The sequence below is a fragment of the Micromonospora sp. IBHARD004 genome, assembly GCF_052814115.1.
Genome location: NZ_CP199934.1, coordinates 448,984 through 668,939, shown reverse-complemented (window position 1 = coordinate 668,939; position 219,956 = coordinate 448,984). Strand labels below are relative to the sequence as shown.

Genomic DNA, 219,956 nt, shown 5'->3' with positions numbered 1-219,956 from the left:
AGGGGTGGTCGCGCACCCGTCGCCGCCCTGGTCAAGCTGCTGGCGCCGCTCGGGATCGCCCCTCCGGCCGTGCGCACCGCGGTCTCCCGGATGGTCCGTCAGGGCTGGCTCGACCCCCTCCGGCTGGCCTCCGGACCGGGATATTCGATCACACCCAAGGCGGCCCGCCGACTCGACGAGGCGGCCGTCCGGATCTACCGGACCGGGCGGGTCAGCTGGGACGGTCGGTTCGATCTGCTGGTCCTGGAGGCCCCCGCGTCCCGCCGGGAACGCCAGCGGCTCGCCGCCAACCTGACCTTCCTCGGCTACGGCACGCTCGACGACTGCACCTGGGTGGCCACCCGCCCCGGCGAGGACGTGGACCTCCTGCTCGCCGAGGCGGGCGTCCGCTACGAGCGGTTCACCGCCGCGCACGCCGCCGGCACCCCGGGGGCGATGGGCGTGGTCCGCCGCGCCTGGGACCTCACCGAGATCGGCCGGGCGTACGAGCGGTTCGTCGCGGAGCAGAAGCCCCTGCTGGCGGGCGTGACCGTGCGCAGCAGCGACGAGGAGGCGTACGCGGCCCGGTTCCGGCTGGTGCACGCGTGGCGTACCTTCCTCTTCCGGGACCCGCAGCTCCCTCCGGCGCTGCTCCCCGAGCGCTGGCCGGGCACCAGCGCGGCCAGTTTCTTCGACCGGCACGCGGCCCGGCTCCGGCCGGCCGCCGACCGGTACGTCGAGCAGTGCCTCGACGGCAACAACCGCCTCGCCCGACAGAAGGGTCGTTGAGAACGTGACCGAGCCACTGCTCGTCGACCGCACCGACGCCGTCGTCACCCTGACGCTGAACCGCCCGACGGCGATGAACTCGCTCGACGTGGCGCTCAAGGAGGCGCTCCGGGACACCCTCGCCGAACTGGAGACCGACCGCTCGTGCCGGGCGGTCGTGCTGGCCGGGGCGGGCGGGTCGTTCAGCGCCGGGCAGGACCTCCGCGAGCACGTGCAGACCCTGGAAGCGGCCGACGCCGACCCGCTGGCCACCGTGCGGGCCCACTACAACCCGATCGCCGCCCGGCTGGCCAACCTGCCCAAGCCGGTGGTCGCCGCGGTCCGCGGGATGGCGGCCGGGGCCGGCGCCTCGCTGGCCTTCCTCGCCGACTTCCGGATCGGCGGCCCGAAGACGCGCTTCCTGATGGCCTTCGCCGGGGTGGGGCTCGCCGCCGACACCGGCGCCTCCTGGACGCTGCCCCGGCTGGTCGGCCACGCCAAGGCCGTCGAGCTGCTGATGCTCGCCGAGCCGGTGGGCGCCGAGGAGGCCTGCCGGCTGGGCCTGCTGAACAAGCTGGTGGATGACGACGAGCAGGTGCTGCCCACCGCGCAGGAGCTGGCCGCCCGGCTCGCCGCCGGCCCGACCGTGGCCTACGGGGCGATCAAGCGGCAGCTCTCCATCGCCGACGCCGGCACCCTCGCCGACGCCCTCGCCGCCGAGGCGCAGGCCCAGTCGATCTGCGGCGCCACCAGCGACCACAAGGCGGCCACGATGGCCTTCGTGAACAAGCAGAAACCGGTCTTCGAGGGACACTGACCCGCTTGACGTCGCCGACGTGGCGGTGTCCCGGCCCGCGCGCCACCCCACGTCGCCGACCCGGCGTCGCTCGCGACCGGGCGGCGGTCAGCGGGCGACGTAGCCGCCGTCGACCGGGACGGTGTGGCCGGTGATCCAGGCGGCCTCGTCCGAGGCGAGGAAGGCGACCACCCCGGCCACGTCGTCCGCGGTGGGGATGCCGGGCTTCGGGTTGAACGACTCCATCTGCCGGCGCATCTGCCCCGGGTCCGGCGCGCTGTCGATGAAGTGCTCCACCAGCGGGGTCATCACCACCGTCGGGGCGACCGCGTTGACGCGGATGCCGCGGGCCGCGTACTCGATCGCCGCCGAACGGGTCAGGCCGACGATGCCGGCCTTGGTGAAGGTGTACGGGGAGATGTTCTCCTGGGCGGCCAGCGCGGTGGTGGAGGAGGTGTTCACGATCGCGCCACCGCCGCCGCGCAGCATCGCCTCGATGCCGTACCTCAGGACGAAGAAGACGCCGTCGCCGTTGACCCGGCGCACCCGCTCCCAGTTCGTCACGTCCATCTCGTGCAGCGGCTGCTGCTGGCCGTCGACGCCGGCGTTGTTGAAGATGACGTCGATCCGGCCGTACCGCTGCATGGCGTCGGCGATGCCCTGCTCGACGGAGGTGGCCTCGCCGGTGTCCATGGTCACCGGGTAGCCGTCCGGCAGACCGGCGGCGACCCGCTCGGCGCCCTCGGCGTCGATGTCGGCGATCACCACCTTGGCGCCCTCGGCGGCGAACCGGCGGGCGGCCGCCTCGCCGAGCCCGGACGCCCCGCCGGTGACCAGCGCGACCCTGTCCTGGAACCGCATCCGCCCCCCTCGCGCGACCGGCCGGCGCCGGCCCTCCCCGGCACCGTAACCGCGCGCCGGTGGGTCAGTCGTCCGCTTCGGGATCCTGGTTGGCCTCCACGCCGAGCACGAACGCCTGCATGGCCAGCTCGTCGCCGGCCGGCGAGACGAAGGCGGGCAGCTCGCGCGGCCCCAGCTCCTGCACGTAGGCCCAGAAGAGCCGCACCGCTTCGGCGGGCGAGGCCGCCTCGATCGGCAGGTCCAGGCTGACCAGCCAGGAGCGGCGCGCCGGCGGCGGGCCGAGCCGGTCGGCCAGCGCCCGCCAGGTGGCCTCGTCCAGCCCGGTCACCGGCCCGTCGAGGGCCAGGCCGCCCGCCGGCACCGGCTCGTCGAAGACCCGCCGGGTGTACGTCACCACGAGCGCGCCCGGAACGGCCTCGGACTGCGGGTCGTCCGGATCCTCGCGGGTCTCGGCGGTGGCCGCGGCGACCCGACCGAGGGCCACCAGCCGGAGCGGCGCGTCGACCAGCACCGCGACCGGGTCGCCGGGCCGGGGCCGGGCCGGCCCGTCCAGCCCGGTCAGCTCCAGGGTGTCGTGGTGCACGAGCCGCTCGGCCTCGTACCGTTCGGCGGGCAGCAGCACCGCCCAGGCGCCGGGCCCGCTGCCGCCGTCGATCGTTCCGCCCGCGCGGACCTCGGTGTCGGTCATGGTCCAATCCCATCACGCCGGGTCGGCGCCGGCGCCGTCACGTCGGCCGGACCCGTCGCCGTCACGCCGGGCCGGCGGTCCCGGCCCGGTCGACGGGCACGTGACAGCCGGCGAGGTGGTCGTCGACCATCCCGGTGGCCTGCATCAGCGCGTACGCGGTGGTCGGGCCGACGAAGCGGAAGCCGCGCTTCTTGAGCGCCTTGGCCAGGGCGGTGGACTCGGGGGTGAGCGCCGGCACCTCGGCGAAGGACCGCGGCCGGCCGGCCCGGGGCGGCGGCGCGAACGACCAGAGCAGCGCGGAGAGCCCGTCGGGCAGCTCCAGGGCGGCCCGGGCGTTGGCGATCGCCGCCTCGACCTTGGCGCGGTTGCGCACGATGCCGGTGTCGGCGAGCAGGCGGGCGACGTCCGCCTCGCCGTAGCCGGCGACCTTGTCGATGCGGAACTCGTCGAAGGCGAGCCGGAACGCGGGTCGCTTGCGCAGGATGGTCAGCCAGGAAAGGCCGGACTGGAACGCCTCCAGGGTCAGCCGCTCGTAGAGCGGGTCATCGCCGCGCAGCGGCCGGCCCCACTCGGTGTCGTGGTAGAAGGCGTAGTCCGGGGTGCTCGCGCCCCAGGCGCAGCGGGACAGCCCGTCCGCGCCGGTCACCAGGTCAGTCACGGCCTACACGCTAGGCCAGCCCCCCGACAACGGGCGGCGGTCAGGGCAGCCGGCCCTGCTCCACCAGCCGGGCGAACTTCTTCAGCGCCTGGGTCAGGCCGAACTTCGAGCCGGGCCAGAGCACCGGCCGGGCGACCCGGCCGGCGGCCCCGCCGGGCAGGTGGAACCACTCGTGCCAGACCACCTGGGTCCGGTCCCGCTCCACCGGGGTGCAGCGCAGCACGCCCGGCCCGCGCAGCAGCCGGCCGCAGTGCACCACCCCGACCTCGTACGGCGCGTCGACCCGGACCACCCGCATCTCGTCGCGGAGCACCGCCGGGCCGAGCGCGGTGACCGCCTCGACCAGGCTGCCCTCGCCACCGTCCCCCTCGACCACCCGGACGGTGGTGAAGGGGACCCAGTCGGACTGCCGTTCCCAGGCGGTCAGCGCCGCGAAGACCCGCTCGACGGGGGCGTCGACGATCACCGTGGCCGTCACCTCACCGGCGCCGGGCTGGGCGGCCTCGGCCAGCCCGTCGGCGCCTTCGGGCCCGGTCACGCCCGCTCCGACCGGACCACCGCGCCACGCTCCCGCTCACCGTCGCTGTCGCTGTCGTCGGCGGCGGCCGGGCCCTGCGCCGTCCGGCCGACCTTCCCGGCGGGGTCGGTGGCCGGGGCGCTGGCGGCAGGGGAGGAGGTGGGGTCGGCCGGCGGCCGGACCGGGACCTCGCGGTCGGCCGGCTCCTGGTCGACAGGCGCCGCGACCGGGACGACCCCACCGGCGGGCGTCGCCGGGGCGGGCGTGGGGAGCACCGCCTCGTCCTCGACGGCAGCCGCGGCGGGCGCGGCCGCCACCCCGGCCTCCGCGTCCGACGCGTCAGCCAGGGTGTCGCCGGCCGAGCTCACGGCGTCGGTCGGGGCGGCGGCGGGGCTCGCGCCGGCGGACTCCTCCCGGGCACGGCGCAGCGCGTCGGCGTCGGCCGTGCGCCCCTCGCGCAGCGCGGCGACCTCCGCCTCCAGCACGCCGATCAGTTCGGACTTGTAGCCGATGTCGTAGGCCGCCCGGCGCATCGCCTGGTCGACCTGGGCCATCCGGTAGCCGCGCAGGACGGTGTCGAAGCGGGCCTCGGCGACGTCCGACTCGTGCAGCGGGCGGCTCCCCGGTAGGGGCACGGCCCGCCCGTCCGGCTCGGCCGGCGCCAGGCCCGGGTCGCGCCCGGAGACCAGCACCGTCACCCCGAACACCACCGCCGCGACGGTCAGCGCGACGACCAAGAGGAGCAGAACCTGACCCATGGGGAGATCGTGGCACGCGGGCTGGCCCCGGGCGAGCCCTCCACCCGCTCAGATCATGATTCGCAATCCCGGGACGTACCGGGCGGGGCGGTCGGCGGCGGACCGGATAGCGTCGGGGGCGGCCGGCGGTACGTCCGACGGCGGGCGGAGACCAGGAGGCGGGATGGCCGGGACGCTGCGGCTCGGTGGGCGGGCGTTCGCCCCCGGGGAACTGGTGGTGATGGCGATCGTCAACCGCACGCCGGACTCGTTCTTCGACCGGGGCGCCACCTTCGCGGCCGACAGCGCGCTGCGCGGCGTGGAGCGCGCGGTCACCGAGGGCGCGGAGATCATCGACATCGGCGGGGTGAAGGCCGGGCCGGGCGAGGAGGTCGACGTCGCCGAGGAGATCCGCCGGACGGTGGACACCATCGCCGCGGTCCGGACCGCCTTCCCCGAGGTGGTCATCTCGATCGACACCTGGCGGGCCGAGGTGGCGGTGGAGGCGGTGGCGGCCGGCGCCGACCTGCTGAACGACACCTGGTCGGGGGCGGACCCGGCGCTGGCCCGGGTCGCCGCGGCCACCGGCGCCGGGCTGGTCTGCTCGCACGCGGGCGGGCTCAGCCCGCGTACCCGGCCGCACCGGGCCGCCTTCGACGACGTGGTGGCCGACGTGGTCGCGACGGTGACCGGGCTCGCCGAGCGGGCGGTCGCCCTCGGCGTACGCCCCGACGGCATCCTGATCGACCCGGCGCACGACTTCGGCAAGAACACCCGGCACTCACTGGAGATCACCCGGCGGCTCGCGGAGCTCTCCGGCACCGGCTGGCCGCTGCTGGTGGCCCTGTCGAACAAGGACTTCATCGGCGAGACGCTGGACCTGCCGGTGCCGGACCGGCTGGAGGGCACGCTGGCCGCGACCGCGGTCTCGGCGTGGCTGGGGGCCCGGGTGTTCCGCGCCCACCAGGTGCTCCAGACCCGTCGGGTGCTGGACATGGTCGCCTCGATCCGGGGCGACCGGCCGCCCACCCTGACCCGACGCGGCCTGGCCTGACCGGGCTCGGCCGGGCCGGCGGGGGTCAGGTCCAGCGCAGGATGTTCTTCCGCCAGGCGTAGAGGATGCCGAGCGCGACCACGGCGACGAAGATCCCCATCTCGACCACGGTCGTCACGCCGAACCCGGGCCGGTCGAAGACCAGCGCCCAGGGGAAGAGGAAGACCGCCTCGACCGCGAAGAGCACGTAGAGGTACGCGTAGACGTAGTAGCGGATCTGCATCTGCGCCCAGTCGCCGCCGACCGGGTCGAGTCCGCACTCATAGCTGGTTCGCTTGCCCCATGGATCGGCCGGACGGCTGGGACGTAACACCCGATTGGCCGAAAACGCCGTAACGAAGAAGAGGACGCTGGCGAGCAGCAGGAGACCGAGCGTGGCGTACGAGCCGAGGTAACCGGTCACGGAGGACGACCCTACCGTGCCCGCCGCCCGCGCTTACCGAGCATGTTACGGATTTGTTTCCCTGGAGAACTAGTGCCCCTCGGCAACTATTACCGAATAATGAAACCTCACTGAGTGTCCGGAGGACAGATGGCCGACCTGCCCGTACGCCCCGACCGGCGGGTTGCCCAGCGACGGACCTCCGCACTGCTGGCGGCCTCGCTCGCGGTCGGCCTGGCGACGGCGGTCGCGGTCGCTCCCGCGTGGGCGACCGCGTCACCGACGGCGACGGCTGTGGTCACCGCGGCCACCGATCCGGGGGGCGAGCCCGCCGCCGACCCGACGGACAGCACTCCCCCGGCCGAGCCGACCGCGACGGACCCCACGTCGACCGAGGCGCCGCCGACCGAGAGCGCGCCACCGGAGACCACCCCGCCGGCCCCGACCACGACCGAGCCCGTGCCGGCGACCACCGCCCCGGGCGACCCGGCGCCGACCACCACGGCGCCCACCACCGCCCCGGCCCCGCCGCCCCCGCCCGTCGTGCCTCCGGCGCAGCCCCCGGCCCCGCCCGGCCCCGGCCAGCCGGCCCCCGCCCAGCTCGGGGTCCGGGTGACCACCGAGGACGTCGCGCTCAGCCCGGCCTACTGGAACGCCGACAGCACGGTGACCACGCTGCGGGTGACCGTCACGAACACCGGCAGCGTGCCGGAGCTGATCCGGCTCGCCTACCGGCTGCCGGCCGGGCTCACCGACGCGGGGACCACGGGGTGCGCGCCCGCCGGCGGCGGCAGCTACCGCTGCGGCGGATGGACCACCGCGCCCGGCGCCCGGTTCAGCAGTTCGATCCGGGTCCGGGTGGACGGTGCGGCCTGGCGCTCGATGCCGCTCAGCGGCTCGGTCGGGGTGACCGCCACCGCCCCGGGCGTGACCGGCGCGGCCGCGGACGACGAGGGCTTCGCGGTGCTCTTCCCGCCCGGCCCGCCGGTACCCGGCATCTCGCTCCGCGCCGACGAGGTGCTCTTCGACATCAGCGGCGCCCCGAGCGTCCTGACCGTCCGGCTCGGCAACACCGGCCGGGTCGACGCCGCCGGCCGGGTCGAGGTGATCCTGCCCGACGGGGTGACCGCGTCCGGCCCGCCGGCCGGCTGCGTTCCGCTGGCGCCGACCCGGACGCGGTGCGACCTGGGCATGGTGCCCGCCGGCCGCACGGCCACCCTCCGGCTGCCGGTGACCGCCACGCCGGCGGCGCAGCGCCGGGCTCCGCTGGCCGGCGCGGTCGTCGGCCGGCTCGACCCGCGCAGCGGCCGGAGCCGGCAGGTGCAGATGAGCTTCCGGATCAACGCCGCGGCCGCCGTGTCCACGCCGGTCGCCACCCCAGCGCCGACCGGCTCCCAGGGCGTGCTCGCCGCCGCCGAGCCGGCCGCCGACGGGGGCGGCTTCGGCTCGGTGCAGCGGACGGCGATCACCCTGATCGCGGTCTCCGGGCTGCTGGTGGTGCTCGCCCTGGTCCTGGCCACCACCTCGCTGCGTCGGCGGATGACCGCGCCGCCGGCCGACCCGACGGTCGCCCCCGCCGCCGCCGAGTGAGCGCCGCCGGCCGGGGTGCGCCCCGGCCGGATCGACCGGGATGCGGTGATCTCGATTACGGATGCCGGTACTAAACACCGCAAAGCCGGGCATACAGCGGGCCGGTCAGGTCCCATACGTCGGACCTCCACCAAGGTGGCCCTAAGGAACCGACGTAGGCTCTGACGTGAGGAACGGAGCGGGCCGGACAGCTTCGGACGGTCGGCGACAGCAGCGCGTCAAGGAGGTCACGTGGCGGGGCAAGGCGGGGTCACCAACATGTTCAGCCGCCCGTGCGACGGCGCTGAGCGAAGCGAGGTGCGGGCGTGACCAAGCAGATCCGTCAACTCGACCGGGTGGTCATCCGATTCGCCGGCGACTCCGGCGACGGCATGCAGCTCACCGGCGACCGGTTCACCTCCGAGACGGCGCAGCTCGGCAACGACATTTCGACGTTGCCGAACTTCCCGGCCGAGATCCGGGCGCCCGCCGGCACCCTCCCGGGCGTGTCGAGCTTCCAGGTGCACTTCGCCGACTACGACATCCTGACGCCGGGCGACGCCCCGAACGTCCTGGTCGCGATGAACCCGGCGGCGCTCAAGGCCAACCTGGCCGACCTGCCGCGCGGCGCGGACATCATCGTCAACACCGACGAGTTCACCAAGCGCAACCTCGCCAAGGTGGGGTACCAGGTCAGCCCGCTGGACGACGACTCGCTCGCCGGCTACGTCGTGCACCCGGTGGCGCTGACCTCGATGACGGTCGGCGCGCTGGCCGCGCAGGAGGTGTCCAAGAAGGACGCCGAGCGGGCCAAGAACATGTTCGCCCTGGGCCTGCTGAGCTGGATGTACTCCCGGCCGTACGAGTCGACGCTGCGCTTCCTGGAGCGCAAGTTCGCCGCCCGGCCCGAGCTGGTCGCGGCGAACGTGGCCGCCTTCCGGGCCGGCTGGAACTTCGGCGAGACCACCGAGGACTTCTCGGTCCGGTACGAGGTGAAGCCGGCGAAGATGCTGCCGGGCACCTACCGGAACATCACCGGCAACGCGGCGCTCTCGCTCGGCCTGGTGGCCGCCGGGGTCCGCTCCGGGCTGCCGGTCTTCCTCGGGGCGTACCCGATCACCCCGGCCTCGGACATCCTGCACGAGCTGAGCAAGCACAAGCGGTTCGGCGTGATCACCATGCAGGCCGAGGACGAGATCGCCGCGGTGGGGGCCGCGCTCGGCGCGTCGTACGGCGGCTCGCTCGGCGTCACCACCACCAGCGGCCCCGGCGTGGCCCTGAAGAGCGAGACGATCTCCCTCGCGGTGGCGCTGGAGCTGCCGCTGGTCATCGTCGACGTGCAGCGGGCCGGGCCGTCCACCGGCATGCCCACCAAGACCGAGCAGGCCGACCTCAACATGGCGCTGTACGGCCGGCACGGCGAGGCCCCGGTCGCGGTGATCGCCCCGAAGTCGCCGTCGGACTGCTTCCACGCGGCTCTGGAGGCGGCCCGGATCGCGCTCACCTACCGCACGCCGGTGCTGCTGCTGTCGGACAACTACGTCGCGAACGGCTCCGAGCCGTGGCTGCTGCCCGATGTGGAGTCCCTGCCCGACCTGCGGGTGGAGTTCGCCACCGCGCCCAACGGCGAGGACGGCACCACCTTCCTGCCGTACCTGCGTGACCCGGAGACCCTGGCCCGACCGTGGGCCATCCCGGGCACGCCGGGCCTGGAGCACCGGATCGGCGGCCTGGAGAAGGCCGACAAGACCGGCGACATCTCGTACGACCCGGCGAACCACGACTTCATGGTGCGGACCCGGGCGGCCCGGATCGAGACGATCCCGGTGCCGGACATCGAGGTGGAGGACCCGGACGGCGACGCCCGGGTGCTGGTGCTCGGCTGGGGCTCGACGTACGGGCCGATCGGGGCGGCCTGCCGGGGCCTGCGGCAGCGCGGGCTTTCCATCGCCCAGGCGCACCTGCGCCACCTGGCCCCGATGCCGGCCAACCTCGGCGAGGTGCTGCGCGCCTACGACCGGGTCATCATCCCCGAGATGAACCTCGGCCAGCTCGCCCACGTGATCCGGGCGAAGTACCTGGTCGACGCGATCGGCTACAACCAGGTCCGCGGCCTGCCGTTCACGGCCGCCGAGCTGGAGACGATGCTGGAAGAGGTCCTGAAGAATGTCTGAGCCCGTCGCCCTCAAGCTCACCGCCAAGGACTTCAAGTCCGACCAGGAGGTGCGCTGGTGCCCCGGCTGCGGCGACTACGCGATCCTGGCCGCCGTCCAGCAGTTCATGCCGGAGCTGAACATCCCCCGGGAGAACATCGTCTTCGTCTCCGGGATCGGCTGCTCGTCGCGCTTCCCGTACTACATGAACACGTACGGGATGCACTCGATCCACGGCCGCGCCCCGGCGATCGCCACCGGCCTGTCGGTGTCCCGCCCGGACCTGTCGGTCTGGGTGGTCACCGGTGACGGCGACGCGCTCTCCATCGGCGGCAACCACCTGATCCACGCGCTGCGCCGCAACGTCAACCTGAAGATCCTGCTCTTCAACAACCGGATCTACGGCCTGACCAAGGGGCAGTACTCCCCGACCTCCGAGGTCGGCAAGATCACCAAGTCGACCCCGGTCGGCTCGGCGGACGCCCCGTTCAACCCGCTGTCGCTGGCGCTCGGCGCGGAGGCCACCTTCGTCGGCCGCACCATCGACTCGGACCGCAAGCACCTCCAGTCGGTGCTGCGGGCCGCAGCGGAGCACGAGGGCTCGGCCTTCGTGGAGATCTACCAGAACTGCAACATCTTCAACGACGGCGCGTTCGACCAGCTCAAGGAGCCGGGCACCCGGGACGACTACCTGATCCGGCTGGAGCACGGGCAGCCGATCATCTTCGGCGCAGCCGGCAAGCCGAACAGCCAGGTCGGTGGCAGGGACGGGCAGTTCTGTGTCGTCCACCCGCCGGGCGGCTTCGGCCTGGAGGTGCGGGAGACCGCCTCGGTACGCCCCGAGGAGATCGTCGTGCACGACGCGACGGTCACCGACCCGGCGTACGCCTTCGCGCTGTCCCGGCTGCCCGGGCTGGACCTGCGGAACACCCCGATCGGCGTGTTCCGCTCGGTCAGCCGCCCGTCCTACGACAGCGCGGTCCAGGAGCAGGTCGCCGCGGCGAAGGCGAAGGTCACCGAGACCCCGGAGCAGCAGCTCGCCGGCCTGCTCGGCAGCGGCGACACCTGGACGATCCTCTGACCCGCTGACGGCACGACGTCGAAGGAGGCCGCTCCCCGCCCGGGGAACGGCCTCCTTCTTTCGTTGGTCAGGGAGCGGAGGTGGCGGCCTGGGGGCGGTCGTCGCGGACGTGGACCAGCATGTCGCCGGTCTCGATCACCGCGCCGGCCCGGTCGCTCAGCGTGACCACCTTGCCCCGGCGGACCAGGGCGATGACCAGGGACTCCAGCTCGCGCGGCGACCGGCCCACCTCGTCGCGCTCGGCGGAGCGCATGGCCAGCGCCATGCCCTGCCCCGGGGTGAGCAGGTCCTCCACCACGTCGATCAGCGGCGGGGCGGAGGTGGAGAGGCCGAGCAGCCGGCCGGCGGTGGCCGAGGAGACGATCACGTGGTGCGCGCCGCTCTGCTTGAGCAGCGGCGCGTTCTCGGCCTCGCGGACCGCCGCGATGATCCGGACCTGGCCGGCGGTGAGCTGCCGGACGGTCAGCGCCACCAGCACCGAGGCGTCGTCGCTGTCGGTCGCGATGATCACCGACTTGGCGGTCCGGACGTGCGCCTCCTCCAGCACCGACGAGCGGGTGGCCGAGCCCTCGATGGCCACCAGCCCGGCCGAGGTGGCCTGGCGCAGGGCCGGGCCACTGCGTTCCACCACCACGATCCGGGAGCGGTCCAGCCCGTTCTCGAGCAGGGCGGAGACGGCGCTGCGGCCCTTGGTGCCGTAGCCGCAGATGATGACGTGGTCCTTCACGGTCCTCCTCCACCGCGACAGGCGACGGCCGGTCCGGTACTGCTCGGTCAGGACTTCCAGGGTGGTGCCGACCAGGATGATCAGGAAGAGCACCCGGGCCGGCGTGACGAACAGGACGTTGACCAGGCGCGCCGAGGGCGCCGCCGGGGTGATGTCGCCGTACCCGGTGGTGGAGAGCGAGACCACCGCGTAGTAGAAGCAGTCGAGGAGGGTGAGCCCGTCCTCGTTGACGTCGCGGTAGCCGTCCCGGTCGAGGTAGACCGCGGTGACCACGGCGAGGACCAGGCCCAGGGCGGCGAGCAGGCGCAGGCTGAGCGCGCTGAGCGGCCCCCGCCGTTGCGCGGGAAAATGGATCACCGTCGGTCCTGCCCCGCCACCGTCGCTCGCACGCCCACAACATAGCGGGTACCACGTCCGTCGGCCTCCCGGGTGGCCGCTATCGATGTCCGGGCCGGACCGGGAGGGTGCCCGGCCCACCCGGGCCACCGGTGACGTCGGCCAACGGGCATGATGGGGGTGTCCCGGGACGACGACCGCGAGGAGGCCCGCATGTCGTTGCTACGACGGGTGATCGGCGGGGTGCTGCGCCGGGTGCGGCTGCGGCAGGGCCGCACGTTGCGCGAGGTCGCCCTGGCGGCCGGGGTGTCGCTGCCCTACCTCTCCGAGGTCGAACGCGGGCGTAAGGAGGCCTCCTCGGAGGTGCTGGCGGCGATCTGCCGGGCGCTCGGGATCAACCTCTCCGACCTGCTCGAGGAGGCCCGGGACGAGCTGCGCCGGGTCGAGCGGCGGGTTCCCGCCGCGTCCGGGACGGGCCTGGCCCGACTCGACCGGGTGCCCGCCGCCCGCCACGACACCGGCCCCCGGCTGCGGATCGGCTTCCACCCCGAGGTGCCGCACCCGGACGGGCCGACCTCGTCCGTCGGTTCGGCGCGGGGGGTCCCGCACCTGGGCATCACCGGCTCGTACGAGCGCTCGCTCGGCGGCGGCGGACTCTTCGCGGGCGGGTCGACCGGGCACGTCGGGTCAACCGTCGGCGGCACGGGCCTGCGCGTCCGGCTGATCGCCTCCGCGCCGGCCGGGCGCCCCGGTCCGCGTACCTCCGGCGTGCTGGCTCGCCGGCGGGCCCGGGCGGGCCGGCGGCGGCTGACCGCCGGCTAGGCCGGCCCGGTTCTGCCCACGGCCGATCTGCCCCGGGCAGAATCGTTGGGCCCCGGTGGCCGGGCCGCCGGAGGCTGGAGACCGCCGGTTCCCCGGGCGGTCCGTCGCCCGCCGGCGGCGCGGAGGGCGGTCAGATCATGGGGTACGGCGTGTGGATGCTGGACGGCGGCAAGCCGTCCTTCGGCGACCAGGTCTTCGAGCGGCTGCTCCGGGAACGGATCGTCTTCCTCGGCACCGAGGTCACCGACGAGTCGGCGAACCAGATCTGCGCGCAGATCCTGCTGCTGGCCGCCGAGGACCCGGACCGGGACATCTACCTCTACATCAACTCGCCGGGCGGTTCGGTCAGCGCCGGGATGGCCGTCTACGACACCATGCGCTACGTGCAGAACGACGTGGCCACCCTGGCCCTCGGCATGGCCGGCTCGATGGGGCAGTTCCTGCTCTGCGCGGGGGCGGCCGGGAAGCGGTTCGCGCTCCCCCACTCGCGGATCATGATGCACCAGCCCTCGGGCGGGATGGGCGGCACGGCCGCGGACATCACCATCCAGGCGGAGAACATGCTGCACGTCAAGCGCACCATGCAGCAGCTGATCGCCGAGCACAGCGGACGGACGCTGGACGAGATCCAACGCGACTGGGACCGGGACCGCTGGTTCACCGCCGAGCAGGCCCGCGAGTACGGCCTGGTCGACCGGGTGCTCAGCCGCGCCGAGCAGCTGCCCGCCTGACGGCCCCCACCCGCCGCCCGGCACGGGGGCGGCCGGCGGGGTGACCCCGCCGGCCGCCGGTGGCGCGGATGGTCAGGGCAGGTCGACGAACTCGTCGAGGAAGCCCCGGGCGCTCGGGGTGTCCAGCCGGTACGACACGTTCGTCGCGTAGCAGGGGCCGTCCCCGGTGATGGTGGTGGCGGCGAGCACCAGCTCCCCGTCGACGGTGACGAAGTTCGGGCCGCCGGAGTCGCCGTAGCAGGCGCCGCCGTAACCCCGGCTCTCGTTCATCGCCAGCCGGACCCAGGTCTTGTTGAGCGCGTCGAAGCCGACCTCGGCCTTCATCCGGACGCCGCCACCCGGGTGGGTCTGGCCGCCGGGGCCGTTCAGGGCCTCCTCCGTGCCGTACCCCATGACCTGCCAGGTGGCCGCGTCCAGCTGCCGCGGGCCCATCACGTCGAACTGGCCGGCGGTCGGCAGGGTGGCCGGGGTGAAGTTCCAGTTGTCGGCGAGTGCGGCGGCCTGGCCGGGGTCGAACTCGATGACCGCGATGTCGTGCGCGTCGGCCGAGTTGCCCGGGTAGTCGGAGCTGGTGTGCTCGGTCCCCTCGACCCCGACGGTGACCGCGATCTGCTCCGGGGTGAGCCCGTCGGCCTTGGCCTTGTCGAGCTCGCCCTGCACGTCCTGCTCGAGCGAGACGAAGAACCGGGCGCCGGGCGCCCAGTCGGTGGTGCAGTGCGCGGCGGTGAGGAAGGTGTCCTCGTCGATCATCGTGCCGGAGCAGTACCAGTCGATGACGTCCGGCGTGGCGGGATTGAGGTCCCGGTCCCACAGGACCAGCAGGGCGCCCACCTCGTGGCGCTCCGGGGCGGGCTGGGCGTTGTAGGTGTTGATGGCGGATGCTGGCGTGGCACCGACCATGACGGCGGCGACCGCCGTGCTGGTCAGTGCGGCGAGCAGTACGGAACGACGCAATGGGCCCTCCGGTTCACAGAGCGGTGGTCGAGGCGCCGACGGCAGCCTGCGGCGGACACGCCCCCTCGATCGCGTCCGTCACCCGTTCCCGACGGGCGGCCGCGACACGCCGGTCCTCGATATACGCCGGAGCCTATGACCGGCGGGGCCCCTTCGCACAATGTGGCGGGCGCAGCGCGTTCCGGCGAATTCTTGTTACATCGCCGGTGCGCCGCGCCCGTCGCCGGATCACGGGTAGCTGACCACCGGGCTGGTGCCGTACGAGCCGACGACCGGGGTGCCCGCCTCGTTGATGGTGCGCTCGATGCCGCCGCTGCCGTCGAGGAAGACGGTCACCGCGTCGTGGAAGCGCACGCCCGCCCGCCTCGGGCTCTCGATCGCCCGGTCGCAGCGGATGTCGACGCCCTGGTTGAAGTAGGAGTAGACGCCCAGCCCCCACGCCTCGTGCTCGCGTACCTGGTCGGCGACCTTGTACGAGGCCCAGCCCCGGCCGGTCGGGCTGCTCCAGGCGGCCTGGCTCGGCGGGTCGTAGGGCAGCTCGCTCTGGTAGAAGACGGTGCGCCCGCGCTCGCCGTTCCAGATCGTCTGGTACCGCTGGTAGTGCTCGACGAAGAGCCCGTACGCCGTCACGTCGTCGCCGTTGACCACCACGCCGGTGTCGGCGGTGTTCGAGGTCCAGCCGATGCCGTTGCCGTGGTCGCCGCGCCAGGCCCAGATGTTGTCGATGATGGCGTGCCGGCTGTTCACCACCAGGCTGGTCACCGCCCGGCCGACGCCGGGACCGCCGATCCGGAAGAACACGTCCTGGAGCGAGATGGGGTTGGTCGCGTGGCTGCGGTGGCTGTGCCGCTTGCCGACCTCGACCAGCACCTCCGACTGCTCCGGCCCGGCGTCGACCAGCACGCCGGCGATCCGAACGCCGTCCACGTCCTCGATCCGCAGGGCGGCGTCGCCGGTGGTCGGGGCGAGGCTCGGCATGCCGAGGCCGAGCACGACGGTGTCCGGGTGCTTGACCCGCAGCGCCCGGTCCAGGTGGTAGACGCCCGGGGTGAGCAGCAGGTGCCGGCCCCGGGACAACTCCTGGTTGATCCGCTGGGCGGAGTCGGTGGGCTTGGCGATGAAGAAGTCGCACAGTGGCAGCGAGGGGACCGGCCGGGCACCCTCGCCCCAGGTGGTGCCGGCGGTGTCGTGCCGCAGCCCGGGTACGGCCACCCGCCAGCCACCGTCGGCGGCGACGAAGAGGTACGGCTTCTCCCGGGTCACCGGGCTGGTCGGCAGCGTGGTGTACGGCGGGTTCGGGAAGCCCTGCGCGGGCGCGCCGAGCACCCCGGAGAAGACCTGGTTCCAGACCCCGTTGGTCCAGTCGCCGCCGAGCTCGCTGTCCCGGGTCAGCCACTGCTGCTGCGAGCCGTTGATGGTGATGCCGTCCACCTTGGAGTCGGCGATGTAGCCGCCGCTGGAGTAGCCGCCGTTGCCGGGCTCCAGCCAGAGGATGCCCTTGATGTGGACGCGGCGCATCGGGGAGGCCTGGGAGACCGCCCACTGGTTCGACCAGTCGGTGGGCGTGACGGAGAGGTTCTCCGCCGAGCGCCAGAAGTTGGTCAGGGCGGAGATGCCGGCCGGCGAGTTCGGGTCGGGCTGGCCGACGACCCGTACCGCGCCGTGGATCTCGACGTCGTCGGGGTGACCGCCGAGGCCGGCGACGGTGGTGTAGTAACCCAGCTTGGCGTTGACCTCGTACCGGCCGGGCTTGAAGAGCACGGCGTACCGGTCGGCGCCCATCTCGTTGTGCTCCTGGGCGGCGAAGAGCCGGTCCAGGGTGGACTGGATCTCCGCGGTCGGGGTCGACGGGTCGTACACGAAGACGTTCGGGCCGAAGTCGGGCTCCGCGTCGCCGGTGCCGGCGGGGGCGGCGGCGGCCGGCAGCGCCGGGAGCCCGAGGGCGGTGAGAGACGCCGCCGAGGCGGCGGTGAGGGTGAGGAAACGGCGGCGGGAGGGGTCGAGTGGTCTCATCGGCCTGCCTGTCGGTGGGGTACGGGATCGGCCGCGGCGCGGAGAGCGCTCTCACTACCGGGACGTCCTGTTTCTACCCCGTCGACGCCGGCCGCGCCAGACCGCGCCGGTTCCGGAACTTCAGCGGGCGTCGTAGCGGGCCCGGGCGGCCTCCACCTCGGCGAGATGGGTGGTGGCCCAGGCCTCCAGCCCGGCGACCAGGTCGAGCACGCTGCGACCCAGGTCGGTCAGCGCGTAGTCCACCCGGGGCGGGACGCTGGCGTGCACCGTGCGGGTGACCAGGCCGTCCCGCTCCAGGCCGCGCAGGGTCTGGGTGAGCATCTTCTGGCTGATCCCGTCGATCCGCTCGGCCAGCTCGCCGTAGCGCTTGTCGCCGTCGGCGAGGGCGAGGACGACGAGCACGCTCCAGCGGTCGCCGATCCGGTCGATGACCTTCCGGCTGCCGCAGTTCCGGTTGAAGGGATCCGGGTTCACGCCATTACTCTCCTTCGGTGCGTACCGAACTTCAAGGTGCCTACTCTCCAACGGGAAGTAAGCCTGCGCTCTTCCCGTTCCTGTGGGAAGAAGTCCTTATCGCAACCGCAGGGAGTTTCCATGTCCATCGTCGTCACCGGCGCCACGGGCCAGCTCGGCCGCCTGATCATCGAGTCGCTGCTCAGCCGGGGCGTACCGGCCGACCAGATCGTGGCGGTCGGTCGCGACACCGACCGCCTGGCCGACCTGGCCGGGCGCGGGGTGGTCACCCAGTTGGCCGACTACGACGACGCCGAGTCGCTGCAGGCCGCCTTCGCGGGCGCCGAGAAGCTGATGTTCGTCTCCGGCAGTGAGGTCGGCCGACGCGTGGTGCAGCACGGCAACGTCGTCACCGCCGCGAAGGAGGCCGGCGTCGAGCAGGTGGTCTACACCAGCATCGCGAAGGCGGACACTTCCAGCCTCGTGCTCGCCGCCGAGCACAAGGCGACCGAGCAGCTGATCCGAGACTCGGGCCTGCCTTACGTCTTCCTGCGCAACAGCTGGTACCTGGAGAACTACACCGCCCAGCTCCCGACGTACCTCCAGCACGGCGTCGCGGGCGCGGCGGATGACGGCCGGGTCAGCGCGGCCACCCGCGCCGACTACGCCGAGGCGGCCGCGGCGGTGCTCACCACCGAGGGCCACACCAACAAGGCGTACGAGCTGGGCGCCGCCCCCTTCACCCTGACCGATCTGGCCACCGAGATCTCCCGGCAGACCGGCACCGCGGTCTCGTACATCGACCTGCCGGTCGACAAGTACACCGAGCTGCTGGTCGCGGCCGGCGTGCCCGAGGGGTACGCGGCCGTGCTCGCCGACGGCGACCGGGGTCTCGCCCAGGGCGAGCTGGAGGTCGGGGACGACCTGGCGAAGCTGCTCGGCCGTACGCCGACGACGCTCGCCGAGGCGGTCCGCGCCGCGCTCTGACGCCGCCGACACCGCCGCCCCGGGTCTTTGATCCGGGGCGGCGCTCTGCGCTCAGCGGCTACGCGCGGTCCACGCGCAGCTTGACCAGGTCGTCGACGAGGGCCTCGACGTAGTCGGCCGTCTCCTCCCAGCGGGTGACGGCGACCGTCCGGATGCCCATGGCCTTGATTGGGTAGTCGTTGCCGCCGTGGTCCAGCCGGTCCCCGACGAAGAGCACGTTGTCGATCTTCAGGTCCAGGCACTCCAGCAGCTTCCGCATGCCGTACGCCTTGTCCACGCCCTTGCGGGTGACGTCGATCGACGTGGAGCCGCCGCCGCGGACCTCCAGGTCGGGCAGCTTGGCGGCCACCGCGTCCCGGAGCCGCTTCTTCTTGTCGCCGTCCGGGTCCCAGCCGTACTTCTCGGCCGGCGGGGCGGACTGGCCCAGCGCGGAGAAGGTGATCTGGCTGCCCCGGTCCTCGATCACGTCACCCCAGGTCTTCGTCTCCCAGAGGTCCAGCGCCTTCGCCGACTCGGTGAGCACCTCGATCACCCGGGCCTTGTCCTCGGCGCTCAGGTCCTCCGCGTAGACCTGCCGCCAGTCCCCGTTCTGCCAGCGGTAGTAGCGGGTGCCGCAGGTGGGCATCAGGTGCAACCGCCCGCGCTGCTCCTCGGTGAGGTCCAGGTGCGCGAGCACCTGCGACTCGAACTGCTCGAACCGCCCGCCGGAGATGATGAGCACGTCGACCTCGGTGAGCAGGTGGCCGAGCAGTTCCGCCATGCGACGATCGATCTGGGACTTGGAGACAGCCAGGGTGTCGTCCAGGTCGAACGCCACCACTCGAAGATCGTTCATCAAGTACCACCATGTCGTCGCGGGCAGGCCAGGACCAGCAGCGTACCGACAGTGACGTTCCGGGGCCCGCGAGGCCCGTTCGTCACGCTCCGCGCTCCCCGGAGGGTAACAGTCGCCCGTCGGCCGGCACCCGCCTTCCGCCAGGCCCGGATGGGGATCCCGCGCCCGTTCGGCACCTTCCCGGTCCGTCGTCACCCTCGGATCCGGCACGCAACGGGCAGGGCGGTCCCGGTCCTCGTGCTGAACCCGGCCTTCTGGTTCCATCGAGACCGTGACAGACGCCGACGGGCCGGGACACGTGCTGACGGTTGGTGCGTCAGGCCGGTTCCCCGGCGTCTACTACCCGCACTGGGAATGGAGCCGGTTCGAGATGGAGGTTGCCGGACGCTGGCGACGCCGGCTCGTGCTGTGCCAGCTGATGAGTGACGCCGTGCCGTGGCCGGCGGAGATCCTGCGGACCGCCGACGCCGGTCGAGGCTACTTTGCGAAGTTCGCCGTCACGGTCGACGCGGACGTCGTTGAACGGGGCAGCTTCGGCCACCGAGGCACCCTGCGGTGGCGGCTGGCAGTACGCCGGTGGGTACACGTTCAGCCGCTCCCGTGAACGGCCCCCCGGATCGGCCGTCTGATCCTCCTGCTCGACAATGGTGTCCCGCGGCTGGCTGTGTCCGGTCAGAGCCGTCGGGCAGGATGGGCCTCCGCCTCGCGAGGCGAAGGGATGCGGAGGGCCGATGAGTATCGCCGGTGCACATGCAGCCGCCTTCAGGCGGGAGGTGTCGGCGGATCGGCAGGTCTGGACGCTGCTGGAAGACGACTCGTACATTGCTCCGCACAAGCCGGACGGCACGCGAGCGATGCCGTTCTGGTCGAAGGGGTCCCGGGCGAAGCTGGTCGTCGATCAGGTCGCGGCCCACCGCGGGCTGACGATCGCGTCGTTTGCGTTGGAGCCTTGGCTCACCGAGCTGTTGCCGTGGCTGGCGGAGCAGTCCGTGCTGGTCGGCGTCAACTGGAGCGGTGGGCGTGCGGTGGGGTACGACGTACCTGCGACGGACGTCCTTGACTGGTTCGCCTCACCTGGCGCCGACAGCCAATACCACTGACCGGTCGTTGATCAGTGGTCTGACCTGGTGCCCCCGGCAGGATTCGAACCTGCGACACACGGTTTAGGACGTGTGGACACGGCCGGAATCCGCTCGGCAGTTGCCAGGCTTGACCTGCGTCCCCACGGTGGCCGCCACGTCCAGGAGCCGACCGCCGTTGACCGTCGTCGCCCATCCCAACGGGCACGCAAGGGGCACGCGGGGCACGGTCGACTGTGAGCTTGGGAATTGGACAACGTTGGACCTTGGACCAGCGTTTCCCCTTGCCGGCATGGTCTCACCTGGCCTGGTGTGCCCCCTGCTGACACCGCGTTGTGGCCCGTGAATGGCCCGACGATGCCGCCCCTGTCGCACGTGGACTGCACGCTGGACCTGTCTTGACCGGTAGGTAAGGTCGTCCGCATGGCTGACGCTGTCGTGATTCCCGGCGCCTGGTTCGGACCGGGCGCTCCCCTGCTGATGTATGCCGGCGATGTGGCGGAGCAGCGGGGCGCAACAGTACATCGATACTCGTGGTCCCAGGAGTTTCCGAATCCTGATCAGCCAGAAATCGAGAGCTGGGTTGGCGGTGAGATCGTTCCACTGATCGACACCATTAGCGGTCGCCCACTGCTGATCGGCAAGTCGCTCGGCACGAACGCGGCAGCGATTGCCGCCGAAAGATCCTTGCCCGCCGTGTGGCTCACGCCCTTGCTCACCCTGCCGTGGGTGGCTGATGCGTTGGGCCGCGCAACCGCGCCGTTCCTGCTCGTGGGTGGCACTGCCGACAAGCTATGGGACGGTGACATCGCCCGCCGGCTGTCGCCCCATGTGCTAGAGGTGGAAGGCGCGGACCACGGTATGTACGTACCCGGCCCGCTTACCGAGTCGATCACGGTGCTCAGTCAAGTCGTGGTCGCCGTGGAGGAGTTCCTCGACGCTATTGGCTGGCCGAGCTAGTCACCTGGTCCCGCATCGCTGCTGGTACCTAGAAGCGGATCTCCTCGTCGGGCAGTCGTAGACCGTCCAGCCTCCCCGGACGGGACCCGATGGAGCGCCCTACCGGACGAACGACCTTGGCCCCGTCCGGGGAGGCTGGTAGCCCTTGTGGTGCCCGGCGAGGTGATCCGTGGCGGCATCTCTGAGGAGGGCCGGGGTTCGGGGCGGAGCCCCGAGGTCTTCGTGGTCCTGGTCGTCAGTCAGCGTGGCCGGCCGGGCCGGCGCGGCCCGCTTTGCGGGCCGCCTTGATTCAGAAGAGGCCAATTCGGCAGTGGGTCCACCATGCCCGTTGTCCTGTCACGGGACATGCTTGACAGCTCGCGTCCCACCTGATGCCCGACATGATCCTCAAGAGGAGTAGCGGAGGCCCTCACGGTCCGCGACAGGGGCGCGCATCGCGGCAGATCAGTACACCTGACCTTCGTCGACGCCCAGCCACGGGTGAGGCAATGCGCCCGGCAGCTATCCGAACGCATTGACATCGGCAGGGTCGCATACCGGCCGTCTCCAGCCGGTGGCGTCGGCGGCGATCAGTTTCCTGATCAGAAGGGGGGTGCGTCCTCGCCCATCAACGCCAGCACGACGCCTCCCTTCCCGCTCTTGAGGCTCTGGACCACGACCTTGCCGGTGCTGCCGTCGGGCAGCTCCAACGTAAAGGTCTTCCCGACCGCGTTTTTGGGGCCATTGCCGGCGCTGTTGGCGGGTCGGAAGTCGCCTGCCCACGGCGGGGTCCCACCCTTGCGGGCGGGCTCGGCGAAGAGCGCGGCGGTGCCGGGGGTCCTGCTGCCGTCCGAGGAGAGAAGCACTGAGGCGCTGCGATAGGTAGCCATATCCGCCAAGGCTATCCCGGACTGCGCTCGATCGCGCCACGACAACTGCCCCGTAACGCGAACGGCCACGAGGAGCGACCTTGATCTGCTCTCACCCCTTGGGTTGACCGTGCGTTGGGCCGCGGCCCGAGCTAGACCCCGGTCGTCGAACCTGCAGCTTCGGCGACCGACAGCCCGCCGGCTCGGCCGAGTCTCGCCACCGCGTCCGCACTTGCCCGCACCAGGCCCAGACGCCTCGCAGGTTGTCGGCGCGCACGATCGGCGGAAGATGCGGAAGTTCTGCGCCGGAAGCGGTCGACGTCCCGGAGTCGACGATCCCGGCGCGGTGCGCCCGGCCCCATTCTGGGCTGAAGGTCCCTCGCCTGCCACGCTCCACAGGCCGTCAACCGTGAAGCCCGCGGCCGACGTCCGCTTGTCAAGAGGCTGGGCGCTCTCTCGCTGGCGAAAAAGCATTCAGCGGCCAGGATCCGACCCGGACGACGGGCGCCACTGCCGCCTGATCAGCCCGTACACCCACGAGTCCGACACCTCGCCGTTCACGACGCAGTCTTCCCGCAACGTCCCTTCACGCACGAATCCGAGCTTTTCCAGGACGCGAGCAGATGCCGTGTTGCGCGTATCGGTCTCGGCCTGGACTCGATTCAGGTCCAGCGTGTCGAATGCCCACTGCAGCAAGGCGCGCGCGGCCTCCGTCGCGTAGCCGTGGCCCCATGCCGCATCGTCGAGGCAGTAGCCCATCGACGCGCTGCGATAGTCGGGGTTCCATCGGGTCAGACTGCACCAGCCGATAAATGCCCTGTCGGAAACACGGTCGATGGCCAGCCGCGCCCCGCTGCCTTCGTCCGCCATTTGCTGGCAAGCCGTGATGAAGCGTTCGGCGCGCGCTCGTTCGCTCCAGGGCGGCGCGTCCCAGTAGCGCAGCACGTAGGCGCTGCTGTGCATCGCGAAGAGGGCGTCCGCGTCTGCGCTGGTCACGGGGCGCAGTAGCAGGCGAGCGGTGTGCAGCGTGGGGGTGGGCAAGGACATACGCGCCATGTTGCCTTGTCATGAGGGGCGGCCGGGCGGCGGCATAGGCCATGCCCTAGGAGCGCGCGGCGGTCTGCGGATCGGGGAAGCGCTGGCGCTGCGCCGCCGCCACGTCGACATCCGGGCGGGCCGGGTGACCGTCGCCCAGGCGGTGGCACAGCTGCCCGGCGGCCCGGTCATCGACACCCCGAAGAACCACCAGCGGCGGGAGCTGGCCGTGCCGGGGTTCGTCGTGCAACTGCTCCGGGAGCACCTGGCGACTCTGCCCGAGGGGCCGGACGCGTTCGTCTTCCCGGGGCGACAAGCGCACACCAGCGAGCGGCAGCAGAGCTACCACGGTTTCCGGCGCCGGTTCCTCGCAGCGGTGCGGTCCGGCTGGGCTGGCCGACGTCACGCCTCACGATCTGCGGGCCACACACGCGAGCTGGGTCGCGGATTCGCATGGGGTCCTGGTGGCCGCTCGTCGGCTCGGGCACGCCAACGCCAGCGTGACCACCCGCCACTACGCCCGCGCCGTCGACGGCCGGGACGCCGAGGTTGCCCAGCACCTGGACGCGAGCAGGGCCAAGGTGGCGAAGCGATCGGGCACGCAGCGGGCACGAAAGCCCGGAAGGCGGGACAGTGATCAATGATCAAGGACCTGACCTGGTGCCCCCGGCAGGATTCGAACCTGCGACACACGGTTTAGGAAGGGTGTAGCGCCTGCCGGGCGACCCCTCGCCCTACCAGGACATAGCCCCGACGGCTCCCAAGCGACGCGCTTGATCATTCCGCGCATGTTCCGGATCTTGTCTGGTGGCCCTGAACGTATGGATTGCCGGCGACCGGTTGCTGACGGTGCCGTGGGCAGGTCACGGGCCTTAACCGGCTGGCTTGAGGCCCTAGCGGTCGGGTCGCTTGCTGTACTTCTGCGCTGTACGGCGACCGGGCCGCCACCCGGGACAGACGGATGGTAGGCATGGCTCGTGGCCTTCTTCGTCGATCTGACGCCCTACACGTACTGGGAGCCACACGACAGGAACGGGCGGTGGGCACCCGACGAGCCGTGGCCGGGCCTGCCTCTGCTCAATGTCGGCTGGCTGGACGCCTCGCATCCGTTCCAGATCGGCGCTCCCCCTGACGAGTTGATGCCTGCTCTGACGAAGCTGGCCAAGGTGCGCGTCCGCCAAACACGCGGCTACCACCACTGCGAACTCTGCATCCGGGACATGGGTGACGACGCCAGAGAAGTCATCCGGCAGGGCTTAATCGCCCGCGAAAGCGCCGAGTTCCGGGTGAGGGGCCACGGCGTCGTGTACGCCGTACCTCAGCTACTGACCCACTACGTGGCCGCTCACGAGTACCTACCACCACCTGAGTTCTGTGAAGCGGCCATCGCGTCAACGAGCTGACGCAGGTCGACGCTCAGCTTGGGAATCGGATTGATCACGGTGGTGAGTGGTCGTGCCACCTGGCTGCCGAGCACGGAAGGGACCGGTCGATGTCATGCGACAGGCCGTTGTTGACCCCTGCTGACCGCTCCATCGGGCACGGGTCGGGCACGGCGGCGCGTGGACTGAACCCCCTAACCCCTGCCTTGCAAAGGCGGCTCGATGTAATGGATCACCGCCGATCGCTGTCGTTGATGATGGTTGGGTGCAAGGGCGCTGTTGTCGTCTACCAACGGTTGTCGGTTGTTGTCGTGCGTCTCGCTGACTTCTTGCTGACGAGGGCCGGCGAGATCCGCTTGCAAGTCCTGTGCGAATGGTCCAGCATCGTCTGCCCACGTTCACGGCCTCGGGCGATTGTTCGCACACGGCGGCCGGCGACTGCCGTCGTCCAGGTGCGTTGCCGTCGCCGTAGCTGTCGACAGTCGCTGCTGGACTCGCGCACTGCCAGGGGAATCTCCGAACTTCCTGGCCCGCGCTTGCCCTGACCCTTCGCCAGGCACCCCGGCTCTCCCCGCCACGGATCTGGCCCGCTCGACCGCTAGCCACCTAGCCTGATTGCATGCACGACCAACCACGGTACCGACGCAGATCCGCCCGGATCCTGCTTCTTGACGGCAACGGCCGGATCCTGCTGCTGAGGTTCTTCCAAGACCCGGCCAATCCAGCGCTCGGCCACGGCTGGGTCACCCCAGGCGGCGGCGTCAACGACGGCGAATCGCTACAGCAAGCCGGCGCACGAGAACTACGTGAAGAGATTGGCCTGAAGGTCGCCCCGCACGAACTCGGTCAACCTATCGCCTACTCCACTGGCTACGCCGACCTTGGCTGGGCCACCGGCCAGTTCCGTGACGACTTCTTCTACCACCGCATCGACGCTCACGATGTCGACACCAGCGGGATGGAAGCACTCGAACTTGCGAACCACGCTGGACACCAGTGGTGGACCCTCAACGGACTGACCTCAACCACCGAAACCGTCTACCCATACGGGCTCGCCCCACTGTTAACAGACCTGCTGGCCAATCACATTTCTCAACGGCCGGTCCAGCTGCCATGGCATCACTGAACCAACCGGAACTTGACCCCCAGGCAACCAACACGGCTCCCCAACCTGGGCAGTCATGGCCTTCTAGCTGCGGCGGGTGTCCAGCGACGTCCGCGGTTGTACGCCGCCGCGCATGCCCGTCGTCACCCGGTTAGTCACCCGCCCTTGGTCGCGCCCCCGCTCCTTGCGTCGAGGCTTGCGGCTACCGGGCCTGTGGGCGGTCCCTACCGGCAGAGCCAGAAGCCCTCCCCCTCGTAGACCGTCACGCCTCCACCCAGATGACGGACGCAGATCGTCGAGCCCTGGACCCAAAGCTGCTCGCCCACGTGCAGCAGTATGGGGCGCGGAAGTTCCACTGCCCAGTCACCGGCCTCAACCATGGTCACGAGGGTCAACCGCGTAACAGGCACAGCGTTGGTCCGAACGGCTCCAGTCGAGTCATCTCCCGGACCAAGCTGCATCTGCTTGAGGTGAGGTTACAGATCACTGGGAGAGCCGCTCCTACGTTGAAGCGGAACTTAGAGCGGCTGTCCCGCCACCAGCGGGAACGGCGCGCAGCGCCTGCTCGCACGGCGTCTCAGGCTGCCATCATTCAGGGTTACTTGACGTCGTTTCACGGTGTCGTGTGCCCCATGTGTGCCCCAGAGCGTGGTCGGCCGGGCGGAGGGCTGAAAGCATCCTCGTCGTGATATCTCTACCTCAGCCCGACGACCTCACGTCGCTGGTTCTCCGTACGGACTTCACCGACGACGCTGCGTGGGAAGCCCTGAAGACGGCCTTGCGCACCTGGGAGGGCCACGACAGCGCAACCTTCGTTAGCGATCCGAACTACGCGAGCCTGAGCCTCCAAGAGCTGGTCGACGCGGAAAACGCCGCGAGCCACGAAGATAAGCTGATCTACCTCTTCCTCGCCGATGCGACCACGATGACCGACGTCGGACGCCCGCTGCTCGCCGTCGATCTGGCCCACGAGCCCGGCCGCACCTTCCGGGTGCCGCCCCGCTGGTTCGCGGACGTCTCGGCCAACCTCACCATCGCGAATCTGGACTTTGATGAGTTCGCTGACGCCGCCGACAGCTCCGGCACGTACCGGGGCCTCGACGGAGACTAACGCCCTGGTCTGGGCCTTCGCGTGAAGGTGGTAACCGGAATCGAAACTGCACTGTGAGCTTGGGAATCGTGTTGATCTCCACGCCGCATAGCGACATTCTGAGGTCAGGCGGCACGCAGTGTGTCTGCCTCGCCAATCGGGCGTCCCGCGCTGCCCCATACTGACCGCTGCATCGGGCACGCCACGGGCACGGTCATCTGACGTCGAGGAGGGTCGTCATGGCGTTGGTCAAGAAGGGCTCTCGGCTCATCACGGTTGACCGGGTCACCTACAGGTGGCGAGTGCGCGGCAGACCAACCTATGCCCAAGGGCTGTGTGAGCGACCGCTCGCTATCGCTGTAGAACAGATCGACTGCAAGGGCACGGTGTTGCTGGTCAGCATGCCTCAGGACCATCCAAGCAACTGGATTGGCGGGTCGGCAGTGCCCGTTCTCCCGTCGGCGGTCGCTGCGATTGTCCGGAAGGCATTGGCCGAGGGATGGCAACCTACCCAGCCAGGCACGGCCTTCCATATGACTGCGCCCGTGGGCTGATGACACGACGCTTCGGTGACCGGGCCACGTTCGCGGTGGAGATCGGCGAGGTCGAGCCGCACCAACTCCGCGTCGTCGACCTGTGGGCGGCTGGCACGAGGCTGACCACCGGCGACAACTGGGCATTCCTCCCGTTCTTCATCCGCGTTATGCGGTCAAGCGCGGCGCAGGTGCGCCGACGCGACGTCAAGCCCTGTCCCTTCCCGGGCCGCACACCGGAGGAGATCTTCCGGCTGCTCCACGCGGACGAGACGGAGTTCCGGGAGCAGTTCTGGTTCATGCAGTGGGGCGAGACCGTCGACAACGTCTCCAAGTACGCCTACCTGGACGACGACCTAGTGATCGTCTTCGCGTTCTGGCGGCCAGACCATCCCTTTCCGGATGACCTGGGCAAGGTCTTCGTTGCCAGGATCCCACCGGAAGAGTTCGTGGCCACCGTCGAGGAAGCAGCCGATCTGCTGGACGCCGAGTTCTAACGTCGATCCGCCCCGGTGAGCGAACCGCCACGCCCTACCGCGTCAAGCTCACCTTGACGACTCGTTCGAGCGCCGGAACGCCTCGTCGCGCGACGAGGCCGTGGTGGGGATGCGGCGCGAGCAACCCGGGCAGGCCCCCGCCTGCCGGCAACGCCGGCCCGAGGGGTCGCAGAGGCTCCGGGGTCAAGGGCGGCCCGCAGGGCCGTCGCGTAGCGATGCGAAGCACCCTTGAGGCCGGAGGGGCGGCCCCGCATCCTCCGCGCCGCATCCCCACCACGGCCGGACGGTGACTCGCCCATCGGGCGCGGCGGGGCGACGGCCGCCGCGCCCAGGCCGGCTGCCGGCCCGCGAACCCCAACCATCCTCGGCGCTGCCGTCTGCGGCGGCCCCGTGGGCTTCCGCTGACCGCGCCAGCCGACGGGCGTGTTGCGCGGCCGGAGTCGGAGCGCCAGCGGAGCGACGGACGCGCGCCCAGGCGGCGGCGCGTGCGGCCCGTTAAGGGCCGCCTTGAAGACGTACAGAAACTTTGAACAACTTCGCCGGCAGCCAGCCGGTTCGTACGTGTGTTCGAGTAGGCTCCTGCCTGCTCGGACTCGAACGCCTGGCGACCACGGTGCAGACCTGGTGGCCGGAGATCCTCGCGTTCATCCATACCGGTATCACCAACGCCGGCTCCGAAGGCACCAACCGCGTGATCAAGACCGTCGCCCGCGACGCCTACGGCTTCCGCAACCCCGTCAACCAACGGCTCCGAACCCGCTGCGCCACAACCCGACGAGCCCGAGGCCACCTCGACCCCCGCTAACTTCGCTGAGCCCCTATCCTCGCGAGGAGTCCATGAGCGATGAATCCGATTCGGGGGTCTGGGAGCCGCATGGCTGACGACGACGTGCAGTACGAGTTCAAGTCTGTGCAGGCAATCCGCGGCACCGAGGCCAGGTCGATCGCGAAGTGGCAGAAGGCTGGTTGGGAGTTCGTCGACCAGAACCAGGGGACGTTGCGGACAACGTTGAACTTCCGCCGCCCGAAGCCGAAGGTCCCGTGGGTACTCATTGCCGTGGCGGCCGGTGTCGTCCTGCTCCTGGCCATCGTCGGCGGAATCGCCAGCGCGCTCCAAGGCGGAGACGACAAGGACCCCAAGCCGACCAAGTCGCCGAGCGAGACGACGGTCGTGGCCAGCGGAAAGCCCTCGGAGACGCCGAAGCCCGAAGAATCGGCTTCAGATGAGTCCGACGCGGACCGGGTCCTGACGGTCAAGAACAGCAAGGATCTCGCGGCGCTCTTGGCGGTGCCGGACTACTGCAACGAGACGATCGGAACGTTCGCGGCCAAGTACGAGGGCAGGACCATCGAGTTCGATGGTTCCATCGCATCGATGCCAAATCACGGCGATTACAACACTCGCTACGACATCCTCGTCTCTCCCGGAGATAAGGGCCCGAAATCTGTGGTTGGGCCCGCATTCAAGTTCGAAGACGTCAACGTCCCTGACCTGCATCTCACTGGCGCGAACATCCCGGATTCCGTAGGTACCGGCGACCTTCTACACGTCGTTGCTCGGGTTGGCGAGTACAACCCGGACCAGTGCCTGTTCTTCCTTGAGCCGGTCTCTACGGAAATTCGGTAGGCGACGTGAGTCGGATCATCACGGACCGGCGTGCACAGTTCTCGATCTCCCACGTCTCCTGCAGCTGAACCCCCGCCACGGACACGAGGACACCCGTGTTCGTCGTGCTGCCCGCGATGTCCGAGCGCCGGTTCGCGCCGGTGGAGGTACGCGGGCGCTGGTGGAACGGGGCATGGGGCCGCATGGCCCGGCGCGACATCTGGCTGGTCTTCAACGGCCGGCTCTGGCGGGTCCGTGGTCGCCTCGGCGGTGACGGTGGGCAGGAAGTCTTGTACGACTTCACCGACGAAGCGTCCGCCCGCTCGATGGTCGACCGGATGATGAAGACCTCGGCCGGCACCTGGCGGGATCTCACCGACGCCATCCGGCAGGAGTCCAGCCGCCGGCAGGCTCGCTCGCGGGTGCAAGCCCGGGCACGAGCCCTCGGCGTAATCTCAGGCCCTATGAGCGCCCACGAAGGAGACGACCCGACGCCGCCCCGCTGGCCCGCCGACCTCATCAACGCCCTCTGCGCATGGGTGGCCGATGAGCTGGGCGAGCCGCACCCCTCGCCGCGCCGCCCGGTCTGTCGGCCCGTGCCGACGAGCCGCCGCCGCGCCTGACCCATCCCGCCGGTTCCACATACGAGAGCCACCCGCCGAACCGCGACCACAGCGAGCGCGGCAACGTCGTTGCTGCCTCGACGTACTCTCGCGTCTGGGATGAGGCCCGGCGTCTGGCGCTGACTCCGCGTCAGGTTGACTCACCGCTCGCTGGTCGGCCGTACGACCTGCGGCACGCTGCCGTCTCGTTGTGGCTAAACGCTGGCGTTCCCGCAACCGAGGTCGCCGAGCGAGCCGGGCACTCCGTGGATGTGCTGCTCAAGGTCTACGCCAAGTGCATCGATGGGGAAGAGGCCACCGTCAACGGCCGGATCGATGAGGCGTTGACCGGTGTGGCTTGGCCCGTATGATGGCCACCATTCCGGATCTTGCCCCGGACACCCGGCTAACCTGGGCAGACGCCTTCAAGATCATTCCGCGTATAGTCCGCGACCTGCGACAAACAGCGGCTTTCAGTGGCCTACGGCTGCACACGCCGATCGATCGAACAGTGTGCGTATTGCCAGCTCAGATGGCGTTTTCGCTGATCTTCGAGGTGCCCCCGGCAGGATTCGAACCTGCGACACACGGTTTAGGAAACCGATGCTCTATCCCCTGAGCTACGAGGGCGCGAGGGCCCAGTCTAGCGACCTGCGGGGCGACCCGGGGTGGCAGGGAGTGGCACGCGTTGGCCTGCGTCGTCGCGCCTGGCCCCGGCCGGACGACGATCACACCTACCCCTTTAATGATCTTGTTGTCGGCCTGCGGCTGACCCCCGTTGGTGTCGGCCGTCCCAGGGCGGCTTCCGTTCCCTTCTCCACGACCTCCACGGTCCGTCCACCCGGGCAGGCTGAGGGGTTCTGCCCAAGGCGCACCCGGCAGGGGTGCGAACGGCGCAGGTCCGGGTCCCCGCTCAGGAAACAGGGCCACCCTCGCGGGAGAGCCCTACCACCAGCCGAGCGAGCACCCTCGGCGAATGCTGGCCGACCGCGTGGCCCCCGCGCGTCCGGCTCCAGGGCCAACGCGTCGGTCACGGCCACGCCGCCGGTCGCCGTGGTGAAGATCGTCGGAAGCACGAGCGCATCCGGCAGGTAGGACCATTTCGTGGCGAAACTGCCCTCGGGACGGTAGGACCAGTGCCCCGCGCCGTCGTCGAGCGGGCCGGTCGCCGACGCGTCGCGTCCCGGCTCATCGCACCGTCGCGGATTGCAGCGCGGTGAGCAGGGCGGCGAGTGCCGGCTGGGTGGTCGGGGTCTCCCGAACGCCGGCATGGATCGCCCGTACGGGCTCCGGATTGCGGAGCCGACGCACGACGACATCGGGATGGCGGTTCTCGAGTCCCATGCCGGGGACGAGGCTGATCCCCAGGCCGGCGGCGACGAACGCCTGGGCCGTGCCGTAGTCCTCGCTCTGCGCCACGACCTTCGGGCGGAAGCCGGCCGTGGCGCAGGCCTCGAGGATGACGTCGAGGCAGGGTCCAGGCCACTCGCTGCCAACCCACGGCTCGTCTGCCAGGTCGGCCAGGTCGACGATCCGCGCCGAGGCGAGCCGGTGCCCCCGGTGCAGGACGACGCGGTACGGGTCGTCCAGCAGGTGCACGAGACGGATGCCGCCGTGGGGCCGGTCATGGGGTCGGACCACGATGGCCAGGTCGGCCCGGCCCTGGGCCACCTCGGGCAGCGGATCTCCGGCGTCGGCGAGGTTGAGGTCGACGTGCACTCCGGGATGCTGGTCGCGCAGCCGGGCGAGGGCGGGTGCCATCAGGGCGGCGCCCGCGGTGGCGAAGTAGCGGACCACCAGCCGCCCGGTGCGTCCGGCGCGCAGGTCCGACAGCGCCGCCTCCGCCTCCGCCACCTGCCGGTCGATGACGGCGGCGTGCTCGGTGAGCAGCCGGCCGGCCGCAGTCGGTCGCACCCCCCGGCCGACCCGTTCGAGCAGCACGATCCCGGCCTGCTTCTCCAGGGCCGCGACCTGCTGGCTCACGGCCGACGGGGTGTAACCCAGCGCGGCCGCCGCAGCGGTCACGGAACCGCTGGTCACCACCGCGCGGAGCACCTGCATCCGTCGTACGTCGAGCATGTAGGCCAGCTTAAAGGTTAGGCAAGAACTTTGCGCTTGTCCTTACCGGTGGCCTCCGGCAACGTGCAAGCCGGACCGACCGGGGAGGGCTGGGATGACGAGTTACGGACGTGGCGCGGTGGTACGGATGGCCATCCTGGCCCTGTTGTGGGGGTCCGGCTTCTTCTGGATCAAGCTGGCGCTGAACAACGGCCTGACCCCGCTCCAGATCACCGTCACCCGCTCCGCACTCGGGGCCGCCGTCCTGCTCGCGCTCGCCGGCGCGGCCCGCCAGCGCCTGCCGCGGGGTCGCCGGGTCTGGGGCCGCCTGACGGTGGCCGCCTTCTTCTGCAACGCCCTGCCGTTCTTCCTGTTCAGCTTCGGGGAGCAGGGCGTCGAATCCGGGGTGGCCGGCGTGCTGAATGGCACCACCCCGCTGTGGTCCCTGCTGATCGGCCTCGCCATCGGCACGGAGCGCGGACTCCGCCCCGTCCGGCTGGGCGGGCTGCTGCTCGGATTCGCCGGCACCGTGCTGATCTTCGCCCCCTGGCACGAGACCGGCCTCCTCAGCACCGGCGCCCTCGCCCTGCTCGGGGCCGCGGCGAGCTACGCCGTCGCCTTCGCCTACATGGGCCGGGCACTCGCCGGGCAGGGCACCGCCCCCATCGCCCTGTCCGCGGCCCAGCTCGTCGCCGCCACCGGGCTGAGCGCGCTCGCCCTGCCGGCCGGCGGCACCGCGTCCGTCGATCTCCGACTGACGGCGGTCTTCGCGGTCGTCGTCCTCGGCGTCTTCAGCACGGGGTTCACCTTCTACCTCAGCTACCGGCTCATCGCCGAGGAAGGGGCGACCAGCGCGGCCACCGTCGGATATCTCCTGCCGATCGTCTCGGTGGCGCTGGGAGCGCTCGTACTCCACGAGGAGATCGGGCCACGCGTCATCGCGGGGATGATCATCGTGCTCGCCGGCGTCGCGATGACCCGCCTCGGGCAACGGCCACCGTCCCCGCCGGTCACCGGACCCGAGGCGACGCTCGCGCCGTCGGGCCGCTGAGGCACGACCGACAGCTTGAAGCGGCCCCTCCCGTTCCTGCCGTGGAGAGAGGCGTGACCGGCCGCCGGAGCGGGCCCGCGTCAGCCGGTCGGCCGGTCGGACTCCGGCTGGTAGATGTCCGGCACGCCGTCGTGGTCACGGTCGACGGTCTCCGCCTCGTACAGCCGGCGGTAGAGGCGGCCGCGGGCGCGCAGGATGACCGTGGCCACCGTCGCGGCGAGCAGCGACCCGGCGAGCACGGCGACCTTGACATGCCCGTCGCGTTCACTGCCCAGGCCGAACGCCAGCTCGCCGATCAGCAGCGACACGGTGAACCCGATGCCGCCGAGCAGAGCCAGGCCGAGCACGTCGAGCCAGTTGAGGCCCTCGTCCAGATCCGCCCGGGTGAAGCGGGAGACCAGCCAGGTGGCGGTCATGATGCCGACCGGTTTGCCGACGATCAGGCCGACGACGATTCCGAGCGCGACCCGGTCGGTCAGCGCGGTGGCCAGGCCGGCGACACCGCCGATGGTGACCCCGGCGGAGAGGAACGCGAAGACCGGCACCGCGATGCCGGCGGAGATCGGCCGGAACCGGTGCTCGAAGTGCTCGGCCAGGCCCGGGCCGGCGTCGGGACCGCCCGCGGCCTGACTGCGGATCACCGGGACGGTGAAGGCCAGCAGGACGCCGGCCACGGTGGCGTGCACTCCGGACGCGTGCACCAACGCCCAGGTCACGGCCGCCAGCGGCAGCAGCAGCCACCAGGACCGGACCCGCCGCTGCACCAGCACGGCGAAGATCGCGAGCGGAACCAGCGCGCCGAGCAGCGGGACGACGGACAGGTGTGCGGTGTAGAAGACAGCGATGATCACGATCGCGAGCAGGTCGTCGACGACCGCCAGGGTGAGCAGGAAGGTGCGCAGCGCCGACGGCAGGAAGCGGCCCACCACGGCCAGCACGGCGAGGGCGAAGGCGATGTCGGTCGCGGTCGGGATCGCCCATCCCTTCGCGCCGGCGCCGCCCGCGATCAGGAGGTAGAGCACGGCCGGTACGACCACCCCACCCGCCGCCGCCGCCACCGGCACCGCGGCCCGGCGCGGGTCCCGCAGGTCACCGGCGACGAACTCGCGCTTGAGCTCCAGCCCGGCGACGAAGAAGAAGATCGCCAGCAGTCCGTCGGCGGCCCAGGTGGCCATGCCGAGGTCCAGGTGCAGCGAAGCCGGACCGAGGCGGAGGTCGCGCAGCGCCTGGTACCCCTCCGACCAGGGCGAGTTCGACCAGACCAGGGCCAGCAGCGCGCCGGCGAGCAGCAGCGCCCCGCCGACCGTCTCCTTGCGGAGGATGGCCAGGATGCGACTGGTCTCGCCCCACGAGCGGCGGGCGAACAGGTTGGCGCGGCGCCGGTCGGCGTCGGTCACGGGGTCTCCTCGTCGGCAGGGGTCGCGTCATCCATCGCCGACCAGACTTCCCGGCACACCGGTGAATAACGTATCGGTCAACCGCCCGACCAAACACCCGAGTGGCCTCGTGCCCGAAGACTTCGGCCACGGCTGTCGGTTTCCTGAGGGATCTTCGACAGCGCGGTGAGCAGGCGGAACCGGTGACCGTGGCGCTCAGCGGGGGTCCGGGGACCGCGCTAGGCTCGTCCCACGGACCTACCCCGGCGGAGATCACCGAACCGACGCCCGCGCCGACGTCGTACCGCCCCGGCTTTCCCCAACTCCCGGAAGGCGTGGTGCCAGATGGCGGACCGACCTCCGACCCTCGTCGGCGTCCCCGACGCCACGGGGTGGATCGGTGGCCCCGCCGGCTCCCCCGGCACGGCCGCGCCGGAGCAGGCGCCGTGACGGCTCCCACCTCGCCCGCCGCGCGGGACTTCGTGCACGCCGCCCTGATCGTCGACTCGGACGACACCCTGCGCTCCCGGCTCGTCCCCGCGCTGCGGCGGTCGGTCGCCGCGCACGAACGGGTCTACCTGCTGGTCGGCGCGCACGTCGAACGGGTCGTCCGCGACGCCCTCGGTTCGCTGGCCGACCGGCTCGAATGGGGCGAGCGGGCCACCTTCCCGACGCGGCTGGGCTTCGCGTACGAGCGGCTCCGTCGGTATCTCGCCGCCCAGCACGCCGCCGGCAGCAGCGTCCACGTGATCACCGAAGCCGACGTGTCGGCCGAACCCGGGTCGGACGCCCCGGTGGACCGCGCCACCGCCCACCTGTCGTACGAGTCGGCTTGCGGCGACGCGTACGCCGACTACGGCTGCGCGGTCACCTGCCTCTGGGACAGCCGGCGGCACCCCGGTGTCCTCATCGAGAGCGTCCGGACCCTGCACAACCACGAGTTCACCGAGAACGGCCGCGAGCCCAACTCCGGCCACGTCGCATCGGCCGACTACCTGCGGCGGCGCAGCGAGATCCCGCTCGACGCGGTGCCGCCGGTGGTGGACCTCGACGTCCGCCTCGTGGACCTCGATCAGCTCACCCCGCTCCGCGGCGCGCTGCGCGGCTGGGCCGAGGCGAGATCGTTCGACGCGGACGCGACGGGTGACGTGGTCGTCGCGGTCACCGAGGTGGCCACGAACGGCCTGGTCCACGGCGCGCTCCCGGTACGCCTGCGGGGCTGGCACCACGGGGACATGCTCGTCGTCCAGGTCGACGACCCGGGTGGCCACCGGATCCCGCCGGCGGCCGGCTTCCACCGGCCCGGCAGCGCGGACCGGGTCGGCGGGCGGGGTCTCTGGCTGGCCAGACAGCTCGCCGACGTGGTGACCGTGCACTGCGGCGAGAGCCGCACCAGCGTCCGGTTGCACTTCCCGCACGCGGGCACCCACGGTCAGCCGGCCGGCTGAACCACCGGCCGCCGACGACGGCGGCCGGGAGCCGACGTCAGGCGCGCCCGACGCGGTCAGCCGGCAGTTCGCGCCAGGCCGGGTCGCCCCCGCGCCACGCCCCGGCGAGAATGCTGGCCGAGCCACGGCTGGGGCACTCCTGCACCTTCGACCGGCCCAGGGCGCCGCCGATCTGCGCCTGGACCTCCCACCGCTGCCCATCAGTGCGGATGTACACATCGCGACGCCCACGTGCCGTCGCGTCCCCGTTCCACCAGTGCTCCTCGACGATCACATCGCGACGGTATCTCAACAGGTGGCCGGACCGCACCGCCCGGTTGCCGGATCGGGACCTGGCCGCCGCCGGGCCCGGACGTCGTACCGGACAGAAGCCGCGGTGGCGGCCCAGCACGGACGGCGAACGCCACCCCGACGAGAGAGCAGATCGGACGCGCCGTCGAAGGGGCCACTACGTTCGGTAGCGGTAGCCCATCCCCGGTTCGGTGATTGCCCACGCCCGGACCGGTCGGCACGGTGACGTCAAGGACGCGTAGCGATTCGCAGCGTCGCCGTGATAATCGCGTAGCTGACCAGCAGCCGGCCGCCTCGCACACCGTAGCGTCGGATCCGCCGCCAGCACGGCTGCCTGAACTGGAAGGATCGCGACGACCATGGACGAGGGCCCGAGAGTCTTCGCCGTTCCGGTCCGCACCGTGCCGGGACGGCAGCTGCAGACCGTGCGGACCGGCCGATCTCCGCAGGGTCGGCGGGTAGGGATCGCCTTCACCCGACCGGACCTGCTCGCCGCCGCGATGGGCGCCGAGCAGCCATGGGTGGAGCTCTGCGAGTCGGCACTGCGGTCCATGTTGCGCCCGCTCGGCATCGACCGTATCCAGGTCGATCCCCTCCTGGTGGCACCCGCCGTCGGCCCGGACATCAGGGTCCGGCCGACCCTGCCCATGCCGTACCCGGGCGCGCCCGCGCTCGTCGGTACCCAACCGGGCTGACCGCCCCTCACTCATCCCCGGAACTCTTCGCATGCCGTCCCCGGTCACCGTGCTGCCGGCCGTGTCGCGCTGGGCGCCACCCGACCCCGACGTCGATCAGCACGCCGTCACCATCGAGATCTCGATCGTGGTCCGGTGTGGTGCGGCCGCCATGGAAACCGCGGCGGAGCTGGCCGAGCGGCTTTCCACGATCGCCGCCGGCGTTGTTCGCCAGGGCAGGCTGCTGCCAGGTGGCCCGGTCGCCGTACCCGACGTGGCCTCGGCACCCGCCGTCGGCGGCGGGACGGCACCGCGCCGGTGGTGGGCGGGACCCGGCCGCCCCGACCAGCCGAGCTGCTGCTGCGACCAGTGAGCCGGACCGCCCACCTCGACGGCGCTCCGGTGTCGTTCACCCGGCGGGAATACGATCTCCTGCTTCACCTGGCCCGCCATCCCCACCAGGTGCTCACCCGTGGACAACTGCTCCGCGAGGTCTGGGGGTACGAGGCGTGCCGGTGTGCCCGCACGGTCGATGGGCACGTGCGCCGGATCCGGCAGAAGCTGGCCGGACGCGGCCCCGTCATCACGACGGTGCACGGCGTCGGCTACCGCCTGGACGCCGGCGACCGGCTGCGGGTGACGACGGGCTGATCTGTCGCCGGCGCGGGATGCGGGGCGTCCAGGCCGGTACCGGTCGCCCGTGCCGGGCCTGGTTGATCCGGTGTCGGGGCGAGCCTGTGAGCGGGTCTACCACCCGCGCCGCGGCGCACCGGAGCACTACGCCCGCGTAGCGCGAAGCAGTCGCGTCGGGCCGGCCTGACGCCGGAACTCTGCTGCCGCCCCCGGTCCAAGCTCCCACAGCGGCTGTCCGCCGACACGGGCAGCCGTTCCGGTCCCCAGGCGCCGTATAGACGGCGTGAAATCGAGGGTGTCACGCGTATAGACGGCGTCAACGGCCTTGTCCGGGGTCGGCTGGGTGGAGTGTGCTGGGTTGGTCGGGACGACGGATCCCGACCAGGTGGGAAGGACGAGGGTGGTCAGGTCGACCCGGCGCGTTCCGGTACGCAGACGCGTGATCCGGCGCGGTCGATGGGCGGTCGGTGCGGTCCAGACAGGGCGTGCCCGTCCCTCGCATCCGGGCCACGGACGCCGCTAGCCCCGCCCCTTCCACCACGCGGCGGGTCAGGGTTTGTACGGCCCTGGCCCGCCGCGTGCCCTTCGTTGAGAGAGCGCAGCCATGCACGACGACAACGTTGCCGGCGCCGTCACCGGCGCCGACCCCGCCGGGTACGTGGAGGTCACCATGCGGCGGGACGGCCGCCTGACGGCACTTCGGATCGACCCCCATGCCATGTACGACCTGACCGCGGGAGAGCTGGCCGGCGCGTGCCTCGAGGCGATCGAGCGCGCGGACTCGGTGCGGTCCCATCCGGGGCGGGCCTTCTGGGGTCTGAAGGACAGCTGATCTCAACAGCGCGGCAGCCCCACGAAGCAACACCGTAAGAAGAGGGTCAACCATGGCAAGAACCGCAACCACTGAAGTCGCCCGTCCACCGGCACCGAGGGACCTGAGGTCCGACCCGGCCAGGACCGCCCTCGTCACCGGCGCCACCACCGGCATCGGCCTCGAGGTCACCCGACAGCTGGCCGCCACCGGCTGGCACGTGCTGCTGCACGCCCGCGACGACGCCGACGGCAGGCGGGCGGTCGACCGCCTGGTGCGTGGCGGCGCGGACCCGCGACGGGTAGAGCTGGTCGTCGCCGACTTCGCCCGGCTCGCCGCGGTGCGCGACCTCGCCAGCGCGGTCGCCGCTCGACCCCACCGGCTGGACCTCCTGGTGAACAACGCGGCTGTGCGGGGTGCCGCGCAGCGGGCGGAGACCGCCGACGGTAACGAGCTGTCGTGGCAGGTCAACTACCTGGCGCACTACCTGCTGACCCGGTCCCTGTTGCCGGCGTTCAGCCCCGGCGGGTCGCGTGTGGTGAACCTCTCGTCAAGCCTGCACCGGATGGGCGATCTGGCCTGGGACGACCTCAACCGCACCGGACGCTACGCCCCGGTCGCCGTGTACGCGCAGGCGAAGCTCGCGCTGACCATGTTCGGCGTGGCGCTGGTCCGGCACGGTGACCGGGGGCTGACCGCGGTGAGTGTCCATCCCGGGGTGGTGCGGACGGGCCTGATGTCCATCTACGGCCGCAGCGGCGCGCCGGTGGTCGACGGCGCGTTGGCGGTGCTGCGCGCGGCGACCGGGGACGCGACGCCGGTCAACGGGGGCTACTACGAGGGCTGCCTGCCTGCGGCGCCAGCCCCGCTGGTGGGCGACTTGGCGGCGGTGGAACGGCTGTGGCAGCTCAGTGCGCGGATGGTGGGGCTGGAGGTGCGCAGCCCGCTCGGGTGAATGCCGCGGCTCTGGCCGCTCCGCCTCCCTACCCGCCGGCTGCACCGCGTCCTGGGCGCCCTGGACGGTTGTCTGCCCCCGAAGATGGCTGAGAGTCAGGAGAACTTCTTCCGCGCGCCGCACACGGTGACCGCGCTGCCGGGCTCCGGGCACTTCCCTCACATGGAGGCGGCTGGGGACATCGCGGCGCTCGTCGCCGTCGCGCCAGTCTGACTCGCCGAGATGCTGCCACCCTGCCCTCGTCGACTCACCCGACACCTGAGGCGGATCCGGCTCCGTCGGCTCCGCCCGGCCGGTCGCTGCCTGCCCTGGCCGCAAGGGGGGCGGGCGGCGGCGTGAGTTGGCCGAACGTGTGCCGGACCAGGCGATTCGCCTCGCCCTGACTGGTCCCGGTGGCCACAAGCAGGTCGCTGACGGCCGTGCGGACCTGCGCGACCACCACCTCACCGGAGAACCCCACCCCCGCCCGGTAGGCGCGGCCCGCCTCGCACACCGCCCGCAACGCCTGTTGGCGGGCCCCGGTGGGATCGTCGCCGGCGGTGAACTCGCGCCGCAGGACCCGTACGGCCTGGGCCAGTGCGGCCACCGCCGCGGGCATCGCCTCGGGGATCGGTTCGCCGTCCTCGATCATCGTCACTGCGCGGCGGATCAGGGTTCCGCTGTTGCGCATGGCCCGGTCTACCGGCTCCACCGACTGCACGTACCGCTCGATGGGGCCGTGCCGGTTGCCCCAGTGCAGCGGGGACAGGGTGTTCGCCTCCCGGGCCCCCTGTGCCGCCTCGCTGAACGCGCCCAGCTGCTTCTTGTTGTCGCGCAGCCGGTCCAGGGCGGCCTGGGCGCGGTCGGCGTCCCGACTTCTCATCGCCTCGTCGGTGGCCTCCAACTGGTCGATGAGCAGGTCCAACGCGGGTTTAGCCGCCCGGTTGACCACCCGGAGCGGGTTCAGCGGCAGCAACACCGCGGTCACCACCAATGTCACCGCGCCGCCGACGAGAGCGGCGACGAACCGGGGGATCTCCAGGTTCGGCACCGACGGGGTGAGGGTGCCGATGAGCACGGCCGTGGCGGCGGACTGGACCACCAGCGCCGGGCTGCCGCCGATGAACACCGAGACGACGACGGCCAGCACCACGATCAGACCAAGCTGCCACGGCCCGGCCCCGATGAGGTAGATCAGCAGGTCGCCGACCAGCACGCCGATCGACACCCCGATGATCAGCTCGACGATCCGGCGCAGCCGCTGGCCGACGGACGCGGCCAGCGCCACGACGGCGGAGATCGGCGCGAACAACGGAAGCGGGATGTGCAGCAGGTCGCTGGCCACCCACCAGGCCAGTCCCGCCGCCAGCCCCGCCTGCGCCGCCAGGCCGGTGCCGGCCCGGACCCGACGCAGCCGATCACGCACCGACTGCGCGGACCGACGCCGCAGCTGCGCCACCGCTACCGCCCCGCGGCCGTCGGCGGCCCGGTCGGCCGGTGCCCGCCGGCTGCCTCGCCTCGGCGGACCGTCACCGACCATGGCGGCTCGTACCCGGTCGGCGGCCGACCAATCCTCCGCCAGGCGTCCGTCCCTTCGCGGGCGCGGAGTCGCGGAGTCAGAAGATCGTCGGCTGGCTCCACGGTGACGCGCCGGGACCACGGAGGTTCACCTGCTCGATACGTACCGGTGGCGGTACGGCACCGGGCGCTGGCCCGCCTCGGCGGCATCCGCCACCCGGCTGGTTCGGCCGGCCCCCGTCGGGTGTCAAGGAGACGTGAAAATGTCGGCCCGGGCCGTCAATTCGGCGTAACGGCCGCCGGCGACACCGCTGGGAGGCGTGAGCATGGACGGCATGACGTCGGGATTGGTCAGACGGCGTGAAGGGGATCTGCGGCTGCGTGGCGGAGCGGAGGTGGTGGCCGTGCACGGCATCCTGCGGCCCCTCGACCTGGCAGGAGCCAGCACGACAGCAGCCGGAGGCTGAGCGCGATGTCCACCCGCGCCGGCCTTCGGCGCCGGGTCACAGCCATCCGCGGCGTTTGAAGATCAGATAGAGAGTGCCGCAGACCAGGGCCATCAGGGCGAGGGCGAACAGGTACCCGTAGCGCCAGTCGAGTTCCGGCATGTGGGTGAAGTTCATGCCGTAGACGGTGCCGATCAGGGTCGGCGCGAACAGGATCGCCGCCCAGGAGGAAATCTTCTTGATCTCTTCGTTCTGGGCGTAGCTGGCGGCCGTGAGGCTGCGCATCTCCTCGTTCTGCGCCTGGGTCACGAGGGTGGTGTTCACGGTGAGGATGTTCTGCAGCAGGTGCCGGAACCCGTCGACACGTTCGACGACCTGGGTGAGGTGGTCGGCCACATCGCGCAGTCGGCGGCGCAGTTCCTCGTCCGTACCGTAGGTGTCGAACCCGGCGGTGAGCGCGTCGAGCACCTTGACCAGCGGGCGGGCGGCTCGCTGGAACTGGATGACCTCGCGGCTGAGTGCGTAGATGCGACGGCTGGCGTTGGGGTCGCCACCGAAGACTTGGGTCTCGATCTCGTCGATGTCGTTCTCCAGTCCGGCGACGACGGGGGCGTAGCCGTCGACAACCTGGTCGAGGACCGCGTACAGGACAGCTTCGGGCCCGAGTGCCAGGACCTGCGGGTCGGCCTCCAGCCGGCGGCGGACGGCGGGGAGGTCGGGCGCCTCGCCGTGGCGGACGGTGATGACGAAGCCGGGTCCGATGAACAGGTGCAGCTCGCTGAACTCGACCTCCTCGCGGTCGTCGAGGTAGCGCGCGGCGCGCAGGACCACGAACAGGGTGTCGCCGTAGCGTTCCAGCTTGGGCCGCTGGTGGGCGTTGATGGCGTCCTCGACAGCCAGGTCGTGCAGCTGGAACTCCCGGGCCAGAGATTGGAGCTGTCCGGTGCCGGGCCGGTAGAGGCCGATCCAGGCCATCGCCCGATCGAGTTCCTGGAGGCAGCGGTAGGTGTCGGCGAGAGTGCCCGGGGAGGCGTGGCGGCGGCCCCGGGCGTAGACGGCGCTGTCGACCACTCGGCTCCGGGTCGGCTCCGGCCGCGCGTCATCCGGCTCATGCTCGTCCAGGCGGCGTCCGAAGCCTCCCGTTCGGGGAGGCCACTCCTTGTCGCCCATCGCCCTCCCGGAAGTCGTCCACCGAGCACAACGCCGTCACGCGGCGCTGGTCCTGCCGCCGGTTCCCCCACCCGATCGGGGTGAAACCCGGCCCCGGCGGCGCCGGCCAGGCCCGCAGAGGCGTCGGGAGACGCGTGTCGGGTACTGGCTGCTGGCCCGACGCTCGCGCAGCGCATACTCCCGACGACGATGGCGAGTTGGGGAGGCACGATGAGCGTCGGCACGCGTGATCGGGCGCGGACCCGGGATAAACGTCCGCTGCGCGACTGGCTGCTGTCGGACATGTCCGCCCGGCCCGCCCAGACGGAAGGCCCGTACGCCCGGCCGCCCGAGCAGCGCCACCACACCTGGTGGAAGGTCATGTGCCTCACCGGCGTGGACTACTTCTCCACCCTGGGCTACCAGCCCGGCATCGCCGCACTGGCCGCCGGGGTGCTCTCCCCGATCGCCACCCTGGTGCTGGTGCTGGTCACCCTGCTGGGCGCGCTGCCGGTCTACCGGCGGGTCGCGCACGACAGTCCGCACGGTGAGGGCTCCATCGCCATGCTGGTGAAGCTCCTGACGTACTGGCAGGGCAAGCTGTTCGTCCTCGTCCTGCTCGGCTTCGCCGCCACCGACTTCATCATCACCATCACCCTGTCCGCGGCGGACGCCACCGCGCACATCGACGAGAACCCATTCTGGCCCGACAGCCTCAAGGGCCACGAGGTGATCATCACGCTGCTGCTGGTGGCGCTGCTGGGAGCGGTGTTCCTCAAAGGCTTCGGCGAGGCGATCGGCATCGCCGTCGGGCTCGTCGGGGTCTACCTGGCGCTGAACGCGGTGGTGGTGTCCGACGCGCTGTGGCGGGTGCTCACCCATCCGAGCGCGGTCGGCGACTGGACGACGGCGTTGACCACCCAGCACGGCGACCCGTTGCTCATGGTCGCGATCGCGCTGCTGGTCTTTCCCAAGCTCGCGCTCGGCCTTTCCGGCTTCGAGACCGGTGTCGCGGTGATGCCACATGTGAAGGGCGATCCGGACGACACGGAGGAGAAGCCGACCGGACGGATCCGCGGCACGCGGCGGCTGCTCACCACCGCCGCGGTCATCATGAGCATCTTCCTGGTCACCAGCAGCATCGCCACCACCGTGCTGATCCCCGCCGAGGCGTTCGAGCCGGGCGGGCCCGCCAACGGGCGGGCGCTGGCCTTCCTGGCCCACCAGAACCTCGGCGAGGCGTTCGGCACCGTCTACGACCTGTCGACCATCGCCATCCTCTGGTTCGCCGGCGCGTCCGCCCTGGCCGGCCTGCTGAACCTCGTCCCCCGCTACCTGCCCCGCTACGGCATGGCCCCCACCTGGGCGCGGGCGGTGCGACCGCTGGTGCTGGTGTTCACCGCCGTGGCGTTCCTCATCACCGTCATCTTCAAGGCCAGCGTCGACGCCCAGGGCGGCGCGTACGCCACTGGTGTGCTGGTGCTGATCACCTCGGCCGCCACCGCCGTCACGCTGTCCGCGCGGCACCGCCGCCAGCACGGCCTCACGATCGCCTTCGGCATCATCGCCGTGATCTTCGTCTACACCACCATCGCCAACGTGGTGGAACGCCCCGACGGCGTGAAGATCGCCGCCTGCTTCATCGCCGGGATCATCGGGGTGTCGCTGTTGTCCCGCCTGTTCCGGGCGTTCGAGCTGCGGGTCAACACCGTCGAACTGGACCCGACCGCGCGGCAGTTCATCACCGACTGCGCACGGCGACGCATCCGGCTCATCGCCCACGAGTCGGCCAGCCGGGACGCCGCCGAGTACCGCGCCAAGCTGGCCCAGATCGTGGCCGACAATGACTTCCCCGCCGACAGCGACGTCATCTTCGTCGAGGTGACCGTCACCGACCCCTCGGACTTCGAGACCGAGCTGCGGGTCACCGGGGCGGTCCTGCACGGCAAGTACCGGGTGCTGCGCCTGTCCAGCTCGTCGGTGCCCAACGCGCTCGCCGCGCTGCTGCTGCACATCCGCGATCTCACCCACCGCCGCCCGCACATCTACTTCGAGTGGACCGAGGGCAACCCGGCCGGCAACTTCCTGCGCTACCTGATCTTCGGCCAGGGCGAGATCGCCCCGGTCACCCGGGAGATCCTGCGCCAGCAGGAGCCGGACCGGTCGCGCCGGCCGCACGTGCACGCCGGCTGACCCTGCCCGGCCGGACGGGCCGGATGGCCCTGCGCCGGCACGGGCGACCGCGCGAGGATGAGGGTGTGCGCGGAGATGTGCCGTCACGTGGGCGCGCGCGACGAGGAGGCGGAGAGCGGTGGACCCGAACCGGGGTACGGGCCGACGTCACCGTCATGCCCACCGGCCGCCGGCGCTGGTCAACCGGGCGACGTTGGCGATCCTGCGCTCCCCACGCTGGCACCGGCTGTTGGACGCTCAGCTCTGCGAGTTGCGCTACCGGGCCAACGACGGTCGGGACATCAGCCTGCCGGTGCTGTACGCCGCTACCGACGACCGGTACGTGGTGCTGGTCGGCGACGCCTCCGACAAGCGCTGGTGGCGCCACTTCCGGCGACCCGGTCCGGTCGAGGTGCGTCGAGGCGGTCGGTGCCGCACCGGGCTCGGCCGAATCCTCACGCCCCCGGATCCGGCGTTCGGCGCGGCGGCGGATATCTACGTCCGGCGGCACGCGGTGCGGGTCGGGCCGAACGACCAACTCCTGGCGGTCGACCTGTCGCCGCAGGCTACCGACTGACCGGGAGGGGTGGCGGACCGGCCGCAACACCCGTCGTGGGGCTCGTTGCCGGTGGTATCTCCGCCTTCCGGGCGGTCAGGGCCGGTACCGGTAGCCCATGCCCGGTTCGGTGATGAGGTGGCGGGGGCGGGCAGGGTCGTCCTCGAGCTTGCGCCGCAGTTGGGCCATGTACTGGCGTAGGTAGTTGGTCTCCTGCTGGTACTCCGGGCCCCACACGTCGTGCAGCAGCTGGCGCTGACTGATGAGCTTGCCCGGGTGGCGCAGCAGCTTCTCCAGCATGGCCCACTGGGTGGGGGTGAGCTTGACCTCCGTACCGTCGTCGCGGGTGACGGTCCGGTCGGCGAGGTTGACCGTGTGTCGACCGACCCGGAGCGCCGAGGGCGCGGCGGCGTCGGCCGGCGTGGCGGTGAGCCGGCGGGTCACCGCCCGTATCCGGGCGAGGAGTTCGTCGACGCCGAAGGGTTTGGTGACGTAGTCGTCGGCCCCGGCGTCCAGCGCGGCGACCTTGTCCTCGCTGCCCGCCCGGCCGGAGAGCACGATGATCGGCACGGCGGTCCAGCCGCGCAGGCCGCGGATGACGTCAACGCCGTCGAGGTCGGGCAGCCCCAGGTCGAGCACCACCAGGTCCGGTGGGTGGGCGGCGGCGGCCTTGAGCGCCGCGGTGCCGGTGTCGGCGACCTGGACGTCGTAGCCGCGGGCGCGCAGGTTGATCCGCAGGGCGCGCAGGATCTGCGGTTCGTCGTCGACGACCAGGATGCGGGTCATTCCTGCGGTCCCTCCGTCGTGGTGTCGGTGGCCGCCGGCAGCCGCAGGACCATGGTGAGGCCGCCACCGGGCGTGGTCTCCGGGGTGATGCTGCCACCCATCGCCTCGGCGAGGCCGCGGGACAGGGCGAGGCCGAGCCCGACGCCGGTCTGGTTGTCCCGGTCGCCGAGGCGCTGGAACGGCAGGAAGACGTGCTCCCACTGGTCCTCGGGGATGCCGGGGCCGGTGTCGATGACCCGCAGCTCGACCTGCCCGGCGTGGGCGCTCGCGGTGACGGTGGGCGGCTGCCCGGGCGGGCTGTGCCGCAGCGCGTTCGCGACGAGGTTGACCAGCACCCGCTCCAGCAGGCCCGGATCGGCGGTGGCGGCGGGCAGGTCGGCGGGGATGTCGGTGCTGACGTCGGCCGCCGCCGGGCCGAGTTCGTCCAGGGCACGGGGTACGGCGTCCTCCAGTCCGATCGCGGCGTGGGTCACGCCCAGCGCACCGGCCTGCAGGCGACTCATGTCGAGCAGGTTCGCCACCAGCCGGCTGAGCCGGTCGAGGGACTCGTCGGCGGTGGCCAGCAGTTCCTCTCGGTCATCGGCGTCGAACTCGATGTCGGGGCTGCGCAGGCTGCTCACCGCGGCCTTCGCCGAGGCCAGGGGCGTACGCAGGTCGTGGCTGACCGCGGCGAGCAGCGCGGTGCGCATCCGGTCGGCCTCGGCGAGCGGGCGGGCGGTGGCCGCCTCCTCGGCGAGGCGCTCCTGCTTCAGGGCGACGGCGGCCTGGGCGGCGAAGGCCTCGACGATGCGCCGGTCGGCGGCCTCGAGCCGCCGGCCGCTGAGCACCACGGTGAGCCGGTCGTCGACCGGCACCGTGGTCTCCCCCGCACTCGGGCTGCACGCCGGCTGGTCACCGACGCTGGCGACCACCCGCCAGGCGCCCTCGTCGCGGGCGCGGTCGGGTCGCCCCTCGGCGTCCGCGGCGAGTTCCAGCACGCTGACCGCGCGCAGCCCGAACGTCTCCCGGAGCCGGTCGAGCAGGGCCGGCAGCGGCCGTTCGCCGCGCAGCACGCCGCCGGCGACAGTGGCCAGGGTCTGTGCGTCGGCGGACGCGCGCGCGGCCTCCCGGGTCCGTCGCGCGGCGACGTCGACGACCCAGCTGACCGCGACGGCGACGCCGACGAAGACGCCGAGGGCGAGCAGGTTGTCCGCCTCGGCGATGGTCAGCGTGTAGAAGGGCGGGGTGAAGAACCAGTTCAGCAGCAGCGACCCGCCGAGCGCGGCGACCAGGGCGGGCCACATCCCGCCGACCAGCGCCACGCCGACGACGCCGGCGAGGAAGAGCAGGATGTCGTTGGTGAGGTTCAGGTCGGGCAGGGCCAGCAGCAGCAGGGTGAGCAGCGGCATGCCGAGCCCGGCGAGCGCGAAGCCGAGCAGCCGGCGTCGCCGTGACAGCGCCGCCGGCACCGCGGCGGCGCGCCGGCCCCGCCCGGCCTCCGGGTGGGTGACCAGGTGGACGTCGATCGGCCCGGACAGCGCGGTGGTGGTCATCCCGACGCCGCGCGAGAGCAGTTGCGCGAAGCGGCCGCGCCGGCTGGCGCCGAGAACGAGCTGGGTGGCGTTGACGCCGCGGGCGAAGTCGAGCAGCGCGGCGGGTACGTCGGTGCCGAGGACCTGGTGGTAGGTGCCGCCGAGGCTTTCCACCAGCACCCGCTGCCGGGCGAGTCGGGCGGGGTCGGCGTCGGCCAGCCCGTCGCTGCGGGCGACGTGCACGGCGAGCAGGTCGGCGCCCTTGCTGCGGTCGGCGATCCGGGCGGCCCGGCGGATCAGGGTGTCGCCCTCCGGCCCACCGGTGAGTGCGACGACGACCCGCTCGCGGGCTTCCCAGGTGGCGGAGATGCCCTGCTGGGCGCGGTACCGGTCGAGCTGGTCGTCGACCTTGTCGGCGAGCCAGAGCAGCGCCAGCTCACGCAGCGCGGTGAGGTTGCCGACCCGGAAGTAGTTGCCCAGCGCCGCGTCGATCTTGTCGGGCCGGTAGATGTTGCCGTGGGCCATCCGGCGGCGCAGCGCCTCCGGCGTCATGTCGACCAGTTCCACCTGTTCGGCGGCGCGGACGATCTCGTCGGGGACGGTCTCCCGCTGGGTGGTGCCGGTGATCTGGGCGACGACGTCGTTGACCGATTCCAGGTGTTGGACGTTGACGGTGGAGAGGACGCTGATGCCGGCGTCGAGGAGCTCCTGGATGTCCTGCCAGCGCTTCTCGTGCCGGGAGCCGGGGACGTTGGTGTGGGCCAGTTCGTCGACGACGGCGACCTCGGGCCGGCGGGCCAGCAGGGCGTCCAGGTCCATCTCGGTGAATCCGGTGCCGCGGTAGGTGATCTCACGCCGCGGCACGACCTCCAGGTCGCCGATCATCGCGTCGGTGTGCGCGCGGCCGTGGGTCTCGACCAGGCCGACCACCACGTCGGTGCCGCGTCCGGCGCGACGCTGGGCCTCCTCCAGCATCGCGTACGTCTTGCCGACGCCGGGGGCGGCCCCCAGGTAGATCCGGAGTTCTCCTCGTGGCACGCAGAACATCCTTCCTGCTCGGGAGCCGCCACGACACCGACCTCGGTCGGTGTCGTGGCGTGGGGGGCCGGTGGCACGGGCGAGACCGGTCGGGTCCGGCCTCGCCCGTGGCGGTGGATCAGCGAGCCGGGAACTGCCGGTCGAGGGCGACGTTGAGCTCCAGGACGTTCACGCCCGGTTCGCCCATGAAGCCCAGCGACCGTCCGGTGGTGTGCTGCTCGACCAGGCGGCGGACCGCCGCCGGGTCCGCGCCCCGCTCGCGAGCGACCCGGTTGACCTGCAACTTCGCGTACGCCGGGGAGATCTGCGGGTCGAGGCCGCTGCCGCTGGCGGTCACCGCGTCGGACGGCACCGCCGGGTCGGCGGGCGCGTCACCACGGATCGGGGTGATCACGCCGCCGGCCGCCACGTAGTCCTCGCCCGGCTTGGCCAGCTCGACCGGCACGCCCTGGTACGAGCCCACGAACGGCGTGGCCGGGGCGGTCTGGTTGACGCTGACCACGCGGGTGATCCGGCCGGTCAGTCCGTCGGCGCGGAACACCGCGAGCACGGCACCGACGCCGTCGGGCGTGCAGTACGGGCGCCGCCCGTCGACGCCCTCGAGTTCCCCGATCGCCTTGCTGCGGGCGCAGACAAGGCTGAGCAGGCTCGGGGTCGACTCGGCCGGGTCGGTGGCGATGGTGTCGACGACGCTCTCCGGGCCGAGGTTGCTGGCCGCGGTCGACGTCGGGTCGTAGCCGTCGCCGGCGGCGGACGGGCGGGACTGGAAGTAACGCGGGACGGGGTTGCCGTCGGCGTCGGTGAAGGACTGCCCGATCAGTGCGCTGCCGACGGTCTTGCCGTTGGCGGTGAGCAGCGAGCCGTCCGCCTTGTCATTGAGGCCGGGCAGCCGGCCCACCGCGACCAGGGCGAGCGGGTACGCCAGCCCCAGCAGGACGGTGAAGACGAGCAGCGCGCGCAGGGCGGCGAGGTGTTGGGCGAGCCAGGTGGGTAGGCGCATCACGAGATCCCTGGGATGAACTGGATGAGCAGGTCGATGAGCTTGATGCCGATGAACGGCACGATGATGCCGCCGAGGCCGTAAAGCCAGAGGTTGCGGCTGAGCAGCTTCGACGCGGCGGCGGGCCGGTAGCGGACACCGCGCAGGGCGAGCGGAATGAGCGCGATGATCACCAGGGCGTTGAAGATGACCGCCGAAAGAATCGCCGACTCGGGGCTGGCCAGCCGCATGACGTTCAGGGCGTCCAGGCTCGGGTAGAGCCCCGCGAACATGGCCGGGATGATCGCGAAGTACTTCGCGATGTCGTTGGCGATGCTGAAGGTGGTCAGCGCCCCCCGGGTGATCAGCAACTGCTTGCCGATCTCCACGATCTCGATCAGCTTGGTCGGGTCGGAGTCGAGGTCGACCATGTTGCCGGCCTCCTTGGCGGCCGACGTGCCGGTGTTCATCGCGACGCCGACGTCGGCCTGGGCCAGGGCGGGGGCGTCGTTGGTGCCGTCGCCCGTCATCGCGACCAGCCGGCCGCCCTCCTGCTCCTTACGGATCAGGGCGAGCTTGTCCTCCGGGGTGGCCTCGGCGAGGAAGTCGTCCACGCCGGCCTCGTCGGCGATCGCCTTCGCCGTACGCGGGTTGTCACCGGTGATCATCACGGTCCGGATGCCCATCCGGCGCATCTCGTCGAACCGCTCCCGCATGCCGGTCTTGACCACGTCCTTGAGGTGGATGACGCCCAGGGTGCGGGCCGGCTCCCCGTCGAGGTGCTCGGCGACCACCAGCGGGGTGCCGCCGATGCCGCTGATCTCGTCGACGAGTTGGCCGACCTGCTCGGTCGGGTGACCGCCGTTCTCGCGTACCCACTTCATCACCGCGGCGGCGGCGCCCTTGCGGATCCGACGGACCCCGCCGGCGACGCTCTCCGCGCCGAGGTCCACGCCGCTCATCCGGGTCTGCGCGGTGAACGGCACGAAGGTGGCGTGCGGGATGACGCCCGGCTCGCGCTCCCGCAGCCCGAAGGCGTTCTTGGCGAGCACGACGACCGAGCGGCCCTCGGGGGTCTCGTCGGCGAGGCTGGACAGCTGGGCGGCGTCGGCGACCTGCTCGGCGGTCACCCCCTCGACGGGCAGGAACTCGGCGGCCTGCCGGTTGCCCAGGGTGATCGTGCCGGTCTTGTCGAGCAGCAACGTGTTGACGTCGCCGGCGGCCTCGACGGCCCGGCCGCTCATCGCCAGGACGTTGCGCTGCACCAGCCGGTCCATGCCGGCGATGCCGATGGCCGAGAGCAGCGCGCCGATCGTGGTGGGGATCAGGCAGACCAGCAGCGACACCAGGACGACGCCGCTGACGCCCGCGTCGGTGATCGCGCCGCTGTCCGACGCGGCCGCCTGGTACCCCTTGGAGAAGATCGCCAGGGGCTGGAGGGTGACCACGGCCAGCAGGAAGATGATGGTGAGCGCGGCGAGCAGGATGTTCAGCGCGATCTCGTTCGGGGTCTTCTGCCGGTTCGCGCCCTCCACCAGGGCGATCATCCGGTCGATGAAGCTCTCCCCCGGCTTCTGGGTGATCTTGACGACGATCCGGTCGGAGAGCACCTTCGTACCGCCGGTGACCGCGCTGCGGTCGCCGCCGGACTCCCGGATCACCGGGGCCGACTCGCCGGTGATGGCGGACTCGTCCACGCTGGCGATGCCCTCGACCACGTCGCCGTCGCCCGGGATGATCCCGCCCGCCTCGACCAGGACGACGTCGCCCTGCTTGAGCGCGGGGGCCGGCACGGCCTCGTCGCGGTAGGTGTTCGCCGCGGCGCCGGGCGTCCAGCCGATCAGGCGGGTGGCGATGGTGTCCCTCTTCGCCTGGCGCAGGGCGGCGGCCTGGGCCTTGCCCCGGCCCTCGGCGACCGCCTCCGCCAGGTTGGCGAAGAGCACGGTCAGCCAGAGCCAGACGGTGATCGCCCAGGCGAACACCGACGGGTCGGCCACCGCCAGGACGGTGGTGAACGCGGCGCCGATCTCGACGATCAGCATCACCGGGTTGCGCCACAGGGTGCGCGGGTCGAGCTTGCGCAGCGCGTCCGGCAGGGACCGGAGCAACTGCTTGGGGTCGAGCAGGCCCCCGCCGACCCGGTTGCCATGGATGGCCGGGGTGCCGGCGGTCGGCTCCTGGCCGGCCCCGGATGTCACTGGTGTGACGGACATGTCCTTGTTCCTCATGATTGTCACAGCCCCTCAGCGAGGGGGCCGAGCGCGAGCGCGGGCAGGAAGGTCAGCGCGACGAGGATCACCGTGACGCCGACGACCATTCCGATGAACAGCGGTCGGTGGGTCGGCAGGGTGCCCTCGGAGGCGGGGGTGGGTGCCTGGCGGGCCAGCGAGCCGGCCAGCGCGAGCACGAAGATGATCGGCAGGAACCGGCCGAGCAGCATGCACAGGCCCAGCGCGGTGTCCCACCAGGTGGTGTTGACCGTGATGCCTGCGAAGGCGGAGCCGTTGTTGTTGCTCGCCGAAGTGAACGCGTAGAGCACCTCGGACAGCCCGTGCGGGCCGACGTTGAGCGCCGTCGAGTTGTTGCCGGTGGCGAACGCGGCCGCGGTGCCGACCAGCACCAGCGCCGGGGTGATCAGGAAGTACAGCGAGGCGAACTTGATCTCTCGCGAGCCGATCTTCTTGCCCAGGTACTCGGGGGTCCGGCCGACCATCAGGCCGGCGACGAAGACGGTGATCACCGCGAGGATGAGCAGGCCGTAGAGGCCGGAACCGGTGCCGCCGGGCGCGACCTCGCCGAGCATCATGTTGACCATCGTCATCATGCCGCCGAGTGAGGTGAACGAGTCGTGGAACGAGTTCACCGCACCGGTCGAGGTCAGCGTGGTGGCGGCGGCGAAGGTGGCCGAGTTCGACACGTCGAACCGCACCTCCTTGCCCTCCAGGGCCGCGCCGACCGCCTGCGGCACGGTCCCGTGCCCGGCGAGCTCGAAGACGTTGGTCAGGGCGATGCTGACGAACGCCAGGATCCCCATCACGGCGGCGATCGCGTAGCCCTGCCGGTTCTGCCCGACCATCCGGCCGAACACCCGGGGCAGGCTGAACGGGATCAGCAGGATCAGGAAGAGCTGCAACCAGTTGGTCCACGCGGTCGGGTTCTCGAACGGGTGGGCGCTGTTGACGTTGTAGAAGCCGCCACCGTTGGTGCCGAGCTCCTTGATCACCTCCTGGCTGGCCACCGGTCCGCCGGTGACGGTCTGGCTGCCACCGGTCAACGTGGTCAGGTCGGTGCCGGCGGAGAGGTTCTGCACCGCGCCACCGATCATCAGGGCGAGCGTGGCCAGCACCGCGACCGGCAGCAGGATCCGCAGCGTGATCCGGGTCAGGTCCACCCAGAAGTTGCCCAGCTCGCCGGTGCGGCTGCGGGCGAAGCCGCGCACCAGCGCGACCGCGACCGCGATGCCCACGGCGGCGGAGACGAAGTTCTGCACCGCCAGCCCGGCCATCTGCACCAGGTGGCCCATCGTCGACTCACCGGAGTAGGACTGCCAGTTCGTGTTGGTCACGAACGACACCGCGGTGTTCCAGGCGCCGTGCGGCACCACCGGGTCGAAGCCGAGCGACAGCCAGAGGTGATTCTGCACCCGCTGGAACAGGTAGAGGAACAGGATCGAGAGGGCGGAGAAGGCGAGCACGCTGCGGGCGTACACGCCCCAGGACTGCTCGGCGGCCGGGTTGACCCCGACCAGCCGGTAGATCCCGCGCTCGACCCGGGACTGCCGGGTACCGGAGACCACCCGGTACATGTAGTCGCCGAAGGGTTTGTAGACCGCGACGATCGCCGCGATCAGGGAGAGGATGAAGATGACGCCGGCTGTTGTCATGGTCATCAGAAGCGCTCCGGGAACAGCAGGGCCACGACCAGGAACACACCCAGGCCGATCGCCAGCACCAGGCCGACGGCGTTGACGGCGCTCACAGCTTCTCCACCGCCCGTACCACCAGGGCGAGCGCTGCGAACAGCGCCACCGTCACGAGCACGAACACCACGTCAGACACAGCTGACTCCTCATCGCGGATTCATTCGTCACGACCGCCTTCCGGTCGCGCCGGGCAATCAAAACGCCACACCCTTTAGAAGGACAGGGGCTATAACGCGACCATGACGGGTAGCTGCCGATTCTTGACGCGCTTTTGACGCAGGCCCCTGATCGGGTGACCCCGGTCACCGCACGTCGGCGGTCAGCGGCGCGTGCCCCACGACGGCAGGATGGGTGGCAGGTCCGCCCGAATCGCCGTCGTCCGCCGGGCCGGGCGGATCAGGGCGTGGTCGTCGGGGAGGGTCCGCCCGTACTGGTCCGGAACAGCTCCCCAGCCGTGCAGCGGGTACGGCTTCCGCGACGGCGGCTCCGCCCAGCGGTCTTCGGCGCGACGGGCGGTGCACAGGTGGGTCCAGTCCTCGCCAAGGTCGAACAGGTAGGCGAATGAGGCGCCGGGGTGCAGGAGGTCGAGCCGGCGGGACCGGCCGTCCAGGGTGCCGGGAAAGGCTGGTCCGTCCCGCCACGCCGACCAGCTCACCTCGATCCCGACGGGCAGCACGAACATCCGCAGGTGATCCAGGTCCCGGCGGCCGAAGGCGACGTCGATCGCCTCCGCGAGGTCGGCGAAGGTGTGCGCCGAACTTGCCGCGAAGACGCGACCCGGGCGTGGCCACCAGTCCTGGCCACGCCCGGTCACCAACTCCACCGCGATCGACAGGGTGCCGCCGACCCCGCCGGGCGTCCCGTCCTGCTCGGCTTCGGCGCGGTCACGCCGCACGGGGACCGCCCGGCGCGTCGTCCGGGGGCGCGACGACGCTGGTACGGGGCCTCACCACCGACGGGTACCGAGCTGCCTCCTCGCCGTCGGCCGAGGCCATCGCGCGCAGGCGCCGGTAGCCGGCGCCGAGGACCGCGGCGAACGCAATCAACGCCGCGTAGGTCCAGGCGTCACCGCCACCGGTCAGCTCACCGAACCGGTGCGCGAGGAACCCGACGAACGTGGCCATCGCCAGGGCCGTCACCGCGGCGACCGCCCGCAGGTCCGCCACCAACGCCGCGTACGCCCCGGCGGCGACGGCGACGAGGAGCGCCCGGGCCGCCAGGTCCACCGGCGGGAACACGGCAGCAGCCAGCAGCACCGCCCCGACCATCGCCGCCCAGCCGACCGCGACGCTGATCCCCGTCGGTGTCGACTCCCCGTACGTCCCGGTGTTCCGATCTCGATCGACAGCCACAGCACGCCTCCGGCGACAGCGAGGGCCCGCACCTCAGGCCCGCCTCTGGCCATACCAGTCCCGGCCCGCAGCCGCCGTCGATGGCTTTCACACGTTCGCTACGCCCGGCGGAGGATTTTTGACATCGCTTTGACGGTCCGCCGGCAGCCACGTTCAAAGCCGTTCCGACTTGTCCTTCCCGGTGGCGGGAAAAGCGCGTGAAAAGTGCGGCCCGCGGCATCAGCATCTTGTATCGGAGCCCGCCCGACCCAGGTCAGGCCGGGCATATTCGGGCTCATGCCCGATGCCGCGACGTTGGTCGATTCCGACCCCGACCAACGCCTGACCGACCAGACCGGCCTCCTACGCCGGCGGCCCTGGCGGCCCGTCCGATCAGGCAGCCGCAGTGCGGCCGGTCGCGACCAGTTGAGCGGCCTCGGCGGCCTCGCCGCCCTGTCGCTGGACGCGATGGCGTCGGTGGCGTCGGTGGCGTACGGCCCCGAGGCCATCGTCCTGGTGCTGGCTGCCGCCGGCGGGATCGGGCTGGGGTTCACGCTGCCGGTCACCCTGGCCATCGCCGGGCTGCTCGCGGTCCTCGTCCTGTCGTACCAGCAGGTCATCGGGGCCTTCCCCGACGGCGGCGGCGCCTACGCGGTGGCGAAGCGGCACCTGTCCCGGCGGACCAGCCTGGTGGCGGCGGCCTCGCTGGTGGTGGACTACGTGCTCAACGTGGCCGTCTCCGTTGCCGCGGGGGTGGCCGATGTTCGGGTGGCGGAGCCGGGCGGCAGAGCGGGCCTCGGTCCGGATCCGGTGCAGCAGCTGGGGGTCGGCCGCCAGCTCCGGGGAGAGCACCTTCACCGCCACGTCCCGCCCGAGCACCTCGTCGTGGGCACGCCAGACCACCGACATGCCGCCGGCACCCAGCCGGTCCAGCAGCCGGTAACGGCCGTCCAGCATCGACCCGACGTTCACGATCTGAAAGTGCCCCGGCCGCCGTCCGGGGAAACACCGGACGGCGGGCCGCCGGGGTGGATGACCGGCGTCAGCGGTCGGGCAGCGCCTGGCCGAGCTGCGTCGTCCCGGCGACGAGGACCTCGTACCCGCTGGCGCTGATCTTGCCATCCTGGCGCAGGTCGATGAGCTTCTCGGCGAACTCGCGCAGCTGCTCCCGCGCCTCGTCCGTCTCGCCGTCGGCGATCTTCTCCTCCACCTCGCGCAACCGTTTCCCCAGCTCGTTGCCGACTCGGGGGCGTAGCTGCCCCTGCTGCACGAGCCCTTCCACGGTGGTCCCCAGCCCCGCCACGAGTTCCGCCGGGCTGGCCGCCCGCCGTGGGGCGGGGGACGACGAGGACGGGGAGCTGGTGGGCGTGGGCGAGGCTTCCTCGGTCACCGGCTCGGTGGGGTCGGCGGGGGCGGACGTGCCGATCGCCACGGTGGAACCGGTGGCGGGACCGGCGTCCTCATCGCCGGCGAAGGCCACCATGAGCATGGCGGCCACCATCGCGACGCCAGCTCCCCCCACCGCCAGCCACATCAGCCGACGTCCATCGTCGGGGGCGCGGTGGCGGCTGCCGGCCGGCCGGACCAGCGGCAGCACGCTCGTGGGCGGGGCCACGTCGGCGCCGTACTGGTCACGGGGGGCGGACACGCCGGACATCATGCCATTTCGGGGAGCCGGCCGGGAGCCCGGAGTCTGCCACCGCAGTGCCACGCGGAGTCGAAAGAGCAGTTCCGGGACCTGCCGGGCTGGGACCGGTACGCCGCCGCGCACTGGCTCAACCTGCGCCGCTGGCTGGACGACAACCCGGACGACGAGCTCGCAGGGGAGCTGCGGCGGGAGCTGACCGAGGACCCGGTCCGCCACGTCCGCTACCGGCGGGAGTACCTGGGCTGGGGCGTCTTCGCGCTGCTCCGGCACTGACGGCCGGACCGGCGCCCCCTCGATCCCGGTGGCGAGGGGGCCGGTCCGACCGGGCCCCGGCGAGACATAGCGGAGCGCGACGACGCCGCCGATGAGTCCACGCTCACCCGCTTAGCGGACGGCTACGCAGGGTAAACCAGGATCATGGGACAGTTGCGCACGTCGCCGCCGCCGCCGCGGGCCACCGAACTCGAGCGGTGGGACCTCGGCACGGCCGCGGAACTGCGCCAGCTGAGGGCGTCGCTGTGCGCGGCGCTGACCCGCTACGGCCTGGCCCAGGGGGAGGAGCTCGACGAGGTGCCCGGCCTGGTCGTGCTGGTCGCCACCGAGCTGGCGAGCAACGCGCTGCGGCACGGCATCCCGCCGACCATCGTCACGCTGCTCGCCGCCGACGACTGCTTCATCCTCGACGTCGCCGACCACGACCTGGCCAGCGTGCCCGAGCTGGCCGAAACCCACCCGCTCGACTCGGGCGGACGCGGGCTGCTGCTGGCGCAGTCGGTCTCCCTCGCCGTCGGCTGGTACGCGACGGACGACACCAAGAACATCTGGGCCTCCTTCCCCCGCTGAGGGCGGGCCGGCCCGGGCAGCGCCCCGGCTCGACGGCCGGCTAGAAGCCCGCCAACGGGTGCGGGACGTACGACGCCTCCAGCGCCGCCACCTCCTGGTCGGTCAGCTCCAGCTCCAGCGCGGCCACCGCGTCGGTCAGGTGCTCCGGCTTCGTCGCGCCGACGATCGGCGCGGTCACCGCCGGGTTGCGCGCCACCCAGGCCAGTGCCACCTGCGCCCGCGGTACGCCCCGCGCCTCGGCGATCCGGGCCACCGCCTCGACGACCCGCCGGTCCGGCTCCTCGGTACGCGCGTAGAGCCTCCGGCCGAACTCGTCGGTCTCCGCCCGCGCGGTGCGCTCCCCCCAGTCCCGGGTCAGCCGCCCCCGCGCCAGCGGGCTCCACGGGATCACCGCGATCCCCTGGTCCACGCAGAGCGGCAGCATCTCCCGCTCCTCCTCGCGGTAGAGCAGGTTGTAGTGGTTCTGCATGGAGACGAAGCGGGTCCAGCCGTGCCGCTCCGCGGCCCAGAGCGCCTTGGCGAACTGCCAGGCGTACATCGAGGAGGCGCCGAGGTAGCGGACCTTTCCGGCGCGGACCAGGTCGTGCAGCGCCTCCAGGGTCTCCTCGATCGGCGTTCCCGGGTCCAGCCGGTGGATCTGGTAGAGGTCCACGTAGTCGGTGCCGAGCCGGCGCAGGCTGGCGTCGATCTCGCTCATGATGTGCTTGCGGGACAACCCGCCCCGGTTCGGCCCCGGACCCATCCGGCCGTGCACCTTGGTCGCGATGACCACCTCGTCGCGGCGGGCGAAGTCCTTCAGCGCCCGGCCGACGATCTCCTCGCTGGTGCCGTCGGAGTAGACGTTGGCGGTGTCGAAGAAGTTGACCCCCAGCTCCACCGCCTGCCGGATGAACGGCCGGCTCTCCTCCTCCGGCAGCGACCACGGGTGCGGGCCGCGGGCGGGGTCGCCGTAGCTCATGCAGCCCAGGCAGAGCCGGGACACCTCCAGGCCGGTCGCCCCGAACTTCACGTACTCCACGCGGACCTCCTCCTCAGCGCCAGCCGTGCTTCGGCTCGTAGCCGAGCACCCGCCGGGCCTTGTCGATCGAGAGCAGCGTCTCGTTGCCGGTCAGCTCCCGGCGCACCGGAACCCCCGGGAAGACCTCCGCGGCCAGCTCGGCGGTGGGGCGGCTCATCACCGTGTCGGCGTTGGCGATGATGAAGACGTCCATCCCGGTCGCGTCGTGCTCCAGCGCCCGGCGGACCGCCTGCGCCCCGTCCCGGGCGTCGATGTAGCCCCAGAGGTTCCAGGAGCGCAGCGACGGATCGGCGTCGTACCCGGGGAAGGCGGCGTAGTCGGCCGGCTCCATCACGTTGGAGAACCGCAACCCGATCGCCTTGAGCCGGGGCTCCCAGCGGCAGAACTGGGCGACCATCTGCTCCTCCAGGTGCTTCGCCAGCGCGTACGACGTCTCCGGCCGGGCCGGGTACTCCTCGTCCACCGGCAGGTACGGCGGCGGGGTCCCGAACGGCAGGCCGAGCAGCGTCTCGCTGGACGCCCAGACCACGTTGGTGATGCCGACCGCCCGGGCGGCGGAGAAGACGTGGTAGCTGGCGGTGATGTTGTTGCGGAAGGTCACCGCGTTCCCGGCGACGCCCGGCCCCGGGATGGCGGCCAGGTGCACCACCGCGTCCACCCCCGAGTAGCGCTCATCGATGCCGGTGAACGCCTCCAGCACCTGACCCTGGTCGGTCAGGTCGATCCGGGTGAACGGGCAGCGCGGCTCGGCCGGCGCGACCAGGTCCAGGTTCACCACGTCGTACGAGTGGGCGAGCAGCTCGTCCACGACCGCCCGGCCGAGCTTTCCGCTGCCTCCGGTGACCACGACCCGACTCATCCGCGTCCCCTCCCCGGGGCCCTGGGCCCCTGCCGCGCGCCACGTGTCCGCGGTCCATCTCACCACCGCCGGCCGCGCGGCGCCGGTCGGGGGCGGGTCGCCGCCCGGCGGCCCCCGTCAGTCCTCGGCGGGGACCGGGTCGTCGTACTGGCCGGTCGGGCCGGTGTGCAGGGCGTCGTCCACCCGGGGCCAGGCGTTCGGCGTGCAGCCGTGCAGGCCGAGCGTCTGCTGCTCCATCACCGGCGCCGGCCCGCCGGCCCGTGGGCACAGCTCGTGGCCCCGGCCCAGGCGGTGGCCGACCTCGTGGTTGAGCAGGTACTGCCGGTAGCTGCCCAGATCGTCGAAGTGCGGGACGCCACGGCGCCGAGGGCGGTGGCGGTGCGAAAGCTCCCGGTGCCCCGGGGCGGGTAGCTGACGGTCGGCTCCCGTGGCGGGGCGATCCGGCCCGCCGCCGGCTTCTCCGGCACGGGCGCGGGCGCCGCCGGGCGCGCCGGGGCCGGGCCGGTGGCGGGCCGGGCGCCGGCCGTGGCCAGCAGGTCGGGGCCGCCGCGCCGGGCGGCGTACGCGCCACCGGCGGCCAGCCCGACCGCCACCACCACCAGCGCCAGCAGGGTCACCGAGCCGGCGCGGGACGCCCGACGTCGCCGGTGCAGGCCGCCGTCCCGCGTGGTACGCCCGCCCACATCGATCTCCGTCCGTCGCCGCCCCTGGTCCGCCCAGGAGTACGGACGAGCGGCCCGGTCGGTTGACCGTCGGCGGGAGAATCCGCGCGCCGGCGGTCGATGGTGAGGTCGCTCACGGGTCGCGGCGCCCGGGGCGCCGGTACCGTTCGGGGCGGGTGCGCACCTCGCCACCCGTGGTCGCCCGCACCGGAACGACCGTGGAGAAGGGGTCAACCCGTGCCGGACGCCGACAACCTGGTCGCTGCCGCCCTCGTGGCGGCGCGCGGCACCGACGTACGCGAGGCGGAACGCGCCCTGGACCGGCTGGTGGTCGGCGACGGCCCCGCGGTGGACGCGGCGCTCCTCGCCCGGCTGCGCCGCGGCGTCGGCCGGCTCTGGCCGCGTGGCTGGCAGCCGGTCGACCTGGACCGGATCGCCGCCCGGCGGCTCGACCCGGGTGCCGCCCGGCTGGTCCGGGCGGCGGTCGCCGCCCAGCGCGCCGCCCTGCCCGGGGCCGTTCCGCAGTGGTTCGACGAGCAGGTGGCCGAGCTCGACGCCGGGTGGGAGACCGAGGTCGACTGGCTGAACCGGTGGGCGGCCCGGGTGGGCGTGGACCGGATCACCGCGCTGCGCGACGCGGTGGACGCGCTCGGCCTGGTCGAGGGGCTGCCCCCGATCGCGCTGCTCCGCCCACCGCCGGGTAGAGCGGCCGCCACCCCGCGGGTGTCCGCCCCGGTCTCCGGGTCGCGGATGCTGGACCGGGTACGCGCGCTGCTGGCCAAGGCCGAGTCGACCACCTTTCCGGCCGAGGCGGAGGCGCTGACCGGCAAGGCCCAGGAGCTGATGGCCCGGCACAGCATCGACGCCGCCCTGCTTGACGCGACCGCCGAACGGCCGGACCAGCCGGGTGGGATACGGCTGAGCACCGACGCCCCGTACGCGGCCGCGAAGGCGCTGCTGGTGCAGGAGGTGGCGGCGGCCAACCGGTGCGAGTCGGTCTGGTCCGACGACCTCGGCTTCGCCACCGTGCTCGGCTTCCCGGCGGACCTGGCGGCGGTCGAGCTGCTGCACACCTCGCTGCTGGTGCAGGCCACCGCCGCGATGCTGCGCGGCAGGGGTGAGCGGCGGACGAAGACCGGCAGCCGGCGGACCAAGGGCTACGACGAGTCGTTCCTCAACGCGTTCGCGCTGCGGATCGGGGAGCGGCTGCGGGCGGCCACCGAGTCGGCGAACCGGGAGGCGGTCGAGGAGCGGGGCGACGACCGGCTGCTTCCGGTCCTCGCGGCCCGCTCGGACGCCGTGCGGGAACGGCTGGACACCCTCTTCCCCGGGGTCACCCGGCACCGCCTCCAGGTGCGGGACGCGGAGGGCTGGTCCTCCGGGACGTCGGCCGCCGACCGGGCCTCGCTCGACGCCGGCGCCCCGGCCCGCCGGGCGGTACGCGGGCGGCGCTGACCCCTTCCGGAATTTCCCCGGGTGAGGATGTCGGGTACGGCGCCTCGGCTCCGACCCCTCACCGAGAGGCGCCCACACCTGTGGCCCGTACCCGAGGAGTGCACCGTGAAGTACATGCTGCTGATCTGGAACCGCCCCGGCTTTCTGGAGGAGCTCTCCGAGCAGGAGCGGAACGCCATCTTCGGCGAGGTCGACGTGATCATGAAGGAGCTGACCGAGTCGGGTGAGCTGGTCGGCGGGCAGGCGCTCGCCGACCCGTCGCAGACCCGGACGGTCCGGTCCGTCGGCGGCCGCGCGGAGATCACCGACGGCCCGTTCATGGAGAGCAAGGAGCAGTTCGCCGGCTACCTGATGGTCGACTGCGAGAGCCCGGAGCGGGCCGCCGAGATCGCCGCGAGCTGGCCGGACGTCCGACGGGGCGTCGGCGTGCTGGAGGTGCGGCCGGTGATGGACGAGGCCGGGACGGAGATGTGACCGCTGCCGACCACGCCGTCGGGGACCTGCTGCGCACCCTGGCGCCGCAGGTCCTCGCCGTCCTCGTCCGGCGGCACGGCCAGTTCTACGCCTGCGAGGACGCCGTGCAGGAGGCGCTGCTCGCCGCCGCCGTGCAGTGGCCCGCGCAGGGCGTGCCCGAGCACCCCCGCGCCTGGCTGGTCACCGTGGCGACCCGCCGGCTCACCGACGAGTGGCGCAGCGAGCGGGCCCGCCGCGACCGCGAGGTCGCGGTGGCGCTCCGCGAGCCCGGGTACGCGGCGGTCGCGCCGCCCGCCGACGAGGAGCCGCCGACCGGGGACGACACGCTGAAGCTGCTCTTCCTCTGCTGCCATCTGGCGCTCACCGTCCCGGCGCAGGTGGCGTTGACGCTGCGGGCGGTCGGCGGCCTGACCACCGCGCAGATCGCCGGGGCGTACCTGGTGCCGGAGGCGACCATGAGCCAGCGGATCCGCCGGGCCAAGCAGCGGATCGAGGCGACCGGGTCCCGCTTCGTCCTGCCCTCGGCCGCCGATCGCGACGAGCGGCTGCGCGCCGTGCTGCACGTGCTCTACCTGGTCTTCAACGAGGGCTACACCGCCTCCACCGGGCCCGACCTGCAGCGGGCGGAGCTGACCGGGGAGGCGATCCGGCTGACCCGGGAGCTGCGCCGGCTGCTCCCGGACGACGGCGAGGTCACCGGGCTGCTGGCGCTGATGCTGCTCACCGACGCGCACCGGGCCGCCCGGACCGGGCCGGCGGGTGAGCTGGTCCCGCTGGCCGAGCAGGACCGCAGCCGCTGGGACCGGGCCGCGATCGAGGAGGGGGTGGCCCTGGTCACCGAGGCGCTGACCTGGTCGCCGCCCGGGCCGTACCAGCTCCAGGCGGCGATCGCCGCGGTGCACGCCGAGGCACCGTCGGCGGCGGAGACCGACTGGCGGCAGATCGTCGCGCTCTACCGGCTGCTCGCGCGGATCGCGCCGAACCCGATGGTCACTCTCAACCAGGCCGCCGCGGTGGCCATGGTGGACGGCCCGCGCGCCGGGCTCGCCCTGCTGGCGCCGCTGGACGCCGACGAGCGGACGGCCGGGCACCACCGCCTCGCCGCCGTCCGCGCCCACCTGCTGGAGCTGGCCGGCGAGCGGGCGGCGGCGCGGGCGGCGTACCGGGCCGCCGCCCGGGGCACCACCAGCCTCCCGGAGCGGCGTTACCTGGAGGTACGGGCCGCCCGGCTCGCCGCCGACCGATGAGTTCTCGCGCCGAGGGGGGTCCACCGGACCTGGGAAACGTGACCAGTCAGATCTCCATCTCCCTGGACGGATACGTGGCCGCGCCGGGCCAGACCGGCTGGTGGGGTGACGACCCGCCGCTCCGCGTACTGGTCTTCGTGCTGACCCACCATCCCCGCGAGTCGCTGGTGATGCGCGGCGGCACGCCGCTCTTCGCGGGGCAAACGACGCCCGGCTGGAGCCGGTGCGGGTGGTCGCCGCGCCAACCGTCACCCACGTCACGTACCGGGTGTTGCGCTGATCAGAACAGCCGACCCCGGTACGGGTGGGTGAGGCCCCACTTCTCCTCCCACCGCAGCAGGGCCGCCTGCCATTCCGGAAGGTCGGGACGGTACTCACGGATCAGCTCCCGCTCCGGCAGGCTCACCAGGTAGCGCCAGTAGCTCTCCAGGGCGTCCCGGACCTCGTCGACCGTGTATTCCCCGCGCTGGTGCTCGAGCCACTGGTTCTGCAGCAAGACGCCCTGCTGGGTGAACTCCACCTCGAACTTGTCACTGCTCCACTCCTCGAACGGCGCCCGCCCAGCCGCGACATCATCGATCATGGCCAGGCCGTCGAGGCAGACCAGGAACTGGCGCGAGATGTCGGTGATCAGCCAGACCCCGAGGGTCGTGTACCGGTCGTCCTTCACCTGGTAGGCCGGAAGGTTGAACTGGTTGAGGGAGAAGGTGATGAAGGTCAAGGCAAGCCTTCCGAGGATCAGAGGACGGGCCACCCGTGCGTGAAGCCGTCGGGGCCATCGTAGAAGCCCTGGATGGTCACCTCTCGGTACGTGCCGATCCAGGTCCCGTCCGGCTGTCGGACGGCATTCTGGAAGGCCCCGCTGATGGCATTGTCCACCTGCGCGGGGGTCCAGTCGTCCGGGAAGAAGGTGCTGACCCCGCCGTTGCCGGCCTTGGGCTTCCACTCACCGTGCGGCGGATTGCGGGTCGGGTCGAAGAACTCGGGTTCCGCCTCGTACGCGCCGTTCGTCGGGTGCCGGTTGACCGTGCCGGGCCTGATTCTGCGGCCGGGAAAGTCCTGACCGCCGGGTCGATAGTGATAGCCGGAGCCCTTGGTGAGGCCGGGTCGGACATGCCCGCCGAAGACGTGGTCGACGAAGTGCGGCTTCATCCGGCCCGGCCGGTTGCGCCCCTTGGTCTTCTTCAGGAAGCGCAGCGCGGCCCGCATCAACCGCCCGCCGGCCCTACCTCCGCTCATCCCCCGGTCACCCGTCGATCAGCTTCCAGATGACCTCCTGGATGAGGTTCCCGACGATGGTCCGGGCGAGTTGCTGGAAGACCGGGATCTCCAGCAACGAGGCGCCGAAGGTGACCGCGGCCGTGGCGACCGCCTGGGCGATCTGGATGGCGAGGACCACCAGTTGCACGATCACCGCGATCTTCAGCGCGAGGACGATCGCGCCGCAGATGATCAGGCCGGTTCCGGTGAGCACGGCGGCGGTCACGCCGTCCCGGAGGCTGTCGGCGGGGCTGTCCTCCTTGGTCCACCAGGCCTGGAAGGCGCTGATGTCCTGCCCGGCGTGGGTGGTCCAGACCGCGCTCGCGCCGGTGTCCGCCTCGGCGACCACCCCGGCGAGAGTGCCGGAGAAGCCGATCCAGGCGTTCCCCATCTCGAAGAGCCGGGTCTCGTCCGCCTCGGGCCAGGTGTAGCCGAGGACGCCCAGCAGCGAGCGCAGCTCGCCGGGAAGTTCGAGGCCCACCGCTCAGCCTCCCAGGCCCTGCTGGAGGCCGTCGAAGCCTTTCGTGATGGCGGCCTCGACCTGCGCGTACCGGGTGGCCATGCCGGTGAGGTCGGTGCCGGCGGCGGCGATCTCCTGCAACGCGCTGTCGAAGCAGTCGAAGGCGAAGGCGGACACCTCGTCGTGGGCCGCGCCGATCAGCGAGCCGATATCGTCCGACCCCCAGGGCCGGCCGAAGCTCTCCAGCTCCGCGCGGAACGCCGCCAGCGCCTCGGTGAAGCGGGTGGCGGCGCCCTCCAGCGCCCGCCCCGAGCCGCTCAGCCCCTCCGGGTCGATCTGGAGGGCCATCACTTCCCGCCCTGGCGGGCGAGCCGATCCTGGGCCTCGATCAGGGAGTCGGTGAACTTGGTGAGCTGCCGGCCGGCGTCCTCCTGGATCCGCCGCAGCTGGTCGCCGAGCCCACCGAGGTCGACCTGCCCCGGCACCGCGCCGGCCGCCTTCTCCTGGAGGTCGGCGAGCGCCTCGTTGACCGCCCGGGTGATCTCCTCGGCGAGCGACTCGCTCGCCATTCGCATGACCCGGGGGTCGAGGGCGAGCGCGGTGACCCGACCGGGCGGCGCCACGGTCGCCCGGACCATGCCGTCGGCGGCTTCTCCCACGCCCTCGGGCGGCACCACGTCGTCCTGCGGGCCACCGCCGAACTGACCGAGCGCGGACATGGTCTCGGACAGCAGGCGGCCGAGACCGGACGGATCGATCGGGTCTGCCATGGCGCGGCTCCCTCCGTGGTCGGGGTCGCCTCGCATCCTAGGTCCCGGACGCGAACCGCGATGACCGTCGGTGAGCGGGAGTCGACATTCCGATATGGACGGCGGTATGCGCTGGCCGGGCCGGCGCAAGGGGTCGGCGGGGTGCTGCCCCTGATCAGAGTGGACGGACGGTCAGGCGTGGCACTCCTCGGTGAGGCGCCGCGGGATGCCGACGAAGGTCGAGGTGAGCCACTTCGCCGGCGCGGCCGACCTGGCGCCGGCGTCGATCCGGTCGGCGGTGTCGGTGATCAGGACCTTGATCTCGGGGTCCTGCGCCCGGGCGGCCTGCCCACGCACGTCGTCGGCCAGGTCGGTGAGGTTGGCCTTGAGCTCCGCGCTCACCTGCTCCGGGGTGAGCTCGCGGCGGGTCGCCGCCGCGGAGTCGTCGGCGATCTCCCGGCTGCCGGCGATGATCAGCTTGTCGACGCTGGCGCACACCGCCGCGGTGTTCGCCGCCGTCACCGGGGAGGGCGCGGTGGTGGCGGCGGGGGTCCCCGTTTCCACGGCGGAGGCGCTGGGCGCGGCGGCCGTGGTGCCGGCCGGGGCCGCGCTCTCCTCCCCGGTGGACTGGCAGGCCCCGGCGAGCGCGGTCAGCGTCACCAGGGCGGCGGTACGGATCGCGGTGGTACCGGTCATGGTTCTCCCCGTACGGTCGGTGGCCGTCCCACGGACGGTCCTCGGTCAACCGGGGCTCACTGTCGTGCTGCCGCCCGCGCCCCGATCAGATCGAGCGGCGACAGACCATCCTGCCAACGCGGCGACGCCTCGGCAGGACGCGCCCCGGCCGGGACGTCAACCCGGGCGCGCAGCACGCCGGGCACGGCGGTTGCCGGCCCGGCGTGCGAAAGCCGTGCGTCAGCTCTTGAAGGCGTCCTTGATCTTCTCGCCGGCCTGCTTGAGGTTGGCGTTGGCCTGCTCGTTGCGACCCTCGGCCTCGAGGCGCTCGTCGTCGGTGGCCCGACCGACGCCTTCCTTGACCTTGCCCGCGGTGTTCTCGGACGCGTTGTCGATCTTGTCGTCGATACCCATGCGAACCTCCACTCAGCGGTTTTCGCTATGCCCCCGAAGTACCCCCGCGTCCGGTTGCTCAACCCTCCGTCACCGGCGGCGCTCACCGACGGTGAGGAGGCAGGCCCGCCGGAGCCGACGTCAGCCGACCGGGCGGAACCGGCGCAGCCGCAGGCTGTTGGCCACCACGAAGACCGACGAGAAGGCCATCGCCGCACCGGCGATCATGGGGTTGAGCAGGCCGGCGGCGGCGAGCGGCAGGGCGGCCACGTTGTAGGCGAAGGCCCAGAACAGGTTGCCCTTGATGATGCCGAGGGTCCGCCGGGAGAGCTGGATCGCGTCCACGGCGGCCGTCAGGTCACCCCGGACCAGGGTCAGGTCGGACGCCTCGATCGCGACATCGGTGCCGGTGCCCATGGCCAGCCCCAGGTCGGCCTGGGCGAGCGCGGCGGCGTCGTTGATCCCGTCACCGACCATCGCCACCGTCCGGCCCTCGCCCTGGAGGCGCTTGACCACGTCCACCTTGTCGGCCGGCAGCACCTCGGCGATCACCTCATCGACGCCGACCTCGGCGGCCACCGCCTTCGCGACGGTGGCGTTGTCGCCGGTCAGCAGCACCGGGGTGAGCCCCAGCCCGCGCAGCCGGGCGACCGCCGTCCGGCTGGTCGGCTTGACCACGTCGGCCACCGCGAGGACCCCACGGGCCCGACCGTCCCAGCCGGCGAGGATCGCCGTCCGTCCGGCGGCCTCCGCGTCGGTCACCGTCCGCACGACCTCCTCCGGTACGTCCAGACCCCGCTCCCGCAGCAGCCGGAGCCGCCCGACCACCAGCTCGCGGCCGTCGACCGACCCGGTCACGCCGAGCCCCTCGACGTTGGCGAACCCGGTCACCGCCGGCAGGGCGCCCGCGTCGACGGCGCCGGCGGCGACGGCCCGGGCGATCGGGTGCTCGCTGGCGGCCTCCAGCGCGCCGGCCAGCCGGAGCAGCTCGTCGGCGTCCTGACCGGCGGCGGGGAGCACGTCGACCAGGGTCATCTTGCCGGTGGTGACGGTGCCGGTCTTGTCCAGCACCACGGTGTCGACCTGGCGGGTCGACTCCAGCACCTCCGGACCCTTGATCAGGATGCCGAGCTGGGCGCCTCGCCCGGTGCCGACCAGCAGCGCGGTCGGCGTCGCCAGGCCGAGGGCACACGGGCAGGCGATGATCAGCACGGCCACCGCCGCGGTGAAGGCGGCGGTCGTCCCAGCGCCGGTGCCGAGCCACCAGCCCAGCGTGCCGACGGCGAGGGCGATCACGATCGGCACGAAGACTCCGGAGATCCGGTCGGCGAGCCGCTGCACCGCCGCCTTGCCGGTCTGCGCCGCCTCGACCAGCTTCGCCATCTGGGCGAGCTGGGTGTCCCCGCCGACCCGGGTGGCCCGGACGACCAGCCGGCCGCCCGCGTTGACGGTCGCGCCGGCCACGGTGTCGCCCGGCCGCACCTCGACCGGCACCGACTCACCGGTGAGCATGCTGGCGTCGACCGCGGAGGAGCCCTCCTCCACGACGCCGTCGGTGGCGACCTTCTCGCCGGGCCGGACCACGAACCGGTCCCCCACCGCGAGCTGGTCGACCGGGACGCGGACCTCCTGGCCGCCCCGGAGCACCGCCACGTCCTTGGCGCCCAGCTCCAGCAGGGCGCGCAGGGCGGCGCCGGCGGTCCGCTTGGAGCGGGCCTCGAAGTAGCGGCCGGCGAGGATGAAGACGGTGACCCCGGCCGCCGCCTCCAGGTAGATGTTGCCGGCGCCGTCGGTGCGGGTGATGTCGAAGCGGAACGGGTGGGTCATCCCGGGCATGCCGGCGTCGCCGAGGAAGAGCGCCCAGAGCGACCAGCCGAACGCGGCCAGGGTGCCGAGCGAGACCAGGGTGTCCATGGTCGCCGCGCCGTGCCGCAGGTTGATCCAGGCGGCCCGGTGGAACGGCAGCCCGCCGTAGACCACGACCGGGGCGGCCAGGGTCAGCGAGAGCCACTGCCAGTAGTCGAACTGCCAGGCCGGGACCATCGCCAGCAGGATCACCGGCACGGCCAGGGCCACCGACACCCACAGCCGGGTACGCAGTCCGCGCAGCTCGTCCACCGGCTCGGCGGCGGTCTCCGCCCCGGCCGGCGCCGGCGACGGCGGTACGACGGCGGTGTACCCGGTCTTCTCCACGGTGGCGATCAGGTCGGCCGCCGAGACCTCGTCGGGGTACCGGACGGTGGCCTTCTCGGTGGCGTAGTTGACCGTGGCCTCGACGCCGTCCATCCGGTTGAGCTTCTTCTCGATCCGGGCGGCGCAGGACGCGCAGGTCATGCCGCCGATCGCGAGCTCGATCAGATTCGGGGCGACCGGCAGGGACTTGGCGGTCGATGTCATCGCGGCACCTCCTGTCAATTGTGCCCGTGACCGGGGGCGCCGTGGCCGGCGTCGGCGGTCGGGGTGGTCGTGGCGGCCGGCGCTGTGGTCGCCGGGACGCCCGGGTCACCGGCCACCACGGTGAACTCGGCGGTGTGCACGGCGTCCCCGTGCCGGAAGTCCAGGTAGAGGCGGTAGCTGCCGGCCGAGGGCACCTCGGCGTAGAAGGTCGCCGCCGGCCCCGCCGGGGTGCGCCCGTCGCCGGGTGCGCCGTCCGGGTGCACGTGCAGGTACGCCAGGTCGCCCTGCCGCAGCGCGACCAGGTGCCCGTACGCCCCGAGGTAGGGCTGGAGGTCGGTGACCGGCTGCCCGTCCCGGCTGACGGTCAGGGTCAGCTCGGCGGTGCGGCCGGGCTGCGGGGTGCCGGTGAGCGTGACGGTGTAGCCGTCGACGTTGGTGCTGGTCGCCGGCGCGGGCAGCGGCCGGGCCGGCAGCGCGCCGGGCACGGTGACGTCGACCCCGAGGGTCAGCGGCTCCCCGCCGGTCGGCGTGAAGTCGGCGAACGCCCGCCAGACGCCGGGGCCGGCGAGCGGCGAGGCGACCCGCCAGGTGCCGTCCGCGGCCAGCTCCGGGTGGACGTGCCGGAAGCCGGAGAGGTCGCGGCGTGCGACGATCAGGTGCATCCGCTTGTCGTGCGCCACGTCGTAGCGGGTGACCGGTCGGCCGTCCGGGCCGGTGATCCGGAAGGCGAACTCGCCGGCCGGTGCGGTCATAGGTTGCATCGTGTAGCCGCGGTCGGAGACGAGCAGTCCGCCGGGCAGGTGGTTGGTGGGTGCGGCACCGGTCGGGTGGTCGCCGTCGGCGTGACCGGCGTCGGTGGGGTCGTGGCGGGTCGCGACGGCGGGGGTGTCGGGGCCGGCCACCTGGCCGACCCCGTACGCCGCGCCGAACACCGCCGCGAGGCCGAGGGCGAAGCCGCTCAGCTTCGTCGCCGTGTTCATCGTGATACCTCGGTTCTCCAGGTCCGCGGATCCGTCACGCCCCGACGAGGTCGTAACCGGCCTCGTCCACGGCGGCGCGGACGGTGTCCGTGTCCAACGGGCTCTCGCTGGTGACGGTGACCCGGCCGGAGGCCAGGTCCACCTGGACGTCGCTGACGCCCGCGATCGCGCCGACCTCGGCGCCGACCGAGCTGACGCAGTGCCCGCAGGTCATGCCCTGGACCTGGTAGGTGGTGGTGGCCATCGCAACTCCCCTTCCGCCGTTTCCATGCTAGCTCACGTTACCTCTACCCCCTTGGGGTATCTGTAACTGATCAGGACCGTACCATACCCCCGAGGGGTACGCTATCCTGGACGTCATGACCGCACCGACGACCCCGACCCGGGGCTACACCGCCACCAAGGACCAGCTCCTCGCGCGGCTCCGCCGCATCGAGGGCCAGGTCCGCGGCATCGAGAAGATGGTCGACGACGACCGGTACTGCATCGACGTGCTCACCCAGATCTCCGCCATCCAGGCCGCCCTCGACAAGGTGGCGCTCGGCCTGCTCGACGGGCACGCCCGGCACTGCATGCACGAGGGCGCCGCCGAGGGACGGGCCGACGAGATGGCCAGCGAGATGATGGCCGCCGTCGGCCGGCTGATGAAGCGCGGCTGACCCGGGACCTCCGACCCGTACGCCGGGGTCGCCCGACCCGGCTCCGCCGCACCCGGTCCGCCGTAGGGTCGAGGTGGTGACCGGTACCGGTGCCCTCGGCGCGCCGCACCGGCCGACCCTCGGCACCGCGGGAGGGCAGCCATGATGTGGAACGGCCCGATGATGAGCTGGATGTGGATCTGGTCGCTGCTGGGGCTGGCGGTCCTGGTAGCCCTGTTCTGGCTGGCGGTGCGGCTGGCCGGCGGTCAACTGGGCGGGGCCATGCCCTCCTCGGCGCGGCGCATCCTCGACGAGCGGTACGCCCGCGGCGAGATCGACGAGGAGGAGTACCGCCGTCGTCGCGCCGGCCTGACCTGAGCCGGCCGGCCCGCCCCTGAGGAGCGCGCTCCGGCCGATCCCCACCGGGTGCCCGGGCCGCGCGGCGGACCAGGCACCCGGCAGCTGCGGCTCAGAGCCGGTCGAGGATCTTGTTCATGGTGTCGATCTCACCCCGCTGGGCGGTGACGATCCGCTGGGCGAGGGCCTTGGCCTCCGGGTTGGCGCCGCTCGCGATCTCCTCCTGGGCCATGGTGACGGCGCCCTCGTGATGGGCGATCATCATGGTCAGGAACTGCCGGTCGAAGTCGACCCCGGACGCCGCCGCGAGCTTCGCCAGGTCGGCCTCGGATATCATGCCGGGCATGCCGTGATCCATCCCCGGCATGCTCGTACCGTGCCCCGCGCTCGCAGACGGGGCGGGCACGCCCCAGGCGGCGAGCCAGCCGGTCATGGTGGCGATCTCCGGCGCCTGGGCTGCCTTGATCTGCCCGGCCAGCTTTTTCACCTCCGGGTCGGTGGCCCGGCTGTCGGCGAGTTCGGCCATCCGCACCGCCTGCTCGTGGTGCGGAATCATCATCCGGGCGAACATCACATCCGCGTCGCCGACGGACACGGAGGCCGCCGGGTCGGGCGTGCCGCCCATGCCCGGCATGCCGTGGCCGGAGCCGGACGTCGAGTGGTCGGCGTCGCCGCAGGCGACCAGGGCGAGGGCGGCGAGGGCCGTCGCGCCGGCCACGGCGGCACGACGCGCGATGATACGAGTGGACAAGGGAAAGACCTTTCGGTGTCGGAACGTACGCAGCGGACAGCGGGACGCGGGTCACCGGACGGTCACCCGCATCGGGCCTCCTATCCGCGCAGCACCGACACCGTCGCCACGCGCAGTCCCCACGGTCGGGGCGGCGGGGCCCGCGGTGCGCAGGCGGGTCGCCGCGACCCACGGGCGGCCCGTCCGACGGTCCACGACCCGGACCGCAGCAGCACGGCGACGAGCAGCGCCACGGCGAACGCGCCCAGCACGGCCAGGCAGACACTCCACCCGGACCGGTCCGCGCCGGGATCGGTCAGCGGGAGCGCGCGGGCGTGGCAGCCGGCACCCGGGCAGTCGGCGACCGCGCCGACCGCCGCGGCGACGGTCGCGGCCGGCTCGGCGACGACCGCCGGCAGGGCGAGATGGTGCCCGGCGGGCTGCGTCGGATGACCCGCCCGGTGCCCGCCCGAGGCGTGCGCGCCGTGGCCCAGGGTGTGCATGGCGGCCAGCCCGACCAGCGTGCTGAGCAGCAGCAGGAGCCGGACCCACCGCCCGGTCGTCACCGCCGCCCCCGTACGCACGACGAACACGCTAGCGTGCCGGGTCGTACCGGTCGGGAGAAACCGCCCGGGTCCACGGGCCGGACGCGCGCCGCGCCGCCCGGCGGGGGCGCGCGCCGGCCTGACTAGCATTCCCGTCGACGGCCCGGCGACCGCCGCACCGGCGGACGCCTCACCCGGCCCGGTGAACCGACCGGCCCGGTGACACGTACCTCGCCTGAGAATCGTTGGGAGACTCACCATGGGCGCCGACCACACCCGTGCCGCCCCGTCCGCCCCGCCCCGGGTACGACGGATCCTCGTCGCGACGGTGGTCCCACTCTTCGTTCTCACCGTGCTCGCCGCGCTGGCGCTCTGGCCGGGGGACACCCCGGCACCGGAGCGGGCCGCGGACGTGCCCCGGTACCACGGCACGGTGACCCGGGTGGTGACCGTCCCGTGCCCGCCTGCGGCGGAGGTGCCGGAGGGCGTCCCGGGCGGCTCGGCGGGGCCCTGCGGGACGGTCGGCGTCGCGGTCGAGCAGGGCCCGGACGCCGGCCGCCAGGTGGAGACGCCGATCCCCGCCGGCCCCGGCGCGCCCAGGGTCGAGGTCGGCGACCGGATCATCCTGGTCGAGCTGGTGGATCCGGCCGATCCCACGACGAAGAGCTACAACATCGCCGAGCACCAGCGGGGCAGGCCGCTGGTCTGGCTGGCGGCGCTCTTCGCCGTCGCCATCGTCGCGTTCGGCCGCTGGCGGGGGCTGGCCGCGCTGGGCGGGCTGGCCGCGAGCTTCGCCATCCTGCTGGGCTTCGTGCTGCCGGGGATCGGCGGCGGCCAGCCGCCGCTGCTGGTGGCGATCGTCGGCTCGGCGCTGATCATGTTCGTGGTGCTGTACCTGACGCACGGGATCACCGCGCAGACCTCGGTGGCGGTCCTCGGCACCCTCGGTAGCCTGGTGCTGACCGGCGTCCTCGGCACGCTCGCCACCGCGGCCACCCACCTGACCGGCTTCGGCAGCGAGGACGCCACCACCCTGTCGATGTTCCAGCGCGACGTCGACCTGCACGGGCTGCTGCTGGCCGGGATCGTCATCGGCTCGCTGGGCGTGCTGGACGACGTGACGGTCACCCAGGCGGCCACCGTCACCGAGCTGGCGCACGCGAATCCGGGGCTGTCCCGGTTGCAGCTCTACCGGGCGGCCACCCGCGTGGGCCGCGCGCACATCGCCTCCACGGTCAACACCATCGTGCTGGCGTACGCGGGCGCCTCGCTGCCCCTGCTGCTCCTGCTCGTCGCCGACTCGCGGGCGGTGAGCGAGATCCTCACCAGCGAGTTCATGGCGCAGGAGATCGTCCGGAGCGCGGTCGCCACGATCGGCCTGATCGCCGCCGTGCCGCTCACCACCGGCCTGGCGGCCGTGGTGACCACCGCCGGTCGGGGCGGGGCCGACGGGCCCACCGCGCCGGCGTACCGTCCCCCCGCGGAGCCGGACGCCGCGCTGGCGGCGCTGAGCGCACCACGCACCGGCGCCGCCCCGGGCGCCACCGGCGGCGGGACCGGACCGCACGGGAGCACGGAGGCCGTATGGTGACGCTGCGGAGCGTGACCGCGCGCGCCAAACGCGATGCTGGTCACGGAGCTGCCCGCCGAATTACCGCTTTTAGCCGGCTTCCGGACGTAGATCCTCGGGACGACTCTCGGGTAACCTCGCTGCCGGTCACCGCCGAAGGCGCGCAGCGGCGCCTGCGGTGCCGCCGCCCAATCGCCGTACGGCGAGCCGGGGAACCAGGTACATGGGGTGAATCCGCGCCAGCGGTAGGGGCCACTTCCGTCCCGAACCCGTCAGCTAACCCGGTCGGCGGTCGATGGAAGGGAACACTGTGACGGCACCCCTGCGCCGCTGGTTGACATCCGTGGTGGCCGTGCTCACCGCGTTCGTCATCGTCGCCGGCCCGGCACCGGCGATCGCGGCGCCCACGACGCCTCCCACCCCCTCGGGGCATGAGGAGGACGCCGAGCAGCCGCTCATCACCGATGCCATCGAGGCCGCCAACCGCAACTACGTCCAGGCGAAGACCAAGCTGGCGAAGTCGAAGCAGCGCCAACTCCAGCTGGCCCTGGAGGTGCGCGCGGCACAGAACCAACTGGACGCCCTGCGTCCGCAGGTGAGCCAGCTCGCGGCGCAGTCGTACCGGACCGGGCGGATCGGCGCGGTGGCCATGCTGCTGGAGAGCAACACCCCGGACTCGTTCGTCCGGCGGGCCGCCGCGCTCGACGAGTTGAACATGGTCAACGCGCAGAAGCTCGCCGCGGTCAACGCCGCCAAGACCCGCGCCGAGCAGGCCAAGCTGGCGCTCGACGCCGAGGTGCGCGAGCAGCAGAAGCAGGCGAACGCGATGGCCCGGGAGAAGATCGAGACGGAGAAGGCGCTCGCCCTGGTCGGCGGGAAGGGCTTCACCGGCGGCCTGGTCTCGGCCACCTCGCCGGTCGCCCGGATCGGTCCCGGCCGCACCGCCGACGGGGACTGGAAGCCCGAGTCGTGCAGCGAGAACGACCCCACCACCTCCGGCTGCATCACGCCACGCACGCTGCATGCGTACAAGGAGGTCAAGCGGGCCGGCTTCAACCGCTTCGTCGGCTGCTACCGGCCGGGCGGGCCGTGGGAGCACCCGAAGGGCCGGGCCTGCGACTGGTCGCTGCAGAACAGCGGGTTCGCCCCCTGGCACAACAACGACACCCGGATGTACGGCAACAACGTCGCCGCGTTCCTGATCCGCAACGCGGACCGGCTCGGCATCTACTACGTGATCTGGAACCGGCAGATCTGGTTCCCGGCAACCGGCTGGAAGTCCTACAGCGGGCCCTCCAACCACACCGACCACGTGCACATGTCGCTGCTCTGATCGACGACGTGCCAGGAGGGGCCGTCCCGCCGATGCGGGACGGCCCCTCGGCCGTTGTCGTGGGGCGGGGCGTCAGCCACCGACGGCGGTGGGCGCGACGCGCTCGACCTGCGCGGGGAGCGGCGTGGTCGCCGCACCCGCCGGGACCGTGGCCACCGTCCGCACCTCGCCGGCGCTGAGCTGGTACGACATGCCGACCACCGCGCACCGCCCGGCGGCCACCTCAGCGGCCAGGACGGAGGAGCCGGCCAGCAGCGCCTCGACGGTCTGCGCGATGTGGATGTCGACGATCCCGTCGATCTCCTCGACGCCCTCCGCCGCCGCCCGGCGCAGGCTGGGCACCACGGCGTCGACCAGCGCGCCGAGGTGCCCGGCCGGGGTCCTGCCGGTGGTGAGCGCCTCCCGGGCGGCCTGCACCGCGCCGCAGGAGTCGTGCCCGAGCACCAGCACCAGCGGCGTGCCGAGCACCGTCACGGCGTACTCGACGCTGCCGAGCACCTCGGGGCCCGCGGTGTGGCCGGCGGTCCGGACCACGAAGAGGTCGCCCAGGCCGCGGTCGAAGATGATCTCGGCGGCGAGGCGGGAGTCGGAGCAGCCGACGATCACGGCGAAGGGGTGCTGGCCGTCGGCGACGGCCGTCCGGTGGCCGGCGTCCTGGTTGGGGTGGCGCGGAACGCCGGTGACGAACCGTCGGTTCCCGGCGTGCAGCTCGGCGAGCGCCTGCTGTGGAGTGGTCGGGGTCAATTCCCTCACCTCGTCCTCGCGCGAAACGACCTGGTCGGCCGGGCCGGCGGCGGAGGCGGCCTCAGCGCCCACCGTCACACGCAACCAAAGGTACGTCAAGCTTTACGTGATACGGATTTCATACATTGAGTGGGACTTGACCGCGGCCCGAGTGCGGCCACCACGGCAGCGGCGGCCCGGGGCCGCCCGGCGAGGGCAGGGGCCCGAAACCTGAACGAGGGGCCATACGATGACGCACATGGCGACGACAGCAGGCCAGAACGGGAGCAGCCGGAACTGGACGTTCCTCACCAACCACGGGCATGTGCTGCTGGCCATCGCGCGCAACCCCACCGCCCGGCTGCGCGACGTCGCCGACGAGGTGGGGGTGACCGAGCGGGCCGCCCAGGCCATCGTCGCCGACCTCGAGGCGGGCGGCTACCTGCGCCGGACCCGGGTGGGCCGGCGCAACGAGTACACGATCAACCCGAGCGGCCACTTCCGCCACCCGGCCGAGGCCGACCAGCAGGTCGGCGCCCTGCTCGCCCTCTTCACCGCCGAAGCCGCCACCGAGTCCTGAACCGGAACGGCGGCGGCCCACGGTCGGCCCGGGCGCTCCCGTGACCGCGCGACAGGCGCGACGGCGGTAATCTCACCGCGTGCGCGACAGCTTGCGGCCGGACGGGACGACCTTGCGCGCCCGTACCGGGCACCGGTCCCGATCCGTCCTCTGTGGAGCGGTCGCGGCGCTGCTCGGCACACTGCTGGTGGCGCCGCCGCCCGCGGCGGCGGCGCCGAACTGCGGCCGGCCCGGCGGTCCCGGCCCGACCGAGGCCCCGTGGGCGCTGCGCCGGCTCGACCCGTCGTCGGCGTGGCGGATCACCCGGGGCGAGGGCGTGACCGTGGCGGTGGTGGACTCCGGCGTCTCGCCCACCCACCCCCTGCTCAAGGGCCGGGTGCTCGCGGGTGGCGACTTCAACGGCCTGGCCCCGCTCCGGGGGCAGTGCGACCTGGCCGGCCACGGCACCATCGTGGCGGGCATCATCGCGGGCCAGGAGGGCACCGGCGCGCCGTACAGCGGCATCGCGCCCGAGGCCCGGATCCTGCCGGTACGGGTGCTGGCCTCCACCGAGCGCACCACCGACGAGGCGCTCCCCGGCGAGATCGCCGAGGCGATCCGGTGGTCGGTGGACCACGACGCCGACGTGGTCAACCTCTCCCTCGTGACGCTGGACCGGCCCGAGTTGAAGGACGCGATCGACTACGCGCTCGGCAAGCGGGTCGTCGTGGTGGCCGCCGCCGGCAACCGGCAGGAGAACCAGCAGGACCAGGCGGCGTACCCGGCCGCGTACCCCGGCGTGATCGCCGTGGCGGGAGTCGACGCGCTGGGCGGCCACGTCGGCACCTCGGTCGCGGGCGACTACGTCGACATCGCCGCGCCCGGACTGGACATCGTCGGCCCCGCCCCGCAGGGAGCGGGCTACCTCGCCGAACCGCAGGGCGGCACCAGCTTCGCCGCCGCGTACGTCTCCGGGGTGGCCGCGCTGGTCCGCGCCGCCCATCCGGAGCTCACCCCGGCCGACGTCGCCTTCCGGCTGACCCGGACGGCCGACAACCCGCCCGACGGGCACAACGCCGAGGTCGGGTACGGGGTGGTGAACCCGTACCGGGCGGTGACCAGCCTGCTGGGGACGCGGACGGACCCGCCGCCCGGCGCGATGGCGGAGCCGGCCCCGCCGGCCGACCCGCTGGACTGGCAGCGGACCGTGGCGGTCTGGGTGGCCGCGGTCGGCGCCCTCCTGGCGGGCGTCCTGCTGGCGGTCCGGCCCGTCCTGGCCCTCGGCCGCCGGCGGGGCTGGCGTCCCGGACGCCGCTCGACGCCGCTCGACGCCTGACCGTCCATATCGGAACGCGCGACGGCGCCGGCCACGTCACCGTGGCCGGCGCCGGTCGGTGATCAGCGCAGGATGCCCGACGTGCCGCCGCTGTCGGCGCCCCAGATGTCCTCGTCCTCCTCCAGCCAGGTGTTGCGGGAGTTGTCCTCCTCGCCGTACCCGGCGCCGCCTCCGTGCCCCATGCCGGCCATGCCGCCCCGGGCGCCCGCGCCCCGCGCACCGCCGGCGGCACCGGCCGCGCCGCCCCGGGCCGCGCCCCGGCCACCGCCCCCGGCCATGCCGCCGCCCATGCCGGGCGCCATGCCGCCCGCGCCGAGCTTGCCGCCCGCCCCCAGCTTCCCGGCACCCGCGCGGCCACCGGCGCCGCGACCGCCGGCGCCGGCCATGCCGCCGCCGCCCATCATCGGCGGCAGGCCGGGGCTCACCGCCCGGCCGATGCCGCCGCCGCCCAGCCCGCCACCGCCGAGCCCACCGGCGCTGCCGCCGAGGCCGGTGCTGCCGGGCAGCCCGCCGCCCGAGCCGAAGCCGGAGCCGAGTCCTGGCGCGGTCGCGGTGCCCGCGCCGGCCAGCCCGGTGCCGTAGTCCCCGCCGGCGCCCGTGGACGGGTACCCGGTGGAGGGGGTGTAGCCGGTACCGGTCGACGGGGTGTAGCCGCCGCCGGAGGTGAGGTCGGGGTGCGCGCTCGACCCGACGCTCGGGCCGCCCGAGCCGAGGTCGGGCATCGTGCCCGCGGAAGCCGACGGGCCGCCCAGGCCGCCGGCCGAGGGCGTCCCGCCGATCCCTGGCACGCCGCCGCCACCGCCGGTGCCGGGGCCGGTGCCCAGGTTCGGGATGTCCGGGCGAGGGCTGGCGACGCTGCCGCTCGGGCCGCCGCTCGGCGACTCCAGGACGCGGTCCTGGTAGTCGCCGTTGACCCCGTTGTAGACCTTGCGGGCGTCCTCCTCCTGATCGGAGAACCAGCCGGACACCCAGTCGCCCAGCTCACCGATCTTCTCCATCGGCCAGCTGCCCATCAGGTCCGCCTTGACCCGGGTCTCGAAGAGCCCCGCGCCGATCACGACCTCGCCGTTGCGGGCCGCCAGCACGTCTCCGACACAGGCGGACGGGATGGGCATGCCGTCCTGGGCCGCCTGGAGCTGCCGGGCGGCGGTCTCCAGGTTGGTGACGATGCTGACCCGGTCCCGGCCCGGCTTCTCGGCCGCGTCGACCAGGCCGCCGGCCTGCTTGGCCAGGGCCTCGACGTGCGACTTGAACGCCTCGTACGCCGGCCCCTTCCAGACCACGCCGAGGTCCTTGACGTTCTGCTGAAGGCTCTCCTGGACCTGCCCGATGTTCTTGAGCAGTTCCTTCCAGCCGAGCGCGGCGCTCTGCACCTTGTCCGGCCGGCCCGCCACGAGCACCTCGCGGGCCATCTGCTCCCAGTCGGCCATCTCCCCGCTCCCCCGCCTAGCCGTTGCCGCCGCTGGCGGCATCGTTGAACGCCTGCTGCATCTCCTGCGCCGACATGGCGTTGGCGTGCTCCGCGTCCTCGTACTTCCGCTTGACCTCGCGCAGCGCCTCGGCGGCCGCCCAGAGCCCGTCGGAGAGGGTGCGCAGGCCCTGCTGGGTGGACGAGAAGAGGGCGTCATGGTTCTTGGTGAGCTCCTGGGCGTTCGGGAACCCGCCCAGCGCGCCCTGACCCGGCTCCGCCCACTCGTTCGGGGCGAGCTCGTCCTTGATGGTGGACATGTCGTAGGAGAGCCGGTGCACGTAGCTGGCGTGCGTCTCCAGCCAGGTCACGGCCGAGTCGAGGCTGCCGGCGTCCCACTCGGTCTCCACGCCCCGCTCGCCGTCGCCGGCGACCAGCTTGCTCGGCGTGTGCGCCTGGTCGACCCCGACCCGGTCGAAGTTGACACCCCGCAGGTCACCGACGAGCGGCATGCCCGGATTGAGCGGCATCGGGACGTCGAACCGCTGCTCGACCCGGTCCGGGTCCTTGCTGACGTTGTGGATGTTGTCCCAGCTCATACCTGTCCTCCCCCTGGCGGTGCTCGCGGTGCCCGGCGTCAGCCCTGCTCAGGGCCGGTAGGTGGTGGAACCGGCCCGGTCGCCGGCGGGTACGGGTGCGGCGCCGTCGGCTGGCTCACCGGCCGGGGCTGGTACGGGTGCGGCGTCGCCGGCCCGGGCGGCGGACCGAAGCCCGCCGGCTGGCCGTTGCCCGGCGGCGGGTAGCCGGGTGGCTGACCCGGGCCGGGCGGCGGGGCGTACCCGGGCGGCGGGCCGAAGCCGGGCGGTCGGTGACCTGGCGGCGGGCCGAACGGCGGGTGCGGGCCGGACGCCGCACGGCGCCGCACGCCGCGCCGGGTGAGCCAGACCAGCAGCACGACCAGGGCCGCCGCGACCAGCAGGCAGAGCGCGGTCGCGACGGCCGGACCCGCGCCCTTGGCCAGCCCGAAGCTGACCATCGGCTCGTCGTCGCGGCCGTCCCGGCTGCTGCTGGCGGTCGGCTCCGGCGCGGCCTCGAGCAGCGGGTTGGCGGAGACCGGGGGCACCGACCGGGTCAGCGCCGCGAGCGGGTCGACGACGCCGAACCCGAATCGCGGGTCCCGCCCCGACGGCCCCTCGTCCCGCGCGGTGCGGATCAGGCGGTTGACCACGTTGGCCGCGTCGAGGTCCGGATAGCGCGACCGGACCAGGGCGGCCACCCCGGAGACGATGGCGGTGGAGAGGCTGGTGCCGTCGTTCACCACGTAGCCGTTGGGCGAGACCGTCGGCGGGGCCGGGGCGATGATCCGTTCCCCCGGCGCGGCCAGCACCAGCTCCGGGCCGGTCGCCGAACCGCTCCACGGGCCACCCGAGCGGCCGGTGCCGCCGGCCGCGACGACGCCCGGGATGCTGGCGGGCGCCTGCACCCCGACCATGCCCTGCTCGACGTTGCCGGCCCCGGCCACCACGACCGCGTCCTTGCTCAGCGCGTACCGGACCGCCTCGGCGAGCTCGCGCTTGCGGGAGTCGTTCACCAGCGACACGTTGATCACGTCCGCGCCGTGGTCCGCCGCCCACCGGATGCCCGCGGCGATGTCGGCGTTGCGGTCGTCCGCGCCGAGGCCGACCGGGAGGATCTTCGCCTCCGGGGCGATCCCCAGCTCGTGCATCGCACCGCCGCCGCGGCCCGCGATCACGCCGGCCATCCCGGTGCCGTGGCCCTTCTGCCCGTCCGGGTCGCTCCGGCCGTCGGCGGCCACGTCGGCGCTGAGTCCCTTGCCCGGCAGCACCTGGCCCTTCAGGTCGGGGTGGGCGGCGTAGACGCCGGAGTCGACGACCGCCACCACCACGCCCCGGCCCTTGGAGAGCTTGTGCGCCTGGGGGATCTTCAGCGGGTCGAGGTACCACTGGAGACCGCGTACGGTGTCGGCGGCGCGGGCCGGGGCTGGCCCGAGGCCGGCGCCGGCCGTGGCGACCAGCGTCAGCATCGCGGCGGCGGAACTCAGCAGTTGTCGGCGCTTGCCCGTACCCATGGCACTCCCAGGACCTCGGTCGACACGTGACGCACAGCGGCTCCGGTCCGGTCTAGCCGGACCGGAGCCGCAGCGGCCGATTATCTCACTGCCAGACCTTGGCGTTGCTCATCTCGGTGGAGACGTAGTTCTCGCGCGCGATGCCCACGGCCGCGCCGATGTCGTTCAGGACCTTGTTGATGTCCCGCACGGCGGCGTCCCACTGGGCCTGGTGCTGCTCGTACGCGGCGCGGTCCTGACCGTCCCACTCCAGCTTGGACAGCATCGAGCGCAGCGTGTCGAGCTTCTCGTCGATGGTCCGCGAGATGGCCTGCATCTGCTGGTTGCTGCTCTCGAGGACTGCGTAGTCAACCTTGATGCTCATGAGTTCCTCCTCTGCTCGCCTGCGCGGATCACGGGTTGAGAGCAGAGTGGAACTTGTCCAGCATCTGCTGCTGCTCTTCGTCGTTGACCTGGTGCGTCGTACCCGACTTGTCGAGCAGGTCGGCGATGCTGTCCATCGCCGTCAGCAGCTTGACGGTGTCCTCGTTCCAGCGATTCATGAGCTGCTGGAAGCCCGTGGACGCCTGACCCTTCCAGGCGATGGCCAGGTCGTCGACCACGTTCCAGAGCTTCTTCAGCTCGCCGTCGACCTCGCTGCGCGTGGACCGCACGTCACTCGCGGCGGTATGGAGAGTCGCAGCTTCGACCTCGAACGCCATGCTTCACACCCTTCCGTCATCTTCGTGGCGGCGGATCTGCCGCGCCCCCCGCGGCAAGGCGAACCAACCCCACCGACGGACATCCTCGCTCAGACGGTAACCCACAGCGGCAAGCGGTGGCAGCCCGCCAAAGCGGCAAATGACGCGAGTCCGCAGTGGAGTTGCCGACATCGGCCGGCTCCCGACCGTCCACAAGGGATATCGATGAACCCGGATCAGGACGGTTCGGCCCAGGCGGTCTGGATGAGCTGCTGACCGTCGCGCCGGCGCACCAGGGTGCCCCGGCCCGGCGGCTGCGGGCTCGGTCGCAGGGTGCCGAAGACGGCGCCCTCCTCCCGGTTGCCCGACATCAGCAGACCCGGCGAGTCCAGCTCCCGCAGGCGCTGCAGCACCGGCTCGTAGAGCGCCCGGGCCACGCCGCCGACCCGGCGCGTGACGATCAGGTGCAGGCCGATGTCCCGGGCCTGCGGCAGCAGCTCGTGCAGCGCGCTGAGCGGGTTGCTGCCGCCGGAGGCGACCAGGTCGTAGTCGTCGACCAGGATGTAGAGATCCGGCCCCTTCCACCAGCTCCGGTCCCGCAGCTGCGCGGTGGTCACGTCCGGCCCCGGCAGCCGGTTCTGCAGCGCGCTGCGGATCGACCCGAGCCCCTGGCTGAACACCTGGTTGGACGGCGCGTAGTCGAGCAGGTGGTCGCCCTCCACCGCGCCGAGCAGGCCGCGGCGGTAGTCGGCGATCACCAGCCGGGCCTGGGCCGGGGTGTACCGCTCGACGATGCCCCGGGCGATCAGCCGCAGCACGTTGGTCTTGCCGCACTCGGCGTCACCGAAGACGGTCAGGTGCGGCTCGTTCGCCAGGTCCAGGTGGACCGGGGCGAGCGCGGCCTCGTTGACCCCGATCGGCAGGCCCGGCGCCGACCGGTCGACGACCTTGGCCAGCTCGGCGACCGGCAGCTTGCGCGGCAGCAGCCGCACCTTCGGGGCCGGGCGGCCCGGCCAGTTCGCCGCCACGTGCTCGGCCAGGGCGACCGACGCCTCGGTCAGGTCGTCCACGTCCCGCTTGCCGTCGATCCGCGAGACGGCGGTCAGGAAGTGCAGCTTGTCGCGGGTCAGGCCGCGACCGGGCGAGCCGACCGGGACGTTCTGCGCCGCGCGCCGGTCGATCTCCGACTCGGCCGCGTCGCCGAGCCGCAGCTCCAGCTTCGTACCGAGCAGGTCCCGCATGTTGATCCGGATCTCCGCCCAGCGCACGGCCGTGATGACCACGTGCACGCCGAAACCCAGCCCGCGGTTGGCCAGGTTGGTGATGGTCTGCTCCAGCTCCTCGTACTCCTGGCGCAGCGTGTTCCAGCCGTCGATCACCAGGAACACGTCACCGAACGGGTCGTCGGTGAACTCGCCCGCCGCCCGTCGCCGCCGGTAGCTGGCCACCGAGTCGATGCCGTGCTGGGCGAACCGGGTCTCCCGGTCGTCGAGCACGGCGACCACCTCGGCCACCGTCCGGCGGACCGCCTCGGTGTCCCGCCGGCCGGCCACCCCGGCCACGTGCGGCAGCCCCGCCAGGCTGCGCAGCGCCCCACCGCCGAAGTCGAGGCAGAAGAACTGCACCTCGCGCGGGGTGTGGGTGAGCGCCAGCGACGCGATCATCGACCGCAGCATGGTGCTCTTGCCGCTCAGCGAGGCGCCCACGATGACCACGTTGCCGCCCGCGCCGGCCAGCTCGACCAGCATCGGGTCGCGGCGCTGCTCGTACGGGCGGTCCACCACGCCCACCGGCACCGTGAGCCGGCCCCGGCCGGGCCAGTTCGCGGTGCACAGCCCGAAGGTCGGGTGCACGCCCAGCGGCGGCAGCAGCTCGCCCAGGCCCGGCGGCTCGGCCAGCGGCGGCAGCCAGACCTGGTGCGCCGGCCGGCCCTGGCCCTTGAGCCGGTCGATCAGCACGTCCAGCATGGCGACCGCCTTGCCGTCCGTCGGCTGCTCCGGCTCCGGCGTCGCCTCCACCGCGGTCTGGGCGACCGGCACCGGCACGAAGTCCACCCCGTACGGCACGATCCGGCGCTGCACCTGCGCCCGGGTCGACCGCTGCACCTGCCCCGGCGCCCGGTACGGACCGGAGACGTACGCCGCCCGGAACCGCAGCATGGTGCTGGTGTCGGTCTTCAGGTAGCCGTGGCCCGGGGCGCTGGGCAGCTCGTACGCGTCGGGCACACCCAGCACGATCCGGCTCTCCACGGCGGAGAAGGTGCGCAGACCGATCCGGTACGACAGGTGGGTGTCGAGCCCCCGCAGCTTCCCCTCCTCCAACCGCTGGCTGGCCAGCAGCAGGTGCACGCCGAGCGACCGGCCGAGCCGGCCGATCATCACGAAGAGGTCGATGAAGTCCGGCTTCGCGGCGAGCAGCTCGCTGAACTCGTCGCAGATGATGAGCAGGCTGGGCATCGGCTCCAGCTGCTCGCCGGCGGCCCGGGCCTGCTCGTAGTCGTACCGGGAGACGTAGTTGCCGGCGGCCCGCAGCACCTCCTGCCGGCGGTTCATCTCACCGGCCAGGGCGTCCCGCATCCGGTCGACCAGCGGCAGCTCGTCGGAGAGGTTGGTGATCACCGCGCTGGTGTGCGGCAACGCGTCCAGCGAGGCGAAGGTGGCGCCGCCCTTGAAGTCGACCAGGACGAAGTTGAGCTCCTCCGACGAGTGCGTCACCGCCAGCGCGGCGACCACCGTACGCAGCAGCTCGCTCTTGCCGGAACCGGTCGCGCCGATGACCAGGCCGTGCGGGCCCATGCCCTCGTGCGCGGACTCCTTGAAGTCCAGCTCCACCACGTTGCCGTCCGGCCCGACGCCGAGCGGGATGCGCAGCCGGTCCCGGTGGCTGCGCGGCCGCCAGCTCTGCCGCACGTCCACCGCGGCGGCGTCGCCGACGCCGAGCAGGTCCGGCAGCTCCGTGCTGCGGGCCAGCGGCTCCTCGGAGCTGGCCTGCTGCTGGGAGAGCCGGTAGGGGGCGATCAGCCGGGCCAGCCCCTCGGCGGCCGCCTCGCTCAACCGGTCCGGCCGGCCCAGCCGGGACGTCGACGAGCCGCGGACCAGGTCCAGCCCGCTGCCGTCGCCGGCGTCGAGGCAGAGCAGCCAGCGGCCCGCGTCCCGCGGCACCGTCCCGGAGAGGTCGATGACGGTGGCGCCGAGCAGGCCCGGCCCCATCAGGTGGCAGGTCGGCGAGATCTCACCACCGTCGACCACCACGACGACGTGCGGGGCGGTGGTGAGCGGCTTCGCCTCCGGGGCGAACCGGGGCCGGCCGGCCAGCTCGTCGGCGAGGGCCGACTCGGCCTCGGCGAGGCTGGCGAAGACCAGCCGGCGGGGGCCCGCGGCGTCGGTACGCCCGTGGTGCTGGGTGTGCGGCAGCCACTTCACCCAGTCCCACACCGGCTGCCGGTCGGGCGCGGCCACCACGGCGACGATCAGGTCGTCCGGGGCGTGGAAGGTGACCAGCTGGCCCAGTGCGGCCCGGGCCAGGTCGAGCACCGGCTCCCGGTCGCCGCGCAGCACGATCCGGCTGAACGCGCGCAGCGACAGCGCGGTAGGCAGGTCCGGCACCGTGGAGTGGGCGCGGACGAAGCGCCGCAGCGCGATCGCGCTCATCGGCTCCAGATCCTCCACCGGCTTCGTCTCCGGCGGCACGATCTCCACCGCCAGCCGCTGCGGGCCGAGCGCGATCCGCGCCTCGCCGAAGTCGTCCTCGGTGATCCGCCGCTCCCAGAGCCGGCGGGACGAGGCGATCGACCAGAGCGCGTCCGGCTCGGGGTGCCGCCAGGACATCGCGGCGCGCTGCTGCTCGGCGGCCCGCCGGGTGCGCTTGCGCATCTGGGCCAGGTAGCGCATGTAGTCGCGTCGCTCGGCGTTCAGCTCGGCCTTGTCGTTGCCGCCGTTGGACATCGTCCCGATGGCCATGCCCAACATGGACACGCCGAACAGGCCGCCCGCGACGTACGTCATCATGCCGCCGCCGCGGCCGGCGTAGAGGAAGGCCATCGCGCCGACACCGCAGATCATCGGCAGGATCATCAGCAGCTGGCCCATCCCGCGCGGCTGCGGCTCGGGCAGCTCCGGCGGAGACTCCAGCAGCACCTCGCCGCGCGGCAGCGCGGGCCCCGGTTGACGCGGAAGCCGGCGGAACACCACGGTGCTCACGGCAGTCACCTCCCCAAGAGCGGCCCTGATGCGGTTCGCGACCGACCGGAGTCGTCGGGTGGGCATCCTATGCGCCCGCCATCGTAGGTAATCTCCCGTGGGCGCCGTGGACCCACTACGGGCGAGGCCACCGGCCAAGGTGGATCGTAGGCGAGCACGAGGAGGCCACAGTGGCGACGAAGACGGCGACCGGCGGGCTGAGCCGGATCACCATCGTGGCGCCGCGGACCAGGATGGATCTCGCCCTGCCGTCCGACGTGCCCCTGGCCGACCTGCTGCCCACCCTGCTCCGGTACGCCGGCGAGGACCTCGCCGACGAGGGGGTCCGGCACGGCGGGTGGAGCCTGTCCCGGCTCGGCGGGCAGCCGCTGGACGGTGGCCGTACCGCCGCGCAGCTCGGCGTCCGCGACGGCGAGGTGCTCTACTTCAGTCCGCGCGCCTCCGCCGCCCCGGAGATCGTCTTCGACGACGTGGTGGACGCGGTGGCCACCGCCACCAACCAGCGGCCCGGCACCTGGCAGGTCGGCACCACCCGGTCCTTCGCGGTGCTCTTCGCCGGGGCGGCCCTGTCGGCCGGCGCGCTGGCCGCGCTCTTCGCCGGCCCACCCCAGCTGCCCGGCGCGCTGGCCGCGCTGGTGGTCGCGGTCGCCCTGCTGGTGAGCGCCGCGGTGGTGTCCCGGGCGGGCGGTGACAGCCGGACCGGCGCGGTGCTGGCCGTGGGCGCCCTCGGGTACGCGGCGGTCGGCGGGCTGCTGGTCCTGGCCGGCGACCGGAAGCTGGCGGACCTGGCCAGCCCGCACCTGCTGCTGGCCGCGACCGCGGTGGTGCTCTTCGGGGCGATCGCGGCGCTGGCCGTCGGCGACCGGCTGCCGCTCTTCTTCGGCGCGACCGCGGTCGGCGCGGGCGTCGATCTGGGCGCCGTGCTCTGCCTGGCCTTCGGCATCGGCGCGGCCGCCGCAGCCGCGGTGGTCGCCACCGTCGCGTTCGCCGTCCTGCCGGCCCTGCCGATGATCGCCTACCGGCTGGCCCGGCTGCCCGTGCCGTCGATCCCCACCGGCCCGGAGGACCTGAAGACCGACGCGGAGAGCGTCGACGGCCGGCAGGTGCTGCGCGACAGCGAGCGCGCCGACCAGTTCCTCACCGGGCTGCTGTGGACCGTCGCGCTGCTCGTCCTCGGCGGGCAGGTCGTCCTCGCCGGCAACGGCCGGCTGCCGGCGGTGCTGCTCTGCCTCGTGCTGGCGCTGCTGTCGCTGCTGCGGGCGCGGCCGTTCATCGGCCGGGCCCAGCGCACGCCGGTGCTCTTCGCGGGCACCGCCGGCCTCGGGCTGGCCGCCGCGGCCACCTTCGGCGCCGGATCGCTGCCGGTCCGGCTGGGCCTGATCCTGGGCGGGCTGCTGCTGGCCGCGGTGATCAGCCTGATCTACGGGTTGACCGTGGCCGGCAAGCGGATCTCGCCGGTGTGGGGACGGACCCTCGACATCGTCGAGGTGCTGCTGATCATCGCCCTGGTGCCGCTGGCGGCCTGGGTGTGCGGCCTCTACGGCTGGATCGTCAACCTTCGACCGTGACCGTGCCCATCGCGGTGCCGACCGGCGCGGTGGAGTAGACGCCCGGACCGTGCTGGCCGTCCAGCGGGCGGGCGGGCACGCCGCAGCGCTTCGCGACGTCCCGGACGGCCTTCACCAGCGCCGCCGCGTGGCTGTCCATCGCCGCCACCCGCAGCAGCGGGGGCACCCGGCGCCCGCCGGGCAGCACCACCGCGGCCACCGTGTGCGACGGCGCGGAGGTCGCGGTCACCGCGTCGACCAGCACGCCGAGCGAGCCGTTCGGCCTTGGGCGCAGGGCCAGGCAGCGCTGGGTCCAGCCGCCACCGCGCAGGCTGGTCCAGCTCTCCGCGGGGGACTCCGGCGCCAGGTCCAGCCCGGCGGCGGAGACCACCGCCGCGTACAGCTCGTCCCGGCCGAGGACCCGGTGGCTGAGGCCGGCGGCGTTCAGCGCCTTGCCGAGCCGGCCGACGCCGGCCGCGACCGTACGGTGCACGCCGCGCATCCCGCCGCCCCGGCTGACCGTCTCGGCGCGGGCGTCGGAGACCGAGAGCCGCAGCGCCACCCAGACGCTCCGGTGCGCGGCCGGCGGCGCGCCCGGCGCCGGGTACCAGACCAGGGTGTGCGAGACGACCTGGGTCTGGGTGACCGGCCCGGTGAAGTCGGCGAGCACCGCGAGCGCCCGGTCCACGACCGCCGCCTCGACGGACCCGGCCGGCGCGCCGGCCCGCCCGGTCAGCGCGACCGCGGCGAACCAGCCCCGGTCGTCCTGGCCGATGCCGAGCCGGGTGTTCCGCTCGGTCAGCTCGACGACGGTCAGCTCCGGGGCGATCGCGGTCAGCCGCGGATCCCCGGCGGGCACCGCCGCCCGGGACCGCTGCCGGCGACGCCGCAGCCGGCGGCGGAGCATCAGGTCCTCGTACCACCAGCGGCCGCCGCGCCGGGCGAAGGCCGCGCCGACGGCCAGCACGGCCAGCCCGCCGACGAGCCCGAGCAGCCAGCCGGGGCCGCCCGTGGCGAGCCAGACAGCGAGCGCGGCGCACTCCAGCACCACCAGCTGACCGACGACCACCGGCCCGAGCCGGCCGCGCCGCCGCCGGTCGACCGGGGTGACCGGTCGGTCCGCCGGCACGGCGGGGACGGCGGCCGTACGACCGGGTGGCGCCTGGACCTGCGTCATCGGTGAGCGTCCCTTCTGGACATCCTGGGCATCCGCCGCTGCGGTGTGCCGCCGGAGGACGGGCGGTGGTCCCGGTGAACCGCCGACGGCCCCTTATCGTAGGGAAGCCCGCGGCGGAGTTCGGACCTGATCGTCGCGGACCCACCCCCGCCGGAGGTTAGTCATGCGGACCCGCCGCGACCAGGTGCAGGCGTACCGCTTCGTCACCCGCCGCATCGTCTCCGCGCTGCTCTCCGGCGACCCGGAGACCAACGACCTGCCGATGCGGCGGCTCGGCATGGCGGTCTTCGGCAGCGTGCTGGTGGCGGCCATCGTGCTCGGCGGCGCCGGCGCGTACGGCCAGCTCACCGGCAACGCCGCACCGCTGGAGGCGAACACCCTGGTGATCGAGCGGGAGACCGGCGCCACCTACGTCTTCGCCGACGGGCTGCTGCACCCGACGCTCAACTACGCCTCCGCCCGGCTCATCCTCAACGAGGCCGACCCGCCGGTGCGGACCATGTCGCAGGCGTCCATCAAGGACCGGCCGCGGGGTCGTACCGTCGGCATCGTCGGCGCCCCCGACGACCTGCCGGACCGCAAGTCGCTGGTGGGTCTCCCCTGGTCGGTCTGCGACGTGCCCGACCCGGCGGACCCGCGGCGGTCCCGCACCCGGGTGGTGATCGACCACCCGCTGCCCGGCGGCACCCCGCTCACCGACCAGGCCGTGCTGGTCCGGACCGACGACGCCCGGTACCTGCTCACCGCCGGCTCGCAGCTGCGCATCACCGGCGACGAACAGGCGCTGGTCGCGCTCAAGATGGCCGGCGCGGTCACCCTGACGGTCGGGCAGCAGCTGCTCAACGCGGTGCCGGTCGGGCCGCCGCTGCGCAAGCCGACCATCGACGGCGACGGGAGCCCCAGCGGCCTGGCGGTGGCGGACCGCCCGGCGAAGATCGGCCAGGTGTTCCGGGCCGCCGGCCGGCACTACGTGCTCACCCGGCAGGGGCTCGCCTCGATCGGCGAGGTCACCGCGCTGCTGCTGCTCGGCGACGGCGGCCAGATCACCGACATCACCCCGGACCAGGCCGGTCAGCTCCTCACCGACCAGCGGCTGGAGGCCGAGGGCACGCCGCCGCGGCTGCCCGCCCTGCACGAGGTCCGCGCTGGCCAGACCGTGGTCTGCGCCAGCTACCGGGCCGGCGCCGCCGGCGGGCCGCCGACCACCACGCTGGAGGTCCTCGACCGGGCGCCGGCCGAGTTGACCGGGGACGCCGGGGTCGCCGTGCGCCAGGGCGCCCGGGACGCGGTCCGCACCGCGGAGAGCGTGCTGCTGCCCGGCGGGAAGGGTGTCCTGGTCCAGGCGGCGGCCGGGTCGGGCGAGGGTGGCGCCGCCGCGGCCGGCTCGGCCGTCTACCTGGTCAGCGGCCAGGGCGTCCGCTACCCGCTGGGCACCCGCTCCGGAGACGCGCTGACCGCGCTCGGGTACGGCGGCGTGACCCCGCTGGCGGTGCCCGCGTCGCTGCTGGCGCTCATCCCGACCGGTCCGGCGTTGGAGCGGTCCGACGCGCTGGCCTACTACGAGCCGGCGGCCGACGGCCCGACCCCCGCCACGGCGGGACCGGCGGCGGAAAGCCCGGACGCGACGCCGGCTCAGGGCGGCTGAGCGACCTTGTCCGATGTGGAGTGAACCTGCCCCGGTCGACGGGTCGCCCTGGCTGGCCCCGGTCGACTAACCTGGGCGTGGGCAACGGTTATCGACGATGACGACGGGGATGCAGCCATGACCGGGCGCACGACAGTCGACGTACTGTCCTTGGAGGATTTCCACCAGCGGTTGGCGGGCCGGCTGACCGAGGTCGAGTCGGTGCTGCGGAAGCTCAACACCGAGCTGCAGTGCCGGCCGCCGGCGCTCGGCGCGTTCGCCCACGCCACCGAGAACGCCCGTCGCTACAACGACACCCACGCCAGCTACGTGGCGCAGGTCGAGCGGCTGCGCAAGGCGATCATCGCGGCTCGGACGGCGACCAGCACGATCATGGCGAACTACCGGACCGCCGAGGCGCGCAACGCGGCGACCGCGGCCGACATCCTCGCCGCCCTCGCGGGCGTCGACGAGGCGCTGAAGCCGGCGGAGGGGGACCCCCGTGTCTGAGTACACCCAGCGCTACCAGCACGTCAGCCACCAGGAGCTGTACGACGGTGTCAAGTCCGGCGACCCCCGCCAGGTGGACGGGCTGAGCGCGCAGTGGAGCTCGCTGAAGGACACCCTGGAGGGCCTCGGCCGGGATCTCACCGGTGACCTGGACGCGCTGGCCCGGTCCTGGACGGGCGACGCCTCCCGGGAGTTCCAGCGCCGGCTGGACCTGGTGGTCGGCTACTCGGGCGACCTGGCCCAGGGGATGACCGACGTCCGCCGGGCGCTCACCATGATGGCCGAGGAGCTGCGGACCGCCCAGGCGAAGGCGGAGAGCCCGGAAGCGACCGACGACAACGACAAGGCGCTCTCCGGCGCCGGCAAGGGCTTCCTCCTCGGCGGTGTCCCCGGCGCCCTCGTCGGCGGGTTCATCGGCCACGAGCAGGACAAGGCCGAGCAGGAGAAGGCGCACCAGCGGATGGTGCAGGTGGTGGCCGCGCTGGCCGAGGGGTACGACTTCTCCGCGTACGGGCGGGTCGTCACCGCCCCGACGCCGGATCCGGACCTGCCGGGCCACACCGACCGGTCGACCGCGACGACGAGCGGTGGACCGTCCGTCGGCACCCCGTCGGCCGCGCCGCACTCCGGCACGTTCACCCGTACCGCCGGCGCCACCGCGACCACCTCCGGCGTGCACCACACCGCACCGTCCAGCGGCTCCGCGGGCCCGGGCACGACCGGGCCCGACGGCACCACGGTGGGCGCCGGCACGACGGGCCACCCCGACGGCACCCCCGGGGTCATGGATCCGGACGCCGGCACCTCGCTCGCCGGCGCCGCTCCGCTGCTCGGCGGCGGCCTGCTGGCCGGCGGCCTCGCCGGGGGCGGGATGGCCGGCGCGACCGCGACGACCTCGACCGGCGGTGCCGGTCAGCTCTTCGGGTTCCCCGCCGGCACGCCGGCCGGGGGCGTGGTCGGCACCGGTTCGCTGGCCGGGTCGGGGCAGGGCACGCCGACCTCCGCCCGGGCGGGCGGCGCCACGGCGGAGAGCCGGTCGGCGGCCGGCACCGGTCGACTGGCGTCGGGCCGGGCGGGCGCGGTCGACGGGGAGGGCCGCGCCGGCGGGGGCCGCGGCGCCACCGGGCGGTCCGCCATGGCCGCCAGCCGCAACGGCGTCCTCGGCGGGCGCGGCGAGCCCGACACGGACGAGTCGGACGAGCGGCTGACCTGGCTGACCGAGGACGAGATGGTCTGGGGCGACGGTGGGGCGGCCCCGCCCCCGGTGCTCGGCACCAACTGATCCGACCACTGCCGCGGCGCGGCGTCCCTCACCGAGGGGCGTCGCGCCGTTTCGTGTCCGCGGGACCGGGTCCACCTACGGGGTTGTGTCTGGTCTCGCCCCCGTCCCGACGGGCTGCCCGCCGAGTGACGCGACGACGCCGTGCCGACCCGGTCGGACCGGTAGGGGAGCCTCCGTCCACAGCGCATGGTGGGGCGGGTCACGACGGCCCGGAAGATCGTCGAGCTGCAGGAGGCGGACCTGACCGATAGGTTGAGGTGGTGCTGCTCGTAGCGTTCGCCCCGCCCCTCTGGGCCGCGACGCTGCGCACCGTCCGGAGACTGACCCGCATGGCGGTGACGGCCCTGGTGCTCGTCGTCGGGCTCGGCGGCACCGCCGCCCCTGCCCCCGCCGAGGCTGCCCGGCCGACCGCCGAGCCCGGCCAGGTCGCCACGTTCCAGGTCCCCACAGCTCCGGTCACCGCCTCCGTGACCGCCGGCTCGGCGACCACCGGCTGGAGCGCCGGCTCCGCCGTCGAATGGGTCGCCGCCCCGACCGGGGCCTCCGCCGTCGAGCGGGTCACCGGCACGCCGAGCGAACGCCCGGCCGGGGCCGTTTCCGCGCGGCCGGCCCGGTGCGCTCCCGCACCCTCGCCCAGCCCGGCCTTCGCCGATCCGGGCCGGGACGCCGTCGGCCGGCGCGGTCCGCCGCGCGGCTGATCCGGCCGGCCGCCCCCGGAGGTCCGGCGAACCTCCGCCGTCGTGCGGTGCCCTGCTGATTGCCCGCCGTCCCGATCGGGTACGGCCACGCGGACCGTTCCGCCGCCGTCGCTCCCCGCGGCGACCTCCGCCCGCCGGCCGGGCCACGACCGTCCGTTCCTAACGATCCACCACGAGGTGCTGGTGATGCAGACCGTCTTCTCCACCGTCCTGCCCGACGTCCCCCAGGCCGCCGGGATCTGGCTGGCCCTGCTCGCCGTGGCGGCGGTCGCCGTCGCCGCGCTGTTCGTCCGCCCGGGCCGGTTCCGGTCGGCATTCGGCGACCGGATCAGCGAGGCCGCGATGCCGAGCAGCTTCGAGCTGGCCGAGGAGGCCCGGGAACGGGCCCGCTACGCGCAGGAGGTCGCGGTGGCCGCGGAACGCTCGGCGACCACCGCCGGGCGGCGCCGCGCCGAGTGGCTGGCCGCCCAGGAGGAGGCCGAGGAGGCCTGGCGGGCGTACGAGGCGGCGGAGGAGGACGTCCGCCGGTTGGCGGCCGCCGCCGCGCTGCCGCTGCCGCGTACCCCCAGGACGCCCGCCGAGTACGCCGACCGGGAGCGCTGGCTGCACCGGGCGGCGCTCGACGCGCAGTGGCGGCAGGAGATCACGGTGCAGCAGCTCAGTGACATCCTCGGCCACCGCGGCTGGGACCCGAGCCGGCATCCGGTGGAGCAGGAGCTGCTGCTGCGCCGGCTGGTCCGGGAGAACCTGCTCACCCGGCAGCAGGCCGCCCGGGAGCGGGAGCAGGCCGCCTGGCAGGCCGCCGAGCTGGCCGCGGCCGCCGCCCGCAGCCTCCGCGACGAGGCGTACACGGCGACCGGCCGGGCACCCGCGGCGCAGTCGCTGCTCTCCACCGTGGACGTGGCCGATGCGACCGCCACCCGGGAGACCGCGACCGTGGCCCGGGGTCGGGCGGCCGTGCCGGCGTACTGAGGCCGGGGGTCCGGCCGGGCCGCTGGGTTAGCGTGACCGGGTGTCCCGCGAGACCTGGATCCTGGTCGTGCTCGCCGTCGTCGTCGCGCTGGCGATGCTGGTCGGGGCCGTGCTGCTCGCCGTCCGGTTGGTGCGCGCCCGCCGGCTGCTCGGCGCGCTCGGGGTGGGCGGCAAGGTCGCCTTCTACGGCGCGCTGATCTACGCGATCTTTCCGGTGGACGTGCTCCCCGACCCGATCTACCTGGACGACATGGGTGTCCTGGCCGGCGCCCTGATCTATCTCACCCGGCTGGCCCACAAGCATCGAGCGGCGTCCCGGATGCCGCTGCCGGGCCCGGCCGAGCTGTCCGGGCGGTCCCCGGACCCCCGGGACCGTTCTCGACCCCGGCCCTGACCCCGGCCACGCCTGACCCCGGGGCGCCCCCTGCTCCCGGCGGTGACCCGCGACACTGCCGTCGGCTGCGACCGGGGGGTCGGAGCCGACCATGGACGTTCGTACATACAGGACCCCGTGGCCCCCGGTGGGGGTTCGCGATCAGAGCGGCGCTCCGCCCACGTGTCATGATCGGGGCCGGACGGGAGACAGGGGGGCAGGGATGCCGGGCGATCACCGGTTGGACCCGCGGGACGAACGGGTCGGCGCGTTCTTCCGGGAGCGGCACCTCGCCACGCTGACCACGCTGCGTGCGGACGGCACCCCGCACGTCGTACCGGTCGGGGTCACCTTCGACGCGGACGCCGGGCTGGCCCGCGTGATCACCTCCGGGGATTCGGCCAAGGCCCGGCACGTGGCGACGGCCGGGCCGGACGGCACCCCGGTGGCGGTCTGCCACGTCGACGGACGGTGGTGGCTGACCGTGGAGGGTCGGGCGGTGCTCCGCCGCGACGCGGATTCCGTGGCCGAGGCCGAGCGCCGGTACGCCGAGCGGTATCGGCCGCCCCGTCCGAATCCGGCCCGGGTGGTCATCGAGATCGCGGTCACCCGCCTGCTGGGCAGCCTGCCCGGCACGGACCACGCCGTCGCGGGTTGACCCGGCGGGGGATCCGGTCACCCCACGACCGCTACGGACCTGATGACCCGGACGGATCGTGGTGAGCTTTTTGTCCGGATCATGCGCTTCGGTGCCGCCAGGGGTTGACTGCGAGGTCTTTGATCCGTCGGCGTCATCAGGTCGGTAGCGTCCGGCACAACCGGCACCGGGAGCGACCGGTGGCGCACCCCGGCCGGAATCGCGGCCGGTCCCGGGCCGTTACATCCCGCGTACAGCCGAGCAGGACGGCCGAGCAGGCGGAATGCCCTGGGGCAGCCGGTCGTTGCACCGCCGGTGGGCGAGCGGGGCTTCGCGCCCCGGCCCGCCGATCCCCTGGCCAGGCCGAACGCCACTTCCGGTGCTGCGTCTCCGTTCCCCGGAGGCGCCAACCCCCGAATGGAGCGTCGACAATGAACACGATCTTCCGTAACAGCATGCTCTCCGTCGCCGGTCTGATCATGTCCGGTGGCGTCATCGTCGGTCCCGCCGTGGCCGCGCAGGCGGCCCCGGCGTCGGCCGAGCCGGCCAGTTCGGTGACCGTCGACAAGAGCACCGGCAAGAGCGAGCGCCGTGCCGGGTACGAGTACCAGGCGCAGCCGAACTTCTACTACTGCGGCCCGGCGTCGACCCGGATCGCGCTGTCCGCCGAGGGCAAGGCGGTCAGCCAGGACGAGCTGGCGCAGAAGCTCGGCACGACCGAGAACGGCACCGCCTCGGCCTTCGACATCACCCGGGTGCTCAACGAGTACACCGGCGGCAAGTACAAGACCACCGAGATCCGTGACGACGTGGCCACCAAGGAGCAGGTCGAGCACCTGCGGGCCGACGTGAAGGCCGCGGTCGACCAGGGTCGCCCGGTGGTGGCCAACATCCTCGGCGGCGCGCTCGACGTCGACGGGGTGGAGCACAACTACCCCGGTCACTACCTGACCGTGGTGGAGTACAAGGACGACGGCAACACCGTGCTGATCGCCGACCCGGCCAACCCGGCCGAGCCGGAGTACTGGATGGACGTGACCGACCTGGCCAACTGGATCGCGGGCCGCGGTTACAGCTCCTGATCCCCGAGCACGACCGATGAAGGGCCGGTCTCCCCGAGCGGGAGACCGGCCCTTCGTCTGCTGTGAGGGGGCTGGATAGCATGTGGGCGTGCCGCGGCCGGTGATCTTCGACCTCTTCCACACCCTGGTCCAGGGCGCTGACGACGAACGCGACCGGGTGGTCGGCGAAATGGCCGTGATGGTCGGCGTCGACCCGCCGGCGCTGGTCGCCGCGTACCACGCTTCCTGGCGCGACCGGCTCGTCCGCTGGGACGTGGCGGAGACCGTCCGGATCCTGGCCGGGCGGCTCGGCGGCACACCCTCGGAGGAGGCGGTGGCCCGGGCCGCCGCGCACCGGCGCGCGCTGGCCCGCCGGGTGTTGGCCTCGGTGTCACCGGCCACGCTGGCCGCGCTCGACGCGCTGCGGGCCGCCGGCCACCCGCTCGCCCTGGTCAGCAACGCCACCTCGGAGACCGCCGAGGCGTGGCCGGAGAGCGGCCTGGCCCGGCGACTGGACGCGGTGGTCTTCTCCTGCGAGGTCGGCGTGGCCAAGCCGGACCCGGCGAGCTACCTCGCCGCCGCCGACCGGTTGGGCGTCGCACCCGCCGACTGTGTCTACGTCGGCGACGGCGCCGACGGTGAGCTGGCCGGAGCGGCGGCGGTCGGCATGACCGTGCTGCGGACCACCGAGCACAACGACACCGACCCGGCCTGGGACGGCCCGGCGCTCACCTCCCTGGCCGACCTGCCCGCCCTGCTGCGCGGCTGAGGCCTCCCCCGCCGGAGACGCCGCGGCCTCCCGCCCCGGGTCGGGACGGGAGGCCGCGGTCGGGTCGTCAGCGGGTGTGGATTCGCGCCAGCACGTCGTGCACGTGGGTGGTGCGGGGTCACGGGTTCGGTGGGTACGGGTCCAGCGGGCGGTCGAAGAAGGTCTCCAGCACCACGATCGTTCGCGTACCGGTGACGCCGTCCAGCTGGAACAGCCGGCGCAGGCTGGCCTGGAGCTGCTCGGGCGTACCGACCCGGAGCTTGACCAGGAGCGAGGCGGGGCCGGCGATGACGTGCGCCTCCTCCACCTCGGGCAGCGCGGCCAGTGCCTCGTGGGTGGGCCGGTCGCCCATCCAGGCGTTCGCCTCGACCAGCACGAACGCGAGCACGCCCCGGCCGACCGCGGCGGGGTCGACGTCCACCGTCGTCCGGCGGATCACTCCCTGCTCGCGCAGCTTGCGTACCCGCTCGTGCGCGGCCCCGGTCGAGAGCCCGACGGCCTGGGCCAGCGCGGCGTACGACTGGGTGGCGTCCCGCTGCAGAGCGGCCAGCAGGCCTCGGTCCAGATCGTCCACTGCCGCCCCCTGACTGAAAACTGTCCGACTGATTTTCCAGGTGCCGATTCTCGTTCGGTGATGTTACCTTGACGCCGAACTGCAGTCACGAGCGGAGGCGGTCATGGACCGGTTCAGAACACGGTTCGAGGTGCTCGACGAGCGGTTCCGTCGGGTCAACGGCGACGAGTGGACGGAGTGCCTCTGGACAGGGGGTCGCTGGCTGGAGGGCCCGGCCTGGTTCCCCGCCGGCCGCTACCTGGTCTTCAGCGACATCCCCAACGACCGGCTGCTGCGCTGGGACGAGACCACCGGCCAGGTCGGGGTGTTTCGTCAGCCCGCCGGCTACGCCAACGGCCACACCGTCGACCGGCGGGGCCGGCTGGTGAGCTGCGAGCAGGGCAACCGACGGGTCACCCGGACCGAGGCGGACGGCACCGACACCGTGCTCGCCGAGCGCTGGCGGGGCCGCCGGCTCAACAGCCCCAACGACGTGGTGGAGCACTCCGACGGGTCGATCTGGTTCACCGACCCAAGCTACGGCATCGACAGCGACTACGAGGGGCACCGCGGCGAGAGCGAGATCGGCGGCAACCACGTCTACCGGGTCGACCCGCACGACGGCGAGGTGCGGATCGTCGCCGACGACTTCGGGCAGCCCAACGGCCTCGCCTTCAGCGCCGACGAGTCGACCCTCTACGTGGTCGACACCCGGGCCAGGCACCTGCGCCGGTTCGCGGTGACCGAGGGCGGCACGCTGCGCGGCGGCGATGTCTTCGCCACCTGCGACGCGGGCTCCTTCGACGGCGTACGGCTCGACGAGGCGGGACGGGTCTGGGTGGCCGCGCACGACGGGCTGCACTGCTTCGACCCGGACGGCACCCTGCTGGGCAAGCTGCACCTGCCCGAGGTGGTCGCCAACTTCACCTTCGGCGGCCCGAAGCGCAACCAGCTCTACATCTGCGCCTCCAGCTCGCTGTTCAGCCTGCGGGTGAACGTCAACGGGGCCCGCTACCCGGGCTGGTGACCCGTCACCCCTCCGGCACGATCCGGCGGAAACTCTCCACGTCGGACACCACGAGTGCGGGGGCGCAGCTCCGGGAGCGCGCGAGGTCAGCGGCGGTCGGTGTCGCCCTGGCCGGTCCGCTGCTGCGCCATGTCGACGCCCTTGTCGATCTGCTCGTCGTGCTTGCCGCCGGTGCGCTGGTCGGCCTTCTCGCCGGCCTTGTCCAGCCCCTGGTCGACCTGCTTGTCGTGCTGGTCGGCGAAGTCCTCTGCCTTGTCCATGAAGTCACTCATGCGTGGAACTCCCTTCGTCGCCCTCGTGCCTTCCCACGCGCCGGGGGCGCAAACGCGCCCGGATCCGGCCCCGGCGGAGGGCCGTGGGATCCGCTGCGACTCCTGCGGATAGGGCCACCGCTCTCTTGCGACGCCGCTCACGGTGCGGCGGAGTACCCTGTGGACGGTCGGCACGGAAGACCGCGTCGGCCCGGTACGCGGCGTGGCCGCCGGCGGGCGGGCCCGGCCGGGGTGTCGGATCGGGGCCGGGCGGGTACCGAGCGGCCACGATCGAGGAGGTCCGACGTGGTCGAGGACGGTACCGGGCGGACGCCCGAGGAGACGGCGGAGCACAGCCGCGCGGTGGGACCCCGGCAGGCCTGGGCGGGCCTGCCCTGGCCGGTCCGGACCGCGGTGACGTGGAGCGCCTGCCTGGTGGTGGTGATCGCCGGGCTGTGGCTGCTGGGGAAGATCGCCGTGCTGCTGGCGCCGCTGGCCATCGCGCTGGCCGGGACGCTCTTCCTCACCGCGCTGCTCGACCCGGTGCTGCTCCGGCTGCGCCTGCTCCGGGTGCCGGCGGCGCTCGCCGCCCTGCTCACCATCCTGCTGCTGCTCGGGATCCTGGTCGGGGTGGGCGTGCTGGTGTGGAACCTGACCGCGAGCCAGTTCGGTGAGCTGAGCCAGCAGCTCGACCAGGGCCTGGAACGCAGCCGCGACTTCGTCACCTCCACCCTGCCGATCACCGACGCCCAGTTGGACCGGCTGATCCGGCAGACGCGGGAGGGGCTGAGCGGCAGCGCCCCGGACCCGGTCGGCGGGGCGCGCACCGCCGCCGAGGTGGCCGGATCCGTGCTGCTGTCGCTGGTGCTGCTCTTCTTCCTGCTCAAGGACGGCCGGTCCATGTGGCGCTGGGTGCTGCGCCGGATGACCGGCCCGAACCGGGCGGTCACCGCGGAGGCCGGGCGGGTCGGCTGGCGGACGCTCGGCTCGTACAGCCGGGGCACGATGATCATCGCGGCGATCGACGCGACCGGCATCGGCCTGGCGCTGGTGCTGCTCGGGGTGCCGCTCGCCCTGCCGCTGGCGCTGATCACCTTCCTCGGCGGGTTCGTGCCGATCATCGGCGCGACGGTCGCGGGCGCGGTGGCGGTGCTGGTCGCCCTCGCCGCGAACGGCCCGACCACCGCGCTGCTCACGCTGGCCGCGGTGATCGCCGTCCAGCAGATCGAGGGCAATCTGCTGGAACCGCTGATCATGAAGCGTCAGGTGCAGCTGCATCCCGCGGTCATCCTGATCGTGGTCACCGCCGGCACCCTGATCGCCGGCATCGCCGGCGCCTTCGTCTCGGTCCCCATCGCCGCCGTCACCTGGCGGATCATCGACACCGTCCAGCGCCACCGCGAGTCGGCCGCCGCGTCGCCCCCGCACCCCACCGCCGCCTGAGCCGGCCGGCCGTGCCCGCAAGGACGCGGGGGCGCCGGTCAGGCGGGGACGGCGAGCCGGCTGGCGAACCATCCGGCGGCGTGGTCGGCGACCTGGTCGAGGGTGCCGGGTTCCTCGAAGAGGTGGGTGGCGCCGGGGACGATCCGCAGCTCCGCGACGTCACCCAGCTGGGCCTGCGCCTGCTCGTTGAGCACGATCACCTGCTCGTCCAGCCCGCCCACCAGCAGCAACGTCGGCGCCCGGACCGCCGACAGGGCGGGGCCGGCCAGGTCCGGCCGGCCACCCCGGGAGACCACCGCCCGGACCCGGTCCGGCCGGGCTGCCGCGGCCACCAGGGCGGCCGCCGCGCCGGTGCTCGCGCCGAAGAGGCCGACCGGCAGCGGGCCGAGGTCCGGGTCGGTGGCCATCCAGTCCACGATCGCGGCCAACCGGTCGGCCAGCATCCCGATGTCGAAGCGCAGCTCGGCGGTGCGGGCGTCCACCGCGTCCTCCGCCGGCGTGAGCAGGTCGACCAGCACGGTGGCCAGCGACCGGTCGTTGAGCACGTGCGCCACCGCCGTGTTGCGTGGGCTGTGCCGGGAACTGCCGCTGCCGTGGGCGAAGAGCACCACCCCTCCTGCCCCCTCCGGGACGATCAGGTCGGCCGGCAGGCCGTCCTCGACCACCGGGATCGTCACCTCACGCGTCCGCATCTGCGACCTCCACACGTTGCCGATCGCGCGCATACCCCGGTGACGCCCCTTTTCACCTGTTGCGTTGACGCTGACGACAAGGTTTAGCGTGGCGTCGAGGGCGGGCGAGGGAGGTCGGATGCTGATCGGTGAGCTGGCGGAGCGCGCCGGCACGAGCACCCGCACCCTGCGGTACTACGAGACCCGGGGGCTGGTCCGACCACGCCGGTCGGCCAACGGCTACCGGATCTACGACGAGGCGGAGCTGCGCGTCGTACACGAGATCCGGGCGCTGTTGGCGGTGGGCTTCGACCTCGACGACATCCGACCGTTCGTGGCCTGCCTGCGGGCCGGCAACAGCTCCGGCGACGTCTGCCCGGACTCGGTCGCCGTGCTGCGACGCAAGCTCGCCGAGGTGGACGACTACCTCGACCGGCTCGGCACGGTACGGCGGCAGCTGCACGACCAGTTGGCCAGCGCTATCGCCCACCGGGAGAAGACATGCCTCAGGACACGGAACAGGCCCGACTGACCACGGTCACCGACGAGACGTTCGCCGCCACGGTGCTGGCCAGCACCCGGCCGGTGGTGGTGGACTTCTGGGCGGAGTGGTGCCCGCCCTGCCGGGTGGTCTCGAAGCACCTGGCGGAGCTGGCCGCGGAGTTCGGCGACGCGCTGCTCTTCGCCGCGCTCGACTCGGACGAGAATCCGGCCACCACCCGGGCGTACGGGGTGATGTCCATGCCGACGCTGCTGGTCTTCCGGCACGGCGAAGTGGTCGGCTCGATCGTCGGCGCCCGCCCGAAGAACCACCTCCGGCTGAGCTTCGCGCGACACCTGGAGGGGTGAGCAGTCGTTTGCCGCCGGGTCGAGCGGGAAGGCGCGGAGGGACCGTAGATCGGCGCAGCCGCGCCCCGACGGATCGCGAGGATCGTCATGGCCCAGCAGCAGGAAAGGTCCCGGAAGCAGATCGCCGAGCTTGAACGGCAGGAAAGGGACGCCGAGCACGCCCGGAACTTCGGGGACGAAGCGGCCGAGGCCCGGACACCGGAGGACCCGCGGGCGGTGGCGCCCCGGGACGCGGGCGGTCGCCCGTCCAACGGCCGCCAGTTCTGACCGCGCCGGCGCGTCCGCGCCCCGCCCGGGCGGGGGCGCGCCGCGTCCCTCAGCTGGCGTCCTCCGGCAGGTGCAGCAGCGGCGCCCGGCCGGGCGGCTGCTCCGGCTGCGGACCGGACGCGTGGGCCGCCGGCACCGGCACGGTGACCGGCCGGTCCCGGGTGATCCGGATCGCCTCGCCGTGGTGGCGCAGCTCCAGCACGGCGTCCGGCGCGGCGTGCCGCAGCGCGTACGTCGTCTGGTGCGGCCGGACATCCACTCGCAGGTGCATCGACCGCCACTGGAGCGAGAACTCGAGTCGGCTGAGCCGGCTGGAGAGCCGCGGTGAGAAGGAGAGCGTCCCGTCGTGGTCGCGCAGGCCGCCGAAACCGGCGACCAGGGCCATCCAGGCGCCGGCCAGCGAGGCCATGTGCACGCCGTCGCGGGTGTTCTCGCTCAGGTCGTGCAGGTCCATCAGGGCGGCCTCGCGCAGGTAGCGGTGGGCCAGCTCCGGGTGACCCACCTCGGCCGCCATCACCGCCTGGGTGCAGGCCGACAGCGACGAGTCCCGCACGGTGCGGCGCTCGTAGTAGAGGAAGTTACGCAGCTTCTGCTCGCCGGTGAAGGCGTCCCCCCGCCAGTGCATGGCGAGCACCAGGTCGGCCTGCTTGATCACCTGCTTGCGGTACAGGTCGAAGTACGGGTAGTGCAGCAGCAGCGGGTACTTCTCGGGCGGGGTGTGCTCGAAGTCCCACTCCTGCAACCGGGTGAAGCCCTCGACCTGCTCGTGCACGTCGAGGTCGTCGTCGTACGGGACGTGCATGGCGTGCGCGGCGTCCCGCCAGGCGGCCGCCTCCTCCTCACTCACCCCGAGGTCAGCCGCCTGGTCCCGGTAGTGCATCGCGCACTCGGCGGCGGTGAGCAGGTTCCGCTGCGCCATCAGGTTGGTGTAGATGTTGTCGTTCTTCACCGCGGTGTACTCGTCCGGGCCGGTCACCCCGTCGATGTGGAACTGCCCGTCGCGGTCGTGGTGACCCAGCGAGCGCCACAGCCGGGCGGTCTCCACCAGCAGCTCCAGGCCGATCTCCTGTTCCAGCACCTCGTCCCCGGTGACCAGGATGTACCGCCGCAGCGCGTCGGCGATGTCGGCGGCGATGTGGAACGCGGCCGTGCCCGCCGGCCAGTACGCCGACGACTCGGGGCCGTCGATGGTCCGCCACGGGAAGGCGGCGCCCTTCAGGTTCAGGGTCCGGGCGCGCTCGTGCGCCTGGGCCAGGGTCGAGTGCCGCCAGTACAGCGCGTCCCGGGCCGCGCTCGGCTGGGTGTAGGTGAGCACCGGCAGGACGAACATCTCGGTGTCCCAGAACGCGTGCCCGTCGTAGCCCGGGCCGGTCAGCCCCTTCGCGGAGATCGGCCGCCGCTCGGCCCGGGCGCCGGCCTGGAGCACGTGGAACAGCCCGAAGCGAACCGCCTGCTGGACCTCCGGGTCGCCCTCCACCCGGACGTCGGCGGCGTCCCAGAACTCGTCGAGGTACTCCCGCTGCGCCCGGCGCAGCCCGTCCCAGCCGTCCAGGCGGGCGGCGGCGAGGGCCGCGCCGACCTGGTCGCGCAGCGCCGGCAGGGACCGCCGGCTGGACCAGCCGTACGTCAGGTACTTGACCACCCGCAGCACCTGGCCGGGCTTGATTATGCAGCCGATGGTGGTCCGGACCCAGTCCTCGTACCCCTCGGACTCGATGGTCGTGCGCTCGGGGCCGTGCACGTCGTGCGCCATGGCGGCGGCGACCCGGAGCCCGCTGACCTTGGTGCTGTGGATCAGCAGCCCGCCGTCGTCGGTGGTCAGCTCCTCCTCGGCCTGCAGCGGCGACTCCAGCACCGCGGCCACCCGCGGGTCGCGGCTCTGCGCCGGCAGGTTCTCGTTGGCGACCAGCTCGGACTGGAGGATCAGCCGGATCGGCGCGTCGACCGCCTCCACCTCGTAGTGGATCACGGCGACCGACCGCTGGGTGAACGACACCAGCCGGGTGCTGCGGACCTTGACCTGCTGCCCGGCCGGCGAGCGCCAGTGCAGCTCCCGGTGCAGGGTGCCGGCGCGCAGGTCGAGGATCCGCTCGTGGGAGAGGAGTTCGCCGTACCGGACGTCGAGCGGCTCGTCGTCGACGAGCAGCCGGATCAGCTTGCCGTTGGTGACGTTGACGATGGTCTGGCCCGACTCGGGGAAGCCGAACCCGGCCTCCGCGTACGGCAGCGGGCGCAGCTCGTAGAAGGAGTTGAGGTAGGTGCCGGGCAGGCCGTGCGGCTCGCCCTCGTCGAGGTTGCCGCGCAGCCCGACGTGCCCGTTGGAGAGGGCGAAGACCGACTCGGACTGGGCCAGCACGTCCATGTCGAGGCGGACCTCGCGGACGTGCCACGGTTCGACCGGATAGGCGCGTTCGCGGATCATGCCGCCGGCTCCTTCAGCAGATCGGCGAGGTCGGTGACCACCACGTCGGCGCCGTGGGCGCGCAGGTCGTCGGCCTGGCCGACCCGGTCGACGCCGATCACGTACCCGAAGCCGCCGGCCCGGCCGGCGGCCACCCCGGCCAGCGCGTCCTCGAAGACGGCGGCGTTCGCCGGGGCCACGCCGAGCAGTTCGGCGCCGGCCAGGAAGGTGTCCGGGTGCGGCTTGCCGCGCAGCCCGCGCTCGCGGGCGACCACCCCGTCGACCCCGGCCTCCAGCAGCCGGTCCAGCCCGGCGGCGGCGACCACGGCCCGGCAGTTGGCGCTCGCCGAGACCACGGCCCGGCGCAGGCCGGCGGCGGCCGCCGCCTCGAGGTAGGCCACCGAGCCGGGGTAGACGTCGACGCCGTCGGTGCGGATCCGCTTGAGCAGGATGACGTTCTTGCGGTTGCCCACCCCGTTGACCGTGTCCGCCTCGGGCGGGTCGTCCGGCGAGCCCTCCGGGAGGGTGATCCCGCGGGAGCCCAGGAAGGAGCGCACCCCGTCGGCGCGCGGCTTGCCGTCCACGTACCGGTTGTAGTCCGGTCCCGGGTCGAACGGTCGGTACGGCTCGCCGGTGGCCGTCGCGCGGTCCCGCAGGAACGCGTTGAAGGTCTCGGTCCAGGCGGCGTTGTGCACCTTGGCGGTCTGCGTCAGCACACCGTCGAGATCGAAGAGACAGGCGGTCACATGAGCGGGTAGGCCCAGCACAGTCCGAATCTATCCATCGAACCGGCCGGGCAAACCCGATTCGTCCCGCCCGTCAGCGGTTCGGGCGCAGCGTCCAGACCACGGTCAGCACGGAGGTGACCGTCCCGTCCTCGGTGCCGATCTCGATCTCGACCGGGAACTCGGGCCGCTTGCCGGCGTCCAGCTCGGCGATCACCTCGGCCGGCGGGCGGCCGAGCCGGGCGGTGGCGAGCACCGGGCCCAGGGCCACTTTCTTGTACGCGATCTCCGCGCGGACGGCCAGCGGCACCGCCCGGTCGAGCACCGGGCCGAACGCGGCGAGCACCACCGCGCCGGAGGCGGTCTCCCCGAGGGTGAACATCGCCCCGGCGTGCGGGCCGCCGACGTGGTTGTGGGTGGCCGGCGAGTCGGGGAGTCGGACGACGGCGCGGACGCCGCCCTCCGCCTCGGGCGCGACCTCGACGAATTCGATTCCGAGCGTGCGGGCGAACGGCACGGCCTCCAGCAGACCGGCCGCCACCTGGCGAGAGTCGATGGACATGCCCAGACGCTACTCGTCGGTAACTTTTCCGGCAAGGGTCGCCCGGCCGCGGGTCACGCTCACCGCCAACCGACGTCGATCCGGCCGCCGCGCTCGTCGAAGAAGTGCAGCGCGTCCATCCGCACCTGCACGGCCAGCGGATGACCCGCCGACACGGCCGGGTACGGGGCGAGCCGCACCCCCAGCTCGGCCGGGCGGCGGTGGTGCCGGCCCGGGTCGTTGAGCACACTGGTCCGGTTGCCCCCACCGCTCGGCGCGGAGACCGGCGCCTCGGCGGCCCGGCCGGTCAGCCGCTGCATGACCTGGCCGAACCGGCGCGGGCCGCGCTGGCCGTTCTCGCCGGACTCCACCGGGCCGCCCATCTCGTCCACCATGATCGCGGTGGCGCCGATGTCGAGGAAGGCCAGCGACTCGTGCCCGTGGTGCTCCAGGTAGCGGATCCGGCCCTGGAGCACGTCGCCCGGCGTGTCCGGGGCGACCGGGGTGAGCGCCTCGGCCCGCATTCCCACCACGATCCGCTCGCCGTGGTAGTGCGCCACCACCCGGCTGCGGATGTCGTCCCAGGGCAGGTAGAGCGACTGCTCGCCGAAGTTCAGCGTCACGTACCGGTCGAGGTGGACGTGGACCAACGCCTCCAGCAGGTTCATCCGCGGGCTGCCCAGGAACGCGGCGACGTAGAGCGTGGCCGGGCGGCCGTACACCTGGGTGGGGGTGCCGACGTCCTGGAGCACGCCCTTGCGCATGATGGCGACCCGGTCGGCCATGGTGAGCGCCTCGGCCTGGTCGTGGGTGACGTAGATGGTGGTGACGCCCAGCTCCCGGGTGAGACCGGAGATCTCCGCCCGCAGCTCCGCGCGGAGCCCGCTGTCCAGGTTGGACAGCGGCTCGTCCATCAGGAACAGCCCCGGGCGGCGGACGATCGCCCGCCCCATCGCCACCCGCTGCCGCTGGCCGCCGGAGAGCTGGCTCGGCTTGCGGCCCAGCACGTCGCCGATGCCCAGGGCGCTGGCCACGTCGGTGACCCGCTCGCCGCGGGGCGCCGGCTCCACCCCGGCCAGTCGCAGCGGGAACGCGATGTTGTCGCCCACCGTCATGTGCGGGTACAGCGCGAAGTCCTGGAAGACCATGGCGATCTTCCGCTCCCGGGGTGGCAGGTCGTTGGCCAGCTCGCCGTCGAGCATCACCGCGCCGGTGGTCGGATCCTCCAGGCCGGCGACCATCCGCAGCACGGTGGACTTGCCGCAGCCGGACGGGCCGAGCAGCACCATGAACTCGCCGTCGTTGACGTCCAGATTGATGGTGTCGACCGCGACTGTCCCGTCCTGGAACACCTTGGTCACGTCCTTGAGTGTGACGGTGGTCACCGTCTCCTCCCCAGCTCGTCGGCCGAACCCGGGAATGACTGTGACCAGGATCATCCGATTCGCACATCGGGTAAACGTGCCATGTTCAGCTCGTGACAGACCTATTACGGCGCATCGACCCCGCCGGATCGCTCCACGTCGCCGGTCGGGCGCTCGGGCCGGTCGTCGAGGAAGACCCGGCGGACCACCCGCTCGGCGGCGTGCCCGTCGTCCAGCGCGCAGAACCGGGCCCGGAACCGTTGCCGGGCCTGCTCGGCGGCCGTCGACCGCACCGCGTCGGAGCGGAACAGTTCGAGCAGTCCGGGGAAGTCCACCGCCACCGCGCCCGGCGGCTCCGCCAGCAGGTCGAAGTAGACACCCCGGGCCACCCGGTACGCCTCCCAGTCCGGCGCGTAGACGACGATCGGCCGGTCCAGGACGGCGTAGTCGAACATCGCCGACGAGTAGTCGGTGACCAGCACGTCGGCGACGAGGTAGAGGTCCTCCACCCGGTCGTGGGAGCTGACGTCGAGCAGCCCGCCCGCCGCCGGCCCCCGGGGCCGCCGGTCCCGGTCGTGGAAGTAGTGGCTGCGCATCAGCAGCCGGCCGGCCGGACCCAGCACGTCGAGCAGCCGGTCCGGGTCGAACGGCGGTCGCCAGCCCGGCAGGTGCTCCCGGTGGGTCGGCGCGTAGAGCACGACCCACTCGTCCGGGCCGATGCCCAGCTCCGCCCGGAGCTTGCGGATCTCCTCCGGGGTGGCCAGCGCCAGCCGGTCGTTGCGCGGGTAGCCGACCTCCAACGTGGTGTACGCGGCCGGGTACGCCCGCTCCCACATCTGAGTGGAGAAGCTGTTCGAGGTGACGCTGTAGTCCCAGCGGTCCACCCGGCGCAGCAGCTTCGCGAAGTCCATCCCCCTCGCGCCGACCGGGTACCGCTGCTGGTCCAGCCCCATCACCTTCACCGGCGTGCCGTGGTGGGTCTGCAGGTGCACCGAGCCGGGCCGCTTGCGGACGAAGTCCGGGAAGTTGACGTTGTTGACCAGCCAGCGGGCCCGGGCCAGCGCCCGGTAGTAGGCCGGGGTCCCGGCGACGACGTACTCCACCCCGGACGGGAGCGTGTCGACCCGGTCCCGCCGGACGATCCACACCCCACGGACCTGGGGGGCGAGCTGGCGGGCCGCGGCGTACACGGCGGCCGGGTTGCAGGCGTACCCCCGGTACCAGTAGGCGGCGAAGAGGGCGAGGGTCGGGTCCAGCGGCCGGCGCAGCTCGGCCCGGTAGTACTCGCGCAGCGCCGCCGCCCGGGTCACCCGCGCGGTCCGCCGGGCCACCGGCAGCACCCGGCGGCGGACCTGCCGCACCGAGCGCCGGGCGGCGTCCCCGGCCTGGTTGGCGGCGCGCAGCCCGCTGAAGGTACGCCACCGGCCGGCCGCCACCAGCCGATGCTTCAACCCCTCGACGCCGCCCGGGACCGGGTACCCGCCGGGCGGCCGGAACCGGGTGTGATCGGCGTGGATCTGGGCGAAGAACGCCGGGCGCAGCTCCGGGGCGATCCGGTCGCCGTTGCCGAGCACCGTCAGGTAGTGCCAGATCATCCGTTCGAAGACGGCGGGCCGCAGCTCCTCGACCGCCGGCCCCCACCGGTCCATCAGCCGGAACACCCGGTGCCACTGGGCGAAGACCTCGAAGTGCCGGTCGCCCCGGGTCCGGGTGATCGCGCCGGTCCGTCGCTGGCGGTAGTTGAGGCAGACCCGGTCCAGCACCCCGATCCGCTCGGCGGCCATCAGCGCCGGGTAGCTGAACGAGACGTCCTCGTACCAGCCCGGGGCGAACTGCAGCTCCCGGTCGAGGAGGAACCGCCGGCGGACCACCCGGTTCCAGGCGGTGTGCAGCAGCCGCATGGTCTCCGGTCGGTCGCGCAGCCGGAACGTCGCCTCGCCGGGCGGCTCCGGGAAGACGTCGCGCATCGCGCTGCGGGTGCCGACGTTGTTCCAGTGCGCCCGGACGTGGTCGACGATCAGCACGTCGGGTCGGGTGGCGAGGAGCCGGTCGACGACGTGCGGCAGGCAGCCGGCGACCAGCCAGTCGTCGCCGTCGACGAACCAGACGTGCTCGCCGACGGCCCGGTCCAGCCCGATGTTGCGGGCCGGACCGAGGCCGACGTTCTCGGTGAGGCGGACCGGGTGGACCCGGGGGTCGCGGGCCGCGTACTCGGCCAGGATCTCGCCGCTGTCGTCCGGGGAGGCGTCGTCGACCCCGATCACCTCCAGGTCGGCGTACGGCTGGTCGAGGATCGAGTCGAGGCATTCCCGCAGGTAGCCCTGCACCTTGAAGGCCGGTACGACGAAGCTGATCAGAGTCATCCCGGCCTGGCCCTCCGTCAGCCCGGCGAGCGGTCACCTCCGCCCACCGGGACCGGCGTCCGGCGGGCGCGGGCCGGCTGGACCACCCAGGCGAGGACCACACTCGCGACGAAAACCACGAGAAGGTACGTACCGAGTGTAGCCAGAGCGATACTCACAACTCCGGCGATTGACGCGACAGCCAGCACCGCCGACCGACCGTCCCAGCCCAGCGTGGCGGCGTGCAGCGGCGGGGCCGCCTGCCGCTTCTCCAGCCGGGCGGTCAGGTCGTAGTGGTGCAGGGTGAGCACGAAGACGTACCCGAAGATCAGCCAGGCCGGGGCACGGCCGGCCACCCCGACGGCGATCGCGAACAGGTACTCCCCGGCCCGCAGCGCGGCCGGCACCAGCCAGTCCAGCGGCCCGTCGTGCGCGGCGCGCGCGCCGAACCCGCCGGCCAGCAGCACCAGCAGGCCCACCGGCACCGCCCAACCCGGCAGCCGGTCGTCGGCGTGCACCGTCAGCAACGCCCAGACCAGCAGGGCCGCCGCGCCCAGCGCACCGAACACCGCCAGCGCCAGCGGCCCGCGCGACGCCGGCAGCGTCCGGGCCAGCGGGCCGTCGTCGCGGTGCAGGGTGGCGTCGACCGTGGTCAGCACCGGCACCCGCATCCAGCGGGCCCGCAGCGTCCGCAACGCCCCGGTGTACGCGAACGCCAACGTCCCCCAGACCAGCACCGCGCAGAGCGCCACCAGCGGACCGAAGAGCGCGGCGGCCAGCGCCATCAGCGCCCACCGCTCGCCGATCGGGAAGACCACCGTCCGCTTCAGCCAGTACGACACCGAGCCGGTGTCCGCCTGCACCTTCGTCGAGGCGGCGTTCAGCTTCCCGCCGATGCCGCCGGCGTCCCCGGTGGCCGGGCGGGGCCGGCGGGCGGCCTCGTCGTGCAGGACGCCGTACCAGGTGTCGGTCATGTGCCGGACCGTCTGCAGGGTCATCGCGGCGATGGCGAGGGCCCAGCCGTAGCGGAAGCCGGCGTGCGTGGCGCCGTAGCCGAGACCGGCGTAGACCAGGTACTCCTTGGCCCGGTCGGCCATGGTGTCCAGCCAGCCGCCCCAGGCGCTGAAGTGCCGGGTGTAGCGGGCCAGCTGGCCGTCCACGCAGTCCAGCACGAAGCCCAGGTAGAGCAGGACCGCCCCGGCGACCAGCGCGGGCCGCCCGCCGACGCCGAAGAGCACCGCCGCCGCCACCGCGAAGGCCACCGAGATCATGGTGACCGCGGTCGGGCCCAGCCCGATCCGGGCCGCCGCCTTCGTCACGTACGTCGACCAGGTGCTGACGAAGAAGGTGGTGAAGAAGTCGTCCCGCTCCTTCACCGACAGGCGCAGCTCGGCTTTGTCCTCGTCGACCGCGGCGACCGCCGCCTCGGCGGCGGCCCGGCCGGCCGGATCGACGACCCGGTGCGCGACGAGCAGGCGTACCCGGTGGGCGAAAGTCAGGGTGCCGCAGGCCGCGAGGTCGGCGAAGAGCCGGTCCACCGCGGATCCGGCCGGCGCGCTCCCGGCGGACCGGGCGGCGTCGACCAGGGCCGGCAGGTCGTCGGCGCCGACCCGCAGCGCGCCGCCGAAGACGCCGGTCGCGTCGGCCAGCTCGCCGGGGGCGCCCACCGCGACCACCTGGCCGCGCTCCTCCCGGACCGCGACCTGCCCGGGCGCGGGCGGGTCGGTGAGCACCAACGCCACCGTCGGCCCGACCGGGCTGGTCGCCAGGTGCTTGAGTACGGCGGTGTGCGCCACCAGGTCCGCGCCGCTGACCAGCACCGGGCCGGTGGCGGCGGCCACCAGCGCGGCCAGCTCGGACAGGTCGGCGACAACCCGCACCTCGGTCGCGCCGGCCCGCCGCCACTGCCCGGCCAGGCGCTCCCCGGCGTCGTCCGCCCCGCCCGCCGCCTCGGCGGCGAGCACGATCGCGAGCGTCACCGCGGTGCCGCGCTGGCGTAGGCGGCGAGCGCCTCGTCGATCGTTCCGTCGACGGTCAACCGGCCCGCGTCGAGGTAGAGCCCCCGACGACAGAACCGGGTGAGGTCCTTTTCGTTGTGTGACACCAGCACCAGCGTGCGCCCTTCCGCGAGAAGTCGCTCGATGGTCGCATAGCACTTGGCGCGGAACTCCGCGTCCCCGACCGCGGTCACCTCGTCCACCAGCAGGACAGGGTGCGGCAGGTGCGCGATCACCGCGAAACCGAGCCGGACCTTCATCCCCGACGAGTAGTGGCGCACCGAGGTGTCGATCGAGCGCTCGACCTGCTCGCCGGCGAACGAGACGATCTCGTCGAAGTGCCGGCGCAGGTAACCGGTGGAGAGCCCGTGCAGGCCGCCGACCAGGTAGAGGTTCTCCCGGCCGGTCAGGTCGTTGGAGAACCCGGCGGAGAGTTCCAGCAGCGGCGCCACGTCCCCGTGGACCCGGATCCGGCCCTCGTCCGGGATCAGCACCCCGGCGATCAGCCGGAGCAGCGTGCTCTTCCCGGTGCCGTTGCGCCCCACCACGCCGACCGTCTCACCCGGCTCGATCCGGAACGACACGTCGCGCAGCGGCCAGAACTGACCGGTGGCCGCGTTCCGCCCGCCCCGGTGGATGAGCAGCTCCCGCAGCCGGAGCTGGCGGCGCCGGTTGCGGACGAAGCGGATGCCGAGGCCCTCCGCCTCGATGATCGCCATTCACAGTTCCTTGAGCACGGCCGGTTCGAGCCGGCGGAACGACCACCAGCCGAACGCCAGCACCAGCAGGCTGCCCAGCACGGTGGTGGCGAGCAGCCGGGCGTCCGGGAACTCGTCCGGGTACCAGATCGCGTGGTGCAGCTGGAAGATGCCGACCAGCGGGTTCAGCTCGTAGGCCAGCTTCACCCAGGTGGGCATGCCGGAGTCCCGGACCAGGCTGAGCGGGTAGATGATCGGGGTGGCGTAGAAGAGCACCCGGATGATCAGCCGCATGAACCGCTCGATGTCCCGCATCAGCACGTTCCACGCCGACAGCAGCAGCGCGATCCCCACCAGCAGGACGAGCTGCACGGCCACCGCCAGCGGCAGGGCGAGCAGCGACCAGCCGGGGTGGATCTTCCCGTGCGCCGCGTAGACCGCGGCGATGCCGATGAGGATGGGCAGGCCGGCGGCGTACTCGGCGAAGCGGCCGGTGACCCGGCCGATCGGGAAGACCTGGCGGGGCAGGTTCATGGTGGTGATCAGCCGGGCCTGACCGGTCAGCGCGTTCGTCGCCTCGTTGATCGCCGAACTGGCCCACATCCAGGCGAAGATGCCGGTGACCAGGAAGAGCGGGTACGACCCCGCCGCGTCGCCCAGGTGCCGGCGGGTGGCCCCGGAGTAGAGCACCCCGAACACGAACCAGTAGATCGCGCCCATGCCGAGCGGCTCGATCAGCGACCAGAGGTAGCCCAGGACCGACTGCTGGTACTTGACCGCGAGATCCCGCTTCACCAGGATCCGCAGCGAGTCACGGGCCGACCAGAGCGCACCGACGCCTGACGTCACCGGCCCCTCCTCGCTTCCCGCCGCTCGTCGCCGACATCGGCGGGGTCGGCCCGGGTCACCCCGCCGGGCTCAGCACTCGATCACGTTGACGGCCAGGCCGCCCCGCGCCGTCTCCTTGTACTTGACCTTCATGTCGGCGCCCGTCTCCCGCATGGTCTTGATGACCTTGTCCAGCGAGACGGCGTGCACCCCGTCGCCGCGCAGCGCAAGCCGGGCGGCCGTGATCGCCTTGATGCTAGCCACCGCGTTCCGCTCGATGCAGGGGATCTGTACCAGGCCCCCGACCGGGTCGCAGGTGAGCCCGAGGTTGTGCTCCATGCCGATCTCGGCCGCGTTCTCCACCTGCTCCGGGGTGCCGCCCAGCGCCTCGGCGAGCCCGCCGGCCGCCATCGAGCAGGCCGAGCCGACCTCGCCCTGGCAGCCGACCTCGGCGCCGGAGATCGAGGCGTTCTCCTTGAACAGCACCCCGATCGCGCCGGCGGCCAGCAGGAAACGGACCACGCCGTCGTCGGTGGCGTCCGGCACGAACCGGGTGTAGTAGTGCAGCACCGCCGGGATGATGCCGGCCGCGCCGTTGGTCGGCGCGGTGACCACCCGGCCGCCGGCCGCGTTCTCCTCGTTCACCGCCAGAGCGAAGAGGGTGACCCAGTCCATTGCCCGCAGCGGGTCGGTGGAGTCGGTCTCCGCCTCCAGGCTGCGGCGCAGCTCGGCCGCCCGGCGCCGCACCTTCAGCCCGCCCGGCAGGGTGCCGTCCCGCTCGCAGCCGCGCTCGACGCACTCGCGCATCACCCGCCAGATCTCCAACAGCCCGGCCCGCACCTCCCCCTCGGTACGCCAGGACAGCTCGTTGGCGAGCATCACCTCGCTGATCGACAGGCCGGTGCGGGTGGTGACCGCCAGCAGCTCCGCGCCGGTGAGGAAGGGGTAGGGCACCCGGGTGGTGTCCGGGGTGATCCGGTCCGCCCCGGCCGCCGCCTCGTCGACCACGAACCCGCCGCCCACCGAGTAGTACGTTCGGCCGCGCAGCTCCGCGCCCGCCGCGTCGTACGCGACGAAGGTCATCCCGTTCGGGTGGTACGGCAGCGACCGGCGCCGGTGCAGCACCAGGTCCCGGTCCGGGTCGAAGTCGATCTCCTGGGCGCCGAGCAGGCTGAGCCGCCGCTCGGCGCGGATCCGGTCCACCCGCGGCCCGACCGTGTCGGTGTCGACCGTCTCCGGGGCCTCGCCCTCCAGCCCGAGCAGCACCGCCCGGTCGCTGCCGTGGCCGTGCCCGGTGGCGCCGAGCGAGCCGAAGAGCTCGGCCTGCACCCGCGCGGTGTCGGCGAGGAGCCCGTCCGCCTTGAGCCCGGACACGAACGTCCGGGCGGCTCGCATCGGCCCGACGGTGTGCGAGCTGGACGGCCCGATGCCGACGCTGAAGAGGTCGAAAACACTGATCATGGCTGCACTTTCCTCGCCGTCGTACCCGTCGTGCGGAGTCCGGCCCGGTCGTGCCGACCCCGGTCCGGGGCGGCTGGTGGGTGCCCGGGGTGTGGGCGCCCGACCGGCGAGCCTACCCGCCCAGGTCACCTCCCGCCCCGAGCCGGGGCCGCGACCGCCGGCAACCGCACGATCCGGCACGGCGCGTCGGCGTCGACCCGGCGGGGTAAGTACCTACGGGTGGCGGGGACGCCGATCCTCCTCACGGCCGAGGGCGGGACGGCCACCGCTTCCTAGCGTGGAAGACAGCGCGGCGGATCGCCGCAGAGTGGGAGTACGACGATGAGTCGCAAACTGGTCCGGCCCCGTGAGGGGCGCATGCTCGCCGGTGTCTGCGCCGGCCTCGCGCAGCGGTTCGGCATGTCGGCCGGCATGATCCGGCTGCTGTTCCTGCTGTCGCTGCTGCTGCCCGGCACCCAGGTGATCGTCTACCTGGTGCTCTGGATCCTGATGCCGAACGAGGACCGCTACGCCGCCACCCGCCGCTGATCCCCCGCGAACGCCGACGCGCCCGCCCCGTTCCCGGGACGGGCGCGTCGGCGTACCCGGTCAGGGGGCGGTGTAGGTGACCGTCACCTTCCCGTAGCCCAGCGAGCGCAGCAGGCCTTCCAGCATCTTGCGGGTGTTCTCCTCGGCGCGGGCGGTCAGCCCGCTGTCCCGGGCGGCGGCGGTGATCCGGTCCTCGGCCAGTTTGTACACCTGCTGCTGCCGGTTGGGGTCGCCCTGCACCAGGTCGTTGAGCCGGTTGAGCAGGCCACGCTGCTCGGCGAAGACGTAGCTCTTCTCCAGGTCGAGGTTGGTCTCGCCGAGCTGCGGCGCGGGGAGCTTGATCTCCACCGACTTCCCGTCGGGGGACTCGACCACCGCCCCGTCGGCGATCTTGGCGAAGTCGACGTACGCCTCGACGCTGCCCGCCCCGACGAAGAGCGTGCGCTCGTTGAGCAGGAACTCCGGCACGTTCTGCCGGTCGTTCTGCAGGTCGACGACCACCTGGAAGTTGCCCTCGGCGGCCACGTACCGGCTGAGGTCGCGGATCGACTTCAGCAGCGGCGGCTGGCTGCGGTCGGTCTGCTCCTTGGCGAACGGGTTGCGGAAGTCGGGCAGGATCCCGGTGGCCTGCACGCCGAGCAGCACCACCACCGCCAGCGCGGCCGCGCCGAGCACCCAGAGCAGACCCCCGGCCGGCCCACCGGACGAGGCCGGGGCGCCGGGCGCCGGCTCGGTTGTGACGTCCGACCGGGCCCGGAGGGCGTCGCCGGTCGGGTAACCGGGGAACTCCCTGGTGGGCTCGTTGATGTCACCGTCGCGGGCCATCGCCCTCACCGTCCTCGTCAGACAAATCGACTGATGATGACGGTACGTCCCCGGTACGACACCCGCTCGTCGAGCGGCCCGGAACGACGAAGGAGCAGGTCAGGCGAACGCGGAGAGCCCGGTCAGCCGCTGGCCGATGACCAGCTGGTGGATCTCCGAGGTGCCCTCGTAGGTCAGCACGCTCTCCAGGTTGTTGGCGTGCCGCATCACCGGGTACTCGCCGGAGACGCCGTTGGCGCCGAGGATCGTCCGGCACTCCCGGGCGATCGCCAGCGCCTCCCGCACGTTGTTCAGCTTGCCGACGCTGACCTGCTCGGGGCGCAGCTTCCCGGCGTCGGCGAGCCGGCCCAGGTGCAGCGCGAGCAGCAGGCCCTTGTTCCACTCGACCGCCATGTCGGCGAGCTTGGCCTGGGTGAGCTGGAAGCCCGCCAGCGGGCGGCCGAACTGGGTCCGGGTGGTCGCGTACGACAGGGCCGTCTCCAGGCAGTCACGGGCCGCGCCGAGCGCGCCCCAGACGATGCCGTGCCGGGCCTCGGTCAGGCAGCTCAGCGGCGCCTTGAGCCCGATCGCCTCGGGCAGCCGCGCGTCCGCCGGCAGCCGGACGTCGTCGAGGGCGATCTCGCCGGTCAGCGACGCGCGCAGCGACATCTTGCGCCGGATCTCCCGCGCCGTCACCCCGGGCGTGTCCATCGGTACGGCGAAACCCCGCACCCCCTCGTCGGTGCGCGCCCAGACCACCCCGACGTCGGCGATCGGCGCGTTGGTGATCCACATCTTGGCGCCGTTGAGGATCCAGTCGTCCCCGTCGCGGCGGGCCCGGGTGGTCATCGACGCCGGGTCGGAGCCGTGGTCCGGCTCGGTCAGCCCGAAGCAGCCGATCGCCTCGCCGGCCGCCATCGCGGGCAGCCAGCGCTGCTTCTGCTCCTCGCTGCCGAAGCGCCAGATGGCGTACATGGCCAGCGAACCCTGCACCGAGACCAGCGAGCGGACGCCGGAGTCGCCGGCCTCCAGCTCCAGGCAGGCCAGCCCGTACGCGACGGCCGAGGCGCCGGCGCAGCCGTACCCGGTCAGGTGCATGCCGAGCAGGCCGAGCTTGCCGAACTCCCGCGCCAGCTCGCGGGCGGGCACCTGGCCGTCCTCGTACCAGCCGGCGACGTGCGGGCGTACCCGGTCGTCGACGAGCTGGCGCACGACGGCCCGGATCTGCCGCTCCTCCTCGCCCAGCGACGCGTCGACGTCCAGCAGATCGAGAGGGCTCATGCCGTCACCTTAACGAGTCTTCAGGGAGGCGTCACTCGGCCTGGCCGCCGAGCACCAGCACCCGGGCGTGGATCTGGTTGCGCTGCTGGAGCGCCGCGCGCAGCGCCCGGTGCAGGCCGTCCTCCAGGTAGAGGCCGCCGTTCCACTGCACCACGTGCGGGAAGAGGTCGCCGTAGAAGGTCGAGTCCTCGGCGAGGAGCTTGTCCAGCGCCAGCTCCCGCTTGGTGGTGATGAGCTGGTCGAGCCGCAGCGGACGCGGCGGGATCTCCGCCCACTGCTTGAGCGTGAGGTTGTGCTCCGGGTAGGGACGCCCGTCCCGGACCGCCCTGAAGATCACGGCACGCTCCCCTCCCCCTGGTCCGGCCGGCCCCCGGCGCCGCGCCGGTGAACGGCGGGGCACCGGACGGCGTGGCGCTGATGTCCGTGCCAGCCTAGCCGCCCCCGCCACACCGCGTTTTACTCCCTCATGTCGGGTTCGCTACCGCCCGTACCCTCGCTCGACCGGACGAATCACCTTCAACTCCACCGACCCCGGCGGACCACCTCGCCGACCGGGCGCCGGCCCCGGCGCAGCGACGGCGACCGGTGGTCGGGTGCCTGGTAACCCACCGTCACCGCGCCGATCGGCTGGTACTCCGCGGGCACCCCGAACGCCTCCCGGTAGGCGTCGAGCCGGTCCGGCGGGATGCCGAAGAAGCACGCGCCCAGCCCCTCGTCCACCGCGGTGAGCAGCATCAGCAGGGCGGCGAAGCCGGTGTCCACGTACCAGTAGGGCACCGGCCAGCGCTCGGCCGAGCGGTCCGCCCAGCCCTTGTCCGGCTCGGCGTACCGCTCCAGGTACGCCGAGCGGTTCGCGTGCGGCACCACGATCAGCGGCGCCCGGCGCATCCCGGCCAGCCAGCGTTCCCGGCCACCGCCGCCCGGGGTGGCCGCCGTCCAGAACCGGTCCCGGTCCTCCGGCGTCTCCAGCACCAGGAAGCCCCAGCCCTGCGCGAAGCCCGCCGACGGCGCCCGCACCGCCTGGTCCAGCAGCCGGTCCACCACGTCGGGCGGGACCGGGCGGTCCGGGTCGTAGTTGCGCACCATCCGGCGACGCCGGACCACCTCGGCGAACTCCATGCCGCTCCCCCGCGCCGCTCAGGCCCCGGGCCGGACGCCCCAGGCGCCCCGCCAGGTCTGCCCGGGGGCCAGGACGATGACGTCCTTCCCGGAGCGGAACGCGTCCGCCGGGCAGGTCATCGGCTCGACCGCGACCGAACGGCGGTGCCGCTCCCCGCTGAGGGTGTCCCCGGTGAAGACCTGCCACCAGCCGAACTCCCGGTCCGCCCAGACGTGCACCGCGGCCGAGCCGTCCGGCGCGGCGAGGGTCACCGCCGAGCCGCCGTCGTCGTCCCGGACGATGTCGCCGAAGGCCACGTCCAGCACCGCGTCGCCGATCGCGCGGGGCTCGGTGAAGTCGTACTCGGTGCCGGCGACCGCGGTGACGCCGATCGGCAGCAGCCGGCGGTCCAGCAGCACCCTGGTACGCCCCGGCACCCGCAGCGTCAGCTCGTCCACCGCGACCCCGGGCAGCCGCAGGTAGGGGTGCATGGAGTAGCCGAACGGGCAGGGCTCGCCGCCGAGGTTGGTGGTCTCATGCTCCACCCGCAGCCCCGCCGGCCCCACGCTCCACCGGGTCCGCAGCCGCAGCGGCCACGGGTAGCCCGGGCTCGGCGGCAGGTCGTAGCCGACCGTCACCGCGTCCGCGGACTGCTCGACCAGGTGCCAGGAGACCCAGTTGACCAGGCCGTGCATGGCGTTGTGCGTGGCCGGCTCGCTGAGGTCGAGCTGCAACGACCGCTCGCCGAAGGTGTACGCCCCGTCCCGGATCCGGTTCGGCCAGGGCGCCAGCACCTGCCCGGCCGCGCCGGGGCAGAGCTCGTCCGCCGCGTACCCGTCGACGTAGTCCACCCCGTCATGCCGGTACGCCCGCAGCCCACCGCCGACCTCGACGATGACCGCCTCGTGGCCGTCGGCGGCAATTGTCCACTGTGCGCCGGACGGTGGCTGGTTCGCGGCGTTCCCCATGCCGGCGACCTTAGTCGCTCGGCCCCGGCCCGCGCTGAACCCCGCGACCACCGTCCCAGCCGGCCGGGTCAGTCCCGGTCGGCGGCCGGCGCGGCGGCGGCCCTGTACCGGAGCAGGGCCGGGAAGGCCACCACCAGCAGCACCGCGAGGGCGGTCGCGGCGAGGCCGCCGCCGACCCAGGCGACGCCGACGCCGAAGCCGGCCGCCACCCCGCCGGCCCGCAGGTCGCCCAGGCGTGGACCACCGGCGACGACGACGGTGTTGACCCCCTGGAGCCGGCCGCGCATCCGGTCCGGCGCATAGATCAGCAGCATCGACTGCCGGAGCACCGAGCTGACCAGGTCGGCCGCGCCGGCCACGCCGAGCAGCACCACCATCAGCCAGAGCTGGCCGGCCAGCCCGGCGGCGGCGACGGCCAGCCCCCAGCCGGCCACCGCCACCACCAGCGCCAGCCCCTGCCGGCGCAGCCGGCCGATCCAGCCGGAGGTGAGCCCGCCGAGCATCGACCCGATGGCGATCGCGCTGTAGAGCCAACCGACCGCCGCACCGCCGCCGAAGCGCTCGTGCGCCACCTCGGGGAAGAGCGCCCGGGGCATGGCCAGGACCATCGCGATCAGGTCGATGGCGAACGAGAGCAGCAGCACCGGCGTGGTGGCCAGGTAGTGGAACCCGTCGACGATGCTGGCGAGGCCGGCCCGGCGCGGGGTCGCGGCCCCGTCCGGATCCGGCTCGGGCGGCATCGCGGGCAACCGCAGGGTGGCCCAGAACGAGACGGTGAACAGCAGCGCGTCCACCGCGTACGCGATCGGCAGCCCGACGTCGGTCCGCCAGGTGGCGAAGATCAGGCCGGCGGCCAGCGGCCCGAAGACCGAGGTGGCCGTGAAGGTGGTGAAGTTCAAGGTGCTCGCCGCCGGCACCAGCTCGGCGGGCACCAGGCGGGGCAGGATCGCGCTGCGGGCCGGCGACGTGATCGCGAACGCGATCGACTGCACCGCCACCAGCACGAGGAGAAGCACCGGGTTGCCCACCCGGAACAGCGCCTGCACCAGCAGCGCCAGCGTCGACACCCAGAGCAGCCCGCCGCCGACGAGCAGCACCCGCCGCCGGTCCCGGGCGTCGGCCACGGCGCCGCCCCAGAGCCCGAAGACCAGCAGCGGCAGGAACCCGGCGATGCCGAGCAGCCCGACCCAGAGCGAGCCGCCGGTCAGCGCGAACATCTCCACCGGTACGGCCACGGCGGTGAACTGGAAACCGAACATCGCGACACCGTTGCCGAGCCACACCCGCCGGTACGCGGGCACCCGCAGCGGGCGCAGGTCGATCGCCCAGCGGCGCGCCCCGCGCGGCCGGGCCTCCGTGACCCCGGTCACGGCGCCAACCGCTCGGTGACCCAGTCGCCGCCGTCGGTACGCCGGAACCGCAGCCGGTCGTGCAGCCGGCTGGCCCGCCCCTGCCAGAACTCCACCGATTCGGGGTGGACCCGCAGCCCACCCCAGTGCGGTGGCGCCGGGATCGACTCGACCCCGGCGAAGCGCTCGACCACCGCCTCGAACGCGTCGTCCAGCGCGGCCCGGTCGGGGATCACCCGGGACTGGGCGCTCGCCCAGGCCCCGAGCTGGGAGCCGCGCGGCCGGCTCGCGAAGTACGCCTCGGTCTCCGCCCGGTCGACCCGCTCCACCCACCCGGTGACGACCACCTGGCGCTGCATCGCGAACCAGGGGAAGACCAGGCTGGCCCACGGGTTGGCGGCCGCCTCGGCGCCCTTGCGCGAGCCGTAGTTGGTGTAGAAGACGAAGCCCTCCGGGTCGTACCCCTTGAGCAGGACGGTCCGGCCGCTGGGGCGCCCGGCGGCGTCGGCGGTGGCGACGACCATGGCGTTCGGCTCCGGGAGCGGGAACGCGACCGCGTCGGCGAACCAGCGGTCGAACTGGGTGTGCCAGTCCGGCGCCAGATCCGCCTCGGAAAGGCCCAGGTCGGCGGCGTACTCGTTACGCATGGCCGCCGGGACCACTGTGTCGCCCGTCACGTTGTTCCGCCCCCTCGCCGGGCCGCCCGCGTCCGGGAGACGCTGGCCAGGCCCCACCGCCAAGTCTGGCCGAGAGCGTGAGCTTGTCCACCGCCGGGGATGTCGCGTGCGGCACAGTCGCGGCGGGTCGCGCAGTCGGTTACCCAGCAGGCAAGATGGCACGAACACATCCCTGAGGGTCGCCTAAGGTGCCGGGCCGGATCGGCCCGCTCGGGCGCACCGAGCCGGAAGCCAGGAGACGACATGTCCGATTTCAAACCGGGCCTGGAGGGCGTCGTAGCCTTCGAGACCGAGATCGCCGAACCGGACCGCGAGGGCGGCGCGCTGCGCTATCGCGGCGTCGACATCGAGGATCTGATCGGTCAGGTCTCCTTCGGCAACGTCTGGGCGCTGCTGGTCGACGGGCGGTTCGGCCCGGGCCTGCCGCCGGCCGAGCCGTTCCCCGTGCCGGTGCACTCCGGCGACATCCGGGTCGACGTGCAGTCCGCCGTCGCCATGCTCGCCCCGTACTGGGGGCTCAGCCAGCTCCTCGACATCTCCGACGAGCAGGCCCGCGAGGACCTCGCCCGGGTGTCGGTCACCGCGCTCTCCTTCGTCGCCCAGTCCGCCCGCGGCCTGGGCCTGCCGGCGGTGCCGCAGAAGGAGATCGACAAGGCGGAGACGATCGTCGAGCGGTTCATGAAGCGCTGGCGGGGTGAGCCCGACCCGCGGCACGTCAAGGCCGTCGACGCGTACTTCATCTCGGCCGCCGAGCACGGCCTGAACGCCTCCACGTTCACCGCCCGGATCGTCGCCTCCACCGGCGCCGACGCCGCGGCCTGCATCTCCTCCGGCATCGGCGCCCTCTCCGGCCCGCTGCACGGCGGCGCGCCGTCCCGGGTGCTCACCATGCTGGAGGCCGTCGAGCGCAGCGGCGACGCCGAGGGGTACGTCAAGGGCGTCCTCGACCGGGGCGAGCGGCTGATGGGCTTCGGCCACCGGGTCTACCGGGCCGAGGACCCGCGCGCCCGCGTGCTGCGCCGCACCGCCAAGGAGCTGGGCGCGCCGCGCTTCGAGGTCGCCGAGGCGCTGGAGAAGGCCGCCCTGGCCGAGCTCCAGGCCCGTCGCCCGGACCGGGTGCTGGCCACCAACGTCGAGTTCTGGTCGGCCGTGGTGCTGGACTTCGCCGAGGTGCCGGCGCACATGTTCACCTCGATGTTCACCTGCGCCCGGATGGGCGGCTGGTCCGCGCACATCCTGGAGCAGAAGAAGCTCCAGCGGCTGGTCCGCCCGTCGGCCCGCTACGTCGGCCCGGGCAGCCGCAAGCCGCAGCAGGTCGAGGGCTGGGACGCCATCCCGCACGGCGTCTGATCCGCGTACGTCGAGGGGCCCCGTCCGCGCGGACGGGGCCCCCTCGCGCATCCTGTGGCGCACGCCTCACCCCGCCGGCTGGGACCAGCCGCCGGACGACCCGCCCAGGGTGCGAGGATGAAGGCCGGCAGTGTCGCCGGACCGGGCCCGGATCCCGGTCGCGTCGCGCCCCGTGCGCCCCGGCCGTCGATCCGCGCCCGCTGAACGGGCCCGCCCTCGCCCTTGCGGAAGGATCTCGACCACCGTGGCTGACGCACCGACCATCCGGATTCCCGACGACATCAAGCCCGCCGACGGGCGGTTCGGCTGCGGACCGTCCAAGGTCCGTCCGGCGGCGGTCTCCGCACTTGCCGACGTGGCCACCAGCTACCTGGGCACCTCGCACCGGCAGCAGACCGTCCGCGACCAGGTGGCCCGGCTCCGCCGGGGCCTCGCCGAGTTCTTCGCCCTGCCCGAGGGGTACGAGGTGGTGATCGGCAACGGCGGCACCACCGCCTTCTGGGAGGTCGCCACCTTCGGCCTGGTCCGGGACCGGGCCCAGTTCGCCAGCTTCGGCGAGTTCGGCGCCAAGTTCGCCAAGTCGGTCAAGGACGCGCCGTTCCTGGGTGAGCCGACCGTCCGCAAGGCCGAGCCGGGCAGCGCGCCGACCCTGGTCGCCGAGGCCGGCGTGGACGTCTACGCCACGCCGCACAACGAGACCTCCACCGGCGTGGCGGTGCCGATCAGCAGGGTGGCCGGCGTCGACGAGGGCTCGCTGCTGCTGGTCGACGCCACCTCCGGGGCCGGCGGCCTGGACGTCAACGTCGGCGAGACCGACGTCTACTACTTCGCCCCGCAGAAGTGCTTCGGCTCGGACGGCGGCCTCTGGCTGGCGCTGATGTCGCCGGCCGCGCTGGAGCGGGCCACCGAGATCAAGGCGTCGGGCCGGTACATCCCGGCCTTCCTCGACCTGGTCACCGCGATCGACAACTCGCGGCTGGAGCAGACGTACAACACGCCCGCGCTGGCCACCATCTTCCTGGCCGCCGAGCAGACCGACTGGATGAACTCGCAGGGCGGCCTGACCTGGGCGGCGAAGCGGACGGCCGAGAGCGCCGGCATCGTGTACGGCTGGGCCGAGCGCTCGGCGGTGGCCACCCCGTTCGTGGCCGACCCGGCGCTGCGCTCCAACGTGGTCGCCACCATCGACTTCGCCGACGGGGTGGACGCCTCGGCGATCGCCAAGGTGCTGCGCGCCAACGGCATCGTGGACACCGAGCCGTACCGGAAGCTGGGCCGCAACCAGCTGCGGGTCGCGCTCTTCCCGGCCGTCGAGCCGGCCGATGTGGAGGCGCTGACCGCCGCCATCGACCACGTGGTGGAGCGGCTCTAACAGGCCGTCACGGTGGGTGGCCGTCCGGGCCCCGGCGGCCACCCACCGTGATCATCGCCGCAGCTCAGTCACGACATGCCGGGTGTCGCATCCCCCACCTCCGGGTAGATGCGCGTACGGTGGTTCGAGACGCCCGGGTGGCCGGCTCGTGGCGTGACGGCCAGCGAAGCGGGACGGAGGCAACGCCATGCGCCCAGTACGCTTCGTCGCCCTCTCGGAGGACGGCCAGGCTATGGTGCTCGCCGACGAGGTCGGGCGCCTGCTCGCCCTCCCCATCGACGAACGCATCGCCTCGGCGCTGCACGCCGAGCCCGGCGCGGCCCCCCTCGCGGTGGTGCCGACCGCCGCCGATCCGATGCCGTCGCTCTCCCCCCGGGACATCCAGGCGAAGATCCGCTCCGGCGAGTCCGCCGAGGACGTCGCCCGGATCGCCGGCGTCCCGGTCGACCGCGTCCTGCGCTACGCCGGCCCGGTGCTCCAGGAGCGGGCCATGCTCGCCCAGCACGCCCGGCGCACCCGGCTCAAGGGCGCGGAGAAGCCGACCCCGCTGGCCGAGGTGGTCAACGGCCGGCTGGCCCAGCACGGCATCGACACCGAGAAGATCTCCTGGGACGCGTACCGGCGCGACGACGGCACCTGGCGCATCATCGCCACCTGGCCGTCGGGCAAGGCGACCGCGCAGGCGGTCTGGGATCTCGACAAGCTCCGGCAGAACGTCACCCCGCACGACGACATGGCGCAGTACCTCTGCGCCGAGCGCCCCACCCCGATCCTCGGCCAGGAGCCGGCTCCGGAGCGGGGCGGTCACGCGCTGCCCGGCCCGTCGCGCGGCGAGCCCAGCCGGGGCGGGCACGGCCTGCCGTCGGCGGGCGAGCACGCCCGTCCGGGTCGGGACCCGATCCGGGCCGGGCGGGACGCGCTGCTCGCCTCGCTGGACCGGCCGCTCGGCTCGACCTCGGGGCGCGGGCTCGACCCGCGTTCGCCGGCCGCGCAGGACGCGCCCCGACAGCGGGCGGTCGGCGGCGGCGCCGCGGCCCTGCTCGGCGGCGGTCAGGGCTCGGCGTTCGACGACGACTCGGACGCGCCGAAGGAGATCCCGGCCGTACCGTCGCTGGCGGTGCTCCGACCGCGCCGGACGGGCGCGGCGGCGGCCGCCGCTGGCGGCGAGTCCACGGACGCCTCCGGCAAGCCGCGCAAGCGGCTGCCGAGCTGGGACGACGTTCTCTTCGGCACCGGTCCGGCGGCACGCGAGTCCTCCTGATCCACCGGCCAACGCGAGGCACTCGAAGTGGCCGCGTGCCAGGGTGGACCCATGGAGTACACGAACCTGGGACGCACCGGTCTCTCGGTGAGCCGGCTCTGCCTCGGCACCATGAACTTCGGGCCGCAGACCACCGAGCCGGACAGCTTCGCCATCATGGACCGGGCGCTGGAACACGGGATCAACTTCTTCGACACCGCGAACGTCTACGGCTGGCAACTCGGTGAGGGCATCACCGAGCAGATCATCGGCCGCTGGTTCGCCCAGGGCGGCGGTCGGCGCGACAAGGTGGTGCTGGCCACCAAGGTCTACGGCAAGATGGGCGACTGGCCCAACGACCAGGGCCTGAGCGCCCGGCACATCATCCGGGCCTGCGAGGAGTCGCTGCGCCGGTTGCAGACCGACACCATCGACCTCTACCAGATGCACCACGTCTCCCGGACCACGCCGTGGGAGGAGATCTGGCAGGCGATGGAGACCCTGGTCGCCCAGGGCAAGGTCATCTACGTCGGATCGTCCAACTTCGCCGGTTGGCACATCGCCCAGGCGCAGGCGGCGGCGGGCCGGCGCAACTTCCTCGGCCTCGTCTCCGAGCAGTGCATCTACAACCTGATGACCCGGCACGTCGAGCTGGAGGTGGTCCCCGCCGCCCAGCACTACGGGCTGGGCATCATCCCCTGGTCGCCGCTGCACGGCGGGCTGCTCGCCGGGGTGCTGCGGAAGATGGCCGAGGGCGGCGCGGCGCGCGGCACCAGCGGTCGGGCCGCCGACGCGCTCGCCGAGCACCGGCCCACCGTCGAGGCGTACGAGAAGCTCTGCGCCGACCTGGGCCACGACCCGGCCGACGTGGCGCTGGCCTGGCTGCTCTCCCGCACCGGGGTGACCGCTCCGATCATCGGCCCGCGCACCCTCGACCAGCTCGACCGGACCCTCGGCGCGCTGGAGGTGGACCTCGACGAGGCGACGCTGAAGCGCCTCGACGAGCTCTTCCCCCCGGTCGGCAACGGCGGCCCCGGCCCGGAGGCCTGGGCCTGGTAACGCCCGTCTCGTTTGCGGCATGTCGCGGTCTCCCGCAGGGGGATGACCGCGACATGCCGGAAAAATGCGGTCAGATCGGCCACGTGGCGAGGCGGTCGTACGTGGGGCGCGGGCCCGGGTGGCTGCGGACCAGGACCAGCTCGCTCGCCGGCCACTCCGGCCCCAGGTAGCCGGCGAGGGTCTCCCGGTCGGCGAGCACGTCGGCGCGGTCGATCCGGTCGCCCGGGCGGGCGATGGTCAGGTGCGCCCGGAACGGCTTCTCGTCGTGCGGCAGCCGGGCCCGGCGCAGCCCGAACCGGATCAGCCGGGCCAGCGTCGCCAGCGCCTCGACGTCACCCCGGAGGTCCACCCAGAGCACGGTGAACGCGCCCCGCCCGAAGCTCCCGCCGCCGCCGAGGCGCAGCCGGGGCGAGCTGTCCCGTCCGTCCCGGAACGTCTCCGCGGCCAGGCCCAGCGTGCTCTCCACCTCCACCAGCCTCCCCTCCTCGACGTCGCCGAGGAAGGCGAGGGTGAGGTGGGCGTGGGCCGGGTCGGCCAGCCGGACGTTGGTGCCGGCGGTGGAGGCGGCGCCCACCCGGAGCCCGGCCACCTGGGCGGTCAGGTCGTCGACCGCCGGCTGGGGCGGGTAGACCGCGACGAAGAGCCGCACGCGGGATCCCGGTCAGCGGTGCCGCTGGCGGTGCCCGGCCCGGGCGGTCGGCAGGGTGATCCCGGCGGCGTGCAGCAGCCCCTCCACCCGGACCCGTTCGATCTCCCGGTCCACACCCTCCAGCTCGGCCAGGTGCTCGGTGATGCCCAGCGCCCGGCAGGCGGCCCGTAGTCGCTCGTCGTACGCCTCGATGACCGCGCCGTGCCAGACCACCGAGCGGTCGGCGGCGGCGAGCCGGTGCCCGCCGAAGCGGCGCAGGTCGGCGGCGATCTGCTCCAACGGACGGCGGCCGTTCCGGTCGAACTCGGTCAGGTCGATGTCGCGGGTGAGGGCGTCCGCCTCGATGGCCCGGTCCAGCCGGGCGATGGTGCGGCGTTCGCGCCGCTGCTCTCGCCACTCGGCCCACCGGCAGGCCACCCGGTCGATGATCTCGTCGGCGCAGAAGAGCAGCGCGAGGGCGGCGGGCAGGCAGCAGACGGCGAGGATCGCCAGCATCAGCAGCAGACCCCGCCCTACTCCCATGCATCGACGCTAAGCGCCGCCGTGACCGCCCGCCACCCGATTGCCGGTATCCGGACGCGAATGAACGCTCAGAGACCGGTCCCCGGGACGGGAACCGGTCTTTCGAGGGCGATCTCCGGCGTCACTCGCCGGTGGGCGACACCACGTAGAAGCGCGGCATGGGCAGCACCCGCATCCGGAGCCGGGCGCCGGAGCGGCGCAGCTGCCAGGTGAGCGCGAGCAGCGCGGCGGCCAGCGAGATCAGGCCGCCGATCCAGATGCTCGCCCCGGCGCCGAAGGTCTCGGCCACCCAGCCGATCACCGGCGCACCCACCGGGTTGGTGCCCAGGAACACCAGCACCCAGAGCGCCATGACCCGGCCGCGGAAGGCGGCGTCGACGCCGAGCTGGACCCGCTGGTTGGCGGCCTGGGCGAAGAAGACCATGAAGAACCCGGTGGGCAGCAGCAGCGCCACCACCAGCCAGTACGCTCCCGCGAGCCCGACCAGGGTGCCGAAGCTGGCGCAGCCGATCGCCGCGCCGAGCACCAGCCAGACCGAGGGGCGGCTGCGTCGCCCGGTGCCGGCCAGCGCGCCGGTCAGCGCGCCGCAGGCCAGGGCGGTGCTGAACAGGCCGAACGAGGCGGCGCCGGTGTTGAACACGGTCTTGGCCAGCGCGGCGAGGGTGAGCTGGAAGTTGAACAGGCTCATCCCGACCACGGACATCAGGGCCATCGGCAGCAGCAGGTCGGCCCGGCGCCAGACGTAGCGCAGCCCGTCGACCACCTTCGCCTGGTCCCGCTCGCCGACCGGCGGGAGGTCCTTGCGGTGCAGCTCGGCCGGGCGCATCCGGACCACGTTGACCAGTGGGGCGATCGAGCTGAGCGCGGTGAAGAAGAAGACCGGCCCGACGTCGAAGGCGGCGATGGCCAGGCCGGCGACGGCCGGGCCGACGATCCGGGCGGAGTTGAACACCGCCGCGTTGAGCGAGAGCGCGTTCGGCAGCAGCGGCATGCCGACCAGTTCGGAGACGAACGCCTGCCGGACCGGGGTCTCCACCGCGTTGGCCACGCCGAGCAGGGCGGCGAACGCGAAGACGTGCCAGAGCTGCACCAGCCCGGTGAGCACCAGGAGGCTCATCCCCAGCGCCAGCACGGTCCAGAAGGCGTTGGCGACGAAGAGCAGCAGCCGCTTGTCGTACCGGTCGGCGAGGCGGCCGGAGAGCAGGGTGAGCAGCAGTACGGGGGTGAACTGGAGCGCGGTGACCACGCCGAGCGCGGTGGCGGAGTTGTCGGAGAGCTCGAGGACGAGCCAGTCCTGGGCGATGAACATCATCCAGACGCCGATCAGTTTGATCAGCTGTCCGGTGGCGAAGAGTCGGTAGTTACGGACTCGTAGGGACTGGAACATCGTGCTCAGCTTGGCCTGCACTCTTGGTGCGCCTCCTTGCGGTCGTACGCGTCATCCAGCGTGGACGGCGCGGACCGCGGGGCGCTCGAGTCAGGCGCGAGCGAGCTGCTGGAGGATCTCGGCGGCCCGCCGCAGCGTGTCGCGTTCGTCCTCCGTGAGCGCGGCCAGTCGGCTGGCCAGCCACTCGTTGCGGGCCCGCTCGAACTGCTCGAGCACGGCCCGTCCCCCCTCGGTCGCCGCCAGGATGACCTGTCGACCGTCGGTCGGATGGGGGGTGCGCTGCACGAGGCCGCGCTCCTCCAACTTCGCGACGATCTTGGTCATCGTCGGCGGCTGCACCCGCTCGATGTCGGCCAGTTCCCGCGGCGTCAGCGCGCCCGCCAGCTTGAGGCTGGTGAGCGCGGAGAGCTGGGTGACCGTGAGGTCGCCGACCGGCCGGGCCCGTCGGACCCGCCGGTTGAACCGGGTGATCGCATCACGCAGCTGAGGGGCCAGCTGCGCCGGTGGCACGCGTTTCGCCGTCACCGTCCGCTCCGTCACAATCGTTAGCTTAACTAATGAGCCTGGCTAACGACATGCGATATGACCATGCTCACCAGGAGGAATATGAGTTATAGCACCGCGGACTCGATCGGCCCGCGCAGGAAGGCCGGCGCCGATGGCGTCCGCCCAGGTCATCTCCGGCGCGATCTCGAACGCCACCGATCGCGTACCCTTTCCCCGTGCCAGAAGAGCAACCGCCGCGGCCCGAACCCCTCGACCCCCCGATGGTGCCGATCGCCGTCGCCGGGCTGGTCGTCTGGGCGGTGGTCGGGCTGGTCCTGCTGGTCTTCTGCCGCGGCTGGCTCACCGAGCACGGGCACCAGAACTGGCTCTGGACCTGCCTGGCCGGATTCCTGTGGGGCTTTCCCGGTCTCGCGGTGATGATGCGGCACGACGCCAACCGGCGCCGCCGCCGGGCGGCGGCCCGTCAGGACTGACGCTCAGGAGTGGCCGTACGGCTCCGCCGGCTCGGCGGACTCCACCGAGCCCGGGGCGCGGCTGACCGACACGGCCTCGACCGCGCTGTCGTCGTAGACGGTGGGCAGCTCGTCGACCGGGGTCTCGGCCGCCTCCACCAGCGTCTCCGAGTGGGCGCCGCAGCCGTGGTCGGCGCTCACCACCCGGCCGTCGTCCGGGGCGTAGAAGTTGCCGCAGGCGCCGAAGGACTGCCGGAGCGCACCGGCGAGCGGCAGGTAGAACCCGCAGGTGCCGCAGCGGGCGGCGGCGGGCGCGGCCACCGAGATCGCGGCGGAGGGGCCGTGGTCGCCGTCGTACCAGCGCTGGGCGGCCTCGGTGCGGCCCTCGCGGGAGAGCACCCGGGGCCGGCCCAGGCCCAGCTCCCAGGCGGTCTCCTCCACGGCCGGGTCGTCGGAGAGCAGGTAGCCCGGGGCCAGCCGCTCGTCGTCGGCCGGGGTGGGCAGCAGGTCGCCGGGGCCGAGGTCGCCCGGCTTGAGCCGCTCCTGCCAGGGCAGCCAGCCCGGGGCGAGCAGCGCGTCCGGGCCGGGCAGCAGGACCGTCTCGCAGATGGTGACGTCGCGGCTGCGCGGCACCCGGGTCACCGTGACGGCCCAGCGCCAGCCGCGGTAGTCGGCGAGGCGGCACTCGAAGTAGTGCGTGACGAGCCGGTCGCCCTCGGCGACGGCCTGCAGGTGGTCGCCGACGTCGGAGGGCTCCACCTCGGTGATGCCGGCGCGGGCCACCTCGACGGCGGCGGCGCAGACCTGGTCGAGGCGGGCGGCACGGGCGGAGGCGGGCCTGGTCACCCGCCCATTGTTCCCCATGCCCGCGGTCGAGTGACAGGCACCCGCCGGAGTCGTTCTCACCAGGTGGTGCGGCACACGTGGATCAGATGGGCGAGGATGGTGCACATGCCGCTGTCCTCCCGCTCCGGGCGGTCCGTCCTCGGGCGGACCGTCGGCACGGGCATCCGCGCCACCCGCCTGCTGCTCCGCGGTTCGGTCTCCGGCGGACGCTGGATGACCCGCCGGGCCGGGTCGGCCCGGGCGCGCAGCGCCGGCAACGAGGTCGGCATGGTCCGCCTCTTCGACCTGCACGCCATCTCCTGCGCCGGGGACACCCTGATCGCGATCGGCCTGGCCGGGACGATCTTCTTCGACGTGCCGCTCGGCGAGGCCCGCAACAAGGTCGCGCTCTACCTGCTCGTGACGATGGTGCCGTTCGCCATGCTCGCCCCGGTGGTCGGGCCGCTGCTCGACCACTTCCGGCACGGCCGCCGGTACGCCCTGGCGGCGACCATGCTGGGCCGGGCCTTCCTCGCCTGGTTGATCTCCGACTACATCGGCAGCTTCGGCCTGTACCCGGCCGCGTTCGGCGTGCTCGCCCTCTCCCGCGCGTACGGGGTGGCCCGCTCGGCGGCCGTGCCCCGGCTGCTGCCGGAGGGGATCGGGCTCTCCCAGGTCGGCGCCCGGGCCAGCGTCTACGGCACGGTGGCCGGGGCGCTGGTCGCCCCGATCGGGCTGGCCGCGTTCTGGTTCGGGGCGCAGTGGCCGCTCCGGGTCGCCTCGGTGATCTTCCTGGTCGGCATGGTGATCTCGCTGCGGCTGCCGCCGCGCGCCGACTCGGAGCCGCCGGAGCGGGTGCCCCGGCCGCTGCGGGCGCTGCGCCGGCGGGACGGGGAACGGCCGCTGGGCCGGGGCCGCCCGGCCGGGCGGCTGGTGATCGCCACGCTGATCGGGGCGGCGGCGCTGCGCGGGGTGTACGGCTTCCTGCTGCTCTTCCTCGCCTTCGCGATCAAGGCGGGCGACCTGACCACCGACTTCTTCGGTCGCACGCTGGGCGCCGAGGTCGCGCTGGGCGTGGTCGGCGGCGCGCTGGCCGTGGGGAGTTTCCTGGCCACCGCGGTCGGCACCCGGTTGCGCATCCACCGACCGGCCGCGATCCAGTCCAGCGGCACGATCATCGTGGCCGGCGTCGCGGTCCTCGCCGCGCTGAAGTTCTCGCTGCCCATGGTGGCGCTGCTCTGCCTGGTGGCCGCCCTGATCAGCGGGACCGCCAAGCTCGCGGTCGACGCGTCGATCCAGGAGCGGATCCCGGAGCGGCTGCGGGCGAGCTCGTTCGCCCACTCGGAGACCGCGCTGATGCTCGCCTTCGTGGCCGGCGGCGGGCTCGGGCTCGTGCCCTTCACCGGCCGGATCGGGGTCGCGGTGGTGGCCGGCGTCGCGGCGCTGGTGGCCGCGCGCGGCCTGGTGGTGGCCGGCCGACTGCGCAACGAGCGGCTGCTCGGGCGGCCGCTCGGCGACGACGAACTGGCCGCCGAGCAGGCCGGCTTCGCCGATCCGACGCCCACCTCGCCGGCCCCCTCCCAGGCCGGTGCGCCGGCCCCGGTCGACGACGAGGGTCTGGCGCCGCCGGGCTACCACATCTACCGCCCCTCCTCCTCGGTCGGCCGGCCGGGCGGGGCCGAGGAGGAGAACCGGCGGGAACCGCGCGGACCGGTCGCGTGACCGGCCTGCTGGTGGTGACCGCCGTGCCCGCCGAGGCGGCGGCGCTCCAGGCGGGCCTCACCGACCCCACCGTCACCGTCACCCCGGTCGGGGTGGGCCCGGCGGTCGCCGGCGCCGCCACCGCCCGGCTGCTCGCGCTCGCCGAGGCGGCCGGCCGGCCGTACCGGGCGGTGGTGAGCGCGGGAATCGCCGGCGGCTTCGCCGGCCGGGTCGCGGTCGGCGGGACCGTGCTGGCGACCCGCAGCGTCGCGGCGGACCTGGGCGCCGAGTCGCCGGAGGGCTTCATCCCGGTCGACGAGCTGGGCATGCCGGCGGAACTGCTGGGCGGCGGCGTGTCCGTCCCCGCCGATCCCGGGCTGCTCGGGGCGCTCCGGACGGCGCTGCCGGCGGCGACGCTCGGCGCGGTGCTCACGGTCAGCACGGTGACGGGCACGGTCGCGAGCACCGAGGCGCTGGCCGACCGGCACCCCGACGCGGTGGCCGAGGCCATGGAGGGGTACGGCGTCGCCGTCGCCGCCGCTCAGGCCGGCCTGCCCTTCGCGGAGCTACGGACGGTGTCGAACCCGATCGGACCGCGGGACCGGGGGGCCTGGCGGATGAAGGAAGCCTTCGCCGCCCTCACCGAGGCGGCCGCCGCCCTGCGCTGACCGCCCCGTCCAGCCGGAGCGCCGAAGGTCGGCGCCACTCGACCCGGAAACCGCAGGCCCGCAGGAATCCGACACCGCCGAACTCGGCGACGGCGTGGACGGTGGCGACACCGGCGCGGTCCATCTCGGCGCGGAGCGCCTCCACCAGCCGGCGCCCGATGCCGAGCAGCCGGTGTTCGGGGGCGACCAGCACGCCGTCGAGGACCAGCTCCCGCCGGTCGTCCAGGTCGTACCCGAGCAGCAGGTCCACGCTGCGCTCGTGTGCCCGCAGCTCGCCGACGAGCTCGCCGTCGGGCAGCTCGGCGAGGAACCGCCACGAGGTCGCGGGGAGGCCATCGCCCGTGAACCGCCGCACCCGGGCCTCCCGCCGGACCCGGTCGCCCCGCCGCTGCCGATCCCGCTCGCCCCGATCCTGGACGTAGGTGACGGCCGGCAGGAAGATCGGCCAGCGCTGAGGGGGAAGGTCCTGCCAGTGCGCCCACCAGGCGCCCGGCCAGTCCCGTGGCTGGCGTACCTCCCGGGCGTCCAGGTGGGCCGGGCAGTGCCGGCCGGCCGCGTCCCGCAACTCCTCGTGCGGCACGACCGGCAGCGACCGGGCCGCGCCGGCCCCCGTGAGGGCGGCTGAGGCGGCCCCGACGACGGAGATCACGACGTGGCCGCCGACCGCCTCGACGAGCCGTTCGACGGTGCGGAAGCTGGGATCGGCCGTCCGGCCCGACTCGATCCGGGCGATCGTCGCCTGCGGCACCCCGGACCGCTCGGCCAGTTGTCGCTGGCTCAGGTCGGCCTGGCGGCGGAGCGCCCGGAGCGTCACACCGAGGTCGACCCGTGGCCCGGACTCCGTCACCCCGCCATGCTCCGCCCCGCCCCACCCGCCTTCAACACCCTCGGGGCGGCTGTGGAAAAGCCTGTGGAAAACGGCTGACGCTGGGGACGAGGATGGGGTGACCAGCTACTACGAAGCTGATGACGTGGATGACTCACCTCACCCGCCGTCCGGCCCGACCGGCGGCCGAGGTGCCTGATCCATTTACGTCATCAGCTTCGTAGCACCTGACACCGATGTTGCCGGTCCGCCGCATTCGAGAGCCGGCCGACGACGCCGACGGCCAGCTCGGCGGCGGGCGGGCTCACAGCGGGACGGGCGGGCCGGAGGCCGGGACGGGAGCGGGGCTAACGTGGGGGCGTGGCGCTCTCTCTGGCGATCTCGCCCTGCCCCAACGACACGTTCGTCTTCGACGCCCTGGTGCACGGTCGGGTGCCCGGCGCCCCGCCGGTCGAGGTGACCTACGCCGACGTGGACGTCACCAACACGGCCGCCGAGCGCGGGGCGTTCGACCTGGTCAAGGTGAGTTACGCGGCGCTGCCGTGGCTGCTGGACGACTACCACCTGCTGCCCTGCGGCGGGGCGCTCGGCCGCGGCTGCGGCCCGCTCGTGCTCACCCGGGGCGACCGGACCGACCTCTCCGGCGCGACGGTGGCGGTGCCCGGCGAGCGGACCACGGCGTACCTGCTCTTCCGGCTCTGGTCGGCGGAGCGGCCGCCGGCGCGGATCGAGGTGGTGCCGTTCCACGAGATCATGCCGGGGGTCGCCGCCGGCCGGTACGACGCCGGCCTGGTGATCCACGAGGCCCGGTTCACCTACCCGCGGCACGGGCTGACCGCCCTGGTCGACCTCGGTGAGTGGTGGGAGGGCGACACCGGCCTGCCGATCCCGCTCGGCGCGATCCTGGCCCGCAAGGGCGCCGTCGACCCGGTCGAGGCCGCCGCCTGGATCCGCGAGTCCGTACGCCAGGCGTGGGCCGACCCGGAGGCCAGCCGGGAGTACGTGCTCTCCCACGCGCAGGAGATGGAGCCCGACGTGGTGGACCGGCACATCGGCCTCTACGTCAACGAGTTCACCGCCGACCTGGGAGAGGCCGGCTTCGCCGCCGTCGAGGCGCTGCTGGGCCGGGCCACCGACGCCGGGCTCGTCCCTCAGACCTCCAGCTCGCGGGCGACGGCGTGGACCAGCTGAGCGATCTTCTGCGAGGTCTTCCGGTCGGGGAAGCGGCCCCGGCGCAGGTCCGGCTGGACCTTCGCCTCCAGCACCTTGATCATGTCCTCGACCAGGCCGTGCAGCTCCTCGGCCGGCCGGCGGCGCAGCTCCGCCACGGACGGCGGCGCCTCCAGCAGCTTGACCCCCATCGCCTGGGCGCCCCGGCGGCTGTCGACCACGCTGAAGTCGACCCGCTGCCCACCCTTCAGGTCGGTGACGCCCGCCGGTAGCGCGCCCTTGGGCAGGAACACGTCGCCACCCTCGTCACTGGTGACGAACCCGTATCCCTTGGCCGCGTCATACCACTTCACTCGACCCGTCGGCACCTGAGAACCCCTGCTTCGCTCGAGACGTCTACTGCTCCCAGGCTAGCCCGATGATCCGGTTTAGCGCCGCCGGGAATCCGGTGAGATCACCCAGCACCAGGTGCGCCCCGGCGGCCGACAACTCCGCCGGCGAGCAGGGCCCGGTCGCCACCCCCACGCCCGGGATGCCCGCCGCCTCCGCCGCGACCATGTCCGCCACGTGGTCCCCGACGTAGAGGGTGGCCGCGTGCTCCCGCAGCGCGGTCGCCTTCTCCTCCGCGAACAGGTCCCCGGCCAGCTCGTCGACCGCCAGCCCCAGGTGGTCCAGGTGCAGCTTCGCCAGCCGGCCGATCTTCGAGGTCACCACCATGACCCGGCCGCCGCGCGCGTGCACCGCCCCGATCGCCGCCGCCGCGCCGGGCATCGGCAGGGTCGGGGTGATCGCGTACGCCGGGTAGAGCTCGCGGAATGCGGTCACCGTCTCCTCCACCCGCTCCGGCGGGAACCACCGGGCGATCTCGGTACGCAGCGGCGGGCCCAGCCGGGACACCGCCGCGTCGGCGTCCACGTACACACCGGTCCGCGCGGTCAGGGCCCGGTAGGCCGCCGCGATCCCGGGACGCGAGTCGACCAGGGTCATGTCGAGGTCGAAACCGACCATCAGAGCAGGCATGCCGAGAACGTACCCGCCCAACCCCGGCGAGCCGGACGTCCGAGGGGCGGGACGGCCCCCGGCCGGGCTAGCGTGGAACGACGATGACCACCTCACTCGCCGACCAACTGCGGACGCTCCCCGACGAGTCCCTCGCCGCCCTGCTCCAACTGCGGCCGGACCTCGTCGTGCCGGTGCCGGCCGACATCTCCGCCCTGGCCATCCGCGCCCAGTCCCGGGTCTCCGTGGCCCGCGCCCTCGACGGGCTGGACCAGTTCACCCTCCAGATCCTCGACGCCGCCCGGCTCACCCGCGACCCCGGGTCCGGGGGCACCGCCACCGAGGCGATCCTGGCGATGGCCACCGCCGGCCCGCACCCGCCCGCCCCGACCGCCGTCCGCGCCGCGGTGAGCAGGCTCCGCGCGCTGTTCCTGCTCTACGGCCCCGAGCACGACCTGCACGTGGTGGCCGGCGTCGACGAGGTCTCCCCGTACCCGGCAGGACTGGGCCGACCGGCGGCGGACCTGGACCCACGCACGGCGGCCCTCTGCGCGGACCCGGCGAAGCTGCGCCGGACGCTGCTGGCCGCTCCCCCGTCGGCCCGGGCGATCCTGGACCGGCTCGCGGCCGGCCCGCCGGTGGGCAGCGTGCCCCCGGGCGCGCTGCAGGCCCCCGCCGTCGGCGCGGAGGACATCCTGCCCCCGGACGCCACCAACGGCGGCGCCCCGACCGGCTCCCCGATCCGCTGGCTGGTCGACCACCGGCTGCTCGTGCGGGTGTCGGGCGGCAAGGACGGCGGCACCGTCGAACTCCCCCGCGAGGTGGGCCTGCTGCTGCGTCGGGACAGCGGCCCGCTCGGCCCGCTGCGCACCAGCCCACCCCGGCTGGCGAGCCCGACGCGGGAACCGAAGGCCGCCGACTCCGCCGGCGCCGGGCAGACCATGGAGGTGGTACGCCACACCGAGGCGCTGCTGGAGGCGCTCGCCGCCGAACCGGCCACCGTGCTCCGCTCCGGCGGCGTCGGCGTCCGCGACCTGCGCCGGCTGGCCCGGGGGCTCGGCCTGGACGACCCGACCACCGCGCTGCTCTTCGAGGTGGCGTACGCGGCCGGGCTGCTCGGGGAGCTCGACCTGACCGGCAGCGCCACCACCCGGTACGGCGGCGACCAGCAGGTCCTGCCCACCGGCGGGTACGAGGTGTGGCGGGCCAGTTCGCTCGCGCAGCGCTGGGAGCAGCTGGCCCGGGCCTGGCTGACCATGACCCGTCAGGTGGGCCTGGTCGGCCAGCGGGACGACCGGGACCGGCCGATCTCGGTGCTCTCCGCCGAGGCGGAACGGGCCGGCGCGCCGGCCGCCCGCCGGGCTGTGCTGGGGGTGCTGGCCGACCTGGAACCGGCGACCGCGCCTTCCCCGGACGAGGTGCTGGAGCTGCTGGACTGGCGGGCGCCCCGGCGCGCCCGGGGCCGGGAGACCGCGCACCGGGAGGTGCTGGCCGAGGCGGCCCAGCTCGGCGTGACCGGGCTCGGCGCGCTCACCTCGTACGGGCGGCTGCTGCTCTCCGACGTGGCCGAGGCCGACGAGCGGGGCGCCGACGACCCGCTCGGGCTGCGCTCCGACGCCGAGTCGGGCGAGCCGTCCACCGCCGTGCGCGCGCTGGACGCCCTGCTCCCCGCCCCGGTCGACCATTTCCTGGTGCAGGCCGACCTGACCGTGGTGGTGCCCGGCCCGCCCGACCCGGCGCTCGCCGCCGAGCTGGAGGTGGTGGCCGAGCACGAGTCGGCGGGCGGGGCCAGCGTGCACCGGGTCACCACGGCCAGCGTCCGGCGTGCCCTGGACGCCGGCTACTCGGCCGGCGACCTGCACAGCCTGTTCCGCCGCCGGTCCCGGACCCCGGTGCCGCAGGGGCTGACCTACCTGGTGGACGACGTGGCGCGCAAGCACGGCGGGCTGCGGGTCGGCTCCGCCGGGGGCTACGTCCGCAGCGACGACGAGGCGCTGCTCACCGAGGTGCTGAGCGACCGGCGGCTGGAGCCGCTGGCGTTCCGCCGGCTGGCCCCGACGGTGCTCTCCACCCCGTACCAGGTGGGGCGGATGCTGATCGCGCTGCGCGACGCCGGCTACGCGCCGGTGCCGGAGGACGCCACCGGCGCGGCGGTGCTGGCCCGGCCGAAGACCCGGCGGGCCCCGGCCCGGGTGCCGGTGTCCAGCCGGACCCTCGATCCGCTGGCGGCGCCGAAGCTGGCGCTGCCCCGGCTGCTCGGCGTGGTGGAGCAGATCCGGCGCGGCGAGGCGGCGGCGCGGGCGGCCCGGCGGGCCCCGGCGGTGGTCCGCGGCGGCGCGGCGCGCACCGGGCCGGCGCCGGCGCACGGGCACAGCGAGGCCCTCGCCGTGCTCCAGCAGGCGGTCCGCGACAAGGCGCTGGTCTGGGTCGGGTACGTCGACGCGCACGGGGCGACCGCGTCCCGGCTGCTCCGGCCGGTGTCGATCGGGGCGGGCTACCTGCGCGCCGAGGACGAGCGGACGGAGATGCTGCACACCTTCGCGCTGCACCGGATCACCGCGGCGGTGCTGGAGGACTGAGCCGGCCGGGTCAGCGCCCGTTGCGCCGGACCGTGCCGATCACCGAGACGGCCAGCAGCAGCGCGAACCCGGCGCCGGCCGACTCGCCGACCGAGTCGACGAAGCCCTGCCGCTGCACCAGCAGCCCGAAGAGGAACCAGCCCACCAGGCCGACGGCGGCCGCCGTGTAGCCGACCAGGGCGGCCGTGGAGACCTCGTGGGCCGGTGCCCGATCGTCGTCGGGGATCGCGTCGTGGTCGACCGTCATCTCCCGCCCCCGTCCCGTCCGGACCTGACCTCCAGCGTGTCACCCGGCGGGCGGCGGTGACAGGGGACAAAACCCCGATCCGGCGGTCGGCCCGGTCAGGTGCCGGGGCGGCGGCCGAAGACGACCACCCGGGTGCCGATGGAGCCCAGCTCCCAGAGCCGGACCGCGTCGGCGTGCAGCAGGTTCACGCAGCCGTGCGAGCCGATCGCCCCGTTGTGCAGGTACGTCGTGGTCCCGTGGAAGCCGATCCCGCCGTTGAACTGCTGCCAGTACGGCAGCCACACCTCGTACGGGTTGGACCACTCCCGGAGGTTCCGCCCGCCGACGTGGTAGGTGCCGGTCGGGGTCGCGTACCCGGCCATGCCGGTGCGGGTGACGGTGGGCCCCATGACCACCGTGCCGCCGCGCATCGCCCAGACGGTCTGCCGGGTCAGGTCGACGCAGAAGGTGAGCCCCGCACCCGCCCGGCAGCGGCGGACGTCGGTGCCGGCGAGCCGCTTCGCCACGTCGTACGTGGTGGCGCCGGCGCGGCCCGCGGCCGGGCTGATGCCGTAGCGGCGCTGGAATCGCTTGATGGCGGCGCAGTCGGCGGCGGACTGCTTCCCGTCCACGGTCAGCTTCCCGAACCCGCCCAACCGGGCCAGGTACGTCTCCACGGCCCGCTGGTGCTCGCCCTGCGGGCAGCCGGTGAAGCCGGAGCTGCTCGGCTTCGGCGTGGCGCTCGGCTTCGGTGTCGCCGTGCGGCTGGGCTTCGGCGTGGCCGTCCGGCTCGGCTGCGCCGGCGGGGACCCGGTCGGTTGGCCCGGCGTGGGCGCCGCGCTCGCCCCCGATGCCCGTTCCGTCACGCCGACGGGGGCCGGCGCCCCCGCGCCGGATCCGTCGCCCTGCGGATCGAGCGCGCACGCACCGACGCCGACCAACACGACCGCTGCCAGGGCGACGACCCGGGCAACCAACCGGACATGCTGCATGGGCCCTCCCCTGGACAGTTGTCCCGCTTGCTAGACGTACGGGAAGACCGTCACGTTGCCTCCCGGCCGTGACTTTTTCCGGACACCTTCCCGCGTGCAACACTGGATGGTCCGCCTTCGGCAGGTCAGCCGGCCGACGGGCGAGGAAATCCGGCAAGGGAGAGGGCACTGGCGTGAGCGGTGGACCACTGATCGTGCAGTCGGACAAGACCCTGCTGCTGGAGATCGACCACCCGGACGCGCAGGCGTGCCGGATGGCGATCGCGCCCTTCGCCGAGCTGGAGCGCTCCCCCGAGCACGTGCACACCTACCGGCTGACGCCGCTGGGGCTGTGGAACGCCCGGGCCGCCGGCCACGACGCCGAGGGCGTGGTGGACACGCTGATCAAGTACTCCCGCTACCCGGTGCCGCACGGGCTGCTGGTGGACGTGGCCGAGACGATGGACCGGTACGGCCGGCTCCAGCTCGCCAACGACCCGGCGCACGGCCTGGTGCTGCGCGCGCTGGACCGGCTGGTGCTGATCGAGGTCGCCAAGAGCAAGAAGCTCGCCGGCATGCTCGGCGACAGGATCGATGACGACACGATCCAGGTGCACCCGTCCGAGCGGGGCCGGCTCAAGCAGGCGCTGCTGAAGCTGGGCTGGCCGGCGGAGGACCTGGCCGGGTACGTCGACGGCGAGGCGCACCCGATCGAGCTGGCCGAGGCCGGCAAGGACGGGCGTAAGCCGTGGACGCTGCGGTCGTACCAGCGGGAGGCCGTGGAGGCGTTCTGGGCCGGCGGGTCGGGCGTGGTCGTGCTCCCCTGCGGCGCGGGCAAGACGCTGGTCGGGGCGGCGGCGATGGCCGAGGCGAAGGCGACCACGCTGATCCTGGTCACCAACACCGTTGCCGGCCGGCAGTGGAAGCGGGAGCTGATCGCCCGCACCTCGCTGACCGAGGAGGAGATCGGCGAGTACTCGGGCGAGCGCAAGGAGATTCGCCCGGTCACCATCGCCACGTACCAGGTGCTCACCTCGCGGCGCGGCGGCGCGTTCACCCACCTGGACCTGTTCGGCGCCCGCGACTGGGGCCTGGTCGTCTACGACGAGGTGCACCTGCTGCCCGCGCCGATCTTCCGGTTCACCGCGGACCTCCAGGCCCGTCGCCGGCTAGGGCTGACGGCGACGCTGGTCCGCGAGGACGGCCGGGAGGGCGACGTGTTCAGCCTGATCGGCCCCAAGCGGTACGACGCGCCGTGGAAGGACATCGAGTCGCAGGGCTGGATCGCCCCGGCCGAGTGCACCGAGGTACGGGTCACGCTGACCGACGCGGAGCGGATGACGTACGCGACGGCGGAGGCCGAGGAGCGGTACCGGATGGCGGCGACCGCCCGCACCAAGCTGCCGGTGGTTCGCGCGCTGGTGGACCGGCACCCGGACGACCAGGTGCTGGTCATCGGCGCGTACATCGACCAGCTGCACCAGCTCGGGGAGTACCTCGACGCGCCGATCATCCAGGGTTCGACGACCAACAAGGAGCGGGAACGGCTCTTCGACGCGTTCCGCTCCGGGGAGATCCGCACCCTGGTCATCTCCAAGGTCGGCAACTTCTCCATCGACCTGCCGGAGGCGGCGGTGGCGATCCAGGTGTCGGGCACCTTCGGCTCCCGGCAGGAGGAGGCGCAGCGCCTCGGCCGGGTGCTCCGGCCGAAAGCCGACGGCCGGCAGGCGCACTTCTACACGGTGGTCTCCCGGGACACCATCGACACCGAGTACGCCGCCCACCGGCAGCGCTTCCTCGCCGAGCAGGGGTACGCCTACACCATCGTCGACGCCGACGACGTCCTCGGCCCGAAGCTGCCCAGCGTCGACTGATCCCACGCTGGCCGACTCCGCTTCTGAATGTTGCGGTGTCCGGGTCACCCCGACACCCCCATGTCCCGCAACGGAGCCGGATCATTGAGCCTCGGGGGACCTCGCCCAGGCCCGCAGTCCCTCGTGCTCGCTACAGACCTGATGTCGTAAACGACTCAGCCATCAGCGTTCCTCGACTCGGCGACGACGAACAGGCACCTGCCCTAGCGCTATGGCCGCCGATCAGGGCGAGGTGAAGATCGCCTCGGACGACGCGACCTGGTACTGGCCGGGGCGGGCACGGTCCGCAGCGACAGGTCCCAGCACCAGGACAGATGCCGGAGTGCCGGACGATCCATTGCACAGATCCCAGCTGTTGCACCCTAGCCGCCACTGCCCCCACATGCCACCACCAGCGAGGCAGCGCCCCGAGCTCCGCACAGCCAGAACTACAACTAGCTTCCCTCCTCTGCCATGTACCTCTGTACGACACTAGAAGGAAGCCGCCCCTTGTCGCGGACGTGGATGCCGCGCGCCGCCGCCCACAGCCTGACCGCAGCAGCATCTACGCGCGGTTGCCGTCCAGGATCATCGGTCCCAAGCGTATGCATCCCGTCCGTATCCTCTGATCCCCTCATCTGTGGGAGGGCCGCATTCCTAGGCTCGACCGCAATGGAAGGCGACCCAAGCGAGCCAACACCCGACGCTCGGCCAACGCCCAGAGCGCTAAGCTTCGCACTCGTGATTTCAGGCGGCTCAACGGGAAAATACTTGTCCCCTTTACGACGCACGGATCCAAGCAGCGGGGACGCAAGGAACGCCAGAACCTCCTGAATCTCTTCGGGATCAGGGTCCAGTTTCTCTCTCAGCAAGTACCTTATCGCCGTAACGTCGAGCATCCCTCCGGACCGCGCAATCTCTCGATCGTCATTAGCCTCCCGCCACAAGGTTGCGATTACCTCATTCATGAGATCTTGCCGACGCGCGACCCCCTCCCAGATTGTTTCTGGTGCCGCCATGTCCACGTCGAACACTCCGGCAATCGCCGCAGGCGAGAGGGGTGAGAGCTCGTTCAGTTCGAGGTACCGGGTTAGAGTAGCCACATCGATTAGGCGGACGTTCCTCGTGCGGGCCCACTTTCGCAAGCGGCCGTCGGGGAACGATGGGCCAACAATCACAGCTTTCTCTGCATCATGACGAACTCTATGTTCCTCAATCGCATCAAAGCTAATAGCTCCCTCCAGCACCTGGCCGGAACTAGAGGACTTGGCGTCCACTGTCACGCGCCGTTGCTGCCCTGGCGCCAGCCAGATCGATACTAAAATATCGGTTCGACCAGGGCCCCCCAGATGGCGAGCATTCAGACCGAGAAGCCTCAGTGCCTCGAATACGGCATGTTCGAAACGAGTTGGCTCTCGCGAGTCCACCGCCGCAGCCTCCAACTCAAGCACCACCGCCCGAGTTGCAGAAGCTTCTGCCTCGGCTCGAACCTCGACCGCATCAGAAGGGCCAGCCATAGGTTGGAGGCTAGGAGCGTTTTGGGCGAATGCCTTCCCGAGCGGGCTTGCCATGTAGCTGGTATGCGAAACGCGAACAAGCAGACCGCACGCAGCCAGGAGGCGCAAACGGATGGCGATCTCGGAGCGTTGAGGGGCGTCGTCTCCAAGGACTCGCTGTACAGCCGTCATGAGATCCCCTACCTCTGTAGGAGCAGGTAGCAAGTGGATCAGCTCCGCAAACATAATTACATGACAATGAGCAATCCTGGCAAAGTCGATTGGCTCGGAGCTCTCCAGCCACTGCTGAGCCCAAGGTGTCGGCTCGAATATGTCAAACCCTGCCGGCTGAATTAGCCCTAGGGATCTCAGGGCGGCCAGCGCCGTATCCGTTGAGGACCTAGACAGACCTAGCTCCGACGCGCAGATCCTTCGAAATTCTTCCTTCTCGATCCGGGGACTGCAAAAGTTTGTTATGCGCCGCACGCTTTCGTAGACGGTCTCGCCTTCACGGCCGGCTGGCAGGAAACCAATTACCCTCTTGCGCGCACTAAGCTTCTCATCATCAAGCGACTCTAGGAGATCCGCGATAAACGACTCGGGTTCCGGTAGGTCTACCGGGGAGTCCCCCTGCCCACCGCGGTGAGGTAGCGAGGTTGGATCAACCACGTCAAGCAACGCCAGAAACTTGCGCCCTTCATCGGTCGGCACGACCTCCAGATGCGACCACTTCTCTAGGAAGCCGCCCGCCCGGAGCCAGTTGGTCCGTCGCCGCACCTGGTCCAGCGATGACCAGCTAACCCCATACTTGGAGATCGCCGCCTCAAGAAGCTCCTCGTGAGTGCGGACTCCGGCACAGATTGCCGCGAGAGCTTCACCGACGAAGCGGATACGGCTATGGATCAGTCCGACCAGGTAGCGGCTGTCATCGTTCGCTATCCAAGCGTCCGCTTCAGGCGTCAGCTCTACGATGCCGGCATCGGTCTTCCGCACGAGGCCCATCGGACCAAGGCGCCTCAGCAACCACTCGCCTGACACGACGGTCGACTCCGCCGCCTCCCACCGAGTCGTTCCGTCAGCGGTGAGCTGCAACCCGGGCAGTCCAGGCAACACTGCGCGGAGAGCGGGGATCCACTCGTCTACGGCGCCGGGTAGCGCCGGGGCAGCATGTAGCCGCAAGGGCCAGGGCCGAGCGGGCGGAACTGGCGTTGGCGATGAATCTTCAGACATGTGGGAGTGGTTCCTCTCGGCCTTAAACCGCCAACAGAGCGGCGGGGGCGCTGCTGTCCTCGGCAATCCAAGCCGCATGGTACGAGGTGTGCACGACAGTGTTGAGTAGGCCGCACAGACGCGCCCCGGTCCGCCACCGGTTTACACGAGACATGTGTCCGGGCCCTGCGCGCGCTTCCAAGCTCTCTCGATAGGGGATCCTGGACTGCCGAATTGGCCTCTTTACGATCAAGGCGGCCCGCAGAGCGGGCCGCGCCAGCCCGGCCCCGGCCTGCTGGCGACCTCCGGCCGGCATCGGCCGGGCCGGCCGGCCACGCTTTGGGACGACAGGACCACGAAGACCTCGGGGCTCCGCCCCGAACCCCGGCCCTCCTCAGAGATGCCGCCGCGGCTCACCTCGCCGGGCACCACAAGGGCTACCAGCCTCCCCGGACGGGGCCAAGGTCGTTCGTCCGGTAGGGCGCTCCACCTTGTCCCCGTCCGGGGAGGCTGAGCGGTCTACGACTGCCCGACGAGGAGGTCCGCTTCAGCGCTTGGCCTTGTTCTGTTACGCCTCGGCCCGCCGTGGCTATCCGCGGGGGCACATGCCCAGGGCATCGCGCTCCCAGTCGCTTCCTACGAGAGCGACGGGGTAGGTGACCTCTCTGACACGCTTGTCATCGGTCTCAACCGAAAGCCGTAGCGACAATGGCTCTGGCTGGAAGGCGATCGAGCACTCGAACCGCAGCTCGACCAGGACCTGACCGGTGCCACCAGGGGGTAACAGCCGGAGTTGCCCCGTGCTGCGTACCACGACGCCCGGCCGCTCTGCTTGAACCGCGCGAACCGTGATCGGCGCGGGGCCGGCGTTGATCAACATCAACTGCCCAGGCAGTTGGACCGATCCCTCGGAGAACGAGCCTCCCAAGTTGGCCGATTGAGGTAAGGCCACGAGTGCGACCACGGCGTTCCGCTCCCGCTGATCACGCGAGTCTCGCAGCTGGCTGACGCCGAAACCGCCAAGCACAACGCCGATCACGAACGCAGCGACGAGCCGCAGGGTCATCTTCTTTCTGGCCATGAGGCGGTCAGGGGTGGTGGTACCCGACTTCGCCGGCTGGTGATTCTGCTCGTCCAGGTCGATCACTGCGTGCTCCGCGACATGCGCGTCAGCCTAGGGTCTCTCCCCACCGGCGCGCCGCCCGGCCGTACAGCCATCCGTACAGCCAAGGCCATCCGCAGACGCCGACCAAGCCCGACAACGACGGACAGGCTGACCAGGCGTGCGAAGCCGGGACCAGCCACCCCTGATCTTCTTCTAATCCTCAGGCCGCGGCCGGCCGTCCACACCAGCGCTTGACGACCGCCATTGAGACTCGTCCGGTTGGGCGCTCCACCTTGTCACCCTGAGGGAGGCCCGCTCCACGGTGTCTGGGTCGACGGTGGACGGGAAGGCTTGGATAGAGGGGTGTCGACTCGGGCGGGCACAACCGCCGCATGTGGTTCAGCAGGGTGATCGATTGGCTAAGGGATCTCGACTACGGAAGTGTTCCGGCTTGGCTGGGAGCAGGCTCTCTCCTGTTGGCTACAGGGGAGTGGTCCCGACGACATCGAGCTTGAGATCTTCTGGGACAACGAGCGTACGGATCAGTAAGGCAGCGATCGGAGGAGTGCCCCCCTGGCGGTGAACGGTCCGCATCTAGTCCGCAAGAGGTCCACTGACAGTGGGGGAGCGGTGAGAGATGCCGGAAGGTATTTCCGCTGCTAGGCCGGTATGCGCCCAGGTCGGCGGGACGGGCAGTTTGATCTCGTAATGCGTAGGTCAACGGTCGGTCCGTCTGGCGGCCTTCGAGTGCGGTGACTTGGCGAGGTCAAGAGGCCGGACCGTCTGCGTTGGGCCTGCTCGCGCCAGCCGTCGAGGGTCAGCGTCGGGTGGACTCCGCGACGAAGACGCCGCGACCCGGACGGCCGACCAGCACACCCTGCTCCCTCAGAGCGGCGATCGCTCGCTGGATGGTCGAGTGCGAGACGTCGTAGGAGGCGGCGAGAGCGCGACCTGCGGGCAACTGGCTGCCCGGCGGATAGGTTCCGTCCTTGATCTTGCTTCGCAGGTCGTCTAGCAGCTCGTCCATGGTGGGCGGGATAGGCACGATGCGGCCCCTTGCAGTCGGTTGGCCCACCCAGTATTGATCCACGCCCTCGACGTAGGCAACGCATCTACTGAAAGAGGTGATGGTGCTGACATAGCTGACAGTGATGATGGTTCGGCATAAGAGGATGGAGCGGTACTTGACGTAGGTGATGCTGCATCGGTAGCGTCGCTCTCGGTGATGCGGTCCTGCTGCGGTCGGTTGGCGCCTCTCGTACCGGTCTCGCATCGCCGCCGAGACCTCACCCTCCGCGCTCCCCCGGCGCGGCCCTGCTGTCGCACCGCCGATCGAGGCTGCGGCGGCAGGGCGGGGCGGTCTCCGCCGAGCGCTACCGGCGGAGGCCGTCCCCTCCACTTCGACGCGATCCGACGATGGGCGGTCACCGTGCGCAACCTGATCCGTCGGCTGGCGAGCCGACACGACCAACGACGTCCGACGGAAAACGCCGGCCCGGTCCAGGGTCGGCTTCCGCTGCGGCCCTGGCAGATCCGCGACCGGTGCTTCAACGTCCGCCGGCGTGGCCTCGACCCCGTCGAGATCCGCGCCTTCCTGCACCGCGTGGCCGACGAACTCGCGGTCGCGCAGACCGCCCTGGTCGCGGTGCAGGAGGAGAATGTACGGATCAAGAACGCCCTGCGCGCGTGGCAGAGCGCCCAGTCGGCGAACAACCGCTACCGATGACCGATCGCTGGGTGATCCACCTGCCGATCACCGCGCCCGACCTGCTCCGGGCCCGGATTTTCGCCCGTACCGCCGCCCGGGTGCTGGCCCGGCTCAGCGCCCGCGTCGAGCCGGGCGGGGTGACCGTCTCGGCCGAGGACCAGCAGAACGTACGACACTGGGTCTTCTGCGACCGGCTGCTGCCCGGCGGCGCACGATGCGCGCTGCCGATCGACCACACCACGCCCTGCGCGCGGCGCGCGCCATGGGTCAGCCGCCGGTGAAGACGGCCGGGCAGAGATGTTCGGGCAGGTGGCCGGAGCTAGGTCAGTGCGATCACACGCTCGCGTACGGGTGGCAGGCAGGTGCTCGCGCTGCATGCGCCGTACGTGACCACCACCTCGGCCGGACCGTCCCCCGTGGACCGGACCGGCAGCGTCACGGTGACCGGGCCGTCCGGGTAGACGGGCAGCGTCACGTTCAGCTCCTCGATCCGCAGCTCGTTGACCGGCTTGTCGGAGCTGGGCGCACCGGTCGCGCCGAGGCTGCCGCGCACGGCGACGACCGTCGGGATGCCGAGCCCCTGCACCCCGTCCGGCGGCAGGTCGATGCTGTAGAGGTGGAAGCCGGGCCGCTGCGGGCGAAAGGTCGCCCGCACCTGCCCGTCCGTGAGGGCCGCCTCGACGCTCACCCCGCCGGCCTCCAGCCGGCCGCTGCGGTCGGCCGCCGGCGACGGCCCGGCGGAGCGGGCGCATCCCCCGGCGAGGAGTACGCCGGCCAGCGCCGCGACCAGCAGCGCACCGCGACCGGTCAACGCTTCGGTGCCCACTTGGTGAGGAACGCGTTGACCTGCTCGCTGTCCATGTCCCGGGCGTTGGCGAAGGAGCCGTCGTTGGTAGCCACCCGGACCTTGCCCTCGGGTGTCAGCACCACCAGCGCGGGGATGCCGCTGCCTTTCAGGTTCAGGTACTTCGCGGTGAACTTCAGGTTGTGGTCGAACTCGCCGACGTCCACCGCCAGCAGGTGGTAGTTCCGCTCCAGGAGCGGCTTGGTCTCCGCCGACTGGAACAGCTCGTGCAGGACGTGGCAGTCCGGGCACCAGTCCGCGCCGAAATCGATCAGCACCGCCTTGCCGTCCGCCTTGGCCAGCGCGAGGGCAGCCTTCAGGTCGGCGGCCGGGTTCCGCTTCGGGTCGTACCGATCCGGCAGCGTCACCTTCGGGGCGGTCGGGGACGCGGCGGGCTTCGCGGCCGCCGTGGCCGCCGTGGTGGCGGGTGCCGCTCCCGCTGTCGGTGGGGTGTCCTGGCTGGCGCAGGCCGCCAGAAGCAGTGCCGTACCGGCCACGGCCGCGAGACCGACGCGTTGCAGCATCACCACAAGTAACCCCCGAGAATTGGTCAGGCGCCGGAGGATAACGCACGGCAATCTCGTGCCGCTGCCCCGACGATCAGTCGAGGTGGAACACCGCCGGCGGCGGTCACGGGCGGCGGCGCAGGTAGCGGGCGCGGCGGCCGGCGTCGTGGAACCCGAGCCGCCGGTACAGTGCGGCGGCCGGGTTGTTGTCGTTGACGCAAAGCCACGCCTCGCCGGCGCCGTCGGCGGCCAGTGCCCGCAGCGCGCTCGCCACCAGGTACGCCCCGACCCGTCGGTGCCGCCAGCCGGGGACGACGCCCACCTGGTCGATCCAGTTGTCGATGACGTTGAGGAAGCCCACGGCGGTGCCGTCGGGACCTCGGGCGATGAGCGACAGGTCCGGCCGGTATCCGTCGTCCTCCCGCAGCTCGCCCAGCCACTCGTCGGCCTCCGGCTCCACGAAGCCGGGCCGGTCGGCGAACGACGCGCGGTAGGTCTCGAACAGGTCGGGGCCGATCTCCCAGGTGATCGGTTCGGTTCGCACGCCGTCCGGCGCGGCCACGTCGGGGATCGCGTCGAGGTCGTGCCGCAGCACCCACTCCAGGAAGGTCTGGTCGAAGCCGCGCGCGGTGAACAGCGCGTCCGCGTCGGCACTCCACGACTCGGTGGTCAGCAACAGGTCCGCGTCGCCGGCCTGCTCGTCCGCCCAGCTCAGCAGCCGGCCGCCGAGGCCCCGCCCGCGCCACGCCGGATGCACCAGCCCGGTGCCGGTGGCCGGCCGGCGGTCGGTGCCGGCGCCGACGGCCGCGACGAGCGTGCCGTCGTGCCAGGCGCCGAGGGTACGGGTCTGGAGCAGTCGCGCCCGCAGCAGCGGCGGACCAGCGAACAACGGCAGCCCGCCGTCGACGGCCAGGCACGCCTCGGCCAGCTCGGCCAACCCGGCGAGGTACTCCTCGCCGAATTCCTTCCAGGTGAGGGCGTCCACGCCCGGGTACGTCCGGTCCACCGTCGTCCTCCGTCGTCCTGCTCCGGCGTCCCAGTAGGCGTCCCAGCCACCGACCCTGTCAACGCGGTTTCCCCGGGGTACAAGGGCTCAGAGGACGCGGGTGACCTGCTCGGCGGCGGTCCGGGCGTCCAGCCGCGCCCGGTCCAGGTTGGCGCAGAGCACCACCGACGCGCCGGCGGCGAGTGGCGCGAGCAGCCACTTGAGCGGCTGCTCGTGCTCGGCCGTGTCGACCAGCAGCCGGTCCCCGGCGCGCAGGTCGAACTGCTCGGCGAGCCCCCGCGCCACCCCGGCCCACTCGCCGTAGCTGGTGCCGTCCGGGCTCGCCTGGTCGGACGGGCGAATGGTGGTGTAGTCGGGCGGGGTGTCGGTGTGCCGGAGCACCTCGGCGGACCAGTCGAGCCAGCCCACCGGCACGTCGGCCAGCGGGCCGGACCCGGTGCCGACGAGGTAGCGGTGGGTCCCGTCGGGCACATCCTCCAGCCAGTCGTCGAGCCGATCCGGGGTCACGAAGACCGCGTCGTACGGCCGGTCCGCGCCGGGTTCGAGGACCGGCAGCCCGGCGGTGGCCCGGGGCCGGAACGAGACCGCCATCCCGACCGACCAGGCGCCGATCAGCATCGCGGCGGTCCGCCAGTGCGGCGGCAGCAGCACCGCGACCCGGCTTCCCGGGTCGAGTCCGCAGCCGTCCCGCAGCAGGCCCGCGCTGCGCGCCGCCCAGCCGCCGAGCTGGCGCGCGGTCAGCTCGGTCCGCTCGCCGGTCGCGTCGTCGTAGTAGGTGAGCAGCGGAAACCCGCCCTCGCTCGGCGCGTCGGCCGCAACGGCGACGGGCGTGTGGACAGCCATGGGGACACTCCTCCTGCCGGTCCGTCCACCCTAGCCAGCGACCAGCCGCCCGACGGCTGCGGCAGGCCGGAGGGTTCAGCGGGCGAACCGGTCCACCAGGAGTGCCAGCCGCCGCTCCTGGTCCGTACGCCGGAGCCGGCCGCTGCGCATGAGCGTGACCAGGCAGAGAGCCTGCTGGAGGTGCAGGAGCTGTACGACACGTACTTCAGTAGCAGCCCCACCTGGGACGCCGCCCGCCGTTGACCCCCGGGCCCGAACCGCCCGGGCCGCTCAGGAGCCGGGCAGTTCGGGCCCATCGTCACTGGCTGGGAGACCACCAACCGGTTGGCGCTCGTCCCGGGGCATGGGACTACTTGTTGAACATGACGACGTCGGTCGGGCGCTTCGCGGTCACCGCGACGCCGTAGTCGAACAGTTCGAGCGTCAAGGTGGACGTCCCCTGGTCGAGCCGGCCCTTCGCCGTCGTCTGCCACGTTACGGTGAGCGCCACCTTCGCGATCCGACCGTCGCGGTCCAGCGTGACATCACCGGCCGCGCTGGTCGACCCGATCTCCTCCATCGTGGTGTACGCGAAATGCAGGGCGCCGTCCCGGTTCTCGGTGATGGTGGCGTTCGCGCTCTTCAGCGCCGTGAACAGGGCCGCCGGGTCGGGCGACACGGCACCCAGGACCACGCTCCCCTCGTCGTAGAGGGACAGCCGGTCGTACCTGCCCGGGTACTGGCCGTATCGGCCGTACGTCTCGCCCGGACCCTTGTCGGCCGGCAGCTTGCCCAGCGGTCGTTCCCCGCCGACGTACCGGGTGCCGTTGATCAGCAGCTCGGTCATGACCGCGTCGTCCTGCGGCGCACGGACGTACCCGGTGGCGGTCCTCGGGTCGAACGCGCCCTCGTACGTCAGCCCGCCCGGAGCCGAGTTGGTCAGCCGCATCCGGTAACTGAGGTTCTCGCTGGCGGTGACGGCCGAGACCAGCTCCATCGCCGGCGAGGCCGGCCCCGGCTGCGACGCCTCGGCGGTGACGCCGGGACGGCCCGGCGTCGGCGTCGTCGCCACGGTCGCCACGGTGGCGACGCCCAGCGCCAGCAGCGCGCAGGTCGCACCGACCATCGTGGTCGTCCGGCGCCGGCGGGCCCGCCGGCCGCGATCGAGCAGCGCCCCCACCGGGGGTACGGAGGCCGACTCGCCGTCGACGATGTCGTGCAGCCGGTTGGCGAGACGCTCATCAAGTGTGTTCATGACTGATCACCTGCTCACTGGGTAGGAGGGTTCATCGAGAAAGTGGCGAAGCTTGTCCAGCGCCCGAGCGTTCTGGCTCTTGACGGTGCCCACCGAGCAACCCAGCAGCTGAGCCACCTCACGCTCGGTCAGGTCCTCGTAATGGCGGAGCACCACCACCGCACGCTGCTTCGTCGGTAGCGACATCAGCGCCCGGCGCAGGACGACGGCATCGGGGCCGACGTCGCCGGCCGGGGCGGCCCGTTCGGGGACGTCCGCGACGAGGCTCTCGCGGCGACGCCGTCGCCAACCGGACGTGTGGTTGTTGACCAGGGCGCGGCGCAGGTAGGCGTGCGGTTCGTCGAGCCGGGACAGCCGCCGCCACCGCTCGTACACCTTGACCAGGCTGTCCTGGAGCAGTTCCTCGGCCCGCCACCGGTCACCGGTCACCGGTCACCGGTCAGCAGCATGGCCAGCCGGATATGTCGCTGCCAGGCCACCTCGACGAATGCGACGTACGACCGGTCCGCCGCGGACAGTGGTTGCGTTTGGTCGGTCACGCCTCTAACACGTGGCCGTGTCGCAGAAGGTTGTCACGGGCTGCGGACGTTTCCGGAGATGCCGACCGACGAGCGGCCGGGGCGCGGGCACGGCATCGTCACGCGGTGGGCAGCTCCGGGCCGCCGTCCAGCAGCGGGGCGAGCAGGTCGCCTTGCTTCTCGACGCGCTTGAGCACCTCACCCGCCGTGTACGGCTTCGTCGATGGCCGCTTCCCCGCCGCGCCCGCCTCGACTTCGTCCCAGGTCAGCGGGGTGGACACCGACGGCACCGCCTGGGCGCGCAGCGAGTACGGCGCCACCGTCGTCTTCGCCGCGTTGTTCTGGCTCCAGTCGATGAAGACCTTCCCCGGCCGCAGGTTCTTCGCCATCTTCGACACGATCAGCTTCGGCTGCGCCTTCTCCAGCTCCTGGGCGATCCGCTTGGCGTAACCCGAGACGAAATCGGAATCCTGGGTGCCGGCGATCGGGCAGCAGAGCTGCATGCCCTTCTTGCCGGAGGTCTTCGGGTACGCCTCGACGCCGTCGGCCGCCAGCCGGTCCCGCATCAGCAGCGCCACCTGGCAGCACTGCTTCAGCGCCGCCGGCGCGCCCGGGTCCAGGTCGACGACCATCATGTCCGGGTGCGCGCCGATCTTCCACTGCGGCGTGTGCAGCTCCAGGGCGGCGAGGTTGGCCAGCCAGACCAGGGTGGGCAGGTCGTCGGCGACCACGTAGTCGATGGTCTCCCGGCCCTTGCTCGACCCGGGGGCGGGCAGCGTCTCGGTGCGCACCCAGGCGGGGGTGGCGGCCGGGGCGTTCTTCTCGAAGAACGAGCCACCGCCGACGCCGTTGGGGAACCGGATCCGGGTGAGCGCCCGGTCGGCCAGATGGGGCAGGAGCACCGGGGCGATCCGGGTGTAGTAGTCGATCACCTCGCCCTTGGTGAACCCGGCCTCGGGGTAGAGCACCTTGTCCAGGTTGGACAGTTCCAGCGAGCGCCCCTCGACGTCCACCTTCAACCGGTCAGCTGGCATCCTCGACCTCCTCGGGCGGCTTGTCGGGGCGCAGGCGCAGGATCCGGGGGAAGCGCAGCCGTCCGTCCGGGGTGCGCTGGCCGTACTTCACCTCCACCACGATCTGGGGGGTTACCCAGATCGCGCTCCGCGCATCCTCGCGCGGCACGTCCCCGGCGAACGGCGACGCCGCCGTGCGCAGCGGCTCCAGCTCGCGCAGCAGCTCCCGTTCCAGGGCCGCGCCGATCCCGCCGCCGACCCGGCCCCGGTAGGTGAGCCGGCCGTCCGGGCGGGGCACCCCCACCAGCAGGCCACCGATCTTCCGGGCGCCGGGCCGCCAGCCGCCCACCACGAAGTCGCCGGTCACCTCCAGCTTGACCTTCAGCCAGTCCGTCGAGCGCACCCCGGGCCGGTAGACCGAGTCGACCCGCTTGGCCATCACCCCCTCCAGCCCGTGCTCGCCGGCCGCCTCGTAGGTGGCCGGGCCGTCGTCGAAGGTCGGCGGGACCGCCCACCGCGCGGCCCCCAACCCGAGCGACTCCAGCGCCGCCCGCCGCTCCCGGTAGGGCCGGCCGGCCAGGTTCTCGCCGCGCAGCCGCAGCAGGTCGAAGATCATGTACGTCACCGGCGCCGCCGCGGCCAGCCGGGCCGCCTTGGCCGGGTTCCGGACGTGCATCCGCTCGGCCAACGCGGTGAACGAGGGCTGCCCGAGCTCGTTGAACAGCACCACCTCGCCGTCCAGCAGCGCGTCGTCGACCTGCTCGGCCAGCGTGATCAGTTCGGGGTACGCGACGGTGATCTCCACGCCGGAGCGGGCGTACAGGTGGTGGTCGCCGTAGGAGATGTCGGCGAGCGCGCGGACCCCGTCCCACTTGAACTCGTACGCCCAGCCGGCAGCGGCCGGGAGCTGCCCGGTCATCGCGAGCATCGGCTTCAGCGGCGCGCCGGGCACCTTCTGACTGTAGTTGCACAGCGAAGAGCGTGCGTCCCGTTCGATCGTTTGCGATCCTGAGCAGAACCGGGGAGAGGAGCGCGTGATGCGGGCGATCTGGAAAGGAGCCGTGTCGTTCGGGCTGGTGTCGATCGGGGTCAAGCTCTACTCGGCCACCGAGGAGAAGGACATCCGCTTCCACCAGGTGCACCGCGATGACGGCGGTCGCATCCGCTACAAGCGCACCTGCCAGGTCTGCGGGGAGGAGGTCACCTACGACGACATCGCCAAGGGGTACGACATCGGCGGCGGCGAGATGGTCATCCTCACCGACGACGACTTCGCCGAGCTGCCGCTGACCACCTCGCACGCGATCGACGTGCTGGAGTTCGTCCCGGCCGAGCAGGTCGACCCGATCCTCTACAACAAGGCGTACTTCCTGGAGCCGGAGGGGGCCGCGACCAAGCCGTACGTGCTGCTGCGGGACGCGCTCGCCGACTCCGAACGGGTGGCCATCGTCAAGGTGGCGCTGCGCCAGCGCGAACAGCTCGCCACCCTGCGGGTACGCGAGGGCGTGCTGCTGCTCAACACGATGCTCTGGCCGGACGAGGTGCGTACCCCCGACTTCGGTTTCCTGGACGAGGATCTCAAGGTCCGGCCGCCGGAGCTGGCGATGGCCAGCTCGCTGATCGACTCGATGGCCGGGGAGTTCCAGCCGGACGCCTTCACCGACGACTACCGGGCGGCGTTGCAGGAGGTCATCGACGCGAAGATCGAGGGCCGCGAGGTGGTCCAGCCGGAGGAGGTGGAGGCCGCGCCGGCCGCCGCGGTCGACCTGATGGCCGCCCTGAAGGCCTCGGTGGAGCGGGCCCGGGCCGCCCGCGGCGAGGAGCCCGCCGGCGGGGCCGCCGAGCCGACCCCGATCTCGGCCGCCCGCTCGGCGCAGAAGGCCGCCAAGGCGCCGGCGAAGAAGGCGGCCGCGAAGAAGGCCCCGGCGAAGAAGGCCGCCGCTGCCAAGAAGGCCGAGCCGGCCAAGAAGGCGGGGGCGAAGAAGACCGCGGAGAAGAAGGCGGCCAAGGCCCCGGCGAAGAAGGCCGCCGAGAAGAAGGCCGCGCCCCGGAAGACCGCCTGACCTGCGGCCGGCCCCCTGCCCAGCCGGCAGGCAGGGGGAACCCGCCGTCAGCCGCGGCCGAGCTTGCCGGTCGGGGTGATCCGGACGATGACCCGCTCCTCGCCCGGCTGGCGGAACGGGTAGGTGTCCTGGCCGAGGTACTTCTTCGCCATCCGGTCGATGTGCTCGTCGGCGCCCTCCGCGACGAACTCGGCCGTGCCCTTCACCCAGAGGGTGCGGAAGTCGTTCGCCTTGTCCACGACCGAGACCGCGACCACCGGGTTGCGTGAGATGTTGACGTACTTCTGCCGGCCCTTGGCGGTGTTGAACACGATGTGCTCGCCGTCGGTGTCCACCCAGACCGGGGTCACGTGCGGAGAGCCGTCGGCCTCGACGGTGGCCACGTGGGCGAGCTGCGGCTCGGAGAGCAGGGCCAGGTCTTCTTCGGTGAGGATCGCCATGCTCGTGAACCTACTCCCGTAAACCGGCATCGACGGGCCTGCTGTCCGATCCGGCCATGGGCGAGGGGACACCGAGGGCGTCGCGGCGGGTACCGTGTGCGCTGGTCTCGGCAGCGGCCGCCGGGCCGCACCCACCACCCAGCAGGGGAGTTCGACGTGAGCGAGCGTGTGCAGAACCGGTCGGCGGGCCAGGGCCCGGGCACCAAGGCGGAGCGGCGGCTGGCCGCCCAGCTGGCGGCGAAGAAGGCGGCCGAGGCGAAGCGCCGCCGGCAGTCGCTGCTCGGCGCGCTCGCCGGTGTCGCCGTCGTCGCGGTGCTGATCGGTGTCTTCGTCGTCGTCAACGGCGGGGACGACGACAAGCAGGAGGCTGCCGGCACCCCCTCGGCCAGCGCCACCGCCCCGGCTCCCGACGCCACCGCGCCCGCCGCGCCGCCGCAGCAGCTCCCGGAGGGCGTGGATCCGGCGCTGGCCACCAAGCCGCAGGTCGTCCCGGGCAAGGGCGAGCTGACCAAGCTCACCGTCACCCCGCTGATCAAGGGCAAGGGCCCGGCGGTCAAGGCCGGCCAGACCATCACCACCAACTACGTGGGCGTGTTCTACAAGGACGGCAAGGAGTTCGACGCCTCCTGGAACAACGGGCAGCCGGCCAGCTTCCCGATCGGCGTCGGCCAGGTCATCAAGGGCTGGGACCAGGGCCTGGTCGGGGTGACCGTGGGCAGCCGGGTGCAGCTGGACATCCCCGCCGACCTGGCGTACGGCAACGACTCCGCGGGTGGCCGCCCGGCCGGCCCGCTGCGCTTCGTCGTTGACGTCCTCGCCGCGCAGTAGATCACCCCGGTCTTCCGTCCGGTCACCTACCGGCAGTAGGTTCATGGTCACCGTGGGCGGCACCATCCGCCCACGGTGACTTGCCACCGAGGGGGAGGTGCACGTGGCGGCGCTGGACGATCCCGGGCTGGCCCGGGTGATGTGGACGCACTTCGAGCCGGTCCACGCGGTGACCTACTTCCACCCGCGCGCCCGGGCCGCGTACGAGGCGGTCGGGCTGCGCGGCTACTGGCGGGGCTACTTCGCCGGCCGGGCCGCCCCGCTCGGCCCGACGCCCGCCCCGCCGGTGATCGCCGCGTTCTTCAGCTTCGCGCCCCGGATGGTGGCCCGGGCGCTGCCCTCGGTGTGGCGGCTGGCCACCCCGGAGGAGGCGCTGCGGGCCCGGCTCACCGGCGCCGTCCAGGCGCTCGCCGAGTTCACCTACGAGCTGCCGGAGGCCCATCTCGTCGAGGCCGCCGAGCTGCTGGAGGCGGCCGCCGGGCAGGTGGAGACCGCCGGCCGGGTGCTCGGCGCGGTCAACGCCGCCCTGCCGGCCGGCGAGTACCCGCTGGCCCGGCTCTGGCAGGCCGCGACCACGCTGCGCGAGCACCGGGGCGACGGGCACGTCGCCGCCCTGGTCACCACCGGGCTGGACCCGGTCGAGGTGCTGGCCTGGCGCTGCCGGGTCGACCAGTCCCGGGAGTTCCACCAGCCGGCCCGGGGGTGGACCGACGAGGAGTGGGCCGCCGCCGAGGAGCGGCTGGTGACCCGCGGCTGGCTGACCGCCGGGCGGGAGCCGACCGCGTACGGCACTGACGCGTTCCGCGCGGTCGAGGAGGCCACCGATCGGGCCGCCGCCGGCCCGTGGCGGGCGCTCGGCGCCGAGCGTACGGAGCGGCTGCGCGAACTGCTCCAACCCATCGCCAGCCGCTGCCGCACCATCATCCCCAGGCAGAGCCCGATCGGCCTGCCCGCGGCCCAGCCGAGCTGACCACCGGCCGGTCCACCCGGCGCCGGAAGGCGTAGCGTCCCCGGCATGTGGATCGTGGAACTCGCCTTCACCGACGCCCCGGATCGGTTCGCCGCCCGACCGGCCCACCGGGAGCGGATCACCGCCCTGCACGCCGAGGGCAAGATACGGATCTCCGGGCCGCTGGCCGACGACTCGGGCGCCGTGCTGGTCTTCGACGTGCCGGACCGGCCGGCACTGGACCGGCTGCTGGCCGCCGACCCGTACTACACCACGCCCGGCGTCGAGATCGTCCGGATCCGGGAGTGGGCGCCCTTCCTGACCTGAGCCGACCCGCCGCCGGGAGGGCAGCGGCCGGTTCGGGCAGGATGGGCTCATGGTGGACGCGGTGCTCTTCGACCTGGACGGCGTGATCGTGGACTCCGAGCCGGTCTGGGAGGAGGTCCGGCGGGCGTACGTGGCCGCGCACGGCGGCACCTGGCAGCCCGACACCCAGCGCCGGCTGATGGGGATGAGCACCGGCGAGTGGGCCGCCTACCTCAGTGACGAGCTGGGCGTCGACCGGAGCGCCGAGCAGGTCGCCACCGAGGTGATCGCGGAGATGACCCGGCGGTACGCGGACCGCGTACCGCTGATCGACGACGCCGACGCGGTGGTGCGCCGGATGGCCGCGCGGTGGCGGCTGGGGCTGGCCAGCTCCTCCCCCACCCGGCTGATCGCGGCGGCGCTGGCCGCCACCGGCCTGGCCGACGCCTTCGGCGCGACGCTGTCGACCGAGGAGACCGCCCGGGGCAAGCCGGCGCCGGACGTCTGGCTCGCCGTCGCCGCACGGCTCGGCGTCGACCCGACCCGCTGCGTGGCGATCGAGGACTCCTCGAACGGGGTGCGCTCCGCGGCCGCCGCCGGCATGCGGGTGGTGGCGATCCCGCACGGCTCCTACCCGCTGGACCCGGACGCGGCGGCGCTCGCGGCCGTGCTGCTGCCCTCGGTCGACGCGCTCACCCCGGAGGTCGTGGAGCGGCTCGGCTGAGCGGGCTTGCTCCTGACGCGACGTCAGGTCCTAGCGTCGGTCGCGTCACCGCAGGGCGTGGTGATACGCGAGAGGGAGTGGGACGTGGCGTCCACCTGGCGGATCGGCGAGTTGGGCCGGCGTAGCGGGCTGACCGTCCGTACGTTGCACCACTGGGACCACGTCGGGCTGCTACGGCCGTCCGCGCGGACGTCGGCCGGGCACCGGCTCTACGACGAGCGGGACGTGGACCGGCTGTACCGGATCGTCGCGCTGCGCGAGCTGGGCCTGCCGCTGGAGACGATCGGCGGCCTGCTGGACGACCGTACGACGGACGGGCCGGAGCTGGCCGAGCTGCTCCGGGACCAGCTGGCGCACGTGGACCGGCAGCTCGCCGCGCTGAGCGGCCTGCGGGACCGGCTGGCCGCGCTGGTGCCGCTGGTCCGGTCCGTCCGGGGCGCCACGCCCATCGACCTGCTCGCGGTGATCGAGGAGGTGACCAGGGTGGACGAGACGATTCGGAAGTACTTCACCGAGGAACAGCTCGCCGCGCTCGACGAGCGACGGGCGCGGCTCGGCGAGGAGACCATCCGCAGCGCGCAGGACGAGTGGCCGGGGCTGATCGCCCGGATGCAGGCGGAGCTGGACGCCGGGACCGACCCCGCCGACCCGCGGGTCCGGGCGCTGGCCCGCCGGTGGATGGAGCTGCTGGAGGCGTTCCACGGCGGGGACCCGGGCCTGCGCGACTCGCTCTACCGCATGCATGCGGAGAACAGCGAGCGGATCAGCCAGCAGTACGGCGGCCCGACGCCGGAGCTGATCGACTACGTCAAGCGGTCGGTCGCGGCGGGGTGAGCCGCCGGGTGCCGGCCGCGACGGGACCCGGCCGGCACCCGCGCCCGCGCTCAGACCGCCCGGCTCCGGCTGGACCTCGGCAGGAACCGCCGGGGCGCCGGGCCGGGCGGCCGGGCCGGCTGGTCCGCGGGCCGCTCGGGGCCGCCGGCCTCCGTGCCGGCCCACGTCGGGGCAGGCGGCGGCTCCACCACCGGCACGTCCCGCATGTCACCCCTCCTGCCGCCGACTACCTGGTTGTACGGTTTCCGGGGCGGCCCGGATCGGAGTGATCCGGGATCGTCCGGGTACCGCAGGCCGCGGTGCCGGCGTCCGGCGGGGAGGAGACGGCGATGAAGGCGATCGTGTACGAACGCAACGGGGACACCTCGGTGCTCCAGCTGGTCGACCGGCCGGTACCGGAGCCGGCCCCCGGCGAGGTGCTGGTGCGGATGGCCGTGTCGGGGGTGAACCCGACGGACTGGAAGGCCCGGCGCACCTGGCCGGTCCAGGGCTGGCAGATCCCCGACCAGGACGGCGCCGGGGTGATCGAGGCGGTCGGCGAGGGGGTCGACCAGAACCTGATCGGCGAGCGGGTCTGGATCTGGGAGGCGGCCTGGCAGCGCCCCTGGGGCACCGCCGCCGAGTACACCGTGGTGCCGGTCCGGCACGCGGCACTCCTCGGCGACGCCTCCTTCGACGTGGGGGCCGCGCTGGGCATCCCGTTCATGACGGCGCACCGGTGCCTGACCGCCGGGGAGTTCATGCCGGACCGGCTGCACGCCGGGGCGCTGAGCGACCACGTGGTGCTGGTGCAGGGCGGGGCGGGCGCGGTGGGCAACGCGGCGATCCAGCTCGCCCGGTGGGCGGACGCCTGCGTCATCACCACGGTGAGCAGCCCGGAGAAGGCGCAGCTCGCGGCGGCGGCCGGTGCCTCCTTTGTGATCAACTACCGCGAGGAGGACGTGGTCGAGGAGGTCCGCAAGATCGCCCCCGACGGGGTGCACACCATCGTCGAGGTCTCCGCCGCGCGCAACGCCGCCGCCGACGTCCAGGTCCTCCGGAGCGGCGGCGCGGTCTGCGTGTACGCCGACGACGGCGGCGCGGAGGTGACCCTGCCGATCCGGCCGCTGATGGTGCCGAACGCGCGGTGGCAGTTCGTCCTGATCTACACCGCGCCGAAGGCCGCCAAGGCGCAGGCGGTGGTGGACGTGTCGGCGGCGGCTGCCCAGGGCGCGATCCGGGTGGGCGAGGAGGCCGGCCTGCCGCTGCACCACTACTCGCTGGCGGCGACGGCGGCGGCCCACAAGGCGGTCGAGGGTTCGGTGGTCGGCAAGGTGCTCATCACCACGAGCGAGACGTAGGACCACGAAACGGATTTCTCCGTCATCGAGACAGAGGCGAACAAGTTTCGCGACAATTGTCCTGCGGTCGCCCCAAGGACGGGCGGCCCCGGCGCGGTGCGAACGCCGGGGCCGCCCCTGGGGAGGGATGCCTTCTCTGCGAATCACGTCCCTACCCGTGCAGGCGACGGTACGCCGGAATGTGTTACGGCGCGGTCAGTTCACGCACCTCCAGGCCCCCGTCGGCGTACCGGGAGCGGACCACCTTCTTGTCGAACTTGCCGACGCTCGTCTTCGGCACCGCGTCGATGAACGCCCACCGCTCGGGCAACTGCCAGCGGGCCACCGACTTCGCCAGGAAGTCACGCAGCTCCTCGGCCGTCACCGACGCGCCCTCCCGGACCACCACGGTCGCCAGCGGCCGCTCGTCCCAGCGCTCGTCCGGCACGCCCACCACGCACGCCTCCAGCACCGCCGGGTGCGCCATCAGGACGTTCTCCAGCTCGACAGAGGAGATCCACTCCCCGCCCGACTTGATCACGTCCTTGGCCCGGTCGGTGAGGGTGATGTAGCCGTCCGGCGAGAGCGTGCCGACGTCACCCGTCCGCAGCCAGCCGTCGCGGAACTTCTCCTCGTCCGGGGTCTCGTCCCCGACGTACCGGGCGGTCACCCACGGCCCGCGGACCTCCAGCTCGCCGACGGACGTCCCGTCGGCGGGCAGCGGCTCGCCGAGCGGTCCGACGATCCGCGCGGCGACCCCGGCCGGCACCCGGCCCTGGGTGTAGCGGTAGCGCCAGGCCTCCTCGCCGGTCGCGCCGGCCGGCGGCCGGGAGACCGAGCCGAGCGGGGACATCTCGGTCATCCCCCAGGCGTGGATGACCTCGATGTGGTGCCGCTCGTGGAAGGCGTGCATCAGCGCCGGGGGGCAGGCCGACCCGCCGACGATCACCTCCTTGAGCGACGAGGTGTCCACGTCGTGGCTGTCCAGGTACCCCAGCAGATCCGTCCAGATGGTCGGCACCGCGCCCGCCAGGGTCGGCCGCTCGGCGGCGATCATCTCGGCGATCGGGGCGGCCTGGAGGAACCGGTCCGGCATGATCAGCGACGCGCCGGAGAGGAACGCCGCGTAGGGCAGCCCCCACGACATCGCGTGGAACATCGGCACGATGGCCAGCTCGCGGTCGGTCGGCCCGAGACCGAAGCCCTCCGGCATGCAGATCTGCAGTGAGTGCAGGTACATCGAACGGTGCGAGTAGGCGACCCCCTTGGGGTTGCCTGTGGTGCCGGAGGTGTAGCAGAGGGCGGCTGCGTCGCGCTCGTCCACCTCCGGCCAGTCGTAGGAGTCCGGGCGGTCGGCCAGCAGGGCGTCCCAGTGGTGAACGGCGATCCGGTCGCCGGCCGCGGCGACCAGCGGTGCCGGGTCTCCCCCGCCGACCACCACCACGTGTCGCACCGTGGTCAGCTCGCCGATCACCCGGGCGAGCAGCGGGATCAGCGTCGAGTCGACCAGCACCACCCGGTCCTCGGCGTGGTTGGCGATGTAGACGACCTGGTCGGGGAAGAGCCGGAGGTTGAGGGTGTGCAGCACCGCGCCCATGCTGGGCACGGCGAAGTACGCCACCAGGTGCTCGTTGTTGTTCCACATGAACGTGGCGACCCGCTCGTCACCGGTCACCCCGCACTCGTCGCGCAGCGCGTGGGCCAGCCGGGCGGCGGTCCGCCCGACCTCCGCGTACGACATCCGTCGGGGTTCGCCGCCGGTCCATGTCACGACCTCCGCCGTGCCGTGCACGGTGGAGCCGTGTTCGAGGATCCGGGCGACCTGGAGAGGGGCGTCCATCATCGTGCTACGCATGGGTAACAAGCTAGTGTCGGCGGTCACACCTTGGGAACCCTGGAAAACCGGTCCGCCTCGGCGAACGCCCGTAAATTGTCCGGGTGAGCATCTCGTGGGCCGATTCGTACGTGGGGCAACTTCGCGCCCTGGCCGGTGACCGCACCCTGATGTTCGTCGGCGCCCGCGCGGTGGTCCGCGACAACGCCGCCCGGGTACTGCTGATCCAGCGCTCGGACAACGGCCAGTGGGCGATGCCGGCCGGCGCCATGGAGCTGGGCGAGTCGATCGCCGACTGCGCCGTCCGCGAGGTACGCGAGGAGACCGGGCTGCGTGCCCTGCGGGTCAGCGCGTTCGCCCTCTACACCGGCCCGGACCGCACCCACACCAACATGTACGGCCACACGTACCAGATCTTCACCACCGCGTTCCGGGTCGACGAGTGGGACGGCGAGCTGCTCAGGATCACCGACGAGACCAACGACGCCGGCTTCTTCCACCCGGAGGAGCTCCCCGCCCCGCTCTCCGCCAGCGTCACGGAGACCCTCGCCGACCTGGACGTCTTCGAACAGACCAACCGCCTCATCCTGAAGTGACCCCCGGGCCGGGTTGGCCGGCGGGTCACAGCATGGTCTGGGACTTGGCCTCCATCTCGGCGGCGGCTTCCTCCCGGGACTCCCTGGTCAGGGGCTTGCCGCCGGGGGCGGCGGCCTTGCCGCCGAGCGGGTCGGCGCCGCCGGTGGCGCCCTGCGGGCCGGTGCCGCGCAGCTCCTGGTCGGGCAGGGCCAGGGTGACCAGCACGGCCAGGATCGCGATCAGCCCGGTGGTCAGGAAGACCAGGTGCAGCGAGTCGACGAACGCGGCCTGGATTGCGGCGCGGACCGGGCCGGGCAGGGCGAGGATGGTCGACGGGGCGTTGATCGAGATGTTGGCGCCGCCGCTGGCCGCCACCGCGGCCCGCTGGTCCGGCGGGAGCTGCGCGATCGCCGCCGGCAGCCGGTCGGCGAGGTGACGGGTGAGCTGCGACGACAGCACCGCCCCCAGGATGGCCACCCCGAACGACCCGCCCAGCGACCGGAAGAACGTCGCCGACGAGGTGCCGGCGCCCAGGTCCCGGACGTCCACCGCGTTCTGCACGGCCAGGATCAGCGACTGCATGCAGAGGCCCAGCCCGACGCCGATCACCACCATGAACCCGAACGCCACCCAGAGCGACGTGTCCACCTGCAGCCGGGTGAAGAGCAGCATGCCGGTGAGCAGCACCGCCGAGCCCGCCACCGGGAACCACTTGTACCGGCCGATCCGACTCATCGCCCGGCCGGTCAGCACCGAGGTGATGATGATGCCCGCCATCATCGGCAGCATCAGCAGACCGCTGCGGGTCGGCGAGGCGCCCTTGACGATCTGCAGGTAGAGCGGGATGAAGATGATCGACCCGAACATCACCAGACCGAGCACGAAACCCGCCGAGTTGGCCAGCGCGAAGGTGGCGGTGCGGAACAGCCGCAGCGGCAGGATCGGCTCGGCGACCCGGGCCTCCTGGAGCACGAAGAGCACCCCGAGCACCGCGCCGGCCACGAAGAGCCCGATGATCACGCCCGAGTCCCAGGCGTACTGGCTGCCGCCCCAGCTCAGCGCGAGCAGCAGGCAGCTGACCCCGGCGACCAGCAGCGCCGCGCCGAGCCAGTCGATGGCGTGCTCCCGCCGCTCGAACGGGATCAACCGCATGACGTGGTAGCAGACCACGATCGCCAGGATCGCCAGCGGCACGTTGATGTAGAAGATCCAGCGCCAGTTGGTCTCCGCGAAGTACCCACCGACCAACGGCCCGGCCACCGACGACACTCCGAAGACCGCGCCGAAGAGCCCCTGGTAGCGGCCGCGCTCCCGGGGCGACACCACGTCCGAGATGATGGTGAACGCCAGCGTCATCAGGCCACCCGCGCCCAGCCCCTGCACGCCCCGGGTGACGATCAGCTGGGTCATGTCCTGCGACAGGCCGGCCAGCAGCGAGCCCAGCAGGAAGGTGCCGATCGAGAAGAGAAAGACCGGACGGCGCCCGTACAGGTCGGCCATCTTGCCGTACAGCGGGGTCGAGGCGGTGGAGGCGAGCAGGTACGCGGTCACCACCCACGAGTAGTGGTTGATCCCGCCCAGCTCGCCGACGATGGTGGGCAACGCCGTACCGACGATGGTCTGGTCCAGCGCGGCCAGCAGCATCCCGGTCATCAGACCGAACATCAGCAGTCGGATCTGGCGGGCGTGCAGCACCGGCCGGGCGTGAGCTTCCGTGGTCATCCCGCCTTCTCCCCCCCGCCTCCCGGAACATGCCCGGACGGCGGGGGAAATCAGCAGGTCAGTGCCGGCACGGCGGGTCGACGATGCGTGGTTCCCGCCCGGTGGCGCGCGACCCAGGTTTGACCGGCAGGCCTGGGGGGACCCCGGAAGGCATGGCAGGAGCAGCAGCGGAAGAGCGCCGGCTCGCCACCGTCGTGGCGGGTTGGCAGGGGCGTCCCGTGCTGGTCGTCGGCGACGCCATGCTGGACGAGTGGCGGTTCGCGGAGTCCGAGCGGCTCTGCCGCGAGGCGCCCGCCCCGGTCCTCACCCTGCGGCGGCGCATCTCCGCGGCCGGCGGGGCGGCGAACACCGCGGTCAACGTCGCCACCCTCGGCGGCCGGGCCGTACTGGTGGCCCCGGTCGGCGCCGACGTGGCCGGCGACGAACTGCACGACTGCCTCGACCGCGCGGGCGTCTGGGACCGGACGGTCAACCAGCCCGGCCGGCCGACCCCGGTGAAGCGGCGGATGCTCGCCGGGAACCAGATCCTGCTGCGCGAGGACTCCGGCGACCCGGAGGACACGCTCGAGGACGACGGCGTGGCGCGGCTGCTGACCGCGCTCGACTGCGCGACCGAGGAGCTGAAGGCCGCCGCGGGCGGTCAACCGCCGACGCTGGTGGTCTGCGACTACGGCCTGGGCGCGCTGCCGGCGGCGGTACGCGCCTGGCTGGTGGCCAACCGGGACGGCTACGCCACGGTGGCCCTCGACGCGCACGACCTGGCCGACTGGCGCGGCCTCAACCCGACGGTGGTGACCCCGAGCTTCGCCGAGGCCGCCCGGCTGCTGGCCCGCGCCGCGGCCGGCTTCAACGCCGACCCGCGCCCCGCGACCCGCGAGCACGCCGGTCCCGACCTGCACCTGGACCACCCGGTCGCCGACCCGGCGGACGGCCCCTCCGAGCTCAGCGTCGGCGCGGCCCCCGGCGGGGCGGGCGAACGCCCGGCCGGGTCGGCGGACCGCCACCCGCCCGCGGCGGGCCGGGGCGCCAACTTCGGCCCGGCCGGACCCGGCCCGGGTCTCCACCCGGGCGGCGGGCCCACGGGGGAGCCGACGCCCGGCGAGGACCGGGTGGCGATGACCGGCGACGGGCTCAGCGTGACCGGCACCGGCGTCACCGTGAACGCGGCGGCCGGCGAGGGGGTCGACCGGGCGGTGCTCGCCGAGTCGCGCCTGGCCGAGCTGCGCGCGCACACCGGCGCCGACGTGGTGGCGGTGACCCTGGACACCGAGGGCGCGGTGGTCGGCGGGGCCGACGGGGAGCCCCGGCGCAGCCACAGCACCCCGGTACCGGCCAGCCACGCGGTCGGCGCCGGGGACGCGTACCTGGCGGCGATGACGCTGGCGCTGGCGGCCGACGCGACGCTGCCCACCGCCGCCCAGCTCGCCCAGCTCGCCGCGACCATCACGGTCTCCGACACCGGCACCTGCGTGTGCCGGCGGGAGGACCTGCTGGAGGCGCTGGGCACCGGGCCGGACGAGACCGGCCACCCGGCCCTGGTCGACGCCGACGAGCTGACCTCGATCGTCGAGGACCACCGCCGCTCCGGCCGCTCGGTGGTCTTCACCAACGGCTGCTTCGACGTGCTGCACCCGGGGCACGTCCGCTACCTGACCCAGGCCCGCGCGCTCGGCGACCTGCTGATCGTGGCGGTCAACTCGGACGGCAGCGTACGCCGGCTCAAGGGGCCGGACCGGCCGGTGAACCCGGTCGAGGACCGGACCACGCTGCTCGCCGCGCTGGAGTGCGTCGACCACGTGGTGGTCTTCGAGGAGGACTCCCCGGCGCCGCTGATCGAGGCGGTCCGCCCGGACGTCTACGTCAAGGGCGGCGACTACCCGCCGGAGATGGTCCCGGAGGCGCCGCTGGTCCGCCGGCTGGGCGGCCAGGTGCGCACCCTCGGCTACGTGCCGGACCGGTCCACCTCGGCGATCATCGACCGGATCCGGGCGCAGTCCGTCGCCGGCAACGGTGCCGCGCCGCGCCCCTCGACCGTCACCGACGGCGCGCCCGGCAGGCCGACGTGAACCGACCGCTCGACCTCGGCGCGCCCGCGGAATTCCGCCGGCAGCGGCAGCTCGACGTGCTGATCCCGACCCGCGACCGCCCGGCCGAGCTGGCGGTCACCCTCGCCGGACTGGCCGCCCAGGAGGGCGTGCCGGACTTCGGGGTGGTGGTCAGCGACCAGTCCGACGGCGAGCCGGCGTACCTCGAACCGGCGGCGGCGACCATGGTCCGGGCGCTGCGCCACCGGGGCCACCCGGTGCTGCTGACCCGCCGGCTGCCCCGGCGCGGCCTGGCCGAACACCGCGCCTACCTGCTGGACCGGTCCGTCGCCCGGTACGTCCTCTGCCTCGACGACGACGTCTGGCTGGAGCCGGGCACGTTGTCCCGGCTGGTCACCGCGATCCGCGAACTGGGCTGCGGTTTCGTCGGCAACGCCGTGCACGGCCTGTCCTACGTCGACGACGTGCGGCCGGAGACGCACGGGCACTACGAGGAATGGCAGGACGCCCCGACCCCCGAACGGGTACGCCCCGGCACCCCGGCCTGGAACCGGGCGCGGATCCACCCGGCGGCGAACCTGCTGCACGTCACCGAGAAGCTGCGGCTGCCGGCGGGCGCGTGGCGCGCGTACAAGATCTCCTGGATCGGCGGCTGCGTGCTCTACGACCGGGCCAAGCTGGTCGACGCCGGCGGCTTCGAGTTCTGGCGCCGGCTGCACGAGCGGCACCAGGGCGAGGACGTCGCCGCGCAGCTCGCGGTGATGGCCCGGCACGGCGGCGCGGGCGTCCTGCCCAGCGGCGCGTACCACCTGGAGTCGCCGACCACGGTGACCGAGCGGGACGTGGAGGCGTGGGAGGTCGTCCTCACCGAGTCCGACACCCCACAGCCCGCCTGAGCGCCCGGTCAGCCGCCGAGCAGCTCGCGGGCCGCCTCGACCACCTCGACGGTGGGCACGTCGGCGACGAAGGAGTCCCGGTGCGGACAGTCGCCGTCGCCGGGGCGGTGCGGGTAGATCCCGGGGGTGCAGTCGACGCCGCAGACCGGGCAGTGGGTCGTCCAGGAGGCGATCGGCCGGTGCCGGGCGCGCAGCGGGGTGGCTCCGTTGATCAGGTTGCCGATCCAGTAGACGCCCACCGTCGGGGCGCCGACCGCGGCGGCCAGGTGCAGCGGGCCGGTGTCGTTGGAGACCACCAGCGCGCAGCCCGCGTAGCCGGCGGCCAGCCCGCCGAGGCTGAGCGTGCCGACCTGCGGGCGCACCGGCACCCCGGCCGCCGCGACCACCGCCTCGACCACCTCGCGCTCGGCCGGCGTGCCGGTGACCAGCACCTCGTACCCGTCGCCGACCAGGGCACGGGCGACCTCGCCGAAGCGCTCCGGCGGCCAGCGCCGCCGGGTGTCGGTGGCCCCCGGGTGCAGCGCCACCCGGGGCCGCGCCGGCTCGCCGAGCACCTGCCGGGCCTCCGCCCGGTCCGCGTCGGTCACCGCGAGGGCCGGGATGATCGTGGTGGCCGGCGCCCCGACCAGGCCGACGACCTCCAGGTAGCGGATCACCTCGTGCTGGTAGTAGACGTACCGGATCCAGCGGTCCAGCGGCGGGGCGTCCTCGGCGCGCAGGCCGGCGGTGACCCGGGCGCCCAGCGCGGCGACGAGGGGGTTGGAGTTGCCGCCGCCGCCGTGCAGCTGCACCGCCAGGTCGAAGCGCTCCTCACGGGCTGCGGCGAGGAAGTCGTCCATGGCGGGCCCGGCCTCGTCGGGGCCGGGGTCGCGGATGCCGGGCGCGGGCGGGACCACCAGCACCCGGTCCACCGGGCCGGTCCGGTCGCGCCAGAGCGTCGCGTGCCAGGGCGCGCCGAGCAGCACGATCTCCGCCGACGGGTACGCGGCCCGCAGCGCCTCCAGCGCGGGCAGGGTGAAGATGAAGTCGCCGAGCGCGTTGGCCCGGAGCACGCCGATCCGCTGGACGTCGGGCACCCACTCGCCGACCGGCCCGAGCAGGGACGGGGTGTCCACGTGTGCCGCTACAGCCGGTCGATCTCGTCGACCGTGGTGTCCGGGTGGTGCATCTCCCGGTCCGCGGCCGGGTCGGCCAGGGCGGTCGTACCGGTGCGGGCGGGACGGGAGCCGGTGCGCCCGACGGTGATGGTGCGCGGCGCGGGCCGGGACGCCCGGGGCAGTCGGACCCGGAGCAGGCCGTGGTCCATCACCGCGTCGATCCGGTCGGGATCCACCCGGGCCGGCAGGTCGACCCGGTACTCGAAGCCGCGCGTCTCGAAGCCCCCCGGGATGCCCTGGTCGGCGTTGACCTCGGCCTCCGAGCGGGCCCGGACGCAGAGCTCCCGGTCGTCCAGCTCGACGGCCACCTCCTCCGGCGCCACCCCGGGCAGCCGGACGACGACCTGCCACCCGTCGGCGGTCTCGGTCAGCTCGACCTCGGGCGGGCCGGACCGGCCGCCGACCAGGCGGCTCAGCTCGGAACGCAGCGACTGCAGCTCGCCCATCGGGTCCCACCCCTGTTGCCGGCCGCGCCAGCCCCGGCCGCTCGACTGTTCGGTCATCGCACGTCTCCGATCCGCTGGTTGGCCGTGGGGGATCGCAGCGAGCTCGGGGCGTTCAGGTCGGCCTGCGCGTCGACCCCGACGCCGAGCCGGTCGACCAGCTCACCACCGAGCCAGGCGCTGACGCCGAGGATCGCCACCGCCACCACCTCGATGGCGATCAGGGCGCCGCCGGCGGCGCGGGAGTCGGCGTTGAGCCGGACCACCCAGACCGCGGCGAACAACAGGATCACCGCGACGTTGGCGGCGGCGTGGGCGAGACCCACGCGCTTGGCCCGGGTGCCGGTGGGCAGGGCGAGCAGGTCGACCGTCCCGGCCGCCGCGGCCAGCAGGCCGCCGACCAGGCCGACGGTGATGTTCCAGTACGCCACCTCGCCGAGGAAGTCGGGCCCGCCGACGGTGTCGACCACGTCGAAGATCACCGCGGTGACCAGGAGCGCCACCGGAAACATCACCAGCATCGGGTGCACGGGGTGACCGAGCACCTTCAGTCGGCTCTCCATGGGGCCTCCATCGGTCGCGTCCGGGCGCGCTGCGGCTTAGGCGGTACCCGTCGGGATCCCGGGCAAACCTCGCGTTCGACGCGCTCGCCTAGGCTGGCGGCGTGGGGACCGGCCGTTCCGCCGGCCCGCCACCCGGGTCAACGGACGGGGGAGGCACACGTGACGGTGGAGATCACTTCACCCGGGGAGCTGCGCGAGCTGCTGGGGGCGCCGATGCCGCGGGCGGTCGCCAAGGAGCGGGCGGTGCTGCACGAGCGGGACCGGCAGTGGCTGGCGGCCTCGCCGTTCTGCCTGGTCGCCACGGCAGGCGCGGACGGCAGCTGCGACGTCTCGCCGAAGGGCGACCCGCCGGGCTTCACGCTGGTGCTCGACGAGGCGACGATCGCGATCCCGGAGCGACCGGGCAACCGCCGGGCGGACGGCTACCGCAACATCCTGGACAACCCGCACGTCGGGCTGATCTACCTGATCCCGGGGCGCACCGACACGCTGCGGATCAACGGCCGGGCCCGGCTGGTCCGGGACGCGCCGTTCTTCGACGACATGGTGGTGAAGGGCCACCGTCCGGTGCTGGCCGTGGTGGTGGAGATCGAGCAGATCTTCTACCACTGCGCGAAGGCGTTCCTCCGCTCGAAGCTGTGGCAGCCGGAGACCTGGCAGCCGGAGGCGCTGCCGTCCCGGCCCCGGCTGATCAAGGAGGTGGAGGCCCCGGCGGAGAGCCTCGCCGACCTGGAGCGCCACTACGGCCCGGAGTACGCCGCGCGCATCTACTCCTGAGCGACCGGCCGACCCCGGGCCGGATCCCGCTCGGGGCATTGCTAAAGACATCTTTATAAAGATAGCTTTAGCATATGCCGTTGTCCCGGGTGAACCTCTCCGACCCCGTCTCGCTGCGCGGCTACGCCCACCCGCTGCGAATGGCCCTGATCGGGCTGCTCCGCCGGCAGGGCCCGATGACCGCCACCCGGGCCGCCGAGCACCTCGGGGAGAGCGTGCCGAGCTGCTCGTTCCACCTGCGTCAGCTCGCCAAGTACGGGCTGGCCGAGCGGGTGCCGGGCGCGGACGGCCGGGAACGGCCCTGGCGGGCCACCGCCGCGGTGACCACCTGGGACGAGGGCACCGAGGACCCGGAGATGCGGGCGGCCACCGACCAGCTCAGCGCGGTGCTGCTCGCCCGGTACGTGCGACGGGCCGAGGACTTCCTGGCCCGGCGCGCGCAGGAGCCGACGGCCTGGCGCGCGGTCACCGGCTTCAGCGACGCGCTGCTGCACGTGACCCCCGACGAGCTGGCCGAGCTGACCCGCCGGATGGACGCCCTCCTCGCCGAGTACGACGACCGCACCGACCCGGCCGCCCGACCCGACGGCACCCGGCCGGTCGCGCTCTTCCAGATGCTCATGCCGATCGAGGACGGGCCGGCCGCGGCGCCCGCCGCTCCCCCGGCGGCCGGCCGCGGGCGACCGGGCGAGGACGACCCGAGTCCGGACGACCACGCCCGGGCCGATGACTGAGCGGTCCGCGGCGAGGGTCGTCGACAGCCCGCCCCCGGCGGCCGCGCCGCCCCGCCGGGCGCGCCGCGCCCGGCTGCCCCGACTGCTGCGCGAGCGGGCGTTCCGGCGGTACTGGTCGGCGACGACCGTCTCCCTCTTCGGCGACGAGGTCTCCACGCTCGCCCTGCCGCTGCTCGCCGTCCTCGGCACCGCGGCCGGGCCCGCCGAGATGGGCTACCTGACCGCCGCCGGGCTGGCCCCGAACCTGCTCTTCCCGCTCCTGGTCGGCGCCTGGGTGGACCGGTACCCGCACAAGCGCCGGATCATGGTGCTCACCGACGTCGGCCGGGCGCTGCTGATGGCGACCGTGCCGGTGGCGTACCTGTTCGGCGTGCTGGCCCTCACCCAGCTCTACGTCGTCGCCTTCGCGATCGGCACGCTGGCCGTCCTCTTCGAGGTGTCCCGCAGCACGCTCTTCGTCTCCCTGGTCGACCGCCGGGACTACGTCGAGGCCAACACGCTGCTCAACGGCAGCCGGGCGATGTCGACGGTGGCCGGCCCGGGTCTCGCCGGCGTGCTGGTGCAGGTGCTCAGCGCGCCGGTCGCGCTGGTCACCGACGCCCTGTCGTACCTCGTCTCGGCGTGCTTCCTGGGGCGGATCCGGCCGACGGAGCCGGCGCCCGCGCGCGGCGCCGGCCTCGGCATCGGCGAAGGACTGCGGGTGCTGGTCCGCTCGCCGATGATGCGCGCGCTCCTGCTCGGGTCCACCACGCTCAACCTGTTCAACTTCATGTTCATCGCGCTCTTCGTGCTGTACGCCACCCGCGAGCTGGGCATCGCGCCCGGCGTGCTCGGTGCGGTGCTCGGCGCGGGCGCGGTGGGCGGGCTGATCGGCGCGGCGCTGACCGGCCGGCTCGCCCGCCGCTTCGGCGTCGGCCCGACAGTGGTGGCCAGCTACCTGCTCTTTCCCGCCCCGCTGCTGCTCGTCCCGCTGGCCGACGGTCCCATGCCGCTGGTGCTGGGCATGCTCTTCGTCGCCGAGTTCCTCGCCGCCGCCGGGGTGATGGTGCTGGACATCGCCGTCGGCTCGGTGCAGACCGCGCTCACCCCGCGGCGGCTGCTCGCCCGGGTGTCGGGGGTCTGGCGCACGGTCAACTACGGCATCCGGCCGATCGGCGCACTGCTCGGCGGCGCGCTCGGCCAGGCCCTCGGCGTACGACCGGCGCTCTGGATCGCCACCGCCGGCGCCCTCGCCGGTCTGCTCTGGGTGGTCTTCTCGCCGGTCCGCGCGCTGCGTGAGCTGCCCGAACCGGCGGCGGACGACTGACGGAGATCGCCAGCAGAGCGTCGCGGGCCCGTCCCTTGTGCACGCCGTTCATCCCGGTTGAGCGTCTTTTTCGCGGGTAGGAAGTTCGGTGGACGCGAGAAGACGACTCACCGACAAGGAGTACCCATGACCACGAAGGTCGAGAAGTCCATCGAAGTCAACGTTCCGGTCAGCACCGCCTACAACCAGTGGACCCAGTTCGAGGAGTTCCCCCGCTTCATGGGGGGTGTCCAGGAGGTACGCCAGCTCGACGACAAGCGGATGCACTGGGTCGCCGAGATCGCGGGCGTGAAGCGCGAGTGGGACGCCAAGGTCCTGGAGCAGGTCCCGGACCGCAAGGTGGCCTGGGCCGCCACCGAGGGCGCGACCAACGCCGGCGCCGTCTACTTCCAGCCGGTCGGCACCGACCGCACCCAGGTCCGGCTCTCCCTCGAGTACGAGCCCGAGGGGCTGGTCGAGAAGGCCGGCGACAAGCTGCACATCGTCGAGAAGCGGGCCGAGGCGGACCTGGAGAAGTTCAAGTCGTACATCGAGGCCCGGGGCACCGAGACCGGCGCCTGGCGCGGCACGATCGACGACGGCCGTAACCTCGGCACGCCCGGCGTGGAGCACGCCGCGGCCTCGCGGGGCGACGACGGCAAGGCCGGCGTCTCCGGCAAGGCCGTGGCGGCCGGCGCCGCCCTGGCGGGCGCGGCCGGGGCCGGCGCGGCGGCGCTGGCGAAGCACCGGTCGGGCGACGACGACACCACCACGCCGGAGACCGAGACCGAGTACGTGGTGACCGACGTCCCGACGCCCCGGACGGGCGCCTTCCCGGCCGATCCGGCCGATCCGCGCCGCAACCTCTGACGCACGTCCTCCCTGCCGGATGAGCCCGGCGGGCCGGCTTCGAGCCGAGCTCGCCGGGCTCATCCGTCGGGAGCGTGGTGACGGCACCACCGCTCGGCTTCACCGGGGTGACGATCGACCGGGCCGGTTCCGGACAGCTACCCCGTCCGGCCCGGCCGGCTCACTCCGCCGCCGCGAGACCGAAGGGCGGCAGGCACGGCTCCAGCCCGCTCACGGTGACCGCCGGTCGCTCGGTCCGCTCCCAGTCCTCCCGGCTCAACCGCAGCCGCTGGGAGACGACCGCCTGGCCGTGCAGGACATCACGGGTGATGCCGTCCGGCCGGTAGCCCAGCCGCCGGGAGATCGCCAGCGGCGCGACGTTGTCGACGAACGAGGCCGTCGTGGCGTGCGCGGCGCCGAGGCCGGCGAAGGCCAGGTGCAGCATCGCCGCGCGCATCTCTCGGCCGACGCCCCGCCCCTGGTAGTCGAGGCCCACCCACGACCCGCTCCGCACCTCCCGCGTGGTCGCGAAATCCCGGGCCCGCATGCTCTGTACGCCCACCGGGCGGCCGGCCGAGAACACCGCCAGCTCCAGCGCCCAGTCCTGTGGCGTCCAGGAGCCGCGACAGTGCCCGTGGGACTGCACCAGGTGGCGGGCCCGCTCGACGGGCGGCAGGTCGGTCCACGGCGTGAGGAACGGCCGCTGGCCCGGCTCGTGGACCCCCCGCGCGGCGAGCTCAGCCAGCTCGGCCAGCTCCTCGTCGGTCGGCGGACGCAGTTCCAGCCGGTCGGTCCGGACGCGCAGCCCGAGCAGGGGCCAGTGGTCGATCAGCACGCCACATTCTGCGCGGGGGCGACAGCCACGGCAACGGGTTTCACCAGCGGCCGGCCTCAACCCACGCCGTCGTTGGCGGGCGGCGCCTTCGACGCCTGCCGCGCCGCCTCGATGACGTCGGTCAGCGTGGCGTGCAGGCGCTTGAGGTCCTCGATCGGCATGCCCAGCCGCTCGACGATGGCCGGGGGGATGCGCTCGGCCCGGCTCCGCAACGCCCGACCCTTGGCGGTGAGCGTCACGGCGAGGCTGCGCTCGTCGGCCGGGTCACGCTCGCGCCGGAGGTAGCCGGTCGCCTCCAGCCGCTTGAGCAGGGGCGACAGGGTGCCCGGGTCGAGTTGCAGGAGGCGGCTCAGCTCGCGTACGGACAGGGGCGCGTGCTGCCAGAGGGCCAGCATCACCAGATACTGCGGGTGGGTGAGTCCCATCGGTTCGAGCAGCGGGCGGTAGACGGCCACCACCCCACGGGCCGCGACGGAGAGGGCGAAACAGACCTGCTGTTCCAGCGCCAGCGGATCATCGATGTCGCTCAGGTCACCCATCCCGATCGGTCCCTCCCTCTCGCTGTTACCGTACCAATAGTTGGTGTACCAATCGTTGGAGTACCACTGGCGAGGGGTGGGACACGTGACGGAGGAGAACAAGACTCCGGACCAGGGCAAGGGCGGCCGGGTCCTGGACTGGGTCTACCGGAACCTTGCCGGCCCCGCAACGGTCGACAACGCCATCCACGGCGGCTCTCAGGAGGCACGGGAGCAGTGGAAGCGGGACCTGGAGAAGCGCAAGCAGTGGAGCCGGGAGCAGCGCGAGCGCAAGCGCGCCGAGCGCGAGGCGCGACGCGGGCACTGATCCGGGTCCACGGAATCCAGCCGGCCACCCGGCCGGCCCGCGACGGCGGTCAGCCGTCGAGGACCGACAGGTCGAGCCGGCCCAGCCGCTCGGGGTCGGAGAGCACGTCGATGGCGACGATCTTCCCGGCCGTGACGGTGAAGCCCATGACCGAGACCGGCCGTCCCTGTACGACGACCACGACGCCGGCGGCGCCGTTGACCAGCGCCGGGCGCGCGAACGGGGAGAGCCGCCCGAAGGTGAGCGCCTGGCCGGCCACCGTGTGCGCGCCGGTGAGCACCACCGTGTGCCGGGCCCGCGTGAGCCCCCCGTCGGCCCGCAGCACCACGTCGGGGTGGAGCACCGCGACGAGCGCGTCGAAGTCGCCGTCGCGGGCGGCGGCGAAGAACGCGCTGACGACCGCCCGCTGACGGCTGGCGTCGGGGTCGGACTCCGGGGCCTGCCCGCGTACCCGGCGGCGGGCCCGGCTCGCCAACTGCCGGGCCGCGGTCGGGGTCCGCTCGATCATCGGGGCGATCTCCTCGAACGGCACGGCGAACATGTCGTGCAGCACGAACGCCAGCCGCTCGGCCGCCGTCAGCGTCCCGGTTGACCCGCAGCCAGGCGTCCTGCACGGCGTCGTCCGCCTCGCTCACCGAACCGAGCATCCGGTACGCCACCGCCCGCAGCCTGGGCCGCTGCTCCTCGAACTGCCCGGTCAGCCATTCGCGCTCGTTCACCGGTCACATTCCCTTCTCGCCGGGTGTCACAGCGGTAGACCCACGAAACACCGCCGATGTGACCGGGAGACCGACTCCCGGACCGAATGAGTTTGGAGCAACCATGACGTCACCCATCCTGGTCACCGGTGGTACCGGCACCCTCGGCCGCCTCGCCGTACCGCTCCTGCGGGACGCCGGCCACGACGTGCGGGTGCTCAGCCGGGGCCACCACCAGCCCGGAAACGGCATCGAGCACGTCACCGGCGACCTGCTCACCGGCGCGGGCGTCGAGTCCGCGGTCGCCGGGACCGAGACCGTCCTGCACCTCGCGGGAGGCCCCAAGGGCGATGACGAGGCGACCCGCAACCTGGTCCGGGCCGCCTCCCGCGCCGAAGTACGGCACCTGGTGTACATCTCCGTCATCGGCGCGGACCGGGTCCCCCTGAGCTGGCTCCGGTCGAAGCTGGACGCGGAGCGGGCGATCGCCGACTCCGGCCTGCCGTGGACGACGCTGCGGGCCGCCCAGTTCCACGGCCTGGTCCTCACCATGATGCAGAAGATGGCGAAGCTGCCGGTGATACCGGTCCCGGGCGGGCTCCGGCTCCAGCCGGTCGACGCGCGGGACGTGGCGGCCCGGCTCGTGGAGCTGACGCTCGACAAGCCCGCCGGCCTGGTGCCCGACCTGGCCGGGCCCCGGGTGTACGGGATGGCCGAGCTGGCCCGCGGCTACCTGCGGGCCCGCGGCAAGCGCCGCCCGATGATGCCGGTACGGATGCCGGGGAAGGCCGGCCGGGCGTACCGGGCGGGCGAGAACCTGACGCTCGACGGCGCCGACCTGGGCGCACGGACCTGGGAGGACTTCCTGGCCGAACAGCTGCGCCCGGCCCGCTGAGCAGCATCCCGCGGCGGGCCGTCCCCCGGGGGGCGGAGCCGGATCGGTGACCCGGCTCCGCCACCGATCAGGGCCGGTGGAGCGAGGTGAAGAACCGCGTCAGTTCACCGGCGAGCAGGTCCGGCTCCTCCAGCGGCATGAAGTGCCCGCCCCGGCCCGGCTCACTCCAGTGCCGGATGTCGGTGCAGGCGCGTTCGGCGATCTCCCGGGGGAAGTTGGCCTGCGAGGGCTCGGTGCTCACCGTGAACGCGGCGGGCACCGTGATGTCGGGTCGTGGGCTGTTGTGGTCGAAGTCGAAGTACTGCCGGAACGACGAGCCGATCGAGCCGCTCGCCCAGTACAGGGTGATGATCGTCAGGAGGGTGTCCCGGTCGAAGCGGCTCTCCAGGTCCCCGTGGTTGTCGCTCCAGTCCCGGTACTTGTCGACGAGCCAGGCGGCCAGCCCCACCGGGGAGTCGATCAGCGCCGCGGCGATGGTGTCCGGTCGGGTGCCCATGATGGCGCTGTAACCCCCGTCGGTCAGGTCGTACGCCACCTCCGCGTCGAGATACGCCTGCTCGGCCGGGGAGAGCGGATGCGCGTCGAAGCTGGCCGGGAACGGTGGGTGGATCATGTGGATGCCGGCCACCTGCGCGGGGTACAGCGCGCCCAGCCAACCGGTGACCACGCCGCCGACGTCACCGCCGAAGGCGCCGTACCGCTGGTGGCCGAGGACATCCGTCATCAGCAGGTGCAGGGTCCGCGCCATCGTGGCCCGGGTGAGCGGACCCTCCGGCAGCTCCGACCAGAGGAACCCGGGCAGCGAGGGCACCACCACGTCGAACGCCGCCGCCGGGTCACCCCCGTAGCGGGCGGGGTCGGTCAGGCGGTCGACCAGCGGCAGCATCTCCACGAAGCTGCTGGGCCAGCCGTGGCTCAGGATCAGCGGCAGTGGAGCGGGCGCGCCCGCCGGACGCTTCCCGGCGACCCGAAGGAAGTGCAGGTGCCGGCCGCCGATCTCGGCCCGGTAGTGCGGCAGTGCGTTGAGCTCGGCCTCGCGAGCCCGCCAGTCGAACCCGTCGAGCCAGTAGGAGACCAGGTCCCGCAGGTAGTCGGGATCGGCGCCACCCTGCCAGGGCCGGTCGCCACTGCGGTCCGTGAAGCGGGTACGGGCCACACGGGCCCGCAGATCATCGAGTACCTCGTCGGATACGTCGATGCTGAACGGGGTGAAGGTCATTGTTCCTCCGGTTGGAGGACGCTCCCCGACGCGAGGTCAGCTGAAAGGAATGGCCGGGTGGAGCGCCCAGACGTGACATTGGGTGTTCACCGGGCTCACCTCCCCTCGTCGCTGACGGCCGTCACCCTACACACGCTCGGCCACCGCGGACCGGGAGGCCCCGGTCAGGCCAGCGGGTGCTCGTCGTCCCGGGGTGGACGACAGGAGTGGGCCATGCGTCTGTCCGGCTGCGTTACGTTCGTCGGCATGAGCCGCGGAGCGGTCGTCCTCAAGCTGAGCCACGACCAGGCGCTGGTCGAAATTCTCATGCCCGACTACGCCCAGCGCCTGGGGGCCGCTCGGGGGCGTCCGCCGGAGACGCTCGGCGAATTCGACCCGATGACGGACGACGACCGTCAACGGGGGTGGTGATGGCCACAGCGCCTCCATCGCCCGATCCCGAATGGGCAGGGCTCCCACCGGCCCCACCGATACCGGCTGAGCTGCCGCGCCGCCCGCCGTCGGCCCGACGTGGCCGGATCGCCGCCGGTATCGGCATCGCCGTCGCCGGCCACGTGCCCGCAAGTGGCCTGTGGCTCTATTCGTTCTACACGTTCGTCTACTCCGCGAGTCCCGACTCGTTATTCATGGTGGATTGCCTGGTGATACTCCTCCAGCTGGCGCTGTTCGCCTGCTGTGCCGTGCCTGGCGGTGTGCTGGTCCTGAACGGGGACCGGGGCCTCGGCCTGGGCCTGCTGATCGGTTGGGTCGCAGGCGTCATCGCGCTCGTGGTGGGCACGATCCTGATTGGTCACTCCGTACCGGTCGATCCGACGGCGGCAGCCCCAAACATGGCCCACCACGCCCTCACGCCTACGTCGGCAGGGCCGGCGGCGCCCACTGACCCGTACCATGACCACAAAGCTCGCGGCGTTGGGTGACACGCCGCTCGGCTCCGCGCCCAGCGCCGGTTCGTGTCCCAGTCTTGGGCGGTGGCAGAACCTGTTCGTGGACCGGCAAGGTCAACGACGTTCGGCGCGGAACGCAATCCCGCGCGGCTCGTCGCCTTCAGCGATGCGGTCTTCGCCATCTCCATCACCCTGCTCGTTCTGGAGATCAGCCCGCCGGAGGACACCCGGCACCTGGCCCACGGCCTCGCCACGCTGTGGCCGTCCTACCTGTCGTACGCCCTCACCTTCCTTCTCATCGGGCAGGTGTGGGCCAACCACCACGTCATGTTCGATCACCTCCGCGGCACCGACTGGGTGGTGCTGTTGCTCAACACCCTGCTGTTGATGAGCATCGCGTTCCTGCCATTCGCCGCCTCCGTTCTGGCGGCCGCGTTCCGCGGCGGACACGGGCAGCGGACTGCCGTGGTCTTCTACGGCCTCGCGCTCGGGCTGGCAGCCTCTCTGTTCAACGCGATCTGGGGGTACGCGAGCCGCGGTCGCCGGCTGCTCGGCACCACCGTCGATCCCGCCGCTGCCCGAGCCATCGGCAGGCGCTTCCGGCTCGCTCCCCTCTGGATCGCCGCCGGAATCCTGCTCGGCGCCCTCCTGCCCGTCCTCGGCGTGGCCGTGATCACCGCGCTGATCCCCTTCTACTGGCTACCGATCCCGGGGGAGATCGCAAGGGTGAAGCGTCGGCGCGGCGGTGGCGGTCAGGAGTGACCCCGGGGGATGCGTGCGGGCGGGACCTGGTCGGTGTTGCCGCCAGCGGAAGCCAGGAGGACCATCACTCGACTCGGCCGGAGCAGTGAACCGGTAGCTCGACGGGCGCTCCGCAGCAGCCGTTGACCAGGGCACCAGGTCGGCCAGGATCGCGCCGACGAGCCGAATGACGGCGGACGTCCTCAGTCCGAGTCCACGGCCGGCGCGTGGTCCGGGTCGGGCAAGATGGGGTGGCCGGTCGGGTAGAGGCCGGCGACGAAGCCGTAGACCGTGTCGCCGGAGCGCGGCAGCTCGGTGAACTCCCGGATGAGCGCCTCGACGCGCCGCCAGAACTGCGCCGCGCTCTCCTTGGGGATGCGGGCGTGGCGCACCGTCGTGTAGAGCGTGTCCGCCTCGTGGGCCGGCACCGACTCGGCCGCCGCGACGGACAGGCCGTTGACGCACACGGGCGTCGTCGTGTCGCCCGGGCGCCGGACCACGCCCACGTGGATGGTGCGGCCCGTGCGTCCGTAGTACCGCTCGTCGATGGCGCGCACCCGCCGGGTGCGGACGACGCGGAGCATCCCGGCCTTGAGCAGCACGTTGACGTGATGGGCGACCGTACTCTTTGGTCGGTCGACGGCCGTGGCCAGCTCGGCCACGGTGGCGGCCCGCTCGAGCACCAGGTCGAGGATCGTGGCCCGCAGCGGGTCGGCGATCGCGCGCAACTGCGCAGGTGTGGACACCTCGACCGTGTCGGGCAGGTCGTAATCCGGGATTTGGGTATTGCTCGACATTTGTCGAACAGTCTAAACTTTTGGAGTGTTCGTGGCAAGATCCCATCCGAGACCGGGGAGACCGCATGGCTGAGGTGTTGTTGTTCCATCACGCGCAGGGTCAGACGACGGGCGTCCTCGCCTTCGCCGACGAGCTCCACCGAGCCGGGCACACCGTGCACACGCCGGACCTGTACGACGGCCGCACCTTCGCGACGCTGGACGACGGCCTGGCGTACGCCCGGGAGGTGGGCTTCGACAACCTGCTCGATCGAGGCGTGGGAGCGGCGGACGGGCTGTCCGAAGAGCTCGTCTACGCGGGCTTCTCACTCGGCGTGCTGCCGGCGCAGAAGCTCGCGCAGACCCGGGCCGGCGCGCGCGGGGCCCTGCTGTTCGAGTCCTGCCTCCCCGTCTCGGAGTTCGGGACCGCCTGGCCGGCGGGCGTGCCGGTACAGATCCACGGCGCGGACGCCGATCCCTTTTTCGCCGGCGAGGGTGACATCGACGCCGCCCGCGCGCTCGTCGAGTCGGCCGAGGACGCGGAGCTGTTCGTCTACCCCAGCGACCGGCACCTGTTCGCCGACCCCAGCCTGCCGTCCTACGACGCCGACGCCGCCAAGCTGCTCACCCAGCGCGTGCTCGACTTCCTCGCCGCCCGCTGACAAGTCCAGGGACCACAGCACCCGTACGCCCCTGCATCAGCGCCTGACCAGCACAACAGCATCGGCCCAGCCTCGGACGGCCCCTTGAGACCCGGCATCACGGCACACGACAATCGGCGGACGGAAGGGTGCCCATGAGAGCTCTGCTACGAGTCCTGTTGTCGCTGGCCGCCCTCCTGGCTTCCGCGGGGTGCTCCGCTTCTCCGGAGCCTTCCGAGCCGCGGGAATCAGCAGCCATCGTGCAGTTCAACCAGGCGCTGCACGACGAGTTGGTCGGGATGCTCAAGCGCGACCAGGCCGAACGCACCGGCGGGCCCCAAGGCGAGGGTGATGAGGCGCGCACCGCCCGCTTGAAGGAAATCATCGATGGACACGGCTGGCCCACCGTCGATCTCGTCGGCAAGGACGGTGGGGACGCCGCGTGGACGATCGCCCAGCACTCCGATTTCGACCCCGCATTCCAGCAGAAGGCGCTCGAGATGCTGCGCGATGCCGTGGCTGACGGCCAGGCCTCGCCGGGCAACCTCGCCTATCTCGAGGATCGGGTGGCGGTCGCCCACGGGCAGCCACAGGTGTACGGGACGCAGATCCAATGCGGCCCGAAGGGCCCCGCCTTCGCAACGCCGATCAAGGACGAGGCGGGAGTCGAGCACCGACGGGCAGCGGCGGGACTCGATCCGCTGGCCGACTACATGGCCGAGATGACCGCGATCTGCGCCCAGGACGCGGGCTAGCCTCCCGCCTGGTCGGCTGGGTGGCGGCACCACCAGAATGACCGCGAGGAGGACCAAGCTGGCCGGCTCGCAGCCAGAACGGCCACGGGAAGCTTCTGTGAGGTCCTCTCCGCGTGTATCGGGCATGGCACGATCTCGCAGTGGCCACCTATGACGTCGCGCTCGTGCTGCTTATCGATCCCTCAGGCGCAGTGCTTCTGCAGCACCGCGATGAAGACGTGGCCGCCTCGCCAAACCAGTGGAGCCTGCCAGGCGGCCACGTCGAGCCCGGCGAGTCGCCTGAGGAGGCAGCCCGCCGGGAACTGCGGGAAGAGACGGGTTTGACAGCGGGTGAGCTGCACCCGCTGTGGAGTGGTCCGCGTCCGTATGAGGCCGCCTTCCCTCACACTGTGACGGTCCACGTGTTCTGTGGCACCACCAGGGCGCGGCAGGAGGACGTAGTACTCGGCGAGGGAGGAGCCATGGTGTTCGTCCCCCGAGATGAGCTACTCGACCGTGAGCTGGCGGTCTCCTCTGCGCTGGTCCTGTCTTTGCACCTCAAGGGCGCATGACGCGGGCCCTCCGGTCATCGAGGCCAGAGCAGCGCGGCGATGAGGACGAGGCAGGCGCGGTAGTGGCTGCGCGTTTGGCGTGGCGGGTGGCCAGGTCGCGCCATTGTTTGAGCCGGTTGAAGCAGCGTTCGACCTGGTTGCGTTCGCGGTAGATGCCTCTGTCGAAGGCGGGGGGGGGCGTCCGCCACGACTGCCCATGGTCGCGCGGCCCGCGATCTGGTCGGATCGCTCGGGGATGGTGTGGGCAATGCCGCGCCGACGCAGCGCGGCGCGGGTGGACTCGTGGGTACACCTTGGCAGCGATGAGCATGTCCGGACGCTTGCGCGGCCGACCCGGGCCCGGGAGGTTGACGCTGATCGCGTCCAGGACGTTGAACAGCTGCGGGTTGTCGCCGGCCTGACCAGGCGTGAGCAGGATCGCCAACGGCCGGCCCCGCCGATCGACGGCGATATGGATCTTCGTGGTCGGCCCGCCCCGGGAGCGTCCCAGCGCCTCACCGTCCGCCGCCGTGACCGTCCACCGTCCCTTTTTGCAGGCGCTCCCGCTCCCCCGTCCGGCCCCAGACCACCACGTTCAAGGGCAGTTACTACGAGCTGTCCGACGCGCGGTGCAACCCCAAGCCCGTGCAGCAGCCGCACCCGCCCATCTGCATCGGCGGCAGCGGCAGCGGCAGCGGCGAGAAGCGCACGCTGCGCACGGTCGCCCGCTTCGCCCAGCACTGGAATTTCGACAGCGGCACGGTCGAGCAATTCAGCCGGGCGCGGGACGTGCTGTACCAGCGCTGCGCGGATATCGGTCGCGACCCGGCGGAGATCCTGCTGTCCAGCCAGGTGCAATTCACCGGCGACCCGGCCGAGACGGCCGCAACCGCCGCGGCCCTCGGCGCAGCCGGCGCTGAACTCGCGATCGTATACCTGCGACCGCCCTACACACCGGCCGTGCTGGAGCCGCTGGCGAGCGCGCTGTCCGAGCTGTTCCAAGCCGGCTGAGCCACAGCGCAATCCGCTGCCCTAGCCAGAGCCGCAAGGCAACATGTGCCCACGCTCCAGGGGCAACCCCCCTGACCATCGCCAGCAGGTTGGCGCTGTCTGCCGATCTCCGCCCGCTCGCGGGCCGCGCGGGCGACATCCTCGTGCCGGTACGCGAAGCCGGCCCGCTCGCTAGCCAGGCCTGCGGGCGACCACGACCAGCGCCATCCCGAAGAACTTCAGCGGTGACCGCTCGATCGCGTCGGTGACTGGGCGGATCCGCCGGCCGAGCCCCGACCGGTCGAACGGCGGCATGATGTAGTCTACCGCCACCGGTTCGAGCCCGGCCCGGCGCAGCTGTCCGGTCAGGCCGCGCGCGGTGAACGAGCGGGCATCGGCCAGCCGCCGGTGTAGTGGCACCAGCCACGGCAGGAACGGGCCGCGAGAGGGTCGATACCGCCTTCCGCGCACCAGGAAGCCATGCGTCTCGAACGGGAACCAGCGGTTCGGCGTGGTCAGCGCGAACCGGCCGCCCGGAGTCAGTACCCGGTGCACCTGCCGGAGGGCACGGTCGAGATCGTCCACGTGCTCCACTACCTCGATCGCGGTGACCAGGTCGAAGCTCCGGTCCGGATAGTCGAGCTCGCTCACCGACAGCTCGCGAACGGCGATCTTGTCCGCCGCCGCCGGGTCGGTAGCCAGCCGCTCCCGGAACAGCTCCAACCGATCGCGCTGGATGTCGATCGCCTCGATCTGCTCGAACGCGCCGGCCAATCGCATCGTGTAGGTGCCGTCACCGCATCCGATGTCGAGCAGCCGCCGGCCGGTGAGCGCGGTACGGCGGCCAAGCGTGCCCAGCCGTTTGGCGATACCGCGCTCGCCGAACGCGCTACCGTGCCCCAACCCCAGGTGTCGACTCGTGTTGGCCATGGCCGCTGACCTTATCCCGCGCTTCTATCGAGTGGGGGGCGGATCAGTTCGGCGAGGTCAGCGAGAAGCTGCCCGCGTGGAAGCTGGCCGGCGCCGCCAGGCGCAGGACGCCGTCCGGATCGGGTAAGACGGCACTCAGCAGTGGGTGACGTTCGGCCAGGAACATGGAAAGGACCATGGCGCCATGGGCGTCGGTCAACCGGATACGCAGTGCCGCGTGGTCCGCCTCATCAAGGCATTGGCCGTTGAGCTGACAGTTGTGGTCCGGCCAGATGATCTCGCTAACACCTTCGTCAGGCAGGCTCGCCAGCGCAGCGCCGACGTCAGTCTGCAGGTCAGGCCAGACCAGTAGCCGGGCTCGGGGGGGGGCGAACCGTGTCCGGACAGCATCGAGGTTGCTGGGCGTAATGCGGTGCCAGCGGGCGGCGTTGTAGACGTAAACCTCTGCTAGAAGCACGGCGCCGCGCTCTGCGGCGACAGCGGCAACCTCGTCCCAGAAACCGCTGTCGGCCGGTTACTGGTCCCAGCCGACATGGATGAAGAAGCGGTCCTCGGCTTCAAGCCGGCACCAGCACAGCCGGCCGGCCGTTGCGCCCGTCACCGTCCAGGCCCACCCGAATTGCCGCGTGAGCGACAGCGTGTGCGGTCGGACGCGACCGCGGACGTCAGTGCCAAGCTCCGCGGGTCTCCCCCAGGTGGGTGTGGAACTGGCCACGGTGGAGGTGCGGGCGTGACAAGGCTGGAGCCGGACCAGCCGCTTCGCCTCCTCGGGGTCCGTGTCGGTGAGGAAGAGGCCCAGGTTGTGCCGGCTCCGGCGGTCGTCCTGCTCGGTCACCGCCGTGAGCAGGTGCACGTAGCGGTACCGCTCCCGGCGTACGCCCTCCGGCAGACCGGCGAGGAACGCCTCCGCCACCTCCTGCGGAGAGGCAATGTCGAACCCACCGCCGACTCCGGTGAGCGGCTTGGCCGGCCACACCGGGTCGTACGCGCTGAACCTGTTGAAGAACGACGGCTGCAGGTCCGACAACACGCCTTCGCACCACCCGACGGCAACGGTGACGATGTAACCGGTCACCCCCTCGCTCTCCAGCATGAGCACGCGGGCCTCGCCCTCGCGGCACCAGTCCAAGAGGTCCTGGATACGGCGCCGGTGGTCGAGCTTGGTCAGGGCATCTCGCAGCTGCTCCGAGAGACTCTTCCGCCCGCCCCGAAGGGGACGTGGTGGTTCTACGGTGTGGAAGGTGGCCGCCAGACCATCGTCATGCGGACCGTGCAGAGCTGATCCCGACTTGCGGGTCGCCTCGCCCGTCGCCGGGCGACGCCCTGGTCTTGATGCGGGAACCTCAGTTTGGACGCGCGTGCTCAACCGGTCGTGATGCCCGAAACGCCTGCGGCCAACGGCGGAGCTACTTGCCCCTGGTGCCCGCTCATGACCGCTGCGGGCCGCTGCTACTGGCCCATGGATGGCCCGTGACGCCTTGGTGTTCACGCTCGGCACGTCGACAGCACGTCTGCGGTTCTGCCAGGATCGGCGGATGTTGGTGAGGGAACGGCCGGTGGTGGTCGCTGTATGCGGGTGTCCGGGGGCTGGGAAGACCACCATTGCCTCTGCAACGGCTGGCCGCTTCGGTATCCCGTTCCTGACCCGCGACGAGATCAAGACTGGTCTTGGGCTGTCCTCCGCCTCCGTCGCCGAGGACGGCCGGGTCCGGCTCGACCGGGACTTCCACGTTGCCGGCGGTCCCGTCAGCCTCCGGGCTGAGGCCGTGATGGTCGACGCAGTCCGGCTGCTCGCGGCCTCAGGGGTGAGCTTCGTCGTGGAGTCCTCGGTGTTGTCCCACGAGCTGCTAGGTGTGCTGCTCGCGTGTGGCACCCGAGTGCTGGCTGTTCACGTCGTCGCCCAGGGGGCGGTCATCGACCGGCGACTTGGCGCTCGGGCGGCCGAAGGCGGGGCCATCGACCAGCAGCTCCTGTCCCTGTTTCAGCGGGGCGAGATGAAGCGGTCGCTTTTCGAACCGCCGGAGGGCGTCGACGCCGTCGTTGAGATCGACACCTCAGACGATGAAGCTCCGGCCATCGAGACGATCGTGGCAGCAGTCGTCGCCCTGCTTGGGCCGCCAAGAACGGGAGGCGGCTCGTTACCGAGCGAGCCAGCAACGAACCATCGACCAGCGCCCGCAGGTAGCTGGCGTCCTGGCCAATCGGTGGAATCGCTCCGCCGGAGTTGAGCGAACCATCAAGCTGCGCAGACAGTCGTCCAGCGGTGTCCGCCGCTCAGCGGATCTCCTCGTCGGGCAGTCGTAGACCTTCCAGCCTCCCCAGATGGGGACAAGGTGGAGCGCCCTACCGGACGAGTCTCCATGACGTTTGTCAGGCGTCGGCGTGGGCGGCCCGCAGCGGCCTTGGGATTAGAAGAAGATCAGGGATGGCTGGTCGGGCGGCTGCGCCCCTGGTCAGCCCGTCCGTGGTTGTCGGGCGATGTCGGCCTCAGTGCGCGGCCTTGGCTGTACGGATGGCTGTACAGGCAAGGCGGCCCCTCATGATCTGCAACCTTGCTGTCGACCGCTGTTAGAGGCAGATCCAGCAGTAGATGGTTTCCCCGCTCGTGCGTGCTCTGCGTGCCAGCCCAACAAATTCCCGTAAGAGCGACAGCATGATCTCCGGCTGCATGTCGCTGTAGTAGGACAGCTCCTCGATGTGTGACCACCGATCGGCCAGGCCCGGCAACCGGTCGTCCGGGATTTCGGCAAGCGCATCCCGGGCGCGCTCGCTCAGTTCAACTACCCAGGGTCCTTCGTACTCAGGGTCCTCACCAGCGCCATCGGGCCAGATGAGTCGGTCCCCGATCAGGTCGGCGGCCCATGGCACGTCGAGAGCGAACGAGACGACCTTGCCGAGGACTACGGGCGGATCGATGCCCTTGGCGTCCACGGCATCCACGCCATCCACGCCATCCACGCCATCCACGCCATCCACGCCATCCACGGCAGGAGAGTCTCCCTCTCGCACCACAGGGCCGCCGTCCGTAGCGGCCATCAGCTTTGCGACAGCCTCCTCGTCAGAAGCGCGGAAGTAGTCGTATAGAACACCCACAGAAGCCTCCCGACCGGCTGCCATGCCGCCATCTGTAGGGCGACCGAGAGAACATATAACCCGGCCGCCAGGGGAGGCGGATCTCCTCGTCGGGCAGTCGCCAGACCGTCCAGCCTCCCCGGACGGGGACAAGGTGGAGCGCCCTACCGGGCGAACGACCTTGCGGGCGCCAACGTCAAGGCGGCGCAGCGGATGCTCGGGCACGCCTCGGCGTCGATGACCCTGGACGTGTACGCGGGGCTGTTCGGTGACGACCTGGACGCGGTCGCCAACCGCCTAGACGAGGCGGGCCGCACGGGACAAGGACTATCTAAGGACTCGACCTGCCAGCAGCGGCGTGATCGACCTCGGGAAACGGCGAAGTCCAGGCCGATGACCTGGGCTTCTGTGCCGAGCCGCCTGACGGAATCGAACCGTCGACCAACGCATTACGAGATCAAATTGCCGGCGCCGACGACCTGGGCGTATGGGGGCTTAGCAGCGGAAACACCTCTCAACATCTCGCACCACTCCCCCGCCGTCCGTCGACCTCTTGCGGACTAGATGCAGACCGCTCACCCTCTGATCCGTAGCCTTGGCTAGGCCGTCCAGAGCGGTTCAGCGCAGACTTCGGCCAGTGGTCCGACGCCTGCGGCCGTCCGCGCTCGTCCTCACCCGTCCGGCGGCGTTGCTAATGAGAGTTACCGGGTCAGCTACGGCAGACTCGGGTCCGGTAGCCGCTGGCGGGTGAGCACTCCCCGTTGCAGCTGTGGACCTGCGGGAGGACGACGTGCTGTTCGTGGGAGACGACTGGGCCGAGGACCACCACGATGTCGAGATACAGAACGAGGCGGGCCGACGGCTGGGCAAGGCGAAACTCGAGGAAGGGATCGCGGGGATCGCCGGCCTGCACGCGCTGATCGGCCAGCAGTTGGGCGAGGACGGCGACCCGGTCCAAGTGGTGGTCGGCATCGAAACCGACCGGGGACCGTGGGTGCAGGCCGATTGATTTCCAGGTTCTTCAGGGTCTACCACTCGGCGAAAAGGTGCACCTGGTGGAGCAGGCGGACTACATCTGGTGCGAGCACTGCTGGGCCGAGATCCGCGGCGGTGGACACAAGCAGGCCGAGACTGGGTGACCTACGGATTATGAGAAAAAGTTGCCTACCCCGGACCACCTGCACGGACCGGGACCTAGCAGGGGAAAGGCCTTTAGGTAGCCACCACTGGCGGGGGTGTGATGCCGCAGGGCACGGAAATTCGTTGGTCCTGGTCGCATCAGGCGGCTAGAACTGGGTGTCATGCCCGCTGACTCGGCTCTCGCCGCACCTCGGCTCACCACGGCCCACCTCGTCCTCGTCCCGCTGGACGCCGGCACCGCCGAGGCGGTACGGGTTGGCGATCTGAGCGGCCTCACCCCCGGCGACGGATGGCCACATGCGGACACCCTCGACGGCCTGCACGGGATCGCCGCCGGTCGCGCGTTCGGCTGGCTGGTGACCCTCGACGGGGTGGTCGTCGGTGACTGCGGCGTGCACACCGCTGCCGACGAACGGGGGGACATCGAAATCGGGTACGGGTTGGCCGCGCCGTTCCGGGGCCGCGGCTACGGCACCGAGGTGGTCGCCGCGATCACCCGCCACCTGCTGTCCCGGCCCGGCATCCGGCAGATCGTCGCGGGCACCGAGCAGGACAACCAGCCGAGCCGTCGGGTCCTGGAGCGCGCCGGCTTCACCGTCACCGGCCAGGACGGCGACGAGGTGCGGTACGCGGCGGTCGACCCGCCGGTGTCGATCCTGCTGGTCTCCGGCAGCACCCGCCAGGCGTCCACGAACACCGCCGCCCTGCTGGCCGCCGCCGCCGTCGCGCCGCCCGGCGTCGCCACCGAGCTGTACGACGGGCTGGCGGACCTGCCGGCGTTCAACCCCGACCTCGACCAGGAGTCGGGCCCGCTGCCGACGGCCGTCGCCCGGCTGCGGGAACGGATCGACGCGGCTGACGGCATGCTGCTGTGCACTCCCGAGTACGCCGGCACGCTGCCCGGCAGCTTCAAGAACGTGCTCGACTGGACCGTCGGCGGCGGACAGCTGTACGGCAAGCCGGTGGCGATCCTGAACGTCGCGGCGCCGGGCCGGGGTGACGGGGCGCAGGCCACCCTCCGCGTCGTCCTCGGCTACGTGTCGGCGGAGATCAGCGAGGTCGCCAGCGTGCGGCTGACCGTGCCCCACGACGCCGTGGGGCCGGACGGGCTGCTCGTCCGCGACGGCATCCGGGACGAGCTGCGCCGGCTGCTCACCGCCTTCGCCGCCGAGCTGCGCGAGCGCGTGCCGGTCGGCTCGTTCCCCGGGTGAGCCCCGACCTACGGGCGCTGCCCCCACTCGATCGGGTTGTCGTCGAGGTCGGCCAGGGAATCGAACCCGCACTGTCATCTTGGGAATCGCACAAGACCGGCTATGAGTGCTGTCCTATGCCTGATCGATACGCTCTCGCGCGGCCTGGTGTGACCCCCGGTGACACCAGGTTGTGGCCCGTGGATGGCCCGGCGCGGCCTGGGTGCGGCCGCCCTATCCACTACAGGCGTTTCGCCATCTGTTGGGCCGTGACGTCGTAGCCGCATGTCTGGTACAGCGAGATCGCGGGCGCGTTGTGGCCGAACACGTTAAGCCCAAGCCGAGTCGCACCCGCTTCCCGTGCCACCGCCTCTACGGCCGCGAGGATCGCTCTTCCATAGCCCGATCGCCGGTAGGGCTCTTCCACGCTGATGTCGTAGAGCCACGCTGTATCGGTCGTCTTGCTTCGTGGCTCCTCCAACCCGACCCACGCGTAGCCGACGACCTGGCCCGTGGTGTTCTCGGCTACCAGAAGGCGGTGGCGTTCCGTCGCCAAGCCGTCGGGCAGAAACTGGGCGCGATCCTGTCGCGCCTTCTCCATCGCGGCCTCGGCCGGCATGGTCTCGGCGAGGGACTCGACGTACTCCATGTCCCGTCGCGTCGTGTAGTTCTCGTACTCGTCTTGACGCATCGGGCGCAGGGTGACCACGCGGGAATTCACCCGGACATGATGGCAAGCACCGTTCCGGGAAAGCGAGTGGCTTTCCCACCTGTTGCGGCTCGGCGGATCTCCTCGTCGGGCAGTCGCCAGACCGTCCAGCCTCCCCGGACGGGGACAAGGTGGAGCGCCCTACCGGACGAACGACCTTGGCCCCGTCCGGGGAGGCTGGTAGCCCTTGTGGTGCCCGGCGAGGTGAGCCGCGACGGCATCTCTGTTCGGTGACGACCTGGACGCGGTCGCCAACCGCCTAGACGAGGCGGTCGCCGCACGGGACAAGGACTATCTAAGGACTCGACCCGCCAGCGGTGGCGTGGTCGACCTTGGGAAACGGCGAAGCCCAGGCCGTTGACCTGGGCTTCTGTACCGAGCCGCCTGACGGAATCGAACCGTCGACCTACGCATTACGAGTGCGTCGCTCTAGCCGACTGAGCTAAGGCGGCAACGATCGTCAAGTGTACGGCACACCCCCGCCCCGGGCCGAACGGGATCCCCCGGGACCGGGATCCGGACATCGACGAAACGTCGGTCGTTCGCCGGACAGCGCTCGCAAGCGGTCCGGACTACCCTGCGGCGGGTGAGCGACGATCACGGGCCGGAGCAGCAGCCGATCCCCGAGGCGCACCCGGGCGAGCGGGCGGCGCGCCGGCCGCTCAGCAGCGATCCGCTGGAGCTGGGCTTCACCCCGCGCAAGCCGGTGCCGTGGCTGGCGCCGTTCCTGCTGATCAGCACCGGCATCCGGACGCTGCTGGCGATGCTCTTCGGGGCGTACCTGGACAAACGGGAGTTGCAGAACGCGTTCGGCGACGGGATCTTCCGCCAGGTCGGGCCGGACGGCGGGCTCTGGCTGGACTACGTGGCCGACCTGGGCGACGGCTTCGACGCCACCTACTCGGTCGCCTACCTGCTCGCCCAGCCGGAGCTGACGGTGGACGGGCACCGGCTGCCCCGGGCGCAGACCCTGGTGATGGGTGGCGACCAGGTCTACCCGTCGGCGTCCTACGAGGCGTACGAGGACCGGTGCAAGGGTCCCTACCAGGCCGCGCTGCCGGTGTCGCCGCCCGAGCGGCCCACGCTCTTCGCGGTCCCCGGCAACCACGACTGGTACGACGGCCTGACCGCCTTCCTGCGGCTCTTCGTCCGCTCCCGGGACCGGCACTTCGCCGGCTGGGGCACCGGCCAGTCCCGGTCGTACTTCGCGGTGGAGTTGCCCGCCGGCTGGTGGCTGCTCGGCCTCGACGACCAGTCCGGGTCGTACCTGGACGACCCGCAGCTCACCTACTTCGACGAGGTGGCGCGCAAGCTCACCCCGCGGTCCCGGGTGATCCTGGCCGTGCCGGCGCCGACCTGGGTCAAGGCCGCGGACCACCCCACGGCGTACGACTCGATCGACTACTTCATCCGTACGATCATCGCCCCGACCGGGGCCCAGGTGCGGCTGCTGGTCTCCGGCGACCTGCACCACTACGCCCGCTACACCGGCCCGGACCGGCAGCTGATCACCTGCGGTGGCGGCGGCGCCTACCTGTACCCCACCCACAAGCTGCCGGAGCGGCTGGAGGTGCCGCCGCGGGACACGCTCGCCCGCCGCGCCAGCCGCACCCAGGAGTACGACCTGGAGGCCCGCTACCCCGACAAGGGCCGTTCCCGGCGCTACGGCTGGGGCATCTTCGCCCGGCTGCCGTTCCGCAACCCGGGCTTCACCACCCTGCTCGGCACGCTGCACACGCTGCTGATGCTGGCGATGGCCGGGGTGACGGCGAACCGGGTGGGCACCACGGAGCAGCGGCTGCTCAGCGTACCGCTGGTGATCATGCTGGTGGTGACGCTGCTGAGCGCGGCGTTCTTCGCCAAGCCGCCCAGCGCGGGCGGGAAACGGCACGCCCGGCACTGGATCCTCGGCGTCGGCCACGGTCTGGCGCACGTCGCGCTGGCCGCCGCGGGCACCTGGGCCTGGCTGGAGCTGCCCCTGTACGACTGGCCGTGGCCGCTGCCCGCGGTCGCCGCGGCGGTCGTCTACGGTCCGGTGATCGGTCTGGTCTCCAGCCAGGTGGTGGCGCTCTACCTGCTGGTCGCGGGGGCGTTCGGGGTGAACGTCAACGAGCTCTTCGCCGGCCAGGGCATCGAGGACTCGAAGTCCTTCCTCCGGATGCGCATCGACCCCGACGGCACCCTCACGCTCTACCCCATCGCCCTGGACAAGGTCTCCCACACCTGGCAGCTCAACCAGGAGCAGTCCCCCACCGCCTCCTGGCTGACCCCCAGGACGCCCCTGACCCCCCGCCTCGCCGAGCCCCCCATCACCCTCACCTGACGCCCACTCCGGAAGGCGACCCTGGGTGACGAAAACGTCTTGCTCAATGCAGCGAGGGAGCGGGTGCGGTCAGGGGGTGTAGTGCTGGTCGTGGGCTTGGCGGGGGGCGCAGACGGAGGCTCGGCTGCAGGAGCAGCGGGATCCGTCGGCGTCCAGGCGGACCGTGACCGAGTCGCGAGGGACGCTGTGGCCGACGACCTTGCCGTCCCCCTCCGGCGTGGTGACGCGGCTGCCGATCGCCGGTGCTGACTCCTGGAACCGCTGGTAGAGCGGGTGCTCGTACTTGAGGCAGCACATCAGCCGACCGCACGCGCCGGAGATCCGGAGCGGGTTGAGCGGCAGGTCCTGGTCCTTGGCCATCCGGATGGTGACCGGCTCGAAGTCGTTGAGGAAGGTCGCGCAGCACAGGTCACGGCCGCAGGAGCCGATCCCGCCCTGCACCCGCGCCGAGTCCCGGGCGGAGAGCTGCCGCAGCTCGACCCGGCAGCGCAGGGTCGCCCCGAGGTCGCGGACCAGCGAGCGGAAGTCCACCCGGTGCGGGGCGGTGAAGTAGATGGTGGTCCGGTCGCTGCCGGTCTCCGGCGCGCCCAGCACGTGGTCGACCGCCACCACCTTCATCGGCAGGCCGTGCTCCCGGATGAGCCGCTTCGCGGCGACCTTCGCCTCCGCCTTGCGCCGGCGCAGCAGCTCGTCGCGGCGCAGATCCTCCTCCTGGGCCGCCCCGGCCAGCTTGGGGAAGCCGTCGGTGTCCTCGGTGACCCACTGCGCGGCCCAGACGCACTCGGCCACCTCGGGCCCGTCGTCGGTGGGCACCAGCACCCGATCGCCCACCTGCGGGCGCAGCTCGCCCGGGTCCAGGTAGTAGAGGCGCCCGTACCGGTTGAAGCTGACCGCGCAGAGCATGCCCATGCCCCTCACCCTACGACGCGGCGGGCGCGCCGGCCCGGCCGGGCGTCGCCGGACGGTCACGGCGCGCAGCGATCCACGATCGTCGACTCGACCGACCGACCCCCACCCCCTCGTGCCGTTGATCCTCGCCCGGACGGCTGAATCACGACGGACACGGGGGACAAACCGCGACCAAGAGCGTTGAGTGAAGGCAGACCTGCGGGGGGTGCAGGGGAAGGAAGGCCACGGCGTCGCCGCCGGAGCCCGGTCACGCCGGCCCGGTGCGCGACGCCGTGGCCCGTGCGGCGCCCCGGCCGCCCGTCGACCCTTCTCAGCGCCCGATCCGGGTGGTCCCGCCGTACCGGGGCGTGGCGGCCGTACCCTCCCGCCAGCTCGTCTCGGCCAGGCTCGGCGACCACTGCCGCAGCAGCGTCTCCGCGCCGTCGTACGCCACGCCGAGCACCGCCAGCACCCGGGTCGCGATCTCGGCCGCCGCGTACGCGCCGGCGGGGTCGGCGGCGCCACCGGACCGGGTGGCCGCGAGCACGGTGACCGCCTCGGCGGAGCCCAGCACGTCGGCCAGCGCCCGGGCCAGGGCGAGCCGGCTCCCCTCCACCCACTCGGCCAGCGCGTCGGCGTAACCGGCGGTCGACTCCAGCCGCCCCACCAGGCTCTCCGGCCCCTCGTCGAGGTGGCGGAGCAGGGCCCCGCGCGCCTCGTCGTACGCGGAAGCGGCCGGCCCGGACCAGGCCACCGGATCGGTGAGGGCGGCGCAGGCGTCGTCGTACGCCCGGACGAGCCGGCGGACCGCGTGGCCGGCGGTCGCCAGCGGCGCGGATTGCAGGTCGAGGAAGTCGCGCACGGCGTCGCCGGGGAGCACCTGCATGCGGCGCAGCAGCGGCCAGAGCCGGTGCCCCTCCGGCGCGCCGGCGGCGAGCAGCGCGTCCACCCGGGCGAGCAGGTCGAGGCCCGGCGCGGCGATTCGGTCCAGGGCGTCCATCAGGCCTCCCCGGTCAGCCGCCGCCGGGCGGTGTCGTCGGCGGCTGCGTACCGGTCGGCGGCGCTGCGCAGCGCGGCCGCGGCGGCGGCCAGCCGGGCGGCGGCATCGCCGGCCTCCCGGGCCCGGTCGTCGGTGGCGTCGGTCCACCGCCGGTGCAGGGCACGGCCGATCTCGCCGGGCCGCCCGGACGCCTGGGCGCCGAAGGCCGGGTGGGCCGGGTCGCTGGCGGTGACGGCATGGGCGAGGCTGGCCAGGGTGGCGCTCGCCTCGTCCAGGCGGGCGGCCAGGGCGTGCAGGGTCTCCACGTCACGCCCCCGCGAGCGGCCGGTACGCCGCGAAGGTCTCGTTGTGCAGCTTCTCCCGGGCCCACTGCGCGGCGTCGGCGGCGGCGGTCACCGCGGCCTGCACGGAGCCGGCGACGTCCCGCGGGTTGCGGGCGTGCAGCGGGCCGAGGAAGCGCACGTCGGTGATCCGCCCGCCGGCGGTCACCACCACCTCGACCAGCCCGTCGGGCGAGCGGACGGTGACCTCGACCGTCGCCACCGCCTGGTCGAACTCGGCCTGCAGGGACTCGATGCGCCGGTAGCGCCGCACCGCCTCCTCGATCCAGGCCTCGTCGATCTCCCCGCGTGGCATCGGCGGACTCCTCCCGGCAGACCCCTCACTGAACGTGCCGCCACCGTCACCACGGCACACCGGACCGTACCGCACACCAATCGCGACTGTCGATGCCCTGTGGACGACGGTCGGTGGGGGTGGATCAGCCCTTCCAGAGGGCGAGCATCATCGCCTCCACCGCGATCCGCGGCTTCACGTTCACCTCGATCGCCGCCCGGCACTCCAGCACGGCCTCCAGCCGGCGCAGCGCCCCCTCGGCGTCCCACTTCTGGGCGCCCGCTCCGGCCAGCGCGGCGGTGTCGGTGTGCACCGGCGCGACCGGTGCCCGCAGCGCCATGGTGAGCGCGTCCCGGTAGAAACCGGCCAGGTCGACCAGGGCCCGGTCCAGGGCGTCCCGCTGGGCCCGGGTGGCCCGCGACTTCTGCCGCTTCTCCAGGTCCTTGAGCTGGCCGGCGGCGCCGCGCATCGCACCGGCCGCACCGCGGCCGGTGCCACCCGCGCCGAGCGCGGTCTGCAACGCCGACCGTTCCGTCTCGTCGATCTCGGTGACCGACGCCGCGGCCTCCGCCTCGGCCGCCTCGATCAGCGCGGAGGCGGCGTCGAATGCCGCGCCCACCCCGGTCAGCCGGCGCGGCACCGCGAGCACGGCGTCGCGGCGCTGCCGCGCCTCCGGGTCGCGGGCCAGCCGCCGGGCCCGGCCCACGTGCCCCTGCGCGGCCGCTGCTGCCCACTCCGCCACGTCGGGCGCGATCCCGTCCCGGCGTACGAGCACCGCGGCGACCGCCGCCGCCGACGGCTGCCGCAGCGGTACGACCCGGCAGCGCGAGCGGATGGTCACCGAGATGTCGTCCGGGTGGGTGGACGGGGCGCAGAGCAGGAAGACCGTTCGCGGCGGCGGCTCCTCGATGGCCTTGAGCAGGGCGTTCCCGGCCGCCTCGGTGAGCCGGTCGGCGTCCTCGATGATGACGATCTGCCACCGCCCGCCGGAGGGCGTGCTGGCCGCCCGGAGCACCAGGGCGCGCATCTCGTTGACGCCGATGGAGAGCCCGTCGGGCACCACGAGCCGGACGTCGGCGTGGGTCCCGGTCAGGGTGGTGTGGCAGCCGGGGCACTCACCGCAGCCGGTGCCGTGCACGCACTGGAGGGCGGCGGCGAACGCGCGGGCGGCCACCGAGCGGCCGGAGCCCGGCGGACCGGTGAAGATCCAGGCGTGCGTCATCCCGGCGCCCGGGTCACCGCCGGCCGGCCGGTCCGGCGCCGGGACGGTGGAGGCGCGCAACAGCGCGGCGGCCGAGGCGGCGGCGCGGCGCAGCGTGTCGACGGCCTCGTCCTGTCCGACCAGGTCGGCGAAGACGTCCGGCATCAGGTGGGATGCTCCATGGTCACCATTTCCGCGTCGGATAACTCCGGCTGGACCGTGGTGTCCGGCCCGTGCGCCGGGCGCGGGTGCACGATGGCGGTCGGGTTGACCAGGAACTCCGCCACCCGCCGGGTCACCGCGTCGGCGATCTCCTCGACCGGGCGGGACGCGTCGAGCACCAGGTAGCGCTTCGGGTCGGCGGCGGCCAGGTCGAGGAAGGCGTACCGGACCCGCTCGTGGAAGGCGATCGACTCGGTCTCCAGCCGGTCGGCGGCCTGGCTGCGCGACTCGACCCGGGACAGGCCGGTGCGCGGGTCGACGTCGAGGAGCACCACCAGGTCGGGCTTGAGCCCGCCGGTGGCCCACGAGGAGAGCCAGGAGACCTCCTGCACCGGCAACGTACGGCCGGCGCCCTGGTACGCCAGGGACGAGTCGACGTACCGGTCGCTGATCACCACCGCGCCCCGGACCAGCGCCGGGCGGACCACGGTGGCGACGTGGTGGGCCCGGTCCGCGGCGTAGAGCAGCGCCTCGGCGCGCGGCGACGGCGCCTCCGCGCCGGCGTTGTCGAGCACCAGCGAGCGGATCCGCTCGCCGACGCCGGTGGCGCCCGGCTCGCGGGTCACCACCACGTCCCGGCCCTGCTCGCGCAGCCGCTCGGCGAGCGCGAGGAGCTGGGTGGACTTGCCGGCGCCCTCGCCCCCCTCGAAGACCACGAACAGGCCGCTGGAGACGAAGGGCTCGGTCGGCATCAGCGGACGACCCCGGATCGAACCCCAGAGGTCGGCCAGGACGGGCACGCCCTTCTTGTCGTCCATCTGGCCGAAGGCGCTGATCCCGGCGAAGATGCCGGCGGCGCCGGCGGCGAGCAGCAGCAGCCGGGTCGAGGAGACGGAGACGCCCAGGTCGGCGATGGTCAGCTTGCGCGAGCCGCCGACGCCGACCAGGAGGCTGCTCAGCGCGATGGCCAGGATCAGCACCAGCCGGGTGCCGATCTGCACCACCGCGAAGACCCGTCCGCGCACCTCGTCGGCGACCTCGCCGCCCAGCAGGGTGGTGCCGGCGAGGAAGGCCATCCCGGCGCCCGCGCCAACCAGGATCGCGCCGAGGATCGCCATCGACAGGTGGATGGCGAAGGCGAGCACCAGCACGGAGGCGCTGGCCAGCACGATGCTCATGCCGAACCAGCGGCGCCGGGACATCTCCCGGACGATCATCGGGCCGAGCCCGATGCCGACGGCCAGGCCGATGAAGATGGCGCCGAAGAGCATGTAGAAGGCGGCGTCACCGGCGCCGAGCGAGGCGGCGAAGAACTTGGCCGTGCCGATGACGATGCCGCCGCCGGCGAACGCGCCGAAGATGCCGAGCACCAGGCCGCGGACCAGCGGGGTCTGCTTGATGAACTGCCAGCCCTCGGTGAACTGGCTCATCATGCTCTGCTCGGTGCGTTCCGGCTCGCCGGACCGGGCCTGGCTGATCTCCTTGATGCCGAACGCCACCACCAGCGCGGTGGCCAGCCGGGAGAAGGCGTTGAACCAGAGCGCGAGCTGGGCCGGCTCGGCCCAGCCGGGGATCTCCCCGTCGGCGAGGCCCCGCACGCTGCGGTCGAGCACCGCCAGGCCGATCGCGGCCGCGACCGGGGTCAGGCCGTACGTGGTGATCAGGGTGAGCTGGTTGGCTGTCTCCAGCCGGGCCCGCGGGATCAGGTTCGGGACCGCGGCCTCCTTGGCCGGGATCCAGAGCAGGGTGATCGTCTCGATCAGGAAGGTGGCGACCGCCGCCCAGCTGACCACCACGCCGCCGCTGGCGCCGGTGAGCGCGAGCAGCGGGATCGAGGCGAAGAGCAGGAAGCGCAGCAGGTCGCAGATGACCATCGTCCAGCGCCGGTCGAACCGGTCGGCGAAGACGCCGGCCACCGGGCCGAGCAGCAGCGCCGGCAGCAGCCGGACGGCGATCAGGCTGCCGAAGGCGGCGCCCTTCGCGGTGCTGCCGGAGACCTGCGCGGCGGCGAAGACCGACGTGGCGAGCAGGCCGAGCCAGTCGCCGAAGGAGGCCGCGCCGAGCACGATCCACAGCCGGCGGAACGGCCGGATGCGCAGCACCGAGCGGATCGCGGCGGCGCCGGACCGGTCGGCCTGGCTACCGGGCGACGACACGCCGGGCGACTCGCCGTTCTTCTGGCTTTCGATGGCCGTACCTCCACGTGCCGGCCCAGAGCTGGGCATCCCCGGTGGAACACTCTAGTCCCGGTGGGTAACGACCCCACCCGCGACATTCGCCTGCTCGCCGAGCCTAGGCCGCGGCCACCACCGACCGCAGCCCGGACAGACGCGAGGGTATTTCGCATTGACGCCCAGACAGTTAGCGTGCAGACGTGGCCACCGAAAGTGACAAACTTCGCGACCGCCTGGATCGGGCGACCGCCCACCTCGACCCGCCGTACGCCGTGGTCGACCTCGCGGCCTTCGACGCCAACGCGACCGCGCTGGTCGACCGGGCGGGCGGCAAGCCGGTCCGGGTCGCCAGCAAGTCGGTCCGCTCCCGGGACCTGCTGACCCGGGCGCTGGACCGGCCCGGCTGGCGGGGGGTGATGGCGTTCACCGTGCCCGAGGCGATCTGGCTGGCCCGGACCGGCGTCTCGACCGACGTGCTGGTGGCGTACCCCACCGCGGACCGGGGCGGCCTCGCCGAGCTGGCCGCCGACCCGGCGCTCGCCGAGACGGTGACGCTGATGGTGGACGGCACCGAACAGCTCGACCTGGTCGACGCGGTGTGCCCGCCCGGGCGCCGGCCGGCGCTGCGGGTCTGCCTCGACCTGGACGCCTCCTGGCGACCACTCGGCGGGCGGGTGCACGTCGGCGTCCGCCGTTCCCCGGTGCACAGCGCCCGGGCCGCCGGCGCGCTCGCGGCCGCCGTCGCCGGCCGGCCGGGCTTCCGGCTGGTCGGCCTGATGTCGTACGAGGCGCAGATCGCCGGCCTCGGCGACGCGCCGCCCGGCCAGGCCGTGCTGGGTACGGCGATCCGGGTCGCCCAGCGCGGGTCGTACCGCGAGCTGCTGGCCCGGCGCGCGGCGGCGGTCGCCGCGGTACGCGACCACGCCGACCTGGAATTCGTCAACGGCGGCGGCACCGGCAGCGTGGCCGCGACGAGCGCCGATCCCGCGGTCACCGAGGTCACCGCGGGATCGGGCCTGTACGGGCCGACGCTCTTCGACGCGTACCGCGCCTGGCGGCCCACCCCGGCGGCCTTCTTCGCCTGCGCGGTGGTCCGCCGGCCGGCACCCGGCCTGGCGACGGTGCTCGGCGGCGGCTGGATCGCCTCCGGCCCCGCCGCCGACAGCCGGCTGCCCCGCCCGTGGCTGCCGGCGGGGCTGAAGCTGCTCGGCCCCGAGGGGGCCGGCGAGGTGCAGACCCCGCTGGCCGGCGCCGCGGCGGCAACCCTGCGGGTCGGCGACCGGATCTGGTTCCGGCACGCCAAGGCCGGCGAGCTCTGCGAGCACGTCAACGAACTGCACCTGGTGGACGGCGACGTGGTGGTCGCGACCGTCCCCACCTACCGGGGCGAGGGTCGGGCGTTCCTCTGAGCTGCCACCCGACCCTCGGTGCCGGTCGTGTCGCCCGGCGCACCCCGGGCCGTTCTGTCGCTCTTCCCATCCCGGTCGCACCCCGGACGGGTTGTCGCCGAACCTCCCGGTCGCCCCCGGGAAGGATTTTCGTCGAACCACCCGGTCGCACCCCGGGCTCCACGCTTCCTGCCACCGGCCGACGCACCACGGACGGCGGTGCCGTGCTCAGTTCGGCTGCGCGACCTCGGCCCGGGCGTCGACCTGGCCGTGCAGGTACTCCCGGATCAGCGCCTTGGCCTCCACCAGCACCCGCTCGTCGCCCTCGGGCAGGCGACGGAACGCCAGCTTGATCAGGGCGTCGGCGGCCTCGACCGCGATCTCCAGGTGGAAATGGAGATCGGGAGCGTCGAGGCCGAAGCGCTCGGTCAGCACCCTGGCCAACTGGTCGGCGATCACGCCGTTGTTGTCCCGCTGCTCATCGAGCAGGTGCAGGTCGACCACGTCGCCGAAGTGCAGGGTACGGAACCCGGGAACCGTGCGGTGCATCGTGATGTACTCGTCGATGCCCGCGTCGACGCCGTCCCACCAGTGGGTCAGGTCGTCGGAGGCGAAGCGCTCGTCGAGCCGCTGGAGGTAGGACTCCATCGTGCGCAGGGTCAACGCCTGCACGATCGCCCGCTTGTCCGGAAAGAACTGGTAGACCGACCCGATCGCCACCTCGGCGCGCTCGGCGAGCAGGGTCGTGGTCAGTCCCTCGTACCCCACCTCGTCGACGAGCTCGGCACAGGCGTCCAGCATTCGCTGGACCCGCGCGACACTTCGACCCTGCACCGGTACGCGGCGCAGCGGCCCGGTCGTGGCGGCTGGTGTGGACACTCGCCACCCCCCTTCGACGGATGAACATATCTGCACGTCACGAGACCGTGACTACCGGTACAACGAACGGGCCCCGGTTGCGGTATTTACCAGGTACAACGTTCCTGATATGAAGTCAGTTCATATTCATGTCGAGGAGCGTCCATGGCCGGTACGCCACCCGTCTGGTCCAACTGGGCCGGCAACCAGCACAGCACCGCCACCGCCATCCTGCGCCCCCGAAGTGTCGAGGAGGTCACCGAGGCCGTCCGGGCCGCGGCCGCGGCGGGCCGGCGGATCCGGGCGGTGGGCAGCGGGCACTCGTTCACCGGTGCCGCCCTCACCGAGGGGGACCGCCTCGAGCTGACCGAATTGGATACCGGCGTCACCGTCGACACCGCCCGGCGGCTGGTCACCGTGCCGGCCGGGATGACCCTGCACGCCCTCAACGACCTGCTCGCCCGGCACGGCCTGGCGCTGCCGAACCTCGGCGACATCGACGCCCAGACCGTCGCCGGGGCGCTCTCCACCGGCACCCACGGCACCGGCGCCCGCCTCGGCTGCCTCTCCACCTTCGTCACGGCGCTGACCCTGGTCACCGGCACCGGCGAGGTGCTGCGCTGCTCCGCCGACGAGCACCGGGACGTCTTCGCCGCCGCCCGGGTCGGCCTCGGCGCGGTCGGGGTGCTGGTCGAGGTCACCCTGCGCTGCGTCGACGCCTTCGTGCTCCGCGCGCACGAACGGCCGGCGCCGCTGGACGCGGTCCTCGCCGAGCTGCCCGCCCTGATCGAGGGGCACGACCACGTCGAGTTCTACTGGTTCCCGTACACCTCCCGGGTGCAGGTCAAGACCAACGACCGGGTGCCGGCCGACGACCGGCCGCTGCCCCGGTGGCGCGGCTGGCTCGACGACGAGCTCCTGGCCAACACCGTCTTCGCCGGGGCCTGCCGGCTCGGCCGCGCCGTGCCGGCGCTGGCCCCCGGCATCAGCGCGGTCTCCGCCCGGGCGCTCACCGAGCGCACCTACACCGGCCGCTCCGACCAGGTCTTCTGCACGCCGCGCCGGGTCCGCTTCGTCGAGATGGAGTACGCCCTGCCCCGCGCCGTCCTGCCCACCGCGCTCGACGCGCTCCGGCGGATCGTCGACGGGCTCCCGTTCAAGGTGCTCTTCCCCGTCGAGGTCCGGTTCACCGCCGCCGACGACATCTGGCTGTCGCACGGGTACGGCCGCGACTCGGCGTACCTCGCCATCCACCAGTACGTCGGCGCGCCCTACGAGCCGTACTTCCGGGCGTTCGAGGAGGTGGCCACGGAGCTGGGTGGTCGGCCGCACTGGGGCAAGCTGCACTGGCGCGACGCGGCCAGCCTGGCCCCCGCCTACCCGAGGTTCCGGGACTTCCTCGCGGTCCGCGACCGCCTGGACCCCGATCGCCGCTTCGCCAACGACTACCTCGACCGGGTCCTCGGCGACGGCGCTCAGCCGCCCGGCGCCACCACCTGATCCCGGCCGGCGCCGAGGGCCCGGACATAGCCGAGCACCCGCTCGTACGCCGCCCGGTAGTCGCCCCGCACGCCCGCCGGGGTGGCGGGGTCGGCCAACGCCGCGGTGAGATCGACCAGTCGGAGGTCCGGTGCGAGGTCGGTCCAGGTGGGCAGGGCCTCCATCCGGGTCACCGTCCAGCGCCCGGGGGCGGTCTCGGTGAAGGTGGCCCGGGCCATCACACCCTCGCGGTTGTCGTTGACCGGCTCGGCATGCCGGGCCAGCTCGTTCCCCATCCCGAAGACCACCCACTTGTCGCCGAAGCGCTGGAACGGCTGCACCGCGTGGGCGTGGTGCCCCAGGATGAGGTCGACGTCGGGCGAGGAGATCAACCGCCGCGCCCAGGCCTGCTGGTCGGCGTCCGGCAGGTGCTGGTACTCCGTACCCCAGTGCAGGCTGAGCACGACGATGTCGGCGCCGGCGGCCCGCGCCCGGTGGGCGGCGGCAAGGATCTCGGGCGGGTCGATGAGGTTGGCCAGCCACGGCTGGCCCGGTGGGCGGCTCAGCCCGTTGAAGTTCAGGCTGTACGCCAGGTGGGCGACGCGGACGTCGCCCACCCGGTAGATCCGGGGGGTGGCCGCGTCGGCGGCGCCCCGGGCGCTGCCGGTGTGGCCCAGCCCGGCGGCGTCGAGCGCCCGGACGGTCCGGGCCACCCCGTCGGCGCCCTGGTCGAGGGTGTGGTTGGAGGCGGTCGAGCAGCCGTCGAAGCCGGCGGAGCGCACCCCGTCGAGCACCTGCGGGGGCGCGTTGAACGACGGATAGCCGGAGAACGGGCCGGCGGGATCGGCCAGTGGCGTCTCGAGGTGGCACAGCGCGAGGTCGGCTCCGCCGACGGCCGGGGCGACCCCGGCGAACATCGGCGCGAAGTCCAGGCCTCCGGGGCGCCCGGTCCGGGCGGCGTCCCGGCGCGCCTGGGCGGTCACCTCCGGATGGACCAGGACGTCGCCGGCGGCGACGATCCGCACGATCCGCCGGCCGGCGGGATCCCGGGCCGGCACGGTGGACGACCCGGGGGCGAGGGTCCGCCGCTGGACCGGTGACTCGACGGTGTCCGTCGGCGCGGGTCCGCCGGCGTCCCCCGCCTGGGAGCCGACGACGGCGACGGCGAGCGGCAGCGCTCCCGCCGCCGCGCCGAGGAGCACCCGGCGGCGCGTGGCGACAGCTGCGACCATTCCCTCACGTTAGGGAGCGTCCGCCAGAGCCCTGCGGCCAAACAGGGCATTTCAGCCGTTAGGGGCAGCGGTCGGCGACCGTCACTCCTCGATGGGGCTGGCGGCGGCCGCCTTCTTCGGGGCCGCCTTCCTGGCCGGGGCCTTCTTCGCCGTGGTCGCCTTGGCGGTGGTGGTCTTCTTGGCGGCCGTCGACCTGGTGGCGGCGGCGGTCTTCTTGGCCGCCGTCTTCTTGGCCGGGGCGGCCTTCTTCGCCGCCGCCTTCTTCTTCGGCGCCGGCCCCTTGGCCCGCTTCTCGGCAAGCATCTCGGAGGCCTCTTCCAGGGTCAGCGCCTCCGGGGTCTGGGCGCGCCGCAGGGACGCGTTGGTCTCCCCGTCGGTGACGTACGGCCCGAACCGGCCGTCCTTGATGACCAGCGGCAGCTCGGTGAGCGGGTCGTTGCCCATCTCGCGCAGCGGGGGTGCGGCGGCCCGACGCTGGCGCGCCTTCGGGGCGGCCAGCAGAGCGAGCGCCTCGTCCAGCGTGACGGTGAACATCTTCTCTTCGGAGTCCAGCGAGCGGAACTCGTCACCGCGCTTGACGTACGGGCCGTAGCGGCCGTTGTTGGCGAAGACCTCGACGCCGTCCGGGGCGACGCCGACCAGCCGGGGCAGGCTGAGCAGCTTCAGCGCCTCGTCGAAGGTGAGCGAGTCCGGCGTCTGCGAGCGCAGCAGCGACGACTTCCGCTCGCCGCTGGCCACGTACGGGCCAAACCGGCCGGACTTGAGCACGATCGGCTCGCCGGTCGCCGGGTCGTCGCCGAGCTTGCGCTCGCCCCCGCCGCCGAGGAAGAGCTCGTGCACCTTCTCCGGGGTCAGCTCGTCCGGGGCCAGGCCCTCGGGGATCGGGGCCCGGTCGCCCTGGCCGCCGCCCTCCTCGCCCTCCGCCGGGGCCGCCGGCTGCTCGCCGGGCACCGCCCGCTGGAGGTACGGCCCGTACCGGCCGACCCGGACGACGACCTCGCGCCCCTCGTCGTCGGTGAAGAGCGGGATCGAGTTGACGCTGCGCGCGTCGATCTCGCTGACGTTCTCGGTGACCAGCTTCTTCAGCCCGCCGGCGTGGGCGATGGCCCGGTCGCCGGTGCCGTTGGTGCTGCCGAAGTAGAAGGAGGTGAGGAAGTCGACGGCGGCGTGTTCCCCGCCGGCGATCTCGTCCAGCTCGTTCTCCATGCTGGCGGTGAAGTCGTAGTCGATCAGGTGCGGGTAGTGCCGCTCCAGCAGCCCGATCACCGCGAACGCCAGGAAGGTGGGGATCATCGCCTGGCCGCGCTTGGTCACGTAGCCGCGGTCCTGGATGGTCTGCATGATCGACGCGTACGTCGACGGGCGGCCGATGCCCAGCTCCTCGAGGGCCTTGACCAGGGACGCCTCGGTGTAGCGCGACGGCGGCTGGGTGTGGTGCCCCTGCGCGGCCAGCTCGTCGGCGGTCAGCGGCTGGTCCTTGACCAGGGCGGGCAGCCGGCGCTCGGCGTCTTCGGCCTCGGCGTTCTCGTCGTCGCTGGACTCGACGTAGGCGCGGAGGAAGCCCGGGTCGGTGATGGTCTTGCCGGTCGCGCCGAAGTCGGCCTCCTCGCTCGACGAGGAGACCGCGCGGATCCGCACCGAGACGCTGGACCCGACCGCGTCGGTCATCTGCGAGGCGATGGTGCGCCGCCAGATCAGCTCGTAGAGCTTGAACTCCTCGGCCGACAGCTCCTTGGCCACGTCGCCCGGGGTGCGGAAGTTGTCCCCCGCCGGGCGGATCGCCTCGTGCGCCTCCTGCGCGTTCTTCACCTTGCCGGTGTAGCGGCGGGGCTCCGGCGGCACGCTGCGCTCGCCGTACAGCTCGACGATCTGCCGGCGGGCCGCCGAGATGGCGGTCTCCGACAGGTTCACCGAGTCGGTACGCATGTAGGTGATGTAGCCGTTCTCGTAGAGGCGCTGCGCGGTGCGCATCGTCTGCTGCGACGAGAACCGCAGCTTGCGGGCCGCCTCCTGCTGCAACGTGGAGGTGATGAACGGCGCGTACGGGCGGCGGCGGTAGGGCTTCTCCTCGACCCGGGTGACCGTGAACGGCCGCCCCTCCAGCCGGGCGGCGAGACCCCTGGCCCCGCCCTCGTCGAGGTGCACGACGCCGGCCCCGGCCCGCACCCGACCCGTGGTCGGCTCGAAGTCCTTGCCGGTGGCGATCCGGTCGCCGTTCAGCGCGATCAGGGTGGCGTTGAAGGCGCGCGGCCCCTCGCCGACGTTCGCGACGGCCAGGGTGGCCAGGATGTCCCAGTACTCGGCGGTGCGGAAGGCCATCCGCTGGCGCTCCCGCTCGACCACGATCCGGGTCGCCACGGACTGCACCCGGCCCGCCGAGAGCTTCGGCATGACCTTCTTCCACAGCACCGGGGAGACCTCGTAGCCGTACAGCCGGTCGAGGATGCGCCGGGCCTCCTGGGCGTCGACCAGGTCCCGGTCGATCTCGCGCGGGTTGGCCACCGCGGCCTGGATCGCCGGCTTGGTGATCTCGTGGAAGACCATCCGCTTGACCGGCACCTTGGGCTTGAGGGTCTCCACCAGGTGCCAGGCGATCGCCTCGCCCTCGCGGTCCTCATCCGTCGCCAGGAAGATCTCGTCGACCTCCTTGGCCAGCTTCACCAGCTTGCTGATCTGCTGCTTGCGGTCGGCGGAGACCACGTAGAGGGCCTGGAAGCCGTTGTCGACGTCCACCCCGAGCCGGGCCCAGGGCTCGCCCTTGTACTTGGCCGGCACGTCGGCGGCGTTGCGCGGGAGGTCCCGGACGTGGCCGAAGCTGGCCTCCACGACGTATCCCGGGCCGAGGTAGCCCGAGATCGTCTTGGCCTTCGCCGGTGACTCGACGATGACCAGACGGGTGGTTCCAGCGTTGCTCGGCACGTCTCTCTCCGACCTCACTCCTGCTCCATGCCCCGTTTCGGGCCGTGTTGCACCGGCCGGACCACCGGCGGCCCGGACGTCCAACGTAACGCGCCGGCCGCGTTTCGGGTTTCGCGGGCGGTAAACCGGTCGGTACGTGGCGGCCACCGGCCCGGCCGCGCGGACACTCCCGCCGGACGGCGCCACCGTACACCGCGGCCAGGCCACCGAGCGGGCCACTGTGACGATCACGGACCCTCGGCCGAGGAGTCACCCGTCCGTTTTCCTGGACAAACCGCCACCCGGGCGGTGTCCGTGATCGGACAGCCGACGGGGTTGCGGCCCGCGGCGACCGGCCACCCGGGCCCCGCGGGCGTGGAGGTCGCGCCGGGCTCAGGCGGGGGCGCCGGGCCAGTCGGCCGCCGGCGCGGCGGGCGGGCGGTCACCCACCAGCTCGGCCAGCCGGGCCAGCCGCCGGCGCCCGGTGATCCGGTACGCCGGCCCGCCCGCCCCCGGATCGAGGAGCGCTCCGGGCAGGCCGACCGCGGCCAGCGCCGCCCGCACCTGCGGCCAGCAGGACTGGTCCCCGGCGCCGAGCCGGAGCAGGAAGCCGGGTGGGTCGGCGGCCCCGGCGGCGGCGAGCCAGAGCCGCAGCCGGCGACCGTTGAGGTGGAACCCGGCGGGCGGTCGCTTCACGGCGCCGCGCAGCCAGGCCACGGCGAGCGGGGCCAGGGTGCTGGCGTACGCGGTGCGGACCAGGTGCCGGCCGTCCTCGGTCGGCTCCCAGCTCGCCGGCACCCCGCGCGCGGCCAGCTCGGCCACCAGCACGTGCACCCGCCAGGCGGCGTCGACCACGACCGACAGCCGGGCCGTGCCGCCCATCCGGACCACCTCCCCCGGCCCGGCGAGCAGGCCGGCCAGGTCCGCCAGGGAGGGGTCGGCCGCCTCGGTGGAAAACAGCGAGAGCTGGCGGACCGGGTCGGGGAAAGGTGGCGTCAGCGACACTCCGGGACCTCGTCGAAGGCCTGTTTGAGTTCGGTGGAGCTGAGCTTGCCGGTGTCCAGCGCGCTCGCGTCGTACTCCTTGTTGAGCGTCTCCACCGCGGCCCGGACCCCGTTGTAGAAGGCGGTGGCCTCCCCGGTGTCCAGCCCGTCGATGGTGTCCCGGGCCCGACCGTAGGCGTCCCGCATCTTGCTCAGCGAGGCCCGGAAGCCGGCGGAGATCTCCTCGCCGTGGTCGGTCTCCGGCACCCCGGCCTGCTCGACCTTGCGGCGGGCGGTCTCGCTGGCCTGCTCGGCGCCGGCGAAGAGCCGGACCAGGTTCTCCTTGGCCTGGGCCGGGGTGGTCTGCGCGGTCATCTGCTCCTGGGTGCTGCTGGTCAGCTTGTTGATCTCGGCGCGCCAGGGGGTGAGCGCCTCGCAGACCGAGGCGGCCCAGGCCCGGGGGCTGGGGCCGCCGCAGCCGGCGAGGACGAGGGCGAGCGTGGCCAGGACCACCGTGAGCTTTCCGGCGGTTGCCGCCCGGCGCGTACGCATGCGAAGCAGCGTACGGCCTTCCGATGGAACTGCCACCGGTCAGGTTTCACCGATCGGACCGGAGAAGGACGGTTCCCGGCCGGCCTCCGCCGACCGGGAACCGCTGCCCGTCAGGGCCCTCAGGCGTTGACCGGCTCGGGACGCTCCTCCGCGCTGCCCGCGCCGGCGTCGGTGCCGGTGCCGGAGTCCGCCATCGCGACGCCCTTGCGCTTGCTGAACACCACCGCCGCGGCGATGATCAGCGCGGCGACCAGGGCGATCGTCACCCGCAGCGGGGTGTTCCGGTCGTCGCCCACGCTCCAGGCCACCACGGCCGGCGCGATCAGCAGCGAGACCAGGTTCATCACCTTGATCAGCGGGTTGATCGCCGGGCCGGCGGTGTCCTTGAACGGGTCGCCGACGGTGTCGCCGATGACCGTGGCGGCGTGCGAGTCGGAGCCCTTGCCGCCGTACGCGCCGTCTTCGACCAGCTTCTTCGCGTTGTCCCAGGCGCCACCGGAGTTGGCCAGGAAGACCGCCATCAGCGTGCCCGCCCCGATCGCGCCGGCCAGGTAGGACGCCAGCGCGCCCGGGCCGAGGCCGAAGCCGACCGCGATCGGCGCCAGGATGGCGAGCAGACCGGGGGTCATCAGCTCGCGCTGCGCGTCCCGGGTGCAGATGTCGACCACCTTGCCGTACTCGGGGCGCTGGGTGCGGTCCATGATCCCGGGCAGCTCGCGGAACTGCCGGCGGACCTCCATCACCACGGCGCCGGCCGAGCGGGAGACCGCGTTGATGGCCAGGCCGGAGAAGAGGAAGACCACCGCCGCGCCGATGATCAGGCCGACCAGGTTGCGCGGGTTGGCCACGTTCAGCGCGTTCAGGATCTCCGCCGCGGCGTCACCGACCCCGGCATCCTCGTACGAGCTGCGCAGCGTGTCGGTGTAAGACCCGAACAACGCGGTCGCGGCGAGCACCGCGGTGGCGATCGCGATGCCCTTGGTGATCGCCTTGGTGGTGTTGCCGACCGCGTCCAGTTCGGTGAGCGTCCGGGCGCCGTGCTCGTCGATGTCGCCGGACATCTCCGCGATGCCCTGGGCGTTGTCGGAGATCGGGCCGAAGGTGTCCATCGCGACGATCACGCCGACGGTGGTGAGCAGGCCGGTGCCGGCCAGCGCGACCGCGAAGAGCGAGAGTGTGATGGAGCTGCCGCCGAGCAGGAACGCGCCGAAGACGCCGGCGCCGATCAGCAGCGCCGAGTAGACCGCCGACTCCAGGCCGACGCTGATGCCGGCGAGGATGACGGTGGCCGCGCCGGTCTGCGAGCTCTTGCCGATGTCCTGCACCGGGCGCCGGTTGGTCTCCGTGAAGTAGCCGGTCAGCGCCTGGATCGCGGCGGCCAGGACGATACCGATGATCACGGCGCCGATGGCCACCAGCCGCGGGTTGCGGTCGACGTCGGTGAGCCCACCCTCCAGCTCGGCGAAGGTCGCCGGCAGGTAGGCGTAGGCGGCGATCGCCACCAGCACCGCGGAGAGCACCGCGGAGATGTAGAAGGCCCGGTTGATCGCGGTCAGACCGTTGCGGTCGGAGGCGCGCAGCCGGGTGATGAAGACGCCGACGATCGCGACGAGCACGCCGACGGTGGAGATGATCAGCGGGAAGACCAGGCCGTCCTCGCCGAACGCGGCGCGGCCCAGGATCAGCGCGGCGACCAGGGTGACCGCGTACGACTCGAAGAGGTCGGCGGCCATGCCGGCGCAGTCGCCCACGTTGTCGCCGACGTTGTCGGCGATGGTGGCGGCGTTGCGCGGATCGTCCTCGGGGATGCCCTGCTCGACCTTGCCGACCAGGTCGGCGCCGACGTCGGCGGCCTTGGTGAAGATGCCGCCGCCGACCCGCATGAACATGGCGAGCAGCGCGGCGCCGAAGCCGAAGCCCTCCAGCACGGTCGGGGCGTCGCCCCGGAAGAGGATGACGACCAGCGCCGCGCCGAAGAGGCCGAGCCCGACGGTGAGGAAGCCGACCACGCCGCCGGTCCGGAAGGCGATCTTCATGGCGCCCTCGCGGCCGCCTTCACGCTCCCGGGCCGCCGCGGCGACCCGCAGGTTGGCGCGGGTGGCCAGCCACATGCCGGCGCCGCCGATGAAGGCGCTGAACAGGGCGCCCACCACGAAGAAGGCCGACCGGCCGATCTTCACCAGGGTCTCGTTGCCGTCGGTGTCGTGCACCGGCAGCAGGAAGAGCAGCACGACGGCGATCACCACGAAGATCGCCAGGGTCCTGAACTGGCGCAACAGGTACGCGGACGCGCCCTCCTGCACCGCCCCGGAGATCTCCTGCATGTTGGTGGTGCCCTTACCGGCTGCCAGCACCGCCTTGGTCAAGGCGGCGGCGAAGACGAGCGCCACCAGCGCGATGACCGCGGCGATGACGACGTACGTCACGTTGGCTCCGGTAAGGGACAGTGCGCCGCCGTCGGCGGCCAAGGTCCCGGACATCTATGTCCTCCTGTACCGAACACTCGCGCCGGCCGTGGAGACGCACGGGCCGACGCCTGGATGCGAACTCGCCAGCGCACGCCAACCCACCACCGCGGACCAGCGATGAACACCCATTCCCGCTGGCTGCGGGACGGGTCACTTGCTGACAACCCGGGTACTGTAGCCCTCCACAGTGTTGGAGGTCACACCGAGGGGGCGCCGTGTCTCGATGATCTTCGTAACTGTGTTAAGAGGAAATATCTGATATATAGGCCGGCCAGCACGACGAGGCCACGCTCCCGAGCGGGAACGCGGCCGGTGGGGACGAACTGTCAGGTCAGCGGCCGACCGGCCACACCATCCGGACCTCGGTGCCGATGCCCTCCTCGACCGGGCGGACCTGGAGATCCTCGACGAAGCCGGCGAGCAGGGCGAAGCCGACGCCGGTGGTCAGCGCGTCCTCGCTGAGCGACTCCTTGGCCAACTCGTCCGGGGGCAGCGCGGCCAGGCCGATGCCGGCCTCGATCGGGGCGCGGTCCACCACCCGCACCGTGTAGGCCCCGGAGTCGGACATCTCCACCAGCACCGGGTCGGCCAGGCCGTACTGGCGGTGCAGGGCCACCGCCCGGGTGCACGCCTCACCGATCGCCAGGCGCACCTCGTCGAGCAGGTCCTCGCGTACCCCGGCCCGGCGGGCCACCGCGACCCCGACCAGACGGGCGGTGCGCACGTGCACCGGGGCGGGCGAGAAGGAGAGCTTGACGGTCGCCATCACGCGCCGGCGCCGGTCGGGTCGGCGCTGATCGCCGCGTCGACCGTGGGGTGCAGGGGAAAGACCTGGTCCAGCGCGGTGATCCGGAAGATCTTGAGCAGCGGCTCCTTGTCGCAGACCAGGGCGAACGAGCCACCGGCCGAGCGGAGCCGCTTGAGGGCGCCGACCAGCACGCCGAGACCGGTCGAGTCGAGGAAGTCCACCCGGCCCAGGTCCACCACCACCCGGCGGGCCCCGCCGTCGATCAACTCCAGGAGCCGTTCCCGCAGCCGCGGCGCGGTGTAGACGTCCACCTCACCGCCGACCTCGAGCACCGTGTGCTCCCCCACGGTGCGGGTCGCCAGCGACAGCTCCATCGGTCCTCCTCGTAGACTCTCCTGGGCATCTAACCATCCCGCCCCCGGGCCCTGGCGGGGTCACCGGCGGAGGCTCCCCCATACCCACGGCCCCGGGTTCCCAATTCCGAACACCAGTGCGAGAGTGCAGGACGTGACCTCCGCCGCCACCGTATCCGCAGGCACCGGCCCCGGGCGACCGTCGGCCGAGCTGCTGCGTCGGCTGCGCACCCGGCACACCGCCGACCCGGTCACCCACGTCGAGCGGGTGCCGGCCCGCCCCGGCGAGCCGGCGCCGTGGCCGGCGTGGGCCCCGGAGGAGCTGCGGGCGGCGTTCGCCCGCCGCGGCGTCGTCGCCCCCTGGCGGCACCAGGCCGAGGCCGCCGAGCTGGCGTACGCCGGAGAGCACGTCGTGGTGGCCACCGGCACCGCGTCCGGCAAGTCGCTGGCGTACCAGCTCCCCGCCTTGAGCACGCTCCTCGCCGACCCGCGCGCCACCGTGCTCTACCTGGCGCCGACCAAGGCGCTCGCCGCCGACCAGTTGCGCGCCGTCGCCGGCCTGGAGCTCGACGGGGTACGCCCCGCCTGCTACGACGGGGACACCCCGCGCGCCGAGCGGGAGTGGATCCGCCGGCACTCCCGGTTCGTGCTGACCAACCCCGACATGCTGCACCACGGCATCCTGCCCGGGCACGCGCACTGGTCCGGCTTCCTGCGCCGGCTCGCCTACGTGGTGATCGACGAGTGCCACACCTACCGGGGCGTGTTCGGCTCGCACGTCGCGCACGTGCTGCGCCGGCTGCGCCGGCAGTGCGCCCGCTTCGGTCGTACCCCCGTCTTCGTGCTGGCCTCCGCGACGTCGGGCGACCCGGCGACGGCGGCCGGGCGGCTCACCGGCCTGCCGGTGGCCGCCGTCACGGAGGACACCTCCCCGCGCGGCGGGGTGACCTTCGCGCTCTGGGAGCCGCCGCTGCTCCCCGCCGCCGCCGACGCCCCGGAGGCCGACCTCATCCAGGTCCGCCGGTCGGCGCTGCGGGAGACCGCGGACCTGCTCGCCGACACGGTCGCCGAGGGGGTACGCACGCTGGCCTTCGTCCGCTCCCGCAAGGGCGCCGAGGTGGTCGCGGCGAACGCCCGGCGCGCCCTGGACGAGGCGGTCCCCGGGCTCGGCGACCGGGTGGCCGCCTACCGGGCCGGCTACCTGCGCGAGGAGCGGCGCGAGCTGGAACGCGCGCTGCTCCACGGCGACCTGCTCGGCCTCGCCTCCACCAACGCCCTCGAACTCGGCGTCGACCTGGTCGGGTTGGACGCGGTGCTGATCTGCGGCTGGCCGGGCACCCGGGCGTCGCTCTGGCAGCAGGCCGGCCGGGCCGGCCGCTCCGGCGACGAGGCCCTGGCCGTGCTGGTGGCCCGGGACGACCCGCTCGACACCTACCTGGTGCACCACCCGGAGGCGCTGTTCGGGCGGCCCGTCGAGGCGACCGTGCTCGACCCGGCCAACCCGTACGTGCTCGCCCCGCAGCTCGCCTGCGCCGCGGCGGAGGCCCCGCTCACCCCCGCCGACCTGGAGCTGTTCGGCGACGGCGCGAAGGAGGCGGTCGACTCGCTCGTCGCGGCCGGCGCGTTGCGGCAACGGCCCACCGGCTGGTACTGGCGGCACCGGGAGCGCCCCGAGGTCGACCTGCGCGGCGAGGGCGGCGCACCGGTCTGCGTGGTGGAGGCGTCCACCGGACGGCTGCTCGGCACCGTCGACGGCGGCTCGTCGCACTTCCTCATCCACTCCGGCGCGGTCTACCTGCACCAGGGCGTCTCCTACGTGGTCGACTCGCTCGACCTGGCCGACGGCTGCGCACTGGTGCACGCCGAGGAGCCGGACTGGTCCACCCACGCGCGGGACGTCACCTCGCTGTCCGTGGTGTCGGTCCGGTCGTACGTGGACGCCGGGCCGGTCGGGCTCTTCCTCGGCGAGGTGGACGTGACCAGCCAGGTCGTGTCGTACCAGCGGCGCCGGATCGCCTCCGGCGAGGTGATCGACACCCGGCCGCTGGACCTGCCGGCCCGCGAGCTGCGCACCGTCGCGGTCTGGTTCACCGTCTCACCGGAGTCGCTGGCCTCCGCCGGGATCGAGGCGGCGGACATCCCGGGGGCGCTGCACGCCGCCGAGCACGCCGCGATCGGCCTGCTGCCACTGATGGCCACCTGCGACCGGTGGGACATCGGCGGGCTCTCCACCGCCGTGCACCCGGACACCGAGGCGCCGACCGTCTTCGTCTACGACGGGCACCCCGGCGGAGCGGGCTTCGCCGAGCGGGCGTACGGGACGGCGGCGGCCTGGCTGCGGGCCACCCGCGACGCGATCGCCGAGTGCGGCTGCGAGTCGGGCTGCCCGTCCTGCGTGCAGTCCCCGAAGTGCGGCAACGGCAACAACCCGCTGTCCAAGTCCGACGCGGTGAAGGTCCTCGACGTGGTCCTCGCCAACCTGCCGCCCGAGGACGCCGCCCCGGCGGCCCCCGTCCCGCCGATGCCGCCGGACGGCAACGCTCCCGCAGGCCCGGCCCCGGCCCTGCCGCGCCAGGACGAGCGGATCCCGGACCGCCCCGGCGCGGCGACCGAAACGCCCTGAGCTCACCCCCGACCAGCAGATCGCGCTGGGCGCCGCGCTGGCCGGCCTGGCGCGGGCGGAACGCCTGGAGCAGATCAACGAACGACTGCGCGGCATCCACCAGGTGCCGAACGCCTGGGCGGTGAAGGCGACCATCGAGGGCGGACGTTGAGGGCTCGGCTGTGCGAGACTCCGGCGTTACCCCTCGAAGGAGATCGCATGCAGCTCGATGCCTTGCAGACCCAGCACCAGTTCTTCATCCGCCAGCGGATCCGGATGATGGTCAACCAGTACGAGGTCCGCGCGGTGGCGCCGGACGGTTCGGAGGGCGAGCTGCTCGCGTTCGCGCAGCAGAAGCGGCTCGCCTTCAAGGAGCAGGTGACCATCTACACGGACGACTCCAAGCAGACCCCGCTGCTCGGCTTCAAGGCCCGTCAGCGGCTCGACCTCGGTGCCACGTACGACGTGACCGACCACGCCGGCAACCCGATCGGGCTGTTCCGCAAGGACTTCGCCCAGTCGCTGCTGCGGTCGACGTGGCACGTCGAGCAGGCCGGCCTGCCGCAGATCACGGGCCAGGAGCGGAGCCTGCCGGTGGCGCTGCTGCGCCGCTTCGTCGACTCGCTGTCCTGGCTGCCGTACCACTTCGACTTCGTCGCCGGGGGCCAGCCGGTGTTCTCGGTGGTCAAGAAGTGGGGCCTGCGCGACCGGTACGTGGTGGAGATCCAGAACCCGCAGATCGACCGGCGACTCGTCATCGCCATGGCGGTCGGCCTGGACGCCCTCCAGGCCCGCTGAGCCGTCACCGGTCGGGGCACGGCAGCTCACCGCGCCCCGACCGACCCGGCCGGCAAAGCCGCTCAGCTGACCGGCCCGGTCGGCAAATCGGCCCGTCAGCCCGGCTCGGCGGGGTCAGCCTCGGATCGGGCCGGCCCGGGAGGTCGCGGTGGCGGTGCGGGTCAGCCAGGGCAGCGGCGTGACCGTGACCTCCGCCGTGACCAGCACGTCCAGCCCGTCGAGGCGGCAGGCGGAGAGTCGTGCGGCGTTGGCGCCGACCAGTTCCCCGGCCCTCCCGCAGGCCGCCGCCTCGCCGTCGAGCGCCCGACCGGCGCCGGCGAGCGCCCCGAAGTCCGCCGCGACCCGGGCCTGCTGCCGTGCCGTCCGGGCGGCGCCGAGCGCCGCGCCGAAGAGGCCGACCAGCACGAACACCAGCCCCACGGCGAGCAGGCAGACCGTCGCGCCGCCGCGCTCCGTGGCCGCGCTGGCCCGGTTCGCCCGCAGGCTGTCTCCCGCCGTCACGGTCGTGCTGCCGGGGCGCCGGGTTCGACGGCGGCGACCGCGGTGGCGGACACGGTGAGCCGGGGCAGCCGCGCCCCCAGGGCGCGGACCGGAGCGTGGCCCGTGGCGGTGACGCGGTCACCGGTGACGGTGACCGTCACGTCGGCGCCGGGTGGCGCGTACCGCGCGCCGGCTGTCGTTCCAGGCTCACCTCTGGCCGCGGCCAGCGCCGCTTCCCGGGCCGCGTCCAGGCAACCGCCCCTGGTGGTCACCGCGTTGACCGCGGTGAGGCCGGCGAGGAGCAGCAGGACCAGCGCCGGCAGGCCGGCCGCCAGCTCGGCGGTGAACGAGCCCCGGTCCGACCCGGCCGTCCGCTGCCGGGCCCACGATCGGTGGCCGGCCGGCCGGCGCCCGGTCACTTCAGTGCCCGGTCGATGACGGCGGTGAGCGCGGACTGCACGTTGCCGGAGGTGAGCACCTTGAGCAGGATGCCGGCGAAGGCCACCGCGGCGAGGGTGCCCACGGCGTACTCGGCGGTGTTCATCCCGGCGTCGCCGCGCAGGCGGGCGAAGAGTTTCCGCATGTTGTTTCCCTTCCTCGTAGGGTCAGAGCACGTCGCCGAGGACGGCGACGATCACCGGCACCAGACCGGCGAGAATGAAGGCGGGCAGGAAGCAGAGCCCGAGCGGCAGCACGATGAGCACGCCCGCTCGGCGGGCCGCCGCCTCGGCCGCGGTGGAGCGGTCGGACCGCAGATCGTCGGCGAGCCGGGTCAGGGCGCCGGCCAGCGCGGCGCCGCTGTTGGACGAGCGGAGCGCGGCGGCCACCAGACTCTCCGCGCCGGGCACGGGGAGCAGCTGCGACCAGGCCTCCGCCGGCTCGCCACCGAGCAGCAGCGTCCGACCGACCCGGCCGAGCCGGTCGGCCATCGGCCCGCCCAGCGCCTCGGCGACCGCCAGCACCGACCGGTCGAGCGGCGCTCCGGCGCGGAGGGCCGCCGCGAGCAGGTCGGCGGCGAGCGGCAGGTCGGCGGTCTCGCGTAGTCGCCGGTCCCGGGCGGCGCGCGGTTCGATCCGGCGGAGCAGGCGATCCGCCGCGAGCCCGACCAGCACCCCGACGAGCAGGCCCGCCCAGCCGGCGACGACGATCGCGGCCGCCACTCCGGCCAGCCCGGCGCCGAGCCGGGTCCGGTCCGGCCACCAGAGCGGCCGGGCCCGCCCGGCCCCGCCCTCCGACGAGCCCAGCCGGCGGAGACGTCGGCCTGGTCGGACGGCCGGCGAGCCGGCCACGATCACGAGCAGCGCCGCCCCGACCAGGCAGCTCGCCGCGAACGCCTGCCGGGGCATCAGCCGGCCCGCCCCGGGGCCGCGCCGAGCCGTTCCGCCCAGAGCAGCCCGCCGATCTGCAGCGCGACGGCCCCGACCGCGCTGGCGCCACCGACCGGCGTGTGCAGCAGCACCGCGACGGGGTCGACCCCGATGGCGTAGCCGAGCCCGATGCCGCCGAGCGGCAGAGCGGCGAGCAGCCAGGCGGTGGCTCGCGCGCCGGCGGCCTGGGCGGCAGCCGCGGCGAGCCCACGGTCCGCGGCCCGGGCATCAGCCTCGATCCGTTCCAGCAGTTCGGCGAGGGGAGCGCCGGTGCGGTCGGCCAGCCGCACGGCGGCCCGGGCCAGCTCGGCGACCCGCTCCGACCCGTCCAGGACCGCGCCTTTCGGCGAGCCGCCATCGGGTGCGAAGCGGCGACCGGGGCTGCCGGGAGGGGCAGGTGCCAGGCCGTCCACGGGAGGCGGGGCGCCCGCGACCAGGTCCCCGCCCGCGAGCGCTCCCGCGGCCGTCGCCCGCATCGCGCCACCGAGCGCCGGCGGCGCGGACGCTGGCCCACCGAGCACCGGTCGCCCGGGCACCGGACCGCCGAGCGCGGCCGTCGCCGGCAACCCGGCCCGTAGGTCGGCGGCGAGACCGCCGAGCTGGTCCAGACTCCGCCGACGGGCCCGCCGAGCGTGCCGTCCGGCATGACGGCGCAGCACGGCACGCACTCCCAACGCGCCGTAGGCGGCGAGAACCACCGCGGCCACCGGGCCGGCCGCCCCACCACCGATCCCGCCGCCCACCACGGCGGCCAGCAGGACCGTTCGTCCCGGTGCGGATGCCCCGACCCGGCGGGGACGAGGCCCCCCGCCGGCTCCGGCGGATCGGGCCACCGCCCGCCGGACGGGCGTCGCGGCGTGGCGGAGGTCGTCGGGGAGTGTGGCGCCGGCCGGACGGCGGGGGTCTCGGCGGCCCGGCGGCCTGGTCGGGTACGACCGCCCGGCGACCGCGGCCGAGTCACCGCGACGAACCACCACGGTGCCCGTCGGCAGCCGCCCGCGGTTCGACCGGCACCCGGCGACCGGAGCGTGGGGCGCGGCCATCGTCGGCGGGCCACCGGGAGCCGTCCGGGGCGGCGGGCCGAGGACGACGCGGCGGCGGGCTCTACCGCTGCGCAGCGGCCAGGCGACCGCCGTCGCCGCCGCTAGCAGGAACGCGGTCACCAGCCAGGCCGGACCGGTCACGACGGGCCCGCCGAGCCAGGCCAGACGGCGCAGAGGATCGGCGGTACGTCGACGCCACGCTCCCGCAGCAGCGCCCCGAGCGCCCGGGCGGCGAGGCCGAGGCCGCGACCGCGTACCCAGGCCGGCACCACGGTCACCAGTCGGTCCGGCCCCTCGGGCACCAGCAGGCTGATCGACTCCAGGATGCGGCCCGCACTGCCGCGACGGACCTGGAGCAGCACCTGCAGCGCCGCCGCGACCTGGGCGTGCAGCGCGGCCCGGGGCAGGCCGCCCAGCAGCCCGAGCGCCTCCAACCGGGCCGGTACGTCCGTCGGGGCGTTGGCGTGCAACGTCCCCGCCCCGCCGTCGTGGCCGGTGTTCAGGGCAGCGAGCAGGTCGACCACCTCACCGCCCCGGCACTCGCCCACCACCAGCCGGTCCGGGCGCATCCGCAACGCCTGCCGGACCAGGTCACTCAGCCGGACCGCGCCCGTCCCCTCCACGTTGGAGGTGCGCGCCTGGAGGCCGATCACGTGCGGGTGCACCGGGCGCAGTTCGGCGGCGTCCTCGACCAGCACGATCCGCTCCGTCGCCGGCACCAGCCCGAGCAGCGTGTTGAGCAGGGTGGTCTTGCCGGAACCGGTGCCACCGGTGACCAGGTACGCCAGCCGGGCCGCCACGACGGCGGCGAGCACCGGCGCCACCGGCCGGGGCACGGTGCCCTGCCGGACCAGCTCCTCGAGGGTGAACGGCCGTTGCCGGAAGGTCCGCAGGGAGAGGTACGGCCCGTCGGTCGCCACGGGTGGCAGCACGGCGTGCAGCCGGGTGCCGTCGGGCAGTCGGGCGTCCGCGTACGGGGAGGCGTCGTCGAGCCGGCGCCCGGCGGCCGCGGTGAGGCGCTGCGCGAGCCGGCGTACGTCCTCGACCGAGCCGACCGGCACCGCCACCTGACGCAGCCCTTGCCCCCGGTCGACCCAGACCCGGGTGCCGTTCACCAGCACGTCGGTCACCTCCGGGTCGGCCAGCAACGGAGCGAGTGGGCCGGCGCCGACCAGGTCGTCGTGCACCCGGTCGGCGATGCGCAGCAGGGCGGTATCGCCGAGCACGGCGGCGCTCGGCTCGGCGCGCACGGCGGAGACGATGGCGGCGGGGGTGACCGGGGTGGCCGCGGCGGCGAACCGGCGCCGGACGCGGGCCGCCAGCGCTCCGGAGTCGACGGGGCCGGTCATGCCGCACCCGTGGCCGGCACGCCGGTCAGCTCGCCGACGATCCGCTGGCAGAGCGCGGCGAGCGGCCCCTTCCCGCCGGCCGCGGGGGCCTCGCCCCGCTCCAGCCCCCGGCAGAGCCCGGGCTCGGGGCGGAGGGTGCCGGCGAGCGGCAGGCCGAGCGCCCGGGCCACCTCGGTGGCCTTGAGCCGGCCCGGGGCCGGGCCGCGCACGATCACCCCCAGGTCGGCGCAGTGCGGGGCGGCCGTGGCGACCACCCGGGCCGCGGCGGCGGTGGCCCGCAGCTCGGCCGGTACGACCACCAGGGTCCGGTCTGCCGCCTGCAACGCCACGACCGACGCGTCGTCCAGCTGCCGGGGCAGGTCGACGACCACGACGTCCCGGCCTCGACGTGCGGCGTCGACCGTGGCGGCCATCGCCTCGGCGGGCAGGTGCAGCAGGTCGCCGCGATCCCAGGAGAGCACGACCAGGTCGCCCCGGCTGGGCAGGGCCCGGACGAGCGAGGGTGGGTCGACCCGCCCGTCGGTGCCGGTGAGGCCGGGCCAGCGCAGGCCTTCCAGCTGTTCCCAGCCGAGCACCAGGTCGAGCCCCCCGCCGAGCGGGTCGGCGTCCACCAGCAGGGTGCGCAGCCGGGCCCGGGCGGCGGTGACGGCGAGGCCGCCGGCGAGCACGCTGGCGCCCGCGCCGCCCCGGCCGCCGAGCACCGCGACCATCCGTGCCGCGCCGCCGGCGGCCGGGTCCCGCGCACTCTCGGCGAACCGGTCGATCAGCCACGGCTCGGCGGCGGGCAGCGTGGCCACGTGCTCGGCCCCGATCAGCTCGGCGATCTCCGCCCCCGGGTCGAGGTGACCGGAGCGGCCCACCAGCACCGTCCGGGGCCGGCGCGGCAGCCGGGCCCGCAGGCAGGCCTGTGCCTGGTCACTGCCGATCAGCACGAGCGGGGCCGGCAGCCAGCGGGCGCGGGCGGCGGCGGGGTCGGCGGCGAGTTCGACCTCGGTGCCACCCGCTGCGGCGAGTCGGAGCAGCTCGTCGAGCAGGTCGCCGTCGGCGGTGACCAGCAGGGGAAGGCGGCGGTGCGGTGGAAGCGGGGTACGGGGCGGCATGGCGGCCTCCAGCGGTCGGGCTCGGACGTGCTGCCGTCGAGCCTGCTGCCGGCCGGGCCGGCCCGCCGCTCCGCACTGGTCGCCTGTGGACAACTTCGGCCGCTGTGGACAACGCCCGGAACTGATCTGGATCTGCTAGGGACCGGCCGCGTCGCCGGTGAGCCGAGCGAGGCCTGGCTGCGGGACCTCTCCCCCGTGACGCTCACGTTCATGGCCGTCGCTCTGAGAGCCGTCATGGTGATCGGGGCGCTGGCGTTCTCTCCGCCGCGCCGGCCA

Annotated in this window: 228 protein-coding genes, 2 tRNA genes, 5 pseudogenes and 1 riboswitch (2 of these 236 only partly in view); of the genes and pseudogenes, 101 read left to right on the top strand and 134 right to left on the bottom strand. The window is 72.9% G+C overall.

The annotated features are described in order from the left end of the window. Together ACTWO6_RS03320 and ACTWO6_RS03315 are read left to right on the top strand one after the other, a co-directional pair. Nucleotides 1–768, top strand: partial view of a PaaX family transcriptional regulator gene (locus ACTWO6_RS03320; RefSeq protein ID WP_446218161.1) — the 3' portion only. It extends 51 nt beyond the left edge of the window; 768 of the gene's 819 nt are visible here — the last part of the coding sequence; the start codon falls outside the window, past its left edge; its stop codon occupies nt 766–768. A gap of 4 nt (nt 769–772) precedes the next feature. Further along, complete coding sequence (locus tag ACTWO6_RS03315; RefSeq protein WP_446218160.1) at nt 773–1,564, top strand: enoyl-CoA hydratase/isomerase family protein; 792 nt, start codon at nt 773–775, stop codon at nt 1,562–1,564. An 87-nt stretch (nt 1,565–1,651) separates the two neighbouring features. On the opposite strand, the gene ACTWO6_RS03310 is transcribed toward ACTWO6_RS03315, so the two are convergent. From ACTWO6_RS03310 to ACTWO6_RS03290, 5 genes are all read right to left on the bottom strand, one after another. Beyond that, the gene (locus ACTWO6_RS03310) at nt 1,652–2,404 is read right to left on the bottom strand and encodes an SDR family NAD(P)-dependent oxidoreductase (protein WP_446218159.1); all 753 of its coding nucleotides are present in this window, start codon (nt 2,402–2,404) and stop codon (nt 1,652–1,654) included. Between the two features lie 64 nt (nt 2,405–2,468). Beyond that, a complete protein-coding gene (locus ACTWO6_RS03305; RefSeq protein ID WP_446218158.1) occupies nt 2,469–3,092 on the bottom strand; it encodes a hypothetical protein in 624 nt (207 codons plus the stop codon). 61 nt (nt 3,093–3,153) lie between these two features. Beyond that, nucleotides 3,154–3,750: a DNA-3-methyladenine glycosylase I gene (locus tag ACTWO6_RS03300; RefSeq protein WP_446218157.1), complete on the bottom strand. Its 597-nt coding sequence runs from the start codon at nt 3,748–3,750 to the stop codon at nt 3,154–3,156. A gap of 40 nt (nt 3,751–3,790) precedes the next feature. Beyond that, complete coding sequence (locus ACTWO6_RS03295; protein ID WP_130331304.1) at nt 3,791–4,288, bottom strand: SRPBCC family protein; 498 nt, start codon at nt 4,286–4,288, stop codon at nt 3,791–3,793. Then, nucleotides 4,285–5,025 (bottom strand): DivIVA domain-containing protein, encoded by a 741-nt coding sequence (locus tag ACTWO6_RS03290; RefSeq protein ID WP_446218156.1) that lies wholly within the window; start codon nt 5,023–5,025, stop codon nt 4,285–4,287. Before ACTWO6_RS03290 ends, ACTWO6_RS03295 begins: the two co-directional genes overlap by 4 nt. A gap of 163 nt (nt 5,026–5,188) precedes the next feature. On the opposite strand from ACTWO6_RS03290, the gene folP reads away from it, so the two are divergent. Then, the gene (gene folP, locus ACTWO6_RS03285) at nt 5,189–6,058 is read left to right on the top strand and encodes a dihydropteroate synthase (protein WP_446218155.1); all 870 of its coding nucleotides are present in this window, start codon (nt 5,189–5,191) and stop codon (nt 6,056–6,058) included. A 25-nt stretch (nt 6,059–6,083) separates the two neighbouring features. On the opposite strand, the gene ndhC is transcribed toward folP, so the two are convergent. After that, nucleotides 6,084–6,461, bottom strand: coding sequence for an NADH-quinone oxidoreductase subunit A (gene ndhC / locus ACTWO6_RS03280; protein ID WP_130331300.1), 378 nt, complete (start codon nt 6,459–6,461; stop codon nt 6,084–6,086). A 129-nt stretch (nt 6,462–6,590) separates the two neighbouring features. On the opposite strand from ndhC, the gene ACTWO6_RS03275 reads away from it, so the two are divergent. The 3 genes from ACTWO6_RS03275 to ACTWO6_RS03265 all read left to right on the top strand — a co-directional run bounded on the left by ACTWO6_RS03275 (nt 6,591) and on the right by ACTWO6_RS03265 (nt 11,243). Beyond that, nucleotides 6,591–8,030, top strand: a complete 1,440-nt coding sequence (locus ACTWO6_RS03275; protein WP_446218154.1) for a hypothetical protein — start codon at nt 6,591–6,593, stop codon at nt 8,028–8,030. 305 nt (nt 8,031–8,335) lie between these two features. Continuing rightward, nucleotides 8,336–10,183 carry a 2-oxoacid:acceptor oxidoreductase subunit alpha gene (locus ACTWO6_RS03270; protein WP_446218153.1) on the top strand — a complete coding sequence of 616 codons (1,848 nt, stop codon included), beginning with the start codon at nt 8,336–8,338 and terminating at the stop codon, nt 10,181–10,183. After that, complete coding sequence (locus ACTWO6_RS03265) at nt 10,176–11,243, top strand: 2-oxoacid:ferredoxin oxidoreductase subunit beta (RefSeq protein WP_446218152.1); 1,068 nt, start codon at nt 10,176–10,178, stop codon at nt 11,241–11,243. Before ACTWO6_RS03270 ends, ACTWO6_RS03265 begins: the two co-directional genes overlap by 8 nt. 67 nt (nt 11,244–11,310) lie before the next feature. On the opposite strand, the gene ACTWO6_RS03260 is transcribed toward ACTWO6_RS03265, so the two are convergent. Next, nucleotides 11,311–12,327, bottom strand: coding sequence for a potassium channel family protein (locus ACTWO6_RS03260; RefSeq protein ID WP_446218151.1), 1,017 nt, complete (start codon nt 12,325–12,327; stop codon nt 11,311–11,313). A gap of 192 nt (nt 12,328–12,519) precedes the next feature. Here ACTWO6_RS03260 and ACTWO6_RS03255 point away from each other — a divergent pair, with 192 nt between their 5' ends. Continuing rightward, the gene (locus ACTWO6_RS03255) at nt 12,520–13,128 is read left to right on the top strand and encodes a helix-turn-helix domain-containing protein (protein WP_446218150.1); all 609 of its coding nucleotides are present in this window, start codon (nt 12,520–12,522) and stop codon (nt 13,126–13,128) included. A gap of 137 nt (nt 13,129–13,265) precedes the next feature. After that, entirely contained in the window at nt 13,266–13,859 is a 594-nt protein-coding gene (locus ACTWO6_RS03250; RefSeq protein ID WP_446218149.1) for an ATP-dependent Clp protease proteolytic subunit, read from the top strand. Nucleotides 13,860–13,931: 72 nt separating this feature from the next. Here ACTWO6_RS03250 and ACTWO6_RS03245 read toward each other — a convergent pair whose 3' ends face one another. From ACTWO6_RS03245 to ACTWO6_RS03235, 3 genes are all read right to left on the bottom strand, one after another. Beyond that, nucleotides 13,932–14,813, bottom strand: a complete 882-nt coding sequence (locus ACTWO6_RS03245) for a trypsin-like serine protease (RefSeq protein WP_446218148.1) — start codon at nt 14,811–14,813, stop codon at nt 13,932–13,934. A 228-nt stretch (nt 14,814–15,041) separates the two neighbouring features. Then, complete coding sequence (locus ACTWO6_RS03240) at nt 15,042–16,826, bottom strand: adenylyl cyclase (RefSeq protein ID WP_446218147.1); 1,785 nt, start codon at nt 16,824–16,826, stop codon at nt 15,042–15,044. Between the two features lie 120 nt (nt 16,827–16,946). Next, the gene (locus ACTWO6_RS03235; RefSeq protein WP_446218146.1) at nt 16,947–17,300 is read right to left on the bottom strand and encodes a winged helix-turn-helix transcriptional regulator; all 354 of its coding nucleotides are present in this window, start codon (nt 17,298–17,300) and stop codon (nt 16,947–16,949) included. Between the two features lie 120 nt (nt 17,301–17,420). Between ACTWO6_RS03235 and ACTWO6_RS03230 the strand changes: the two genes are divergently transcribed. Beyond that, complete coding sequence (locus ACTWO6_RS03230) at nt 17,421–18,266, top strand: SDR family oxidoreductase (protein WP_446218145.1); 846 nt, start codon at nt 17,421–17,423, stop codon at nt 18,264–18,266. A 58-nt stretch (nt 18,267–18,324) separates the two neighbouring features. On the opposite strand, the gene ACTWO6_RS03225 is transcribed toward ACTWO6_RS03230, so the two are convergent. Beyond that, complete coding sequence (locus ACTWO6_RS03225; protein ID WP_446218144.1) at nt 18,325–19,101, bottom strand: HAD-IIB family hydrolase; 777 nt, start codon at nt 19,099–19,101, stop codon at nt 18,325–18,327. A 271-nt stretch (nt 19,102–19,372) separates the two neighbouring features. Between ACTWO6_RS03225 and ACTWO6_RS03220 the strand changes: the two genes are divergently transcribed. From ACTWO6_RS03220 to ACTWO6_RS03210, 3 genes are all read left to right on the top strand, one after another. After that, nucleotides 19,373–19,705 carry a hypothetical protein gene (locus ACTWO6_RS03220; RefSeq protein WP_446218143.1) on the top strand — a complete coding sequence of 111 codons (333 nt, stop codon included), beginning with the start codon at nt 19,373–19,375 and terminating at the stop codon, nt 19,703–19,705. A 127-nt stretch (nt 19,706–19,832) separates the two neighbouring features. Then, nucleotides 19,833–20,201, top strand: a complete 369-nt coding sequence (locus ACTWO6_RS03215; RefSeq protein ID WP_446218142.1) for a DUF2750 domain-containing protein — start codon at nt 19,833–19,835, stop codon at nt 20,199–20,201. 402 nt (nt 20,202–20,603) lie between these two features. After that, nucleotides 20,604–21,140 (top strand): alpha/beta hydrolase, encoded by a 537-nt coding sequence (locus ACTWO6_RS03210; RefSeq protein WP_446218141.1) that lies wholly within the window; start codon nt 20,604–20,606, stop codon nt 21,138–21,140. A gap of 581 nt (nt 21,141–21,721) precedes the next feature. On the opposite strand, the gene ACTWO6_RS03205 is transcribed toward ACTWO6_RS03210, so the two are convergent. The 3 genes from ACTWO6_RS03205 to ACTWO6_RS03195 form a co-directional block, all read right to left on the bottom strand. Next, entirely contained in the window at nt 21,722–22,009 is a 288-nt protein-coding gene (locus ACTWO6_RS03205; RefSeq protein ID WP_334493818.1) for a hypothetical protein, read from the bottom strand. 453 nt (nt 22,010–22,462) lie between these two features. Continuing rightward, the gene (locus tag ACTWO6_RS03200; protein WP_446218140.1) at nt 22,463–23,035 is read right to left on the bottom strand and encodes a GNAT family N-acetyltransferase; all 573 of its coding nucleotides are present in this window, start codon (nt 23,033–23,035) and stop codon (nt 22,463–22,465) included. Between the two features lie 55 nt (nt 23,036–23,090). Beyond that, nucleotides 23,091–23,288, bottom strand: a complete 198-nt coding sequence (locus tag ACTWO6_RS03195; protein WP_446218139.1) for a hypothetical protein — start codon at nt 23,286–23,288, stop codon at nt 23,091–23,093. 199 nt (nt 23,289–23,487) lie between these two features. Between ACTWO6_RS03195 and ACTWO6_RS03190 the strand changes: the two genes are divergently transcribed. From ACTWO6_RS03190 to ACTWO6_RS03155, 8 genes and pseudogenes are all read left to right on the top strand, one after another. Further along, nucleotides 23,488–23,667, top strand: coding sequence for a hypothetical protein (locus tag ACTWO6_RS03190; protein WP_446218138.1), 180 nt, complete (start codon nt 23,488–23,490; stop codon nt 23,665–23,667). A 333-nt stretch (nt 23,668–24,000) separates the two neighbouring features. Further along, nucleotides 24,001–24,426 carry a DUF7919 family protein gene (locus ACTWO6_RS03185; RefSeq protein WP_446218137.1) on the top strand — a complete coding sequence of 142 codons (426 nt, stop codon included), beginning with the start codon at nt 24,001–24,003 and terminating at the stop codon, nt 24,424–24,426. Between the two features lie 598 nt (nt 24,427–25,024). After that, a complete protein-coding gene (locus tag ACTWO6_RS03180) occupies nt 25,025–25,531 on the top strand; it encodes an NUDIX hydrolase (RefSeq protein ID WP_446218136.1) in 507 nt (168 codons plus the stop codon). Nucleotides 25,532–26,195: 664 nt separating this feature from the next. After that, entirely contained in the window at nt 26,196–26,621 is a 426-nt protein-coding gene (locus ACTWO6_RS03175; RefSeq protein ID WP_446218135.1) for a DUF6924 domain-containing protein, read from the top strand. A gap of 532 nt (nt 26,622–27,153) precedes the next feature. Then, on the top strand, nt 27,154–27,630 hold the full coding sequence (locus tag ACTWO6_RS03170) for a hypothetical protein (protein WP_446218134.1): 477 nt from the start codon (nt 27,154–27,156) through the stop codon (nt 27,628–27,630). A 592-nt stretch (nt 27,631–28,222) separates the two neighbouring features. After that, nucleotides 28,223–28,435: pseudogene (locus ACTWO6_RS03165) on the top strand (transposase); the annotation flags it as partial. A gap of 69 nt (nt 28,436–28,504) precedes the next feature. Next, complete coding sequence (locus ACTWO6_RS03160) at nt 28,505–29,257, top strand: DUF4839 domain-containing protein (protein WP_446218133.1); 753 nt, start codon at nt 28,505–28,507, stop codon at nt 29,255–29,257. A gap of 95 nt (nt 29,258–29,352) precedes the next feature. Further along, on the top strand, nt 29,353–29,859 hold the full coding sequence (locus ACTWO6_RS03155; protein WP_446218132.1) for a hypothetical protein: 507 nt from the start codon (nt 29,353–29,355) through the stop codon (nt 29,857–29,859). A gap of 536 nt (nt 29,860–30,395) precedes the next feature. Here ACTWO6_RS03155 and ACTWO6_RS03150 read toward each other — a convergent pair. Next, a tRNA-Arg gene (locus ACTWO6_RS03150) sits at nt 30,396–30,468 on the bottom strand. 558 nt (nt 30,469–31,026) lie between these two features. Continuing rightward, the gene (locus tag ACTWO6_RS03145) at nt 31,027–31,917 is read right to left on the bottom strand and encodes a LysR substrate-binding domain-containing protein (protein WP_446218131.1); all 891 of its coding nucleotides are present in this window, start codon (nt 31,915–31,917) and stop codon (nt 31,027–31,029) included. Nucleotides 31,918–32,011: 94 nt separating this feature from the next. Between ACTWO6_RS03145 and ACTWO6_RS03140 the strand changes: the two genes are divergently transcribed. Continuing rightward, entirely contained in the window at nt 32,012–32,947 is a 936-nt protein-coding gene (locus ACTWO6_RS03140) for a DMT family transporter (protein WP_446218130.1), read from the top strand. Nucleotides 32,948–33,027: 80 nt separating this feature from the next. Here ACTWO6_RS03140 and nhaA read toward each other — a convergent pair whose 3' ends face one another. Continuing rightward, the gene (gene nhaA / locus ACTWO6_RS03135) at nt 33,028–34,344 is read right to left on the bottom strand and encodes a Na+/H+ antiporter NhaA (protein ID WP_446218129.1); all 1,317 of its coding nucleotides are present in this window, start codon (nt 34,342–34,344) and stop codon (nt 33,028–33,030) included. Between the two features lie 425 nt (nt 34,345–34,769). Between nhaA and ACTWO6_RS03130 the strand changes: the two genes are divergently transcribed. Beyond that, entirely contained in the window at nt 34,770–35,771 is a 1,002-nt protein-coding gene (locus tag ACTWO6_RS03130) for an ATP-binding protein (RefSeq protein WP_446218128.1), read from the top strand. Nucleotides 35,772–35,808: 37 nt separating this feature from the next. Here the strand turns inward: ACTWO6_RS03130 and ACTWO6_RS03125 are convergent, their stop codons facing one another. Then, a complete protein-coding gene (locus ACTWO6_RS03125; protein ID WP_446218127.1) occupies nt 35,809–36,045 on the bottom strand; it encodes a hypothetical protein in 237 nt (78 codons plus the stop codon). A 376-nt stretch (nt 36,046–36,421) separates the two neighbouring features. Between ACTWO6_RS03125 and ACTWO6_RS03120 the strand changes: the two genes are divergently transcribed. From ACTWO6_RS03120 to ACTWO6_RS03095, 6 genes are all read left to right on the top strand, one after another. Continuing rightward, on the top strand, nt 36,422–36,757 hold the full coding sequence (locus tag ACTWO6_RS03120) for an SAV_915 family protein (RefSeq protein ID WP_446218126.1): 336 nt from the start codon (nt 36,422–36,424) through the stop codon (nt 36,755–36,757). 31 nt (nt 36,758–36,788) lie between these two features. Beyond that, a complete protein-coding gene (locus ACTWO6_RS03115; protein WP_446218125.1) occupies nt 36,789–37,109 on the top strand; it encodes a hypothetical protein in 321 nt (106 codons plus the stop codon). Next, a complete protein-coding gene (locus ACTWO6_RS03110) occupies nt 37,106–37,387 on the top strand; it encodes a winged helix-turn-helix domain-containing protein (RefSeq protein WP_446218124.1) in 282 nt (93 codons plus the stop codon). Before ACTWO6_RS03115 ends, ACTWO6_RS03110 begins: the two co-directional genes overlap by 4 nt. Before the next feature lie 586 nt (nt 37,388–37,973). Then, nucleotides 37,974–38,201: a hypothetical protein gene (locus tag ACTWO6_RS03105; protein WP_446218123.1), complete on the top strand. Its 228-nt coding sequence runs from the start codon at nt 37,974–37,976 to the stop codon at nt 38,199–38,201. Between the two features lie 52 nt (nt 38,202–38,253). After that, the gene (locus ACTWO6_RS03100; protein ID WP_446218122.1) at nt 38,254–39,135 is read left to right on the top strand and encodes an SDR family NAD(P)-dependent oxidoreductase; all 882 of its coding nucleotides are present in this window, start codon (nt 38,254–38,256) and stop codon (nt 39,133–39,135) included. An 84-nt stretch (nt 39,136–39,219) separates the two neighbouring features. Further along, nucleotides 39,220–39,348 carry a hypothetical protein gene (locus tag ACTWO6_RS03095; protein WP_446218121.1) on the top strand — a complete coding sequence of 43 codons (129 nt, stop codon included), beginning with the start codon at nt 39,220–39,222 and terminating at the stop codon, nt 39,346–39,348. Between the two features lie 34 nt (nt 39,349–39,382). Here ACTWO6_RS03095 and ACTWO6_RS03090 read toward each other — a convergent pair whose 3' ends face one another. Further along, the gene (locus tag ACTWO6_RS03090) at nt 39,383–40,654 is read right to left on the bottom strand and encodes an FUSC family protein (RefSeq protein WP_446218120.1); all 1,272 of its coding nucleotides are present in this window, start codon (nt 40,652–40,654) and stop codon (nt 39,383–39,385) included. 481 nt (nt 40,655–41,135) lie between these two features. After that, nucleotides 41,136–42,149, bottom strand: coding sequence for a magnesium/cobalt transporter CorA (gene corA, locus ACTWO6_RS03085; protein ID WP_446218119.1), 1,014 nt, complete (start codon nt 42,147–42,149; stop codon nt 41,136–41,138). A 309-nt stretch (nt 42,150–42,458) separates the two neighbouring features. On the opposite strand from corA, the gene ACTWO6_RS03080 reads away from it, so the two are divergent. After that, on the top strand, nt 42,459–44,420 hold the full coding sequence (locus tag ACTWO6_RS03080; protein ID WP_446218118.1) for an amino acid transporter: 1,962 nt from the start codon (nt 42,459–42,461) through the stop codon (nt 44,418–44,420). Between the two features lie 118 nt (nt 44,421–44,538). Then, a complete protein-coding gene (locus tag ACTWO6_RS03075) occupies nt 44,539–44,976 on the top strand; it encodes a hypothetical protein (RefSeq protein WP_446218117.1) in 438 nt (145 codons plus the stop codon). A 75-nt stretch (nt 44,977–45,051) separates the two neighbouring features. Here the strand turns inward: ACTWO6_RS03075 and ACTWO6_RS03070 are convergent, their stop codons facing one another. The 10 genes and pseudogenes from ACTWO6_RS03070 to ACTWO6_RS03025 form a co-directional block, all read right to left on the bottom strand. Continuing rightward, nucleotides 45,052–45,741: a response regulator gene (locus ACTWO6_RS03070; RefSeq protein WP_446218116.1), complete on the bottom strand. Its 690-nt coding sequence runs from the start codon at nt 45,739–45,741 to the stop codon at nt 45,052–45,054. Then, nucleotides 45,738–48,290 (bottom strand): DUF4118 domain-containing protein, encoded by a 2,553-nt coding sequence (locus tag ACTWO6_RS03065; RefSeq protein ID WP_446218115.1) that lies wholly within the window; start codon nt 48,288–48,290, stop codon nt 45,738–45,740. Before ACTWO6_RS03065 ends, ACTWO6_RS03070 begins: the two co-directional genes overlap by 4 nt. Nucleotides 48,291–48,408: 118 nt before the next feature. Then, nucleotides 48,409–49,290 carry a potassium-transporting ATPase subunit C gene (locus tag ACTWO6_RS03060; protein WP_446218114.1) on the bottom strand — a complete coding sequence of 294 codons (882 nt, stop codon included), beginning with the start codon at nt 49,288–49,290 and terminating at the stop codon, nt 48,409–48,411. After that, complete coding sequence (gene kdpB, locus ACTWO6_RS03055; RefSeq protein ID WP_446218113.1) at nt 49,290–51,482, bottom strand: potassium-transporting ATPase subunit KdpB; 2,193 nt, start codon at nt 51,480–51,482, stop codon at nt 49,290–49,292. Before kdpB ends, ACTWO6_RS03060 begins: the two co-directional genes overlap by 1 nt. Nucleotides 51,483–51,502: 20 nt before the next feature. Further along, nucleotides 51,503–53,158: a potassium-transporting ATPase subunit KdpA gene (kdpA, locus tag ACTWO6_RS03050; protein ID WP_446218112.1), complete on the bottom strand. Its 1,656-nt coding sequence runs from the start codon at nt 53,156–53,158 to the stop codon at nt 51,503–51,505. Then, entirely contained in the window at nt 53,158–53,247 is a 90-nt protein-coding gene (kdpF, locus tag ACTWO6_RS03045; protein ID WP_036343797.1) for a K(+)-transporting ATPase subunit F, read from the bottom strand. The genes kdpA and kdpF overlap by 1 nt, the downstream gene beginning before the upstream one ends. A gap of 263 nt (nt 53,248–53,510) precedes the next feature. After that, a complete protein-coding gene (locus tag ACTWO6_RS03040; RefSeq protein ID WP_446218111.1) occupies nt 53,511–54,086 on the bottom strand; it encodes an IS1096 element passenger TnpR family protein in 576 nt (191 codons plus the stop codon). Continuing rightward, a complete protein-coding gene (locus ACTWO6_RS03035) occupies nt 54,076–54,543 on the bottom strand; it encodes a hypothetical protein (RefSeq protein ID WP_446218110.1) in 468 nt (155 codons plus the stop codon). The genes ACTWO6_RS03040 and ACTWO6_RS03035 overlap by 11 nt, the downstream gene beginning before the upstream one ends. Nucleotides 54,544–55,281: 738 nt before the next feature. After that, nucleotides 55,282–55,479, bottom strand: a pseudogene (locus ACTWO6_RS03030) (serine/threonine-protein kinase); the annotation flags it as partial. 85 nt (nt 55,480–55,564) lie between these two features. Beyond that, a complete protein-coding gene (locus ACTWO6_RS03025; protein WP_446218109.1) occupies nt 55,565–56,056 on the bottom strand; it encodes an FIMAH domain-containing protein in 492 nt (163 codons plus the stop codon). A 27-nt stretch (nt 56,057–56,083) separates the two neighbouring features. Between ACTWO6_RS03025 and ACTWO6_RS03020 the strand changes: the two genes are divergently transcribed. Both ACTWO6_RS03020 and ACTWO6_RS03015 read left to right on the top strand, forming a co-directional pair. Continuing rightward, complete coding sequence (locus tag ACTWO6_RS03020; RefSeq protein WP_446218108.1) at nt 56,084–56,443, top strand: hypothetical protein; 360 nt, start codon at nt 56,084–56,086, stop codon at nt 56,441–56,443. A 144-nt stretch (nt 56,444–56,587) separates the two neighbouring features. Beyond that, nucleotides 56,588–57,013 (top strand): ATP-binding protein, encoded by a 426-nt coding sequence (locus ACTWO6_RS03015; protein ID WP_446218107.1) that lies wholly within the window; start codon nt 56,588–56,590, stop codon nt 57,011–57,013. Between the two features lie 40 nt (nt 57,014–57,053). Here ACTWO6_RS03015 and ACTWO6_RS03010 read toward each other — a convergent pair whose 3' ends face one another. The 4 genes from ACTWO6_RS03010 to ACTWO6_RS02995 all read right to left on the bottom strand — a co-directional run bounded on the left by ACTWO6_RS03010 (nt 57,054) and on the right by ACTWO6_RS02995 (nt 59,573). Continuing rightward, complete coding sequence (locus ACTWO6_RS03010) at nt 57,054–58,031, bottom strand: aldo/keto reductase (RefSeq protein WP_446218106.1); 978 nt, start codon at nt 58,029–58,031, stop codon at nt 57,054–57,056. A gap of 13 nt (nt 58,032–58,044) precedes the next feature. Further along, the gene (locus tag ACTWO6_RS03005) at nt 58,045–58,890 is read right to left on the bottom strand and encodes an NAD-dependent epimerase/dehydratase family protein (protein WP_109800793.1); all 846 of its coding nucleotides are present in this window, start codon (nt 58,888–58,890) and stop codon (nt 58,045–58,047) included. A gap of 117 nt (nt 58,891–59,007) precedes the next feature. Then, nucleotides 59,008–59,205, bottom strand: coding sequence for a DUF3152 domain-containing protein (locus tag ACTWO6_RS03000; protein WP_446220542.1), 198 nt, complete (start codon nt 59,203–59,205; stop codon nt 59,008–59,010). After that, nucleotides 59,127–59,573 carry a hypothetical protein gene (locus ACTWO6_RS02995; protein WP_446218105.1) on the bottom strand — a complete coding sequence of 149 codons (447 nt, stop codon included), beginning with the start codon at nt 59,571–59,573 and terminating at the stop codon, nt 59,127–59,129. The genes ACTWO6_RS03000 and ACTWO6_RS02995 overlap by 79 nt, the downstream gene beginning before the upstream one ends. A 216-nt stretch (nt 59,574–59,789) precedes the next feature. Between ACTWO6_RS02995 and ACTWO6_RS02990 the strand changes: the two genes are divergently transcribed. The 3 genes from ACTWO6_RS02990 to ACTWO6_RS02980 all read left to right on the top strand — a co-directional run bounded on the left by ACTWO6_RS02990 (nt 59,790) and on the right by ACTWO6_RS02980 (nt 62,728). Then, the gene (locus ACTWO6_RS02990) at nt 59,790–61,007 is read left to right on the top strand and encodes a DUF2786 domain-containing protein (RefSeq protein ID WP_446218104.1); all 1,218 of its coding nucleotides are present in this window, start codon (nt 59,790–59,792) and stop codon (nt 61,005–61,007) included. A 114-nt stretch (nt 61,008–61,121) separates the two neighbouring features. Continuing rightward, entirely contained in the window at nt 61,122–61,481 is a 360-nt protein-coding gene (locus ACTWO6_RS02985; RefSeq protein WP_242624442.1) for a YciI family protein, read from the top strand. Then, nucleotides 61,478–62,728, top strand: coding sequence for an RNA polymerase sigma factor (locus tag ACTWO6_RS02980; protein ID WP_446218103.1), 1,251 nt, complete (start codon nt 61,478–61,480; stop codon nt 62,726–62,728). The genes ACTWO6_RS02985 and ACTWO6_RS02980 overlap by 4 nt, the downstream gene beginning before the upstream one ends. Nucleotides 62,729–63,008: 280 nt before the next feature. Here the strand turns inward: ACTWO6_RS02980 and ACTWO6_RS02975 are convergent, their stop codons facing one another. From ACTWO6_RS02975 to ACTWO6_RS02930, 10 genes are all read right to left on the bottom strand, one after another. After that, nucleotides 63,009–63,449: a hypothetical protein gene (locus ACTWO6_RS02975; RefSeq protein ID WP_446218102.1), complete on the bottom strand. Its 441-nt coding sequence runs from the start codon at nt 63,447–63,449 to the stop codon at nt 63,009–63,011. Between the two features lie 17 nt (nt 63,450–63,466). Continuing rightward, nucleotides 63,467–63,967, bottom strand: a complete 501-nt coding sequence (locus ACTWO6_RS02970; protein ID WP_446218101.1) for an EndoU domain-containing protein — start codon at nt 63,965–63,967, stop codon at nt 63,467–63,469. A 7-nt stretch (nt 63,968–63,974) separates the two neighbouring features. After that, a complete protein-coding gene (locus ACTWO6_RS02965) occupies nt 63,975–64,469 on the bottom strand; it encodes a WXG100-like domain-containing protein (RefSeq protein ID WP_446218100.1) in 495 nt (164 codons plus the stop codon). Between the two features lie 3 nt (nt 64,470–64,472). Further along, on the bottom strand, nt 64,473–64,796 hold the full coding sequence (locus tag ACTWO6_RS02960) for a hypothetical protein (protein WP_446218099.1): 324 nt from the start codon (nt 64,794–64,796) through the stop codon (nt 64,473–64,475). Then, nucleotides 64,796–65,218, bottom strand: a complete 423-nt coding sequence (locus ACTWO6_RS02955; RefSeq protein WP_446218098.1) for a YbaB/EbfC family nucleoid-associated protein — start codon at nt 65,216–65,218, stop codon at nt 64,796–64,798. Before ACTWO6_RS02955 ends, ACTWO6_RS02960 begins: the two co-directional genes overlap by 1 nt. Nucleotides 65,219–65,389: 171 nt before the next feature. Further along, a complete protein-coding gene (locus tag ACTWO6_RS02950) occupies nt 65,390–65,893 on the bottom strand; it encodes a hypothetical protein (RefSeq protein ID WP_446218097.1) in 504 nt (167 codons plus the stop codon). A gap of 219 nt (nt 65,894–66,112) precedes the next feature. Then, nucleotides 66,113–66,286: a CsbD family protein gene (locus tag ACTWO6_RS02945; protein ID WP_089011428.1), complete on the bottom strand. Its 174-nt coding sequence runs from the start codon at nt 66,284–66,286 to the stop codon at nt 66,113–66,115. A gap of 120 nt (nt 66,287–66,406) precedes the next feature. Continuing rightward, the gene (locus ACTWO6_RS02940; RefSeq protein WP_446218096.1) at nt 66,407–68,662 is read right to left on the bottom strand and encodes a heavy metal translocating P-type ATPase; all 2,256 of its coding nucleotides are present in this window, start codon (nt 68,660–68,662) and stop codon (nt 66,407–66,409) included. A gap of 14 nt (nt 68,663–68,676) precedes the next feature. Further along, nucleotides 68,677–69,642 (bottom strand): hypothetical protein, encoded by a 966-nt coding sequence (locus ACTWO6_RS02935; RefSeq protein ID WP_446218095.1) that lies wholly within the window; start codon nt 69,640–69,642, stop codon nt 68,677–68,679. 34 nt (nt 69,643–69,676) lie between these two features. Then, on the bottom strand, nt 69,677–69,886 hold the full coding sequence (locus ACTWO6_RS02930; RefSeq protein ID WP_446218094.1) for a heavy-metal-associated domain-containing protein: 210 nt from the start codon (nt 69,884–69,886) through the stop codon (nt 69,677–69,679). 115 nt (nt 69,887–70,001) lie between these two features. Between ACTWO6_RS02930 and ACTWO6_RS02925 the strand changes: the two genes are divergently transcribed. After that, complete coding sequence (locus ACTWO6_RS02925) at nt 70,002–70,301, top strand: metal-sensitive transcriptional regulator (RefSeq protein ID WP_446218093.1); 300 nt, start codon at nt 70,002–70,004, stop codon at nt 70,299–70,301. 141 nt (nt 70,302–70,442) lie between these two features. Next, entirely contained in the window at nt 70,443–70,658 is a 216-nt protein-coding gene (locus ACTWO6_RS02920) for an SHOCT domain-containing protein (RefSeq protein WP_446218092.1), read from the top strand. Between the two features lie 91 nt (nt 70,659–70,749). On the opposite strand, the gene ACTWO6_RS02915 is transcribed toward ACTWO6_RS02920, so the two are convergent. Beyond that, on the bottom strand, nt 70,750–71,388 hold the full coding sequence (locus ACTWO6_RS02915) for a DUF305 domain-containing protein (RefSeq protein ID WP_446218091.1): 639 nt from the start codon (nt 71,386–71,388) through the stop codon (nt 70,750–70,752). Nucleotides 71,389–71,468: 80 nt separating this feature from the next. Continuing rightward, entirely contained in the window at nt 71,469–71,951 is a 483-nt protein-coding gene (locus tag ACTWO6_RS02910) for a hypothetical protein (RefSeq protein WP_446218090.1), read from the bottom strand. Nucleotides 71,952–72,171: 220 nt separating this feature from the next. Here ACTWO6_RS02910 and ACTWO6_RS02905 point away from each other — a divergent pair, with 220 nt between their 5' ends. Continuing rightward, on the top strand, nt 72,172–73,503 hold the full coding sequence (locus tag ACTWO6_RS02905) for a YibE/F family protein (protein ID WP_446218089.1): 1,332 nt from the start codon (nt 72,172–72,174) through the stop codon (nt 73,501–73,503). A 154-nt stretch (nt 73,504–73,657) separates the two neighbouring features. Continuing rightward, a riboswitch (cyclic di-AMP (ydaO/yuaA leader) is annotated at nt 73,658–73,788 on the top strand. 4 nt (nt 73,789–73,792) lie between these two features. After that, complete coding sequence (locus ACTWO6_RS02900) at nt 73,793–74,815, top strand: coiled-coil domain-containing protein (RefSeq protein ID WP_446218088.1); 1,023 nt, start codon at nt 73,793–73,795, stop codon at nt 74,813–74,815. Between the two features lie 72 nt (nt 74,816–74,887). Here ACTWO6_RS02900 and ACTWO6_RS02895 read toward each other — a convergent pair whose 3' ends face one another. After that, complete coding sequence (locus ACTWO6_RS02895) at nt 74,888–75,559, bottom strand: carbonic anhydrase (protein ID WP_446220541.1); 672 nt, start codon at nt 75,557–75,559, stop codon at nt 74,888–74,890. A 229-nt stretch (nt 75,560–75,788) separates the two neighbouring features. On the opposite strand from ACTWO6_RS02895, the gene ACTWO6_RS02890 reads away from it, so the two are divergent. Both ACTWO6_RS02890 and mycP (ACTWO6_RS02885) read left to right on the top strand, forming a co-directional pair. Then, the gene (locus tag ACTWO6_RS02890; protein ID WP_446218087.1) at nt 75,789–76,118 is read left to right on the top strand and encodes a helix-turn-helix transcriptional regulator; all 330 of its coding nucleotides are present in this window, start codon (nt 75,789–75,791) and stop codon (nt 76,116–76,118) included. Nucleotides 76,119–76,197: 79 nt separating this feature from the next. Beyond that, complete coding sequence (mycP, locus tag ACTWO6_RS02885; protein WP_446218086.1) at nt 76,198–77,433, top strand: type VII secretion-associated serine protease mycosin; 1,236 nt, start codon at nt 76,198–76,200, stop codon at nt 77,431–77,433. Between the two features lie 62 nt (nt 77,434–77,495). On the opposite strand, the gene ACTWO6_RS02880 is transcribed toward mycP (ACTWO6_RS02885), so the two are convergent. The 6 genes from ACTWO6_RS02880 to eccCa all read right to left on the bottom strand — a co-directional run bounded on the left by ACTWO6_RS02880 (nt 77,496) and on the right by eccCa (nt 85,809). Then, entirely contained in the window at nt 77,496–78,863 is a 1,368-nt protein-coding gene (locus ACTWO6_RS02880; RefSeq protein WP_446218085.1) for a WXG100 family type VII secretion target, read from the bottom strand. A 16-nt stretch (nt 78,864–78,879) separates the two neighbouring features. Continuing rightward, a complete protein-coding gene (locus tag ACTWO6_RS02875; protein ID WP_446218084.1) occupies nt 78,880–79,440 on the bottom strand; it encodes a hypothetical protein in 561 nt (186 codons plus the stop codon). 38 nt (nt 79,441–79,478) lie between these two features. Further along, complete coding sequence (gene mycP, locus ACTWO6_RS02870; protein ID WP_446218083.1) at nt 79,479–80,930, bottom strand: type VII secretion-associated serine protease mycosin; 1,452 nt, start codon at nt 80,928–80,930, stop codon at nt 79,479–79,481. An 85-nt stretch (nt 80,931–81,015) separates the two neighbouring features. Continuing rightward, nucleotides 81,016–81,294: a WXG100 family type VII secretion target gene (locus ACTWO6_RS02865; protein WP_130331147.1), complete on the bottom strand. Its 279-nt coding sequence runs from the start codon at nt 81,292–81,294 to the stop codon at nt 81,016–81,018. A 28-nt stretch (nt 81,295–81,322) separates the two neighbouring features. Continuing rightward, nucleotides 81,323–81,631 (bottom strand): WXG100 family type VII secretion target, encoded by a 309-nt coding sequence (locus tag ACTWO6_RS02860; RefSeq protein WP_109801118.1) that lies wholly within the window; start codon nt 81,629–81,631, stop codon nt 81,323–81,325. A gap of 215 nt (nt 81,632–81,846) precedes the next feature. Then, on the bottom strand, nt 81,847–85,809 hold the full coding sequence (gene eccCa / locus ACTWO6_RS02855; protein WP_446218082.1) for a type VII secretion protein EccCa: 3,963 nt from the start codon (nt 85,807–85,809) through the stop codon (nt 81,847–81,849). A 170-nt stretch (nt 85,810–85,979) separates the two neighbouring features. On the opposite strand from eccCa, the gene eccD reads away from it, so the two are divergent. Further along, a complete protein-coding gene (gene eccD, locus ACTWO6_RS02850; RefSeq protein ID WP_446218081.1) occupies nt 85,980–87,377 on the top strand; it encodes a type VII secretion integral membrane protein EccD in 1,398 nt (465 codons plus the stop codon). Here the strand turns inward: eccD and ACTWO6_RS02845 are convergent. Further along, nucleotides 87,361–88,533 (bottom strand): type VII secretion protein EccE, encoded by a 1,173-nt coding sequence (locus ACTWO6_RS02845; protein ID WP_446218080.1) that lies wholly within the window; start codon nt 88,531–88,533, stop codon nt 87,361–87,363. The two genes, eccD and ACTWO6_RS02845, sit on opposite strands and share 17 nt — an antisense overlap. A gap of 163 nt (nt 88,534–88,696) precedes the next feature. Here ACTWO6_RS02845 and eccB point away from each other — a divergent pair, with 163 nt between their 5' ends. The 9 genes from eccB (at nt 88,697) to ACTWO6_RS02800 (ending at nt 96,459) form a co-directional block, all read left to right on the top strand. After that, the gene (gene eccB / locus ACTWO6_RS02840) at nt 88,697–90,178 is read left to right on the top strand and encodes a type VII secretion protein EccB (RefSeq protein ID WP_446218079.1); all 1,482 of its coding nucleotides are present in this window, start codon (nt 88,697–88,699) and stop codon (nt 90,176–90,178) included. Between the two features lie 117 nt (nt 90,179–90,295). Then, nucleotides 90,296–90,667 (top strand): hypothetical protein, encoded by a 372-nt coding sequence (locus ACTWO6_RS02835; RefSeq protein WP_446218078.1) that lies wholly within the window; start codon nt 90,296–90,298, stop codon nt 90,665–90,667. Beyond that, the gene (locus ACTWO6_RS02830; RefSeq protein ID WP_446218077.1) at nt 90,660–91,949 is read left to right on the top strand and encodes a WXG100 family type VII secretion target; all 1,290 of its coding nucleotides are present in this window, start codon (nt 90,660–90,662) and stop codon (nt 91,947–91,949) included. Before ACTWO6_RS02835 ends, ACTWO6_RS02830 begins: the two co-directional genes overlap by 8 nt. A 260-nt stretch (nt 91,950–92,209) precedes the next feature. After that, complete coding sequence (locus ACTWO6_RS02825) at nt 92,210–92,647, top strand: hypothetical protein (protein WP_446218076.1); 438 nt, start codon at nt 92,210–92,212, stop codon at nt 92,645–92,647. A gap of 186 nt (nt 92,648–92,833) precedes the next feature. Beyond that, entirely contained in the window at nt 92,834–93,619 is a 786-nt protein-coding gene (locus tag ACTWO6_RS02820; RefSeq protein ID WP_446218075.1) for a hypothetical protein, read from the top strand. Nucleotides 93,620–93,659: 40 nt separating this feature from the next. Further along, a complete protein-coding gene (locus ACTWO6_RS02815) occupies nt 93,660–94,013 on the top strand; it encodes a hypothetical protein (protein ID WP_446218074.1) in 354 nt (117 codons plus the stop codon). Nucleotides 94,014–94,215: 202 nt separating this feature from the next. Further along, a complete protein-coding gene (locus tag ACTWO6_RS02810; protein ID WP_446218073.1) occupies nt 94,216–94,650 on the top strand; it encodes a pyridoxamine 5'-phosphate oxidase family protein in 435 nt (144 codons plus the stop codon). 410 nt (nt 94,651–95,060) lie between these two features. Beyond that, complete coding sequence (locus tag ACTWO6_RS02805) at nt 95,061–95,711, top strand: C39 family peptidase (protein ID WP_446218072.1); 651 nt, start codon at nt 95,061–95,063, stop codon at nt 95,709–95,711. An 88-nt stretch (nt 95,712–95,799) separates the two neighbouring features. Next, a complete protein-coding gene (locus ACTWO6_RS02800) occupies nt 95,800–96,459 on the top strand; it encodes an HAD family hydrolase (RefSeq protein ID WP_446218071.1) in 660 nt (219 codons plus the stop codon). A 118-nt stretch (nt 96,460–96,577) separates the two neighbouring features. Here the strand turns inward: ACTWO6_RS02800 and ACTWO6_RS02795 are convergent, their stop codons facing one another. Then, entirely contained in the window at nt 96,578–97,033 is a 456-nt protein-coding gene (locus ACTWO6_RS02795) for an Lrp/AsnC family transcriptional regulator (RefSeq protein WP_446218070.1), read from the bottom strand. A gap of 103 nt (nt 97,034–97,136) precedes the next feature. Between ACTWO6_RS02795 and ACTWO6_RS02790 the strand changes: the two genes are divergently transcribed. Then, nucleotides 97,137–98,039 carry an SMP-30/gluconolactonase/LRE family protein gene (locus tag ACTWO6_RS02790; protein WP_446218069.1) on the top strand — a complete coding sequence of 301 codons (903 nt, stop codon included), beginning with the start codon at nt 97,137–97,139 and terminating at the stop codon, nt 98,037–98,039. A gap of 86 nt (nt 98,040–98,125) precedes the next feature. Here ACTWO6_RS02790 and ACTWO6_RS02785 read toward each other — a convergent pair whose 3' ends face one another. Continuing rightward, complete coding sequence (locus tag ACTWO6_RS02785) at nt 98,126–98,311, bottom strand: antitoxin (protein WP_446218068.1); 186 nt, start codon at nt 98,309–98,311, stop codon at nt 98,126–98,128. A 285-nt stretch (nt 98,312–98,596) separates the two neighbouring features. On the opposite strand from ACTWO6_RS02785, the gene ACTWO6_RS02780 reads away from it, so the two are divergent. Continuing rightward, nucleotides 98,597–99,733 carry an AI-2E family transporter gene (locus tag ACTWO6_RS02780; RefSeq protein ID WP_446218067.1) on the top strand — a complete coding sequence of 379 codons (1,137 nt, stop codon included), beginning with the start codon at nt 98,597–98,599 and terminating at the stop codon, nt 99,731–99,733. 38 nt (nt 99,734–99,771) lie between these two features. Here ACTWO6_RS02780 and ACTWO6_RS02775 read toward each other — a convergent pair whose 3' ends face one another. Next, nucleotides 99,772–100,425 (bottom strand): dienelactone hydrolase family protein, encoded by a 654-nt coding sequence (locus tag ACTWO6_RS02775; RefSeq protein WP_446218065.1) that lies wholly within the window; start codon nt 100,423–100,425, stop codon nt 99,772–99,774. 118 nt (nt 100,426–100,543) lie between these two features. On the opposite strand from ACTWO6_RS02775, the gene ACTWO6_RS02770 reads away from it, so the two are divergent. From ACTWO6_RS02770 to ACTWO6_RS02760, 3 genes are all read left to right on the top strand, one after another. Continuing rightward, nucleotides 100,544–100,936: a MerR family transcriptional regulator gene (locus tag ACTWO6_RS02770; RefSeq protein ID WP_446218064.1), complete on the top strand. Its 393-nt coding sequence runs from the start codon at nt 100,544–100,546 to the stop codon at nt 100,934–100,936. Next, the gene (gene trxA, locus ACTWO6_RS02765; protein ID WP_446218063.1) at nt 100,906–101,253 is read left to right on the top strand and encodes a thioredoxin; all 348 of its coding nucleotides are present in this window, start codon (nt 100,906–100,908) and stop codon (nt 101,251–101,253) included. The genes ACTWO6_RS02770 and trxA overlap by 31 nt, the downstream gene beginning before the upstream one ends. A gap of 87 nt (nt 101,254–101,340) precedes the next feature. Beyond that, nucleotides 101,341–101,520 (top strand): hypothetical protein, encoded by a 180-nt coding sequence (locus ACTWO6_RS02760; protein ID WP_446218062.1) that lies wholly within the window; start codon nt 101,341–101,343, stop codon nt 101,518–101,520. A gap of 49 nt (nt 101,521–101,569) precedes the next feature. On the opposite strand, the gene ACTWO6_RS02755 is transcribed toward ACTWO6_RS02760, so the two are convergent. The 9 genes from ACTWO6_RS02755 to ACTWO6_RS02715 all read right to left on the bottom strand — a co-directional run bounded on the left by ACTWO6_RS02755 (nt 101,570) and on the right by ACTWO6_RS02715 (nt 113,877). Then, a complete protein-coding gene (locus ACTWO6_RS02755) occupies nt 101,570–103,942 on the bottom strand; it encodes a glycoside hydrolase family 65 protein (RefSeq protein ID WP_446218061.1) in 2,373 nt (790 codons plus the stop codon). After that, nucleotides 103,939–104,688 carry a beta-phosphoglucomutase family hydrolase gene (locus ACTWO6_RS02750; protein WP_446218060.1) on the bottom strand — a complete coding sequence of 250 codons (750 nt, stop codon included), beginning with the start codon at nt 104,686–104,688 and terminating at the stop codon, nt 103,939–103,941. The genes ACTWO6_RS02755 and ACTWO6_RS02750 overlap by 4 nt, the downstream gene beginning before the upstream one ends. A 52-nt stretch (nt 104,689–104,740) precedes the next feature. Then, nucleotides 104,741–105,208, bottom strand: a complete 468-nt coding sequence (locus ACTWO6_RS02745) for a DUF4442 domain-containing protein (protein ID WP_446218059.1) — start codon at nt 105,206–105,208, stop codon at nt 104,741–104,743. Nucleotides 105,209–105,267: 59 nt separating this feature from the next. Further along, entirely contained in the window at nt 105,268–106,572 is a 1,305-nt protein-coding gene (locus ACTWO6_RS02740) for an ABC transporter ATP-binding protein (RefSeq protein WP_446218058.1), read from the bottom strand. Nucleotides 106,573–106,676: 104 nt separating this feature from the next. Beyond that, nucleotides 106,677–108,914, bottom strand: a complete 2,238-nt coding sequence (locus ACTWO6_RS02735; RefSeq protein ID WP_446218057.1) for a bifunctional glycosyltransferase/CDP-glycerol:glycerophosphate glycerophosphotransferase — start codon at nt 108,912–108,914, stop codon at nt 106,677–106,679. A 17-nt stretch (nt 108,915–108,931) separates the two neighbouring features. Beyond that, nucleotides 108,932–110,872: a DUF5941 domain-containing protein gene (locus tag ACTWO6_RS02730; RefSeq protein WP_446218056.1), complete on the bottom strand. Its 1,941-nt coding sequence runs from the start codon at nt 110,870–110,872 to the stop codon at nt 108,932–108,934. Continuing rightward, a complete protein-coding gene (locus ACTWO6_RS02725; RefSeq protein WP_446218055.1) occupies nt 110,869–111,609 on the bottom strand; it encodes an ABC transporter ATP-binding protein in 741 nt (246 codons plus the stop codon). Before ACTWO6_RS02725 ends, ACTWO6_RS02730 begins: the two co-directional genes overlap by 4 nt. Then, nucleotides 111,610–112,437 (bottom strand): ABC transporter permease, encoded by an 828-nt coding sequence (locus ACTWO6_RS02720; protein WP_446218054.1) that lies wholly within the window; start codon nt 112,435–112,437, stop codon nt 111,610–111,612. A gap of 69 nt (nt 112,438–112,506) precedes the next feature. Beyond that, a complete protein-coding gene (locus ACTWO6_RS02715; RefSeq protein WP_446218053.1) occupies nt 112,507–113,877 on the bottom strand; it encodes an L-serine ammonia-lyase in 1,371 nt (456 codons plus the stop codon). Nucleotides 113,878–114,198: 321 nt separating this feature from the next. On the opposite strand from ACTWO6_RS02715, the gene ACTWO6_RS02710 reads away from it, so the two are divergent. Next, nucleotides 114,199–114,405, top strand: coding sequence for a PspC domain-containing protein (locus ACTWO6_RS02710; RefSeq protein WP_446218052.1), 207 nt, complete (start codon nt 114,199–114,201; stop codon nt 114,403–114,405). Nucleotides 114,406–114,465: 60 nt separating this feature from the next. Here ACTWO6_RS02710 and ACTWO6_RS02705 read toward each other — a convergent pair whose 3' ends face one another. The 7 genes from ACTWO6_RS02705 to pdxH form a co-directional block, all read right to left on the bottom strand. Further along, nucleotides 114,466–115,230: a DUF4230 domain-containing protein gene (locus tag ACTWO6_RS02705; RefSeq protein WP_446218051.1), complete on the bottom strand. Its 765-nt coding sequence runs from the start codon at nt 115,228–115,230 to the stop codon at nt 114,466–114,468. Between the two features lie 99 nt (nt 115,231–115,329). Then, complete coding sequence (locus ACTWO6_RS02700) at nt 115,330–116,490, bottom strand: acyl-CoA dehydrogenase family protein (protein WP_130331087.1); 1,161 nt, start codon at nt 116,488–116,490, stop codon at nt 115,330–115,332. Between the two features lie 31 nt (nt 116,491–116,521). Further along, the gene (locus tag ACTWO6_RS02695; RefSeq protein ID WP_416292622.1) at nt 116,522–116,827 is read right to left on the bottom strand and encodes a type II toxin-antitoxin system VapB family antitoxin; all 306 of its coding nucleotides are present in this window, start codon (nt 116,825–116,827) and stop codon (nt 116,522–116,524) included. A 179-nt stretch (nt 116,828–117,006) separates the two neighbouring features. Next, a complete protein-coding gene (locus tag ACTWO6_RS02690) occupies nt 117,007–117,609 on the bottom strand; it encodes a nitroreductase family protein (protein ID WP_446218050.1) in 603 nt (200 codons plus the stop codon). 18 nt (nt 117,610–117,627) lie between these two features. Next, entirely contained in the window at nt 117,628–118,557 is a 930-nt protein-coding gene (locus ACTWO6_RS02685) for an aldose 1-epimerase family protein (protein ID WP_446218049.1), read from the bottom strand. A gap of 68 nt (nt 118,558–118,625) precedes the next feature. After that, nucleotides 118,626–119,927 (bottom strand): MFS transporter, encoded by a 1,302-nt coding sequence (locus ACTWO6_RS02680; RefSeq protein WP_446218048.1) that lies wholly within the window; start codon nt 119,925–119,927, stop codon nt 118,626–118,628. After that, on the bottom strand, nt 119,924–120,553 hold the full coding sequence (gene pdxH / locus ACTWO6_RS02675; RefSeq protein ID WP_446220540.1) for a pyridoxamine 5'-phosphate oxidase: 630 nt from the start codon (nt 120,551–120,553) through the stop codon (nt 119,924–119,926). Before pdxH ends, ACTWO6_RS02680 begins: the two co-directional genes overlap by 4 nt. Before the next feature lie 273 nt (nt 120,554–120,826). Between pdxH and ACTWO6_RS02670 the strand changes: the two genes are divergently transcribed. The 4 genes from ACTWO6_RS02670 (at nt 120,827) to ACTWO6_RS02655 (ending at nt 125,604) form a co-directional block, all read left to right on the top strand. Continuing rightward, nucleotides 120,827–121,933, top strand: coding sequence for a citrate synthase 2 (locus ACTWO6_RS02670; RefSeq protein ID WP_130331079.1), 1,107 nt, complete (start codon nt 120,827–120,829; stop codon nt 121,931–121,933). A gap of 244 nt (nt 121,934–122,177) precedes the next feature. Further along, on the top strand, nt 122,178–123,305 hold the full coding sequence (gene serC / locus ACTWO6_RS02665) for a phosphoserine transaminase (RefSeq protein WP_446218047.1): 1,128 nt from the start codon (nt 122,178–122,180) through the stop codon (nt 123,303–123,305). Between the two features lie 187 nt (nt 123,306–123,492). Further along, on the top strand, nt 123,493–124,566 hold the full coding sequence (sepH, locus tag ACTWO6_RS02660; protein ID WP_446218046.1) for a septation protein SepH: 1,074 nt from the start codon (nt 123,493–123,495) through the stop codon (nt 124,564–124,566). A gap of 51 nt (nt 124,567–124,617) precedes the next feature. Continuing rightward, nucleotides 124,618–125,604 (top strand): aldo/keto reductase, encoded by a 987-nt coding sequence (locus ACTWO6_RS02655; protein WP_446218045.1) that lies wholly within the window; start codon nt 124,618–124,620, stop codon nt 125,602–125,604. Nucleotides 125,605–125,674: 70 nt separating this feature from the next. On the opposite strand, the gene thpR is transcribed toward ACTWO6_RS02655, so the two are convergent. The 4 genes from thpR to ACTWO6_RS02635 form a co-directional block, all read right to left on the bottom strand. After that, the gene (thpR, locus tag ACTWO6_RS02650; protein ID WP_446218044.1) at nt 125,675–126,253 is read right to left on the bottom strand and encodes an RNA 2',3'-cyclic phosphodiesterase; all 579 of its coding nucleotides are present in this window, start codon (nt 126,251–126,253) and stop codon (nt 125,675–125,677) included. Nucleotides 126,254–126,265: 12 nt separating this feature from the next. After that, nucleotides 126,266–126,775 (bottom strand): hypothetical protein, encoded by a 510-nt coding sequence (locus ACTWO6_RS02645; RefSeq protein WP_446218043.1) that lies wholly within the window; start codon nt 126,773–126,775, stop codon nt 126,266–126,268. A 121-nt stretch (nt 126,776–126,896) separates the two neighbouring features. Further along, a complete protein-coding gene (locus ACTWO6_RS02640; protein WP_446218042.1) occupies nt 126,897–128,183 on the bottom strand; it encodes an MFS transporter in 1,287 nt (428 codons plus the stop codon). A 69-nt stretch (nt 128,184–128,252) separates the two neighbouring features. After that, nucleotides 128,253–128,702 carry a MarR family transcriptional regulator gene (locus ACTWO6_RS02635; RefSeq protein ID WP_446218041.1) on the bottom strand — a complete coding sequence of 150 codons (450 nt, stop codon included), beginning with the start codon at nt 128,700–128,702 and terminating at the stop codon, nt 128,253–128,255. A 182-nt stretch (nt 128,703–128,884) separates the two neighbouring features. On the opposite strand from ACTWO6_RS02635, the gene ACTWO6_RS02630 reads away from it, so the two are divergent. After that, nucleotides 128,885–129,142: a DUF2530 domain-containing protein gene (locus ACTWO6_RS02630; protein WP_446218040.1), complete on the top strand. Its 258-nt coding sequence runs from the start codon at nt 128,885–128,887 to the stop codon at nt 129,140–129,142. A 3-nt stretch (nt 129,143–129,145) separates the two neighbouring features. Here ACTWO6_RS02630 and ACTWO6_RS02625 read toward each other — a convergent pair whose 3' ends face one another. Then, nucleotides 129,146–129,985, bottom strand: a complete 840-nt coding sequence (locus tag ACTWO6_RS02625) for a DUF3027 domain-containing protein (RefSeq protein ID WP_446218039.1) — start codon at nt 129,983–129,985, stop codon at nt 129,146–129,148. A gap of 87 nt (nt 129,986–130,072) precedes the next feature. Here ACTWO6_RS02625 and ACTWO6_RS02620 point away from each other — a divergent pair, with 87 nt between their 5' ends. Beyond that, the gene (locus ACTWO6_RS02620) at nt 130,073–131,668 is read left to right on the top strand and encodes an MFS transporter (RefSeq protein WP_446218038.1); all 1,596 of its coding nucleotides are present in this window, start codon (nt 130,073–130,075) and stop codon (nt 131,666–131,668) included. Further along, nucleotides 131,665–132,315 carry a futalosine hydrolase gene (locus ACTWO6_RS02615; RefSeq protein WP_446218037.1) on the top strand — a complete coding sequence of 217 codons (651 nt, stop codon included), beginning with the start codon at nt 131,665–131,667 and terminating at the stop codon, nt 132,313–132,315. The genes ACTWO6_RS02620 and ACTWO6_RS02615 overlap by 4 nt, the downstream gene beginning before the upstream one ends. Here ACTWO6_RS02615 and ACTWO6_RS02610 read toward each other — a convergent pair. Further along, entirely contained in the window at nt 132,287–133,162 is an 876-nt protein-coding gene (locus ACTWO6_RS02610; protein WP_446218036.1) for a GNAT family N-acetyltransferase, read from the bottom strand. The genes ACTWO6_RS02615 and ACTWO6_RS02610 overlap by 29 nt on opposite strands. A 339-nt stretch (nt 133,163–133,501) precedes the next feature. On the opposite strand from ACTWO6_RS02610, the gene ACTWO6_RS02605 reads away from it, so the two are divergent. After that, complete coding sequence (locus ACTWO6_RS02605; RefSeq protein WP_446218035.1) at nt 133,502–134,332, top strand: 1,4-dihydroxy-6-naphthoate synthase; 831 nt, start codon at nt 133,502–133,504, stop codon at nt 134,330–134,332. Here ACTWO6_RS02605 and ACTWO6_RS02600 read toward each other — a convergent pair. Both ACTWO6_RS02600 and ACTWO6_RS02595 read right to left on the bottom strand, forming a co-directional pair. After that, on the bottom strand, nt 134,293–134,679 hold the full coding sequence (locus ACTWO6_RS02600; protein WP_446218034.1) for a cold-shock protein: 387 nt from the start codon (nt 134,677–134,679) through the stop codon (nt 134,293–134,295). The genes ACTWO6_RS02605 and ACTWO6_RS02600 overlap by 40 nt on opposite strands. A 28-nt stretch (nt 134,680–134,707) precedes the next feature. Continuing rightward, nucleotides 134,708–135,331, bottom strand: a complete 624-nt coding sequence (locus tag ACTWO6_RS02595; RefSeq protein WP_446218033.1) for an HAD family hydrolase — start codon at nt 135,329–135,331, stop codon at nt 134,708–134,710. A gap of 83 nt (nt 135,332–135,414) precedes the next feature. Here ACTWO6_RS02595 and ACTWO6_RS02590 point away from each other — a divergent pair, with 83 nt between their 5' ends. Then, nucleotides 135,415–137,889 (top strand): helicase-associated domain-containing protein, encoded by a 2,475-nt coding sequence (locus ACTWO6_RS02590; protein ID WP_446218032.1) that lies wholly within the window; start codon nt 135,415–135,417, stop codon nt 137,887–137,889. 10 nt (nt 137,890–137,899) lie between these two features. Here the strand turns inward: ACTWO6_RS02590 and ACTWO6_RS02585 are convergent, their stop codons facing one another. Then, complete coding sequence (locus tag ACTWO6_RS02585) at nt 137,900–138,136, bottom strand: hypothetical protein (RefSeq protein ID WP_446218031.1); 237 nt, start codon at nt 138,134–138,136, stop codon at nt 137,900–137,902. Between the two features lie 95 nt (nt 138,137–138,231). Further along, nucleotides 138,232–139,107 (bottom strand): L,D-transpeptidase family protein, encoded by an 876-nt coding sequence (locus ACTWO6_RS02580; protein ID WP_446218030.1) that lies wholly within the window; start codon nt 139,105–139,107, stop codon nt 138,232–138,234. A 173-nt stretch (nt 139,108–139,280) separates the two neighbouring features. On the opposite strand from ACTWO6_RS02580, the gene ACTWO6_RS02575 reads away from it, so the two are divergent. Continuing rightward, nucleotides 139,281–140,960, top strand: a complete 1,680-nt coding sequence (locus ACTWO6_RS02575) for a DNA repair helicase XPB (protein WP_446218029.1) — start codon at nt 139,281–139,283, stop codon at nt 140,958–140,960. Between the two features lie 434 nt (nt 140,961–141,394). On the opposite strand, the gene ACTWO6_RS02570 is transcribed toward ACTWO6_RS02575, so the two are convergent. From ACTWO6_RS02570 to ACTWO6_RS02560, 3 genes are all read right to left on the bottom strand, one after another. After that, nucleotides 141,395–143,428 (bottom strand): Lsr2 family DNA-binding protein, encoded by a 2,034-nt coding sequence (locus tag ACTWO6_RS02570; protein ID WP_446218028.1) that lies wholly within the window; start codon nt 143,426–143,428, stop codon nt 141,395–141,397. An 805-nt stretch (nt 143,429–144,233) separates the two neighbouring features. Next, nucleotides 144,234–144,791: a hypothetical protein gene (locus ACTWO6_RS02565; RefSeq protein ID WP_446218027.1), complete on the bottom strand. Its 558-nt coding sequence runs from the start codon at nt 144,789–144,791 to the stop codon at nt 144,234–144,236. A gap of 775 nt (nt 144,792–145,566) precedes the next feature. Beyond that, nucleotides 145,567–145,776 (bottom strand): winged helix-turn-helix domain-containing protein, encoded by a 210-nt coding sequence (locus tag ACTWO6_RS02560; protein WP_446218026.1) that lies wholly within the window; start codon nt 145,774–145,776, stop codon nt 145,567–145,569. A gap of 402 nt (nt 145,777–146,178) precedes the next feature. Between ACTWO6_RS02560 and ACTWO6_RS02555 the strand changes: the two genes are divergently transcribed. After that, the gene (locus tag ACTWO6_RS02555) at nt 146,179–146,475 is read left to right on the top strand and encodes a DivIVA domain-containing protein (protein WP_446218025.1); all 297 of its coding nucleotides are present in this window, start codon (nt 146,179–146,181) and stop codon (nt 146,473–146,475) included. Then, nucleotides 146,472–146,738 carry a hypothetical protein gene (locus tag ACTWO6_RS02550; RefSeq protein ID WP_446218024.1) on the top strand — a complete coding sequence of 89 codons (267 nt, stop codon included), beginning with the start codon at nt 146,472–146,474 and terminating at the stop codon, nt 146,736–146,738. Before ACTWO6_RS02555 ends, ACTWO6_RS02550 begins: the two co-directional genes overlap by 4 nt. Nucleotides 146,739–146,776: 38 nt before the next feature. Here ACTWO6_RS02550 and ACTWO6_RS02545 read toward each other — a convergent pair whose 3' ends face one another. From ACTWO6_RS02545 to ligD (ACTWO6_RS02510), 8 genes are all read right to left on the bottom strand, one after another. Continuing rightward, nucleotides 146,777–147,283, bottom strand: a complete 507-nt coding sequence (locus ACTWO6_RS02545; RefSeq protein WP_446218023.1) for a protein-disulfide reductase DsbD domain-containing protein — start codon at nt 147,281–147,283, stop codon at nt 146,777–146,779. Beyond that, entirely contained in the window at nt 147,265–147,825 is a 561-nt protein-coding gene (locus ACTWO6_RS02540; protein ID WP_446220539.1) for a thioredoxin family protein, read from the bottom strand. The genes ACTWO6_RS02545 and ACTWO6_RS02540 overlap by 19 nt, the downstream gene beginning before the upstream one ends. A 106-nt stretch (nt 147,826–147,931) precedes the next feature. Next, a complete protein-coding gene (locus tag ACTWO6_RS02535) occupies nt 147,932–148,813 on the bottom strand; it encodes a GNAT family N-acetyltransferase (RefSeq protein WP_446218022.1) in 882 nt (293 codons plus the stop codon). A gap of 87 nt (nt 148,814–148,900) precedes the next feature. Then, nucleotides 148,901–149,656 carry a TIGR03089 family protein gene (locus ACTWO6_RS02530; protein ID WP_446218021.1) on the bottom strand — a complete coding sequence of 252 codons (756 nt, stop codon included), beginning with the start codon at nt 149,654–149,656 and terminating at the stop codon, nt 148,901–148,903. A gap of 349 nt (nt 149,657–150,005) precedes the next feature. Continuing rightward, nucleotides 150,006–150,890: a hypothetical protein gene (locus ACTWO6_RS02525; RefSeq protein ID WP_446218020.1), complete on the bottom strand. Its 885-nt coding sequence runs from the start codon at nt 150,888–150,890 to the stop codon at nt 150,006–150,008. A gap of 6 nt (nt 150,891–150,896) precedes the next feature. Further along, the gene (locus tag ACTWO6_RS02520; RefSeq protein ID WP_446218019.1) at nt 150,897–151,319 is read right to left on the bottom strand and encodes a SigE family RNA polymerase sigma factor; all 423 of its coding nucleotides are present in this window, start codon (nt 151,317–151,319) and stop codon (nt 150,897–150,899) included. A 208-nt stretch (nt 151,320–151,527) separates the two neighbouring features. After that, entirely contained in the window at nt 151,528–152,442 is a 915-nt protein-coding gene (gene ligD, locus ACTWO6_RS02515) for a non-homologous end-joining DNA ligase (protein ID WP_446218018.1), read from the bottom strand. Continuing rightward, the gene (gene ligD, locus ACTWO6_RS02510; RefSeq protein ID WP_446218017.1) at nt 152,432–153,373 is read right to left on the bottom strand and encodes a non-homologous end-joining DNA ligase; all 942 of its coding nucleotides are present in this window, start codon (nt 153,371–153,373) and stop codon (nt 152,432–152,434) included. The genes ligD (ACTWO6_RS02515) and ligD (ACTWO6_RS02510) overlap by 11 nt, the downstream gene beginning before the upstream one ends. An 85-nt stretch (nt 153,374–153,458) precedes the next feature. On the opposite strand from ligD (ACTWO6_RS02510), the gene ku reads away from it, so the two are divergent. Then, nucleotides 153,459–154,484: a non-homologous end joining protein Ku gene (ku, locus tag ACTWO6_RS02505; RefSeq protein ID WP_446218016.1), complete on the top strand. Its 1,026-nt coding sequence runs from the start codon at nt 153,459–153,461 to the stop codon at nt 154,482–154,484. Nucleotides 154,485–154,531: 47 nt separating this feature from the next. Here the strand turns inward: ku and ACTWO6_RS02500 are convergent, their stop codons facing one another. Further along, nucleotides 154,532–154,924, bottom strand: a complete 393-nt coding sequence (locus tag ACTWO6_RS02500) for a PPOX class F420-dependent oxidoreductase (RefSeq protein WP_446218014.1) — start codon at nt 154,922–154,924, stop codon at nt 154,532–154,534. 156 nt (nt 154,925–155,080) lie between these two features. On the opposite strand from ACTWO6_RS02500, the gene ACTWO6_RS02495 reads away from it, so the two are divergent. From ACTWO6_RS02495 to ACTWO6_RS02475, 5 genes are all read left to right on the top strand, one after another. Beyond that, nucleotides 155,081–155,752: an FKBP-type peptidyl-prolyl cis-trans isomerase gene (locus ACTWO6_RS02495; protein WP_446218013.1), complete on the top strand. Its 672-nt coding sequence runs from the start codon at nt 155,081–155,083 to the stop codon at nt 155,750–155,752. 139 nt (nt 155,753–155,891) lie between these two features. Beyond that, nucleotides 155,892–156,722, top strand: a complete 831-nt coding sequence (locus ACTWO6_RS02490) for an SCO6745 family protein (RefSeq protein ID WP_446220538.1) — start codon at nt 155,892–155,894, stop codon at nt 156,720–156,722. 45 nt (nt 156,723–156,767) lie between these two features. After that, nucleotides 156,768–157,028 (top strand): YciI family protein, encoded by a 261-nt coding sequence (locus ACTWO6_RS02485; protein ID WP_446218012.1) that lies wholly within the window; start codon nt 156,768–156,770, stop codon nt 157,026–157,028. A 49-nt stretch (nt 157,029–157,077) separates the two neighbouring features. After that, a complete protein-coding gene (locus tag ACTWO6_RS02480; protein WP_446218011.1) occupies nt 157,078–157,731 on the top strand; it encodes an HAD family hydrolase in 654 nt (217 codons plus the stop codon). Nucleotides 157,732–157,815: 84 nt separating this feature from the next. After that, a complete protein-coding gene (locus ACTWO6_RS02475) occupies nt 157,816–158,565 on the top strand; it encodes a MerR family transcriptional regulator (RefSeq protein WP_446218010.1) in 750 nt (249 codons plus the stop codon). A 50-nt stretch (nt 158,566–158,615) separates the two neighbouring features. Here the strand turns inward: ACTWO6_RS02475 and ACTWO6_RS02470 are convergent, their stop codons facing one another. After that, nucleotides 158,616–158,771 (bottom strand): hypothetical protein, encoded by a 156-nt coding sequence (locus ACTWO6_RS02470; protein ID WP_446218009.1) that lies wholly within the window; start codon nt 158,769–158,771, stop codon nt 158,616–158,618. A gap of 123 nt (nt 158,772–158,894) precedes the next feature. Here ACTWO6_RS02470 and ACTWO6_RS02465 point away from each other — a divergent pair, with 123 nt between their 5' ends. After that, a complete protein-coding gene (locus ACTWO6_RS02465; RefSeq protein WP_446218008.1) occupies nt 158,895–159,905 on the top strand; it encodes an NADPH:quinone reductase in 1,011 nt (336 codons plus the stop codon). A 184-nt stretch (nt 159,906–160,089) separates the two neighbouring features. Here the strand turns inward: ACTWO6_RS02465 and ACTWO6_RS02460 are convergent, their stop codons facing one another. Then, entirely contained in the window at nt 160,090–161,724 is a 1,635-nt protein-coding gene (locus ACTWO6_RS02460) for a fatty acid--CoA ligase (RefSeq protein ID WP_446220537.1), read from the bottom strand. A 98-nt stretch (nt 161,725–161,822) separates the two neighbouring features. On the opposite strand from ACTWO6_RS02460, the gene ACTWO6_RS02455 reads away from it, so the two are divergent. Beyond that, nucleotides 161,823–162,314, top strand: coding sequence for an NUDIX domain-containing protein (locus ACTWO6_RS02455; protein ID WP_446218007.1), 492 nt, complete (start codon nt 161,823–161,825; stop codon nt 162,312–162,314). A 25-nt stretch (nt 162,315–162,339) separates the two neighbouring features. Here the strand turns inward: ACTWO6_RS02455 and ACTWO6_RS02450 are convergent, their stop codons facing one another. After that, entirely contained in the window at nt 162,340–164,016 is a 1,677-nt protein-coding gene (locus tag ACTWO6_RS02450; RefSeq protein ID WP_446218006.1) for an MDR family MFS transporter, read from the bottom strand. A 152-nt stretch (nt 164,017–164,168) separates the two neighbouring features. Between ACTWO6_RS02450 and rfaE2 the strand changes: the two genes are divergently transcribed. Both rfaE2 and ACTWO6_RS02440 read left to right on the top strand, forming a co-directional pair. Beyond that, on the top strand, nt 164,169–166,082 hold the full coding sequence (gene rfaE2 / locus ACTWO6_RS02445; RefSeq protein WP_446218005.1) for a D-glycero-beta-D-manno-heptose 1-phosphate adenylyltransferase: 1,914 nt from the start codon (nt 164,169–164,171) through the stop codon (nt 166,080–166,082). Beyond that, on the top strand, nt 166,079–166,957 hold the full coding sequence (locus ACTWO6_RS02440) for a glycosyltransferase family 2 protein (RefSeq protein WP_446218004.1): 879 nt from the start codon (nt 166,079–166,081) through the stop codon (nt 166,955–166,957). The genes rfaE2 and ACTWO6_RS02440 overlap by 4 nt, the downstream gene beginning before the upstream one ends. 8 nt (nt 166,958–166,965) lie before the next feature. Here the strand turns inward: ACTWO6_RS02440 and ACTWO6_RS02435 are convergent, their stop codons facing one another. Genes ACTWO6_RS02435 through ACTWO6_RS02425 form a run of 3 tightly spaced genes read right to left on the bottom strand, consistent with a single transcriptional unit; the run spans nt 166,966 to nt 169,120 of the window. Further along, nucleotides 166,966–168,072, bottom strand: coding sequence for a glycosyltransferase family 9 protein (locus ACTWO6_RS02435; protein WP_446218003.1), 1,107 nt, complete (start codon nt 168,070–168,072; stop codon nt 166,966–166,968). An 8-nt stretch (nt 168,073–168,080) separates the two neighbouring features. Further along, entirely contained in the window at nt 168,081–168,617 is a 537-nt protein-coding gene (locus ACTWO6_RS02430; RefSeq protein WP_446218002.1) for an Hsp20/alpha crystallin family protein, read from the bottom strand. Then, entirely contained in the window at nt 168,614–169,120 is a 507-nt protein-coding gene (locus ACTWO6_RS02425; RefSeq protein WP_446218001.1) for a DUF2231 domain-containing protein, read from the bottom strand. Before ACTWO6_RS02425 ends, ACTWO6_RS02430 begins: the two co-directional genes overlap by 4 nt. A 159-nt stretch (nt 169,121–169,279) precedes the next feature. On the opposite strand from ACTWO6_RS02425, the gene ACTWO6_RS02420 reads away from it, so the two are divergent. The 4 genes and pseudogenes from ACTWO6_RS02420 to ACTWO6_RS02405 form a co-directional block, all read left to right on the top strand. Next, complete coding sequence (locus ACTWO6_RS02420) at nt 169,280–169,897, top strand: pyridoxamine 5'-phosphate oxidase family protein (protein ID WP_446218000.1); 618 nt, start codon at nt 169,280–169,282, stop codon at nt 169,895–169,897. Nucleotides 169,898–169,971: 74 nt separating this feature from the next. After that, a complete protein-coding gene (locus ACTWO6_RS02415; protein ID WP_446217999.1) occupies nt 169,972–170,631 on the top strand; it encodes a winged helix-turn-helix domain-containing protein in 660 nt (219 codons plus the stop codon). Next, nucleotides 170,624–171,937, top strand: a complete 1,314-nt coding sequence (locus tag ACTWO6_RS02410) for an MFS transporter (protein ID WP_446217997.1) — start codon at nt 170,624–170,626, stop codon at nt 171,935–171,937. Before ACTWO6_RS02415 ends, ACTWO6_RS02410 begins: the two co-directional genes overlap by 8 nt. A 126-nt stretch (nt 171,938–172,063) precedes the next feature. Then, nucleotides 172,064–172,513: pseudogene (locus ACTWO6_RS02405) on the top strand (SRPBCC family protein); the annotation flags it as partial. A 433-nt stretch (nt 172,514–172,946) separates the two neighbouring features. Here the strand turns inward: ACTWO6_RS02405 and ACTWO6_RS02400 are convergent. Both ACTWO6_RS02400 and ACTWO6_RS02395 read right to left on the bottom strand, forming a co-directional pair. Beyond that, a complete protein-coding gene (locus ACTWO6_RS02400; RefSeq protein WP_446217995.1) occupies nt 172,947–173,600 on the bottom strand; it encodes a GNAT family N-acetyltransferase in 654 nt (217 codons plus the stop codon). 56 nt (nt 173,601–173,656) lie between these two features. Beyond that, a complete protein-coding gene (locus ACTWO6_RS02395) occupies nt 173,657–174,139 on the bottom strand; it encodes a MarR family winged helix-turn-helix transcriptional regulator (RefSeq protein WP_446217994.1) in 483 nt (160 codons plus the stop codon). An 85-nt stretch (nt 174,140–174,224) separates the two neighbouring features. Here ACTWO6_RS02395 and ACTWO6_RS02390 point away from each other — a divergent pair, with 85 nt between their 5' ends. Then, nucleotides 174,225–174,446, top strand: coding sequence for a hypothetical protein (locus ACTWO6_RS02390; RefSeq protein WP_446217993.1), 222 nt, complete (start codon nt 174,225–174,227; stop codon nt 174,444–174,446). Between the two features lie 49 nt (nt 174,447–174,495). Here the strand turns inward: ACTWO6_RS02390 and ACTWO6_RS02385 are convergent. Further along, a pseudogene (locus tag ACTWO6_RS02385) lies at nt 174,496–175,165 on the bottom strand (sigma factor). A 103-nt stretch (nt 175,166–175,268) separates the two neighbouring features. Between ACTWO6_RS02385 and ACTWO6_RS02380 the strand changes: the two are divergent. Further along, entirely contained in the window at nt 175,269–176,039 is a 771-nt protein-coding gene (locus tag ACTWO6_RS02380) for an SDR family oxidoreductase (protein WP_446217992.1), read from the top strand. 67 nt (nt 176,040–176,106) lie between these two features. On the opposite strand, the gene ACTWO6_RS02375 is transcribed toward ACTWO6_RS02380, so the two are convergent. Then, complete coding sequence (locus tag ACTWO6_RS02375) at nt 176,107–177,258, bottom strand: epoxide hydrolase family protein (RefSeq protein ID WP_446217991.1); 1,152 nt, start codon at nt 177,256–177,258, stop codon at nt 176,107–176,109. A gap of 213 nt (nt 177,259–177,471) precedes the next feature. On the opposite strand from ACTWO6_RS02375, the gene ACTWO6_RS02370 reads away from it, so the two are divergent. The 3 genes from ACTWO6_RS02370 to ACTWO6_RS02360 are packed head-to-tail and all read left to right on the top strand — an operon-like array spanning nt 177,472 to nt 178,907. Next, nucleotides 177,472–177,669 (top strand): hypothetical protein, encoded by a 198-nt coding sequence (locus ACTWO6_RS02370; RefSeq protein WP_446217990.1) that lies wholly within the window; start codon nt 177,472–177,474, stop codon nt 177,667–177,669. Next, nucleotides 177,663–178,178, top strand: coding sequence for a hypothetical protein (locus tag ACTWO6_RS02365; RefSeq protein ID WP_446217989.1), 516 nt, complete (start codon nt 177,663–177,665; stop codon nt 178,176–178,178). Before ACTWO6_RS02370 ends, ACTWO6_RS02365 begins: the two co-directional genes overlap by 7 nt. A gap of 51 nt (nt 178,179–178,229) precedes the next feature. Continuing rightward, nucleotides 178,230–178,907 carry a TMEM175 family protein gene (locus ACTWO6_RS02360; protein ID WP_446217988.1) on the top strand — a complete coding sequence of 226 codons (678 nt, stop codon included), beginning with the start codon at nt 178,230–178,232 and terminating at the stop codon, nt 178,905–178,907. 182 nt (nt 178,908–179,089) lie between these two features. Here the strand turns inward: ACTWO6_RS02360 and ACTWO6_RS02355 are convergent, their stop codons facing one another. Beyond that, nucleotides 179,090–179,683 (bottom strand): ArsR/SmtB family transcription factor, encoded by a 594-nt coding sequence (locus tag ACTWO6_RS02355; protein WP_446217987.1) that lies wholly within the window; start codon nt 179,681–179,683, stop codon nt 179,090–179,092. A gap of 65 nt (nt 179,684–179,748) precedes the next feature. On the opposite strand from ACTWO6_RS02355, the gene ACTWO6_RS02350 reads away from it, so the two are divergent. From ACTWO6_RS02350 to ACTWO6_RS02340, 3 genes are all read left to right on the top strand, one after another. Beyond that, the gene (locus ACTWO6_RS02350) at nt 179,749–180,324 is read left to right on the top strand and encodes a dienelactone hydrolase family protein (protein ID WP_446217986.1); all 576 of its coding nucleotides are present in this window, start codon (nt 179,749–179,751) and stop codon (nt 180,322–180,324) included. 239 nt (nt 180,325–180,563) lie between these two features. Further along, entirely contained in the window at nt 180,564–181,058 is a 495-nt protein-coding gene (locus ACTWO6_RS02345) for a DUF6624 domain-containing protein (RefSeq protein ID WP_446217985.1), read from the top strand. 140 nt (nt 181,059–181,198) lie between these two features. After that, nucleotides 181,199–181,609 (top strand): NUDIX hydrolase, encoded by a 411-nt coding sequence (locus tag ACTWO6_RS02340; protein WP_446217984.1) that lies wholly within the window; start codon nt 181,199–181,201, stop codon nt 181,607–181,609. Here ACTWO6_RS02340 and ACTWO6_RS02335 read toward each other — a convergent pair. After that, nucleotides 181,596–182,033 carry a transposase gene (locus tag ACTWO6_RS02335; RefSeq protein WP_446217983.1) on the bottom strand — a complete coding sequence of 146 codons (438 nt, stop codon included), beginning with the start codon at nt 182,031–182,033 and terminating at the stop codon, nt 181,596–181,598. The two genes, ACTWO6_RS02340 and ACTWO6_RS02335, sit on opposite strands and share 14 nt — an antisense overlap. A 200-nt stretch (nt 182,034–182,233) precedes the next feature. Here ACTWO6_RS02335 and ACTWO6_RS02330 point away from each other — a divergent pair, with 200 nt between their 5' ends. After that, nucleotides 182,234–182,599, top strand: a complete 366-nt coding sequence (locus tag ACTWO6_RS02330) for a hypothetical protein (protein WP_446217982.1) — start codon at nt 182,234–182,236, stop codon at nt 182,597–182,599. 171 nt (nt 182,600–182,770) lie between these two features. Here the strand turns inward: ACTWO6_RS02330 and ACTWO6_RS02325 are convergent, their stop codons facing one another. The 3 genes from ACTWO6_RS02325 to ACTWO6_RS02315 are packed head-to-tail and all read right to left on the bottom strand — an operon-like array spanning nt 182,771 to nt 184,637. Then, complete coding sequence (locus ACTWO6_RS02325; protein ID WP_446217981.1) at nt 182,771–183,508, bottom strand: methyltransferase domain-containing protein; 738 nt, start codon at nt 183,506–183,508, stop codon at nt 182,771–182,773. 43 nt (nt 183,509–183,551) lie between these two features. After that, on the bottom strand, nt 183,552–183,965 hold the full coding sequence (locus ACTWO6_RS02320; RefSeq protein WP_446217980.1) for a hypothetical protein: 414 nt from the start codon (nt 183,963–183,965) through the stop codon (nt 183,552–183,554). Nucleotides 183,966–184,022: 57 nt separating this feature from the next. After that, nucleotides 184,023–184,637, bottom strand: coding sequence for a hypothetical protein (locus tag ACTWO6_RS02315; protein ID WP_446217979.1), 615 nt, complete (start codon nt 184,635–184,637; stop codon nt 184,023–184,025). A 334-nt stretch (nt 184,638–184,971) separates the two neighbouring features. On the opposite strand from ACTWO6_RS02315, the gene ACTWO6_RS02310 reads away from it, so the two are divergent. Further along, nucleotides 184,972–185,736 carry an AAA family ATPase gene (locus ACTWO6_RS02310; RefSeq protein ID WP_446217978.1) on the top strand — a complete coding sequence of 255 codons (765 nt, stop codon included), beginning with the start codon at nt 184,972–184,974 and terminating at the stop codon, nt 185,734–185,736. 340 nt (nt 185,737–186,076) lie between these two features. Here ACTWO6_RS02310 and ACTWO6_RS02305 read toward each other — a convergent pair whose 3' ends face one another. Then, nucleotides 186,077–186,493 (bottom strand): hypothetical protein, encoded by a 417-nt coding sequence (locus ACTWO6_RS02305; RefSeq protein WP_446217977.1) that lies wholly within the window; start codon nt 186,491–186,493, stop codon nt 186,077–186,079. Nucleotides 186,494–187,370: 877 nt separating this feature from the next. Between ACTWO6_RS02305 and ACTWO6_RS02300 the strand changes: the two are divergent. Then, nucleotides 187,371–187,583: pseudogene (locus tag ACTWO6_RS02300) on the top strand (IS110 family transposase); the annotation flags it as partial. Nucleotides 187,584–187,881: 298 nt separating this feature from the next. Then, nucleotides 187,882–188,931, top strand: a complete 1,050-nt coding sequence (locus ACTWO6_RS02295) for a GNAT family N-acetyltransferase (protein WP_446217976.1) — start codon at nt 187,882–187,884, stop codon at nt 188,929–188,931. A gap of 220 nt (nt 188,932–189,151) precedes the next feature. On the opposite strand, the gene ACTWO6_RS02290 is transcribed toward ACTWO6_RS02295, so the two are convergent. After that, nucleotides 189,152–189,601, bottom strand: a complete 450-nt coding sequence (locus ACTWO6_RS02290) for a GNAT family N-acetyltransferase (RefSeq protein WP_446220536.1) — start codon at nt 189,599–189,601, stop codon at nt 189,152–189,154. Nucleotides 189,602–189,997: 396 nt separating this feature from the next. After that, a tRNA-Thr gene (locus ACTWO6_RS02285) sits at nt 189,998–190,071 on the bottom strand. Nucleotides 190,072–190,205: 134 nt separating this feature from the next. Between ACTWO6_RS02285 and ACTWO6_RS02280 the strand changes: the two genes are divergently transcribed. Further along, complete coding sequence (locus ACTWO6_RS02280; RefSeq protein ID WP_446217975.1) at nt 190,206–191,942, top strand: metallophosphoesterase family protein; 1,737 nt, start codon at nt 190,206–190,208, stop codon at nt 191,940–191,942. A gap of 69 nt (nt 191,943–192,011) precedes the next feature. Here ACTWO6_RS02280 and ACTWO6_RS02275 read toward each other — a convergent pair whose 3' ends face one another. From ACTWO6_RS02275 to tmk, 6 genes are all read right to left on the bottom strand, one after another. After that, nucleotides 192,012–192,851 carry a PSP1 domain-containing protein gene (locus ACTWO6_RS02275; RefSeq protein ID WP_446217974.1) on the bottom strand — a complete coding sequence of 280 codons (840 nt, stop codon included), beginning with the start codon at nt 192,849–192,851 and terminating at the stop codon, nt 192,012–192,014. Nucleotides 192,852–193,161: 310 nt separating this feature from the next. After that, entirely contained in the window at nt 193,162–193,830 is a 669-nt protein-coding gene (locus tag ACTWO6_RS02270) for a hypothetical protein (RefSeq protein ID WP_446217973.1), read from the bottom strand. After that, on the bottom strand, nt 193,830–194,135 hold the full coding sequence (locus tag ACTWO6_RS02265; RefSeq protein ID WP_446217972.1) for a type VII secretion target: 306 nt from the start codon (nt 194,133–194,135) through the stop codon (nt 193,830–193,832). The genes ACTWO6_RS02270 and ACTWO6_RS02265 overlap by 1 nt, the downstream gene beginning before the upstream one ends. Nucleotide 194,136: 1 nt before the next feature. Beyond that, the gene (locus ACTWO6_RS02260) at nt 194,137–194,466 is read right to left on the bottom strand and encodes a YbaB/EbfC family nucleoid-associated protein (RefSeq protein ID WP_446217971.1); all 330 of its coding nucleotides are present in this window, start codon (nt 194,464–194,466) and stop codon (nt 194,137–194,139) included. A 124-nt stretch (nt 194,467–194,590) separates the two neighbouring features. Next, the gene (locus ACTWO6_RS02255; protein ID WP_446217970.1) at nt 194,591–195,811 is read right to left on the bottom strand and encodes a DNA polymerase III subunit delta'; all 1,221 of its coding nucleotides are present in this window, start codon (nt 195,809–195,811) and stop codon (nt 194,591–194,593) included. Beyond that, the gene (tmk, locus tag ACTWO6_RS02250; RefSeq protein WP_446220535.1) at nt 195,811–197,874 is read right to left on the bottom strand and encodes a dTMP kinase; all 2,064 of its coding nucleotides are present in this window, start codon (nt 197,872–197,874) and stop codon (nt 195,811–195,813) included. Before tmk ends, ACTWO6_RS02255 begins: the two co-directional genes overlap by 1 nt. Nucleotides 197,875–198,182: 308 nt before the next feature. On the opposite strand from tmk, the gene ACTWO6_RS02245 reads away from it, so the two are divergent. Further along, nucleotides 198,183–199,391: an amino acid deaminase/aldolase gene (locus tag ACTWO6_RS02245; RefSeq protein WP_446217969.1), complete on the top strand. Its 1,209-nt coding sequence runs from the start codon at nt 198,183–198,185 to the stop codon at nt 199,389–199,391. 207 nt (nt 199,392–199,598) lie between these two features. Here ACTWO6_RS02245 and ACTWO6_RS02240 read toward each other — a convergent pair whose 3' ends face one another. Continuing rightward, entirely contained in the window at nt 199,599–200,171 is a 573-nt protein-coding gene (locus ACTWO6_RS02240; RefSeq protein ID WP_446220534.1) for a TetR/AcrR family transcriptional regulator, read from the bottom strand. A 222-nt stretch (nt 200,172–200,393) separates the two neighbouring features. Here ACTWO6_RS02240 and ACTWO6_RS02235 point away from each other — a divergent pair, with 222 nt between their 5' ends. Continuing rightward, entirely contained in the window at nt 200,394–201,728 is a 1,335-nt protein-coding gene (locus tag ACTWO6_RS02235) for a D-arabinono-1,4-lactone oxidase (RefSeq protein ID WP_446217968.1), read from the top strand. On the opposite strand, the gene ACTWO6_RS02230 is transcribed toward ACTWO6_RS02235, so the two are convergent. The 7 genes from ACTWO6_RS02230 to ACTWO6_RS02200 form a co-directional block, all read right to left on the bottom strand. Further along, complete coding sequence (locus tag ACTWO6_RS02230) at nt 201,704–202,939, bottom strand: CapA family protein (RefSeq protein WP_446217967.1); 1,236 nt, start codon at nt 202,937–202,939, stop codon at nt 201,704–201,706. The genes ACTWO6_RS02235 and ACTWO6_RS02230 overlap by 25 nt on opposite strands. A gap of 81 nt (nt 202,940–203,020) precedes the next feature. Then, a complete protein-coding gene (topA, locus tag ACTWO6_RS02225) occupies nt 203,021–205,858 on the bottom strand; it encodes a type I DNA topoisomerase (RefSeq protein ID WP_446220533.1) in 2,838 nt (945 codons plus the stop codon). A 372-nt stretch (nt 205,859–206,230) separates the two neighbouring features. After that, nucleotides 206,231–206,842, bottom strand: a complete 612-nt coding sequence (locus ACTWO6_RS02220; protein ID WP_446217966.1) for a hypothetical protein — start codon at nt 206,840–206,842, stop codon at nt 206,231–206,233. After that, nucleotides 206,833–207,372 carry a hypothetical protein gene (locus ACTWO6_RS02215; protein WP_446217965.1) on the bottom strand — a complete coding sequence of 180 codons (540 nt, stop codon included), beginning with the start codon at nt 207,370–207,372 and terminating at the stop codon, nt 206,833–206,835. Before ACTWO6_RS02215 ends, ACTWO6_RS02220 begins: the two co-directional genes overlap by 10 nt. A gap of 119 nt (nt 207,373–207,491) precedes the next feature. Beyond that, nucleotides 207,492–209,852, bottom strand: coding sequence for a sodium-translocating pyrophosphatase (locus ACTWO6_RS02210; RefSeq protein ID WP_446217964.1), 2,361 nt, complete (start codon nt 209,850–209,852; stop codon nt 207,492–207,494). Between the two features lie 319 nt (nt 209,853–210,171). Further along, nucleotides 210,172–210,606, bottom strand: a complete 435-nt coding sequence (locus ACTWO6_RS02205; RefSeq protein ID WP_446217963.1) for an ATP-binding protein — start codon at nt 210,604–210,606, stop codon at nt 210,172–210,174. Next, nucleotides 210,606–210,962, bottom strand: a complete 357-nt coding sequence (locus tag ACTWO6_RS02200; protein ID WP_089011584.1) for an STAS domain-containing protein — start codon at nt 210,960–210,962, stop codon at nt 210,606–210,608. The genes ACTWO6_RS02205 and ACTWO6_RS02200 overlap by 1 nt, the downstream gene beginning before the upstream one ends. 133 nt (nt 210,963–211,095) lie before the next feature. On the opposite strand from ACTWO6_RS02200, the gene ACTWO6_RS02195 reads away from it, so the two are divergent. Then, nucleotides 211,096–213,564 carry a DEAD/DEAH box helicase gene (locus tag ACTWO6_RS02195; protein WP_446217962.1) on the top strand — a complete coding sequence of 823 codons (2,469 nt, stop codon included), beginning with the start codon at nt 211,096–211,098 and terminating at the stop codon, nt 213,562–213,564. Nucleotides 213,565–213,762: 198 nt separating this feature from the next. Beyond that, nucleotides 213,763–214,341 (top strand): hypothetical protein, encoded by a 579-nt coding sequence (locus ACTWO6_RS02190; protein ID WP_446217961.1) that lies wholly within the window; start codon nt 213,763–213,765, stop codon nt 214,339–214,341. Between the two features lie 114 nt (nt 214,342–214,455). Here ACTWO6_RS02190 and ACTWO6_RS02185 read toward each other — a convergent pair whose 3' ends face one another. From ACTWO6_RS02185 to ssd, 7 genes are all read right to left on the bottom strand, one after another. Continuing rightward, a complete protein-coding gene (locus ACTWO6_RS02185) occupies nt 214,456–214,842 on the bottom strand; it encodes an Rv3654c family TadE-like protein (RefSeq protein ID WP_446217960.1) in 387 nt (128 codons plus the stop codon). Further along, entirely contained in the window at nt 214,839–215,240 is a 402-nt protein-coding gene (locus ACTWO6_RS02180; protein ID WP_446217959.1) for a TadE family type IV pilus minor pilin, read from the bottom strand. The genes ACTWO6_RS02185 and ACTWO6_RS02180 overlap by 4 nt, the downstream gene beginning before the upstream one ends. Beyond that, nucleotides 215,237–215,404 carry a DUF4244 domain-containing protein gene (locus ACTWO6_RS02175; protein WP_088997060.1) on the bottom strand — a complete coding sequence of 56 codons (168 nt, stop codon included), beginning with the start codon at nt 215,402–215,404 and terminating at the stop codon, nt 215,237–215,239. Before ACTWO6_RS02175 ends, ACTWO6_RS02180 begins: the two co-directional genes overlap by 4 nt. Before the next feature lie 22 nt (nt 215,405–215,426). Beyond that, complete coding sequence (locus tag ACTWO6_RS02170; RefSeq protein WP_446217958.1) at nt 215,427–216,167, bottom strand: type II secretion system F family protein; 741 nt, start codon at nt 216,165–216,167, stop codon at nt 215,427–215,429. Continuing rightward, the gene (locus ACTWO6_RS02165; protein WP_446220532.1) at nt 216,167–217,231 is read right to left on the bottom strand and encodes a hypothetical protein; all 1,065 of its coding nucleotides are present in this window, start codon (nt 217,229–217,231) and stop codon (nt 216,167–216,169) included. Before ACTWO6_RS02165 ends, ACTWO6_RS02170 begins: the two co-directional genes overlap by 1 nt. A 137-nt stretch (nt 217,232–217,368) precedes the next feature. Further along, complete coding sequence (locus tag ACTWO6_RS02160; protein ID WP_446217957.1) at nt 217,369–218,580, bottom strand: TadA family conjugal transfer-associated ATPase; 1,212 nt, start codon at nt 218,578–218,580, stop codon at nt 217,369–217,371. Further along, nucleotides 218,577–219,680 carry a septum site-determining protein Ssd gene (gene ssd / locus ACTWO6_RS02155; protein WP_446217956.1) on the bottom strand — a complete coding sequence of 368 codons (1,104 nt, stop codon included), beginning with the start codon at nt 219,678–219,680 and terminating at the stop codon, nt 218,577–218,579. Before ssd ends, ACTWO6_RS02160 begins: the two co-directional genes overlap by 4 nt. Before the next feature lie 210 nt (nt 219,681–219,890). Here ssd and ACTWO6_RS02150 point away from each other — a divergent pair, with 210 nt between their 5' ends. Then, nucleotides 219,891–219,956, top strand: the 5' end (the start) of a protein-coding gene (locus tag ACTWO6_RS02150; RefSeq protein WP_446217955.1) for a VHL beta domain-containing protein. 267 nt of this gene lie beyond the right edge of the window; only the first 66 of its 333 coding nucleotides appear in the window; its start codon is at nt 219,891–219,893; its stop codon lies off the right edge, out of view.

What these genes read in the sequence shown, in the direction of transcription:
- ACTWO6_RS03310 (WP_446218159.1), bottom strand. Translation starts at nt 2,404, where the DNA reads ATGCGGTTCCAGGACAGGGTCGCGCTGGTCACCGGCGGGGCGTCCGGG.
- ACTWO6_RS03305 (WP_446218158.1), bottom strand. Translation starts at nt 3,092, where the DNA reads ATGACCGACACCGAGGTCCGCGCGGGCGGAACGATCGACGGCGGCAGC.
- ACTWO6_RS03290 (WP_446218156.1), bottom strand. Translation starts at nt 5,025, where the DNA reads ATGGGTCAGGTTCTGCTCCTCTTGGTCGTCGCGCTGACCGTCGCGGCG.
- folP (WP_446218155.1), top strand. Translation starts at nt 5,189, where the DNA reads ATGGCCGGGACGCTGCGGCTCGGTGGGCGGGCGTTCGCCCCCGGGGAA.
- ACTWO6_RS03275 (WP_446218154.1), top strand. Translation starts at nt 6,591, where the DNA reads ATGGCCGACCTGCCCGTACGCCCCGACCGGCGGGTTGCCCAGCGACGG.
- ACTWO6_RS03265 (WP_446218152.1), top strand. Translation starts at nt 10,176, where the DNA reads ATGTCTGAGCCCGTCGCCCTCAAGCTCACCGCCAAGGACTTCAAGTCC.
- ACTWO6_RS03255 (WP_446218150.1), top strand. Translation starts at nt 12,520, where the DNA reads ATGTCGTTGCTACGACGGGTGATCGGCGGGGTGCTGCGCCGGGTGCGG.
- ACTWO6_RS03250 (WP_446218149.1), top strand. Translation starts at nt 13,266, where the DNA reads ATGGGGTACGGCGTGTGGATGCTGGACGGCGGCAAGCCGTCCTTCGGC.
- ACTWO6_RS03240 (WP_446218147.1), bottom strand. Translation starts at nt 16,826, where the DNA reads ATGAGACCACTCGACCCCTCCCGCCGCCGTTTCCTCACCCTCACCGCC.
- ACTWO6_RS03230 (WP_446218145.1), top strand. Translation starts at nt 17,421, where the DNA reads ATGTCCATCGTCGTCACCGGCGCCACGGGCCAGCTCGGCCGCCTGATC.
- ACTWO6_RS03225 (WP_446218144.1), bottom strand. Translation starts at nt 19,101, where the DNA reads ATGAACGATCTTCGAGTGGTGGCGTTCGACCTGGACGACACCCTGGCT.
- ACTWO6_RS03215 (WP_446218142.1), top strand. Translation starts at nt 19,833, where the DNA reads ATGAGTATCGCCGGTGCACATGCAGCCGCCTTCAGGCGGGAGGTGTCG.
- ACTWO6_RS03210 (WP_446218141.1), top strand. Translation starts at nt 20,604, where the DNA reads ATGGCTGACGCTGTCGTGATTCCCGGCGCCTGGTTCGGACCGGGCGCT.
- ACTWO6_RS03205 (WP_334493818.1), bottom strand. Translation starts at nt 22,009, where the DNA reads ATGGCTACCTATCGCAGCGCCTCAGTGCTTCTCTCCTCGGACGGCAGC.
- ACTWO6_RS03200 (WP_446218140.1), bottom strand. Translation starts at nt 23,035, where the DNA reads ATGTCCTTGCCCACCCCCACGCTGCACACCGCTCGCCTGCTACTGCGC.
- ACTWO6_RS03180 (WP_446218136.1), top strand. Translation starts at nt 25,025, where the DNA reads ATGCACGACCAACCACGGTACCGACGCAGATCCGCCCGGATCCTGCTT.
- ACTWO6_RS03170 (WP_446218134.1), top strand. Translation starts at nt 27,154, where the DNA reads ATGACACGACGCTTCGGTGACCGGGCCACGTTCGCGGTGGAGATCGGC.
- ACTWO6_RS03160 (WP_446218133.1), top strand. Translation starts at nt 28,505, where the DNA reads ATGGCTGACGACGACGTGCAGTACGAGTTCAAGTCTGTGCAGGCAATC.
- ACTWO6_RS03145 (WP_446218131.1), bottom strand. Translation starts at nt 31,917, where the DNA reads ATGCTCGACGTACGACGGATGCAGGTGCTCCGCGCGGTGGTGACCAGC.
- ACTWO6_RS03140 (WP_446218130.1), top strand. Translation starts at nt 32,012, where the DNA reads ATGACGAGTTACGGACGTGGCGCGGTGGTACGGATGGCCATCCTGGCC.
- ACTWO6_RS03120 (WP_446218126.1), top strand. Translation starts at nt 36,422, where the DNA reads ATGGACGAGGGCCCGAGAGTCTTCGCCGTTCCGGTCCGCACCGTGCCG.
- ACTWO6_RS03115 (WP_446218125.1), top strand. Translation starts at nt 36,789, where the DNA reads ATGCCGTCCCCGGTCACCGTGCTGCCGGCCGTGTCGCGCTGGGCGCCA.
- ACTWO6_RS03105 (WP_446218123.1), top strand. Translation starts at nt 37,974, where the DNA reads ATGCACGACGACAACGTTGCCGGCGCCGTCACCGGCGCCGACCCCGCC.
- ACTWO6_RS03100 (WP_446218122.1), top strand. Translation starts at nt 38,254, where the DNA reads ATGGCAAGAACCGCAACCACTGAAGTCGCCCGTCCACCGGCACCGAGG.
- ACTWO6_RS03095 (WP_446218121.1), top strand. Translation starts at nt 39,220, where the DNA reads ATGGCTGAGAGTCAGGAGAACTTCTTCCGCGCGCCGCACACGGTGACC.
- ACTWO6_RS03090 (WP_446218120.1), bottom strand. Translation starts at nt 40,654, where the DNA reads ATGGTCGGTGACGGTCCGCCGAGGCGAGGCAGCCGGCGGGCACCGGCC.
- ACTWO6_RS03080 (WP_446218118.1), top strand. Translation starts at nt 42,459, where the DNA reads ATGAGCGTCGGCACGCGTGATCGGGCGCGGACCCGGGATAAACGTCCG.
- ACTWO6_RS03070 (WP_446218116.1), bottom strand. Translation starts at nt 45,741, where the DNA reads ATGACCCGCATCCTGGTCGTCGACGACGAACCGCAGATCCTGCGCGCC.
- ACTWO6_RS03060 (WP_446218114.1), bottom strand. Translation starts at nt 49,290, where the DNA reads ATGCGCCTACCCACCTGGCTCGCCCAACACCTCGCCGCCCTGCGCGCG.
- kdpB (WP_446218113.1), bottom strand. Translation starts at nt 51,482, where the DNA reads ATGTCCGTCACACCAGTGACATCCGGGGCCGGCCAGGAGCCGACCGCC.
- kdpA (WP_446218112.1), bottom strand. Translation starts at nt 53,158, where the DNA reads ATGACCATGACAACAGCCGGCGTCATCTTCATCCTCTCCCTGATCGCG.
- ACTWO6_RS03025 (WP_446218109.1), bottom strand. Translation starts at nt 56,056, where the DNA reads ATGTGGCTGGCGGTGGGGGGAGCTGGCGTCGCGATGGTGGCCGCCATG.
- ACTWO6_RS03015 (WP_446218107.1), top strand. Translation starts at nt 56,588, where the DNA reads ATGGGACAGTTGCGCACGTCGCCGCCGCCGCCGCGGGCCACCGAACTC.
- ACTWO6_RS03005 (WP_109800793.1), bottom strand. Translation starts at nt 58,890, where the DNA reads ATGAGTCGGGTCGTGGTCACCGGAGGCAGCGGAAAGCTCGGCCGGGCG.
- ACTWO6_RS02985 (WP_242624442.1), top strand. Translation starts at nt 61,122, where the DNA reads ATGCTGCTGATCTGGAACCGCCCCGGCTTTCTGGAGGAGCTCTCCGAG.
- ACTWO6_RS02970 (WP_446218101.1), bottom strand. Translation starts at nt 63,967, where the DNA reads ATGAGCGGAGGTAGGGCCGGCGGGCGGTTGATGCGGGCCGCGCTGCGC.
- ACTWO6_RS02960 (WP_446218099.1), bottom strand. Translation starts at nt 64,796, where the DNA reads ATGGCCCTCCAGATCGACCCGGAGGGGCTGAGCGGCTCGGGGCGGGCG.
- ACTWO6_RS02955 (WP_446218098.1), bottom strand. Translation starts at nt 65,218, where the DNA reads ATGGCAGACCCGATCGATCCGTCCGGTCTCGGCCGCCTGCTGTCCGAG.
- ACTWO6_RS02950 (WP_446218097.1), bottom strand. Translation starts at nt 65,893, where the DNA reads ATGACCGGTACCACCGCGATCCGTACCGCCGCCCTGGTGACGCTGACC.
- ACTWO6_RS02945 (WP_089011428.1), bottom strand. Translation starts at nt 66,286, where the DNA reads ATGGGTATCGACGACAAGATCGACAACGCGTCCGAGAACACCGCGGGC.
- ACTWO6_RS02940 (WP_446218096.1), bottom strand. Translation starts at nt 68,662, where the DNA reads ATGACATCGACCGCCAAGTCCCTGCCGGTCGCCCCGAATCTGATCGAG.
- ACTWO6_RS02935 (WP_446218095.1), bottom strand. Translation starts at nt 69,642, where the DNA reads ATGAACACGGCGACGAAGCTGAGCGGCTTCGCCCTCGGCCTCGCGGCG.
- ACTWO6_RS02930 (WP_446218094.1), bottom strand. Translation starts at nt 69,886, where the DNA reads ATGGCCACCACCACCTACCAGGTCCAGGGCATGACCTGCGGGCACTGC.
- ACTWO6_RS02925 (WP_446218093.1), top strand. Translation starts at nt 70,002, where the DNA reads ATGACCGCACCGACGACCCCGACCCGGGGCTACACCGCCACCAAGGAC.
- ACTWO6_RS02920 (WP_446218092.1), top strand. Translation starts at nt 70,443, where the DNA reads ATGATGTGGAACGGCCCGATGATGAGCTGGATGTGGATCTGGTCGCTG.
- ACTWO6_RS02905 (WP_446218089.1), top strand. Translation starts at nt 72,172, where the DNA reads ATGGGCGCCGACCACACCCGTGCCGCCCCGTCCGCCCCGCCCCGGGTA.
- ACTWO6_RS02890 (WP_446218087.1), top strand. Translation starts at nt 75,789, where the DNA reads ATGACGCACATGGCGACGACAGCAGGCCAGAACGGGAGCAGCCGGAAC.
- ACTWO6_RS02880 (WP_446218085.1), bottom strand. Translation starts at nt 78,863, where the DNA reads ATGGCCGACTGGGAGCAGATGGCCCGCGAGGTGCTCGTGGCGGGCCGG.
- ACTWO6_RS02875 (WP_446218084.1), bottom strand. Translation starts at nt 79,440, where the DNA reads ATGAGCTGGGACAACATCCACAACGTCAGCAAGGACCCGGACCGGGTC.
- mycP (WP_446218083.1), bottom strand. Translation starts at nt 80,930, where the DNA reads ATGGGTACGGGCAAGCGCCGACAACTGCTGAGTTCCGCCGCCGCGATG.
- ACTWO6_RS02865 (WP_130331147.1), bottom strand. Translation starts at nt 81,294, where the DNA reads ATGAGCATCAAGGTTGACTACGCAGTCCTCGAGAGCAGCAACCAGCAG.
- ACTWO6_RS02860 (WP_109801118.1), bottom strand. Translation starts at nt 81,631, where the DNA reads ATGGCGTTCGAGGTCGAAGCTGCGACTCTCCATACCGCCGCGAGTGAC.
- ACTWO6_RS02845 (WP_446218080.1), bottom strand. Translation starts at nt 88,533, where the DNA reads ATGACGCAGGTCCAGGCGCCACCCGGTCGTACGGCCGCCGTCCCCGCC.
- eccB (WP_446218079.1), top strand. Translation starts at nt 88,697, where the DNA reads ATGCGGACCCGCCGCGACCAGGTGCAGGCGTACCGCTTCGTCACCCGC.
- ACTWO6_RS02835 (WP_446218078.1), top strand. Translation starts at nt 90,296, where the DNA reads ATGACCGGGCGCACGACAGTCGACGTACTGTCCTTGGAGGATTTCCAC.
- ACTWO6_RS02820 (WP_446218075.1), top strand. Translation starts at nt 92,834, where the DNA reads ATGCAGACCGTCTTCTCCACCGTCCTGCCCGACGTCCCCCAGGCCGCC.
- ACTWO6_RS02810 (WP_446218073.1), top strand. Translation starts at nt 94,216, where the DNA reads ATGCCGGGCGATCACCGGTTGGACCCGCGGGACGAACGGGTCGGCGCG.
- ACTWO6_RS02805 (WP_446218072.1), top strand. Translation starts at nt 95,061, where the DNA reads ATGAACACGATCTTCCGTAACAGCATGCTCTCCGTCGCCGGTCTGATC.
- ACTWO6_RS02790 (WP_446218069.1), top strand. Translation starts at nt 97,137, where the DNA reads ATGGACCGGTTCAGAACACGGTTCGAGGTGCTCGACGAGCGGTTCCGT.
- ACTWO6_RS02785 (WP_446218068.1), bottom strand. Translation starts at nt 98,311, where the DNA reads ATGAGTGACTTCATGGACAAGGCAGAGGACTTCGCCGACCAGCACGAC.
- ACTWO6_RS02775 (WP_446218065.1), bottom strand. Translation starts at nt 100,425, where the DNA reads ATGCGGACGCGTGAGGTGACGATCCCGGTGGTCGAGGACGGCCTGCCG.
- ACTWO6_RS02770 (WP_446218064.1), top strand. Translation starts at nt 100,544, where the DNA reads ATGCTGATCGGTGAGCTGGCGGAGCGCGCCGGCACGAGCACCCGCACC.
- trxA (WP_446218063.1), top strand. Translation starts at nt 100,906, where the DNA reads ATGCCTCAGGACACGGAACAGGCCCGACTGACCACGGTCACCGACGAG.
- ACTWO6_RS02760 (WP_446218062.1), top strand. Translation starts at nt 101,341, where the DNA reads ATGGCCCAGCAGCAGGAAAGGTCCCGGAAGCAGATCGCCGAGCTTGAA.
- ACTWO6_RS02755 (WP_446218061.1), bottom strand. Translation starts at nt 103,942, where the DNA reads ATGATCCGCGAACGCGCCTATCCGGTCGAACCGTGGCACGTCCGCGAG.
- ACTWO6_RS02745 (WP_446218059.1), bottom strand. Translation starts at nt 105,208, where the DNA reads ATGTCCATCGACTCTCGCCAGGTGGCGGCCGGTCTGCTGGAGGCCGTG.
- ACTWO6_RS02735 (WP_446218057.1), bottom strand. Translation starts at nt 108,914, where the DNA reads ATGACTCTGATCAGCTTCGTCGTACCGGCCTTCAAGGTGCAGGGCTAC.
- ACTWO6_RS02725 (WP_446218055.1), bottom strand. Translation starts at nt 111,609, where the DNA reads ATGGCGATCATCGAGGCGGAGGGCCTCGGCATCCGCTTCGTCCGCAAC.
- ACTWO6_RS02715 (WP_446218053.1), bottom strand. Translation starts at nt 113,877, where the DNA reads ATGATCAGTGTTTTCGACCTCTTCAGCGTCGGCATCGGGCCGTCCAGC.
- ACTWO6_RS02710 (WP_446218052.1), top strand. Translation starts at nt 114,199, where the DNA reads ATGAGTCGCAAACTGGTCCGGCCCCGTGAGGGGCGCATGCTCGCCGGT.
- ACTWO6_RS02705 (WP_446218051.1), bottom strand. Translation starts at nt 115,230, where the DNA reads ATGGCCCGCGACGGTGACATCAACGAGCCCACCAGGGAGTTCCCCGGT.
- ACTWO6_RS02700 (WP_130331087.1), bottom strand. Translation starts at nt 116,490, where the DNA reads ATGAGCCCTCTCGATCTGCTGGACGTCGACGCGTCGCTGGGCGAGGAG.
- ACTWO6_RS02690 (WP_446218050.1), bottom strand. Translation starts at nt 117,609, where the DNA reads ATGGAGTTCGCCGAGGTGGTCCGGCGTCGCCGGATGGTGCGCAACTAC.
- ACTWO6_RS02685 (WP_446218049.1), bottom strand. Translation starts at nt 118,557, where the DNA reads ATGGGGAACGCCGCGAACCAGCCACCGTCCGGCGCACAGTGGACAATT.
- pdxH (WP_446220540.1), bottom strand. Translation starts at nt 120,553, where the DNA reads ATGCGTAACGAGTACGCCGCCGACCTGGGCCTTTCCGAGGCGGATCTG.
- ACTWO6_RS02670 (WP_130331079.1), top strand. Translation starts at nt 120,827, where the DNA reads ATGTCCGATTTCAAACCGGGCCTGGAGGGCGTCGTAGCCTTCGAGACC.
- sepH (WP_446218046.1), top strand. Translation starts at nt 123,493, where the DNA reads ATGCGCCCAGTACGCTTCGTCGCCCTCTCGGAGGACGGCCAGGCTATG.
- ACTWO6_RS02655 (WP_446218045.1), top strand. Translation starts at nt 124,618, where the DNA reads ATGGAGTACACGAACCTGGGACGCACCGGTCTCTCGGTGAGCCGGCTC.
- ACTWO6_RS02645 (WP_446218043.1), bottom strand. Translation starts at nt 126,775, where the DNA reads ATGGGAGTAGGGCGGGGTCTGCTGCTGATGCTGGCGATCCTCGCCGTC.
- ACTWO6_RS02625 (WP_446218039.1), bottom strand. Translation starts at nt 129,985, where the DNA reads ATGGGGAACAATGGGCGGGTGACCAGGCCCGCCTCCGCCCGTGCCGCC.
- ACTWO6_RS02620 (WP_446218038.1), top strand. Translation starts at nt 130,073, where the DNA reads ATGCCGCTGTCCTCCCGCTCCGGGCGGTCCGTCCTCGGGCGGACCGTC.
- ACTWO6_RS02595 (WP_446218033.1), bottom strand. Translation starts at nt 135,331, where the DNA reads ATGCCTGCTCTGATGGTCGGTTTCGACCTCGACATGACCCTGGTCGAC.
- ACTWO6_RS02590 (WP_446218032.1), top strand. Translation starts at nt 135,415, where the DNA reads ATGACCACCTCACTCGCCGACCAACTGCGGACGCTCCCCGACGAGTCC.
- ACTWO6_RS02585 (WP_446218031.1), bottom strand. Translation starts at nt 138,136, where the DNA reads ATGACGGTCGACCACGACGCGATCCCCGACGACGATCGGGCACCGGCC.
- ACTWO6_RS02580 (WP_446218030.1), bottom strand. Translation starts at nt 139,107, where the DNA reads ATGCAGCATGTCCGGTTGGTTGCCCGGGTCGTCGCCCTGGCAGCGGTC.
- ACTWO6_RS02560 (WP_446218026.1), bottom strand. Translation starts at nt 145,776, where the DNA reads ATGGACGAGCTGCTAGACGACCTGCGAAGCAAGATCAAGGACGGAACC.
- ACTWO6_RS02550 (WP_446218024.1), top strand. Translation starts at nt 146,472, where the DNA reads ATGACCGATCGCTGGGTGATCCACCTGCCGATCACCGCGCCCGACCTG.
- ACTWO6_RS02540 (WP_446220539.1), bottom strand. Translation starts at nt 147,825, where the DNA reads ATGCTGCAACGCGTCGGTCTCGCGGCCGTGGCCGGTACGGCACTGCTT.
- ACTWO6_RS02530 (WP_446218021.1), bottom strand. Translation starts at nt 149,656, where the DNA reads ATGGCTGTCCACACGCCCGTCGCCGTTGCGGCCGACGCGCCGAGCGAG.
- ACTWO6_RS02525 (WP_446218020.1), bottom strand. Translation starts at nt 150,890, where the DNA reads ATGAACACACTTGATGAGCGTCTCGCCAACCGGCTGCACGACATCGTC.
- ligD (WP_446218018.1), bottom strand. Translation starts at nt 152,442, where the DNA reads ATGCCAGCTGACCGGTTGAAGGTGGACGTCGAGGGGCGCTCGCTGGAA.
- ku (WP_446218016.1), top strand. Translation starts at nt 153,459, where the DNA reads ATGCGGGCGATCTGGAAAGGAGCCGTGTCGTTCGGGCTGGTGTCGATC.
- ACTWO6_RS02500 (WP_446218014.1), bottom strand. Translation starts at nt 154,924, where the DNA reads ATGGCGATCCTCACCGAAGAAGACCTGGCCCTGCTCTCCGAGCCGCAG.
- ACTWO6_RS02490 (WP_446220538.1), top strand. Translation starts at nt 155,892, where the DNA reads ATGTGGACGCACTTCGAGCCGGTCCACGCGGTGACCTACTTCCACCCG.
- ACTWO6_RS02485 (WP_446218012.1), top strand. Translation starts at nt 156,768, where the DNA reads ATGTGGATCGTGGAACTCGCCTTCACCGACGCCCCGGATCGGTTCGCC.
- ACTWO6_RS02480 (WP_446218011.1), top strand. Translation starts at nt 157,078, where the DNA reads ATGGTGGACGCGGTGCTCTTCGACCTGGACGGCGTGATCGTGGACTCC.
- ACTWO6_RS02470 (WP_446218009.1), bottom strand. Translation starts at nt 158,771, where the DNA reads ATGCGGGACGTGCCGGTGGTGGAGCCGCCGCCTGCCCCGACGTGGGCC.
- ACTWO6_RS02465 (WP_446218008.1), top strand. Translation starts at nt 158,895, where the DNA reads ATGAAGGCGATCGTGTACGAACGCAACGGGGACACCTCGGTGCTCCAG.
- ACTWO6_RS02460 (WP_446220537.1), bottom strand. Translation starts at nt 161,724, where the DNA reads ATGGACGCCCCTCTCCAGGTCGCCCGGATCCTCGAACACGGCTCCACC.
- ACTWO6_RS02450 (WP_446218006.1), bottom strand. Translation starts at nt 164,016, where the DNA reads ATGACCACGGAAGCTCACGCCCGGCCGGTGCTGCACGCCCGCCAGATC.
- rfaE2 (WP_446218005.1), top strand. Translation starts at nt 164,169, where the DNA reads ATGGCAGGAGCAGCAGCGGAAGAGCGCCGGCTCGCCACCGTCGTGGCG.
- ACTWO6_RS02430 (WP_446218002.1), bottom strand. Translation starts at nt 168,617, where the DNA reads ATGACCGAACAGTCGAGCGGCCGGGGCTGGCGCGGCCGGCAACAGGGG.
- ACTWO6_RS02425 (WP_446218001.1), bottom strand. Translation starts at nt 169,120, where the DNA reads ATGGAGAGCCGACTGAAGGTGCTCGGTCACCCCGTGCACCCGATGCTG.
- ACTWO6_RS02415 (WP_446217999.1), top strand. Translation starts at nt 169,972, where the DNA reads ATGCCGTTGTCCCGGGTGAACCTCTCCGACCCCGTCTCGCTGCGCGGC.
- ACTWO6_RS02410 (WP_446217997.1), top strand. Translation starts at nt 170,624, where the DNA reads ATGACTGAGCGGTCCGCGGCGAGGGTCGTCGACAGCCCGCCCCCGGCG.
- ACTWO6_RS02395 (WP_446217994.1), bottom strand. Translation starts at nt 174,139, where the DNA reads ATGGGTGACCTGAGCGACATCGATGATCCGCTGGCGCTGGAACAGCAG.
- ACTWO6_RS02380 (WP_446217992.1), top strand. Translation starts at nt 175,269, where the DNA reads ATGACGTCACCCATCCTGGTCACCGGTGGTACCGGCACCCTCGGCCGC.
- ACTWO6_RS02375 (WP_446217991.1), bottom strand. Translation starts at nt 177,258, where the DNA reads ATGACCTTCACCCCGTTCAGCATCGACGTATCCGACGAGGTACTCGAT.
- ACTWO6_RS02370 (WP_446217990.1), top strand. Translation starts at nt 177,472, where the DNA reads ATGCGTCTGTCCGGCTGCGTTACGTTCGTCGGCATGAGCCGCGGAGCG.
- ACTWO6_RS02355 (WP_446217987.1), bottom strand. Translation starts at nt 179,683, where the DNA reads ATGTCGAGCAATACCCAAATCCCGGATTACGACCTGCCCGACACGGTC.
- ACTWO6_RS02350 (WP_446217986.1), top strand. Translation starts at nt 179,749, where the DNA reads ATGGCTGAGGTGTTGTTGTTCCATCACGCGCAGGGTCAGACGACGGGC.
- ACTWO6_RS02325 (WP_446217981.1), bottom strand. Translation starts at nt 183,508, where the DNA reads ATGGCCAACACGAGTCGACACCTGGGGTTGGGGCACGGTAGCGCGTTC.
- ACTWO6_RS02310 (WP_446217978.1), top strand. Translation starts at nt 184,972, where the DNA reads ATGGCCCGTGACGCCTTGGTGTTCACGCTCGGCACGTCGACAGCACGT.
- ACTWO6_RS02295 (WP_446217976.1), top strand. Translation starts at nt 187,882, where the DNA reads ATGCCCGCTGACTCGGCTCTCGCCGCACCTCGGCTCACCACGGCCCAC.
- ACTWO6_RS02290 (WP_446220536.1), bottom strand. Translation starts at nt 189,601, where the DNA reads ATGCGTCAAGACGAGTACGAGAACTACACGACGCGACGGGACATGGAG.
- ACTWO6_RS02275 (WP_446217974.1), bottom strand. Translation starts at nt 192,851, where the DNA reads ATGGGCATGCTCTGCGCGGTCAGCTTCAACCGGTACGGGCGCCTCTAC.
- ACTWO6_RS02270 (WP_446217973.1), bottom strand. Translation starts at nt 193,830, where the DNA reads ATGGACGCCCTGGACCGAATCGCCGCGCCGGGCCTCGACCTGCTCGCC.
- ACTWO6_RS02260 (WP_446217971.1), bottom strand. Translation starts at nt 194,466, where the DNA reads ATGCCACGCGGGGAGATCGACGAGGCCTGGATCGAGGAGGCGGTGCGG.
- ACTWO6_RS02255 (WP_446217970.1), bottom strand. Translation starts at nt 195,811, where the DNA reads ATGCCGGACGTCTTCGCCGACCTGGTCGGACAGGACGAGGCCGTCGAC.
- ACTWO6_RS02240 (WP_446220534.1), bottom strand. Translation starts at nt 200,171, where the DNA reads ATGCTGGACGCCTGTGCCGAGCTCGTCGACGAGGTGGGGTACGAGGGA.
- ACTWO6_RS02235 (WP_446217968.1), top strand. Translation starts at nt 200,394, where the DNA reads ATGGCCGGTACGCCACCCGTCTGGTCCAACTGGGCCGGCAACCAGCAC.
- ACTWO6_RS02230 (WP_446217967.1), bottom strand. Translation starts at nt 202,939, where the DNA reads ATGGTCGCAGCTGTCGCCACGCGCCGCCGGGTGCTCCTCGGCGCGGCG.
- ACTWO6_RS02215 (WP_446217965.1), bottom strand. Translation starts at nt 207,372, where the DNA reads ATGCGTACGCGCCGGGCGGCAACCGCCGGAAAGCTCACGGTGGTCCTG.
- ACTWO6_RS02210 (WP_446217964.1), bottom strand. Translation starts at nt 209,852, where the DNA reads ATGTCCGGGACCTTGGCCGCCGACGGCGGCGCACTGTCCCTTACCGGA.
- ACTWO6_RS02205 (WP_446217963.1), bottom strand. Translation starts at nt 210,606, where the DNA reads ATGGCGACCGTCAAGCTCTCCTTCTCGCCCGCCCCGGTGCACGTGCGC.
- ACTWO6_RS02200 (WP_089011584.1), bottom strand. Translation starts at nt 210,962, where the DNA reads ATGGAGCTGTCGCTGGCGACCCGCACCGTGGGGGAGCACACGGTGCTC.
- ACTWO6_RS02190 (WP_446217961.1), top strand. Translation starts at nt 213,763, where the DNA reads ATGCAGCTCGATGCCTTGCAGACCCAGCACCAGTTCTTCATCCGCCAG.
- ACTWO6_RS02175 (WP_088997060.1), bottom strand. Translation starts at nt 215,404, where the DNA reads ATGCGGAAACTCTTCGCCCGCCTGCGCGGCGACGCCGGGATGAACACC.
- ACTWO6_RS02170 (WP_446217958.1), bottom strand. Translation starts at nt 216,167, where the DNA reads ATGCCCCGGCAGGCGTTCGCGGCGAGCTGCCTGGTCGGGGCGGCGCTG.
- ACTWO6_RS02165 (WP_446220532.1), bottom strand. Translation starts at nt 217,231, where the DNA reads ATGGCCGCGCCCCACGCTCCGGTCGCCGGGTGCCGGTCGAACCGCGGG.
- ACTWO6_RS02160 (WP_446217957.1), bottom strand. Translation starts at nt 218,580, where the DNA reads ATGACCGGCCCCGTCGACTCCGGAGCGCTGGCGGCCCGCGTCCGGCGC.
- ssd (WP_446217956.1), bottom strand. Translation starts at nt 219,680, where the DNA reads ATGCCGCCCCGTACCCCGCTTCCACCGCACCGCCGCCTTCCCCTGCTG.